This is a genomic window from Telluria sp. ZT3P26 (assembly GCF_059686035.1).
This window is the reverse complement of sequence record NZ_JCASII010000002.1, coordinates 396,215-626,900: the sequence shown is the minus strand read 5'-3', so window position 1 is coordinate 626,900 and position 230,686 is coordinate 396,215. Positions and strand designations below refer to the sequence as shown.

The 230,686-nt window shown below is 64.4% G+C and carries 192 protein-coding genes, 5 tRNA genes and 1 riboswitch (2 of these 198 cut by a window edge); of the genes, 93 read left to right on the top strand and 104 right to left on the bottom strand.

What is annotated here, in order from left to right:
* Window positions 1–661 carry the 5' portion of a M1 family metallopeptidase gene (locus tag AC56LN_RS10575; RefSeq protein ID WP_499571523.1) on the bottom strand. It extends 1,196 nt beyond the left edge of the window, so 661 of the gene's 1,857 nt are visible here — the first part of the coding sequence; the start codon lies at window positions 659–661; the stop codon falls past the left edge of the window.
* A 103-nt stretch (window positions 662–764) separates the two neighbouring features.
* Window positions 765–2,375, bottom strand: a complete 1,611-nt coding sequence (locus tag AC56LN_RS10570) for a CehA/McbA family metallohydrolase (protein WP_499571521.1) — start codon at window positions 2,373–2,375, stop codon at window positions 765–767.
* A gap of 272 nt (window positions 2,376–2,647) precedes the next feature.
* On the opposite strand from AC56LN_RS10570, the gene AC56LN_RS10565 reads away from it, so the two are divergent.
* The 4 genes from AC56LN_RS10565 (at window position 2,648) to AC56LN_RS10550 (ending at window position 7,502) form a co-directional block, all read left to right on the top strand.
* A complete protein-coding gene (locus tag AC56LN_RS10565; RefSeq protein WP_499571519.1) occupies window positions 2,648–3,541 on the top strand; it encodes a LysR family transcriptional regulator in 894 nt (297 codons plus the stop codon).
* Between the two features lie 94 nt (window positions 3,542–3,635).
* The gene (locus AC56LN_RS10560; RefSeq protein ID WP_499571517.1) at window positions 3,636–4,040 is read left to right on the top strand and encodes a RidA family protein; all 405 of its coding nucleotides are present in this window, start codon (window positions 3,636–3,638) and stop codon (window positions 4,038–4,040) included.
* Window positions 4,041–4,241: 201 nt separating this feature from the next.
* Window positions 4,242–6,587 (top strand): GH92 family glycosyl hydrolase, encoded by a 2,346-nt coding sequence (locus AC56LN_RS10555; protein ID WP_499571515.1) that lies wholly within the window; start codon window positions 4,242–4,244, stop codon window positions 6,585–6,587.
* 12 nt (window positions 6,588–6,599) lie between these two features.
* Window positions 6,600–7,502 carry a PfkB family carbohydrate kinase gene (locus tag AC56LN_RS10550; RefSeq protein WP_499571513.1) on the top strand — a complete coding sequence of 301 codons (903 nt, stop codon included), beginning with the start codon at window positions 6,600–6,602 and terminating at the stop codon, window positions 7,500–7,502.
* 18 nt (window positions 7,503–7,520) lie between these two features.
* On the opposite strand, the gene AC56LN_RS10545 is transcribed toward AC56LN_RS10550, so the two are convergent.
* From AC56LN_RS10545 to AC56LN_RS10535, 3 genes are all read right to left on the bottom strand, one after another.
* On the bottom strand, window positions 7,521–8,591 hold the full coding sequence (locus tag AC56LN_RS10545; protein WP_499571511.1) for a sensor histidine kinase: 1,071 nt from the start codon (window positions 8,589–8,591) through the stop codon (window positions 7,521–7,523).
* Between the two features lie 297 nt (window positions 8,592–8,888).
* Complete coding sequence (locus AC56LN_RS10540) at window positions 8,889–17,144, bottom strand: GH36-type glycosyl hydrolase domain-containing protein (RefSeq protein WP_499571509.1); 8,256 nt, start codon at window positions 17,142–17,144, stop codon at window positions 8,889–8,891.
* A 183-nt stretch (window positions 17,145–17,327) separates the two neighbouring features.
* Window positions 17,328–18,860, bottom strand: a complete 1,533-nt coding sequence (locus tag AC56LN_RS10535) for an aminotransferase class V-fold PLP-dependent enzyme (protein WP_499571507.1) — start codon at window positions 18,858–18,860, stop codon at window positions 17,328–17,330.
* A gap of 149 nt (window positions 18,861–19,009) precedes the next feature.
* Here AC56LN_RS10535 and AC56LN_RS10530 point away from each other — a divergent pair, with 149 nt between their 5' ends.
* The 3 genes from AC56LN_RS10530 (at window position 19,010) to AC56LN_RS10520 (ending at window position 22,558) form a co-directional block, all read left to right on the top strand.
* Entirely contained in the window at window positions 19,010–19,495 is a 486-nt protein-coding gene (locus tag AC56LN_RS10530; RefSeq protein WP_343028404.1) for an Lrp/AsnC family transcriptional regulator, read from the top strand.
* Window positions 19,496–19,579: 84 nt separating this feature from the next.
* On the top strand, window positions 19,580–20,716 hold the full coding sequence (locus tag AC56LN_RS10525; RefSeq protein WP_499571505.1) for a branched-chain amino acid ABC transporter substrate-binding protein: 1,137 nt from the start codon (window positions 19,580–19,582) through the stop codon (window positions 20,714–20,716).
* Window positions 20,717–20,740: 24 nt separating this feature from the next.
* Window positions 20,741–22,558 carry a DUF885 domain-containing protein gene (locus AC56LN_RS10520; protein ID WP_499571503.1) on the top strand — a complete coding sequence of 606 codons (1,818 nt, stop codon included), beginning with the start codon at window positions 20,741–20,743 and terminating at the stop codon, window positions 22,556–22,558.
* 167 nt (window positions 22,559–22,725) lie between these two features.
* On the opposite strand, the gene AC56LN_RS10515 is transcribed toward AC56LN_RS10520, so the two are convergent.
* From AC56LN_RS10515 to AC56LN_RS10500, 4 genes are read right to left on the bottom strand one after another with little or no spacing between them, the layout of a single operon-like run.
* Complete coding sequence (locus AC56LN_RS10515; protein ID WP_499571501.1) at window positions 22,726–24,417, bottom strand: M14 family zinc carboxypeptidase; 1,692 nt, start codon at window positions 24,415–24,417, stop codon at window positions 22,726–22,728.
* Between the two features lie 27 nt (window positions 24,418–24,444).
* The gene (locus tag AC56LN_RS10510; RefSeq protein ID WP_499571500.1) at window positions 24,445–26,001 is read right to left on the bottom strand and encodes a HAMP domain-containing sensor histidine kinase; all 1,557 of its coding nucleotides are present in this window, start codon (window positions 25,999–26,001) and stop codon (window positions 24,445–24,447) included.
* A complete protein-coding gene (locus AC56LN_RS10505) occupies window positions 25,998–26,957 on the bottom strand; it encodes a hypothetical protein (protein WP_482896957.1) in 960 nt (319 codons plus the stop codon). The genes AC56LN_RS10510 and AC56LN_RS10505 overlap by 4 nt, the downstream gene beginning before the upstream one ends.
* Window positions 26,958–26,960: 3 nt before the next feature.
* The gene (locus AC56LN_RS10500; RefSeq protein ID WP_183554407.1) at window positions 26,961–27,611 is read right to left on the bottom strand and encodes a response regulator; all 651 of its coding nucleotides are present in this window, start codon (window positions 27,609–27,611) and stop codon (window positions 26,961–26,963) included.
* A 344-nt stretch (window positions 27,612–27,955) separates the two neighbouring features.
* Here AC56LN_RS10500 and AC56LN_RS10495 point away from each other — a divergent pair, with 344 nt between their 5' ends.
* From AC56LN_RS10495 to AC56LN_RS10465, 7 genes are all read left to right on the top strand, one after another.
* Window positions 27,956–28,615 (top strand): energy transducer TonB, encoded by a 660-nt coding sequence (locus tag AC56LN_RS10495; protein ID WP_499571498.1) that lies wholly within the window; start codon window positions 27,956–27,958, stop codon window positions 28,613–28,615.
* An 82-nt stretch (window positions 28,616–28,697) separates the two neighbouring features.
* Complete coding sequence (locus tag AC56LN_RS10490) at window positions 28,698–30,950, top strand: M28 family peptidase (protein WP_499571496.1); 2,253 nt, start codon at window positions 28,698–28,700, stop codon at window positions 30,948–30,950.
* A gap of 109 nt (window positions 30,951–31,059) precedes the next feature.
* A complete protein-coding gene (locus tag AC56LN_RS10485) occupies window positions 31,060–32,691 on the top strand; it encodes a M28 family peptidase (protein WP_499571494.1) in 1,632 nt (543 codons plus the stop codon).
* Window positions 32,692–32,794: 103 nt separating this feature from the next.
* Window positions 32,795–33,646 (top strand): alpha/beta fold hydrolase, encoded by an 852-nt coding sequence (locus AC56LN_RS10480; protein WP_499571493.1) that lies wholly within the window; start codon window positions 32,795–32,797, stop codon window positions 33,644–33,646.
* Window positions 33,639–34,694, top strand: a complete 1,056-nt coding sequence (locus tag AC56LN_RS10475; RefSeq protein ID WP_499571491.1) for an AI-2E family transporter — start codon at window positions 33,639–33,641, stop codon at window positions 34,692–34,694. The genes AC56LN_RS10480 and AC56LN_RS10475 overlap by 8 nt, the downstream gene beginning before the upstream one ends.
* Window positions 34,695–34,901: 207 nt before the next feature.
* Entirely contained in the window at window positions 34,902–35,486 is a 585-nt protein-coding gene (locus AC56LN_RS10470; RefSeq protein WP_499571489.1) for a hypothetical protein, read from the top strand.
* A 91-nt stretch (window positions 35,487–35,577) separates the two neighbouring features.
* The gene (locus AC56LN_RS10465; protein ID WP_499571487.1) at window positions 35,578–39,123 is read left to right on the top strand and encodes a pectinesterase family protein; all 3,546 of its coding nucleotides are present in this window, start codon (window positions 35,578–35,580) and stop codon (window positions 39,121–39,123) included.
* A gap of 83 nt (window positions 39,124–39,206) precedes the next feature.
* Here the strand turns inward: AC56LN_RS10465 and sodC are convergent, their stop codons facing one another.
* A complete protein-coding gene (gene sodC, locus AC56LN_RS10460; protein ID WP_499571485.1) occupies window positions 39,207–39,728 on the bottom strand; it encodes a superoxide dismutase [Cu-Zn] SodC in 522 nt (173 codons plus the stop codon).
* A 229-nt stretch (window positions 39,729–39,957) separates the two neighbouring features.
* Between sodC and AC56LN_RS10455 the strand changes: the two genes are divergently transcribed.
* Window positions 39,958–41,580 carry a methyl-accepting chemotaxis protein gene (locus AC56LN_RS10455; protein WP_499571482.1) on the top strand — a complete coding sequence of 541 codons (1,623 nt, stop codon included), beginning with the start codon at window positions 39,958–39,960 and terminating at the stop codon, window positions 41,578–41,580.
* Window positions 41,581–41,595: 15 nt separating this feature from the next.
* Here the strand turns inward: AC56LN_RS10455 and AC56LN_RS10450 are convergent, their stop codons facing one another.
* Window positions 41,596–42,174 (bottom strand): cysteine hydrolase family protein, encoded by a 579-nt coding sequence (locus AC56LN_RS10450; protein ID WP_499571480.1) that lies wholly within the window; start codon window positions 42,172–42,174, stop codon window positions 41,596–41,598.
* 303 nt (window positions 42,175–42,477) lie between these two features.
* Between AC56LN_RS10450 and AC56LN_RS10445 the strand changes: the two genes are divergently transcribed.
* Complete coding sequence (locus tag AC56LN_RS10445; RefSeq protein ID WP_499571478.1) at window positions 42,478–42,846, top strand: hypothetical protein; 369 nt, start codon at window positions 42,478–42,480, stop codon at window positions 42,844–42,846.
* 71 nt (window positions 42,847–42,917) lie between these two features.
* Here AC56LN_RS10445 and rpoC read toward each other — a convergent pair whose 3' ends face one another.
* The 17 genes from rpoC to AC56LN_RS10360 form a co-directional block, all read right to left on the bottom strand.
* Complete coding sequence (gene rpoC / locus AC56LN_RS10440) at window positions 42,918–47,165, bottom strand: DNA-directed RNA polymerase subunit beta' (RefSeq protein WP_183554430.1); 4,248 nt, start codon at window positions 47,163–47,165, stop codon at window positions 42,918–42,920.
* Between the two features lie 222 nt (window positions 47,166–47,387).
* A complete protein-coding gene (gene rpoB, locus AC56LN_RS10435; protein WP_183554432.1) occupies window positions 47,388–51,497 on the bottom strand; it encodes a DNA-directed RNA polymerase subunit beta in 4,110 nt (1,369 codons plus the stop codon).
* Between the two features lie 295 nt (window positions 51,498–51,792).
* Window positions 51,793–52,167 carry a 50S ribosomal protein L7/L12 gene (gene rplL, locus AC56LN_RS10430; RefSeq protein ID WP_183554434.1) on the bottom strand — a complete coding sequence of 125 codons (375 nt, stop codon included), beginning with the start codon at window positions 52,165–52,167 and terminating at the stop codon, window positions 51,793–51,795.
* Between the two features lie 60 nt (window positions 52,168–52,227).
* Window positions 52,228–52,764 (bottom strand): 50S ribosomal protein L10, encoded by a 537-nt coding sequence (gene rplJ / locus AC56LN_RS10425; protein ID WP_183554436.1) that lies wholly within the window; start codon window positions 52,762–52,764, stop codon window positions 52,228–52,230.
* 308 nt (window positions 52,765–53,072) lie between these two features.
* Window positions 53,073–53,771 carry a 50S ribosomal protein L1 gene (rplA, locus tag AC56LN_RS10420; protein ID WP_482896945.1) on the bottom strand — a complete coding sequence of 233 codons (699 nt, stop codon included), beginning with the start codon at window positions 53,769–53,771 and terminating at the stop codon, window positions 53,073–53,075.
* Window positions 53,771–54,202, bottom strand: coding sequence for a 50S ribosomal protein L11 (gene rplK, locus AC56LN_RS10415; protein WP_258837103.1), 432 nt, complete (start codon window positions 54,200–54,202; stop codon window positions 53,771–53,773). The genes rplA and rplK overlap by 1 nt, the downstream gene beginning before the upstream one ends.
* 113 nt (window positions 54,203–54,315) lie before the next feature.
* A complete protein-coding gene (gene nusG, locus AC56LN_RS10410; protein WP_499571476.1) occupies window positions 54,316–54,987 on the bottom strand; it encodes a transcription termination/antitermination protein NusG in 672 nt (223 codons plus the stop codon).
* A gap of 2 nt (window positions 54,988–54,989) precedes the next feature.
* Complete coding sequence (secE, locus tag AC56LN_RS10405; protein ID WP_183554440.1) at window positions 54,990–55,376, bottom strand: preprotein translocase subunit SecE; 387 nt, start codon at window positions 55,374–55,376, stop codon at window positions 54,990–54,992.
* A gap of 36 nt (window positions 55,377–55,412) precedes the next feature.
* Window positions 55,413–55,488, bottom strand: a tRNA-Trp gene (locus AC56LN_RS10400).
* Window positions 55,489–55,590: 102 nt separating this feature from the next.
* Complete coding sequence (tuf, locus tag AC56LN_RS10395) at window positions 55,591–56,784, bottom strand: elongation factor Tu (protein WP_183554297.1); 1,194 nt, start codon at window positions 56,782–56,784, stop codon at window positions 55,591–55,593.
* 86 nt (window positions 56,785–56,870) lie between these two features.
* A tRNA-Thr gene (locus AC56LN_RS10390) sits at window positions 56,871–56,945 on the bottom strand.
* Window positions 56,946–56,984: 39 nt separating this feature from the next.
* Window positions 56,985–57,058: transfer RNA gene (locus AC56LN_RS10385), tRNA-Gly, on the bottom strand.
* Between the two features lie 36 nt (window positions 57,059–57,094).
* A tRNA-Tyr gene (locus AC56LN_RS10380) sits at window positions 57,095–57,179 on the bottom strand.
* Between the two features lie 168 nt (window positions 57,180–57,347).
* A complete protein-coding gene (locus tag AC56LN_RS10375; RefSeq protein WP_499571474.1) occupies window positions 57,348–58,883 on the bottom strand; it encodes an HDOD domain-containing protein in 1,536 nt (511 codons plus the stop codon).
* A gap of 2 nt (window positions 58,884–58,885) precedes the next feature.
* Window positions 58,886–60,538 carry a response regulator gene (locus AC56LN_RS10370; protein WP_499571472.1) on the bottom strand — a complete coding sequence of 551 codons (1,653 nt, stop codon included), beginning with the start codon at window positions 60,536–60,538 and terminating at the stop codon, window positions 58,886–58,888.
* A gap of 146 nt (window positions 60,539–60,684) precedes the next feature.
* Window positions 60,685–61,620 (bottom strand): J domain-containing protein, encoded by a 936-nt coding sequence (locus tag AC56LN_RS10365; protein WP_499571471.1) that lies wholly within the window; start codon window positions 61,618–61,620, stop codon window positions 60,685–60,687.
* 133 nt (window positions 61,621–61,753) lie between these two features.
* Window positions 61,754–62,902, bottom strand: a complete 1,149-nt coding sequence (locus tag AC56LN_RS10360) for a class I SAM-dependent methyltransferase (RefSeq protein ID WP_499571470.1) — start codon at window positions 62,900–62,902, stop codon at window positions 61,754–61,756.
* A 66-nt stretch (window positions 62,903–62,968) separates the two neighbouring features.
* On the opposite strand from AC56LN_RS10360, the gene AC56LN_RS10355 reads away from it, so the two are divergent.
* From AC56LN_RS10355 to ttcA, 3 genes are read left to right on the top strand one after another with little or no spacing between them, the layout of a single operon-like run.
* Complete coding sequence (locus AC56LN_RS10355) at window positions 62,969–63,805, top strand: SDR family oxidoreductase (RefSeq protein WP_499571469.1); 837 nt, start codon at window positions 62,969–62,971, stop codon at window positions 63,803–63,805.
* 2 nt (window positions 63,806–63,807) lie between these two features.
* Window positions 63,808–64,206 (top strand): dihydroneopterin aldolase, encoded by a 399-nt coding sequence (locus AC56LN_RS10350; protein ID WP_258837096.1) that lies wholly within the window; start codon window positions 63,808–63,810, stop codon window positions 64,204–64,206.
* Window positions 64,203–65,156 carry a tRNA 2-thiocytidine(32) synthetase TtcA gene (gene ttcA, locus AC56LN_RS10345; protein WP_258837095.1) on the top strand — a complete coding sequence of 318 codons (954 nt, stop codon included), beginning with the start codon at window positions 64,203–64,205 and terminating at the stop codon, window positions 65,154–65,156. The genes AC56LN_RS10350 and ttcA overlap by 4 nt, the downstream gene beginning before the upstream one ends.
* A gap of 83 nt (window positions 65,157–65,239) precedes the next feature.
* Here ttcA and AC56LN_RS10340 read toward each other — a convergent pair whose 3' ends face one another.
* The 3 genes from AC56LN_RS10340 to AC56LN_RS10330 all read right to left on the bottom strand — a co-directional run bounded on the left by AC56LN_RS10340 (window position 65,240) and on the right by AC56LN_RS10330 (window position 67,531).
* Entirely contained in the window at window positions 65,240–66,097 is an 858-nt protein-coding gene (locus AC56LN_RS10340; protein WP_499571468.1) for a transposase, read from the bottom strand.
* A 188-nt stretch (window positions 66,098–66,285) separates the two neighbouring features.
* The gene (locus AC56LN_RS10335; protein WP_499571467.1) at window positions 66,286–66,714 is read right to left on the bottom strand and encodes a DoxX family protein; all 429 of its coding nucleotides are present in this window, start codon (window positions 66,712–66,714) and stop codon (window positions 66,286–66,288) included.
* Between the two features lie 34 nt (window positions 66,715–66,748).
* Entirely contained in the window at window positions 66,749–67,531 is a 783-nt protein-coding gene (locus tag AC56LN_RS10330) for a DODA-type extradiol aromatic ring-opening family dioxygenase (RefSeq protein ID WP_499571466.1), read from the bottom strand.
* A 122-nt stretch (window positions 67,532–67,653) separates the two neighbouring features.
* Here AC56LN_RS10330 and AC56LN_RS10325 point away from each other — a divergent pair, with 122 nt between their 5' ends.
* Window positions 67,654–68,517 (top strand): LysR family transcriptional regulator, encoded by an 864-nt coding sequence (locus tag AC56LN_RS10325; protein ID WP_499571465.1) that lies wholly within the window; start codon window positions 67,654–67,656, stop codon window positions 68,515–68,517.
* Window positions 68,518–68,536: 19 nt separating this feature from the next.
* Here the strand turns inward: AC56LN_RS10325 and AC56LN_RS10320 are convergent, their stop codons facing one another.
* The gene (locus AC56LN_RS10320) at window positions 68,537–69,643 is read right to left on the bottom strand and encodes an S-(hydroxymethyl)glutathione dehydrogenase/class III alcohol dehydrogenase (RefSeq protein ID WP_499571464.1); all 1,107 of its coding nucleotides are present in this window, start codon (window positions 69,641–69,643) and stop codon (window positions 68,537–68,539) included.
* Window positions 69,644–69,747: 104 nt separating this feature from the next.
* Here AC56LN_RS10320 and AC56LN_RS10315 point away from each other — a divergent pair, with 104 nt between their 5' ends.
* The 7 genes from AC56LN_RS10315 (at window position 69,748) to pqqE (ending at window position 74,838) form a co-directional block, all read left to right on the top strand.
* Complete coding sequence (locus AC56LN_RS10315; protein ID WP_499571463.1) at window positions 69,748–70,812, top strand: GlxA family transcriptional regulator; 1,065 nt, start codon at window positions 69,748–69,750, stop codon at window positions 70,810–70,812.
* Between the two features lie 90 nt (window positions 70,813–70,902).
* Window positions 70,903–71,385, top strand: coding sequence for a SixA phosphatase family protein (locus AC56LN_RS10310; RefSeq protein WP_499571461.1), 483 nt, complete (start codon window positions 70,903–70,905; stop codon window positions 71,383–71,385).
* Window positions 71,386–71,528: 143 nt separating this feature from the next.
* Window positions 71,529–71,669 carry a pyrroloquinoline quinone precursor peptide PqqA gene (gene pqqA, locus AC56LN_RS10305; RefSeq protein WP_499571611.1) on the top strand — a complete coding sequence of 47 codons (141 nt, stop codon included), beginning with the start codon at window positions 71,529–71,531 and terminating at the stop codon, window positions 71,667–71,669.
* Window positions 71,670–71,760: 91 nt separating this feature from the next.
* Window positions 71,761–72,678: a pyrroloquinoline quinone biosynthesis protein PqqB gene (gene pqqB, locus AC56LN_RS10300; RefSeq protein ID WP_499571609.1), complete on the top strand. Its 918-nt coding sequence runs from the start codon at window positions 71,761–71,763 to the stop codon at window positions 72,676–72,678.
* Window positions 72,675–73,403: a pyrroloquinoline-quinone synthase PqqC gene (gene pqqC / locus AC56LN_RS10295; protein ID WP_183554469.1), complete on the top strand. Its 729-nt coding sequence runs from the start codon at window positions 72,675–72,677 to the stop codon at window positions 73,401–73,403. Before pqqB ends, pqqC begins: the two co-directional genes overlap by 4 nt.
* Window positions 73,400–73,669: a pyrroloquinoline quinone biosynthesis peptide chaperone PqqD gene (gene pqqD / locus AC56LN_RS10290; RefSeq protein ID WP_499571459.1), complete on the top strand. Its 270-nt coding sequence runs from the start codon at window positions 73,400–73,402 to the stop codon at window positions 73,667–73,669. The genes pqqC and pqqD overlap by 4 nt, the downstream gene beginning before the upstream one ends.
* Window positions 73,666–74,838 carry a pyrroloquinoline quinone biosynthesis protein PqqE gene (gene pqqE / locus AC56LN_RS10285; RefSeq protein ID WP_499571457.1) on the top strand — a complete coding sequence of 391 codons (1,173 nt, stop codon included), beginning with the start codon at window positions 73,666–73,668 and terminating at the stop codon, window positions 74,836–74,838. The genes pqqD and pqqE overlap by 4 nt, the downstream gene beginning before the upstream one ends.
* 25 nt (window positions 74,839–74,863) lie before the next feature.
* Here pqqE and AC56LN_RS10280 read toward each other — a convergent pair whose 3' ends face one another.
* The 3 genes from AC56LN_RS10280 to AC56LN_RS10270 form a co-directional block, all read right to left on the bottom strand.
* The gene (locus AC56LN_RS10280) at window positions 74,864–76,627 is read right to left on the bottom strand and encodes a M14 family metallopeptidase (protein WP_499571455.1); all 1,764 of its coding nucleotides are present in this window, start codon (window positions 76,625–76,627) and stop codon (window positions 74,864–74,866) included.
* Window positions 76,628–76,755: 128 nt separating this feature from the next.
* Complete coding sequence (locus AC56LN_RS10275) at window positions 76,756–78,375, bottom strand: S41 family peptidase (protein ID WP_499571453.1); 1,620 nt, start codon at window positions 78,373–78,375, stop codon at window positions 76,756–76,758.
* 144 nt (window positions 78,376–78,519) lie between these two features.
* Window positions 78,520–82,089: an indolepyruvate ferredoxin oxidoreductase family protein gene (locus AC56LN_RS10270; protein WP_499571451.1), complete on the bottom strand. Its 3,570-nt coding sequence runs from the start codon at window positions 82,087–82,089 to the stop codon at window positions 78,520–78,522.
* A gap of 189 nt (window positions 82,090–82,278) precedes the next feature.
* Here AC56LN_RS10270 and AC56LN_RS10265 point away from each other — a divergent pair, with 189 nt between their 5' ends.
* Window positions 82,279–82,788, top strand: a complete 510-nt coding sequence (locus AC56LN_RS10265; protein ID WP_183554481.1) for an Lrp/AsnC family transcriptional regulator — start codon at window positions 82,279–82,281, stop codon at window positions 82,786–82,788.
* A gap of 1 nt (window position 82,789) precedes the next feature.
* On the opposite strand, the gene AC56LN_RS10260 is transcribed toward AC56LN_RS10265, so the two are convergent.
* From AC56LN_RS10260 to AC56LN_RS10240, 5 genes are all read right to left on the bottom strand, one after another.
* Window positions 82,790–83,449, bottom strand: coding sequence for a GNAT family N-acetyltransferase (locus AC56LN_RS10260; protein ID WP_482896927.1), 660 nt, complete (start codon window positions 83,447–83,449; stop codon window positions 82,790–82,792).
* 48 nt (window positions 83,450–83,497) lie between these two features.
* Window positions 83,498–85,066: a diguanylate cyclase gene (locus AC56LN_RS10255; RefSeq protein ID WP_499571449.1), complete on the bottom strand. Its 1,569-nt coding sequence runs from the start codon at window positions 85,064–85,066 to the stop codon at window positions 83,498–83,500.
* Between the two features lie 190 nt (window positions 85,067–85,256).
* Window positions 85,257–86,354 (bottom strand): multifunctional CCA addition/repair protein, encoded by a 1,098-nt coding sequence (locus AC56LN_RS10250; protein WP_499571448.1) that lies wholly within the window; start codon window positions 86,352–86,354, stop codon window positions 85,257–85,259.
* A 4-nt stretch (window positions 86,355–86,358) separates the two neighbouring features.
* Window positions 86,359–87,075, bottom strand: a complete 717-nt coding sequence (locus tag AC56LN_RS10245; protein ID WP_499571446.1) for a glutathione S-transferase family protein — start codon at window positions 87,073–87,075, stop codon at window positions 86,359–86,361.
* 153 nt (window positions 87,076–87,228) lie between these two features.
* Entirely contained in the window at window positions 87,229–89,253 is a 2,025-nt protein-coding gene (locus AC56LN_RS10240) for a lytic transglycosylase domain-containing protein (RefSeq protein WP_499571444.1), read from the bottom strand.
* Window positions 89,254–89,285: 32 nt separating this feature from the next.
* Here AC56LN_RS10240 and AC56LN_RS10235 point away from each other — a divergent pair, with 32 nt between their 5' ends.
* Window positions 89,286–89,891, top strand: a complete 606-nt coding sequence (locus AC56LN_RS10235; protein WP_499571443.1) for a 5-formyltetrahydrofolate cyclo-ligase — start codon at window positions 89,286–89,288, stop codon at window positions 89,889–89,891.
* Between the two features lie 80 nt (window positions 89,892–89,971).
* Here AC56LN_RS10235 and metF read toward each other — a convergent pair whose 3' ends face one another.
* From metF to metK, 6 genes are all read right to left on the bottom strand, one after another.
* Entirely contained in the window at window positions 89,972–90,802 is an 831-nt protein-coding gene (gene metF / locus AC56LN_RS10230; protein ID WP_499571441.1) for a methylenetetrahydrofolate reductase [NAD(P)H], read from the bottom strand.
* Window positions 90,789–91,145 carry a phage holin family protein gene (locus AC56LN_RS10225; protein WP_482896920.1) on the bottom strand — a complete coding sequence of 119 codons (357 nt, stop codon included), beginning with the start codon at window positions 91,143–91,145 and terminating at the stop codon, window positions 90,789–90,791. Before AC56LN_RS10225 ends, metF begins: the two co-directional genes overlap by 14 nt.
* 91 nt (window positions 91,146–91,236) lie before the next feature.
* Window positions 91,237–92,649, bottom strand: a complete 1,413-nt coding sequence (gene ahcY / locus AC56LN_RS10220) for an adenosylhomocysteinase (protein WP_482896919.1) — start codon at window positions 92,647–92,649, stop codon at window positions 91,237–91,239.
* Window positions 92,650–92,678: 29 nt separating this feature from the next.
* Window positions 92,679–92,751, bottom strand: a riboswitch (S-adenosyl-L-homocysteine riboswitch).
* 96 nt (window positions 92,752–92,847) lie between these two features.
* The gene (locus AC56LN_RS10215; protein ID WP_499571438.1) at window positions 92,848–93,471 is read right to left on the bottom strand and encodes a glutathione S-transferase family protein; all 624 of its coding nucleotides are present in this window, start codon (window positions 93,469–93,471) and stop codon (window positions 92,848–92,850) included.
* Window positions 93,472–93,501: 30 nt separating this feature from the next.
* Window positions 93,502–94,299: a PhzF family phenazine biosynthesis protein gene (locus AC56LN_RS10210; protein WP_499571436.1), complete on the bottom strand. Its 798-nt coding sequence runs from the start codon at window positions 94,297–94,299 to the stop codon at window positions 93,502–93,504.
* Between the two features lie 96 nt (window positions 94,300–94,395).
* Complete coding sequence (gene metK / locus AC56LN_RS10205; RefSeq protein ID WP_499571434.1) at window positions 94,396–95,562, bottom strand: methionine adenosyltransferase; 1,167 nt, start codon at window positions 95,560–95,562, stop codon at window positions 94,396–94,398.
* 184 nt (window positions 95,563–95,746) lie between these two features.
* On the opposite strand from metK, the gene AC56LN_RS10200 reads away from it, so the two are divergent.
* Genes AC56LN_RS10200 through dapF form a run of 3 tightly spaced genes read left to right on the top strand, consistent with a single transcriptional unit; the run spans window position 95,747 to window position 98,314 of the window.
* Complete coding sequence (locus AC56LN_RS10200) at window positions 95,747–96,598, top strand: lysophospholipid acyltransferase family protein (protein WP_499571432.1); 852 nt, start codon at window positions 95,747–95,749, stop codon at window positions 96,596–96,598.
* Window positions 96,595–97,458 (top strand): LpxL/LpxP family acyltransferase, encoded by an 864-nt coding sequence (locus AC56LN_RS10195; RefSeq protein ID WP_343025586.1) that lies wholly within the window; start codon window positions 96,595–96,597, stop codon window positions 97,456–97,458. The genes AC56LN_RS10200 and AC56LN_RS10195 overlap by 4 nt, the downstream gene beginning before the upstream one ends.
* A gap of 4 nt (window positions 97,459–97,462) precedes the next feature.
* Window positions 97,463–98,314, top strand: a complete 852-nt coding sequence (dapF, locus tag AC56LN_RS10190; RefSeq protein ID WP_499571430.1) for a diaminopimelate epimerase — start codon at window positions 97,463–97,465, stop codon at window positions 98,312–98,314.
* A 143-nt stretch (window positions 98,315–98,457) separates the two neighbouring features.
* On the opposite strand, the gene AC56LN_RS10185 is transcribed toward dapF, so the two are convergent.
* Window positions 98,458–100,077, bottom strand: a complete 1,620-nt coding sequence (locus AC56LN_RS10185; protein WP_499571428.1) for an SEL1-like repeat protein — start codon at window positions 100,075–100,077, stop codon at window positions 98,458–98,460.
* Between the two features lie 181 nt (window positions 100,078–100,258).
* Between AC56LN_RS10185 and AC56LN_RS10180 the strand changes: the two genes are divergently transcribed.
* From AC56LN_RS10180 to AC56LN_RS10160, 5 genes are all read left to right on the top strand, one after another.
* Window positions 100,259–100,432: a hypothetical protein gene (locus AC56LN_RS10180; protein WP_499571426.1), complete on the top strand. Its 174-nt coding sequence runs from the start codon at window positions 100,259–100,261 to the stop codon at window positions 100,430–100,432.
* Between the two features lie 115 nt (window positions 100,433–100,547).
* Window positions 100,548–101,597 (top strand): porin, encoded by a 1,050-nt coding sequence (locus AC56LN_RS10175; RefSeq protein WP_499571424.1) that lies wholly within the window; start codon window positions 100,548–100,550, stop codon window positions 101,595–101,597.
* Between the two features lie 215 nt (window positions 101,598–101,812).
* On the top strand, window positions 101,813–103,093 hold the full coding sequence (locus tag AC56LN_RS10170) for a porin (RefSeq protein WP_499571422.1): 1,281 nt from the start codon (window positions 101,813–101,815) through the stop codon (window positions 103,091–103,093).
* 108 nt (window positions 103,094–103,201) lie between these two features.
* Window positions 103,202–103,867, top strand: a complete 666-nt coding sequence (locus tag AC56LN_RS10165; RefSeq protein ID WP_499571420.1) for a DUF484 family protein — start codon at window positions 103,202–103,204, stop codon at window positions 103,865–103,867.
* 5 nt (window positions 103,868–103,872) lie between these two features.
* The gene (locus AC56LN_RS10160) at window positions 103,873–104,823 is read left to right on the top strand and encodes a tyrosine recombinase XerC (RefSeq protein WP_499571419.1); all 951 of its coding nucleotides are present in this window, start codon (window positions 103,873–103,875) and stop codon (window positions 104,821–104,823) included.
* 35 nt (window positions 104,824–104,858) lie between these two features.
* Here the strand turns inward: AC56LN_RS10160 and AC56LN_RS10155 are convergent, their stop codons facing one another.
* Complete coding sequence (locus AC56LN_RS10155; RefSeq protein ID WP_499571417.1) at window positions 104,859–105,581, bottom strand: autoinducer binding domain-containing protein; 723 nt, start codon at window positions 105,579–105,581, stop codon at window positions 104,859–104,861.
* A 138-nt stretch (window positions 105,582–105,719) separates the two neighbouring features.
* Between AC56LN_RS10155 and AC56LN_RS10150 the strand changes: the two genes are divergently transcribed.
* The 8 genes from AC56LN_RS10150 (at window position 105,720) to AC56LN_RS10115 (ending at window position 113,388) form a co-directional block, all read left to right on the top strand.
* The gene (locus AC56LN_RS10150; RefSeq protein ID WP_499571415.1) at window positions 105,720–106,598 is read left to right on the top strand and encodes an alpha/beta fold hydrolase; all 879 of its coding nucleotides are present in this window, start codon (window positions 105,720–105,722) and stop codon (window positions 106,596–106,598) included.
* Window positions 106,599–106,743: 145 nt separating this feature from the next.
* Window positions 106,744–107,817: a CobW family GTP-binding protein gene (locus tag AC56LN_RS10145; RefSeq protein WP_482900159.1), complete on the top strand. Its 1,074-nt coding sequence runs from the start codon at window positions 106,744–106,746 to the stop codon at window positions 107,815–107,817.
* 255 nt (window positions 107,818–108,072) lie between these two features.
* Window positions 108,073–108,522 (top strand): RNA polymerase-binding protein DksA, encoded by a 450-nt coding sequence (dksA, locus tag AC56LN_RS10140; protein WP_482896902.1) that lies wholly within the window; start codon window positions 108,073–108,075, stop codon window positions 108,520–108,522.
* 266 nt (window positions 108,523–108,788) lie between these two features.
* Complete coding sequence (locus tag AC56LN_RS10135; RefSeq protein WP_499571413.1) at window positions 108,789–110,048, top strand: STAS domain-containing protein; 1,260 nt, start codon at window positions 108,789–108,791, stop codon at window positions 110,046–110,048.
* Between the two features lie 348 nt (window positions 110,049–110,396).
* Window positions 110,397–110,933 carry an ATP-dependent protease subunit HslV gene (gene hslV / locus AC56LN_RS10130; RefSeq protein ID WP_482896899.1) on the top strand — a complete coding sequence of 179 codons (537 nt, stop codon included), beginning with the start codon at window positions 110,397–110,399 and terminating at the stop codon, window positions 110,931–110,933.
* Window positions 110,934–110,946: 13 nt separating this feature from the next.
* Entirely contained in the window at window positions 110,947–112,284 is a 1,338-nt protein-coding gene (hslU, locus tag AC56LN_RS10125; RefSeq protein WP_499571411.1) for an ATP-dependent protease ATPase subunit HslU, read from the top strand.
* Between the two features lie 20 nt (window positions 112,285–112,304).
* The gene (locus tag AC56LN_RS10120) at window positions 112,305–112,508 is read left to right on the top strand and encodes a hypothetical protein (RefSeq protein ID WP_482896897.1); all 204 of its coding nucleotides are present in this window, start codon (window positions 112,305–112,307) and stop codon (window positions 112,506–112,508) included.
* 148 nt (window positions 112,509–112,656) lie between these two features.
* Window positions 112,657–113,388, top strand: a complete 732-nt coding sequence (locus AC56LN_RS10115) for a helix-turn-helix domain-containing protein (RefSeq protein WP_343025599.1) — start codon at window positions 112,657–112,659, stop codon at window positions 113,386–113,388.
* A gap of 53 nt (window positions 113,389–113,441) precedes the next feature.
* Here the strand turns inward: AC56LN_RS10115 and AC56LN_RS10110 are convergent, their stop codons facing one another.
* From AC56LN_RS10110 to gpmA, 16 genes are all read right to left on the bottom strand, one after another.
* Window positions 113,442–114,083: a hypothetical protein gene (locus AC56LN_RS10110; protein ID WP_499571409.1), complete on the bottom strand. Its 642-nt coding sequence runs from the start codon at window positions 114,081–114,083 to the stop codon at window positions 113,442–113,444.
* Window positions 114,084–114,127: 44 nt separating this feature from the next.
* Window positions 114,128–115,348 (bottom strand): type II secretion system inner membrane protein GspF, encoded by a 1,221-nt coding sequence (gspF, locus tag AC56LN_RS10105; protein ID WP_499571406.1) that lies wholly within the window; start codon window positions 115,346–115,348, stop codon window positions 114,128–114,130.
* 3 nt (window positions 115,349–115,351) lie between these two features.
* Entirely contained in the window at window positions 115,352–116,773 is a 1,422-nt protein-coding gene (gspE, locus tag AC56LN_RS10100) for a type II secretion system ATPase GspE (RefSeq protein WP_482896893.1), read from the bottom strand.
* A gap of 4 nt (window positions 116,774–116,777) precedes the next feature.
* Window positions 116,778–119,189, bottom strand: a complete 2,412-nt coding sequence (gspD, locus tag AC56LN_RS10095; RefSeq protein ID WP_499571404.1) for a type II secretion system secretin GspD — start codon at window positions 119,187–119,189, stop codon at window positions 116,778–116,780.
* Window positions 119,189–119,962, bottom strand: coding sequence for a type II secretion system protein N (gspN, locus tag AC56LN_RS10090; protein ID WP_499571402.1), 774 nt, complete (start codon window positions 119,960–119,962; stop codon window positions 119,189–119,191). Before gspN ends, gspD begins: the two co-directional genes overlap by 1 nt.
* Window positions 119,959–120,477, bottom strand: a complete 519-nt coding sequence (locus AC56LN_RS10085) for a type II secretion system protein M (RefSeq protein ID WP_499571400.1) — start codon at window positions 120,475–120,477, stop codon at window positions 119,959–119,961. Before AC56LN_RS10085 ends, gspN begins: the two co-directional genes overlap by 4 nt.
* Entirely contained in the window at window positions 120,474–121,691 is a 1,218-nt protein-coding gene (gene gspL / locus AC56LN_RS10080) for a type II secretion system protein GspL (protein WP_499571398.1), read from the bottom strand. Before gspL ends, AC56LN_RS10085 begins: the two co-directional genes overlap by 4 nt.
* Before the next feature lie 17 nt (window positions 121,692–121,708).
* Window positions 121,709–122,680 carry a type II secretion system minor pseudopilin GspK gene (gene gspK / locus AC56LN_RS10075; RefSeq protein ID WP_482896890.1) on the bottom strand — a complete coding sequence of 324 codons (972 nt, stop codon included), beginning with the start codon at window positions 122,678–122,680 and terminating at the stop codon, window positions 121,709–121,711.
* Complete coding sequence (locus tag AC56LN_RS10070) at window positions 122,680–123,345, bottom strand: PulJ/GspJ family protein (RefSeq protein ID WP_499571396.1); 666 nt, start codon at window positions 123,343–123,345, stop codon at window positions 122,680–122,682. Before AC56LN_RS10070 ends, gspK begins: the two co-directional genes overlap by 1 nt.
* Window positions 123,342–123,728 (bottom strand): type II secretion system minor pseudopilin GspI, encoded by a 387-nt coding sequence (gene gspI / locus AC56LN_RS10065; protein ID WP_183554564.1) that lies wholly within the window; start codon window positions 123,726–123,728, stop codon window positions 123,342–123,344. Before gspI ends, AC56LN_RS10070 begins: the two co-directional genes overlap by 4 nt.
* Before the next feature lie 14 nt (window positions 123,729–123,742).
* On the bottom strand, window positions 123,743–124,219 hold the full coding sequence (gene gspH, locus AC56LN_RS10060; protein WP_499571394.1) for a type II secretion system minor pseudopilin GspH: 477 nt from the start codon (window positions 124,217–124,219) through the stop codon (window positions 123,743–123,745).
* Between the two features lie 9 nt (window positions 124,220–124,228).
* Complete coding sequence (gene gspG / locus AC56LN_RS10055) at window positions 124,229–124,684, bottom strand: type II secretion system major pseudopilin GspG (RefSeq protein ID WP_183554567.1); 456 nt, start codon at window positions 124,682–124,684, stop codon at window positions 124,229–124,231.
* Between the two features lie 140 nt (window positions 124,685–124,824).
* Window positions 124,825–125,601 (bottom strand): HesA/MoeB/ThiF family protein, encoded by a 777-nt coding sequence (locus tag AC56LN_RS10050; protein WP_499571392.1) that lies wholly within the window; start codon window positions 125,599–125,601, stop codon window positions 124,825–124,827.
* Window positions 125,602–125,721: 120 nt separating this feature from the next.
* Window positions 125,722–127,200: a S41 family peptidase gene (locus AC56LN_RS10045; protein WP_499571390.1), complete on the bottom strand. Its 1,479-nt coding sequence runs from the start codon at window positions 127,198–127,200 to the stop codon at window positions 125,722–125,724.
* Between the two features lie 18 nt (window positions 127,201–127,218).
* Window positions 127,219–128,703, bottom strand: coding sequence for a murein hydrolase activator EnvC family protein (locus AC56LN_RS10040; RefSeq protein WP_499571607.1), 1,485 nt, complete (start codon window positions 128,701–128,703; stop codon window positions 127,219–127,221).
* A 19-nt stretch (window positions 128,704–128,722) separates the two neighbouring features.
* Window positions 128,723–129,469: a 2,3-diphosphoglycerate-dependent phosphoglycerate mutase gene (gene gpmA / locus AC56LN_RS10035; protein WP_482896885.1), complete on the bottom strand. Its 747-nt coding sequence runs from the start codon at window positions 129,467–129,469 to the stop codon at window positions 128,723–128,725.
* 89 nt (window positions 129,470–129,558) lie between these two features.
* On the opposite strand from gpmA, the gene AC56LN_RS10030 reads away from it, so the two are divergent.
* The 5 genes from AC56LN_RS10030 to AC56LN_RS10010 all read left to right on the top strand — a co-directional run bounded on the left by AC56LN_RS10030 (window position 129,559) and on the right by AC56LN_RS10010 (window position 132,490).
* Entirely contained in the window at window positions 129,559–129,960 is a 402-nt protein-coding gene (locus AC56LN_RS10030) for a rhodanese-like domain-containing protein (protein ID WP_183554575.1), read from the top strand.
* A gap of 41 nt (window positions 129,961–130,001) precedes the next feature.
* Window positions 130,002–130,265 carry a glutaredoxin 3 gene (gene grxC, locus AC56LN_RS10025; protein ID WP_183554577.1) on the top strand — a complete coding sequence of 88 codons (264 nt, stop codon included), beginning with the start codon at window positions 130,002–130,004 and terminating at the stop codon, window positions 130,263–130,265.
* 170 nt (window positions 130,266–130,435) lie between these two features.
* Window positions 130,436–130,894: a protein-export chaperone SecB gene (secB, locus tag AC56LN_RS10020; RefSeq protein WP_183554579.1), complete on the top strand. Its 459-nt coding sequence runs from the start codon at window positions 130,436–130,438 to the stop codon at window positions 130,892–130,894.
* A gap of 88 nt (window positions 130,895–130,982) precedes the next feature.
* A complete protein-coding gene (locus AC56LN_RS10015; RefSeq protein ID WP_499571388.1) occupies window positions 130,983–131,444 on the top strand; it encodes an SH3 domain-containing protein in 462 nt (153 codons plus the stop codon).
* Between the two features lie 17 nt (window positions 131,445–131,461).
* Window positions 131,462–132,490, top strand: coding sequence for an NAD(P)H-dependent glycerol-3-phosphate dehydrogenase (locus tag AC56LN_RS10010; protein ID WP_499571386.1), 1,029 nt, complete (start codon window positions 131,462–131,464; stop codon window positions 132,488–132,490).
* Window positions 132,491–132,644: 154 nt separating this feature from the next.
* Here AC56LN_RS10010 and AC56LN_RS10005 read toward each other — a convergent pair whose 3' ends face one another.
* From AC56LN_RS10005 to mscL, 4 genes are read right to left on the bottom strand one after another with little or no spacing between them, the layout of a single operon-like run.
* A complete protein-coding gene (locus AC56LN_RS10005) occupies window positions 132,645–132,983 on the bottom strand; it encodes a cupin domain-containing protein (RefSeq protein WP_499571385.1) in 339 nt (112 codons plus the stop codon).
* An 11-nt stretch (window positions 132,984–132,994) separates the two neighbouring features.
* The gene (locus AC56LN_RS10000) at window positions 132,995–133,681 is read right to left on the bottom strand and encodes a DUF2461 domain-containing protein (protein ID WP_332531913.1); all 687 of its coding nucleotides are present in this window, start codon (window positions 133,679–133,681) and stop codon (window positions 132,995–132,997) included.
* Window positions 133,682–133,709: 28 nt separating this feature from the next.
* On the bottom strand, window positions 133,710–134,921 hold the full coding sequence (locus AC56LN_RS09995; protein WP_499571383.1) for a trypsin-like peptidase domain-containing protein: 1,212 nt from the start codon (window positions 134,919–134,921) through the stop codon (window positions 133,710–133,712).
* A complete protein-coding gene (mscL, locus tag AC56LN_RS09990; RefSeq protein ID WP_183554587.1) occupies window positions 134,918–135,331 on the bottom strand; it encodes a large conductance mechanosensitive channel protein MscL in 414 nt (137 codons plus the stop codon). The genes AC56LN_RS09995 and mscL overlap by 4 nt, the downstream gene beginning before the upstream one ends.
* Window positions 135,332–135,555: 224 nt before the next feature.
* On the opposite strand from mscL, the gene petA reads away from it, so the two are divergent.
* The 6 genes from petA to AC56LN_RS09960 all read left to right on the top strand — a co-directional run bounded on the left by petA (window position 135,556) and on the right by AC56LN_RS09960 (window position 139,830).
* The gene (petA, locus tag AC56LN_RS09985) at window positions 135,556–136,170 is read left to right on the top strand and encodes a ubiquinol-cytochrome c reductase iron-sulfur subunit (RefSeq protein WP_482896878.1); all 615 of its coding nucleotides are present in this window, start codon (window positions 135,556–135,558) and stop codon (window positions 136,168–136,170) included.
* 1 nt (window position 136,171) lies between these two features.
* Complete coding sequence (locus AC56LN_RS09980) at window positions 136,172–137,584, top strand: cytochrome b (protein WP_482896877.1); 1,413 nt, start codon at window positions 136,172–136,174, stop codon at window positions 137,582–137,584.
* Window positions 137,585–137,614: 30 nt separating this feature from the next.
* On the top strand, window positions 137,615–138,379 hold the full coding sequence (locus tag AC56LN_RS09975) for a cytochrome c1 (RefSeq protein ID WP_499571380.1): 765 nt from the start codon (window positions 137,615–137,617) through the stop codon (window positions 138,377–138,379).
* A 98-nt stretch (window positions 138,380–138,477) separates the two neighbouring features.
* Entirely contained in the window at window positions 138,478–139,089 is a 612-nt protein-coding gene (locus tag AC56LN_RS09970) for a glutathione S-transferase N-terminal domain-containing protein (protein WP_183554595.1), read from the top strand.
* 132 nt (window positions 139,090–139,221) lie between these two features.
* Window positions 139,222–139,728, top strand: a complete 507-nt coding sequence (locus AC56LN_RS09965) for a ClpXP protease specificity-enhancing factor (protein ID WP_499571378.1) — start codon at window positions 139,222–139,224, stop codon at window positions 139,726–139,728.
* Window positions 139,729–139,754: 26 nt separating this feature from the next.
* Window positions 139,755–139,830, top strand: a tRNA-Thr gene (locus tag AC56LN_RS09960).
* 137 nt (window positions 139,831–139,967) lie between these two features.
* Here the strand turns inward: AC56LN_RS09960 and AC56LN_RS09955 are convergent.
* Entirely contained in the window at window positions 139,968–141,620 is a 1,653-nt protein-coding gene (locus AC56LN_RS09955) for a methyl-accepting chemotaxis protein (protein ID WP_499571376.1), read from the bottom strand.
* Between the two features lie 417 nt (window positions 141,621–142,037).
* Entirely contained in the window at window positions 142,038–143,045 is a 1,008-nt protein-coding gene (locus AC56LN_RS09950) for a response regulator (protein ID WP_499571375.1), read from the bottom strand.
* Between the two features lie 410 nt (window positions 143,046–143,455).
* Here AC56LN_RS09950 and AC56LN_RS09945 point away from each other — a divergent pair, with 410 nt between their 5' ends.
* From AC56LN_RS09945 to AC56LN_RS09905, 9 genes are all read left to right on the top strand, one after another.
* A complete protein-coding gene (locus AC56LN_RS09945) occupies window positions 143,456–144,718 on the top strand; it encodes an ABC transporter substrate-binding protein (RefSeq protein ID WP_499571373.1) in 1,263 nt (420 codons plus the stop codon).
* Window positions 144,719–144,722: 4 nt separating this feature from the next.
* On the top strand, window positions 144,723–145,616 hold the full coding sequence (locus tag AC56LN_RS09940; RefSeq protein ID WP_499571371.1) for a carbohydrate ABC transporter permease: 894 nt from the start codon (window positions 144,723–144,725) through the stop codon (window positions 145,614–145,616).
* Complete coding sequence (locus AC56LN_RS09935) at window positions 145,613–146,443, top strand: carbohydrate ABC transporter permease (protein WP_183554619.1); 831 nt, start codon at window positions 145,613–145,615, stop codon at window positions 146,441–146,443. Before AC56LN_RS09940 ends, AC56LN_RS09935 begins: the two co-directional genes overlap by 4 nt.
* 5 nt (window positions 146,444–146,448) lie before the next feature.
* Window positions 146,449–147,510 (top strand): ABC transporter ATP-binding protein, encoded by a 1,062-nt coding sequence (locus AC56LN_RS09930; protein ID WP_499571369.1) that lies wholly within the window; start codon window positions 146,449–146,451, stop codon window positions 147,508–147,510.
* Window positions 147,511–147,570: 60 nt separating this feature from the next.
* A complete protein-coding gene (locus tag AC56LN_RS09925) occupies window positions 147,571–148,629 on the top strand; it encodes a LacI family DNA-binding transcriptional regulator (protein WP_499571367.1) in 1,059 nt (352 codons plus the stop codon).
* 130 nt (window positions 148,630–148,759) lie between these two features.
* Window positions 148,760–150,124: a GH1 family beta-glucosidase gene (locus tag AC56LN_RS09920; protein ID WP_499571365.1), complete on the top strand. Its 1,365-nt coding sequence runs from the start codon at window positions 148,760–148,762 to the stop codon at window positions 150,122–150,124.
* A gap of 31 nt (window positions 150,125–150,155) precedes the next feature.
* Window positions 150,156–152,675, top strand: coding sequence for a glycoside hydrolase family 3 protein (locus AC56LN_RS09915; RefSeq protein WP_499571363.1), 2,520 nt, complete (start codon window positions 150,156–150,158; stop codon window positions 152,673–152,675).
* The gene (locus tag AC56LN_RS09910; RefSeq protein WP_499571361.1) at window positions 152,672–153,643 is read left to right on the top strand and encodes a glucokinase; all 972 of its coding nucleotides are present in this window, start codon (window positions 152,672–152,674) and stop codon (window positions 153,641–153,643) included. Before AC56LN_RS09915 ends, AC56LN_RS09910 begins: the two co-directional genes overlap by 4 nt.
* A 10-nt stretch (window positions 153,644–153,653) precedes the next feature.
* A complete protein-coding gene (locus tag AC56LN_RS09905; RefSeq protein ID WP_499571359.1) occupies window positions 153,654–154,961 on the top strand; it encodes a sugar MFS transporter in 1,308 nt (435 codons plus the stop codon).
* Between the two features lie 278 nt (window positions 154,962–155,239).
* On the opposite strand, the gene AC56LN_RS09900 is transcribed toward AC56LN_RS09905, so the two are convergent.
* The 3 genes from AC56LN_RS09900 to AC56LN_RS09890 all read right to left on the bottom strand — a co-directional run bounded on the left by AC56LN_RS09900 (window position 155,240) and on the right by AC56LN_RS09890 (window position 160,120).
* Window positions 155,240–156,253, bottom strand: a complete 1,014-nt coding sequence (locus tag AC56LN_RS09900) for a cupin-like domain-containing protein (protein WP_499571357.1) — start codon at window positions 156,251–156,253, stop codon at window positions 155,240–155,242.
* Window positions 156,237–156,947, bottom strand: coding sequence for a SapC family protein (locus AC56LN_RS09895; protein WP_499571355.1), 711 nt, complete (start codon window positions 156,945–156,947; stop codon window positions 156,237–156,239). The genes AC56LN_RS09900 and AC56LN_RS09895 overlap by 17 nt, the downstream gene beginning before the upstream one ends.
* A 140-nt stretch (window positions 156,948–157,087) precedes the next feature.
* On the bottom strand, window positions 157,088–160,120 hold the full coding sequence (locus AC56LN_RS09890; RefSeq protein WP_499571353.1) for a TonB-dependent receptor: 3,033 nt from the start codon (window positions 160,118–160,120) through the stop codon (window positions 157,088–157,090).
* 504 nt (window positions 160,121–160,624) lie between these two features.
* Between AC56LN_RS09890 and AC56LN_RS09885 the strand changes: the two genes are divergently transcribed.
* Window positions 160,625–162,217: a family 16 glycosylhydrolase gene (locus tag AC56LN_RS09885; RefSeq protein ID WP_499571352.1), complete on the top strand. Its 1,593-nt coding sequence runs from the start codon at window positions 160,625–160,627 to the stop codon at window positions 162,215–162,217.
* Here the strand turns inward: AC56LN_RS09885 and AC56LN_RS09880 are convergent.
* The 11 genes from AC56LN_RS09880 to AC56LN_RS09830 all read right to left on the bottom strand — a co-directional run bounded on the left by AC56LN_RS09880 (window position 162,200) and on the right by AC56LN_RS09830 (window position 172,575).
* Entirely contained in the window at window positions 162,200–163,063 is an 864-nt protein-coding gene (locus tag AC56LN_RS09880; protein WP_499571350.1) for a LytR C-terminal domain-containing protein, read from the bottom strand. The two genes, AC56LN_RS09885 and AC56LN_RS09880, sit on opposite strands and share 18 nt — an antisense overlap.
* A gap of 16 nt (window positions 163,064–163,079) precedes the next feature.
* The gene (locus AC56LN_RS09875) at window positions 163,080–164,024 is read right to left on the bottom strand and encodes a type II secretion system F family protein (protein ID WP_499571348.1); all 945 of its coding nucleotides are present in this window, start codon (window positions 164,022–164,024) and stop codon (window positions 163,080–163,082) included.
* A gap of 7 nt (window positions 164,025–164,031) precedes the next feature.
* Complete coding sequence (locus tag AC56LN_RS09870; protein WP_499571346.1) at window positions 164,032–165,012, bottom strand: type II secretion system F family protein; 981 nt, start codon at window positions 165,010–165,012, stop codon at window positions 164,032–164,034.
* Window positions 165,013–165,022: 10 nt separating this feature from the next.
* Entirely contained in the window at window positions 165,023–166,369 is a 1,347-nt protein-coding gene (locus AC56LN_RS09865) for a TadA family conjugal transfer-associated ATPase (RefSeq protein ID WP_499571345.1), read from the bottom strand.
* A gap of 38 nt (window positions 166,370–166,407) precedes the next feature.
* On the bottom strand, window positions 166,408–167,583 hold the full coding sequence (locus AC56LN_RS09860) for a CpaE/TadZ family protein (RefSeq protein ID WP_499571343.1): 1,176 nt from the start codon (window positions 167,581–167,583) through the stop codon (window positions 166,408–166,410).
* A 30-nt stretch (window positions 167,584–167,613) separates the two neighbouring features.
* Window positions 167,614–167,886: a hypothetical protein gene (locus AC56LN_RS09855; RefSeq protein ID WP_499571341.1), complete on the bottom strand. Its 273-nt coding sequence runs from the start codon at window positions 167,884–167,886 to the stop codon at window positions 167,614–167,616.
* Between the two features lie 14 nt (window positions 167,887–167,900).
* Window positions 167,901–169,439 carry a type II and III secretion system protein family protein gene (locus AC56LN_RS09850; RefSeq protein WP_499571339.1) on the bottom strand — a complete coding sequence of 513 codons (1,539 nt, stop codon included), beginning with the start codon at window positions 169,437–169,439 and terminating at the stop codon, window positions 167,901–167,903.
* Window positions 169,440–169,459: 20 nt separating this feature from the next.
* Window positions 169,460–170,311 carry a Flp pilus assembly protein CpaB gene (gene cpaB / locus AC56LN_RS09845; protein ID WP_499571337.1) on the bottom strand — a complete coding sequence of 284 codons (852 nt, stop codon included), beginning with the start codon at window positions 170,309–170,311 and terminating at the stop codon, window positions 169,460–169,462.
* Window positions 170,308–171,672 (bottom strand): DUF8689 domain-containing protein, encoded by a 1,365-nt coding sequence (locus tag AC56LN_RS09840; RefSeq protein WP_499571335.1) that lies wholly within the window; start codon window positions 171,670–171,672, stop codon window positions 170,308–170,310. Before AC56LN_RS09840 ends, cpaB begins: the two co-directional genes overlap by 4 nt.
* 100 nt (window positions 171,673–171,772) lie before the next feature.
* The gene (locus AC56LN_RS09835) at window positions 171,773–172,318 is read right to left on the bottom strand and encodes an A24 family peptidase (RefSeq protein ID WP_499571333.1); all 546 of its coding nucleotides are present in this window, start codon (window positions 172,316–172,318) and stop codon (window positions 171,773–171,775) included.
* Window positions 172,319–172,380: 62 nt separating this feature from the next.
* Window positions 172,381–172,575, bottom strand: a complete 195-nt coding sequence (locus AC56LN_RS09830; RefSeq protein WP_499571331.1) for a Flp family type IVb pilin — start codon at window positions 172,573–172,575, stop codon at window positions 172,381–172,383.
* Window positions 172,576–172,937: 362 nt separating this feature from the next.
* On the opposite strand from AC56LN_RS09830, the gene AC56LN_RS09825 reads away from it, so the two are divergent.
* Window positions 172,938–173,972: a GGDEF domain-containing protein gene (locus tag AC56LN_RS09825; RefSeq protein WP_499571329.1), complete on the top strand. Its 1,035-nt coding sequence runs from the start codon at window positions 172,938–172,940 to the stop codon at window positions 173,970–173,972.
* 15 nt (window positions 173,973–173,987) lie between these two features.
* On the opposite strand, the gene AC56LN_RS09820 is transcribed toward AC56LN_RS09825, so the two are convergent.
* Entirely contained in the window at window positions 173,988–175,205 is a 1,218-nt protein-coding gene (locus tag AC56LN_RS09820) for a cyclic di-GMP phosphodiesterase (protein ID WP_499571327.1), read from the bottom strand.
* 202 nt (window positions 175,206–175,407) lie between these two features.
* On the opposite strand from AC56LN_RS09820, the gene icmF reads away from it, so the two are divergent.
* The 6 genes from icmF (at window position 175,408) to AC56LN_RS09790 (ending at window position 185,030) form a co-directional block, all read left to right on the top strand.
* Entirely contained in the window at window positions 175,408–178,707 is a 3,300-nt protein-coding gene (gene icmF / locus AC56LN_RS09815; RefSeq protein ID WP_499571325.1) for a fused isobutyryl-CoA mutase/GTPase IcmF, read from the top strand.
* A 134-nt stretch (window positions 178,708–178,841) separates the two neighbouring features.
* Window positions 178,842–179,921 (top strand): type I restriction endonuclease, encoded by a 1,080-nt coding sequence (locus AC56LN_RS09810; protein ID WP_499571324.1) that lies wholly within the window; start codon window positions 178,842–178,844, stop codon window positions 179,919–179,921.
* A gap of 51 nt (window positions 179,922–179,972) precedes the next feature.
* The gene (locus AC56LN_RS09805) at window positions 179,973–180,293 is read left to right on the top strand and encodes a hypothetical protein (protein WP_499571322.1); all 321 of its coding nucleotides are present in this window, start codon (window positions 179,973–179,975) and stop codon (window positions 180,291–180,293) included.
* A 190-nt stretch (window positions 180,294–180,483) separates the two neighbouring features.
* A complete protein-coding gene (gene prsT, locus AC56LN_RS09800; protein ID WP_499571321.1) occupies window positions 180,484–183,258 on the top strand; it encodes an XrtA/PEP-CTERM system TPR-repeat protein PrsT in 2,775 nt (924 codons plus the stop codon).
* Between the two features lie 143 nt (window positions 183,259–183,401).
* A complete protein-coding gene (locus AC56LN_RS09795; RefSeq protein WP_499571319.1) occupies window positions 183,402–184,073 on the top strand; it encodes a GNAT family N-acetyltransferase in 672 nt (223 codons plus the stop codon).
* A gap of 78 nt (window positions 184,074–184,151) precedes the next feature.
* Window positions 184,152–185,030 carry a ThiF family adenylyltransferase gene (locus tag AC56LN_RS09790; RefSeq protein WP_499571318.1) on the top strand — a complete coding sequence of 293 codons (879 nt, stop codon included), beginning with the start codon at window positions 184,152–184,154 and terminating at the stop codon, window positions 185,028–185,030.
* Window positions 185,031–185,150: 120 nt separating this feature from the next.
* On the opposite strand, the gene pepA is transcribed toward AC56LN_RS09790, so the two are convergent.
* The 9 genes from pepA to AC56LN_RS09745 all read right to left on the bottom strand — a co-directional run bounded on the left by pepA (window position 185,151) and on the right by AC56LN_RS09745 (window position 192,499).
* Window positions 185,151–185,978, bottom strand: coding sequence for a flocculation-associated PEP-CTERM protein PepA (pepA, locus tag AC56LN_RS09785; RefSeq protein ID WP_499571316.1), 828 nt, complete (start codon window positions 185,976–185,978; stop codon window positions 185,151–185,153).
* Window positions 185,979–186,161: 183 nt separating this feature from the next.
* Complete coding sequence (locus AC56LN_RS09780) at window positions 186,162–186,827, bottom strand: class I SAM-dependent methyltransferase (protein ID WP_499571314.1); 666 nt, start codon at window positions 186,825–186,827, stop codon at window positions 186,162–186,164.
* A gap of 140 nt (window positions 186,828–186,967) precedes the next feature.
* Entirely contained in the window at window positions 186,968–187,699 is a 732-nt protein-coding gene (locus AC56LN_RS09775) for a GNAT family N-acetyltransferase (protein ID WP_499571312.1), read from the bottom strand.
* 152 nt (window positions 187,700–187,851) lie between these two features.
* Window positions 187,852–188,952 (bottom strand): nucleotidyltransferase domain-containing protein, encoded by a 1,101-nt coding sequence (locus tag AC56LN_RS09770; RefSeq protein WP_499571311.1) that lies wholly within the window; start codon window positions 188,950–188,952, stop codon window positions 187,852–187,854.
* Complete coding sequence (locus tag AC56LN_RS09765; RefSeq protein ID WP_499571309.1) at window positions 188,949–189,866, bottom strand: HprK-related kinase A; 918 nt, start codon at window positions 189,864–189,866, stop codon at window positions 188,949–188,951. Before AC56LN_RS09765 ends, AC56LN_RS09770 begins: the two co-directional genes overlap by 4 nt.
* Entirely contained in the window at window positions 189,854–190,159 is a 306-nt protein-coding gene (locus tag AC56LN_RS09760) for an HPr-rel-A system PqqD family peptide chaperone (protein WP_499571307.1), read from the bottom strand. Before AC56LN_RS09760 ends, AC56LN_RS09765 begins: the two co-directional genes overlap by 13 nt.
* Window positions 190,137–190,730, bottom strand: a complete 594-nt coding sequence (locus tag AC56LN_RS09755) for a hypothetical protein (protein WP_499571305.1) — start codon at window positions 190,728–190,730, stop codon at window positions 190,137–190,139. Before AC56LN_RS09755 ends, AC56LN_RS09760 begins: the two co-directional genes overlap by 23 nt.
* Before the next feature lie 173 nt (window positions 190,731–190,903).
* On the bottom strand, window positions 190,904–191,521 hold the full coding sequence (locus AC56LN_RS09750) for an XrtA/PEP-CTERM system exopolysaccharide export protein (RefSeq protein WP_482900157.1): 618 nt from the start codon (window positions 191,519–191,521) through the stop codon (window positions 190,904–190,906).
* Window positions 191,522–191,716: 195 nt separating this feature from the next.
* Window positions 191,717–192,499, bottom strand: a complete 783-nt coding sequence (locus tag AC56LN_RS09745; protein ID WP_499571303.1) for a S1 family peptidase — start codon at window positions 192,497–192,499, stop codon at window positions 191,717–191,719.
* 395 nt (window positions 192,500–192,894) lie between these two features.
* Between AC56LN_RS09745 and AC56LN_RS09740 the strand changes: the two genes are divergently transcribed.
* Genes AC56LN_RS09740 through AC56LN_RS09695 form a run of 10 tightly spaced genes read left to right on the top strand, consistent with a single transcriptional unit; the run spans window position 192,895 to window position 205,971 of the window.
* Entirely contained in the window at window positions 192,895–194,430 is a 1,536-nt protein-coding gene (locus AC56LN_RS09740) for an XrtA system polysaccharide chain length determinant (RefSeq protein ID WP_499571301.1), read from the top strand.
* A 26-nt stretch (window positions 194,431–194,456) separates the two neighbouring features.
* The gene (locus AC56LN_RS09735) at window positions 194,457–195,425 is read left to right on the top strand and encodes an XrtA-associated tyrosine autokinase (protein WP_499571299.1); all 969 of its coding nucleotides are present in this window, start codon (window positions 194,457–194,459) and stop codon (window positions 195,423–195,425) included.
* Window positions 195,406–197,031 carry a TIGR03016 family PEP-CTERM system-associated outer membrane protein gene (locus AC56LN_RS09730; RefSeq protein WP_499571297.1) on the top strand — a complete coding sequence of 542 codons (1,626 nt, stop codon included), beginning with the start codon at window positions 195,406–195,408 and terminating at the stop codon, window positions 197,029–197,031. The genes AC56LN_RS09735 and AC56LN_RS09730 overlap by 20 nt, the downstream gene beginning before the upstream one ends.
* A 16-nt stretch (window positions 197,032–197,047) precedes the next feature.
* Window positions 197,048–198,091: an XrtA/PEP-CTERM system-associated ATPase gene (locus AC56LN_RS09725; RefSeq protein ID WP_499571295.1), complete on the top strand. Its 1,044-nt coding sequence runs from the start codon at window positions 197,048–197,050 to the stop codon at window positions 198,089–198,091.
* 5 nt (window positions 198,092–198,096) lie between these two features.
* Window positions 198,097–198,981 (top strand): XrtA system polysaccharide deacetylase, encoded by an 885-nt coding sequence (locus AC56LN_RS09720; protein WP_183554692.1) that lies wholly within the window; start codon window positions 198,097–198,099, stop codon window positions 198,979–198,981.
* Window positions 198,978–200,078 (top strand): FemAB family XrtA/PEP-CTERM system-associated protein, encoded by a 1,101-nt coding sequence (locus AC56LN_RS09715; RefSeq protein ID WP_499571293.1) that lies wholly within the window; start codon window positions 198,978–198,980, stop codon window positions 200,076–200,078. The genes AC56LN_RS09720 and AC56LN_RS09715 overlap by 4 nt, the downstream gene beginning before the upstream one ends.
* A gap of 4 nt (window positions 200,079–200,082) precedes the next feature.
* On the top strand, window positions 200,083–201,285 hold the full coding sequence (locus AC56LN_RS09710) for a TIGR03087 family PEP-CTERM/XrtA system glycosyltransferase (RefSeq protein ID WP_499571291.1): 1,203 nt from the start codon (window positions 200,083–200,085) through the stop codon (window positions 201,283–201,285).
* The gene (xrtA, locus tag AC56LN_RS09705; protein WP_499571289.1) at window positions 201,276–202,850 is read left to right on the top strand and encodes an exosortase A; all 1,575 of its coding nucleotides are present in this window, start codon (window positions 201,276–201,278) and stop codon (window positions 202,848–202,850) included. Before AC56LN_RS09710 ends, xrtA begins: the two co-directional genes overlap by 10 nt.
* Window positions 202,851–202,867: 17 nt before the next feature.
* Window positions 202,868–204,052: a TIGR03088 family PEP-CTERM/XrtA system glycosyltransferase gene (locus AC56LN_RS09700; protein WP_499571287.1), complete on the top strand. Its 1,185-nt coding sequence runs from the start codon at window positions 202,868–202,870 to the stop codon at window positions 204,050–204,052.
* 20 nt (window positions 204,053–204,072) lie between these two features.
* The gene (locus tag AC56LN_RS09695; protein ID WP_499571286.1) at window positions 204,073–205,971 is read left to right on the top strand and encodes an XrtA/PEP-CTERM system amidotransferase; all 1,899 of its coding nucleotides are present in this window, start codon (window positions 204,073–204,075) and stop codon (window positions 205,969–205,971) included.
* Between the two features lie 69 nt (window positions 205,972–206,040).
* On the opposite strand, the gene AC56LN_RS09690 is transcribed toward AC56LN_RS09695, so the two are convergent.
* Together AC56LN_RS09690 and AC56LN_RS09685 are read right to left on the bottom strand one after the other, a co-directional pair.
* A complete protein-coding gene (locus tag AC56LN_RS09690) occupies window positions 206,041–207,030 on the bottom strand; it encodes an NAD-dependent epimerase/dehydratase family protein (protein WP_499571284.1) in 990 nt (329 codons plus the stop codon).
* Entirely contained in the window at window positions 207,030–208,394 is a 1,365-nt protein-coding gene (locus AC56LN_RS09685) for a UDP-glucose dehydrogenase family protein (protein ID WP_258836993.1), read from the bottom strand. Before AC56LN_RS09685 ends, AC56LN_RS09690 begins: the two co-directional genes overlap by 1 nt.
* A gap of 280 nt (window positions 208,395–208,674) precedes the next feature.
* On the opposite strand from AC56LN_RS09685, the gene AC56LN_RS09680 reads away from it, so the two are divergent.
* The 3 genes from AC56LN_RS09680 to AC56LN_RS09670 are packed head-to-tail and all read left to right on the top strand — an operon-like array spanning window position 208,675 to window position 212,349.
* Window positions 208,675–209,859, top strand: coding sequence for a glycosyltransferase family 4 protein (locus AC56LN_RS09680; RefSeq protein WP_499571282.1), 1,185 nt, complete (start codon window positions 208,675–208,677; stop codon window positions 209,857–209,859).
* Window positions 209,856–211,013, top strand: a complete 1,158-nt coding sequence (locus tag AC56LN_RS09675) for a glycosyltransferase family 4 protein (RefSeq protein WP_499571280.1) — start codon at window positions 209,856–209,858, stop codon at window positions 211,011–211,013. Before AC56LN_RS09680 ends, AC56LN_RS09675 begins: the two co-directional genes overlap by 4 nt.
* Complete coding sequence (locus tag AC56LN_RS09670; RefSeq protein ID WP_499571278.1) at window positions 211,006–212,349, top strand: putative O-glycosylation ligase, exosortase A system-associated; 1,344 nt, start codon at window positions 211,006–211,008, stop codon at window positions 212,347–212,349. The genes AC56LN_RS09675 and AC56LN_RS09670 overlap by 8 nt, the downstream gene beginning before the upstream one ends.
* A 27-nt stretch (window positions 212,350–212,376) precedes the next feature.
* On the opposite strand, the gene AC56LN_RS09665 is transcribed toward AC56LN_RS09670, so the two are convergent.
* Together AC56LN_RS09665 and AC56LN_RS09660 are read right to left on the bottom strand one after the other, a co-directional pair.
* Window positions 212,377–213,624 carry a pyridoxal-dependent decarboxylase, exosortase A system-associated gene (locus AC56LN_RS09665; RefSeq protein WP_499571276.1) on the bottom strand — a complete coding sequence of 416 codons (1,248 nt, stop codon included), beginning with the start codon at window positions 213,622–213,624 and terminating at the stop codon, window positions 212,377–212,379.
* 36 nt (window positions 213,625–213,660) lie between these two features.
* Window positions 213,661–215,220 carry an acyl-CoA ligase (AMP-forming), exosortase A system-associated gene (locus AC56LN_RS09660; RefSeq protein ID WP_499571274.1) on the bottom strand — a complete coding sequence of 520 codons (1,560 nt, stop codon included), beginning with the start codon at window positions 215,218–215,220 and terminating at the stop codon, window positions 213,661–213,663.
* Between the two features lie 113 nt (window positions 215,221–215,333).
* Between AC56LN_RS09660 and AC56LN_RS09655 the strand changes: the two genes are divergently transcribed.
* Window positions 215,334–216,560 (top strand): aminotransferase class I/II-fold pyridoxal phosphate-dependent enzyme, encoded by a 1,227-nt coding sequence (locus AC56LN_RS09655; RefSeq protein WP_499571272.1) that lies wholly within the window; start codon window positions 215,334–215,336, stop codon window positions 216,558–216,560.
* Window positions 216,557–217,579: a GNAT family N-acetyltransferase gene (locus AC56LN_RS09650; RefSeq protein WP_499571270.1), complete on the top strand. Its 1,023-nt coding sequence runs from the start codon at window positions 216,557–216,559 to the stop codon at window positions 217,577–217,579. Before AC56LN_RS09655 ends, AC56LN_RS09650 begins: the two co-directional genes overlap by 4 nt.
* On the opposite strand, the gene AC56LN_RS09645 is transcribed toward AC56LN_RS09650, so the two are convergent.
* From AC56LN_RS09645 to AC56LN_RS09630, 4 genes are all read right to left on the bottom strand, one after another.
* Entirely contained in the window at window positions 217,580–218,536 is a 957-nt protein-coding gene (locus AC56LN_RS09645; RefSeq protein WP_499571268.1) for a glycosyltransferase, read from the bottom strand. It lies immediately after the preceding gene.
* The gene (locus tag AC56LN_RS09640; RefSeq protein WP_499571267.1) at window positions 218,533–219,570 is read right to left on the bottom strand and encodes a polysaccharide deacetylase family protein; all 1,038 of its coding nucleotides are present in this window, start codon (window positions 219,568–219,570) and stop codon (window positions 218,533–218,535) included. Before AC56LN_RS09640 ends, AC56LN_RS09645 begins: the two co-directional genes overlap by 4 nt.
* On the bottom strand, window positions 219,564–221,210 hold the full coding sequence (locus AC56LN_RS09635) for an arsenate reductase/protein-tyrosine-phosphatase family protein (RefSeq protein WP_499571265.1): 1,647 nt from the start codon (window positions 221,208–221,210) through the stop codon (window positions 219,564–219,566). The genes AC56LN_RS09640 and AC56LN_RS09635 overlap by 7 nt, the downstream gene beginning before the upstream one ends.
* Window positions 221,211–221,302: 92 nt before the next feature.
* Window positions 221,303–222,304, bottom strand: a complete 1,002-nt coding sequence (locus AC56LN_RS09630; RefSeq protein WP_499571605.1) for a glycosyltransferase family A protein — start codon at window positions 222,302–222,304, stop codon at window positions 221,303–221,305.
* 1,057 nt (window positions 222,305–223,361) lie between these two features.
* Here AC56LN_RS09630 and AC56LN_RS09625 point away from each other — a divergent pair.
* From AC56LN_RS09625 to AC56LN_RS09605, 5 genes are all read left to right on the top strand, one after another.
* The gene (locus tag AC56LN_RS09625; RefSeq protein ID WP_499571264.1) at window positions 223,362–225,398 is read left to right on the top strand and encodes a hypothetical protein; all 2,037 of its coding nucleotides are present in this window, start codon (window positions 223,362–223,364) and stop codon (window positions 225,396–225,398) included.
* A gap of 381 nt (window positions 225,399–225,779) precedes the next feature.
* Window positions 225,780–227,240: an oligosaccharide flippase family protein gene (locus AC56LN_RS09620; RefSeq protein ID WP_499571262.1), complete on the top strand. Its 1,461-nt coding sequence runs from the start codon at window positions 225,780–225,782 to the stop codon at window positions 227,238–227,240.
* A 54-nt stretch (window positions 227,241–227,294) separates the two neighbouring features.
* Window positions 227,295–227,543, top strand: coding sequence for an acyl carrier protein (locus AC56LN_RS09615; RefSeq protein WP_499571260.1), 249 nt, complete (start codon window positions 227,295–227,297; stop codon window positions 227,541–227,543).
* On the top strand, window positions 227,540–228,403 hold the full coding sequence (locus tag AC56LN_RS09610) for a hydrolase 2, exosortase A system-associated (RefSeq protein WP_499571258.1): 864 nt from the start codon (window positions 227,540–227,542) through the stop codon (window positions 228,401–228,403). Before AC56LN_RS09615 ends, AC56LN_RS09610 begins: the two co-directional genes overlap by 4 nt.
* Window positions 228,393–229,232, top strand: a complete 840-nt coding sequence (locus AC56LN_RS09605) for a hydrolase 1, exosortase A system-associated (protein ID WP_499571256.1) — start codon at window positions 228,393–228,395, stop codon at window positions 229,230–229,232. The genes AC56LN_RS09610 and AC56LN_RS09605 overlap by 11 nt, the downstream gene beginning before the upstream one ends.
* A gap of 19 nt (window positions 229,233–229,251) precedes the next feature.
* On the opposite strand, the gene AC56LN_RS09600 is transcribed toward AC56LN_RS09605, so the two are convergent.
* Window positions 229,252–230,670 (bottom strand): right-handed parallel beta-helix repeat-containing protein, encoded by a 1,419-nt coding sequence (locus AC56LN_RS09600; RefSeq protein ID WP_499571254.1) that lies wholly within the window; start codon window positions 230,668–230,670, stop codon window positions 229,252–229,254.
* Window positions 230,667–230,686, bottom strand: the 3' portion of a protein-coding gene (gene prsR, locus AC56LN_RS09595; protein WP_499571253.1) for a PEP-CTERM-box response regulator transcription factor. The gene runs 1,345 nt beyond the window's last position; only the last 20 of its 1,365 coding nucleotides appear in the window; its start codon lies beyond the right edge, outside the window; the stop codon is at window positions 230,667–230,669. The genes AC56LN_RS09600 and prsR overlap by 4 nt, the downstream gene beginning before the upstream one ends.

The window sequence follows — 230,686 nt, the reverse complement described above, 5'->3', positions numbered from 1 at the left end:
TGCCGATCGCCAGCAGGTACGATGGAATCGGCTGCGGCATCGTGAACTTCCAGCCGCCCTTGCCGGTCGCCTTCATGTCGTTATCGGCGCTCATCACCACGCGCAGGCCTTCCGGCGCCTCGATGCGCGCGGTGTAGGTAAAGCGCACGGCCGGCGTATCCTGGATCGGTACCCACGAGCGGGCATTGATCGCCTGCGACTGGCTGAACATGAACGGGTACTTGCCCGACATGGTCTGCACCGGCTGCAGCCATTGCAGTGCAGTGGCCGTTGGCGCGGTGCGGTAATGGATGCGCACGCGGGTCTGGCGGGCCGGCAGCTTGATCTGCAGCGGCTGGCCCTTCTCTTCATCGAACTTGCCGAGCGTGTAGTCGGCCTTGCGCCAGGCGCCCTTCGCATCCTGCGCTTCGATCTTCGAGATCGTCAGCTCGCGCGTGTCCAGGTCGAGCGTCGTCGCTTTCTTGTCGATCCAGTTCAGCGTCAGCTCGGCGTAGCCGCCCAGGCTTTTCTTCGCAAAGTCGGCCTTCAGGTCCAGGTGCAGGGCCGTGGTCTTGACCTGGTCGTATTTGGCGTAGCTGAGGGGATCGAGCGCGAACGCGTAAGCGCTCCACGCGCCCAGGAAGGCTGCGGTGGTGGCGCGCAGCAGGGTGCTTTTATTCATGGTCTCTCGCGGGTAAGGGCAGCCCGGCCGGGCTGAGGGCGGGAGCAGAATAGCATGGGCGTCAGGCCGGCGAAAGCGCCTGCTGAAACGCGCCGCCCCGCCGTCAATACGCCAACGCGGCCTGCATGACCCACACTGGCGCGGACCACAGCAGATTGCCGTCGTCCTGCGTCACCTTCGCATAATAGAAGTGCGCGCCCGGCGCCGGCGTGATCGTGGTCTCGGCCTGCTGCGACAGGCGCGTGACCTCGCCATTGCGGCCCGGGACGCCCTCCATGAGCGCCACTGCCGCCACCTGCCGGCCAGCGAGGCTAGCGAAGTTCACTGTCAGGGTGAGCGGCCCGTGGTTGGTGAACTGCTCGCCCATCAGGTGGCCGTTGGCCGTCAACACCAGCTGGGATGCCTTGTCCATCGTCGCGAAGATGCGGCGCGCCTTGAGCGCGGCGAGCAGACTGGCGCGGTCCAGCTGTACGCCCGTTGGCAGCAGTACGCCGGTGCGGTTGCCGTACGACGCGCCCCAGTTGGCGCAGTGGTTGTCCTGGTTGGTGCTGAAGGCCAGCCGGTAGCCCGCTTCGAGCAAGCGGTTGCAGGCGCCTTCAAAACTGCTGCGGCGGGTTTCGGTCTCGGTCACGTTGTTCGAGAATGCACTGGTATTCATCACCTCGCACAGCACCATCACCGCAGCGCCATCGTCGGTGTAGGCGAGCGGCACGCCACCCACCTGGAACTGGCCCGATGGCGCCGGATGGTTGAACTGGCCCACCCAGCCGCGCTGGCGCATCAGCGTGTACAGCGCCGCGTAATCGCTGCGCGGCGTGATCGTGTCGGCGAACGGTGCACCGCTGGCATTGGTCTCCCAGCCCAGCAATTCGTCGCTGTTGAAGATATTGATATGGCCGCCCTTTTCGATGACGCCCCATTCGAGGCCATACAGCGCCAGAAAATCCGGATGCTGCAGCGAGAACGTGGCGGCGGCGGCCAGGCCTGCGCGATACAGGGCCCTTGCGATTGCCGGGTCGCCGTCGGGCGCACTGCCTGCCGCGCCATCGAACAGGTGGTTGTGTTCTGACGCGACCAGGATGTCCAGACCGCGTCCACGGGCATACGCAAAAGCGTCGGCCGGACCATACGGCGCCGACTGCGGCCGCTGGGCGCTGCGGCAGTTGGCGACATCGGCGCCGCCGTCGCTGTGGTTGGTCTGGCTGTGCAGATTGCCCAGGTAGACCGTGTAGGGCAGCGCGCCCGGTGCCGGCGCCGCCCCTGTCGTAAAAGCGCCGGGCAGCGGTGCGAAGGCGGGCGTCGCCAGTACGCGCGGCGTGCCGACGGCGATTTCCCATTCCTGATCGACCGCGTCCTCGTGTTGCACCAGCGCGTGCAGGCGCACACGGTAAATGCCGTCCGGCGCTGGTTGCTTGCCCAGGCGGCCCGACCAGGGCACCGTCACCGTGATCTCGTCACCGGTCAACGTCACCTGGCCGCGCCAGCGAAGGACGATGCGTCCGCCCGGCGCGCGCAGGTCGACGCGCCAGTGAACGTTGGCCGGCCGCGCCAGGCCGGGATACGCGAAGGTCAGCGTGAACGTGCGTGCAGCCAGCACACCAGCATGGAATGGCGCGTACAGCGTGGCGTCGAATTCCTGGTGTTCAGCTAGGCCAGCGCTGGCCGCGCTGCAGCACAACAACAGGGCAACAATGGGCAGATGAGCGGCTTTCATGATGCCAAGCTTGCAACTTCCCTATCCCGTCACCTTGCGCCATGCGTGCTGCGGTTGTCATCCTGATCATGTTCATTGATGAGTTTCAATCTCATGGCTGGGGTCGCACAGCCGGGGTCAGGTCTGACATTCGGACACGACCTCAGCGTTAGCCACACCCAATGGTGTCACGCCCGGGCCTGCAAGGCCCGGCGCCGCCAGTTCCGACTACTCGACTGTCGAGATCGTGTCCGAATGTCAGACCTGACCCCGGCTTTTCGTTATATTGCGGCATGGTCGACAAACTTGATATTTCCCATCTGCGCACGCTTGATGCGCTGGCGCGCTTTGCCACCATCTCGGCGGCGGCCGAGCATCTGGACGTGTCGCAGCAGGCGGTCAGCCTGCAACTGAAGAAGATCCGCAGCATTCTGGGCGACCCGCTGTTCGTGCGTACCGGCCAGGGCATGGCGGCCACGCCGTACGCCAGGCTGATTGCGCCGCATATTGCGCAGGTGCTGGCGGGCCTGCATGCGATCCCTATGCCGTCGAGCGTGCGGCCGGAAGATGTCGAGCGTACGCTGGTCATTTCCGGAACCGACTACACGCAGAAGGTGATCGTGGCCGACCTGGTGCGCGATCTGCGCCGCGCGGCGCCGAAGGTGAAGATCGCGGTGGTCGACCTCGAAGTGAGCGCCCTGACGCGCAAGCTGCACCAAGGCGAGATCGACGTGATCTTCACGGCCGAGGGCATCGCCGCCCCGGGCCTGGTGTCGATGCCGCTGTTCCTCGAGCAGTACCGCTGCGTGACGGGCGACCGCGCGCTGGCCGAGGCGGGAACGATGTCGCTGGCCGCACTGGTGACGCACGACTTCATCGTCACCAATCCCGGCGGTGCCAGTTTCACCGGATCGGCCGACGGCTGGTTCGCGCGCCAGGGGTTGCAGCGGCGCGTGGTGACGTCGGCGCCGTCGTTCTTCATGGCGCTCGAGTACCTGAAGGGATCGGCGATGGTGGCCTTCATGCCGGCGCGCCTGCTGCCATGCGATGGCATCCACGAGATCGCGCTGCCCAAGTATCCGCCCGGTTATGGCGTGGTCGCGGCCTTTCACCCGACGGCGGAAAACGATCCGTTCATGATGTGGATGCTGGAGCGGGTCAGGGCGCGGCTCGCGGCAGCGGCCTAGCACTGCTTGTATCGGCTACAAGCGGGGCCCGATTGCCGCGCAGGGCGGGCCGGCCTATGCTGGCCGATTACCGACATTCGCAAAGGCACACTCCATGACCATCGAACGCATCAACCCACCTGCCCTGTACGACGGCGCGCCGCATGGCCTGTCGCATGCCACGATCGACCATGACACCGGCCTGGTGTTCGTCTCCGGGCAGGTCGACTGGGACCGCGACTACCAGGTCAGGCACACCACGCTGGCCGCGCAGACCGAAGGCGCGGCGCGCAACCTGCTCACGGTGCTCGATGCTGCTGGCTCGTCGGTCGAACAGATCCTGCAACTGCGCGTCTACGTGCGCGGCGAAATCAGCGAACACCTCGACACCGTGGCGCTGATCCTCGTCCAGCACCTCGGCGTGCACCGCCCTGCCCTGACCGGCATCGGTGTCGCCTCGCTTGCGTCACCCGATACGCTGGTTGAAATCGAGGCCGTCGCAAAGATCGACCGGCGCTAACCCGCCAGATTGTTTAGTAAACCGGCTAAACAGGCCGGTAAATCCCGGTAATGATTGCCGGGAATCCTGACTCCACCTATAACTTTGCATACAGGTTCGAGCGCGCGTGTCCGTGACATCGGTTGCGCGCCCGATTGCCTCTGGCGCAGCGTATCAAGAACAGGCGTGGGCTTTGCCCTCCCGCCACGTGTGGAGACACCAATGACAGCTCGTTTCAAGCCCCAATCCCTTCCCCTTCCCCTGGCTGCGATCGCGGTCCTGTTGTTTAGTGCGGCGCCGTTGCAGGCCGCCGAACCGGGCTCCCCGGCCGCGGCGGTGAACGTCTTCATCGGCACCGGCGGCGACGGCCATACCTTCCCCGGTGCGAGCCGCCCGTTCGGCATGGTGCAGCTCAGTCCCGACACCCAGCACCGTCACTTCCGCCAGAGCTATCCGTGGGCCGCCGGCTACAACCACGGCGACGGCTCGATCCTCGGCTTCTCGCACACGCACTTCTCGGGCAGCGGCCACTCGGACCTGGGCGATGTACTCCTGATGCCCTACAGCGGCGAGACCAAACTCGAACCCGGCTACCCGGAACGGCCCTTCTCGGGCTACCGCTCGCGCTTCTCGCACGACCAGGAACAGGCCGAACCCGGCTACTATGCAGTGCGCCTGACGGACCACAACGTCGATGTCGAGCTGACCGCGAGCGAGCGTGTCGGCCTGCACCGCTACAGGTTCAAGGCGGGCGAGCCGGCCAAGGTGCTGCTCGACCTGCGCACCAGCATCTATAACTACGACGGCAAGAACCTGTGGTCGCGCCTGCGCATGCGCGACGCCAGCACCGTCACCGGCATGCGCGAAACGCGCGGCTGGGCGCCGGGCCGCCAGCTGTATTTCGCGATCCGGTTCTCGCGCCCCATCGATACGCGCCAGCTGCTCAATCGCGAAGAGGCGGTCGAGTACAAGGGCTTTGCCCAGCCGGGCAAGACGCCGGGCGACCGCGCGCTGGTCGAGGGCAAGGCGCTGATGGGCGACTTCAGTTTCGGCGTGCCGGACGACGGCACGCTGCTGGTGAAGGTCGCGCTCTCGCCCGTGAGCGAAGACAATGCGATTGCCAACCTGGCCGAGATGCCGGGCTGGGACTTCGACGCCGAACGCCGCCGCGCCGGCAAGGCCTGGGATGAAGCGCTGGGCGCCGTCAAGGTCGAGGCCCCGGCGCCGATGCGCACGCAGTTCTACACGGCGCTGTACCACACGATGCTGGCGCCGTCGCTGTTCATGGACCTCGACGGCAGCTACCGTGGCCCGGACAACGCGGTGCACAAGGCCAAGGACTTCCGCTTCCACTCGACGTTCTCGCTGTGGGACACCTACCGCGCGCTGCACCCGCTGCTCACGCTCGTCGCGCCCGAACGGCGCAACGCCGACTTCGTCAACTCGCTGATCGCCTCGCAGCAGCACAGCCCCTACGGCGTGCTGCCGGTGTGGCAGTTCCACGGCCTGGAGACCTGGACCATGATCGGCTACCACGCAGTGCCCGTGATCGCCGACGCCTACATGAAAGGCATTCGCGGCTTCGACGCCGACAAGGCCCTGGCCGCGATGACCGCCAGCGCCGAATACGGCCCGTACGGCGGGCTGGAACACTACATGAAGCTGGGCTACGTACCGATCGACCTGGAAAAGGAAGCCGCCTCCAAGACCGTCGAATATGCCTACGACGACTGGACCATCGCGCGCATGGCCGAGAAGATGGGCAAGAAGGACGTGGCCGCACGCTACTACCGGCGCGCCCAGAATTACCGCAACGTGTTCGACAAGGACACGGGCTTCATCCGCGCCCGCAAATCCACCGGCGAATTCCGCACGCCATTCGATCCGGCGCAGTCGAACTTCGGCAGCGACTACACCGAGGGCAGCGCGTGGCAGTATTCCTGGTACATGCCGCACGATAATGCGGGCCTGATCGGCTTCCTCGGCGGCGACGCACAGCTCGTGGCCAGGATGGACGAGGTCTTCGACGCCAAGGTCGACGAGAACCTGTACGCGCACATGGAAGACATCTCGGGCCTGATCGGCCACTACGCCCACGGCAACGAGCCGTCACACCACGTCGCCTACCTGTACAACTACGCCGGCGCGCCGTGGCGCACGCAGGAACGCCTGGCCAATATCATGGCCACGCAGTACAGCGACAAGCCCGATGGCCTGTCGGGCAACGATGACCTGGGCCAGATGTCGGCCTGGTTCGCGTTCACCGCGCTGGGCTTCTATCCGGTCGCTCCGGGAAGCAACGAGTACGTGATTGGCCGCCCGTTCCTCGACAAGGCGACGCTGAACCTGCCCAACGGGAAGCGCTTCACCGTGCGCGCCGAGAACCTGTCGGCCACCAATGGCTATGTCGGCCGCGTGACCCTGAACGGCAAGCCGCTCGCGCGCACCTTCCTGCGCCACCAGGACATCACGGCCGGCGGCGAACTGGTATTCACGATGCAGGCCACGCCGAACAAGGACTGGGGCACGGCGAAAGACGCGCGCCCGTACACGCAGACCGCGTACTGACCGACGCCGTCGATGCCGATTTGCGACATCGCGCGCGCGACCAGGCCTGCGGCCATTGTCTGCGCGGGCGAGGCGCTGGCCGACCGCTTGCGCCGTGACGGCGACGCAAGGCGCAGCCACGCCGGCGGTCCGACCTGGAACGTGGCGTGTGCCCTGGCGGCGCTGGGTGTGGCCAGCGGTTTTGCCGGCGCCATCAGCCGCTGCGTGGCTGGCGATGCGCTGTGGCGCGCCAGCGCAGCGGCGGGGCTGGACCTGCGTTACCTGCAGCGGGCCGGCATGCCGCCCGACGATGCTGCGGACCTGCTGTTCGCGCTGGCCAGCATGCCGCCTGGCTGGCGGCAAGAGGTGCAGTGGCTGCACCTCGGCAGCATCCGCCTGGCGCGCGGGCCCCTCGACCTCACGCTGATCACGCTGGCCGAACAGGCGAAAGCGCACGGGCTGCGCATCAGCTACGACCCGCACTGGCATGACCTGATGGGCCCCGCGTACGACGCGACGCTGCGGCGCATGAGCGAGCTGGCCGACGTGATCAAGGTGGCCGACGACGACCTGCGCGCGCTGTTTCGCAGCCACGACACGCTTGGCTCGCTGGGGCGCCTGCGCGCACGCAATCCGGCCGCGCTGGTGCTGCTCACGCGCGGCGCCGGCGGCGCGTCGCTGTATCACGGCGCGCAGACGTGGCATGCAAAGGCACCGGCGCTCGACGTGGCCAACGCCACGGGCGCGGTGAGCGCAGGTGAGGCGGGGATGGCCGGACTGATTTATTCGCTGCAGCAGTGGCCCGGGGCGGGCATGGACGCACACCTGGCTTTCGCGGTGGCGGCAGGGGGCGCCGCATGCGGGGCCGCAGGAACACCGGCGCCGGACCTTGGCGCCGTGCGGGCGCTGCTCGGCGCGGTGACTGTCACCCGCTGAGCGCGCCCTGTCGTGGCATCACGCCGACGCGGCGCACCGGGCGTCGTCACCGGCAAACGGGCGGCAGTCGACGGGGATGTCGATCAGGAACGTCGTGCCCAGCTCGGGAGAACTGTCGACCGACACGCTGCCCCCGTGGCTTTCGCCCACTGCCTTCACGAACGGCAGGCCGATGCCCCAGCCCGTGGCCGAAAACGGCCCCGTTTCGCGGCGCAGGTACTCGAAGATCCGGTTGTGCTGTTCTTCGGGAATCGCATTGCCTTCGTTGTGAACGCTCAGCATCAGGCGCCCGCGCGTCTGGTGCGCCATGATGCTGACGGTGCCGCCGTCGCCATACTTGATCGCGTTGTTGACCAGGTTTTCCAGCGCGCGCCAGAGCGAAGCGCGGCACCAGTGGCCGGTGACCGGCTCGCCGGCCACATCGACGACGACCTGCGTGCCATGCTGGCCCTGCGCATATTGCTCGCCCAGTTCGCGTGTCATCTCCAGGATATCGAAGTGCGTCAGGTGCAGCGGGATCTTCGCAGCGCCCTGGAACGTGAGGGCGTCGAGCAGTTCGGCCATCATCTCGTTGAGCCGGTCCGCGTTGGCGCCGACCCTGGCGGCGACGTTCTTTACCTGCGCCCAGTCGGACGTGATCGCCATGAGCTGCGCGCCATGGGCGACCACCGACAACGGCGTGCGCATGTCGTGCGACAGCGCGGCCGCCATCTTGTGCCGCAGGTCTTCGTGGATCTGCGTGAACGAGCGCACTGCCTCGCGCATGGCGGCGTTGATGGACGCGTCGATGATGCGCCAGTGGTCGTCGTCCAGGGTCACCCTGCCCTTGGCCACGACGGCAATCGACTCGCGCAGGATCTGGTATTCGTGGACCACCTGGTCGGGGCCGAACGGGGTCATGCGGGCGCGCTCGGTCCCGTGGACACTGGCCGAATTATTGCCGCTCACCGCCTGCGTGCGCGGATGGTCCGGGCTCAGGGCTTCGGCGATATTGTCGAAAAATGCCGGCAGCGTGTTGGTCAACACGGGCCGCAGCAGATTCTGCGCGCCTTCGACGCGCGCACGCACTTCCCGTTCCCAGCGATCCATGACGGCATCCCGGATGGAAATGAATTGCAACCCGGTAGGCGAAATACCGTGGCGGTCAACATTCTGGTCAGTGGCTAGTGTCATGCAGTCGTCAGTGTCAGGGCCGGGCGCGGCAGGCGCGATCGGTCATAAATAAGGGAAGATCAACGGCGATCAAGGGCCGTTCCGGAATTATATAGCGCCAGCCAATGCGTGCCGCGCAGCCGCCCAGCGCGCCCCGCGATTTCGGCGCTGGCTGTAGCTGGGCCGCCACGCCGGGCGCAGGGACGGCCATGCGTCCCCGGGACGCCAGCCGCCCTACGCGCCGGCCGGCGTCCCCGCGATCCACAATTCCACCCGGTGATCGCGCCGGTCATCCTGCAGCTCGAACGTCCAGTCGGGACATGGCTGGTCATCGAGCAGCAAGCCTTCCATGCCGTCGCCCGCATGCACCGTGATCTCGTAGAACGCACTGTGATAGCGGTAGCGCAGGCTGAAACCGGCCCAGCCAGGCGCCAGATGCGGCGTCAGGTGCAGGCGCGCGCCGTTGCGCTGCACGCCCAGCAGCGCCTCGATCGCCAGCAGCCAGGTGGCTCCTGCAGAAGCGGTGTGCACGCCGCCGATCGCGCGGCCTACATGCGGCGCAACCGTGCGCACGCCACCGGCCATGAAGTACGGCGGCGCGCTGCCATCGGCTGTGTGGCCCGGCGCCGGGGCCGGCGCGGGTGCGAGCGGATCGAGCATGCCGGCCAGCTGCCACGCGCGGCCGGCGTCGCCCAGCCGCGCAAACCCGGTCGCTGCCAGCGCGACCGCGCCGTGGTCCTGGCCTGGGCTGGCCACCACGCGCTCGCTCCAGTGTCCGTCGACCGCGGGATCGCACAGCAGCGTGACGCCGTGCGCTTCGTCGACCAGGCGCTGTGCGGCGGCCCGCAGCGCGGCTGCACCGTGTTCGGCGTCGGCCTGCACCGCCCAGCCCTGGGTCGACAACTCGACGCGGCAGGCGGCGTTGGCGATCGAGCCGAGCGCATTGCGGTTGTCCAGCCAGGTCCAGCGGTACCAGTCGCCGTCCCAGCCATGTTCTTCGCACTGCGCCCTGAGCGCCAGCGCAGCGCCGCGGCAGGTGGTGGCAAAACCGAAGTCGCCGCGCCGGTCGGCCACGTCGGCGAAACGCTGCAGCACGGTCGCCATGAAGAAGCCCGTGCGCACGCTTTCGACACGCCCCGTCGCATCATCGTCATGCAGGCGCGCCGCCGCCAGCGGCAGGCCGCGCTGGCCGAAACGCAGGCAGCCGCGCAAGCCGTGCACGCAATGCTGGTACAGGTCGTCCCCGGCGGCCAGCCGCGTTGCCTCGCCATGACCGGCGCCGAATGGCAGCACGCCCAGCAGCGCGTCGTCGGCAGTCACGGCCAGGTAGTGCGTCAGTGCGTAGGACAGCCACAGGAAATCGTCGACCGCAGGCGATGGCAGGATGGACTGCGCCGTGGCGAACTCGCGCGCCGCCTCCAGCAGTGCATCGCGCAGCAATCCGGGCCGGGCATGCACGCTGGCGAGCAGCGACTGCAGGCGGGTGGCCGGACAGCGCTCGCCCCACGCCGCACTGATTGCCTGGTACGGCAGCCAGGTGTTCACACGCAGGTCGAGCGAGGCGTCGGGCGAGCGCAATGTTACCGCGCCCAGTGTGCTGTCCCACCATGTGTGCAGGCGCTCCCACGCGGCGGCGGCGGCGCGCGCACCACCGTGCAGTTGCACCTCGCGGCTGGCGTCGAGCGTGCCGGGGCCGGCCACGCCCAGCACGAACACCAGTTCGCGCTCTTCGCCCGGCGCCAGCATGACTGGCACCTGCAAGGCCGCGCATGGCGTGCGCCCTGCCCCGCTGGCGCCGGACAGGCTGCTGCGGCCCAGCGCCGCCGGCTGCGCGATGCTTCCCTGGCGGCCGATGAATTCGTCGCGGTCGCAGGTTGCAGCGACGTCCTCGGCGTCGACATGGAAGAACCCCACCTGGTCGCGGAAGTCGTCGCTGAACGCATTGCGCGCGAACAGCGCACCGCTGGCCAGGTCGATGCCGGTGACAACCTGCAGGCCGGGCGTGGCGTCGACCCTGTCGAGCTGCCACGCGACGAAGCCCGTCACGCTCAGGCGACGCGGTGCATCGCTGTCGTTGCGCAGCCGGAGCACGCTGTATTTGATGGACACATCCGGCGCCACGAAGCAGCGCAGCGCCGAATGGATGCCCTGCGCGCCGTGTTCGAACACGGTGTAGCCGACGCCATGCCGGGTGACATACGGTTCTGCCGATGGCGCCGGCCACGGCGTGGGCGACCAGAAAGCGCCGCTGTCCTCGTCGCGCAGGTAGAACGCTTCCCCGTCCTGCGGCGCGACATCGTCATTGCCGGCAGTCAGGCGCGCAGCACGCGTCCCGTTCCAGGTGACCGCATGGCCCCGTTCCGACAGCACCGATCCGAAACCGGGATTGGCCAGCAGGTTGACCCAGGACGCCTGCGGCACCGGCACCGCTGCGCTGCTGCGTACCTCGTACTCGCGGCCATCCGGCGTGAAGCCACCAATGCCATTGTCGAACAGGCGCTCTGGCTGCACCGTGTGCAGTGCTTCTGTCATCCACGGCGTGGTGGCACCGGCCACGAGTGGCGACGGCAAGGCGACGCCGGGCCGCGCGGCGCGGCGCAGCTGGTCGGCCAGGTCGCCGCGGCCAGACAGCAGCAGCACGCGCGCGCTCGAGCGCAGCAGGATGCGGTCTTCCTGCGCCACGTCTTCGCGCAGGAACAGATGCACGCCGCCGGGCGCATCGAAGGTGTCGGGATCGACCAGTGCCATCGCCAGCGTCATCACCCCCTCGCGCACGGCGCGGCTGTCGCACAGCACCAGCAGGTCGACCGCGAAGCCGCGGTTGCGCCAGTAGGTATGCGCCTGCATCGCCTGGCGCGCCAGGCCCGTGTCCGGGCCGTCCGCCAGCTGGAGCAGCAGCACCGGCTGCACGCCGTCGATGCCGCAGGCCAGCAGGTCGGCGCGGCCGCGCACATTGCGCGCGATGACGGCCGGGTCGGCGCGCAGCGCCGGTACCGGCTGCAGCAGGCAGCCGGCCAGGCGGTTGCACAGCTGCGCATCGGCTTCGCTCACGTCCATGCGGCGCAGGAAGGCCTGGGCCTGGCTCCACGCAGCGTCGATCGCGCGGTCGACCGCATGGCCGGCGCTGTAGCGGGCCGCCAGTTCGCGCGCCATCGCCCGGCTGGCGGCAACACCCAGCACCAGGTCGACGGTGATTTCTTGCTGCGGCGCCAGCGTGACGGTGCGGCGCAAGGCCAGCAGCGGTTCGTCCGGTTCAGGCACGAGGCCAGGCAGCGCGCCGCCGGCTTCGATCGCCCGGGGTGCGCGCAGATCGTGGCCGCGCCCGATGAAGCGCGCGCGGTCCGTTTCCACCGTCACGACGGGCACGATGTCGCGCACTGCCATGCGGTGCATGACAACCGGCGCGTCCGCCGCCGTGACGCACAGCAGGCTGTCGTTGGCGGCATCGAATTCAGTCATCACATGGCTGCGGCCACCCGGCTTGAGCGCCGGTCCGGCCAGCGCCACGCTGCTGGTCAGTTCCAGCGTCAGCGCCTGCAGGCCGTGATTGACGATGCGGATGCGGCGCAGCTCGACGTCGTCGTCCGGCGCCACCACGATATCCGTGTGCATGGCCAGTCCGTTGTCCAGGCAGCGCACGCTGGCCCGGCCTTCGGAGAACACCGTCTCGCGCTCGCTCTCTGGCAACAGGCCTGGCCAGACCTGGCCGGATGCGACGTCGCGTACATGACAGGTCAAGCCGGTTTCGCCGGCGCCGCTGCGGGTGATCTGTTTGTCATCCCAGCGGCTGGCGCCGGTGCCATCGCTGGCAACGACCAGGTGATAGCGGCCATTCGACAGCAGCTGGACTTCGGGCAGCACCGGCTCGCTTCCGATCACGCGGGCGTACGGGCGCGCCGTTACACCCTGGCTGGCGGTCGCCGCACCGGTGTAGCGGCGTTCGGCGGCAGCGCCGGAGACCGGCACCGGCTCCTGCAGCAATGGCAGCGCGGCCCGGAATTCGGGATCGCGGCAAAAGCGGCGCTGCATCGGTTCGCCCAGCAGATGGCGGGCCAGCGCCAGCAGCGTCATCGCCTGGTGGCGCGCGGCATAGGCCCGCACGACAACCTGGCGCTCGCCTTGCGGCAGACGGCTTGGTGCGTAGTCGAGCGCCTCGTACAAGCCAAGCTCGCCCAGCATGCCTTGCGCGGCGAAGGCGCGCAGGTTGCTGCTCGCCAGGCCCGGCGTCACGCCCAGCGCCAGCGCGGCCGCATACGGCGCCGCCACCAGGTCGTCATCGCGCTGGCGCTGCAGCGCAGCGGCGGGCAGGCCGAACTGGCCGGAGCGGTAGCGCGCGGCCGCATCCACGGCATTGCAACGCGATGACGAAAAGCCCCACAGCACGTCCCTGGCTTTGGCATGCGCAACCTGGGCGCGCACCAGCGCGCGCGCTGCGCTGTCGAGCAGCGTGTCGCGCCAGCCCGGCATCCAGAGTTGCGGCGCCAGCAGGTCGGCCATGGCGCCACGGCGCGACAGCAGCAGCGTATTGGCGCCCGCCATGCGCAGCGGACGACCGAGCGCCCACCAGTGCTGCTGCGGCAGCTGGTCCTGGGCCACGGCGGCAAAACTGGCCATGCGCGATGCGGCGGCCAGCAGGTCGCAACTGTCGCTGTCCAGGCGCTTGTCGCGCACGTGGTAGCCGGCGGCCAGCTGGCCGGTGGCGGGATCGACCAGTGCGCCGAAGTCCATGCGCGCGGCGTCGCGCGCGGCGTCAGCCAGCACGGCCAGCCGGTCGATGCGCTCCTGCGCACAGGCGCGGCCCGCGTCCACCAGTGCAGCCAGGCCGGCGCCACCCGTTGCCGGCGCGTCGAGCTGCGCCAGTTCGCGCAGCGTCGGAATGCGGGTCAGGCTGGCGTCGAGCACGTATTCCTGGACGGCGCGCATCCATGGTGCCAGCGCGTACAGGTCGTCCAGCTGCGCGGCGCAACCGGCACGCAGACGTTCGACCCAGGCGGCCAGCGCCGGATCCACACTCTCCGGCAGACTGGCTGTCAGGCGTTCGGCATTGGCCAGCGCCAGGCGCAGGCAGTCGGCCAGGCCTGGCAGCGTATCGATGGCGCGGCAGCGCTCGGGCGCCATCGCGCCGTCCATCTCGTCCAGCACGTTCTGGAATGGGGCCGGCGCATCGAGCGCATGCTCGCGCACGACCAGCAAGGTGGCGCGAATGCCGTCCGGCGCCGCACCGGCGATCGGCTGGTCGGGCAATTCGTCCATGCCGACGGCGAAGGTGCGCAGCGCCAGCACCAGGCTCCCGCTGGCGGCGGTATCGACATGGTGCGGCTCGAGCGGGGCCAGCGTGGCGCCGTCGTACCAGTGCAGCAGATGGCCGTTCCACCGTTCGAGCAGTGCCAGCGAGGCGAAGGTGCGCTCGCTGCGTTCCAGCAGGCCGCCCAGTGGCAGGAAGCCGAAGTCGCGCGCACCCAGTGTGGCCAGCAGGCCAAGGCCGATGCCATCTGGCGAAACCCGCGTATCGATGGCCGGTTCGGGATGTTCGAGCACGGCGTGCGGCGCCAGCCCGTGGCCGTCAAGGCCATGGCGTTCGAAAAACCCCCAGGTGCGGCGCGCCAGCGCGCGCAGGAACCCGTCCTGCGCCGGGGCGAGGCGCACGCTGCGGCGGGTCACCTGGCTCGTCCACCAGGCCAGCACCGGCGACAGGAACCACACCAGCAGCAGCGGCGCGGTGGCGAACAGGGCATACGGGTTGGCAAAGCTGACCAGCATCGCGGTGGCCATCGCCAGCAGCGGCGGGAACCACATGGCGCGTCCGTTGATTTCCAGCGAACGACCGGGAACCACCACTGCCTGCGTATCGAGCAAACCGCGCTGCGTCACATGCCGGCGCCACAAGCCACGCACCACGGCATGGGTGTCCACCAGCGCCGTGTGCGGCAGGAAGGCCGCCCACAGGGCGCTGCGCGACAGCGTCACGCGGGCGCCGCGCGCCCAGCCGTCCAGGTGCTGGCGCCATGGTGCGTCGAGCGGCCGGTCGCCCAGCGCCACCAGCATGCCGACCAGCGCTGGCACGAACACGATTCCCAGCACCGCTGCGGTCCAGAACACGGGCGCGGCCAGCAGGCTCCAGCACAGGATCAGCAGCGCGAGCGAGGCCGGCGCGACCAGGCTGGCGCGCAGCGCGTCGAACAGCGTCCAGCGTGCATGCGCGTGTTTGAGGCCATCGGGGCCACGGCCGAGGCGATGCGCCGATTGCCAGGCCGCGCGCACGGCGCGGTGCCGGCGCAGCATGTATTCACCATACGTGGGCGCGCGCAGCGCATCCACGCGCACGTCCGTCACGCGCCCGGCACGCAGGCGGTCCCGCTCCACAGGGCCGGGCCAGGCGCGGCCGTCGTCGGACAGAACATCGCCGCAGGCACGGCGCCAGGCATCCACGTCGTGAATCGCCACCCAGCCATGGCTTGCGGCCTGCGCAGCACCGCCCATGCGGGCAAAGCGCGGCGCGCGATGGCCCGGTGGCGCGGGACCGCGTGCGGGCAGCAGCATGCCATGCCCTTCGAGCACGCGGCCACTGTCATCCTGCACCGGCTGGTGCAACGGATGCGCCATCGCAGCCACCAGGCTGCGGGCAGCGTCACGCGGCAGGCCGGCATTGGCGTCCAGTGCAATCACATAGCGCATCGCGGCGCCAGCGCCGGTGTTGCCAGCGGCGAGCAGGAAGCGTTCGCGCGCGCCGCACAGCCAGGCATTCAGGTCGGCGATCTGGCCACGCTGGCGTTCCTGGCCGATCCAGGCCTGCTGGTCGACGCTCCAGGTGCGTGCCCGCGCCAGCAACATGAATGGTCCGGCGCCGTCATGGTCATGCCGCGCATTCAATGCATCGATGGCCGCGCTGGCCTGCGCGAGCAAGGCGTCGTCCGCCGGCAGCGTTGCGCTGGCGGCATCGGGCAAATCGAGCAGCAGGCAAAAGCGCAGGTTCGGGTCGCGGTTGCCGAGGTAGCGCACTTCGAGTTCTGCGCGCAGCCGTTCGATCGCGGCAGCGTCGCCCGCCTGCGCGCAGACAGCGACGACGGTCCGGCATGCATCCGGAATGCCGGCGCTGAAATCCATGCGCGGCATGGTGGCAGGCAGGGTGCGCCAGCGTTCCATCATACGCACCAGGGACAGCGACAAGGCGCTCGCACCGGGCAGCGCCAGCAGGCCGATCAGCGCCAGCAACCACGCGCTGGCATCGCCCTGGCGCGCGTGGACGAGAATGGCGGCTGTCACCAGCAGCATCAGGACGGCAGTCGCGCCGATGCGGGCCGCAACCGGCGTCCTGTTTGCCAGGGCCGGCAGGTAGTGGCCCACGTGGCGCGTGCGCACGTCCAGGCCACCTTCGCCCGGCGCGCGGTGCGTGCCGGCCAGCGTCAGCGCGTCGCGTGCAACCTCGACCTCGTCGACCTTGACGGCCCGGGCGCGGCGCGCAATGGCATGCCGGTAGCTGTCGCGCGTGGCGCCGTCCATGGCTGCGTAACTGCCATCCGGGTCGGAGCGCAGCAGCGCGTCGACCGCGCCGTGCGTCTCGGCGAAGGCGCGCCAGTCGATCCCGCCCAGCAGGCGCAGGCTGGCCAGCGTATTGCCGGCCGAGATGGCATCCTCGGCCTGTTCGCTGTGTTCGCGCTGCGTGTGCTGCGCGATGCTGCTGCCGGCATCGGCCAGGCGAGCGTCGAGCCAGTCCAGGACTTGGGTCACGGCGCCACCGCGGCCATGCAGGCGCCGCGCCAGTTCGGCGATGAAGCTGTCGCTGGCATCGACGCTGCGCATCATGTCGGCCACCAGCAGGATCAGGTCACCGGGCCGCGTCTCGGCCGTGTCCAGCAGGCGCACGGCCCAGCCGGCGGCCTGTTCATGTGCGGCGCAGGCACGCGCCGCCCGCGCAGCAAGGCGCCGCAGGTTGTCGATCAGGGCCAGGCGCAGGAGCGCCGGCAGCGCGTCGAGTTCGGCGATGCGCAGCAGCGCGCTTTCCTGGTATGCACTGACGAACAGCGCCAGTTCCCCGCCGTCGATGCGGCCATCGCCATGCGCGACCACATCGAGCACCAGGCGCCAGGCGCGCACAGCGCCATCCGGTGCCAGTGTCGGCAGCGTCGCAGCGCCAGGCTGCAGGCCGGCGCGCGCCAGGCGCACCTGGCCGTCGAGCAGGTGGTGCTGGTCGAGCAGGCGCGCCCCGGCGGGCGGTAGCGCGAAGCCAGTACGCGCGGCCTGGTCGAGCGCGTCGCACGAGGCGGCGATAGCATCGGCGTTCGTCGCCAGCAATGCGCGCAAGGCCTGGGCGCCGCCCTTGCCAGCCGTGGCGGGTTGCAGTACGTGGCGCGCCGCCAACTGGCGTGCGTGCTCCGCGCGCTGGAGCGCGCCGGATGGTGCTGCGCGCCATGGCGCATCGTCGCCGGTCGCGCGCGTCGCATCATGCGGCGTGCGCTGCCCGGCGGGCAGGTTGTGGTTCTTGACGTTCAACGGGGCCTCGGGACTGAGCGTGCGCAGCAGACCGCTGGCGCACAGTGGCGTCCGGGACGGATCAGGGCAGGAAACGCTGGGCGCGCACGGCTGATCCCATGCTAGGCAAAGACCGGCGTCATTACTGTGCGCTGACGAACACACCCCTCCGATGCGCGGACATCAGTGCCATGCTACCCGAGATCAGATGGCGAGCGCGAATCCGCCCACCAGTGACCAGGCACCCGGGTGGCCCATGGCGCGCACGGCTTGCGCCGCGCGGGCGCTGCGTGCGCCGCTGCGGCAGACGAACAGCAACGGCGCCGTCGCGCCCAGCCACTGGGGTGCCTCGTCGGCAACGCATGCCAGCGGCACGTTGCGTACCGCGCGGCCATGCAGACTGACAGCGCCCGCGACGCTGTGTTCGCGCAGGTTGCGCACGTCGATCACGATCGCGTCCGGATGCGCAGCGAGCCAGTCACGGGCAGTATCGGCGGGCACCAGCATGGCGCTGTCGATGGCGCCATCCATCGCCGGCTCGGCGCCTGCCACAGGCATCGGCGCGGCCAGCGCGGCGCCGCAGCGCGCGATGCGCTCGCACGCCAGTTCGAGCGAGGCGTCATCAAACAGCGCGCCAAACGACAGGCGCACCGCCGCCGCGCTGCGCCAGGCCGGCACGCCCATCGCATCGAGCACGTAGCTGGACCCGGCCTTCCCCGCCGAACACGCCGAGCCGGCGCTGACACGCATGCCGGCGGCATCGAACAGGTCGAGCAGCGTGGCGCTGGGCACATCCGGCACTGAGAAGTTGATGGTCGTGGGAAGCGACTGCGCCAGGGGCGCATTGAACACGATGCCGGGCAAGGCTGCTTCGAGCGCCGCCACCAGGCGCGCGCGGCATGCCAGCAGCGCGGCGCCGTCGCGGAAGGTGTCGCCCCGCTCCAGCGCCGAGAACACGGCGCCCAGCGCCGCGATGCCGGCCATGTTTTCGGTGCCGGAGCGCTGGCCATCTTCCTGCCCGCCACCGCACATCAGCGGCGTGTACGGCGCGCCGCGGCGCACGTACAGCATGCCGATGCCTTTCGGTGCATACAGCTTGTGCCCCGAGAACGGCGCGTAGTCGATGCGGCTCGCGGCCAGGTCGAGCGGGAGCTTGCCCAGCGCCTGCACGCAGTCGACCAGCCACAGGGCATCGCTGCCAGTGTCACGCAACACGGCCTCGATACCGTGCAGGTCGGACACCACACCCGTTTCATTGTTCGCTGCCATCGTGCACACCAGCGCCACGCGCGGTGCCAGTGCGCGCAGCACGTCGAGCCGGTGGCGGCCGTCGCCATCGACCGGCAGCACGCGCAGCTCCAGGCCCGTGCCGAGCAGGCGGTTCCAGTGCGCCAGGCTTTCGGGGACCGCCTTGTGTTCGGTCGCGCCGATCAGGACGATGTCGCCGCAGGCGTCACCACGCGCGCGCCGCTCGCGCACCGCGCACAGGGCCGAGAGCACGGCTGTCTGGATGCCTTCGGTGGCGCCGCTGTTGAACATCAACCGGCCCTCCCCGGCGCCGACCACCCGGCCCGCACTGGCGCGCACGCTCTCGCGCAGTGCCCGGGCGCGCAGGCCCGTCGCATGGCTGCTGCTCGGATTGCCGAAGCCATCCTGCATGACGGCCATGGCGGCGGCCGCGGCGGCCGGCAATACCGGTGACGTCGCATTGGTATCGAGGTAGATTTCGGTCTGCATGAATAGGTGCCAAAAATATAAAAAAGGTGTCGCACAACATGTTATTGTCCAGTAATATGGTACGGGCTAAAGACGGTCAATACGTTCCAAACTTTCTGGTTTCCGATCAAACAGTAGGATAATTATTCTTATAATCAGCAATGCGGAATATGAATTCACTCGACAAGTTTGATTGCGCGATCCTCGCTGCCCTGCAGGCGGATGCCACCTTGTCCATTTCGGGCCTGAGCGAAAAGGTGGGGCTGTCCAGCACACCGTGCTGGAAACGCGTCAAGCGCCTGGAAGAAGAAGGCTTCATCGAAAGCCGCGTTTCCATCGTCAATCGCGAAAAGGTCGGCTTGCCGGTCACCGTGTTTGTCAGTGTCAAGACCCCCGAACACGATGAAAAATGGCTGGCGCGCTTTGCCGCCGCCGTGATCGCGCTGCCCGAAGTGCTGGAATTCCATCGCATGAGCGGCGACGTCGATTACCTGCTCAAGGTCGTCACCACCGATATCGCCGGCTACGACCGCTTCTACAAGAAGCTGATCAAGACCGCGCGCCTGACCGGCGTCTCGTCGGCGTTCTCGATGGAGCAGATCAAATCCACCACCGCCCTGCCCCTCGAACTGATCTCGCACGGCACGCCAACCTGAGTCTTTACAGGCGTTGTGCGCTTTCGCAGGGTGCGTAAATCGTGCGATGATGGCGCCCGTCCACATCAACGGGAGACTGAGTCAATGCCATCGAAAATCACCATGGCGCCGCTGGCGCTGGCGGCACTGTGCGCCACCATCGGCGTGCACGCGCACGCTGCCGAGCAGGTCGTCAAGATCGGCGTCAGCGGTCCGCTGTCGGGCGCCAATGCGTTTGCCGGCAAGGACAATGAAAACGGCGTGCGCCTGGCCATCGAAGAACTCAACGCACAGAAGATCCAGGTCGGCGCCAACGTGCTGCGCTTCGTGCTGCAATCCGAAGACGACGCGGGCGACCCGAAACAGGGCGTGACCGTGGCCCAGAAATTTGCCGACGCCGGCGTCAAGTTCGTGCTCGGTCCCTACAACTCGGGCGTGGCGATTCCGGCCTCGCGCGTCTACAACGACAGCGGCATCCTGATGTCGACGGTCGGCACCAATCCCAAGATCACCGCCAGCGGCTACCCCACCGTATTTCGCATCGTCGCGAGCGACACGCAGGTCGGCGCCTCGGTCGCCGGCTACGCCGCCAAGGAACTCAAGATCAAGAACATCGGCGTGATCGACGATCGCACGGCGTTCGGCCAGGGCATCGCAATGGAATTCAAACGCCAGGCGCAGCAGGCCGGCATCAGGATCGCCGGCCACGAATTCACCAACGACAAGGCCAGCGACTTCGCCGCGATCCTGACCGCGCTGCGCGCCAAGAAGGTCGATGCGATCTTCTACGGCGGCTACGCGCCGCAGGCCGCGCCGATGGTGCGCCAGATGAAGCAGCTCGGCCTGAACGTGCCGCTGCTGGGCGGCGACACGCTGTGCAGCCCCGAGATGGCAAGGCTCGGCGGCGCCGCGGTCGGCGAAAACGTGCGCTGCGCGCAGGCCGGCGCCATCGTCGCCAGGCAGCCGGGCGGCGCGGCCTTCCTGGCCGGCTACAAGAAGCGCTTCGGCCGCGAACCGGACGTGTATGCGCCATCGTTCTACGACCAGACCAAGTTCATCGCGCAGGCGATCCAGTCGGCCAAGACGGTCGATGCGAAGGCCGTTGGCGTTGCGATGCACACGATCAGCTACCAGGGCGTGGTCGGCATGTACGGCTATGACCCCAAGGGCAACCTGAAGAAAACGGCCGTCACGGTGTACACCTTCAAGAACGGCGCCCTCACGCCGCTGGCCAGCTACTGATTCTTTACCAGGACCTCGATCACGATGAAACCATCCTTCCAACTCGGCGCACTGGCCACCGCCGCCCTGCTCCTGTGCGCCAGTGCCGGCGCGGCGCCGGTGACCGCCCCTGCCCCTGCATCCGCATCCGCAGCGGCTGCCGATCCCCAGGCCGGCAAGGCCATCAACAAGCTGGTCGACGAGTACTACGACGCCTACGCGCGCTTCGAGCCGGTCTGGGCGACCGAGTCCGGCGATGGCCGCTTTGATGGCCAGCTTGGCCTGCCGATCGCGCCGAAGAACCGCGACGCCCAGTTTGCACTGTACCGCGGCTACCTGAAACGCCTGGGCACGATCCCGCGCGAGCGCCTGAATCCGCGTGACCAGGCCAGCTACGACATCGTCAAGTTCGAGCTCGAGACCGCGCTGCGCCTGGGCGCCTTCCCCGAGCACCTGCTGCCGGTGGACCAGATGTTCAACATGCCGGTCTTCATGGCCAACTACGCCGGTGGCCAGGGCGCACAGCCGCTGGCCACGCCGCAGGATTACCGCAATTACCTGAGCCGCCTGGACCAGATGGTCGCCTACATCGACCAGGCGATCGCCAATATGCGCGAAGGCGTCAAGCGCGGCGTCGTGCATCCGCGCGAGCCGATGATGTCGCTGCTGCCGCAACTGAAGGCACTGGTCGCGGCCACGCCCGAGGCCAGCATCTTCTACAGCCCGATCAAGGCGCTGCCGGCCGGCTTCTCGAGCGCCGACAAGACCAAGCTGACGGCGTCGTACCGCAAGACGATCGGCGACAAGCTCAATCCGGCACTGGCGCGCCTGGCCACGTATGTCGAGAAGGACTATATGCCGGCCACCCGCACCACCGCCGGCTGGGGCGCACTGCCGAACGGCGCCGAGTGGTACAAGGCGCGTGTGGCGGCGATGACCACCACGAGCCTGACGCCCGAACAGATCCACGAGATCGGCCAGAAGGAAGTGGCGCGCATCCAGGGCGAGTACGGCAAGATCGGCCCGAAGATGGGTTATACGGGCCCTGCGGCCGGCCTGCCGCGCTGGGTGTCGGAACAGCCGAAGTACAAGCCGTTCACATCGGACGCGCAGGTGATCGCCGTGTTCGAGAAGATCGACGCCGACGTGCGCACCAAGCTGCCGAAGCTGTTCTCGCTGATGCCGAAGGCGCCGCTCGAAGTGCGCCTGGAACCGGAGCTGACGCGCGAGACGGCGTCGGACCACTACTCGTCACCCGCAGCCGATGGTTCGCGGCCCGGCGTGTTCTGGTCAGTAGTGAACGATCCGACCAAGTACGGCAGCACCGGCATGGTCACGCTGTACCTGCATGAAGGCCAGCCGGGCCACCACTTCCACATCGCACTGACCCAGGAACTGGGCCTGCCGAACTTCCGCAAGTTCGGCGGCAATACGGCGTTCACCGAAGGCTGGGCGCTGTACGCCGAGACGCTGGGCAAGGAGATGGGCCTGTTCGACAAGCCGGAAGATTATTTCGGTCACCTGAACGACGAGATGCTGCGCGCGGCGCGGCTGGTGGTCGACACCGGGATGCACACCAAGGGCTGGAGCCGCGAGCAGTCGATCACGTACTTCCGTGAGACGCTGGGTTACTCGGAACTGGAAGCGCGCGCCCAGATCGAGCGCTATATGGTGATGCCGGGGCAGGCACTGGCGTACAAGATCGGCGCCCTGAAGATCATGGAACTGCGCCAGCGCGCGCAGGCGGCACTGGGCGACAAGTTCAATCTGCCGGCGTTCCACCGGGTGGTGCTGGATGAAGGCACGCTGCCGCTGGCAGTGCTGGAGGCAAAAGTCGATCGCTGGATTGCGGCGTCGAAATAAAGGCGCCTGAGCATTACCACGTCGTTCCCGCGGAGGCGGGAACCCAAGTTCTCATGCGCTGGCCAAAAGTGCGATAGTGGCCTGCTGCTAACTGGGGTTCCCGCCAAGGCGCCCGGCGAGGGCGGGAACGACGTTTCTACGTTACGGGCCAATCTCTGGCGGCGTGTTCAACGCTCGATCATGAACACCGGATACCGGCGCCATTCCGGCTCGCGGTATCGCGCGCAGTTGGCGAAGATGAAGTCCAGCACGGCTTCCTGGTTGGCCAGCAAACCAGGATTGGCACCCTTCCACTGTTCGAACTTCGCTGCCAATTCCGGCTCCTGCGCCAGCAGGCGCTCGGCCTCATCCTCGAACACATACTCCGAATACGCTTCCTTCTTTTCCAGCACGCTGTTGAAGAAGCCCCAGCGGAAGAAGCTGTCGTGCGCCAGCGGTTCGAGCGTCTCGACCGCGTAGCGTGCATTGTCCTGGTCCAGCGGCACCAGGAAATCCCCCGCGCGCAGCTGCACGCTGCCATGGCGCCGTTCGAGCACCACGTCATCGTGGAACATGTGGCCTTCGTACGCCGACGGGCGCGAGGTCACGCTGTCGATCTGGTAGTACGCGACCTGCTGCATGCGATCGGCATCAATGCGCTCCATGCGCACGCCATTCCATTCCAGGCGCTCGATCGCTTCGCGCCACTGCTGCGGCACCACGTACGCCTGCGGCGCCGGCACGCTCGCATCCACCGGGAAACGGTTGTAATAGGCGATGTCGCGCTCCCAGACGCTGCTGCGGTCGTAGTACAGGCGCGAATAGTCGCCCAGCACGCTCTTCTTGTACTTGGCTTCATACCCTTTGAAACGGAAGCTCGACGGATTGGCTTCGTCCATCTTCCAGCGCACCGGCCACTCGGCCTGCGTGCGGCCCGCATCCCTGGCCGCGCGGCGCAGCGCCTGGATGCGCGGGGCGTTCTGCACGGTGAAGGCCAGTGCGACGTCGACCAGCGCGCGCATCGATTCGTAGCGGTCCCGGAACGGCTTGAGCATGTGCGTTTCGGGCATGAAGCCGATCGTGTGGTGCAACGCCGCGTAGCCGGTCGAGAAGCGCGCGGTTTCCAGGAATTCGGCGATGCCGTGGTCCGGGCTGTCCTGCACCGGGTTGACGTACGGGCAGGTCGGCCAGCCGCGCGCATCCATCCCGGCATACATCGCGGGCAGCATCTCGGCGCGCAGGAACTCGCCCAGGCCGCCACCGAGCTTGTCGGCCTGCGTGTGAATCAGCGTCATCGTGTAGCTGTAGTCGGCGCCGTTGGACGTGTGGGTGTCGACCATCACGTCCGGGTCCCATGCCGTGAACAGTTCGTTGAACACGCGCGCCGTCAACGTGTCGCACTTGACGAAGTCGCGGTTCAGGTCGAGGTGGCGGCTGTTGCCGCGGAAGCCGAACTGCTCCGGCCCGTCCTGGTTCACGCGCGACGTGTCGGCGCGGTTGAAGGCGCCGTCGACGTTGTACAGCGGGACGAACAGGAACACGGTCGTGCCCAGCGCATGCAACCGTTCAGGCTCAAGGCAAAAGTCGCGCACCAGCGCCATGCAGCCGTCGACGCCTTCCGGCTCGCCCGGGTGGATGCCGTTGTTGTTGAAGAAGACCGCACGCCCGGCGGCCTTGATCGCGGTGCGGTCGAACACGCCGTCGCTGCTGACCACACCGGCGTGGATCGGCACGCCGGCATCGGACACGCCCACCTGTTCGAAGCGCAGCACTGCCGGATACTGGCGCGCGAGATCCTCGTACCAGGCGATGCAGTCGGCCCAGGTGGTGGTCTGGTTCAGGTTGCCTTGTTCGTAGGGCGTGAGGGGTGCAGTAGCCATGGTGTTCTTCGCTAATAAAGGGGATGCTTACAGGATGACGCCGGGGGGTGTGGCAGGCGCCGTCGCGGCTGGCGCAGTGGACGCGGTCGGTGCCGGCGGCGCCAGCGTCAATGGCAGGGCGATGGCGACGTCGGTGCCTTCGCCGGGGCTCGAGCGCACCTCGATCGTGCCATGCAGCGCGTAGGCACGCTCGCGCATGCCGATGATGCCGATGCCTTCGGACGCGCTGGCCGTGTCGAAACCAGCGCCGTCATCGACCACGCGGATGCGCAGCATGCCCTTGCCTTCGTCGAGCAGCAGGCTGACGTGCGCCGAGCGCGCCGCGGCGTGCTTCATGACGTTCGACAGCGCCTCCTGCACGATGCGGTAGGCCGAGATGGCCAGCTCGTTCGACAGGCGCGCGAAGTCGCCTTCGCTGTGCAGGTCGAAGCGGCAGCCGGACGTGGTGTCGTAGTGGCGCACCATCTCTTCGACGGCGCCGTGCAGGCCGAGCATATCGAGCACCTCCGGCCGCAGGCGGCGCACGAGGCGCCGGCCGTTGGCGTACAGGTCGAGCGCGAGCTTCGTGATGGCTTCGGACTTGCGCTTGATTTCCACCACCTCGGGGCCGGGGGGGGCTTTGGCCGCCAGCAGGCCGATCGCCTGTGCCTCGAGGCGCGCCGCGATCAGCGACGCATTGAGTTCGTCGTGGATCTCGACCGCGATGCTCTTGCGCTCGTCCTCGATGATCTCGTTGACCTTCTGGATCAGTTTGCGCTTGTCGGCATCGGCGCGCAGCGCTTCGTTGCGCGAGGCGAGCAGGTCGCGCGTGCGCTCGGCCACCTTGTTTTCGAGGTCGCGCTTTGATTCGCCCAGCGCCAGCGACATCTCGCCGATCGACGACTGCAGCTCGCCGATCTCGCCGCCGGTGGTGACCGGCGGATGGACGCGGAAGTTACCGCCCCGGATCTGGCGCAACGTGCCGATGGCCTCGCGCAGCGGCACGATCAGCGAGCGCGCCAGCACCCAGGCAAGGATGCCGCTGGCGGCCAGCGCCAGCGCCGCCATCGACAGCTCGATCTGGAAGCGGTCGGTCTGCTTGGCCATCATGTTCGCCGGCGACATCGTCACCCGCACCCAGCCCACCACTTCGGTGGTGAGCGTGGGCGGACGCGAATCGCTCGACGCCGACACGTGCGGCGTGCCGTTGTCCGAGAACAGGTTGATCCACACCACCTGCTTGCGGATCGGCGCTTCGTAGTAGTGGGACTGGGCGTCCAGCGCCGACTCGGACACCACGCGCACGGCCGCCCGCCCGCTGCCGTCAATGACGTCGACGCGGTAGATGCTGCGGTCGGACTGCACCAGGCCATTGATGGTCAGGCGCAGGTCGGACAGGTTGCCCGAGATGACGTTGTACTCGGACGTTTCGGACAGCGCGCGTGCCAGGATGCGGCCACGCTCGGCCAGTTCTTCGGCCACCTGGGCGCGGTGCGCGTACCACGAGTACCAGACGAAGGATGTAAACAGCAGGATCACCGGCAGCATCGTGATGACGGCCATGCGCCGTCCGACACCCCAGCCGCGCCAGAAACGCAGGTTCATCGCGCCGCCGGCGCCAGCGCCGGTGCCGGCCGGGCGAAGTTGCGCGCGGCGTCCGTCACGCGCAGGTCGAGCGAACTGGCCACGCCTTCGTTGATGATCGTGCGGAAGTAGCGCGGGAACTGCGGCGCCGGCATTTCGCCGGTGCGCACGAAGTCGGCCGTGATCTCGGCCACCTGGGCGTTGATTTCTTCGACTTCCGAATACGTGGTGGCCAGCGCGCCGACCTTGACCATGTCGGCCGAGAAGCCGATCACGCCCTGCTTGCGGCGGTAGGTCGAGAGCAGGATGTTGCGCACGTTTTCGGCGTTGTAGATGTCGCTGTCGGGCAGCGCCAGCAGCGTCTCGGCGCGCGTCATGCTGCCCAGCGTGTGATTCAGGTCGTCGCCCGGCGTGAACATCTGGATCTCGGTGGCGTCGTGCAGCACCGGGCGCAGGAAGGCGGTATCGGGGCCGAGCAGCACACCCACGCGCACCGGGCGCCCGTACAGGAGTTCGGCCAGGCGCATCTGGTCGTTCGGCGCCGGCTCGGCGTACACCGCCGTGATGGCCGCGCGGCGTGGCTTGGGCAGGCGCGCCGTCAGGCCGCGCCACACCTGGCTGGACGTATAGGCCGAGATGACGACGCAATCGCAGCGCCGCGACAGCGCGTCACGCAGCGCGGTGGGGCCGATTGCGATGTAGAGCATGCGGCGCTTCTGCGCGAGCTCGGTGCGAAACGCAGCAAAGGTGGGCACCAGGCGCTTGTACAGGTCATCGACGATGCGGTGCGTGACCGCGCTGTCGTCACCGGTAATGATCTGGAAGCGGTAGCCCTGCACCTCTTCGCGTTCGCGCTCGGTTTGCTGGGCCTGGACGGCATGGGCGCCGGTGGCGGCCAGGGCCAGCGTCATGGCGAGCAGCGGGGCCAGCGAACGCGCACGTGAAGCGTTCTGCATCCGGCGCAGGAGATTGCCCATCGCTTACGGCTCGATCAGGCCGTGCTTGACGGCCAGCAGCGTGATGCTGGCCTGGCGGTGCACGCCCAGCTTCTCTTTGATCGACTGGCTGATATTGCTGATGGTCTTGGTCGACAGGTCGAGACGCTCGGCGATTTCGGCGTTGGTCATGCCCTCGGCCATGAACTTGAAGATTTCCAGGCCACGCTCGTCGAGCTGCGACTGCGGCGTGACTTCGCCGCGCACGGCCATGCTGGCCAGGCGCGAGGCGATATGCGGCAGGAAGTACAGCTTGCCCTCGTGCGCGTGACGCACGGCGGTGGCCAGGTCGGCCGGGTCGCAATCCTTGGTGACGAAGGCGTGGGCGCCGAGGCGGTAGGTTTCCTTGATCAGGCTGTCCTGATCAAACTGGCTCAGGAAAACGATCTTGGCCGACGGGTCGGACTTGAGGATGGCCTGCGCCGCATCCATGCCGGTCAGCTCGGTGCCGAAGCGCATGTCGAGCACGGCGACGTCGGGCTGCTCGGCCGCATACAGCGCGGTGGCTTCGCTCGGCGTCTTGGCCTGGCCCACCACCTGCATGCCGGCCGCTTCGAGCGACATGGCGAAACCGGTCATGACGATGGGGTGATCGTCGGCCAGCATGACGCGGATGGGTTTGTTCTGATCTGCCAATTTGTTCTCCTGGCGCGGGGGCCTGTGGTGCACATGCGTTGCGCGTGCAGGTCTGGATGCGACATGCACGGCCGGGGCAATGGGCCCCGGGATAGAGGGGAATTATTTCACACAACGGGCGGGGAAGCGATGGGTAAAAAGGCCGCGCAAGGGATGCGATGCATGGCGCGCCAGGACGACCGCTTGATGCATCCGGCACAATCCGTCTTATCCTGCGCAGTCGGATGCGCATACAACAGGTATAAAAATTACTTCGTTATGGATTTGCAAATTGCTAGGCTCTAGCATATATTGATTCCATCAGCGGTAGATATGCACCCTTCAACACACCACAGGAGGTTGATATGCATGGTTCCTGGATCCACGATGGCGCCGGCGGCAAGGCCGGCAAGTTTGTTCTCGTCGCCGGCCTGCACGTGCTGGTTGCCGTGGGCGTCATGCACGTCATGAATGCGAAGACGATCTCGCTGCCCGCCATTTTTGACGAGCCCATGGTGTGGACGACCCCAGAGATACCGCCGCCGCCGCCGCCCGAACCACCCAAGCCGCAAGTCCGGTCGGCGCCACCCGACATCGTGGTGCCGAAGGTCGAGGTCGAGATTGCCGCGCCGCCACCCCAACCTGCCGTCCAGGCCAGCACCGAGCCAGCGCCAGAGCCGGCCCCGCCGCTGCAAACGCCATCCCCCACCGCGCCACCCGCCCAGCCATTGACCAGCAACGCCCTGGTGCGCAGCGCCGTGCTGGCCGACGCCAATGGCTGCGCCAAGCCTGACTATCCGGTGCGCGCCGCGCGCAATGGCGACACCGGCACCGTGACGCTGGCGCTGCTGGTCGGCGCCGATGGCCGCGTACAGGATGCGCGCATCGAGTCGTCGAGCGGCTCGCGCGATCTCGACCGCGCCGCCGTCAACGCGCTGAGCACGTGCACATTCCAGCCAGCGATGCATGGCGGCGTCGCCGAAGCCGGATGGGCGAAGCTCGCCTATGTCTGGACACTCGAGTAACCAGGACCGCCCCTCTTTCGCCCGCCCTCTTGATCCGGCGGGCTTTTTTTCGCCCTTATGACAGGTGCATGGAGAACAACCAATGGATGCCGTACGCGCCGTAACACCCGCCATCAACGTCAGCGGTTTCATGCACGCTCTCACCGGCGCCGTCGTACTGGCCGCCCTCGCCATGCTGGCCTGGCTGGCGCTGGCGCCACCCGTCGCCCCGGCCCCCGTCGCGTCGGTCGCGTCACCCGCATGGGCCGCGCGCACCAACGACCATCAGCGGGTGCTGGCTGCCAGCCCCCGCTCGATCGGGGGCAGCGACAATGCGCAGGCGCGCGCTTACCTGGTGCTGCAACTGCGCGCGATGGGACTGGCGCCAGCCGTGCAGCGCGCCACCGTGCGCACATCGGTCACGCGGCTCTTCGGCGGCATCCACCACACGATCGGCGTGGTGCACAACGTCGTCGCGACGATTCCCGGCAGCGCGCCCGATGCTGCGCGGCGCCCCGCCCTGCTGCTGGCAACCCACTACGACAGCGGCGCGGCGCCGCGTGACGCGCTGCCAGGTGCGGCCACCGCCAGCGCGCTGCTCGACACCGCGCGCGCCTTGCGCGGCGCCCCGCCGGCCAACGATATCGTGCTGCTGTTTGCCGACGGCGAGCGCGTTGGCATGCTCGGGTCGCGGGGATTTGTCGAACAGCACCCGCTGGCAAGCCGCATCGGCATGGCGCTCAAATTCGATGGCACCGTCGATGGCCCGCTACGCATGCTGGAGGCCAGCCATGCGGGCGCGCCGGCCCTGGCGGGCTGGATGCAGGCTGCGCCCGAACTGCGCGGCACGTCCGCGAACGCGACGCTGGCATGGCTGCTGGGGGACGCGCCCCATATCGGTCCACTGACCCGGCTCGATGCGCCGGTGCTGCTGTTCGGGGGCGGCGAGCCACGTTCGGCCGATACCGCGCCGCGTCAACTGGGCGACGCGATGCTGCGCCTGGCCCGCGCCTATGGCGCCGCGCCGCTGGCAGCCGGCGGCCAGGCAGCGCACGTCTATTTTTCACTGCCGGTCATCGGTCCCGTCCATCATGCGGCGTGGCTGGTGTGGGTGCCGGCGATCCTGTGCTGCCTGATGCTGGCGCGCGCATGGCGCGGACAGTTCGGTGAGGACGGTGTACTCGATGCAGCGCAGGGCGCGTTTGGCGTGTGCTTCCTGCTGCTCGTGGCGCGCGTGGGCACCTGGAGCTGGGATCGCGAGCTGGCCGCCGCCGGCCTGGCCGGTGAACACCGCCTGCCGTTGACCGTTGCCGTCGTCACGGCCGGTGTGTTCGTGGCCGGCTTGTACCTGCTGCGCCGCAGTGTCGGCACGGCCGCGACGGTGCTCGGCGCGCTGGCCTGGCCGACGCTGGCGCTGCTCTTTGCCGCCGTGTTCCTGCCAACGCTCGCCCCGCTGCTGGCCTGGCCACTGGTCGCGGCGCTCGGCGCCTTCACGCTGCTGCATACGCGCTGGGGCGAACGGCAAGGCGCCAGCGTACGCCTGCTGGTGCTGCTGGCCGGCCTGGCGCCGGCCGCGAGCCTGCTCCCGCCGGCGCTGCGCGATGCCTGGCGCCTGCTGGCCCCCGGCCACATGCATGTTCCGCCGATGCTGATGGCGCTACCCATGCTGTGCTTTGCCAGCCCCCTGCTGATGCTGCGTAGCAGGGCCGCCGTCAGCGGCGCGCTGGCTCTTGCGCTGGCCGCCTGCCTGGCACTGCCGGATGGCGCGCCGGCGCGCCATGGACAAGAAGTAGAACCCGCCAACCTTGAGCAGCTGGTCTATTACAAGGACATGAACGCGTGGCGCGCCTACTGGCTGCTGCCACAGCAGCCGCTCGACGACTGGCGCCGCGAGCTGTTCGCGGGCCGCGCCAGGCCGACCGTCTTCGTCGAAGTCTTTGGCCTGCGCAGCGCGCCCCAGTGGTACGCCGTCGCGCCGCGCGACGATGCGATCGCGTTCCCCGAGTGCTTCATCCTGCGCAACCACGTCGGGAAGGTGCGGCTGGCCAGATTCACGGTGCGCTCGGCCAACCGCGCCCCGCATATCGCGCTGGCCATGCACGGCGCCAGGGCGCTGCGCTCGCGCGTCGACGGGGTGATACTGAGCGCGACGGAGAGCGCGTGGTCGCTGTCGCTGTACGGGATGCAGGACCGGGTGCTGCAGCTGGAAATCGAAAGTGAGCCCAACGAGATCTTCGCCATCACGGTGCAGGAACACATCCCCGGCCTGCCACGGCATCTCTTGCCCGCGGACCGGCAAGGCGTGGCGCCGCAGGTGGGCACGACGATGTCGACCGATATCCTGCGGTTTTACTGACAAGTTGTCATAAAATGGCCCCGCGCGCCACGAGTGCGCCCTTCCCGATGAATGGCTTGATTAACTATGCAGCGTCAACTTCGCGGCATTTACTTCGCAGCAGGAATCCATGCACAAGATCGTCTCTTCCCTCATCCTCTCCGTCCTCGCCGGCAGCCTGGCGCTGGCCTTCCCGACCCATGCCCAGACCAGGGCCAAGGCCACCGTTCAGGAAGCGCCGCTGCGCGCGCACATGGCGTTCCTGTCGTCCGACGTGCTCGAAGGCCGCGGCACCGGCCAGCGCGGCGGCGAGCTGACCGTCACGTATCTTGAAACGCAAGCCGCCGCCGTGGGCCTGAAACCCGGCAACGGCAAGAGCTTCCGCCAGCCGGTCAAGATCGCCGGCGTGCGCTCGCTGCCCGAGAAGAGCAATGTCGGCATCGTCGCCAACGGCAAGGCCGTGCCGCTGCAGTTCGGCGCGGACTGGGTCTGGGGCCCGGGCGACGGCAAGGCCGATCACACGCTCGACGCCGAACTGGTCTTCGTCGGCTACGGCATCGTGGCGCCGGAAGAAAAGTGGGATGACTTCAAGGGCATGGACGTCAAGGGCAAAGTGATCGTGATGATGGTGAACGATCCGGCGCCGACCGCCACCGAAGCGACCCGCTTCAACGGCGCGGGCCTGACCTACTACGGTCGCTGGACCTACAAGCTCGAAGAAGCGGCGCGCCAGGGCGCAGCCGGCGTCCTGCTGATCCACACCGATGCATCGGCTTCGTATGGCTGGAGCGTGGTGCAGAACAGCTGGGCCAACGCCGAGCGCTTCCAGCTCACCGAAGGCAAGGTAGGCAGCGGCCTGCAGGGCTGGATGACCGACGATACGGCGCGCAAGGTGTTCGCAGCCGCCGGCCAGGATCTGGACAAGCTGCGCGCCGCCGCCGAAGACAAAAACTTCAAGCCGGTCGCACTGAATGCCCGCGTCAAGGGCGAGGCGCGCGCGCAGGTGCGCTCGCTGGAAGAGTTCAACGTTGCCGGCATCGTGCCGGGCACCGATCCGAAGCTGAAAGACGAAGTGGTGATCTACTCGGCGCACTGGGATCACATGGGCAAGCAAGGTACCGAGGGCGACACGATCTTCAACGGCGCCGTCGACAACGCATCGGGCACCGGCGCGCTGCTGGCGATGGCCGCCGAGGCGGTCAAGAACCCGGCCAAGCGCAGCCAGATGTTCCTGTGGGTCGGCGCCGAAGAGCAAGGCCTGCTGGGCAGCGCCGCCTATGTGGCCGCACCACTGTGGCCGATCGCCAAGACCGCCGCCAACCTGAACCTCGATAGCCTGAACTGGGTCGGCCTGGTCAAGGACGTCAGCGTGCCGGGCAGCGAGCGCACCGAACTGGGCGCGATGGCGGCCAGCGTCGCCAAATCGATGGGCATGGTCATTGCGCCGAGCAAACCGGACCTGAGCGGCGGCTACTTCCGCAGCGACCACTTCAGCTTCGCCAAGGCCGGCGTGCCCGCCTTCTCGGTCGGCTACGGCAGCAGCTGGGTCAAGGATGCCGACGCGAACAACGCCAAGGCCAAGACCTACCGCGCCAAATACCACCAGGTGGGCGACGAATACGATCCGAGCTGGGATCTGTCGGGCATGGTGCAGCAGGCGCAGTTCACGCTGAACCTGGGCCGCGCGGTGGCCGATGCACCGAAGATGCCGACCTGGAAAGCGGGCGACCCGTTTGGCAAGGCACGCGAAACGGCGAAATAATTCGCTTCCGTAGCAGGGCCTGAACGGGCTGGCGTGCATGACGAGTGCGCGCCAGCCCGTTTCTCGTTGTAGCATCACGCCATCGAGCGATGAAAGGCATGCAATGCAGGAGAACGAACTGACGCTGGGCGATGGCCGGGTGCTGCACTATTACGACTGGAAGCCGGAGTTCGAGGAACCCGAGCTGACCGTATTCTGGCACCACGGCACGCCGAACATCGGCAAGCCGCCCGCCCCGCTGTTTGCTGCGGCGCTCGAAATGGGCATCCGCTGGATCGGCTACGACCGGCCCGGCTACGGCGGCTCGAGCGCGCGAAGCGGCCGCGATGTCGCCTCGTGCGCCGAAGACGTCGCGCGCATCGCCGACCAGCTCGGGATCGAGCACTTCGCCGTGATGGGCCATTCGGGGGGCGGCCCGCACGCGCTGGCCTGCGCCGCGCTGCTGCCCAAACGGGTCATCGCGGCCGTCAGCATCGCGGGCCTGGCGCCGTTCGATGCGGGGGGCCTGGACTGGTTCCAGGGGATGACCGCGTCGGGCGCGGCAGCGCTGCGGGCCGCCGCGCAGGGGCATGCGGCCAAGGTGCAGCACGAAGGGCTCAATCAGGAATTCGATCGCGAGATGTTCACGCCCGAGGACTGGGCCGAGCTGTCCGGCACGTGGTCGTGGTTCGACAGCGTGGTCCGGCCGGCGCTCAGCGAAGGTCCGGGTGGCCTGATCGACGACGACCTGGCGTATGTCGCGCCATGGGGCTTCGATTGTGCGCGCATCGTGCAGCCGGTGCTGCTGGTGCATGGGGCGCAGGACCGCGTCGTGCCGTGTGCGCACAGCGAATGGCTGGCGCGAAGCTGCCGCTCGGCGCGGCTGTGGCAGCGGCCGGATGACGGGCATATTTCGGTGTTGAACAGCGCGGCGTCGGCGCTGGCTTGGTTGCGGGAGCAAGCCAGCGATGGTTGACCACGACGCTGACCAGAACGTCATGACCACTTACAAATTCAATCTCCCGCGCGACGCGGCGACCGCGATTTTTGTCGCCTGCCTGCTTCTTGCCCTGACGCTGCACGCGGTACCAGCGCTGCTCGCCGGCCTCCTGGCATTCGTGCTCACGCGCGGCCTGCTGAGCATCCTGCGCACGCGCGACCTGTACAAAAAGCTGCGCTCGCACGAATTCATCGCGAGCTTCGTGGTTGGCCTGGGGTCGATCGCGGTGCTCGCCATCATCAGCGTTCTGGTGGTCCGGCTGCTCGAAGGCGAATCGTTGCGTGCATTCTCGCTGAAGGTGGCCGAGACGATCACGCAGATCAAGCAGTTCCTGCCGCCAGCGCTGGCGGAGTACGTGCCGCAATCACTCTTCGAGATGCGCGAACTGGCGTCGGACACCCTGAAAGAGCATGTCAATGCGGTCGCGGGCATTGGCTCGGGCATCCTGCGCAGCCTGCTGTTGACCGTGATCGGCTGGATCACAGGGGTGCTGGCCGCAGTGAGCATTACGGTCACACCGACCGACGAAGCGAGGCATTCCGTCTTCTACCGGACCTGGCACCGCCATTGGAGCATGCTGGCCACCGCTTTCAAGAACGTGGCCTGGGCACAGACCAAGATTGCCGCCATCAATGCAACGCTGACGGGCGTGTACCTGCTGGTTGTCATGCCGGTTCTGGGCTGGGAGCTGCCCTACGTCAAAACCCTCATCCTGGCGACGTTCCTCTTTGGCTTGCTGCCTGTCGTGGGCAATATCGTGTCGAATACCCTGATCTGCACGATCGCGCTGAGCGTTGCGTTTCCGGCCGCCGTTGTTTCAGCGGTGTTCCTTCTTGTCATCCACAAGCTTGAATATTTCCTAAGCGCGCGGATTCAGGGCCACCGGATCGGCGCGAAGGTCTGGGAACTGCTGATCGTGCTGTTCGCCTTCGAAATCATGTTCGGCCCCGCTGGCATGGTTGCCGCGCCGGTGATCTACGCGTTCGTCAAAGCCGAGTTGAAACGGGTTCGCTGGTTGAACTGACGCCAGGCTATCTGGCGTCAAACATTAAAATTGTTGTAATAATCTCCCGTCTTGGTTTACCAACTTGCGAATTTGGTTGGGCCAATCTAGAATCGATGAACCGGTTAGGCGCGATGCATCATCCGGTGGCCTGACGCATCAACCAGATCGGCACGGGCTCTGACATCGAGCCTTCTTCGCAGTTAAAAAATACAAGCCGGAGACATCTTGAAAACCAACTACCTACTGCAAGCCCTTGCGCTCGTCGCACTGGGCCAGGGGGCCGTGCACGCCGCGCCCCTGAGGCTGCAAGACGCCAGCATCACCGCCACCTACAACGGCGCCGCCGACGGCATGCTCGGGCTGGATCAGGGCTTCGCGGCCGGACCGGGCGCCAATACCAGCAAGCTCGACCCTACCGATACCGGCGTGGAGTTCTTCACGTCGGACTTCCTGTTCGGGATCGACTTTTCTGCTGACGGCATGCTGACCGTGATCGCCAACTACGCCGTCGCGCCCGGCGCTTACAGCATGCGTTTCGATCTTGGTAACGCACTGCCGGTCACGGCGTTCACGCTGACCGGCATGGGCGGCGTCACCGGCATTCCTGGCCTGTCGATCATCGACAGTCACACGATCGCGCTCGACCTGAGCGGGGTCGACTGGAGCGAGTTCGGCGCATTCAGCGCGCGCCTCGAAACCGCTACGGCAGTGGAAGTGCCCGAACCCGGCGCACCTGCGATCCTGATGGGCGGCCTGGCGGCACTGGCGCTCGTGCAAAACGGGCGCAAGGGACGCAAACCACGCGCCTGACCTCGCGTCTCCAGCCATTCAAGGACAGTCCGGCAGCGCTTCGAGCGCGGCGGCGGGCTTGCGGCCTCATTTCCTCCACCAGGAGAACCACATGCACTATCCAGGTTTGCATGCAGCGCTGTGCGCTGCGCTACTTTTTGCCAGCAGCGGACACGCTGCGGCCGCCGTCGATCCGGCGCGCCAGAGCGCCCCCGCCGACGGCTGGGCCAGCCAAGCCGGCGGCACCGTCGGCGGCGCGAATGCCATCGAATCCCAGATCTACACGGTGAACAACCGCGCCCAGCTGCTTGCCGCGATCCAGAACGGCGGCGATAACAGGAAGATCATCAAGCTCATCGGCGTACTCGACATGAGCGAAGGCCAGCCCTATGCCAGCAACGCGGACCAGGCGGCACGCGGCGCGGTGCGCCTGAAAAGCAATACGACGCTGATCGGCGACGCCAATGCGGGCATCGTCAACGGCCACATCATCGTGTCGAACGTCTCGCAAATCATCATCCGCAACCTCAAGCTCGTCAATCCGTGCGACGTCGCGCCCGTCTGGGACCCGAACGACGGCTCGAGCGGCAACTGGAACAGCGCCTTCGACGCGATCTCCGTGACGGGCTCGACCCATGTCTGGATCGACCACAACAGTTTCACCGACGCCCCGCGCACGGACAATTTCCTGCCGGTCGAGAACGGCAAGGTGAAGCAGTGCCATGACGGCGCGGTCGATATCACGAATGCGTCCGACTACGTCACCGTGTCGTACAACGTCTTCGGCGAGCACAACAAGAACAACCTGGTCGGCAGCGGCGACGGCGCAACTGCTGACGAGGGCAAGCTGCGCGTCACGTTCAGCAACAACGTGTTCCGCGACGTCACCAGCCGCGCACCGCGCGTGCGCTATGGCCAGGTGCACCTATTCAACAATTACTATGCCGGGTCGACGTCGCACCCGGTCTACGCCACCAGCTATTACGTTGGCGTCGGCCATGCCGCCAAGATCCTGTCGAACAACAATGTGTTCGAGGTCGCGGGCGCCACCGCCTGCAGCGATGTCGTCGAGAATTTCGGCGGCACGATTCCCGGCGCCTTCAAGGACACCGGTTCGCTGCTCAACGCCAAACCCCTCGGCGCCTGCGGCGTGCCAACGACCGTCAGCTGGACCCCGCCGTATGCCTTCAGCGCGCGGCCGATCCCGCTGGTCAAGGCCAACGCGCTGGCGCAGGCCGGCGGCGGCAAACTGGTGACGACCATCAGCGGCAGCGGCAAGGTCGTCGTCGATACCGGCCCGACGCTGGCCTGCCCTGCGACGGGCTTCTACTTCTGCGACGACTTCCAGAATGGCGGCAGCGCCAAATGGGACCTGAAGCCCTTGCCGGGCCCGAACGGCACCTTCAGCGTGGTGACGGAAGCTGCCGGCAGCGCCAACAAGGTGCTGCAATACACGGCCGCCACCACCGGCGGCGTGCTGGCCCTGATCAAGGACAGCGAGATGGGCGCCGTGCCGTCGGGCGATTATTTCGTCGAAGCCCGCATCCGGCCGATGACCAATGGCACCACGGGCAACAAGTTCCTGTTCCTGGTCACCCGCTACGTCGATGCCAACAACTGGTACGGCGCCGGCCTGAACGTGCAGAATGCCACCACCAGCACCCAGGTCGAGATCGTCAAGCTGCTGGGTAGCGCGCTCAACCGGCAGCGCGCGGTGCGCAAACCGATCGCGATGGATGCCCAGTTCTACACGGTGCGGTTCGAGATGGTTGGCACCACGCTGACGGTGTATCTCGACGGTGAAAATCTCGGCTCGGTGACCGACAGCAGCTTTGCCGCGCGCGGACGGGTCGGCTTGTACACGGCCAACAAGAGCTTCCAGATCGACGACGTGCGCATCGGCGATCCGCGCATGAAACCGGTGCAGCTGACGCTTGCCCCCGGCACGCCTACCTGGGCCGCCGAAGCCGGCGATGCGCCGCTGCAGGTGCAGGTCACTGCGGTGGCGGCCGACGGCACGCCGGACAGCTTCACCGCCGAGTCGAGCAATCCTGCGGTGGCTACCGTCACGCTCGACGGCGCGATGGCCACGATTGCACCGGTGGGTGCGGGCACGGCCACTGTCCTGTTCCGGGCCGGTTCGGACGCGACCATGACACGGTCGATTGCGGTGACAATTGCGCCGCAGTTCATCCAGCCGACCCAGGTGTACCAGCTCGACGGTGTCGCCGTGCCGGCGGCGATGGAAAGTGCCGCCTACGTCGACAGCACGCTCAAACTGGTGTTCGACAAGCCGCCGGTTCTCGGCAACGGCGGCACGATCCGCGTCTTCCGCCAGGCGGACGATGCACTGGTGGATGTGATCAAGCTGACCGGTGAAACCGACATGCTCGGTTATCCGGGCCAGGACCAGATCCGCAAGGTCAACACGACGCCGATCCAGATTGCCGGCAACACGGTGACCATCAAGCTGCACAGCAACAAGCTGGACTACAACACGGGGTATTACGTGGCCATTGCTGACGGCGTCTTCACGGGCACCAGCCTTGGTGGTGTGCCGTTCCGGGGCATCGGCAAACCGGGTGGATGGACGTTTACCACCCGCGCGGCTGCGCCGAGTGGCGCGAGCGTGACGGTCGATGATGACGGCGCGGCCGATTTTCGCACCGTGCAGGGCGCGCTCAGTTACGCGATGCAGAATTTCGCCAAGGCCGAGCCGGTGACGATCCGGGTGATGAACGGCGTGTACGAGGAGCTGCTCTTTTTGCGTGGCAAGGACAATGTCAGCATCGTGGGCCAGAGCCGTGACGGCGTCGTGATCCGCTATACCAACCACAACACGCTCAATCCCTTTACCGGTGCGAGCCAGGTGGCAAACGCTGCCGCAGCGGCGACCGGCGGGCGCGCCGTGATGCTGGTCGAGACGTCGGACATGCTCGTGCTCGACACCCTCAGCATCGACAACACGACGCTGCGCGGCCCCACCACCGGCCAGGCCGAAACGCTGTACTTCAACAATGATGGCGGCCGCCTGATCGCGAAAAACAGCGCGTTCTACAGCGAGCAGGACACGCTCAACCTGAAGGGATTCAACTGGTTCTACCGCAGCCTGGTATCGGGCAACGTCGACTTCATCTGGGGCGGCAGCCGCGCCGCGCTATTCGAGGAAAGCGAGATCCGCACGATCGGCGACACCTCCAGCCCGACCAGCGGCGGTTACGTGCTGCAGGCGCGCGTGATCAATCCGGTCGACAAGGGCTTTGTGTTCCTCAACAGCGCGCTGACGCGTGGCCCGGGCCGCGGCCCGCTCAAGAGCGAAGTGCCCGATGGCGCCACCTGGCTGGCGCGTAGCCCGGGCGGCACCGCGAGCTACGACAACATCGCGTTCATCAACACCCGGATGGACCGGCATGTGGCGCCCGCAGGCTGGGCCGGGCTGGGCGTGAACAGCCAGCCCGCACCCAATCCGGTGGTGCCCAATGCGGTGAGTGGCTGGCGCGAATACGGCAGCACTGACCTTGCCGGCGTGCCGCTGGACCTGTCGCGCCGGGTTGGCGGCTACCGGCTGAGCGCTGACGAAGTGGAAGCCGGTTTCTCGAACCGCGCCCAGGTGTTCGCGGCGTTCAGCGCCGGCGAAGGCTGGAATCCGCAGCCGTAACGAAGGGTTGAAATGACGCAGGGCCCATCGCTTGGTGTACAAGCGATGGGCCCTGCGCGTTTGCTGCTTGTTCGGTTACCGGATTACTGGATCACGCCGCAAGCCATGCGGGCGCCGCCACCACCCAGTGGCGCAGGATGATCAGCGTGGTTGTCGCCACCGACGTGCACCATCAGGGCCTTGCCCTTGAGGTCCGCCATTTTCATGCGCGGGGCCAGCACCGGGTTGGTGGCCATGCCTTTTGCGTCAACGGAAAGACCTGGCAGATCGCCCAGGTGACCATCGCCCCATGGGGTGCTGTGCTTCTTGGTGTTGGCCGGGTCGAGGTGACCACCAGCGGCGCCTGCAGGGACCGTCTTGCCGTCGGCCTGGTTTGGCGCGCAGCTGCCGTTGGCGTGCACGTGGAAGCCGTGCAGGCCCGGGGTCAGGTCCTTGAGTTCAGGAGTGAACACGACGCCGTATTGGCTTTCGCTGATCTTCACGGTACCGATGCTGGCGCCTTCGCCTTTATCGGTGGCCATTTTCAGCGTGACCGACATGTCAGCCGCGCTGGCGGAGGCGCACACGGCGCCGAACAGGACAGCACTCATCCATTGTTTGTTCATGGTTCACTCCTTGGCAAAATTTCGGGATATTGAAAAGACAAGTGAGTGTAGACCATTCCATCCGGAGGGGGTGTTCGGCAGACCTCGTATGGCCGCATTGCCTAAAAATCTACATTGAATTCACGTATGCAACACCTTTCTAAAAATCTCGGCCACCTTCTAGTCACAGTAATGAAAATAATGATTTAATTGAATAACCCGATTTTTCGTGACTCGTAGTGAGGAAAAAATGACTATTCAACAACGCTTGTACGCGTTTATTGTGATTGTGGTGGCGGGCCTGATGAGCATCGCAGGCGTGGGCATCTCCCAGATGGCAAAAGTCTATGACAGTACAAATTATACGAACGTCAACACTGTCCCCAGTCTGCTTGTATTGGCGGAAGCGGCGGGGTCCGCTGCCCAGTTACGTACGCAACTCTGGCAATACATGGCGTTGAGTGATCCTGAAAAGCGCGCGGTGCTTTCCAAGGCGATGGATGCGGTCCATGCAAAGGTCATTGGCGCATTTGACAAGTATGAAAAAGAGAACTTGTCCAATGATGAAGACAAGGCACTGCTGAATGCCGATCGCGCGGCGCTGAACGATTACGACGTGTTGCTTCGAAAAATAAAAACGCTTGTCGATAGCGGAAAGTCCGACGAAGCGCGCGATCTGTTGTTTGCAAATCAGGCAGTCGGTCTCAAAGTCCCCAGTACGATCGAAGCGCATCGTCAGTTCAATGCAAATCTTGGCAAGGAACATGCGGACGAGGCCTCAGCCACGGCGGCGCGCTCGAATTGGTTATCCATCAGCATTGCCGCCGTGATTACCGCAGTGGTTGCCACGATGGGGATCATGCTGACGAAAAACCTGATCAATGCGCTCAAACAAGCGGTGAAGGTTGCGGAAACGGTTGCTGGTGGTGATCTGACTTGCCAGATCGTCGCCAGCTCCAATGATGAAACCGGACGACTGCTCGGCGCTTTGAAGGCAATGAGTGAAAAACTGTCCACGATTGTTGGTCAGGTTCGCAGCGGCACAGACGAGATCGTGACTGCATCCAGCCAGATCGCGAATGGCAATCTGGATCTGTCATCACGAACCGAGGAACAAGCCAGTTCGCTGGAGGAAACGGCGTCCTCCATGGAAGAACTGGCCAGCACCGTTCAGCAGAACGATGCCAATGCACAAAGCGCGATTGCGCTGGCCGCGTCGGCGTCGGATGCCGCATCGAAGGGCGGCGCCGTCGTGTCACAAGTGATCAGCACGATGAGTTCGATTGATGCTTCGGCTAGAAAGATCGTGGAAATCATCAGCGTCATCGATGGCATTGCGTTCCAGACCAATATCCTGGCACTCAATGCGGCGGTGGAAGCGGCTCGTGCGGGTGAACAAGGCCGGGGGTTCGCCGTGGTCGCCGGCGAAGTGCGCAATCTTGCGCACCGCTCTGCTGCCGCTGCAAAAGAAATCAAGGCACTGATCACCGATTCGGTCGACCAGGTGGATGTCGGGAATAAATTGGTCTCTGAAGCTGGTTCGGCGATGGACAACGTTGTGGACAGTGTCAAACGCGTGAGTACGATTATTGGTGAAATCACGATGGCCGGCCGCGAACAAAGTTCCGGGATTGAGCAAATCAATCAGGCAATCTCGCAGATGGACGCTGTCACCCAACAGAATGCCGCGCTGGTCGAAGAAGCCGCAGCGGCAGCGGCATCCCTCCAGAATCAGGCAACGACATTATCCGGTCTGGTAGGTACATTCAAGATTGATTCCACAAGCACCATCAAGTCAGCGGCGACGAGCCCCCGGATGGCCGTGCAGACTGAAAAGCCTGCGTTGCGACTGGGCGCGTTCAGCCCGGCTTGAATCGTACGCCGCGTGTCAGGCTCCCATTGTTGCGTCGCTCAATCCAAAGCGGCGCAGCACGTCGTTGCATGACATGACCTCGGCGTACTCGCCGTGCAGGTTCGCCAACGCCATCAGATGAACGGCCTCGGCGCTGCGGTGCGTGCCGGCAAAGTCTGGCTTGTCGAAGGTGAAGGTCGCATCCGACACCACGATGGTGGAAAACCCCAGATTGCCTGCCGTGCGTGCGGTGGCTTCGACCGAGTTATTGGTACTGACGCCGACGATCACCAGGTGCGTGATGCCACGCGCATGCAGCCAGCGCTCGAGTCCGGTGTGAACGAAGGCATCGGGGACGTTCTTTTCGACCACGTGTTCATGGGCCAGCGGGTGGAAGCGGGGTTGGAATTCCACGCCGGATTGTCCGGGCGCGAAGACGGAGTCCGGCGAACGGCTGATGTGACGGACGCTGGCGACCGGGTGCCCTGCGGCCCGCCAAGCCGTATGCAGGCGCGCGATCATGTCCTCGGCGGTCGGGTTGTTGCGGGGTGGCAGGGTTGCGGATTGCATGCCCTGTTGCATGTCGATGATGAGCAGGGCTGGTGGCTGGGGCATGCGGATTCTCCATAGTGAGATAGCCAAATTACCACAACAGAATGCTCTGCAACTAGGGCCTATCTGATAGGTCGCGGGTTCCGGCAGGTCTGCATCTGGTGAACGTGGCGGCGTTCTGTCGCTTGTCTTTTCTGCGCCGGAACTGCAGCCGTTGCCAAGACAGCGCATCGACCTGCTGTGTCGCTGACTTCCCGGCTTGAACGGGCATAAGTCAAAACGACACGGAGTGGATGACTATCCTCTGGTGGTCGATCTCACCGAGCCACTTGGTCAACGAGGACATCAATCAGGAGGGCGTCCGGAATGCCACATCCCACTCACCGTGCAATATTGAAACTTGTCACGCTGACGATACTGGTCTACCCAGCGGCAGTGTTTGCCGAGGTCAGTGACAAGGAGCCCTCTGCAGATATCTTCTGGAAAATCGGTCTGGCTGTAGCGATCATCTGCCTCGTTGGCGCCCGCATGAAACCGTGGCTAGGCGTCACCTGCTTCGTACCTGTCGCATTGTGGTTCACAAGCCTGTTCCTGGAACTTCACTCATTTGATGTTGGCCCTCACCTGCGCATCGAACAAGGCACTGCGTATTTTCTACAGGCATATGCGGCTTTTGGCCTGCCTTTGTGTGGGCTGGTCGCGGGCTATGTCTGGCACCGCAAAAGCGTCACCTGATCCATTCCAAAAAACGCAGGCGAAAAAAAACGGCACCCCTCAGGGTGCCGTTTCGCTTTCAACTCAGACGATTACTCGCCGTCGTCGTGCTGCTCAGCCGAAGCCGAAGCAACTTGCTGGTCTTCCATCGCTTGCAGCTCGGCGGCCATATTGGCCTTCTCTTGCTGCAGCAGTGCCTGGCGCTCTTCCGCTTCCCACACTTCCTTCTCTTTGCGAGCGCGGTGGAATGCCAGACCCGTACCGCCCGGGATCAGGCGACCGACGATGACGTTCTCTTTCAGGCCGCGCAGACCGTCGCGCTTGCCCATGATCGCCGCTTCGGTCAGCACGCGGGTGGTTTCCTGGAACGATGCGGCCGAGATGAACGAATCGGTCGACAGCGATGCCTTGGTAATACCCAGCAGCACGTTTTCGTACGTTGCCGGCAGCTTGCCCACCGCATTCATGCGGTCGTTCTGGTCCAGCAGCTCCGAACGCTCGACCTGCTCGCCGATGATGTAGTCGGTGTCGCCTGCTTCGACGATCTGAACACGACGCAGCATCTGGCGAACGATCACCTCGATGTGCTTGTCGTTGATCTTCACGCCTTGCAGACGGTACACGTCCTGCACTTCGTCGACGATGTAGCGGGCCAGCGATTCGATACCCAACAGGCGCAGGATGTCTTGCGGATCGGCTGGGCCGTCGACAATCATCTCGCCCTTGTTTACGACTTGACCATCGTGGACCAGCACTTGCTTGTCCTTGGTGATCAGGAACTCGTGCTTGTTGCCGTCCATGTCGGTGATCTCAAGGCGTTGCTTGCCCTTGGTCTCTTTACCGAACGCGACAGTACCCGTGACTTCCGCCAGCATGCCGGCGTCTTTTGGCGAACGTGCTTCGAACAGCTCGGCAACGCGTGGCAGACCACCGGTAATGTCTCGCGTTTTCTGCGATTCAGTCGGGATACGTGCCAGCACTTCACCGACGGACACTTGCTGACCGTCCTTGACCATGATCAGCGAGCCGACCTGGAAACCAATGGCCACGGCGTGTTCGGTGCCCGCGATCTTGACTTCCTGGTTCTCTTCGTTCAGCAGCTTGACCTGCGGACGCAGCACCTTGCCAGCCGAACCACGACGCTTCGGATCGATCGCGACGAGGGTCGACAGACCGGTCACATCGTCGACCTGGCGAGCGACGGTGACGCCCTCTTCCACGTTTTCGAAGCGGATGGTACCAGCGTACTCGGTGATGATCGGACGGGTCAGCGGATCCCACGTTGCCAGGGCGATACCAGCTTTGACAGCCTGGCCATCCTTGACGATCAGGGTCGCACCGTACGGCACCTTGTGACGCTCGCGCTCACGGCCATGATCGTCCGTGATCAGCACTTCGCCCGAACGGGTAATGACGATTTGCGCGCCCTTGCCGTTGGTGACGTAACGCATGGTTGCCGTGAAGCGAACCGTACCGTTCGACTTGGCTTCGACCGACGAGGCCACTGCTGCACGCGATGCCGCACCACCGATGTGGAACGTACGCATGGTCAGCTGGGTACCCGGCTCACCAATCGACTGTGCTGCCACGACGCCGACTGCTTCACCGCTGTTGACCAGCATGCCGCGGCCCAGGTCGCGGCCATAGCACTTGGCGCACAGGCCGAAGCGCGTGTCGCAGTTCAGTGGCGTGCGGACCTTCACTTCGTCGATGCCGACGCGTTCGATCTCTTCGACCATGTCTTCGTCCAGCAGCGTGCCGGCTTCGAACAGGGTTTCCTGGGTTTCAGGATTGACGACATCGGTACCGGTGACACGGCCGAGGATACGGTCGCGCAGGGCTTCGATGACTTCACCACCTTCGACCAGCGCCTTCATGTGCGTGCCGTTGTTGGTGCCGCAATCGTCCTCGATCACCACCAGATCCTGCGTCACGTCGACCAGACGACGGGTCAGGTAACCCGAGTTTGCGGTCTTCAGCGCGGTATCGGCCAGACCTTTACGAGCGCCGTGGGTCGAAATGAAGTACTGAAGCACGTTCAGGCCTTCGCGGAAGTTCGCGGTAATCGGCGTTTCGATAATCGAACCATCCGGTTTCGCCATCAGACCACGCATACCGGCCAGCTGACGAATCTGGGCTGCCGAACCACGGGCGCCCGAGTCGGCCATCATGTAAATCGCGTTGAACGATTCCTGGGTGCCTTCGGTGCCATCACGCTTGGTGACCGGCTCGATCTTCAGCTGGTCCATCATCGCCTTGCCGACTTCATCGGAGGTCTTGCCCCAGATGTCGACGACCTTGTTGTAGCGCTCGCCGGCGGTGACCAGACCCGAGCTGTACTGCTGCTCGATCTGTTTCACTTCGGCTTCAGCGGCAGCGATCATGCCCTTCTTGACGTCCGGGATCATCATGTCGTCGACGGCGATCGAGATACCGGCGCGCGTTGCCAGGCGGAAGCCCGACTGCATCAGCTTGTCGGCAAACACGACGGTCGCACGCAGACCGCACTTGCGGAACGACGTGTTGATCAGCTTCGAGATTTCTTTCTTCTTCAGCGAACGATTCAGCACCGAGAATGGCAAGCCTTTTGGCAGGATCTCGGACAGGATCGCACGGCCGACCGTGGTCTCGTAGCGGGTCAGGGTCTGGTCGAAGCCACCTTCGGCGTTGCGTGGGAATTCCACGATACGCACGGTGATGCGGGTCGCCAGTTCGACTTCCTTGTTGTCGTACGCGCGGATGACTTCCGACACGTCCGGGAACATCATGCCCTCGCCCTTGGCGTTGATCGCCTCGCGCGATGCGTAGTACAGACCCAGCACGATATCCTGGGACGGCACGATCGACGGTTCGCCGTTCGATGGGAACAGGATGTTGTTCGACGCCAGCATCAGCGTACGTGCTTCCATCTGTGCTTCGATCGACAGCGGGACGTGGACAGCCATCTGGTCACCGTCGAAGTCGGCGTTGAACGCCGCGCAGACGAGTGGGTGCAGCTGGATGGCCTTGCCTTCGATCAGGACCGGCTCGAACGCCTGGATACCCAGACGGTGCAGCGTCGGTGCACGGTTCAGCATGATCGGGTGTTCCTTGATGACTTCTTCAAGGATGTCCCAGACCACTGGCTCTTGCACTTCGACGAGCTTCTTCGCAGCCTTGATGGTCGTAGCCAGACCCATCAGCTCGAGCTTGTTGAAAATAAATGGCTTGAACAGCTCCAGAGCCATCAGCTTCGGCAGGCCGCACTGGTGCAGTTTCAGCTGTGGACCCACCACGATGACCGAACGGCCCGAGTAGTCGACGCGCTTGCCCAGCAAGTTCTGACGGAAACGACCGCCCTTACCCTTGATCATCTCGGCCAGCGACTTCAGCGGACGCTTGTTGGCGCCGGTCATCGCTTTACCGCGACGGCCGTTGTCCAGCAGCGAATCGACTGCTTCCTGCAGCATGCGCTTTTCGTTACGCGTAATGATCTCTGGTGCGCGCAGTTCCATCAGGCGCTTCAGGCGGTTATTACGGTTGATGACGCGGCGATACAGGTCGTTCAGGTCGGACGTGGCGAAACGGCCACCGTCCAGCGGGACGAGCGGACGCAGTTCTGGCGGCAGGACCGGCAGAACTTCCATGATCATCCATTCAGGCTTGATGCCCGAACGCTGGAACGCTTCGAGCACTTTCAGGCGCTTGGCGTATTTCTTGATCTTGGCTTCGGACTTCGACTCTTTGAGTTCCACGCGCAGCGCGTCGGCATCACGGTGGATGTCGATCGAGCGCAGCAGTTCACGGATACCTTCGGCGCCCATGAATGCGGTGAAGTCGTCGCCGTACTCTTCGTACTTGGCAGCGTAGTCGTCCTCCGACATGATCTGGCTCTTCTTGAGCGGGGTCATGCCTGGATCGGTGACGACGTATGCTTCGAAGTACAGCACGCGTTCGATGTCCCGCAGCGTCATGTCCAGGACCATGCCCAGACGCGATGGCAGCGACTTCAGGAACCAGATGTGCGCGACTGGCGAAGCCAGCTCGATGTGGCCCATGCGCTCACGGCGCACCTTGGCCAGCGTGACTTCAACGCCGCACTTCTCGCAGATCACGCCGCGGTGCTTCAGGCGCTTGTACTTGCCGCACAGGCATTCGTAGTCCTTGATAGGACCAAAGATCTTGGCGCAGAACAGGCCATCGCGTTCAGGCTTGAACGTGCGGTAGTTGATGGTTTCCGGCTTCTTGACTTCGCCGAACGACCACGAACGGATTTTTTCAGGCGACGCCAGGCCAATCTTGATGGCGTCGAAACTTTCGTTTTGCTGAACTTGCTTGAATAGATCGAGCAGTGCTTTCATGTATCACTCCAGGTGATTGAATTCTTTACTGACTTGCTTGCCGCCAGCTCCTCACTGATTTTCGCCAGTGCTTGCCAAGCCCACTACCCTTAAAACTGTCATTCCCGCGCAGGCGGGAATCCAAGTTTGCCGGTGACTTACCGGGCTTAGGTTCCCGCCTGCGCGGGAACGACGTTTTGAAGGCGCAGGCCGTGCCCGAAGGCTGGCGGCCTTGCTGCCTGCTTAGTTGCGCTCGAGATCGATATCGATACCCAGCGAACGGATTTCCTTCACCAGCACGTTGAACGACTCTGGCATGCCGGCTTCGATCACGTGGTCGCCTTTGACCAGGTTCTCGTAGACCTTCGTACGGCCGTTCACGTCATCCGACTTCACAGTCAGCATCTCTTGCAGCACGTACGATGCGCCGTACGCTTCCAGTGCCCACACCTCCATCTCACCGAAGCGCTGGCCGCCGAACTGGGCTTTACCGCCCAGTGGCTGCTGCGTCACGAGCGAGTACGGACCAGTCGAACGCGCGTGCATCTTGTCGTCAACCAGGTGATGCAGCTTCAGCATGTGCATGAAGCCAACGGTGACCTTGCGCTCGAATGCTTCGCCGGTGCGACCGTCGAACATCGTGACCTGGTTCTTCGACGGGGTCATGCCGAGGTTCGCAGCGATGTCGTCCGGGAACGCCAGGTCCAGCATACGACGAATGTCTTCTTCGTGGGCGCCATCGAAGACCGGGGTCGCGAACGGCACGCCGTTCTTGAGGTTGCCCGCCAGGGTCAGGATCTCTTCATCGCTGAAGCTGTCCAGGTCTTCCTTGCGGCCGGTTTCGTTGTAGATCTTGTCCAGGAACACGCGCAGGTCTTGTGCCTTCGCTTGCGCCTGCAGCATTTCGCCGATGCGCCAGCCCAGGCCCTTGGCCGCCCAACCGAGGTGGGTTTCCAGGATCTGACCGACGTTCATGCGCGATGGCACGCCCAGCGGGTTCAGCACGACGTCGGCAGGACGACCGTCCGCCATGAACGGCATGTCTTCCACTGGCACGATACGCGAGACCACACCCTTGTTACCGTGACGACCTGCCATCTTGTCGCCCGACTGCAGGCGGCGCTTGACGGCCAGGTAGACCTTGACCATCTTCTGCACGCCTGGCTGCAGCTCATCGCCTTGCGTCAGCTTCTTGCGCTTCTCTTCGAAGGCCAGATCGAACTGGTGACGCTTCTCGTTGATCGATTCCTTGATCGCCTCGAGGGCGTTCGCGGTGTCGTCTTCTGCCGGACGGATGTCGAACCAGTGGAACTTGTCCAGGTCCGCCAGGTACTCGGCAGTGATCGCCGCGCCCTTGGCCATCTTCTTCGGACCGCCATTGACGATCTTGCCGATCAGCATGCGCTCCAGACGCTCGAAGGCATCGCCCTCGACAATACGCATCTGGTCGTTCAGGTCCAGGCGATAGCGCTTGAGTTCATCATCGATGATCTGCTGGGCGCGCTTGTCACGCTGGATGCCTTCGCGGGTGAACACCTGGACGTCGATCACGGTGCCGACCATGCCCGAAGGCACGCGCAGCGAGGTGTCTTTCACGTCCGACGCTTTTTCGCCGAAGATCGCGCGCAACAGCTTTTCTTCTGGCGTCAGCTGGGTCTCGCCTTTTGGCGTGACCTTACCGACCAGCACGTCGCCAGCCTGCACTTCGGCGCCGATGTAGACGATGCCCGATTCATCCAGGCGCGCCAGCTGGTTTTCTGCCAGGTTCGAGATGTCGCGGGTGATTTCTTCCGCGCCCAGCTTGGTATCACGTGCGACGACCGACAGCTCTTCGATGTGAATCGAGGTGTAGCGGTCATCCTTGACGACGTTTTCCGAGATCAGGATCGAATCTTCGAAGTTCAGACCGTTCCACGGCATGAACGCCACCAGCATGTTCTGACCCAGGGCCAGTTCGCCCAGGTCGGTCGATGCGCCGTCGGCGATCACGTCGCCACGGGCGACGCGGTCACCAACCTGCACGATCGGACGCTGGTTGATGTTGGTGTTCTGGTTCGAACGGGTGTACTTGATCAGGTTGTAGATGTCGACGCCGACTTCACCAGCCTGTGCTTCATCATCGTTCACACGAATGACGACGCGACCCGCATCGATGTAGTCGACCATACCGCCACGCAGTGCCTGCACGGTGGTACCCGAGTCGACTGCCACGGTGCGTTCGATACCGGTACCGACGACGGCCTTCTCAGGACGCAGGCAAGGCACGGCCTGACGCTGCATGTTGGCGCCCATCAGTGCACGGTTCGCATCATCGTGTTCCAGGAACGGAATCAGCGAGGCAGCGACCGAGACGATCTGGCCTGGTGCAACGTCCATGTACTGGACGCGCTCTGGCGAGACCAGGATCGTTTCGCCGGCTTCACGCGACGAGACCAGCTCGTCGATCAGTTGGCCGTTTTCATTGATCGCGGCGTTTGCCTGGGCAATGATGTAGCGGCCTTCTTCGATGGCCGACAGGTAATCGATCTGGTCGGTGACCTTGGAACCGTCGACCTTGCGGTACGGGGTTTCCAGGAAGCCGTATTCATTCAGGCGGGCATACAGTGCCAGCGAGTTGATCAGACCGATGTTCGGGCCTTCAGGCGTTTCGATCGGGCACACGCGGCCGTAGTGGGTCGGGTGCACGTCGCGCACCTCGAAGCCTGCACGTTCGCGGGTCAGACCGCCAGGGCCCAGGGCCGAAACGCGACGCTTGTGCGTCACTTCCGACAGCGGGTTGGTCTGGTCCATGAACTGGGACAGCTGCGACGAACCGAAGAACTCACGGATCGCGGCCGAAATCGGCTTGCTGTTGATCAGGTCATGCGGCATCAGGTTGTCCGCTTCGGCCTGGCCGAGACGTTCCTTGACTGCACGTTCCACGCGGACCAGGCCAGCACGGAACTGGTTCTCGGCCAGCTCGCCGACGCAACGGACGCGACGGTTACCCAGGTGATCGATATCATCGACTTCGCCGCGGCCATTGCGCAGCTCGACGAGGATCTTGATCACGGCCAGGATGTCTTCGTTCGACATGGTCATGTCGCCGGTCAGTTCATCACGGCCGATACGGCGGTTGAACTTCATGCGGCCGACAGCCGACAGGTCGTAGCGTTCCGGCATGTAGAACAGGCCGTTGAACAGGGCTTCGACCGATTCTTCGGTTGGCGGTTCGCCAGGACGCATCATGCGGTAGATCGCCACGCGCGCCGCGGTGCGGTCAGCGGTGTCGTCGGTACGCAGGGTTTGCGAGATGTAGCCGCCCTGGTCCAGATCGTTGGTGTACAGCGTCTGGATTTCGGTCACGTCTGCGTCGCGCAGCTTGCCCAGCAGTTCTTCGGTCAGCTCGTCGTTGGCGACAGCGATGACTTCACCGGTGTCCTGGTCGACGATGTTCTTGGCCAGCACGCGGCCCAGCAGGTAGTCTTCAGGGACCGAGATGGTCTTGATGCCGGCAGCTTCGATGTCACGGACGTGCTTCGCGTTGATCCGCTTGTCCTTGGTGACGATGGTCTTGCCCGACTTCGGATCGACGATGTCGAAACGCGCGACTTCGCCGCGCAGACGCTCGGGGACGAACTCGAGTTCGCCGCCGTCGTTGCGCACGACGAAGTTGTCGAAGACGAAGAAGTTAGCCAGGATCTGTTCCGGCGTCATGCCGATGGCCTTGAGCAGGATCGTCACTGGCATCTTGCGGCGACGGTCGACGCGGAAGAACAGGATATCCTTCGGATCGAACTCGAAGTCGAGCCACGAACCGCGGTAAGGGATGATGCGTGCCGAGAACAGGAGCTTGCCCGACGAGTGCGTCTTGCCGCGGTCGTGCTCGAAGAACACGCCCGGCGAACGGTGCAGCTGGGACACGATCACGCGCTCGGTGCCGTTGATCACGAACGAACCGTTCGTGGTCATCAGTGGCAGCTCGCCCATGTAGACTTCTTGTTCCTTCATTTCCTTGACGACCGGCTTGGTCGGCGATTCCTTGTCCAGGATCACCAGACGCACCTTGGCGCGCAGCGGCGACGCGAAGGTCAGGCCACGCTGCTGGCACTCTTTCACGTCAAACGCAGGATCGCCCAGCACATAGGACAGGAACTCGAGGCGCGCAAAACCATTGTGCGACACGATAGGGAAGATCGAAGAAAAAGCCGACTGCAGACCCTCGGCCTTGCGTCCCGATGGGACAGCATCAGCCTGGAGGAAGTTCTCGTAGGATTCCAGCTGGGTAGCCAGCAGGTAGGGAACGTTGTGAACGTTGGCGCGCTTCGCGAACGACTTGCGAATACGCTTCTTCTCAGTAAATGAGTAGTGCATGGACACTCCGTGAGTGACAGAAAGGATGAAGAATTCAGGATTTGCCAGTGGCACGCGCCACCACCACACACAATTCCTGAAGTCTCTTACTCTTTCGCGCCAGATGAAAAGGACAAGCAAACTGCTGTGTTACGATGTTTCGGAGCCGTTCTTTCCGACTCTATTCTGTCATTCCTTGGCGACGTCTGTCGCAGGGACGACAAAAGAGCCAAAGCCGCAATTCCCGCCTTCCGGCAAGTTTTGCAAGCTTTGACTCCCGCATCAGGTGCTGCGAACAGCACCCTTTGCCTATGTATTACTTCAGTTCAGCCTTGGCGCCTGCATCTTCCAGCTTCTTCTTGGCGGCTTCAGCTTCTGCTTTTGGCAGGGCTTCTTTGACCGTCTTAGGAGCGCCGTCGACGACGTCTTTGGCTTCTTTCAGGCCCAGACCGGTGATTTCACGGACTGCCTTGATGACGCCGACTTTGTTCGCGCCGATTTCGGTCAGAACAACGTTGAACTCGGTCTGCTCTTCAGCAGCAGCGGCGCCAGCGCCACCACCGGCTGCAGGAGCTGCCATTGCAGCTGCCGACACGCCGAACTTCTCTTCGAATGCCTTGACCAGTTCGTTCAGGTCCATGACGGACATTTCGCTCACTGCGTTCAGGATATCGTCTTTGCTAATTGCCATTTGAAACTCCAGTTTTGATTTGTATGTAGTTCAGGTTGGTACTTGAAAAAAAAGGGAAGCTTACGCTTCTGCAGGTGCTTCTTCTGCGGCCGGAGCTGCTTCGGAAGAACCTTCGCCTTTTTTCGCTGCCAGGGCAGCCAGACCACGTGCAAAGCCCGACACCGGAGCCAACATGACGCCCAACAGCTGCGAGATGAGAACTTCACGGGATGGGATGCTTGCCAACGAGGTAACGCCAGCTACGTCGAGCTGCTTACCTGCGTAGTTACCGGCTTTGATGACCAGCTTGTCGTTGGTTTTAGCGAAGTCATTGATGACTTTAGCTGCAGCAACGGCATCGTCCGAGATCGAATAGATCAGCGGACCGGTCATGGAATCAGCCAGCGAGGCAAACTGCGTGCCCTCGACAGAGCGACGAGCCAGCGTGTTCTTCAGAACACGCAGGTACACGCCCTGGGCACGTGCGGATGCACGGAGCTTGGTCAAGTGACTAACCTGGATGCCACGGTACTCGGCGACGACGATGGTTTGCGCAGATGCTACTTTTGCGGAAACTTCTTCGACGACGGCCTTTTTGTCATTCAGATTAAGACCCACGGTCAATCTCCTTAAATGATGAGAACGAGATGTTCACATCGGTTCGAACACACGGCGTCCGAAGTTAAGAAGCCTTAAACTGAGCGGATGAATTCACGCAGCTGGACTACAAAACTTGTTCGGGTACACCATCTGCGTTGGGTGGTCTTTTAACCTCGTGCCCAACCTCTGCACTTGGCCCAACGGTCTTTGATTGTCTGCCGCAGCGATCAGTTACTGCGACAGCCCAAAGATATGCCCTACGATAAACTGTAGGGGCTTGAATTAGGTCCCCGCCAAGGCGCCCGGCGAGGGCGGGGATGACGTTCTTAAGCAGCAGCGATCGAAGCGTGATCGATGCGCACGCCAGCACCCATCGTCGACGACAGGGCGACCTTGCGCAGGTACACACCTTTCGACGTGGTTGGCTTGGCTTTGTTCAGGGCGTCGATCAGGGCAACCAGGTTGCTCTTCAGATCTGCGTCGGTGAACGATGCACGGCCGATCGTTGCGTGAACGATACCTGCCTTGTCGGTACGGTACTGGACCTGACCGGCTTTGGCGTTCTTGACGGCGGTAGCGACGTCTGGGGTCACGGTGCCGACTTTCGGGTTAGGCATCAGGCCACGTGGGCCCAGGATCTGACCCAGGGTACCGACGATACGCATGGTGTCTGGCGACGCGATGACGATATCGAAAGGCATGTCGCCGGCTTTGACGCGCTCGGCCAGGTCTTCCATACCGACGATGTCGGCGCCGGCTGCACGTGCAGCTTCAGCCTTCTCGCCCGTTGCGAACACAGCAACGCGCACGGTCTTGCCGGTGCCTGCTGGCAGCACGACCGAACCGCGAACCACCTGGTCCGACTTCTTCGGGTCCACGCCCAGTTGCACCGAGACGTCGATCGACTCGTTGAACTTGGCAGTGGCGAATTCCTTGACCAGCGACAGACCGTTGTCGAAGGCGTAGACTTTATTGCGGTCTACTTTAGCTTTGATAGCTTTGACGCGTTTGGACAGCTTAGCCATTACAGACCCTCCACCGTGATGCCCATCGAACGTGCCGAGCCAGCGATGATACGCACTGCTGCGTCCATGTCGGCGGCGGTCAGGTCCGGCTGCTTGATTTTTGCGATTTCTTCAGCTTGAGCGCGGGTCAGCGATGCAACCTTGTCGGTATGCGGCTTGGCCGAACCCTTGGTGATGCCAGCGGCTTTCTTGATCAGGTACGTTGCTGGTGCAGTCTTCATCACGAAGGTGAACGACTTGTCAGCGAACGCGGTGATCACGACCGGGATTGGCATGCCTGGCTCGACACCCTGGGTCTGGGCGTTGAACGCCTTGCAGAATTCCATGATGTTCAGACCGCGCTGACCCAGTGCTGGACCGATCGGTGGGGATGGGTTTGCTTTACCAGCTGGAACTTGCAGCTTGATAAAGCCAATGATTTTCTTTGCCATGAAAGGCTCCTATCTTTGACTTGAGTAGTAGCGCCCCACCGCGACTACTCGTCTCCGGCGGGGCTCCTCTTACCGGATTCCGCCTGACTACTGCGACGCTCCGAATATAGCGTTTAGACTTTCTCGACTTGCCCGAATTCCAGTTCCACTGGAGTCGCGCGGCCGAAGATGGTAACAGAAACTCGCACCTTCGACTTTTCGTAATTGACTTCTTCGACGTTGCCGTTGAAATCGGTGAACGGGCCTTCCTTGATCCGGACCTGTTCGCCCACTTCGTACAGCGTCTTTGGCCGGGGCTTCTCGACACCTTCCTGAACCTGCTGCATGATCTTGTCGATCTCGCGCGCTGGAATCGGGGTTGGCTTGTTCGACTTGCCGCCGATGAAACCGGTGACCTTGCTGGTGTTTTTCACCAAGTGCCAGGTTTCGTCGGTCATTTCCATCTCAACCAGCACGTAACCCGGGAAGAAGCGGCGCTCGGTAACGGCCTTGGTGCCGTTGCGCATCTCGACAACTTCCTCGGTTGGCACCAGGATCTGGCCAAACTGTTCTTGCATGCCGCCACGTTCGATCCGCTCGGTCAGGGCGCGCATCACGCTCTTTTCCATACCCGAGTAGACGTGAACGACGTACCAGCGCTTGTTGCTGACCGGGACACTCACGGGTGCAGCTGCTTCCGGTGCTGCTTCCCGCTCTGGAGCATCGGCTGCCGGGACGCCGGCCGCCGGAGCGCCAGCCGCCGGAATTTCTTCCGGCGCGGTATCTTCTTGTACGTTTTCGCTCATGTTTATTTCCAACCCAGGACAAAGTCGTACAACAGGAGCTCGAGAATCTTGTCGGTGCCCCACAGGAAAATCGCCATCACAACCACGAAGGCAAACACGATGCCGGTGATTTGCAAGGCTTCGCGGCGGGTCGGCCAAACGACCTTCTTGGTCTCGCGCACCGATTCCTTGGCAAAGCTCAGGAAATCACGGCCGGTGGTGGAAGTCCACAAAAGCAGGACAGCAAAAACTAAACCAGCCAAAAGGGCGCCTGCGGCGACCAAGGCTGGTTTGTTCTGGCCTGTCAGGTAAAAGAACCCGACGACGCCTGCAATCGCTGCAACCACCGCCAGCGCGACCTTGAACTTGTCATTCGAGGTGCTGACAGTTTGCACGGATTGATTAGACATTCTTCTTTACTTTCGGTGCCTGGCACCAGAATTCGGTGGCAGGGGCGGAGGGAATCGAACCCGCGACCTTCGGTTTTGGAGACCGACGCTCTGCCAATTGAGCTACACCCCTACGAAAACTTCCAGCTGAATCCAGCATTATACAGCAAGCGCGCGCTCACTGACAATGCTGTTCGAGGGAAACGGAAATGACTTCCGTTTCCCTCTGCTCTGCTTAGTTAGGCAGAATCTTTGCGACCACGCCGGCGCCGACAGTACGGCCGCCTTCACGGATTGCGAAACGCAGACCTTCTTCCATCGCGATCGGGTTGATCAGCTTGACGGTGATCGACACGTTGTCGCCTGGCATGACCATTTCTTTGTCTGCTGGCAGCTCGATCGAACCGGTCACGTCAGTCGTACGGAAGTAGAACTGTGGACGATAGTTGTTGAAGAACGGGGTGTGACGGCCGCCTTCATCTTTCGACAGAACGTAGATCTCGCCGGTGAAGTGGTTGTGCGGCTTGATCGAACCTGGCTTTGCCAGGACCTGACCACGCTGGACATCTTCACGCTTGGTACCGCGCAGCAGCAGGCCGACGTTGTCGCCAGCTTGACCCTGGTCCAGCAGCTTGCGGAACATTTCCACGCCAGTGCAGGTGGTCTTGACGGTGTCGATGATGCCGACGATTTCGATTTCTTCGCCGACTTTGACGACGCCGCGCTCGACACGACCGGTCACAACGGTACCGCGACCCGAGATCGAGAACACGTCTTCCACTGGCATCAAGAACGCACCGTCAACAGCGCGCTCTGGCGTTGGGATGTAGGTGTCGAGGGCTTCGGCCAGACGGGTGATGCATTCTTCACCCATTTCGCCCGGCTTGCCTTCGAGGGCCATACGTGCCGAACCCTTGATGATTGGGACGTCGTCGCCTGGGAACTCGTACTTCGACAGAAGCTCACGCACTTCCATTTCGACCAGTTCCAGCAGTTCTGCGTCGTCGACCAGGTCGCACTTGTTCAGGAACACGATGATGTATGGAACGCCAACCTGACGGGCCAGCAGGATGTGCTCGCGGGTCTGTGGCATTGGGCCGTCAGCGGCCGAGCACACCAGGATCGCGCCGTCCATCTGCGCAGCACCGGTAATCATGTTCTTGATGTAGTCGGCGTGGCCTGGGCAGTCAACGTGAGCGTAGTGACGGTTTTCGGTCTCGTACTCGACGTGCGCGGTGTTGATGGTGATGCCGCGTGCTTTTTCTTCTGGTGCCGCGTCGATCTGGTCGTAGGCCTTGGCTTCGCCGCCGAATTTCTTCGACAGGACGGTCGCGATTGCAGCCGTCAGCGTGGTTTTGCCGTGGTCAACGTGACCGATGGTGCCGACGTTTACGTGCGGCTTGGTCCGTTCGAATTTACCTTTTGCCATTTCAGACTCCTAAGATCTAACGATATTTTTGAGAATTACCAGGCACACCTGACGGACGAGTGCAACGCGACTGCCGTACAAAATTCTGGTGCCCTTGACGTGGATTGAACACGTGGCCTCTCCCTTACCAAGGGAGTGCTCTACCACTGAGCTACAAGGGCTGATTTGGTGCGATGTTCAACTTGCACACCGCAAAACACTGGAGCGGGTGAAGGGAATCGAACCCTCGTCGTAAGCTTGGAAGGCTTCTGCTCTACCATTGAGCTACACCCGCGAGGTACAACTTCAATTCGACTTCACGATCTTCTTTTGGTGGTGGGGGCTGGATTCGAACCAGCGTACTCAGAGAGGGCAGATTTACAGTCTGCTGCCTTTAACCACTCGGCCACCCCACCGCGAAGAACCGCAGAGTATGAAGCAAGCTCAACGTACTGTCAATCAGGTTTGGGCAGAAGGTTTTTCCACTTCGCCTGACAGCGTTGCTTCGGGGCGTGATTGTAACGGTCGGAATCTAAAGCCGCAAGGGTCATTTTGCGCGGCGCGAAAAAAACTTGGCCTGTTCGTCAAGCCGGCGCCAGCGCCGCCAGCACTTGCGCCTTGAGCGCCTTGATCAGCGCCGTCTCGTCCGGCGGCACGCCTTCCGGCGCCGTGACGATGCGGTCCGCGTAGAACAACCCCAGCTGGGCCTTGCCGACCACCAGCGGCAGCACGATGAAACTCTCGGCGTCCGGCAGCAGCGTCTTGTACCAGGCCGGCAGCAGGTCGCGGATCTTGGGGCTGAAGGCATCCGGGATCATCATGTCGGCATTGTTTTCCAGCGCCAGATGGAACAGGTCACGCGTGAATGCGCACGGGAAGGTGAAGCCGTCCTGCAGCTCGGCCTTGCCCTCCCCCAGCGACGCGCGCGCCCGGAACTTGCCGGTTCTGCCATCGCGCAGGCAGATGGTGGCGAAGCGAAAGCCCAGCGCACCGTACAGCGTTTCAAGGACTGCCATGATCACGTCGTTGGCATTCGCGGCGGATGCGCCCAGTACCGAGACATTCTGCACGCCGGCCAGCAGCAGGTCGCGTGCGTTCTTGGGCTTGCCACTGGGGTAGAACTCGCCTTCATCGGCTTCGCCCGCATCGAGCATCGCCAGCGCCAGCACGTTCGGCAGGCTGCTGCCGGCTTTCGGGTCGGTCTTGGGCGCGCGCTCCATGTTCATGCTCTGCAGCATGCCGCTCATGCCCTCCTGGACCGTGTCGAACAGCGCTGCCAGCCCGGGCATGTCGAACCCGAGCGCCACGCCATAGCGCGCCAGCAGCGCTTCGGCGTCGGGCGAATTGGCCGGATCATGGTGACGGCCCATCAGGCGCGCCACATCCTGGCTGAACGCCGCCACCTGGCGCATCCACCCGGCGCGGTCCTGGGCGATGTCTAGCACGCCTGGCGGGGGCGACGCCTGGGCCTCGATGATCAGCTCGGGCAGCTGCCATTCGCGCAGCACGGCGTCGGACAGGGTCTCGAAGGTGCAGCCAAGGATCAGGCGCGACGCTTGCGCGGGCGTGTGCTTGCCGGTGGCGACCAGGGCGGAAATTTCGCGGTAGCGTTCCGGCTCGTGACTGGCCAGCAGCATTGGCCCCAGATTCTTGAAGAGTGCGCAGATCCCCACTTCTTCTGCGCCCGGATGGGGACAGTGGTGGGCCATTTCGCGCCCGACCAGGCTGGCGCACAGCGCCGCTTCGAGTTCGACCCGCACACCGTGTTCGGCGACATCGAGCGCGTCGACCAGCAGCATCGCCAGCGCGGCGGCGCGCACATTGTCGAAGCCGAGCAGGGAAATGGCGCGCGAAATCGTCGTCACCGGCGCGCCCATCTGCGTGCGGTACGCCACCGTGTTGGACAGGCGCAGGATGCGCTGGGTCAGCGCCACGTCGGCCATCACGTAATGCGCGAGGTCGGCCGAGCCCTCGTCGACGTTGTACCCCATGCCGATCACGCGCGTCATGGTGCCGCCAAGACTGAACATGCGCTCGGTGCCGCTCAGCTTGCGCATCAAGGCGTCGCGCACCCGCCCCGAGATGGCGTGGCCGTGGGCGCCGTGGGGAACGTCGGCCATCGTCAGCCCGCCTTGGGCGGCGCCGCGCGCAACCCCTGGCGCGCGCCCTGATCGTGCTGCTTGAGCACTTGCTGGTACAGCGCCGCCAGTGCCGGCAGCTTGGGATTGAGCGAGTCGAGCTTGCGCACATTGCCGATCAGGGTCGGGACCTGGCCACCGAGCCGCTCGTCCCAGCCGCCGGCCTCCAGGCAGCGCAGCACGGCCAGCGCAGCGTTGAACGCCACCGACGGGTTGTTCGGCAGCTTGTGCGCCGCCTCCAGCATCAGCGTGACCGCACCCCGGTAATCCCCGCTCTTGGCGCGCGCGGCGCCGCTGGCGACCAGGTCGACCACGTGCTGGCGGCTTTCCTTGGCCATCGAGCGGGCCAGCTCACCCTTGCCCGCGCTCTCCATCACGCCCACTGCGCGCGCCATGACGGCCTCGTCGCCGGCATTGCGCATCACATCGCGCATGACCGAGCAGGCGCCCTCTTCCATGTCATGGTCGAGGCAAGAGCGGGCCAGTTCGAGCTTGATGTCGACCGACACGCCCGGCGCATCCTGGCAAGCCGCCACCGCCGTGGTCAATGCGTCGCCCAGGCGCACCTCGTTGCCGGTGTACTCGTGCACCAGGGCCGAGGCCACCGCGCTGCACAGCACCGTCGTCGCGCGCCCGCCCATCGTGCGGTCGAGATCACGCACCACGGCTGCGGCGCCCACCGGATCGCCCTTGCTCACCAGCGTGCGCACCAGCTTGACGTGGTCTTCGGGATCGCGAAACTCGGAATACTTGGCCTTGCCCACCACCTGGCGCAGCGATTTTTCGGCGGTGTCGATATCGCCCGCATCGAAGGCGATGTCGGCCAGCGTGCGCAGGCGCCGCACCGCGTGGGGTGAGACGGCCACCGCGTCGGCCAGCACGGCCTGCGCCTTGTCGAGCTCGCCGGCCGCAGCGTGGGTGCGCGCCAGCCAGTCGAAGGCATCGACGAAATTGCGGTTGGTATCGACCAGTTCTTCGAGGATTTCCTTGGCCTCGGCCAGGCGCTTGCGCACGAACAGCGTCTTGGCCAGCCCCAGCCGGGCCCAGGCAATCGCCTTGATCTCGATCAGGTGCCGATAGATCGGCTCGGCCAGCTCGGCCTGCCCCAGGAACATGTGCAGCTCGGCGCGCAGGCGCAGGAAGTCGATGGCGTAGCGCGTGTGCAGCCGCTGGCCCTCGATGCAGGCGGTGACGGCCTCGGCCTGGTCGCCGGCTTCCATCAGCGTGTACACGGGCAGGAAGGCATTGCGTTTGTCGAGCGCGCGCCCGATGCGCTCGAGCAGGCGGTCGGCGGTGAACGGCTTGAGGACATAGTCGGTCGGGGCGAGCTCGGCCGCGCTGACCACCTTGCTGTGGTTGCCTTCTGCGGTGACCATGAAGAACATCGTGGCCAGGCGCATCAGCTTGTGGTGGCGCAGGTCTTCGAGCAACTGCTGGCCATCCTGGCCGCCTTCGAGGTCGTATTCGCACAGGATCAGGTCGAACTGGCGCAGGCCCAGGTGCTTGATCGCCTGGTTGGACGTGCTGGCGTGCTCGATCCGGGTCAGGCCGCACAGTGTGAGCATGCTGTGGATGCTGGCGCGCATTCCTGCATGGGGCTCGATGATCAGGGCCGTCAGGCCTTCCAGTTCGTTCATTGTGATCCGTATTGGCCTGCGTTGGGCTTGGGGCGGCTGCATGGGCGCGCAGTGTCGACCCAGTATATTACGGCGCAGAACGAATTAAATGAAATCAGCATGGTGCGCCGCTGCACAAGCGGGCACGGCGCATAAAAAACGACAAGTTACTGCGCGGGTGGCCGGCTGTCGCACTCGGCCGTCGTGGCGCCGCTGCCGACATTCTGGTACAGCACCTCGTACTTGCCTGCCGTCAGCCTGTCGATCGTGAACGTCGCGCGCGGCAGCACGAAGGCGTGGCGCACATTCGCGCGGCGCTCCAGGTCGTACAGCTTGACGAACACCGGCGACGCGTTCGCGCTATTGTCGATCGTCACCTGCATCCCCGCACCTTCGTTGCCGACCGGGTAGCCCGGCAGATACGCGGAATCGGCCGGCCACGGCTCGCCGCCCGGTGCCGTCAGGGTTTGCAGGTCGGTGCCGCAATCGGGGACGCGGTTAGGCACCAGCAGTTGGGCGATGCCGAGCGTGCGGATGACAGGGGCACCGCGACCGGCCCAAATATCGGGCGCGGGCGCAGGCTCGGCGGTTGCGGCCGCCGTTGGCACGGGTGCCGGCGGCGTGCTGGCCAACACGCTCACGGGCTTCTGCACGCCGCTCCAGGCCAGCGCGCCGGGCATCATGCCCGGTTGCTGGAGGAGCAGGACGGCAGCGGCGGCGCCCGCCACGAAACAGGTGGTCAGGCCCAGCCACCAGCGCGGATCGCGCATCAGACGTGCGCGGCGCGGCCTGTGCGCCGGCGTGGCGTCACCCGCATCGCCGCCCTTGCGCAGCTGGCCGTCCTTGGCGTTCGAGCTTTCCAGCCACTCGACTTCCCATTCTTCGGACGCGATCCACTCGTCGTGTTCCTTGCGGCGCACCGGATCGGCCAGGACGTTGTAGGCAGAATTGACGACGGCCATGATGCGGGCGGCCTTTTCGTCGCCCGGGTTCTTGTCAGGATGGTATTTCTGGCTCAGCGCCTTGTACGAAGCACGAATGACTTCCTGGGGCGCGTGACGCGACACCTTCAGGTTGTCATAGTGTGTGTGAATCTTGGCCATGGTGTGTCGAATCTGCCCGCTGATGCCTGCCATTGATGCTGTGTCCTCGGCCAAGGCGGATGGCCGGACCCTGGCGCTGGAATGTCGTACAGCTTAGACGCAATTGTGTCCGTTGTGCAAGATATCACAATTGTCACAGGCGGTGACTGCGGTCGGCCTGGACGATTGCATCGGGCAATGTTACAGCCTGCCCCACCACCAGCACCTTGAATAATTCGCCCATTTCCGCTGGAGAGACCAGCTTTTGCACGGCGCGCGACTGCGGCAGGAAACGCAGCGCATCCTCGGGGTTGTTTTCAAGCAACAATTCACCGATCCCGGCGCCAATCAGGAACGCGGCCTGGCTCATGTAGGCCAGCACCGGCAGGCCGGCATCCTGGGCGGCCAGCGCCATCGCCGTGAAATCGACGTGGGCGGTGATGTCCTGCAGGCCCGGCAAATAAAACGGATCGGGGTGCGCGTGGTGGCGATAGTGGCACATCAGCGTGCCGCCGATGCGCTGGTCGAGATAATACTCGTGCGCCGGGAAGCCGTAGTCGAACAGGATCGCTGCGCCACGGCCACCCGCGAACATCGCCGCCAGCGAACCCATGAAGCCGGCACCGACCGGGTGCAGCTCGGTGACATAGCCTTCGATCATCTGTTCATGGTCGGGCACCTGGCGCACCAGTTGCTCGTGCAGGGCGGCATCGAGCGGCGCCTGGACAAAGGCGAATGCGCCGGCCTCGATCGTGACCATCTGGCGGCGCCAGCCATTCCGGGTGCGGATCACCAGCTCGACCGGCATCGCATCGAGCACTTCATTGGCCAACACCACGCCGCTGAAGTGCGCGGGCATGGCGTCCTGCCAGCGTACTTGCGGCAGGTCGGCCAGGTTGGCCTGCTGGCGCGCGCGCAGCTCGCCCGACAATTCGATGATCGTGTACGAGTTGACGGTGACACCCTGGCGCGCCAGCGCAGCCAGCACGTCGCGCGCCAGGCGGCCGGTGCCGGCGCCGAACTCGATGATGTCGGGCGCGCTTTGGGCGATAATAGCGGCTGCCACGCGCGCCACGGTTGCCCCGAACAGCGGCGTCATCTCGGGCGCGGTGATGAAATCGCCCTCGGCGCCGAGCTTGGCGGCGCCGCCGCTGTAATACCCGAGGCGCGGCGCGTACAGCGCCAGTTCCATGAACCGCGAAAACGCGATCTGCCCACCGGATTGTTCGATCTCGTCAGCGATGAGTTGTTGCAGGGCGTGGGACGCAGCCAGGGCGTCGTGGTCGGGGGTGGGCAGGGACATGCCGGCATTGTAGCCAGATTCGCTTTTATCAACAATTTACTGCCTGATGTTCAGGCCTGATCACCCATGATGACCGACACAGTTCCAACCGCCCTGCCCCGGGTTGCGCTGGTGACCGGCGCCGGGCGCCGCCTCGGACGCGCCATTGCGCTGGGCCTGGCCAGGGCCGGCTGGGATCTCGCGCTGCATTACCGCCATTCCGAACAGGATGCGATCGCCACGCGTGACGCCATCCTGGCGCTGGGCCGGCGCGCCGTGCTGTTGCAGTGCGACCTGGCCGACGATGCTGCCGTGCGCCTGCTGGCGGGCCGCGCCATCGACGCGCTCGGCACATTGACGTGCATCGTGAACAACGCGTCGTTGTTCGAATACGACAGCGCCACCGACTTTTCGCCGGCGCTGTTGAACGCGCATATGGCCGCGAATGTCACAGCGCCAGTGCTGCTGGCGCAGGCGCTGCATGCGGCCACGCCGCAAGGCGAGCAAGCCGTCGTCATCAACCTGCTCGACCAGAAACTGTACAATCTCAACCCGGATTTTCTGTCGTACACCTTGTCCAAGGCGGCGCTGCACGCAGCCACGACGATGCTGGCGCAAGCGCTGGCGCCGACCGTGCGCGTGGTGGGCGTGGCGCCCGGCATCACGCTGGTCTCGGGCGAGCAGAGCGAAGAAGGTTTCACGGAGGCGCACCGCGCCACGCCGCTGGGGCGCTCCTCGACGCCACAGGACATTGCCGACGCGGTCGTCTACGCAGCGGGCGCCCGCGCGTTGACCGGCACGACCCTGCTGGTCGATGGCGGCCAGCACCTGACGCCATCGACGCGCGACGTCATGTTCCTGACCGAACCACGCAGCGACGACCCCAACAACCGCAGCACCGAATCATCTATCCAAAAGGCTTAACCATGTTGTCCGCCCTGTCCCACCCGAGCTTGCGCAATTGCCGCCGGCTGTTCCTGCGCAATTACGAAGTGATGATCAATATCGGCGTGCACGATTTCGAAAAGAAGGGCGAGCAACGTGTGCTGATCAATGTTGAGCTGTACATTCCGCTCGAGATGTCGACGCCAAAGGCCGACCAGTTGGCTGAAGTCGTCGACTACGATTTCATGCGCGAAACGGTCGCCCAGCGCATTTCCAAGGGCCATATCCACCTGCAAGAAACACTGTGCGACGACATGGTCGAGGCCATGCTGGCCCATCCGCGCGTGCGCGCGGCGGGCGTGTCGACGATGAAACCTGACGTGTATGCCGATTGCGAAGGCGTCGGTGTCGAAGTATTCCGTATCAAGGACGAAGCATGAACGAAACCGTTATCGAGCGCCTGACCGAGGCAGACTTCCCGCTGGGCGAGGCCGCCCCCGTGATCGACGCCAAGAAGCAGGAAAAGATCGCCCACGAAAACCACAAGCTGCACAAGCGCCTGTGCCGCCAGGTCGGCCAGGCCATTGGCGACTTCAACATGATCGAAGACGGCGACAAGGTGATGGTGTGCCTGTCGGGCGGCAAGGATAGCTACGCACTGCTGGACATCCTGCTGACGCTGCGCGAACGCGCGCCGATCCACTTCGACATCGTCGCAGTCAACCTCGACCAGAAGCAGCCGAACTTCCCGGCCGACATCCTGCCGGCCTACCTGGACAAGCTCGGCGTGGACTACCACATCGAAAACCAGGACACCTACAGCATCGTCAAGCGCCTGATCCCGGAAGGCAAGACCACCTGCTCGCTGTGCTCGCGCCTCCGCCGCGGCATCCTGTACCGCGTCGCCGATGAGCTGGGCTGCAACAAGATCGCGCTGGGCCACCACCGCGACGACATCCTGGAAACCTTCTTCCTGAACATGTTCTTCGGCGGGAAGCTGAAAGGCATGCCGGCCAAGCTGGTGTCGGACGATGGCAAGCACATGGTGATCCGCCCGATGGCGTACGTGAAAGAGGCTGATACCGAGCGCTATGCTGAGGTCAAAGGCTTCCCTATCATCCCGTGCGACCTGTGCGGCTCGCAAGAGAACTTGCAGCGCAAGCAGATCAAGAACATGTTGCGCGAGTGGGAGAAAAAACATCCAGGCCGCGTGGAGAGCATTTTCTCGTCGCTGTCGACCGTGGTGCCGTCGCATCTGATGGACCGCAACCTGTTCGGCTTCGCGGATCTGAAAACGGATGGCGTGGCCAATCCGCTGGGAGATATTGCATTCGATGAAGAGCCGTGCTCGACGCCGGTGGCCGGCACGATTTCATTGACGCAGCTGTGATCGTCAAAGCCGGGGTCAGGTCTGACATTTGGACACGACCTCAGCATCAAAGCCGGGGTCAGGTCTGACATTCGGACACGACCTCAGCATTCAGCGTTCGGTTTCGCTTTTTCGAAAGCAGCAACGGCCCGGCTGACCGTTTTGGTCGAGACGCCGAAGGCGATCGCAATCTGCGGCATGGTATAGGCTGTCGATCGGTAGGCGCGCGCCATCGCCTCATCCCTGGCGGGATAGGTATTCTGATAGTCAAGCAAGGGAAGCGCCACTGCGCGCCGCGTCGCCCGCCTGGTTTCCATGAGCGCTTCAGATCGCTGCATCTGCTGGTGCGCCGATACGAAAACGTCATCCCCCAGCAGGATTTGATGACGGGTAGCGTCCAGCGGATTTGCCTGCCCGACACCTGCCAGTACAAATGCCTGATATGCCTCAATGGCGCTGGCGCGTGTGTCACCGAACCGCTCCAGGAGCCGATCGCGCGCCAACCATTCAGGTGGCGTTTCATCCCCGACAAAATAACGATGACTGCTCCACCACCATTGATCCAGCGCTTCGACGACATGGGCACGTAGTGGATTCAACACGATGTACCGGGACACTTCCAGAAGATAACTTTCCTTCTGCACCAGGATCGCCTTGTAGCGCCCTTGAAACAGGTGGCCAACGAGATGATGCCGTCGATTGACATGCTGCGAATACGACCCGTTGAGTTGGCGTATGCATTGCGGAAGATTTGCTTCGGCCGTTTCGATCAGCAGATGGTAGTGATTGGTCATCTGGCAAAAGCTATAGATAACGCAGTGGTGGCGTTCACACACCTTCGCAAGAACCTCCAACCAAATCCGGCGATCGGCTTCATCGCGATAGATCGTGTTGCGCCGGTTCCCGCGCGACGTCACATGGTAGAGCGCGCCGGGAAAATCGAGTCTGAGTGGTCGTGTCATCCGGCCACGCTACCGGATGCGGAATTGCTGGCGCTGAGATTGCTCAGCATTCAACGAGGCCAGGCAGGCCATTCGACGAATGGCCGAGGTCGTGTCCAAATGTCAGACCTGACCCCGGCTTTGGTCCGACTAAAGCCGAGCCCGTGTCCGAATGTCAGACCTGACCCCGGCTTTGGAGCCAGCTTGCTTCAATTCCAGCGGCCGTTGGCGCCACCGATGCTGTAACGCCCCGCCCCCAGCAGCGCGACTGCTACTGCAGCAAAGAAGAACATCCCCTGCAATTCCAGCGCCCAGCCGCCGGTTTCGTTGAGCGTGAAGAACTGGCTCGTGTGTGCCAGCAGCACGGCGACGATCATGTTGATGGCGACGACCAGCGCGGCAGGACGCGTGAACAGGCCGAACAGGATGAGCAGCGGCGCGATGACTTCGCCGATGTATACGCCGTAGCCAAACACGGCGGGCAAGCCGGCTTTAGCCAGCATGTCGGCAACAAAACCAATGCCGCCGCTCAGTTTGGCAACGCCGTGGAACAGCAGCATAGCGGCCAGGGCGACGCGCAGCACCAGCTTGCCAGCGTCGTTGGTGTTGGTATTCAGTTGTGTGGTCGTGGTGTGCATGATTGTTCTTTCGTGGGTGAGGACAATGTGATTGTTAATTGAAAGCGTAGGCATCCATCGCCAATACGCCATGTTCGATACTCGTGTGCAGCACTGACGCCCTGGCATCGGGCCCGGCCGCGCCCATCGCCACGAACAGGGGCAGCAGGTGTTCTTCGGTCGGATGGTTTTTCGCGGCCATCGGCGCCAGCTGGCGGTAGTCCAGCAGGGCAGCGCGGTCATTCGCCATCAGCCGTTCTCGCATCCAGGTACCGAAGTCGCTGACCCACCGCGGCGGCGGCGCATCGGCGCTGTGGCCGCGGATTTCATACAGGTTGTGCGTCAGCGAACCCGAGCCGATGACCAGCACGCCCTCCTGGCGCAAGGCCTGCAGCGCCAGGCCCAGTTGCTGGTGCAGCGCGGGGCTGGCACCATGGACGATCGAGATCTGCATCACCGGCACATCGGCGGCCGGATACATCAGGCTGAGCGGCACCCACGCGCCATGGTCCAGGCCCCGTGTCGCGCTGCGCCCGACCGGGATGCCGGCGGCGTCGAACAGCGCCGCCGCGCGTTCGGCCGCGGCAGGCGCGCCCGGTGCCGGATAGCGTATGTCGAACAGCGCTTGCGGGAAGCCGCCAAAGTCGTGGATCGTTTCCGGCTGGGTGGCCAGCGAAACGGCCGGGCCGCCAGCGGTTTCCCAGTGCGCCGACACGACGGCAATCGCGCTCGGCCGTGGCAATGTCTGCCCCAGCTCTTGCAGGAAGCGGCGTGCCGGGCTGTCATGCAGTGCGAGCATCGGCGAGCCGTGTGAAACAAAGATCGTGGGCAAGTTCATGGTGCACCTCGTTAAGTAATGCGTGCATGGTACCTACGTCCATGATGTTGATAAAGCAGGTGAAGATGGTTAGACTATTTCCATTTGATTGACAATCTCGCCCAATGGACTTGCTCGGCTCGATGAGAACCTATGTTGCCGTGGTCGACAGCGGCAGCTTCGCCGCTGCGGCGACCAGGCTGGATGTGTCACGCGCCATGGTATCCAAGCAAGTGCAAAAGCTCGAAGAGCATCTGGGCACGCGGCTATTGAACCGCACCACCCGGCGCCTGAGCCTGACGGAAACGGGTCGCGCCTTCCACGAGCGCAGCGTGCAGATTCTGGGGGATGTGAACGAGGCCGAACAGATTGCCGGCCAGATGACGACGCTGCCGCGCGGCGTGCTGCGCGTGACGATTCCCCTGTCGTATGCCCAGCACCGCCTGGGCAGCATCATCGGCGCGTACACCCAGGCCTACCCGCAGGTGCAGCTCGATATTGCGCTGTCCGACCGCAAGGTCGACCTGGTCGAGGAAGGCTTCGATGTGGCGATCCGGATCGGCGCCCTGCCCCAGTCGGACCTGATCGCGCGCAAGCTGGGCGTTGCGCGCAGCATCGTGTGCGCGTCGCCCGCCTACCTGGCCGCGCACGGCACGCCGCAGACGCCGCATGACCTGAGCCAGCATACGTGCCTGAGCTATTCATTGAGCGGGGCCGGCGCCGACTGGCGCCTCGAGTCTGCCGGCGAGCACCTCACCGTGCCGGTGACTGGCCCCATCAGGGCCGACAACGGCGACATGATCCGCCTGGCGGCGCTCGCCGGGGCTGGCATCGTGTTCCAGCCGCATTTCATCGTGGGCGAGGATCTGGCTGCCGGGCGGCTGGTGCAGGTGCTGCCCGGCTGGCAGTCCGCCGAGCTGGGCATCCATGCGCTCTATCCGAGCCGCAAGCACCTGTCGGCCAAGGTGCGCACCTTCGTCGACTTCATCGTGGCCGCGCTGGCCTGAACCGCCGCGGCCAGCGCCATCAGTACAGCACCACCGAGCGGATCGATTCGCCGCTCTTCATCAGGTCGAACCCTTCATTGATGCGCTCGAGCGGCAGGCGGTGCGTGATCAGGTCGTCGATATTGAGTTTGCCTTCCATATACCAGTCGACGATCTTCGGCACATCGGTGCGCCCGCGCGCGCCGCCGAAGGCCGAACCGCGCCACTCGCGGCCCGTCACCAGCTGGAATGGGCGGGTGGCGATTTCTTCGCCCGCAGCCGCCACGCCGATGATGAACGATTTGCCCCAGCCCTTGTGCGTGCATTCGAGCGCCTGGCGCATCGTGTTCACATTGCCGACACACTCGAAACTGTAGTCGGCGCCGCCGTCGGTGATCTGCACGATCGCGTCGACGACATTCTCGACGTCGTTCGGATTGACGAAATGGGTCATGCCGAACTTGCGCGCCATGTCCTGGCGCGCCGGGTTGATGTCGACGCCGATGATCTTGTCGGCGCCCACCATCCTCGCGGCCTGGATCACGTTCAGACCGATACCGCCCAGACCAAACACGACCACGTTGGCGCCCGCTTCGACCTTGGCCGAAAACAGCACCGCGCCCACGCCGGTGGTCACGCCGCAACCGATGTAGCAGACCTTGTCGAACGGGGCATCTTCACGGATTTTTGCCAGCGCGATTTCCGGCACCACGATGTAGTTCGAGAACGTCGACGTGCCCATGTAGTGAAACAGCGGCTTGCCATCGAGCGAAAAGCGGCTGGTCGCATCCGGCATCAGGCCGCGTCCTTGCGTGCTGCGGATCGCCTGGCACAGGTTGGTCTTTTGCGACAGGCAGAATTTGCACTGGCGGCATTCCGGCGTATACAGCGGGATGACGTGGTCGTCCTTTTTCAACGTCGTCACGCCAGGCCCCACATCGACCACGATGCCCGCGCCTTCATGGCCCAGGATCGCCGGGAACAGGCCTTCCGGATCGGCGCCCGACAGCGTGTAGTAATCGGTATGGCAAATGCCGGTCGCTTTCAGTTCAATCAATACTTCGCCCTCGCGCGGGCCTTCCAGGTCGACTTCTTCGATGGTCAAGGGCGCGCCGGCGCGCCAGGCAATGGCTGCTTTGGTTTTCATGGTGATGGTCTCTGGCTCAGTAAAAAATGGAATGCAGCCATTCTGCAGGCGCGGGCATGGCCACTGGCGCCGCCCGGGCGGAAATGGCAGGATTTGGTGCAATAATGACCGGATCTTTGCCACTGACCGCCCTGCCGATGCCTTCTGCGCCACCCCTGGACACCATTACCGTCGACATCGTCGTCTACCCCGGCTTCAAGGCGATGGAAGCGATCGGCCCCATGTCGGTGTTCGAATACGCCAATCTGCACCTGGCGCGGCAAGGCAAGGCGGCCGGCTACGATGTGCGCGTGGCGTCCTTCAAGACCGGGCTGATCCGCTCGGATACCCTGATGTCGCTCGAGGCTACCAAGGTGGTCAACACGCTGGCCCTGCCTCACACCGCGATGGTGGTCGGTGCGCGCCATATCCAGGCTGCGCTGGTTGAAAGCGCCGCCCTGATCGACTGGATCCGCGCCGCCGCCCCGCGCCTCGAACGCCTGAGCGCCCTGTGCTCGGGCGCCTTCTTCCTGGCCGCCGCCGGCGTGCTCGACGGCAAACGCGCCACCACGCACTGGGGCGTTGCCGATCGCCTGCACGCCGATTTCCCGGCCATCGACATCGATGCCGACGCCATCTTCATCCGCGCCGGCAATGTCTGGACCTCGGCCGGCGTCACGGCCGGCATGGACCTGGCCCTCGCGCTGGTCGAACAGGACTTCGGCCGCGCACTGGCGCTGGACGTGGCCACCGAGATGGTCGTCTACCTGAAGCGTCCGGGCGGCCAGTCGCAGTTCAGTGCGCACCTGCTCAGCGAGCGCACGGCCAAGCCGAATATCCGCGAGCTGCAGAGCTGGATCCTGGAGAACCTGCACGAGCGCCTGTCGGTGGCGCAGCTGGCGCAGAAGGCGATGATGAGCGAGCGTCATTTCGCCCGCGTGTTCCAGCAAGAGGTGGGCATGAGCACCCAGGAATTCATCGAAACCTGCCGCTTCGAGCGCGCCACGCAGTTGCTGGCCGACGTGGCGCTGCCGCTGAAGACGGTCGCGGCGCGTGCCTGCTTCAGCGACGAGGCGCACATGCGCCGGGTGTTCCTGAAAAAGCTGGGTATTGCGCCGAAAGTGTATCGCGAACGCTTCGCCACGACGGGTGTTGCGGCCGAACGCAGCGCCAACACACCCGGCGACTGACCGCCCCGTGCTACGCTGCTTTTCACCACAACACGCTGAAAGACTGCGATGCACTTTTCCCTGACACGCCCCGCGCACCTGTTCGGCCGAATGGCACTGGCCATCGCCCTGCTTGCGCCCTGCGCCGCCATGGCCGAACCCGACATGATCTACCTCGTGCGCCACGGCGAAAAAGCCAGCGACGGTAACGATCCGTCGCTCACGCCGCAAGGCCGGCAACGCGCGCAGAACATTGCCGCGATCCTGCGCCGCGCCGGCATCAAGGCCATCTTCAGCAGCGCTACGGTCCGCACGCGGGACACCGCGCAGCCACTCTCGACGTCGCTCAGCCTGCCTGTGCAGCAATACGATGCGGGCAAGCCGGAGGCGCTGGTCGCCAGGGTGAAGACGCTGCAAGGTGCGGTATTGGTGGTGGGCCACTCCAATACGCTGCCGGAACTGGTGCGGCTGTTCGGCGGTGCGCCGGGGGCAGAAATTGGCGACAACGAATATGACCGGCTGTATCAGCTGGTCAATGGTACCGACGGCAAAGTGACGACAGTATTGTTGACATCGTTGCCGGCCACGCAGTAACGCCAACGCACGTCATCGCCCCCACGCCGGTCGACTTACTTGCCGCCCGGACAGGCCTCGCGCGATCGCCGGGCCCGTCGTACATACCCCCGCACGGCAGCGCCCGCCGTCGTGCAGAATCGACAAGATTGCGTCACAATCAGATGTCGTCGCGTAGCCGACGACCATCACTCGCAACATACCATCATGCATTCACTAGGAGGCTTACCATGCGCTGGGAAACACCTGAAGCAATTGATTTCCGTTGGGGTTTTGAAATCACCATGTACGTGCTGAACCGTTGATGTTTAATTCAGGCAGGTACCGATGAACGATCCTGTCATCGGTACCTGCCACTCCGGTTATCAGCGATAACCATGTGAAAGGTTGGATACGCTGTTGAAAATCCGCATTCTTGGTTCGGCAGCGGGAGGTGGTTTTCCGCAGTGGAATTGTAATTGTCTGAACTGTGATGGCATCCGCAATGGCACCATCCAGGCTGTAAGCCGCACCCAATCCTCGATCGCCGTGAGCGACGATGGCATCGACTGGGTACTGGTCAATGCATCCCCCGACATCCTGGTGCAAATCCGCGCCACACCCGCCCTGCAACCTGCCCGCGCCGTGCGCGACACCGGTATTGCGGCTGTGCTGCTGATGGATGCCCAGATCGACCACGTGACCGGCTTGCTGATGCTGCGCGAGCGCGGCACGCCCCTGCCCCTGTATGCGACCGCTGACGTGCTGGCCGACCTGTCGCAAGCGCTGCCGCTCACGCGCGTGCTTGGCCATTATTGCGGCGTCGATCCGCACACGCTGGCCATTGACAGCCAGCCGTTCTCGATTGCGCCGCTGCGCAACACGACCTTCCTGCCCGTTCCGCTGTCGAGCAAGGCCCCGCCTTATTCCTCGCACCGCAACGACCCGCACCCGGGCGACAATATCGGCCTGATGCTGCATGACAGCGCCAGCGGCGCGCGCGTGTTCTACGCCCCCGGGCTGGGCCAGATGACCGATGCGGTGGAAGCGGCGATGCGCCAGGCAGATGTGCTGCTGGTCGATGGCACCTGCTGGAGCGACGACGAAATGATCACGCTCGGCCTGTCGAAAAAGACGGCCCACATGATGGGCCATCTGCCGCAGTCCGGCCCGGGCGGCATGATCGAGGTGCTGGCGCGCATGCCGGCGCGCCGCAAGATCCTCATCCACATCAACAACAGCAATCCGATCCTGCGCGAAGATTCGCCCGAGCGTGCCGAACTGGCCACGCACGGTATCGAGGTCGCGTTCGACGGCATGGACATTACCGTATGACGCCTTCTCCCGATAGCAGCGACCAGTTGGCGCCCTGGTCGCGCGCCGAATTCGAACAGCAGTTGCGGGCGATGGGCAAGAGCTACCATATCCATCATCCGTTCAACCTGCGCATGAATGCCGGGCAATGCTCGCCCGAACAGCTGCGCGGCTGGATCGCCAACCGCTTCTATTACCAGTTCATCATTCCGAAAAAGGATGCCGCGATCCTGTCCAATTGCGACGATCGCGCGACCCGCCGCCTGTGGATCGCCCGCATCCTGGACCATGACGGCTACGACGATTACCAGGGCGACGCCCAGGGCGGCATGGAAGCCTGGACCCAGCTGGGTGAGGCGGCCGGCATTCCCCGCGCCGAACTGTGGTCGCTGCAGCATGTGGTGCCAGCGGTGCGCTTTGCCTGCGACGCGTATGTCGATTTTGCACGCCGCTCGCCGTGGCAAGAGGCAGTGTGCTCGTCGCTGACCGAGATGTTCGCGCCGCAGATCCACAAGGACCGGCTGGCCGGCTGGCCAACCCAGTATCCATGGGTGGAACCGGCCGGCCTGCATTATTTCCGCAGCCGCATTCCGCTGGCCCAGCGCGACGTCGACCATGGCCTGGCCGTGACGCTCGACTATTTCACGACCAGGGCACAACAGCAGCGCGCACTCGAGATCCTCAAGTTCAAGCTGGACATCCTGTGGGCCATGCTGGACGCTATCGAAAAAGCCTATCCGACATGAGCGATCCCCTCATCCCCGCCATGCCGGCCCTGAACCGGCGCTTTCGCCTGCAATGGGAAGACGCCCAGCAGGCCTACGTGCTGCTGTACCCGGAAGGCATGGTCAAACTGAATGGCAGCGCCGGCGAAATCCTGAAGTGCTGCGATGGCAAGACCACGGTCGACCAGATCGTGCACGACCTGGAAACCAAATTCCAGGTCACCGGCTTGCGCACCGATATCGAGGGCTTGCTGGCCCACGCCCACCAGCACAAGTGGATCGAATGATGCTGCCCACCGATTTTGCCAAGAGTGGCGCGCCGACCGTGTCGCCGCCCTTCTGGCTGTTGGCCGAACTGACCTACCAATGCCCGCTGCACTGCGCGTTTTGCTATAACCCGCTCAATTACGATGCGGTGCGCAATGAATTGACGACGGGCGAATGGGTGCGGGTCATGCGCGAAGCGCGCGCACTGGGCGCTGTGCAGCTGGGGTTTTCCGGGGGCGAGCCGCTGATGCGCGACGACCTCGAAGAGCTGGTCGCCGAAGCGCGCCGCCTGGGCTTTTACAGCAACCTGATCACGTCGGGTGTCGGTCTGAATGAAACCCGCATCGCGGCGCTCAAGAATGCCGGGCTGGATCATATCCAGTTGTCGTTCCAGGATTCGACCCGTGAGCTCAATGATTTCCTGAGCAGCACCAAAACGTTCGACCTCAAGCTCAAAGTGGCGAAGCTGATCAAGCAATACGATTACCCGATGGTGATGAATTGCGTGCTGCATCGCTATAACCTGCCGCATGTCGGCAAGATCATCGAGATGGCACTGGCGCTGGGCGCCGAATACCTGGAGCTGGCCAATACCCAGTACTACGGCTGGGCCATGAAGAACCGCAACCAGCTGATGCCCACGCTTGAGCAGGTGCGCGACGCCGAACGCGTGGTAGCAGAATACCGCGAGCAAATTGGCGACGCCTGCAAGCTGCTGTTCGTGGTGCCCGATTACTTCGAGGACCGTCCGAAAGCCTGCATGAATGGCTGGGGTGCGGTATTTCTCGGCGTGGCGCCGGACGGCGTGGCGCTGCCCTGCCACAATGCGCGCGACCTGCCCGGCCTGAATTTGCCGAACGTGCGCGATGTGGGCCTGGCCGACATCTGGCGCACCAGCACCGCGTTCAATGCGTACCGTGGCAATGACTGGATGCAGGAGCCATGCCGCAGCTGCGACGAAAAGGGACGCGACCTGGGTGGCTGCCGCTGCCAGGCGTTCATGCTGGCCGGTGACGCGGCAGCGACCGACCCCGTGTGCAGCAAGTCGCCCAAGCGCGGCGAAGTCGACAAGGTGATCCGCTTTGCCAGCCAGCGCCCGGCAGCGCTCGACAACGCTCACGTGATCGAGCAGCCGATCGTGTTTCGCACGAATGCGAATTCACGCAATCTCCTGCAGACCGACACGTAAGACAGGTCGGTCCTCAGGGACCAGGTTACAGCACCGTATCCGTGCGCAGCACCGGATACAGGTTCAAGCGCTCGTCATACGACGAATGCCGCTTGGCGAAAAACGCCAGGCGCGCCTGCGGATCCTTGGCAAACGCCGGATCCGACGCCAGGCGCTGCGCAAATTCGGCCGCCACTTTCGGGTCCGCTGCCATCTGCTCGCGCGCCACGTCCTCGGCCACGTAGTCTTCCATGTATTCCTTGCGCTCGAAGGCCGTGTTGAACGTGCCCCAGGCCAGCAGCGAATCGGGCGCCTGCGGTTCGAACATCGCCACCACCAGCCGCGCCTTCGGCTGCGCGATCGGCACGAACAGCGAACCGGCCGTCACCGCGCGCGGCTCCGCCGTCCACTTGCCCGTGACCGTCAGGCGCTGATGCCCTTCGACCGAGGCGGCATCCAGCGTCGCCTTGTCGGCGCGGAAGGTCTCGACGTTGGCGCGCGCCACGCCCTGGTCCAGCTTGCGAAACACGACGCCGTGCTGGCGCAGCTTCTCGCCGACGATGGCCGCCTGCGCCGCCGGCACGATGTAGCCTGCGCCTGGCGCCGTCACTTCCACGTCAGCGACGACCTCGTCACGCAGCGGCACGCGCCACACCTGCGGCCTGGTTTCGTCGTAGCGCGTCATCAGGCCGCCCGAGATTTCGGATGGCTTGCGCGTGTATTCGTAGCCGTTGAAATTGACCATCTCCGACTTGTCGGTCGTACGGTAGTTCAGCGCCACCTTCTTGTTGCCCAGCTTTGCGGCGCGCGCGTCGGCCGCGTAGGCCGCTTTTTGCCAGTCCGCGCCGTTCTTTGCGACCTGGTTCAGCACCGAGACCACGGTGTTGCGCGTGATGCGCACGCGCACCGGGTATTCTTTCCACGAGTGGGTTTCCACCAGCATCGCCATACGGTTACGCAGCTGGAAGTAGCCGGTCGAGAAACGCGGATCCGACACGCCGTCCTCGAAGCCCGACATCGGGTCGTCCTGCTTCACGAATGACATGTAGTACGACTGCGGCGTCGAGCCCTCTTTTGCGATGTCCTTGATGACATTGCTGCGCAGGGCCAGGCCAGCCTTGCGGAATTCCGGGTCGCCCGAATACACCGGCTCGACCTGGATCGAAATATCGTGCTGGAACTTGGCGCCGTTGGTCGCGTGCAGGTCGACATACGTCAGCGGATCCCACGCATTCACCAGACCCAGCATCGCCTGCATTTCCGGCGCGTCGGCCTTCAGGTAGTCGCGGTTCAGGTTCAGGTTCTGGGCGGTGGTGCGCCAGCCCATTTCCACCGGGCCGCGCTGGTTCGGGCGGTTCCATTTGCCAAAGCGCTCGTGCCCGTCGACGTTAAACACCGGCACGAACAGCAGCACCTGCTTGTCGAGCGCGCCCTTGCCCGCGCGGCCTTCGAGGATCTCGCGCAGCGCCAGGAAACCGGCGTCCTTGCCGTCGATCTCGCCGGCGTGAATGCCGCCCTGGATCAGCGTGACGGGCAAGCCCGCCTTCCTGGCGGCGGCGGGCGTGAACACGCCGTTGTTGTTGGCCACCAGCGCCTTCATCGGACGCCCTTCCGGCGTGATGCCGAAGTCGATGCACTGGACCTGCTTCGGATACGCCTGCGCGAAGGCGGCGCACAGCGCGATCGTTTCGTCGTAGCGGCCCGTGGCCTGGAAGCCGGAGCGTTCCGAGATCGTCGTCAGGTCGGGGGTAGCGGCGTGCGCCAGAGGGAATGCAGACAGCAGGGCCAGCAGTAACGCAGAACGAATCATCGAGAAGCTCCGGCAGGTGACAGGGAAGCCGACGATTATAGACGCGTTCTTGCCAAAAAGTTCAGTCCTGGAAACACAAAGGGCGGCGCGCCAAGTGGCCACGCCGCCCGTCAATACGGCCGTTCTGCTTAGCGCGGCGGGGCGCCGGGCGTCGGCCGGATCGCGATTTCCTTGACCTGTGGCCGCACGATTTCCATCGGCACGACACGGGCGCGGCTGGTCGTCGAGACCGGGCATGCCTGGGTGGCACGGTAGGTCAGCGCGGCGGCCAGCAAGCCTTCGTTCTGGTCGCCCACCGGCCGCGTCAGGTCGTCGCTGACCTGGCAGGTCGGCGCGAAGCCATCGTTAAAGTCACCGAAGCCCTTGTTGTTGACGCCCTTGAACTCGATCGAGAAATAGGTCGTGCCGCAGTTCGGCACAGGCGTGAAGCCGTACGGCTTGCCGCAGGTGGTGCCGCCGATCTGGATGACCTCGACGTCGGCGCCGCGCAAGCCATTGATCACCGATTCGCTGGCCGAGCAGGTACCGGCCGTGCTCAGCACCGTCACGCGTTTCAGGCCCAGCGTCGGCAGCGGCGTGCCGGTGCGTACCGGGTTGCTCGAGGCGAAGCCCCATGCGGTCGAGCGGAACAGCAGCGGCGCTTCGCGCGGCAGCTTGTCGTTGTACTGCGATTGCTCGAACACCTTGCCACTGGTCGACTCCGGCCCGGAGACCATATAGGCCAGCTGGCTGGCCAGGTACAGCAGGCCGCCGCCGTTGTAGCGGATGTCGAGCACCAGGTCGTTCACGCCGGCCTGGCGGAACGTGGTGAAGGCGTCGATCAGCTGCTTTTCGGAGACCGCGTTGAACGTGTCGAAGGTCAGGTAGCCGACCTTGCCGGTCGCGGTCTCGATGATCTTGACGTTCTTGACCGGTGCGATGCGCACGTCGGCGCCCGTCATCGCGACGTCGATCGGCACGCCACCGCGCTGCAGCGTGAAGCGGTGCGCAGTGCCGGCCGTTTCAGGGAACAGGGCCTGGTTGATGCGCGCGATCGATGCCGCATCGGTCGTGTTGATGAAGTCGATGCCATCGACTTTCGTCAGCAGGTCGCCGCGCAGCAGCCCGGCGGCCGCGGCCGGCGAACCCGGTTCCACGGCCGTGATCAGCCAGGTGCGCGGCGCCGTGCCGCCCGCATTGCGCGACCACGTGATGCCGTAGCCCAGGTCGATGCCCTGGGTCTGCATCGCCTCCCATTCGGCGGTCGGATAGGTGAAGTGGTAACGGTCCTTGGCTTGCCCGGTGGCGGTCACGGCAGGCGTCTTGAGCACGTCGAAGTAGTCGGTGGCGCTCTTGAAATCGGCCATCTTGTACGTGTTCGGGACTTCGTTGTACCAGAGGTAGTACTGGTTGGTCCAGGCGCGCAGGAATTTCAGCTCGTCCAGCAGCGTGCCCTGCACATCGGGGAAGGCCCTGCCGCTGGCATCGAAGCCCGTGCGCGGCGCGGCGCACTTGTTCCAGTAATTGCCATAGGCGTCGCCGAGCAGGTTGGGATTGAGGTCTTCCGGCGTGGCGCTCGTGCCGGTCGGGGTGGGGGTCGGCGTCGGTGTGACCGGCGCGGTTGGCGTGTCGGCCACCGGCGGCCGCGCGCCCACACCGGGCGACCCGCCACCGCCGCCGCACCCGGCAAGCACGAACAGCGCGGCAAGGGTGCCGGAAATCAGACGGACGGGAACGGCCTTGCGCGGGAGGGAGAATGTCGGGCTCATGCAGATGATTATAGACGGCGGTTTTCGTGCACAACACCACCAAATGTCACAGTTGAGGCCAGGCGACAACGAAGCATGCCAAGGCGACAAGCAGGTAAAAAGAACCGCCGGCGCGCAACACGCGCCGACGTGATCAAAACACCATCAGGCCGCGCGCGGTGCGGCGCCCACTGGCGCATGGAATGCCGCCAGCAGCGCTGCTTCTTTTTCCTTCGCCGCTTTCAGGTGCCGTTCCTTCACGTGCCCGTAGCCACGGATGTCTTCGGGAATGCTGGCCACCGCCACGGCCTGCGCCAGATTGGCGTCCGTGAGCTTGGGCAGCAATGCCGCCACCGTCGCGCGGTACTCGCCGATCAGGGCGCGCTCGACGCGGCGCTCGGCGGTATAGCCGAACACGTCGAACGCCGTACCGCGCAGACCCTTGAACTTCGCCAGCACGCCGAACGCGCGCATCATCCACGGGCCGAACTCCTGCTTGATGGCGCGGCCTTCCTTGTCATGCCTGGCCAGCAGCGGCGGCGCCAGGTGGAACTTGAGCGTGATATCGCCCTCGAACATATTGGCGATCTTTTCACGGAACGCCGGGTCGGTGTGCAGGCGCGCGACTTCGTACTCGTCCTTGTACGCCATCAGCTTGTACAGGTACTTGGCCACGGCTTCCGACAGGCGCGTGCCCTTGCCCAAACGCGCTTCCTGCGCCCTGACCTGCTCGACGAAGGCCGTGTACTGGCTGGCATACGCCGCGTCCTGATACGCCGTGAGCAGCTCGACCCGGCGCTTGACGACATCGTCGAGCGTCTGCATGCGCTTGAACTCGATCACCTTGGCCGGCATCGCCGACTTGCTGACAGCCGCCAGATCGTGCCCGGCGCTGCGGCCCCAGTTGAAGGCCGCCTTGTTGAATGCGACCGACACGCCATTGAGCTCGATGGCTTTCATCAGCGAGGCTTCGTGCAGCGGCACGCGGCCCTTCTGGAACGCATAGCCGAGCATGAACATATTGGTGGCGATCGCGTCACCCAGCAGCGCCGTGGCGATACTGCCCGCGTCGAGGAATTCGACGTTGGCCTTGCCGCAGGCTTGCTCGATCGCGCCGCGCGAACCTTCGGCCGGGAATTGCCAGTCCGGGTTCTTCACGAACGCGGCGGTGGTGGCGGTGCTCGAATTGACGGCGGCCCAGGTGCGGCCTTCGCCCATGCGCGACAGGGCGTCGCGGCTGGCCGTGACGATCTGGTCGCAACCGATCACGAGGTCGGCGCTGCCGGTGCCCACGCGGGTCGAGTGCAGATCGGCCTGGTGTTCGGCCAGGCGCACGTGCGACATGACCGGGCCGCCCTTCTGGGCCAGGCCGCTCTGGTCAAGCACGATCGCGCCCTTGCCTTCGACGTGCGCCGCCACCGCCAGGATCTGGCCGACCGTGACGACACCGGTGCCGCCCACGCCGGCCACGAGAATGCCGAATGGCGTGGCGACCGATGGAATGACGGGTTCCGGCAACACGGGTGGCGCCGCGTCGGACGCAGCAGCCTTCTTCGGCTTTTTCAGGCCGCCGCCTTCGACGGTGACAAAGCTCGGGCAGAAGCCCGACACGCACGAATAATCCTTGTTGCAGGACGACTGGTTGATCTGGCGCTTGCGGCCCAGTTCGGTTTCGAGTGGCTCGACCGACAGGCAGTTGGATTGCACCGAGCAGTCGCCGCAGCCTTCGCAGACGGCTTCGTTGATCACGGCGCGCTTGGCCGGGTCAGGGAATTCGCCTTTCTTCCGGCGCCGGCGTTTTTCGGATGCGCAGGTCTGGTCATAGATCACTGCCGACACGCCGGGCATCTCGCGCAGTTCGCGCTGCACGTCCATCAGCTCGGAGCGGTGGCGCACCGTGGTACCGGGCGCCCAGGCGTAGTCGCTCGGGTATTTGTCCGGTTCGTCGGTGACGACGATGATGGGCGTGACGCCTTCGGCCGCAATCTGGCGGCTGATCATGCCCGGGTCGAGCGGACCGTCGACGTTCTGGCCGCCCGTCATCGCGACCGCATCGTTGTAGAGAATCTTGTAGGTGATGTTGACCTTGGCCGCCACGGCGGCGCGGATCGCCAGGATGCCCGAGTGGAAGTAGGTGCCGTCGCCCAGATTGACGAACACGTGCTTTTCGTCGGTGAACGGCGACTGGCCGATCCAGGTCGTGCCTTCGGCACCCATGTGCGTGAAGGTCGACGTTTCACGGTCCATCCACAGCACCATGTAGTGGCAGCCGATGCCGGCCATCGCGCGCGAGCCTTCCGGCACCTTGGTCGAGCTGTTGTGCGGGCAGCCCGAGCAGAAATACGGGATGCGGTCGGTTTCCGGGTTCGGCTTGGCAGGGATGTTGCGCAGCACCAGTTCCTTGGCTTCGAGGAAGGCGATGCGCTGAGCGACGCGTTCGGCAACCGGGTGGCCAGCGCAGTAGTGCCCGATGCGCGAAGCAATGGCGCGCGCGATCTGCGCCGGGTTCAGCTCGTACGTGGCCGGCAGCAGCCAGTCGCCGTGGCCCATGCGGTTCTTGTTGCTCCACTCGCCGGTGTCGTCGAACTTGCCGACCACGCGCGGCCGCTCGCCGTCAGGCAGGTTGTACAGCTCTTCCTTGAGCGCGTATTCCATGACCTGGCGTTTTTCTTCGACCACCAGGATTTCATCGAGGCCCCGTGCGAACTCGTGCACGCCTTCGGCTTCGAGCGGCCAGGTCATGCCGACCTTGTACAGGCGCAGGCCAATGTCCTGCGCGGCCTGCTCGTCGATGCCGAGGTCGGCCAGCGCCTGGCGCGTGTCCAGGTAGCTCTTGCCCGCGGTGATGATGCCGATCTTCGGCTGCGGGCTGTCCCAGATGATGCGGTTGAGCTTATTGGCGCGCGCATAGGCCAGCGCGGCATACCATTTGTGGTTGCTCATCCGCACTTCCTGATCCAGCACGGCGTCCGGCCAGCGGATGTTCAGGCCGCCCTCGGGCAGCTGGAAATCGGTCGGGATCACGGTCTGCACGCGGTCCGGATCGAGGTCGACGACGGCGCCCGACTCGATGATGTCGGTCACGCATTTCATCGATACCCACAGGCCCGTGTAGCGGCTCATGGCCCAGGCGTGCAGGCCGAAGTCGATGTATTCCTGCACCGACGACGGGTACAGCACCGGGATGCCGCAGTGGGTCAGGATGTGGTCAGACTGGTGCGCGGTGGACGACGATTTGGCCGCGTGGTCGTCGCCGGCCAGCACCAGCACGCCGCCGTATTGCGACGAGCCGGCGTTATTGCCGTGCTTGAACACGTCGCCGCAGCGGTCGACGCCCGGGCCCTTGCCGTACCACATCGAGAACACGCCGTCGTACTTCGCGTCCTTGTACAGATTGGTCTGCTGGGTGCCCCAGACAGCGGTCGCTGCCAGGTCTTCGTTCATGCCGGGATGGAACTTGACGTGGTGCGCGTCGAGGTGCGCCTTGGCCTTCATCGCGGTCTGGTCGACCGAGGTGACAGGCGAGCCGCGGTAGCCGGTGATGTAACCGGCCGTGTTCAGGCCGGCCTTGACGTCGCGCTCGCGCTGCAGCATCGGCAGGCGGATCAGCGCCTGCGTGCCGGTCATGAAGGCGCGACCGCGCTCGAGCGTCCATTTGTCGTCGAGCGTGATGTCTTGTGCGGGTGCGGATGCGGGCGGCGACGCCAGGTGGGCGCGGTCCAGGGGTGCGTTCATTGTGTCTCCAAGAAACTGGTGGCGGTTGCCGGAAGCGGTGCATTTCCTGCATCTCGCTTCTTGGCGGGAGTGGTCTCCCGTCTTGCGCCAGTATAGACCTGCCCCCCCAGCATTAAATTCCAAACAATTCCCCCTCCTTCTTGAATTGCGCAATAAAATTGCCATACAAAAGACCGACGTGGGGAAGGTATGTCAAAGATTGAGCTGGATAAAACAGATCGTAAAATCCTGGAGATTTTGCAGAACGACGGCCGCCTGTCGAACCAGGATGTGGCCGAGCGCGTGAACCTGTCGCCGTCGCCCTGCCTGCGCCGCATCAAGCGACTGGAAGAAGCGGGCGTGATCCGCCAGTACGTGGCGCTGCTCGACTCCGACAAGATCGGCCTCGGCTTGCTGGCGTATGTGAACGTGCGGCTGGAAAAGCACAGCGAAGTGGCCAGCACCACGCGTCAGCCGGGCTTGCCGGCAACGTCGCCGCGCAACGATTTCGCGGTGTCGGTGGGCAGCTGGCCGGAAGTCGTCGCGTGCTACGCGATGACGGGCGACATGGACTTTTTATTGCGCGTGCACGTGGGCGACATGGACCACTTTTCGCGCTTCATGATGGGCACGCTGCTCAAGCATCCGGCCGTGCTGGATGTGAAGTCGAGCTTTGCGCTGCAGCGGATCAAGGAAACGACGGCGATGCCGCTGGTGTGAATTACTGCCGCGGCTTGCGTGGCGTGAAGAACTTCACTGCCGCCCGCGTGTTGGCCTTGACCGTGTAATCAATGGCCGCGAACTGCTCCTCCAACGCCTCGGCCATCACGCTGCCCGGGCTGGGCGGCGGCAATTCGAGGTGGGCGTCGGCCTCGCCGTATTCGCGCGTGACGACCATCCCGGCCTTTTTTGCAATATGCATCATCGTCTTGTTGGACGTCAGGCACTGCATGTAGAGCGTGTCGACATCTGAGTTGCGGCAGTGGATCGCCGCGCGCTGGAACAGGCGCGTGCCCACGCCCTGCCCGCGGGCCGAGGCCGACACCGACACGCCGAACTCGGCCACCTGCGCCTTGGCGGTGCTGGTGCGCCCTTCGGTCGGCGCGAACGCCAGGTGCCCCATACCCACCAGCTGGAACACATTGCTCACGACGCCAAAGACGATGTCGCGCTCGAAATCGAGCTTGCCGACATACGCCGTGATGCCGTCGTCGGACATCATGCTGCCAAAGCGCAGCAGGCGGTCATCCTTGTCGAGGGCGAGCAGATGACGCAGCACACGGCGGCGGTCGCGCTCGTGCAATTCCTTGACCAGGACCGGCGGCTGCCCTTTCTTGCCGCGCAAGCCCTGTAACCAGCGGCGTAATGGATTGTCCAGCATGTTCACACCTTCCCGTGCGCGACAACCTGTCGATGTCGCCTGTGAATCTTAGCCGATCCGGTCGGCGTTTGCTGCGTTCCTGGTCGTCGCCGTGCTGCCGGCGGCGCCCTCTTTGGCACGCTCGCGCCGCGCCTGCTCCGGCGCCGGTCCCGCCGGTGCCGCCGGATCGTCTTCGTCGCGCCACTGCGCGTGCTCGCTGACCACGAAGCGGCCCTTGCCGGCCTGCTTGGCTGCGTACATGGCCTGGTCGGCCTCGGCCAGCAGGGTTTCCTGCCCGCGCGCTGCACCCATCTGGCCGCGCGCGCTGGCGATGCCGATGCTGGCCGAGATCCTGATGGCATGACCATCGGCCTCGGTGATCGATTCGATTTCGGCCAGTACCAGGCGCGCCACGCGCAGCGCACCATCGCGCGACGTCACGTCTTCGAGCAGGATAACGAATTCATCGCCGCCCAGGCGCGCCAGCGCATCTTCGGCGCGCAGCCTGGCCTGCACACGGCGCGCGACAGTCTTGAGCACCAGGTCGCCGGTCGCATGGCCCCAGGTATCGTTGACCGCCTTGAAACCGTCCAGGTCGATGAACATCAGCACCACGACGCTGTCGCGGCGGTCGGCGCGGGCCAGCGCCCGTTCGAGCAGGCGGGTCAGTTGCCGATAATTGATCAGACCGGTCAGGCTGTCGTGCTGGGCGAGGCGCTCGAGCTGGACCGACTGCGCCTGCAGCTCGGCAGTACGCTCGGCCACACGCTGCTCGAGGGTTTCGTTGGCCGCCTGCAGGCGATGGTTGACGACGCCGATGATCCGGTAGCTGCGGCGCAGGCGCACGCCGGCATAGACCAGCAGCACCAGCAACAGGCCGGAATACGCCGCCAGGTAGCCGCGAAAACGCTGGCGCTCGAGCAGCACGGTGGTGAACGAGCGCTCGAATTCCTGCTCCAGGCGATCGAGCACGACATCACTGCCGACGGCAGCGATCTGCGCTTCGAGCAGGTTTTCCAGCGGCCGCTTTTCGAGGATCACGCGGCTGCTCAGGATCACGGCGTCCATCTTGTCGACGACGGCGGGCGAAAAGGCGATCTCCTGGGCGGCGACATTGCCGAGGATTTCTTCGATGCGGGTTGCCAGCAACGGCGACGGCGCGATGTTGTAGCGCAGGATGTCAGTGAGCAGCGCATTGAGCGTCGTGTCGAGCCGCACGACGAACTGGGCCGGCGCCAGCGCGCCTTCGATGCCCGAAATTTCGGTTTTCAGGTCGGCCACGGCCGGTGGCATGTGCAGCAGCGCTGCGCGCAGGCGCGGATTGTGGCGCGCGAACTCGGCCACCAGCATTTCCTTGTTGCGCAGCGCCACCCGTAGCTGGGCGCAGGCCTCGGTGGCGGCGTGGCTGCCGGTGAGCGGCGCGGCTTCTTCCAGCCGCGCCATCAGGATGCGCATGCGCGGCAGTTGCGAGCTCAGGTCGGGCCGGAGTGCGGCGCGGCCGGTGTGGGCGCGCAGCAGGTTGGCATCCCATTCGGCATCGAGCTTCTCGAATTCGCGCAGGTTGAGCAGGACGTTGCTGCGCACTTCCGGGTCGATCACCTCGGTGCGGGTGTACAGAAACACCAGCAGCGCGCTCATCAATACGACAGCCAGGGTCGCCAATAACAGGCGGCGGCGCCGTACCCAACTCACTACCCGCCGTCCCGGCATCCTGAACATCGTTTTTCTCCAACGCAACAATTAACATATTGAAGAATAGCAAAACGTTGGGCCACACTGTACGCGGGGTGTAACTACATGTAACTGTGACGCTCTACAGCGCGGTTTTTCACACTTTATTACAAATGGCGGCCACGGCATCCACGCGCGCCAGATGTACGGCCTGCGCAATCCGGTCGCGCTGGTCGCAGCGCGCGGCCACGGCGCCGGCATCCACGCCCCGCGCCGTGCCAAGGGCTTGCAGCAGCCAGTCGCCTGCCGGGTCGTGCTCCGGATCGGCCGCGTGGCAACGCGTGGCCAGCAACATCTGGGCAAACCGGTCACTCTTGCGGAAAGCATCACTGCGCTCGAACAGCGTGACGAGCGCCTCGGCATCGAGTGCGCGCGCCTGCGCCAGCACGCCATGCTCGCGCGCCGTCATCAAGGCCAGGTCGCGGCATTCGTTGGGCACTTTCAGGCGTTTCGACACTGCCTCGACGGCGGCCGTGCCAACGTCGCGCATCAGCGCGGCGAAGCGGATCTCGAGCGGGTGGTCCTGCTGCGCGGCGGTGTCGATGACGCGCAGCGTGTGCGCCTGTGTATCGAGCTCGGGCAACAGGCGCGCCAGCGCACCGCACTCGTCCAGCACGAGCAGCATGCGCGACGGCTGGCGTTCCATCAGGCCGCGTGCCAGCTCCTGCCAGACGCGCTCGGGCACGAGGGCATCGACCTCCCCTGCCTCGACCATCTGGCGCATCAGGACATTGGTGTCGTCCGCCACCCGGAATTCGGGCAGGCGCGCGGCAAAGCGCGCGACGCGCAGGATGCGTACCGGGTCTTCGGCAAAGGCATCGGACACATGCCGGAACAGGCGCGCTTCCAGGTCAGCGCGGCCGCCCAGCGGATCGACGATCACGCCATCCTCGCCCTGCGCCATCGCATTGATGGTCAGGTCGCGCCGCACCAGGTCCTGCTCGAGCGTGACGTCGGGCGCCGCATGGAACACGAAGCCGTGGTAGCCGGGCGCGGTCTTGCGCTCGGTGCGCGCCAGCGCGTATTCCTCCTGCGTCTTCGGGTGCAGAAAGACCGGGAAATCCTTGCCCACGGCGCGAAAGCCGGCCTCGATCATCTGTTCGGGGGTGGCGCCCACGACCACGTGGTCGTGGTCCTTGACCGGCAGACCGAGCAGCGCATCGCGCACGGCGCCGCCGACAACATAACTGCGCATCGCTTTACTCCGGCAAATCGGCGTCGTGCAACGGCGTCGGGTGGTTTTCCAGCATCGCCTCGTTCACCCAGCGCGCCACGGCCGGATGGGCCAGCACGCGCTCGCAATACGCCTGCAGCGCCGGGGCCAGCATCACGCCATAGGTCTGGAAACGCAGCACGATCGGCGCATAGAAGGCGTCGGCAACCGAGAACGCGCCGAACAGGAACTGGTGGTGGCCAAAGCGCGACAGGCAGTCTTCCCAGATTTCGCAGACGCGGCCGATGTCGGCCTGGGCCCCGTGCGTGCGGCCGCGGCCCGGCAGGCGGGCCTGGATATTCATCGGCATCGCGCTGCGCAGTTCGCCAAAGCCGGCGTGCATCTCTGCCACGATCGAGCGCGCCAGCGCGCGCGCCGCCACGTCCTGCGGCCACATATGCTTGTCGGGAAACTGCTCGGCCAGGTATTCGGTGATCGCCAGGCTGTCCCACACCGTCATTTCGCCGGCCAGCAGCACCGGCACGCGGCCCGCATGCGAGTAGCGCGCGATCTCGTTGGACGTGTCGGGCTGGTCGAGCAAGACCTTGATTTCAGTGAACGGAATCCCGAATGCCATGGCGGCGACCCAGGGGCGCATCGACCACGATGACAGGTTCTTGTTGCCGATGATGAGCGTCAAGCCGGGGCTGCGGCTCTGGTCCAGGGTCTGGGTGAGGATCGGGTCGCGTTCGATGGTCTGCATGGGGTCTCGTCAGGGGTACGTGGCGAAGGCCATCCCGGGCGGCGGTTGGAAGCCCGGGACGGCTGCGGTAATCCACGTCAGCTTGCGGCCCAATGCTGCGCCTGTCAAGGCGGTCACCCGGCAGCAGGGCGAACCGCAGTCTGGCCTTGCCTGTCAGTCCAGCACGGACGTGGACGGCCGCGGCGTGATCGTGCCCAGGCGCGCCTTGAGCGACTGCGGCTTGCCCTCGAAGATCGACGCGTAATTGGTGGCGTTGGCCATCACGTTACGCACGTAGCCGCGCGTTTCGGTGAACGGGATGGTTTCGACGAAGATCGCCCCTTCCATCGGTGCGTCGAGCCGGCTGCGCCAGGTGCGCGAACGGCTCGGGCCGGCGTTGTAGGCGGCCGTGGCCAGCACTTGCGAGCCCTCAAAATTGTTCAGCACCATCGTCATGTAGTTGGCCCCGAGCGTGATGTTCACGTGCAGGTCGTTGAGCATGCTGGTGACGAAGTTGTTCAGGCCAATCTTGGCTGCCACCCACTTGCCGGTAGCAGGCATCACCTGCATCAGGCCCGATGCACCCACGCCCGAGCGCGCATCGCGGATGAAGCGCGACTCTTGGCGGATCAGGCCATACACCCAGGCTTTGTCCAAACTCAGACCCTGGGCCGTGGGCCGCAGCACGTCGAGGTGCGGCGCCGGGAAGCGCTGGTCGTAGCTCATTTCAGTGCGCGTGCGCAGCGACGTCTCGACCATGCGGTCGAGCAGCTCATTGCGGCGCGCCAGCTCGGCGGCAGCCAGCAACTGGCGTTCGGACAGGTTGCGCAAGCCCCAGCTCCATTCGCGGTTGCCTTCGGCGCGCAGGCGCAGATCGTAGAATTTGATGGCCCGCTGCAGACTTTGATTTGCCGTGGCCTGGGCCAGTTCGGCAGCCGTGATTGGCGCGATCGGGGGCGGCGCGACCACCTGGTTGCCCAGTTCTTCCTGCGCCAGCTGGGTATAGAAGGTCGTCTGCCCTGCGATGCTCTGCCACTGCGCGCGCGCCTCGGCCGGGCGGCCTTCGCCCTGGTGCGCGCGCCCGAGCCAGTAGACCCAGGTCGAATCCGCGCGCAACGTCGGCGGCATGCTTTCAATGGTGGTGCGCACGGTTTTCCAGTCGCCGCGGCGCAGCGCCATGCGCGTCTTCCACTGCATCTGGAAGTCGCTCAAGGGTGCGCCGTTCGCACGTTCCCAGTACGCGTGCGCTTCGGGTGCCAGCACGATCGAGGCGGCCAGCGCCACATTGGCCCAGCCGATCGCGCGTTCTTCGGCCGTCAGTTGGGCGCTGTTCTTTTCCAGGCCGGCCACCGCCAGGCGCAGCGTGGTGCGTGCCATGCGGCCCACGGCGACCAGATACAGCTCGCGCTCGGCGCGGCTGTTGCCGATCCCGCGCGCCATGGCCACGGCGGGCAGGTCGACCGCCTGGGTGGCGCGGGTTTCGGGCAAGCCGAGCAGGACAGCAGCGCGGCGCGCCGGGCCGCTGGCATTGTCCAGGCCCGCCAGGCGCAGCTGCGTGAGCAGATCGGCTTCGTTGAACTGGCCATTGGCGACCAGTTGCGCGATCAGGGCGCCGCAGGCGTCGCCGTAGCCGGCCGGGGTTTTCAGGATCGCGCGCGCTTCATCGCCAACGCGCTCACCGCGCTCGGCCCTGGCCAGCAGCGCGTAGCAGCGGATCGGCAGGCTGCCGGACTGGGCAAGTGTGCCCGCTTCGCGTTCGAACGTGTTCCATTCGCGGCGCTTGCCCAGCTCCATCAGCCATTCTGCGCGCAGCTGTTCGGCCACGGCCGTGCCTTCGTGGCGCCGCAGCACTTGCAAGACCTCGTCCTGGATGGCATCGCGCAGGCGTGGTTTCAGACGATAATAGTCAACGTAGGATGCCAGCAGGTAATTGGTCACCGGCAGGCGCGACGCAATGGCGTTGGCACGCGCTTCGTCGCTCTGGCGCGCCGCTTCGTGCAGCAACATGAAGTTGTCGTCGTCAGCGCGGCTGGCGGCGCCCGCCACGGAAGGCGCACCCGCCGGAACGGGGGACAGTGCTACCTCGGGCGCGGGTGCTTCCGGGTCTTCCTGGGCCGCTGCGCCGGGCGCGAACGCCAGACTCAGAACAAGGGCAATAGCAGCCGGCAACACGCCGACAGGCAATTTCGATTGAAACATCCACCACTCTCACAATACGCTGCATTGAAACCATGACCGGCGAACCAAGAATACCACGCACCTCCGTGCAGCACCCAGACACAAGTGCTCTACAGCAACCACATCAAGACAAGGCGTTGTTGCGCGACACACTCAAGGCACGGCGGCGTGCGCTCGATCCGGCAGACAAGGCCGCGTGGGACGCGCGCATCGGCGCGCGGGTACTGGCGTGGTGGCACGCCCATCCCCATGCATCGCTGGCCGTCTACTGGCCGCTCGCGGGCGAGCCGGATCTGGGTCCAGCGTACGCGGAATTGGCGGCGGCAGGCGTACGGCTGGCGCTGCCCGTGGTCGTGGCGCGCCATGCGGCGCTGGAATTTGCCGAGTGGTTGCCGGGCGAGCCGACCGTAAAGGACCGAATGGGTGTGGCGGTGCCGGCCGAGTTGCGCATGGTGGCGCGGCCGCCGGCATTGCTGGTGCCGTGCCTGGGGTTCAATGCGCAGGGGTATCGCGTGGGGTATGGCGGGGGATTTTATGACCGGACGCTGGCGCCCGAGCCGCGTCCGAGCACGGTGGGCATTGCGTATGCGTGCCAGTTGGTCGAATTTGTCGGCGACGCGCACGATGTGCCGCTTGATCGGGTGATTACCGAAGCGTGATGTAACCGGGCATATCGAACGTGATTTGAACGCGTGGACGGCAAGCCGCCCACGCGTTCAAATCACATTAACGCAGCCGCTCAAGGCCTGAGCCGCTGCCAGATCGCCGTCGTCGGCACTGCCTGGTTCATGCTGTAGAAATGCAGCCCCGGCGCACCGCCGGCCAGCAACTTTTCGCACAACCCGGTGACAACATCCAGGCCGAACGCCTTGATCGACGCGCTGTCGTCGCCGAAGCTGGCCAGCTTCAGACGCACCCAGCGCGGAATCTCGGCGCCGCACATGTCCGAAAACCGCAGCAACTGCGTGTAGTTCGTGATCGGCATGATGCCGGCCACGATCGGCACCGTCACGCCCAGCTTGCGCACATTGTCGACAAACGCAAAATACGCGTCGGCATTGTAGAAGTACTGGGTAATGGCGGCATCGGCCCCGGCGCCTACCTTGCGCGCGAACGCCTGCAGGTCGTCCTGCGGCGAGCGTGCCTGCGGGTGCATTTCGGGATAGGCCGCCACTTCGATGCGGAACCAGTCGCCGGTTTCCTGGCGAATGAATTCGACCAGGTCGCTGGCATAGCGCAATTCACCGGCGCCGCCGTAACCGCTCGGCAAGTCGCCGCGCAGCGCCACGACGCGCCGGATGCCGCTGTCCTGGTACTGCTTCAGAACGGCACGGATCGACGCCCGCGTGGCGCCCACGCACGACAGGTGCGGCGCGGCGTCATGGCCGGCGGCCTGGATTTCCTGCACCGTCTGCAGCGTACCCTCCTGGGTACTGCCGCCGGCGCCGAACGTCACCGAGAAATACTTGGGCTGCAACTCGGCCAGCTTGGCCCGCGTGACGCGCAGTTTCTCGGCGCCTTCCGGCGTCTTGGGCGGGAAGAACTCGATACTGAAATCAGGAGTTTCCATCTTTGTCGGAGAGAAGCAAGGAAGAAAGCGCCCACGAAATGATGCTGTACAGGATGGCTGCCAGGAAAGCCGACCAGAAACCGGCCACTTCGAAGCCGCCCACCACGTTCGCCACCAGCCAGAACAGCACGGCATTGATGACCAGGATGAACAGACCCATCGAGAGCAGCGTCACCGGCAGCGTCAACAGCACGAGCACAGGCCGGATCAGGGTATTGACCAGGCCCAGCACCAGCGCCGCGATCAGGGCGGTGCCGAGGCTCGAGACTTCGACGGAGTGCATCAGGTAAGGCAGGGCCATCAGGGCCGCGGCATTGATCAGCCAGGTGATTAACAGGCGCATCGTTACAGACTTTCGTGGATTTGGATAAACGAAACGCCCCGAAAGGCGTTTCACATGACAACGGAAAGACTACTGCACAGTCAGGGACTGATCAATAGCGGTAGTGTTCCGGCTTGTACGGACCGTCCTGGCTCACCGTGATGTACTTGGCTTGCTCGTCGGTCAGCGTGGTCAGCTGGGCGTTCAGCTTGCGCAGTTGCAGGCGCGCGACTTTTTCGTCCAGTTTCTTCGGCAGCGTGTACACGCCCACCGGATACTGCTCGGTGTTCATGAACAGTTCGATCTGGGCGATCGTCTGGTTCGCAAACGACGAGCTCATCACGTACGACGGGTGACCCGTACCGCAACCGAGGTTCACCAGGCGGCCTTCGGCCAGCAGGATGATGCGCTTGCCATCAGGGAAGATGACGTGGTCGACCTGCGGCTTGATGTTGTCCCACTCATATTTCTTGAGCGCGGCAACTTCGATTTCGTTGTCGAAGTGACCGATGTTGCAGACGATGGCCTGGTCTTTCATCTTGAGCATGTGCTGCTCGGTGATGACGTGGTAGTTGCCGGTGCAGGTGACAAAGATGTCGCCGTGTTCGCAGGCGTAATCCATCGTCACGACGCGGTAGCCTTCCATCGCCGCCTGCAGTGCGCAGATCGGATCGATTTCGGTGACCCACACCTGCGCCGACAGTGCACGCATGGCCTGGGCCGAGCCCTTGCCGACGTCACCGTAACCGGCGATGACGGCCACTTTGCCGGCGATCATGACGTCGGTGGCGCGCTTGATGCCGTCGACCAGCGATTCGCGGCAACCGTACAGGTTGTCGAACTTCGACTTGGTGACCGAGTCATTGACGTTGATGGCCGGGAAGGCCAGCTTGCCGTCCTGGTGCATCTGGTACAGGCGGTGCACGCCGGTCGTGGTTTCTTCGGTCACGCCCTTGATTTCTGGCAGGCGCTTCGAGTACCACTTCGGATCACGTGCCAGACGGCCCTTGATCGCGTTGAACAGGCAGATTTCTTCTTCCGAACCCGGCTTGTCGAGCACCGAGATGTCGGTTTCAGCACGCACGCCCAGGTGCAGCAGCAGGGTTGCATCGCCGCCATCGTCCAGGATCATGTTGGCGTGGTTGTCGCCTGGCCATTCGAAGATGCGGTGGGTGTATTCCCAGTATTCGTCCAGCGTTTCGCCCTTGACGGCGAACACCGGCGTGCCGACCGAGGCAATGGCCGCGGCAGCGTGGTCTTGCGTCGAGTAGATGTTGCACGATGCCCAGCGCACGGTGGCGCCCAGGGCTTCCAGCGTGCGGATCAGCACGGCGGTCTGGATGGTCATGTGCAGCGAGCCGGCAATGCGCGCGCCCTTGAGCGGTTGCGTGGCAGCGTATTCTTCCTGGATGGCCATGAGACCCGGCATCTCGGTTTCAGCGATGCGGATTTCTTTTTCGCCCCAGGCGGCCAGGGAAATGTCGGCGACCAGATAGTCGGCGGTGTCTTTGAGTACGGCGTTCATCACGCCCTCCTTTCAATGATTAGAAAAAAGTAACGTGAGCGCAGTTGCTGATATCCGAGCCTGGCTGAAAGGAGTCTTTCAGTCGCAACGCTCCTCGGAACGAAGTAGTTTAGCACGCCTGATCCGCAATGGATACGCTTGCCTGGCCCGGCATCGGTACACGGCGTGACCCGGTGCCGGCGGCCAGCGGTTCGGGCTTCACGGCTCGCCGTTAGCGCCAAACGTGCGGAATCCCGAGCGTTCATTCAGGCGTTCCATGTAAGCGAGGATGGCCGGATAGTGCGGCCGCTCCATCGGCGTGAGCAGCCAGCGGTTGACGCACAAGCCCAGCACGACGTCCGCCAGAGAGAATTGCGCGCCCGTCACGTAGGCGCCGGTGGTGGCCAGCTGGCGCTCGAGGATGCCGATATGCCGGTGCCAGCTCGCGATACTCGCCGCGATCTGGTCGGGATCGCGGTGCGCCGGGCTGCCCCGCACCAGCCCCATGAACGCGTAACGCCAGGCATTGTTCAGTTCGGTGGATTGCCAGTCCATCCATTGCTCGACCAGCGCGCGGGCGCGCGGCGTGGCCGGCAGCAGGTGCTGTTCGGCGCTGTTGGCGCACAGGTAGCGGCAGATCGCGTTCGATTCCCATAGCACGAAGTCGCCATCGACAATGACGGGTACGGTCGCGTTCGGATTGAGCGCAAGGAAGGCTTCCTGCTGGGGCGACTGGAAGCCTGCGCCCCAGTCTTCGCGCTTGAACGGGATATCCAGTTCGCTGCAGGTCCACAAGACCTTGCGCACATTGAGCGAGGCAGCTTTTCCGAGAATTTTCAGCATGGGGGCTCCTGTGAAGTGAAAGCAGATGGTTCAGACGGTGATGCGGCCTTCGAGATAGAACACGCACCCGCCTTCCAGCTCGACCCGGCCGTCGACCAGCCGGCACGCCAGTTCGCCGCCGCGGCGCGATGCCTGGAAGGCGCGCAGTGTCGTCTTGCCCAGCCGCGCGCCCCAGTATGGCGCAAGCGCGCAATGGGCGCTGCCCGTGACGGGATCTTCCGGCACGCCCTTGGCCGGGGCAAAGTAGCGGGTGACGCAATCGTAGTCGCCGTCGCCCAGCGCGGTCACGGCAAGGCCAGTGCGGGCCAGGCGCGCGATGGCATCGAAGTCCGGTGCGAGCGCGCGCACGATCCGTGCGTCGGCCAGCACGGCCGTGTACACGAACCCATCATCGAGGACGTCGAGCAGTTCGTGCGGCTTGCAGCCCAGGGCCGTTGCCAGACCGGGCGGCGGCGCCACGGGCACTGGCTTGCGCGCAGGAAAATCCAGCACGTAGCCGGTTGCAGAACGCCGCACCGGCAACGGACCACTTGCCGTGTCGAACACGACCTCGGTGCGACCGGGCTCGAGCCGTTCCATGACGACCGCCGCGCTTGCCAGCGTCGCATGGCCACACAGCGGCATCTCGACCAGCGGCGTGAACCAGCGCAGCCGGTACTGCCCGTCATGCGGTACCAAAAACGCCGTCTCGGACAGGTTGTTTTCAGCAGCGATCGCATGCAGCAGCGCCGTGTCGGGGAACGCGTCCAGCACGACGACGGCAGCCGGATTGCCGCCAAACAGCCGGTCTGTGAAGGCATCGACTTGATAGATGGGTAGTACCTGCATGACGTCCTTATATGACAATGGGCAAGAAAAAACCCCAAAAACTGCGGGGGCAATTTTTGGGGTTCGCAGTGCTGTCGCGGCGTGCGCGCCAGGAACTCAGGCGAGGCCGGCCGCTGCGCGCAGTTCGGCTGCCTTGTCGGTGCGTTCCCACGTGAATTCCGGCTCTTCGCGACCGAAGTGGCCGTAGGCGGCGGTCTTGGTGTAGATCGGACGCAGCAGGTCAAGCATCTGGACGATGCCTTTCGGGCGCAGGTCGAAGTGGGCGTTGACGAGCGCTGCGATCTTGTCGTCCGGGATGACGCCGGTGCCTTCGGTGTACACGGTGATATTGATCGGACGCGCGACGCCAATGGCGTAGCTGACCTGCACCTGGCACTGGCGCGCCAGGCCGGCGGCGACGATGTTCTTCGCCACGTAGCGGGCGGCATATGCAGCCGAACGGTCGACCTTGGTAGGATCCTTGCCCGAGAACGCGCCGCCGCCGTGCGGGGCTGCGCCGCCGTAGGTGTCGACGATGATCTTGCGACCGGTCAGGCCGCAATCGCCCTGCGGGCCGCCGATGACAAAACGACCGGTCGGATTGACCAGGAAACGCGTTTCCTTGAGCCATTCGCGCGGCAGCGTGGTCTTGATGATTTCTTCGATGACGGCTTCTTCGATCTGCGCGTGCGTGACGTCAGGATGATGCTGGGTCGAGAGCACGACGGTATCGACGGCAACCGGGCGGCCATCGACGTAGCGCAGCGTGACTTGCGACTTGGCATCCGGACGCAGCCATGGCAGGCGGCCATCCTTGCGCAGCTGCGACTGGCGCTCGACCAGGCGGTGTGCGTAGTAAATGGCAGCTGGCATCAGCTCCGGCGTTTCATCGCAGGCATAGCCAAACATCAGGCCCTGGTCACCGGCGCCCTGGTCGAGGTCGATGCCCTTGCCTTCGTCGACGCCCTGGGCGATGTCCGGCGACTGCTTGTCATAGCAGACCATGACAGCGCAACCTTTGTAGTCGATACCGAAATCGGTATTGTCGTAGCCGATGCGCTTGATGGTGTCGCGGGCGACCTTGATATAGTCGACGTTGGCGTGGGTGGTGATTTCACCGGCGAGAACGACGAGGCCGGTATTGCACAGCGTTTCTGCAGCGACGCGGGCGGTTGGATCCTCGGTCAGGATCGCATCGAGGATGGCGTCGGAAATCTGGTCAGCCACCTTGTCTGGGTGGCCTTCGGAAACGGATTCAGAGGTAAAGAGGTAGTCGTTCGACATGAAGGCTCCTGTTACGGGTCATAATTCTGCCGCAGCAAACTGAGCCTGCGACGCTTTAGCGACATTTATATTCCGCTTCGCAAGTTGTCTGTTAACTCGGCGGATCCTGCATAAAGTGGTATTTTACGCTTCCTTGGAATTTTGGTGTGGAAACGCGCGTGGCGTCCGCAACCCAACAATCGACATGCTAGTTGTACTTTTCCGAACACTCTCGGTGTTTCCGTTGCCACTCCTGCACGCCTTGGGCACCGCGATGGGTTGGCTGGTCTATGGCCTGTCGCCATCGTATCGCAAGCGCCTGCGCGCCAACCTGATCCAGGCCGGCTATGACGCCCACTGGCACGCGGCCGTGGCCGAGGCCGGCAAGGCCGCCATCGAGCTCGCGTTCGTCTGGTGCGCCAACCCGCAGCGGGTTGCCAGGCATGCCACAGTGGAAAATTGGGACCTGGTCCAGGCGCGGCTCGATGCTGGTCGCGGGATTGTCTTTCTTACGCCACACCTGGGCTGCTTCGAGATGACGGCCCAGCAAATTGCGCTGCGCACGGCGTTGACGGTCATGTATCGCCCGCCGCGCAAGAGTGCGCTGAAGCCGCTGGTCGAGGGCGCCCGTGCGCGCCACAACCTGCACCTGGCACCGGCTAATCTGTCGGGCGTACGCATCCTGGCCAAGACCCTCAAGAGCGGCCAGCCGATCGGCTTGCTGCCAGACCAGGTGCCGCAAGAAGGCGAAGGCGTCTGGGCGCCGTTTTTCGGCCGCAACGCCTACACGATGACGCTGCCGGCCAAGCTGGCCCAGCTCGGCAAGGCCGACATCCTGCTGGTGTATGCCGAGCGCCGGCCGCATGGCGCCGGCTACATCGTGCGCTTCGTCGAATTCGATGGCGACCTGTCGGGCACGGGTGCCGAGCAGGCGGCCGCCATCAACCGCGCGATGGAGCAACTGATCGCCCGTGCGCCGGCCCAGTATTTCTGGAGCTATAACCGCTACAAGCAGCCGGACGGCGTGGCGGGCCCTGACACCGAGGTCGCACCATGAAGATCTTGCTGGGATTCATGTGGTTGCTGCATTTCTTGCCGTTGCCCATTCTGGGCCGCTTCGGCGAAGCGGTCGGCAGCCTGATGTTCGTGATCCTGGGCAAGCGCCGCAAGATCGCGCTGACCAATCTGCGCCTGTGCCTGCCCGAGCTCGATGAACGGGCACGCCGTACGATCGCCAAGCAGCATTTCCGCGCCTACGCCCGCAGCATCTTCGAGCGCTCGATCCTGTGGTGGGCGCCGGAAGAACGCGTGCGCAGCCTGATCCAGATCGAACCGTCGGTGCCACTGGCCGCCATGCAGGACGGCCCGACGATCCTGCTGTGTCCGCACTTCGTGTGCCTGGACGTGGCCGGCATCGGCGCCCGTGTGATTCCGGTGTGCAGCATGTACGTGCCGCAAAAGAACGCCGATTTCGACCGCCTGCTGCGCCATGGCCGCGAACGCTACGGCCCGGTGCGCCTGGTCACGCGCAAGGAAGGCATCAAGCCGATCCTGCGCGCACTGCGTGACGGCCTGCCCTACTTCATGCTCCCGGACATGGACTTCGGCGAAAAGGATGCCGAATTCGTGCCGTTCTTCGGCGTGCCGGCCGCGACGCTCACCGCGCTGGGCCGGATTGCCGGCACCACCGGCGCCAAGGTCATTCCCGTGATTGCCACCTACCTGCCGAATTACCAGGGCTGGCGCGTGCGCTTTTACCCGGCCTGGGAAAACTATCCGGGTGACGATATGGTCGAAGCGACCCGCCGCATGAACGCTTTTATTGAAGAGCGCGTGCGCGAGGCGCCGGAACAATATTTCTGGACCCACAAACGCTTTAAAACCCGGCCGCCGGGTGAACCTTCGCTGTACGATTGAAGCCATGAAACTGAAATTCACCAAGATGCACGGCGCCGGCAACGACTTCATCGTTGTCGACGCGATCAACCAGCAGGTCGACCTGAGCGTCGATCAATGGCGCCGCCTGGCCGACCGCCGCTTCGGCATCGGCGCCGACCAGATCCTGGTCGTGGAACGCCCGCTGGATGCCGACGTGGACTTTCGCTATCGCATCTTCAACAACGATGGCGGCGAGGTCGAGCAGTGCGGCAACGGCTCGCGCGCCTTCGTGCGCTTTGTCGTCGACAAGGGACTGACGCAGGCGCGCAGCATCCGCGTGCAGACCATGTCGGGCATCATCACGCCGCGCCTGGAAGACGACGGCAGCGTCACGGTCGACATGGGCGCACCGCGTCTCGTGCCGGCGGACGTGCCGTTCGATGAGACCGGCCTGGCAGGCATGGTCCAGGGCGACGACACCCTGTGGCCGCTGCCGGTTGGCGATGACACCGTCTTCGTGTCGGTGGTGTCGATGGGCAATCCGCATGCGGTGCAGGTGGTCGACGATGTCGATGCAGCGCCGGTGGAAGAAACTGGCCCCCTCATCGAGCGCCATGTGCGCTTTCCAAAACGCGTCAATGCGGGCTACCTGCAAGTGATCGACCGGCACCACATCCGTCTGCGCGTGTTCGAGCGCGGCGCGGGCGAAACGCTGGCCTGTGGCACCGGCGCCTGCGCTGCGGTCGTGGCGGGCATCCGGCGCGGCCTGCTGGATTCGCCGGTGCGTGTCTCGGCCCGTGGCGGCGAACTCAGCATCGCCTGGGCCGGGCCCGACCAGCCGGTGTACCTGAGCGGCCCGGCCGTGTCTGTGTTCGAAGGCGAAGTCGAGATCTGATCCTGAGGCCGCCCGGCCGTCAGGTGGATGCGGTCGGCGAGGCAGGTTTCACGTCCGCGCGTTCAACGATCGATGGTGTGCCACATAATTGGTTCATGTTGAACGCGTGAGCGGGAGACCCGCTCACCCTACCGGTATGCCCATCAAGCCACCAGTCCCTCATCGCCGCGATCAGGCGCCACATGATTGAGCAGCGTGCGCAGCCGGTACAGGCGCTGGCGGTAGTTGCCTTCCGGCCCGGCCGGGCTACAATCGACTGCGTCGAACAGGCGCACGATGCGATCGAGCGCCTGGCGCTCGGGCGCCGACGCCACCATCACCAATCGCCGCTTGCTGCGCCCGTAACTGGCGCGGATATCGATCACCAGGCAGTGGCCCTGGTCGGCGGCAACCACATCGAGCAGCAAGGCTTCGGCGCGCGACAGGTTGAACAGCTGCGCCAGTTCGAGGCGCGCGGCCAGCAGCGGATGCGCGGCCAGTGTCCCGGCATGCAGCGCCAGCAAGGCGCCCGTCTCGGTGTACGGCGTGGTGTCCACACGTGGCGCGATCTTGTGCAGCAGGCCGGCCGCTTCGGGCGCACCTTGCGCAGCCGCCTTCTGCAGCCAGTACACCGCCTGCACATCGTTGTTTTCGTTTTCGCGACGCGCGCGCCAGGCGTTATGCCCGCATTCGATCTGGGCGGCGCGATACCCCATCCCGGCCGCGCGCTCGAGATAGCGCTGGGCATCGGCCACATTACGTTGTGAAAATTCTGGCTTGATATAAATGCGCGACAGTGCGTACCAGGCCTCGGCCAGCCCCTGCTCGCCCGCCAGCGTCAACCACCGGATCGCCCGCTTGAAATTGGCAACCTGAGCAGCATGCGCATCGCCACTGTCAAGCCGCCGGCCATCCACCCGCATGCGCGCACAACGCAGGCCCAGCACCAGTTGCGCGTAAGGGTCGTGTTCGGCGGCGGCCAGTTCCCAGAAGACGGCCAGCTCGCCCGGATCGCAAGGCGCGGACACAGCGTCATCCAGCGCCGCACCACCGACACCATCGACGTCGGCGAGCGCCGGATCGAGCAGGCGCGCGCAACGCGACAGCAGCGCGACTTCGTCCGGCGCGAGCCGGCGCAGTTCGCCGGGCTCGCCGCGTTCGCCATGCTCGTCCACCAGCGCCCGTGCCTGCGGCAACGCCAGGCGCAGATAGTCGGCCCAGCGCCGCGCGAACCACAAGGCATCGAGGCCGGCCTGCTGCGCCATGGCCGCGCGCTGCACCGGTGCGGATCGTTCGCCATGCAACGCGCCACGTGCGGCAGGCGCACGGACCGCAATGGCCGGCGTGGCTGACGACCGGCGGGCGGCCTGCTCGTGTTGGCGGGTCAGCAGCACCTGGGCATGGGAAAACCCGGCCCGCGCTGCGTCTTCGAGTGCGCGCACGGCTTTCTGTGACTGCTGCGCGACCGGCGCCAGCGGATCGAGCACCAGTTGCGCAAACACGAGGCCGGCATGCACGCTGCCGTCGTCATAGGCGCGTTCGTACCACTGCGATACGCCTGCTGCGTCGCGCTGCGCCAGTTCAAGCGGGATGTGGTTGCCGATCAATTGCCAGGCCGGCGGACAATCTTGCCGCGCGGCGCGCTCGAGCCAGTGCAGCGCGGTGGGAAGACTTTGCGGCAGGCCGCTGCTGCCAAACAGGTACAGCTTGCCCAGCGCGAGCTGGGCCGCCACCTGGCCGGCACGGGCATTGCGGATGATCGCCAGTTCTTCGCGGTTTGCCATCGTTGGAATACGTGAAAGACGTGGATAGTGTGCCTGCGACACACAGCGGCAACGTGGAAGTTGCAAATATACAAGCGATCCGCGCGACGCGGCGCTGCTGTGCGAACGAGGCCAAAGTCTACGCCGTCGCAGGTGGCGATTCGATCGGATTCCGGAGCGGATTGAGAGGTCGCAAAACAGCATGAAACCGATGAAACTATTGCGGATCATCGCAAGGCAAACCGACTTACCGCCTTCGGTGACGCCGGATTTCCCGGTCGCCATGCGCCGTGTTGCTTGGTTTTATGCCGCTCGTTTCAAAAATACAACAGCACGGTTCGATTTATTGGCAAGGAGCGCGGCAGCCACCCGATAATTGACGGATTAGCTAGTCTTGACGTTTGAAAGATTTGAGGTGCACGTATCACGCGTTCAGCCAGGGTCTCAACGCTCCAGATGTACGTGTTTACTTTATTGACAGGATTACCCCGATGAAGACCTCTCTCCTGGCCGTCGCACTGCTTGGCGCCTGCGCCGGTGCGGCCCATGCGCAGACGTCAGTACAGGTCTACGGCAACCTCGATGCCGGCATCGTCAAGCGCAGCAGCCAGAACGTCAGCATCGGCAAGCGTTCGGCCAATACCCTCGGCTTCAAGGGCACCGAAGACCTGGGCAATGGCCTCAAGGCCCTGTTCCAGCTTGAAACGCGCTATGAGCCGGATACCGGCAGCACCGAAATCGGGCCTGACGGCAATGGGCGCCGGCTGTTCCAGGGCCAGAGCCGCGTCGGCCTGCAGGGCGACTTCGGCATGCTGCGCATCGGCCGCGGCCTGACCCCGTTCCACGAAACCATCGGCGCCTTCGAGCCGTTCCACGCGATCGAAACCGCGGGCGGCTTTTATACCGACCTGAGCGTGGCCGGCTACAGCTCGCAGCCCCTCGACCCGGTCGGTTCGTCCAATAATCGCTGGTCGAATGCAGTCTGGTACAACTCGCCTGTCGTGAGCGGCTTCCAGCTCAATACGGCCATCGCCACCAAAGAAAACAATGGCGCCGTGGCCATCATCGGCCGTGGCAGCGCAGCGGCGCCGCAGTACGCGGCCGGCGCCGAAGCCTCGACCAATCCGTTCTCCATCTCGGGCACCTACACCAACGGGCCGGCCGCGCTGATGGCGGCCTACGAGCGCAACGCCGTCGAATCGAAGGTCTGGTCGATCGGCGCTTCGGTCAATCCGACGCCCGAACTCAAGCTGATGGGTACGTTCACACGGCTCGACGACGACAATACGCGCCTGTTCAATACCGACACCAGTTCGTGGGTCGTGGGCGCCAATTACACGGTCGGTCCTGGTAAATTCCTCGCTGGCTATGGTCAGAAGGACACTGACGGCCTGGAAAAGGTCAAGCAACTGTCGCTGGGCTATGAATACAGCCTGTCCAAGCGCACCTACCTGTATTTCGACGTGTCGCGCAAGAAGGGCCGCTTGAGCGCCCCGGGCACCGTCAATCAGTACGACATCGGCATTCACCACACGTTCTGACACAACAGCGACGGCGGCGCACGCCGCGACCTCCTGCAGGGCGGGCATCGGCAACGGTGTCCGCCCTTGTCATATGCGACTCTCTGTAGCCTTTTCACAACGACAACGCGCCACCAGGCCGTATCCGCACGAGCGTTCTGTACAGTGCAGCAAGGCAATGGCATATTTGCGTAGCGGGCTTATGCCACGCGACAAGAAAATAATATGGAGACATGATGAACAAACGCCTTATCGTCGCCCTGCTCGGCGCGACCTTCGCAAGCACCGCCCTGGCCCAGACCAGTGTCCAGATCTACGGCATTGCCGACGCCGGCGTGATGTGGCAAAAAGGTGGCCCGACCAAGATCTACAGCGGCGGCGCCGACGGCTCGCGCCTCGGCCTGCGCGGCTCCGAAGACCTGGGCAATGGCTACAAGGCGATTTTCAATCTCGAAGCCCGCGTCGAGCTCGATACCGGTTCGCAGCAGCCAACGCTGATGAACGACAATCCGGGCCGCTACCTGCTGCGCGGCATGGAACGTATCCCGGTCGCGATCCGCGACCGTCTGCAAGCGGCCATCCAGACGCCGGGCGCGCCCGCCGTCAACCAGGAAAAAGCCCTGTTCGACCGCACCTCGATGGTCGGCCTGATCACCCCGATCGGCGCCGTGCTGCTGGGCCGCATGTACACCCCGGGCTACGAAGTGTTCAATATGGCCGATGCGTTTGAATCGGGCACGGCTGGTACCTGGGGCCACGTCACCGGCGGCACCGCCGGCTTTACCGCACTGGGCGCGGACATCCGCTCGCAGGAAGCCATCCAGTACCGCATCGCGCTGCCGAACGGCCTGGGCGGCTCGGTGATGTACGGCGCGCGCAATTCCGGCTACCTCGGCCGCTATAACAAGTTCCGCGCCGGCGCGCTGACGTACAAAGCCAACGGTTTCGACGTCGGCGTCGGCTACAACCATGGCTACGACCAGGAAAACCGTCCGAGCCTGCGCACGCTGACCGTCGGCGGCTCCTACGCGCTGGGCGAGAGCTGGAAATTCTTTGCCGGCTTCCACAGCCAGCGCAACGAGAACTCGGCGCTGATTCCCGACTACCTGCGCGGCTGGGACACCGCCGTGGCGCCAGCGCTGACCGCGCAAGGCATTCCACTGCCGAACCAGCTGGCCCTGCGCGGCATCTTCGCCAGCGCGATTTCGGCCAACACCAAGCAGGACGCCAACAGCTATCAGGTCGGCGTCCACTACAAGCTCGGCAATGGCCGCGTCGTCGCATCGTACGCGCACCAGAACGACCGCACCGCGTCCAACAGCGATGCCAATCTGTACGCGCTGGGCTACAACTATTACCTGTCCAAGCGTACCGACCTGTACACGGCGCTGGCGTTCATCAAGAACGACAACGAAGCCCAGTATTCGCCAGGCACCTCGGGCAACCCGGGCGGCTTCACCGAAGCCCCGGGCGCCGATGGCCGCGCCTTGCAGCTGGGTGTTCGTCACCGCTTCTGACCGCGCCCGCGCTCACGCAAAGACGCCTGCGGGCGTCTTTTTTGTTCTCCGGTGCAACGCCCAGCGTCGGTTAAAATGACCCGATCCATTCCAACACCCTATTTCCCCATGAGCACTGCACCACTGGACGCCAGCACCGTCGCGCAATACCTGACCGATCACCCGCAGTTTTTCCAGGAGCAAGCCGGCCTGCTGGGTGAGGTGAAACTGTCGAGTCCGCTGACCGGCCGCACCGTGTCGCTTCAGGAACGCCAGATGGAAGTGATGCGCGACAAGTACCGCGCGCTCGAACTGCGCCTGGCCGACCTGTCGCGCCGCGCCGAAGAAAACGCCGGCATTGCCAACCGCTTCCATGCCTGGACCCAGTCCCTGCTGGTGTCGCAAGGCGGCGCCGCGATGGCGCGCGACCTGACCGAAGGCTTGCGCGCCCACTTCACCGTGCCGCAAGTGACATTGCGCCTGTGGCATGTGGCGCCGGAACATGCCGACGCCTGGTTTGCCAGCAATGTGTCGGACGATGCACGCATCTTCGCCAACAGCCTGCGCGCTCCGTACTGCGGCCCGAACAATGATTTCGAAGCGGTGCGCTGGCTGGACGACGCCGAATCGATCCGCTCGACGGTCATGCTGCCGCTCGGTCCGCCGGGCCAGAGCTTTGGCCTCTTGGTGCTCGGCTCGCCCGATCCGGCACGCTTCACTACCGCGATGGCGACCGATTTCCTGGTCCACATCGCTGCCACCGCCACCACCGCCCTGGCGCCGCTGCGCGCCTGACCGGCATGGACACGCGCGAGCCGCCATCCGACTGGGCCGCGCGCTATCTCGGCGAACTGGCCACCCAGCGCCAGTTGTCGCCGCACACGATCGCGGCCTACCGGCGCGACCTGGCCGAACTCGCGGCGCTGGCCGGCCACAGCGACTGGGCCAAGCTGGTGCACGCCGACATCCGCCGCTTTGCCGGCAAGCTGCATGCCGGTGGCCAGTCCGCGCGCACCATTGCGCGCAAGCTGTCCGGCTGGCGCGGCTTCTATGAATGGCTGTCGCACCAGACGACCCTTGCCGCCAATCCAGTGGACGGCGTGCGCGCCCCGAAGCGCGCGCAGAGCCTGCCGAAGGCGCTGGCGGTCGACGACGCCGTGCAATTGATGGAAGCAAACCAGCGCGGCCATCTCGAGCCGTTCGAATTGTGCAATCACGCGATGTTCGAGCTGCTCTATTCGAGCGGACTGCGCGTGTCGGAACTGGCGGGCCTGGACGTGGCCTGGCAGGATGCGCGCGGCGGTCAGCCAGGCTCGCTGGGCTGGCTCGACCTGCAGGCGGGCGAAGTGGTGGTGACCGGCAAGGGCAACAAGATGCGCCGGGTGCCAGTGGGCGGGCCGGCGTGCGAGGCGCTGGCGCGCTGGCTCGCGGTGCGCCCTGCCGCCCGCGACGGGGGCGCCGCGTTGTTTTTGTCCGCGCGCGACACCCGCATCACGCCGCGCGTCGTGCAAACCCGCCTGAAACAGCACGCGCTGCGCGCCGGCACGCCGGTGCACGTGCACCCGCACGTGCTGCGCCATTCGTTCGCGTCGCACCTGCTGCAATCGTCGGGCGACCTGCGCGCGGTGCAGGAACTGCTGGGCCACGCCAGCATCACGTCCACGCAAATCTATACGGCACTGGACTTTCAGCACTTATCCAAAGTGTATGACGCGGCGCACCCGCGGGCGAAAGCCAAGCCGGAGTCCTGAGCCGGCGTCTTGAACCAGCGTCTCGACCCAGCGTCTTAAAGCAGGCCGAACAACGCGGCCTTGACCACGGCGGCGGTCTTGTTGGCCGCGCCCAGCTTGAGCAGGGCATTGGCAACGTGAAAGTTGACGGTCCGCTCGGACAGGCTGAGGATGGTGCCGGCCTCGCTCGAGGTCTTGCCGTCGGCCATCCAGCGCAACACTTCGGCCTCCCGCGCACTGAGCGCCAGCGCCGGCGTACCGGACGCTGGCCGCTGCAGGCGGGCCAATCTCTGGTGCGCCGCATGCGCCAGCCACGACATATTGGCTTCGCTCTGGTCCAGCTCGGTCTCGGACAGCGCATCGTGCGAGCGCGCCAGCGTCAGCATGCCGACACAACCGTCCGGCGTACGCGACGCCTGCGCCCAGCCCACCTGCAAACCATGGCCACGCGCGTCTTCCCACAGCGGGCGCGCCTGTGCGAATACCGGCTCGCTCCACAACAGCGGCAACAGCGATGCCGCGCCATGCCGGACCGTGGGATCCTGCCCCAGATAACCCTGATTGGCGTAGCGCGCCTGCCACGCATCCGGGTAATTGTTCAGCATCACGGTCGACGGTTTCGACAGCGGCATTGGCTTGCGCATGCCGTAGGCGCAATAGTCGAAACCCAGTTCGCGCGCGGCGCCGGCGACGACCGCAAACAGGCCATCCGCATCCACGGCCCGGCCCATTGCGTCCAGATGACGGGTACGCCATTGCGCCATCGATTCGTTTGTCACCGCTTCTCCCATCCCCAGCCCGCTGCCCGACTGACATATTTGACAGTACCGGTGTCTTGCCGCATTTCTTAGACTATTGCTTCACATCCAATTGTCGCCGCATGCAGACAGGATGACAACGCATTTGATGGAGTCACTATGGTCTACCTGTCCCGCACCCTTGGTGCCGTCCTGCTGACACTGAGCACGTTTGCCGGCGCGCAAACGCCTGCTGCCATGCCGAAGGACGCACCCGAACTGCTGAACGTCGGCCCGTATCGGGTGCAGCTGGTCAGCCTGGGCACCGGGCCCTATACCGTCATTTTCGAGTCCGGCTTCGGGCGCGACCTGAACGTGTGGCGCGATGTGGCGCCGCAGGTGGCCAGGTCGAACAAGGTGATCACGTACTCGCGCGCCGGCCATGGCCGCTCGGAGGCGCGGCCCGGGACGCCCACCGTGGCCAGCCGTACCGATGAACTGGAACAAGTGATCGCCGCTGCAGGCGTGCGCCCGCCCTTCGTGCTGGTCGGCCATTCCTACGGTGGCTTCCTGATTCGCAGCTACGCCGCACGCCATCCGGCCGAGATCGCCGGCATGGTGTTCGTCGACCCCAGCGACGAGCACCAGAACACCGAACTGCGCAAGCTCGATGCTGCCGCGGTCGACAACGACGCCCGCCTGCTGGTGCAATACATGCCGCCCAAGTTCCAGCCCGAACTGGCCCAGGTACAGGCGATCCTCGACAGCGGCACGCTGCCCCTGGCCGGGCCCTTGCCGGATGTGCCGGTCGTGGTACTCACGTCCGTCCAGCGCCGCGAGCAGCCGCAACTCTTTCTGGAAACCCCGGCAGCCGTCGACGTCTGGCGCGACCTGCATGCGCGCTTCTTTCGCGGCTTCAGGCGCGGCAGCCACGTGGTAACGCCCGATAGCGGCCACAACATCCATCAGGAACAACCGCAGCTCGTGGTTGCCGCGATTGCCCAGGTCATTGCCGCGGCCGACACCGCACGCGCGGACGAGGCGGCCGGCAAGAAGTAGACACCCTGCCAATCCGGCCAGAAATTTACTCCATGGTTTGAACGCGATCAGCACGCGACACGCCAGATGGTGAGGTTGCAAGAATTGCGGCATAATCCCCCGGTTCTTTCGTCCAACCCTGATGTCAACCATGAGTAGCAAACCAATGGACCTGATCCCCAGCACCATCCTCACCGGCTTTCTCGGCGCGGGCAAGACCACCCTGCTCAACCGCATCCTGCAGGAAGACCACGGCATGCGCATTGCCGTCATCGAGAATGAATTCGGTGAAGAAAACATCGACAACGAAATTTTGGTGCAGGACTCTGGCGAGCAGATCATCGAGATGAACAACGGCTGCATCTGCTGCACCGTGCGTGGCGACCTGATCGAAGCACTCAACAGCCTGGCACGGAAACGCGCTGCCGGCGAGATCAGTTTTGACCGCGTCGTCATCGAAACGACGGGCCTGGCCAATCCGGGCCCGGTGGCGCAGACCTTCTTTGTCGATGAAGAAGTTGGCGCCCACTACCTGCTCGACGCCGTCGTCACCGTGGTCGATGCCCGCCACGCGATGGAACAATTGACCGCGCACGAGGAAGCCCAGCGCCAGGTGGGCTTTGCCGACAAGATCCTGCTGTCCAAGACCGACCTGGTCGATGCCGCCGCCGTCGATGCGCTCAAGGCGCGCCTGCAGCGCATCAACCCGCGCGCACCGATTGCCACGAGCGACTTCGGCCGCGCGCCGATCGCCGACGTGCTTGACCTGCGCGGCTTCAACCTGAACGACAAGCTGGATATCGATCCCGATTTCCTGCGCGTGGACGGCGAAGACGGGCACGATCACGACCATGATCATCAGCACGAGCATGGCGCCGATTGCGGCCACGACCACGTGCACGATGCGTCGTGCAGCCACGACCATCACCACAGCCACCACAGCGACGACATCGCCGCGTTCGTGTTCAAGAGCGAGCGCGCCTTCGACCCCGAGCGCCTGGAACAATTCCTTGGCAGCCTGGTCCAGGTCTTCGGCCCGCAAATGCTGCGCTACAAGGGTGTGTTGCGGATGGACGGCGTCGATCGCAAGGTCGTGTTCCAGGGCGTGCACCAGATCATGGGTAGCGACGTGGGACCGAAATGGGGGGAGAATGAAACGCCCGCCACCAAGATGGTCTTTATTGGTAAAAATTTACCAAAAGACGTATTTATCCGCGGATTGGAACAGTGTTTGGTATAAACTGCATCAGTTTGACTGGCCTAGCAGGCGTGTCCGTCGCCATGCGTCGACAGTGTGCCAGGCCGGGCCGCACGGACCGCCACGACGCGCCTCAAACAGCCAGTGGTGAACCGCCCTTGCCGCCCATGCGGCGAGGACGGCGATAGGATGGCGTACCGGCGTCATCAAGGCAGCCTGCCCGGCAAGCACCCTTTCGTGCGGTGTTACTAATGGGCAAGCTGATAAAATGCAAACCTCTGTCGTATCGAAGGCATCATGACTAAAACAACGAAACCGAATACCGCCCAGTCCGAAGAACGCCTCCTGACGGAAGACGAGATTCGTGCAATGAGCGAAGGCGACTACATGAATGCGGCCCAGCTGGCATTCTTCAAGAACCGCCTGCAGGAACTCGAGCGCGAGCTGCTCAAGAACGCCGGCGAAACCACGGAACACCTGCGCGAAACCGTGCTGGTTCCCGATCCGGCCGACCGTGCAACCATCGAAGAAGAACATGCGCTTGAACTGCGCACCCGCGACCGCGAGCGCAAGCTGCTCAAGAAAGTCCAGCAATCGATCCAGTCGATCGACGGCGGCGAATACGGCTGGTGCGAAGAAACCGGCGAGCCGATCGGCATCCCGCGCCTGATCGCCCGTCCGACCGCCACGCTGTCGCTGGAAGCCCAGCAGCGTCGCGAACTCAAGCAGAAGCTGTACGGCGACTGATTGACGACGGTGCTGAACGACGATTCGGCATCAGCAAAAAAGCATGCGCGCTGTCGCATGCTTTTTTTATGTGCAGACACCATTTCTTGATGTTTGTAACGACGCATGACAGCTGCCGTCCCGATCATGCGCGCACGCTACAATTGCTCGGTACCATACCAAAATTGCCCTTCGGCTACACTGATGGCCTTCCACTTATGCACAGCATATGTGGCCGGGGTCCGTGCTAAGGTCATGGTGGACACGTTATCGAGACAACGGTGAGCATGGGGCTTTTTTCCTTTCTGAAGAAAAAGAACGATGCGGTGGCCGCGCCCGGCTGGCCGCCACCCGAGTCGCGCCTGCGCGGCGAACCGTCACGCCTGGCGTCTGATGCCGAGCGCGAGCGCCAGCGTGAAATCGCCCGCGCCACCGCCGCCAAGATCGACGAAATCGAACTCGAATTCGCGTCCGACATGTTCGACGACGAGCCCGCCTGGGACAGTGGCCGCCGCCCTGCCAACGGCGTCACGGTGGCCGCCGCGCCCGATCCCGACGACATCCCCGACCAGGCCGCCGCGCCCGCCAGCGCCCCGGCGGTCGACGAAAGTGCCATCCTGTACGCCAACGGCCAGAGCGCCGCTGCCGAACAATTGCTGCGCGAATCGCTCGCGACGCTGGGCCGCCACGAACGCCTGCCATGGTGGATGCTGTTCGACCTGTACCAGGCCGACGGCCGCGAAGAAGCGTTCGAGAGCATCGCCATCGATTACGCCAGCCACTTCGAAACCTCGCCGCCCACCTGGAAGCCGCTCGCGCCCGCCTCGGTCGCCAGCCAGCCGGCGCAGGGCGTAGCCGCCGTCGAAACCTTCGACACGCTGCTCGATGCCTCGGTCGCGCCCCGCCTGCGCCGCGTGCTCGAGGCGCAGGCGCCGAATGTGCGGCTCGATTTCGGCAAGGTGCGCAGCATCGACGCCGATGGCGCTGACTGCCTGCTGGCCGCCCTGCAGACGCTGCGCGCGAGCGACCGCGGCCTGGTGCTGGCCGGCGCCGACACCCTGATCACGACGCTGCGCCCGATGCTCGTCATCGGCAAGCGCGGGGCCAGCCCGGCGCCGTGGCTGCTGCTGCTCGAGCTGCTGCTGCTGACCAATCGCGAAAAAGATTTCGAAGAAGCGGCGATGGATTACTGCGTCACCTACGAGGTCTCGCCGCCTTCGTTCGAAGCACCCCGGCACGTCTCGACCGCCGCACCGGCCCCGAGCCACGGCGACCGCTTCATGTTGCCAGCCGTGATCACCAGCCTGGACCCGGCGCTGCTGGCGGCCATCGAAGCCTACGCCGCAGAGCGCGACACCCTCGTGCTCGACTGCTCACGGCTGTCGCGCATCGACTACACCGGCGCCGGCAGCCTGCTGGCGCGGCTCGATGCACAGGCCGCCTCAGGCCGCACAGTCGAGCTGCGCGAACTGAACCACCTCGCAGCCGCCCTCCTGCGCCTGCTCGGCGCCGGCGAAGGCATACGTCTATATCCGCACCGCTACTGACGCTCCCCCCCAAAAGCCGGGGTCAGGTCTGACATTCGGACACGACCTCAACTGAAAAGCGGGGGTCAGGTCTGACATTCGGACACGATCTCGACAGTTGGGCTGCAGGAACGAGCTGACACCGGAGCATGCGACTAGTGGCCAAGGCACTGCTGGAAGTGGCTGTGGCTGAGGTCGTGTCCGAATGTCAGACCTGACCCCGGCTGTGGCACGGCTGTGGCTGAGGTCGTGTCCAAATGTCAGACCTGACCCCGGCTTTGGTGGCGCATCCGGATTTCCCGTTCGGATAATCTTGCAATCCTGCGCACGGTCCCCACCTGCTGGTAGCCAGACAATCACGAGGTAAAAATGGAACAATTTCACGGTACAACCATCGTCAGCGTACGCCGCGGCAATCAGGTCGCGCTTGGCGGCGATGGGCAGGTCACGCTTGGTAACGTCGTCATGAAGGGCTCGGCGCGCAAGGTGCGCAAGCTGTATCAGGGCAAGGTCCTGTGCGGTTTCGCCGGCGGCACCGCTGACGCCTTCACGCTGCTCGATCGCTTCGAGGGCAAACTTGAAAAGCACCAGGGCAACCTGCTGCGCGCCTCGGTCGAGCTGGCCAAGGACTGGCGCACCGACCGCGTGCTGCGCCGTCTGGAAGCCATGCTGCTCGTGGCCGACCGCGAATCCACCCTGATCATCACGGGCAATGGCGACGTGCTCGAGCCGGAAGATGGCATCGGCGCGATCGGCTCCGGCGGCATCTATGCGCAGTCGGCCGCCAAGGCCCTGTACGAGAACACCGACATGCCGCCTGCCGAAGTGGTCAAGAAGGCGCTGACCATCGCGGGCGAGCTGTGCATCTACACGAACATGTCCCACATCATCGAGACCCTGGATTGATATGAACAGCTTCATGAACATGACCCCACCCGAAATCGTCTCCGAGCTGGACAAGCACGTCGTCGGCCAGGGCAAGGCCAAGAAGGCCGTCGCGATCGCGCTGCGTAACCGCTGGCGCCGCCAGCAGGTCGACGAGTCGCTGCGCTATGAAATCACGCCGAAGAACATCCTGATGATCGGCCCGACGGGCGTCGGCAAGACCGAGATCGCGCGCCGCCTCGCCAAGCTGGCCGATGCGCCGTTCATCAAGATCGAGGCGACCAAGTTCACCGAGGTCGGCTATGTCGGGCGCGACGTCGACACCATCATCCGCGACCTGATCGACATCGGCATCAAGCAGACCCGCGCCAGCGAAGCGAAGAAAGTGCGCCAGCGCGCCGAAGACGCGGCCGAAGACCGCATCATCGACATCCTGGTGCCGCCGGCGCGCGACTTCGGCTTCAACACGGCCAATACGCCGGACAGCAAGGAAGGCGACGCCACGCGCCAGACCTTCCGCAAGCGCCTGCGTGAAGGGGCGCTCGACGACCGCGAAATCGAAATCGAGGTATCCGATGCCGCGCCGCAGATGGACATCATGGCGCCGCCGGGCATGGAAGAAATGACCGAGCAGATCAAGTCGATGTTCGCCGGCGCCAACAGTGCCCGCAAGAAGCCGCGCAAGCTCAAGATTCAGGAAGCCATGAAGATCCTGATCGACGAAGAAGCCGGCAAGCTCCTCAACGAAGACGAGCTCAAGCAAAAGGCCATCACCAACGTCGAGCAGAACGGCATCGTGTTCCTGGACGAGATCGACAAGATAGCCACCCGCTCCGAACACGGCGGCGCCGACGTTTCGCGCGCCGGCGTACAGCGCGATTTGCTGCCGCTGGTCGAGGGCACGACGGTCAACACCAAGTACGGCATGATCAAGACCGACCACATCCTGTTCATCGCGTCGGGCGCATTCCACCTGGCCAAGCCGTCGGACCTGATTCCCGAGCTGCAGGGCCGCTTCCCGATCCGCGTCGAACTCGAATCGCTGTCCATCGAGGATTTCAAGAGCATCCTGACCTCCACCCACGCGAGCCTGACCAAGCAATACCAGGCGCTGCTGGCCACCGAGGGCGTGCAGGTCGAGTTCCTGGACGAAGGCATCCATCGCCTGGCGGAGATCGCGTTCTCGGTCAACGAGCGCACCGAGAACATCGGCGCGCGCCGCCTGTACACGGTGATGGAAAAGCTGCTCGAGGAAATCTCGTTCACGGCAGGGTCGGAAAAAGACCAGGTGGTGCGCATCGACGCGGCTTTTGTCAACGATCGGCTCGACGCGCTGGCGGTCAACGAAGACCTGTCGCGCTACGTGCTGTAATTTTCTTGCAGGAGGCCGGCATGGCAAACAAGGCATTGGCGACGCGGCAAAAAATGCGATTGCGGATCGAACCGTCGCAGCAGGCGGGCAAGCCGCGTAATCCCATCGCCGCGCTGGCCAAGGCGCGCGCGGCCGGCCCGCATGCCAAGCCGCTCTCGAGCGAGCGCACTGCCGCCAAGCAGGCGCTCAAAAAGATCAGGCTGGTGGCCGGTGACGACGACTGAACCGGCCCCGGGCACGCTGTGCTGACACTCTTTGCGGACACCTCGGTGTCCGTTTTTTTGGGCCAGCGGCACCATTCCGGCGTACGCGCCTTGTCCACACCGTGATTCGACGTTACAGTCAGCCGTTGTCATCTTCACTGGATTGTCCATGAGTTCTCCCGATCTGATCCTCGACGCGCTGCGCATGCGCTTGCGCGCCGCCGGCATCACGTATAAAACGCTGTCCGAGCGCATTGGCGTGAGCGAATCGAGCGTCAAGCGCATGTTCGGGCAAAAGGATATGGCGCTGTCGCGCCTGGCGGAAATTTGCCAGGCCACCGGCATCGGCCTGGAAGACCTGCTGCGCGGGGCGATCGAGGCGCGGCCCCAGCTCGATGCGCTGAGCCTGACGCAGGAGCGCTCGATCGTTGCCAACCCGCGCCTGCTGTTGATGGCGATCTGTTGCCTGGGTCACTGGAGCATCGAGCAGATCATCGAAACGTACGATCTGACCGAGGCCGAGTGCATCACGCTGCTCGCCGAACTCGACCGGCTGGGCCTGATCGAACTGAAACCGCTGAACCGTTATCTGCTGCGGGTGTCGAATGCATTCCGCTGGCTGCCGGATGGCCCGGTGCAGCATTTCTTCCGCGAGAACGTCGTGAGCGATTACTTCTCGGGCCGCTTCGATGGTGCCGGCGAGGCGCTGCTGTGCCTGCCGGCGCGGCTGTCGCCGGCCAGTGCGCTGGAACTGTCGCTGAAGATCGACCAATTGGCGGCGGAACTGGCACGGCTGCACCGCAACGACCGGCGCCTGCCGGCCGACGAGCGCAAGGGGCATACGCTGCTGCTGGGCTTCAGGTCGTGGGAACTGGCGGCGTTTACGGCGTTGCGGCGCTAAGCGGCGTCTGCTGCGGCGGCTGACTCCCGGCCACGCTGCCGACCCGCCAACGCTTACATCACCGGCCGCTCGCCATTCATCGGCTGCGCGTTCTGTGGCATCTGCGGCTGGCCTTGCTGGCCCGGATTGTCCTGCTCCGGCGGCGGATCGCGCGGCTGGCCCTGCATCCCTTGCGGATTGCCATCCGGTGGTGCGCTCTGCATCATCGGCGGCGCGCTGACCACGCCTGGCGCCATTTGCGGTTCCATCACCGGCTGTGGCGGCATCGGGCGCGGCACCGGCTGGCTGATCGCACTCGTCTGACCGGCATCGGGCGCCAGTTCGACGCGCTTCATGACGCCATTATCCGACAACATCACATAACGCCGATGCACTTCGGCCACCACCACGCCGGGCGCGATCTCGCGGCCAATGCGCACCGCTTTCGGCGTTGACCCGTCGGCCACCAGGATCACCGCGCTGTTGACGCCGGCCGAGACCACACCGGTCAGCTGGAAGCTGGAAATTGCCACCGTGGGCTGTCCGCCGAACAGCGTGGCCGCGGCGTCCGGGCTCGGTGCCGGCTGGGTCGCGATTGGCGCTGCGGCCAGCGGACGCTGCTCGGGCTTGTACAGCTGCAGGATCCAATAGGCGCCCGATGCGGCCAGTACGAGCAGGGCCAGCAGGGTCAAAAGAAGGGGCAAACGCTTGTTCATGGTGTCTTTCGCATCCGGGTCATTGGCATCGCTGCGCGATTGTCTTATTGCACCAGCTGGTTGATTTCGATGATCGGCATCAGGACGGCCAGCACGATCAGCAGCACGACCAGGCCCATCGCCAGAATCAGCACCGGTTCAAGCAGGCCGGCGATGGTGAGCGTGCGGCGCTCCAGATCGGCCTGCTGCGAATTGGCAGCGCGCTCCAGCATGGCCGGCAATTCGCCGGTGATTTCGCCGGCGCGGATCATGTGCACGAGCATCGGTGGAAACAGCTTTTGCGCCGACAGCGCGCGTGCCAGGCTCACGCCTTCGCGCACGCTGGCCGTGGCCTGCTCGACCAGTTCGGCCATCGCCACGTTCGACAGCGTCTCGCGGCTGGTGTCGAGCGCGCGCAGGATCGGCACGCCCGAGCCGGTGGTGATCGCCAGCGTGCTGGCAAAGCGCGCGGTGTTCAGGCTGCGTTCGAACTTGCCGTAGATGGGCGCGGTCAGCAGCCACGTATGCCAGCGGCGCTTGAGCACCGGATTGCGCAGCGCGCGCCGCCACAGCCAGAACGCGCCGGCAATCAGGATGCCGACATAGATGCCATACGCGCGCACGAAGTCGGACACGGCCAGCATGACGACGGTGAGAAATGGCAGCTTCTGCTTGGTGTTAGCGAACACCGAGACGATCTGCGGCACCACATAGGTAAGCAGGAAAATCACGATCGCGAATGCGACGACGGTGACGATCGCCGGATACGTGAACGCCAGGCGCACCTTCTGCACGAGCGCGTTGCGGCGCTCGATGTAGTCGGCCAGGCGCGAGAGCACGCGCGACAGTTGACCGATCTGCTCGCCCGAGCCGACCAGCGCGCGGTAAATCTCGGCGAAGTCGCGCGGATGGTGCGTCAGGGCGGTGGAGAAGGCCGAACCGCCGATGACTTCGGCGCGGATCGACGCGACCAGGTCGCGCACGTACGGGCGCTCGGCCTGTTCGAGCAGCGCGGTAAAGGCTTGTTCGAGCGGCAGGCCGGCTTCCAGCAGGCTGGCCAGCTGGCGCGTAAACAGCGCCAGTTCGTTTTGCGACAGGCGCTCGCCGATGCCGCGCGAGCGTGCCACGCCGGCGGCGTCGAGCTGGGCCGCGATGGCTTCGACGCTCAGCGGCGTCAGGCCCTGCATGCGCAGGTCGGCACGCGCGGCGCGCGGACTGTCGGCGTTGACCACGCCCTTGCGCGTGGCGCCCGCGTTGTCGACCGCCTCGTAACGAAATGCCGGCATCGGTTAGTCCTTGGTCACGCGCACGATTTCGGCCCGTGTGGTGGTGCCGTCGAGCAGCCAGCGTTCGCCGTCTTCGCGCATGGTCTTCATGCCCACGCCCAGCGCCGCGACGCGGATGTCGGCTTCGGACGCGCGGTTGTGGATCTGGGCGCGGATCTGGTCGGTGGTCTCGAGCAGCTCGTAGACGCCGACGCGGCCGTGGTAGCCAGTATGGCCGCAGCGCTCGCAACCGACCGCTTGCCAGGTGGTGCCATCGAAGGTCTTGCACTGCGAGCAGAGTTTGCGCACGAGGCGCTGGGCCATCACGCCCAGCAGCGACGACGACAGCAGGAACGGTTCGATACCCATGTCGAGCAGGCGTGTTACAGCCGAGGCCGCATCGTTGGTGTGCAGCGTGGCCAGCACCAGGTGACCCGTCAGCGATGCCTGGACGGCAATCTGCGCCGTTTCCAGGTCGCGGATCTCGCCGATCATGATGATGTCAGGATCTTGCCGCAGGATGGCGCGCAGCGCTTTTGCGAACGTCATGTCGATGCGCGCATTGACCTGGGTCTGGCCGACGCCGTTCAGGTCGTACTCGATCGGGTCTTCGACCGTCATGATGTTGGCGGTGGCCGCATTCAGGCGCGACAGCGCCGCGTACAGCGTCGTCGTCTTGCCCGAGCCGGTCGGGCCCGTGACCAGCACGATGCCGTGCGGCTGGTTGATCAGGCGATCGAACTGCGGCAGCAGGTCGCTGGCCATGCCCAGGTGCGACAGGTCGAGGCGCCCTGCCTCTTTGTCGAGCAGACGCAGCACGGCACGTTCGCCGTGACCGGTCGGCAGCGTCGAGACGCGCACGTCGACCGGTTTGCCACCCACGCGCAGCGTGATGCGGCCATCCTGCGGCAGGCGTTTTTCGGCGATGTCGAGCTGCGACATGATCTTGATACGCGAGATCAGCGACGCGTGGATGGCCTTTTTGGGCCGCACGATATCGCGCAGCGCGCCGTCGATGCGAAAGCGCACGACCGACGTCTGCTCGAACGGCTCGATGTGGATATCGGATGCGCCTTCGCGCAGCGATTGCGTCAGCAGCGCATTGATCATGCGGATCACGGGCGCGTCGTCGGACGATTCGAGCAGGTCTTCGATCGCCGGGACATCCTGCAGCAGCTTGGTCAGGTCGAGGTCGGCATCGAACTCGTCGACGACCTGCGATGCGTCGTTGCCACCGCCCGCATACGCGCCGGCGATGACGGTGTCGAGCTCGTCCTTGTCCATGCGGCGCAGCTGGATGCGGCCGAAGCGGCGCGACACCTCGGCGATGGCAGCCGGCGCGGTTGCACTGGAGACCAGCACTTCGACGCTCTGGCCCGGCTCGCCAGTGCCGCGCGCCAGGACGACGTGGTCACGGGCGAACGCGTAGGGCAAGAGATTGGTCATCTGATTACTCCCGGTTCGGTGGCGTCACCGGGCGAAATTGCGAGGCTGGCACGGCGGCGCCAGATACTGTGCCAGATGCTGCGCCCGGTACTGCGCCTGCCGCATTGGTCGCCGGATTCGCCGGGCTCGAACGCGAGGCGCCCGGGCGATTGGCCGCGCCATCGTTCGAGGCGCCCGGCGCGGCGTTGGCCGGTGGCGGCGCCTGGACCGGCACGGTGGCCATGCTGCCACCTGCCGGCGGCTGACCACTGACCAGCGGCGGCAGCAGCGGCGCGCCCAGGTCGCGCAGCAGCGGCGAAGCCTCTGGGCGGCCGGCGGCACCGGCGGCGCGCATGAATTCGTAGCGGTCCATCGCGATCGAGTTCGACGCATCCTTGCTGCGCACCACGACCGGACGCAGGAACACCATCAGGTTGGTCTTGTTGCGCGTGCGGGTGCGGTACTTGAACAGGTTGCCCAGCACCGGGATGTCGCCCAGGCCGCGCACTTTTTCTTCGCCGTCGCCCTCGGTATCTTCGATCAGGCCGCCCAGCACGATGATCTGGCCATCGTCGGCCAGCACATTGCTTTCGATGGCGCGCACATTGGTCGTCAGACCCGACGCCAGGTTGCGGGTGGACGCATCGACGCTCGAATTCTCGTGGTAGATGGCCATCTTGATGGTGCCGCCTTCCGAGATTTGCGGACGCACCTTGAGCAGCAGGCCGACGTCCTGCCGTTCGACGGTCTGGAACGGGTTGCCGCTGTTATTGCCCGACGTGGTGTACGAACCGGTGATGATCGGCACGTTCTGGCCCACCTTGATGGTGGCCAGTTCGTTGTCGAGCGTGATCAGGTTTGGCGTCGACAGGATGTTGGCGTTGCCATCGTTTTCCAGTGCGCGGGCCACGGCGCCCAGGCCCAGCTCGCCACCGATCTGGCGGAACAGGCCGAAGGTCAGGCCGGACGGCACGCTTGGCGTGGTCGTGGCGCTGGTGCCCTGGCTGGCGGCCAGCGCCAGGTTGACGATGCTGCTGCTCGAGCCGCCGCCCGTGTAGTTCTGCAAGCCGCCGAAGCGGTACTTGCTGTCGGAGTCGCCCGTCGCGCCGACCCACTGCACGCCGAATTCGGACGCCTTGTTGGACGTGACTTCGACCACCAGCGCTTCGATATAGACCTGGGCGCGGCGCACGTCGAGCTGGTCGATGACCGAGCGCAGGTTGCGGTAGACGGCGTCCGGCGCGGTGATGATCAGGCTGTTAGTGGAGGCATCGGCCTGGATGAAGCCGGAACCCTGGCCACCGCCGGCGCCGCCCGCATTGGCAGTCAGCTGGCTTTGCTGGCCGAACGTGTTGCCGGTGCCGCCCATGCCTGTGCTGCTCTGCTGGCCTTGCTGGCCGCCCAGGCCGCCGGCGCCGCTGCCGCCCTGCCCGCTGCCGGTGCCGGACGTGATCGAGCTGCCCGACGTGCCCTGCTGCTGCACCGGCACGGCCGACGCATCTTGCGAGACGACGGCGCGCAGCGTTTGCGCGACGCGGCTGGCGTCGGCGTTTTTCAGGTAGACGACGTGGATATTGCCGCGGCTGGAGCTTTCTTGATCCAGACGCGCGATCAGGCTCTTGGCCAGGTTGGCGCGGGCCTGCGACGGCGCGCGCACGATGACCGCGTTGGTGCGCGGATCGGCCAGCACCGTGACACGGCCCGAATCGCCGCCGGCGGCCGGTTCCATCAGGCGCGTGACGAGTTGCGCGATATCGCTGGCGATGGCGTTGCGGATCGGGATCACGTCGAGATCGGCTGCCACCGGCGCGTCGAGCGCGGCGATGATGCGTGCCAGGCGGCGCAGGTTGTCGGCGTAATCGGTCACGACCAGGGTGTTGTTGCCCGGGTTGGCCATGATCGAGTTGTTCGGCGAAATCAGCGGCCGCAGCACGGCCGTGAGGTTGGCGGCCGATTCGTACGACAGGTAGAACACCTGCGTGGCGATCTGGTCGCCAGTGGCCTTGCTCGAGCGCACGCCGCCCACTTGCGTGGGCGAGGATTGCAGCTTGGCTTCGGCCTCGGGCACCACCTTGGCGTAACCGTCGCCGCTGGTGACCACCGCGAAGCCCTGCAGGCGCAGGGTCGACGTCAGCAGGCCGAAAGCTTCGCTCTTGCTGAGCGACTTTTCGGACACCAGCGTCAGCGTGCCTTTCACGCGCGGGTCGATGATGAAGGTCATGCCGGTGTAGTGGCCGATCGCCTTGATCACCGATTCGATGTCGGCGTTCACGAAGCTGAGCGCTGCGGCGTTCGCAGTCTCTTGCGCGGAGGCCGACAATGGCAGCGCCAGGGTCGTGACGGCGGAGGCGGCGCAGCACAGCATGGCGCCGGCGGCAAGACGGCGCAGGGCCGGAAGTTCGAGGTGCGCGAAGGTGGTGTGGTCTGTTTTCTTCATTATCTGAACTCGAGTGCGATTACGTTTTTGCCGTTCACCATCCGGCGCTGTCCCAGCAGATTCAACATGGTTCCCAGAGTGTCTTCATAGCCATCGGCGGCCGCTGCCTGGCCTGCAAAGCGCAGGCGGCCGTTCTGCAATGTCCCTGCGCCGGTCAGCAGCAGGGCGCCGCGCACGGTACGCAGCGTCAGATCGGCCTGCGGTCCGCGCCAGTCCATGATCATTTCGTAGCTGCCCAGCGGCTTGATGGGCGACATGCGCGAACCCATGTCGCTCATCGACAGCGTGGTGCGACCCTGCAGCGTCACGATATTTTGCTGGCGCAGCAGGTCAAGCGTATTCCAGGAAAGCCGGATGCGGCCGGTGGGCGCCAGCGTATTGAGCGGCGCGCCCAGGCCGGCCAGCCCCTCGGCTGGCAGCAGGAGTTCGCCGGCATTGACCTGCCACTGCGACCAGCTGCCCTGCACGCGCACCGGATTGGCCAGCGCCTGCGGATTCTCGAGCGTCATGTTCACGTTGCCCAGCACCACCAGCGGCGACAGGGTCCAGGCAAAACGGCCTGGCAGCAATGGCGTGACTGCACCGCCCTGCCCTGGCGCGCCGCCGATAAAGGCCGAGCCGCGCCAAAGCGTACCCTGCGCATCCCCCAGCGTCAATCGACCGCCGGTCTGGCGTTCGACCATGGGGCCAAGCCAGGCCGCCGGCAGGAAGGCCAGCACCGTTGCCACCACGGCCAGCGCCACCAGCAGGCCCCACGTCAGCGCCCGCCTCATGCAGCCGGCTCGATGCTATGACGCAGCGTGAGCGTGGCATCGACCTGGCCAAGGGCATCCTTGGCGGTAAATTGCGCATCCTGCACCAGCAGGCGGCTGTCGCGACGTTGCGCGTCGAGCCAGGCCATCAGGTTGGCGAACGAGACGCCATTGAGTTGCACCTTGGTGTATTCGCCACTGACCGACAGCGAGGCGGGATTCAGGCCGCTGGCCGTCATGCTGGCCGCCAGCGCCTCGCGCGTGACAGGTGCGACGGCCGGCGCCGGCTGGGCTGCGACAGCGCGCGCTTCGGCCGCCAGCGCATCGAGCTGCGCGGCTTGCTGGCGCAGCTCGGGCAGCGCGCGGCGCAATTGTTCGCGGCCGGTGAGCGCTGGCTCGAGCAGCACCAGGTACAGCAGCGCCAGTGCCACCACGCCGCCGCCGACGAGCAGGAACTTGCGTTCTTGCGCAGTGCGCGCGATCCAGTAGCCGCCCACGCGTTCGCGCAGGCCGCTCAGTTTGCCGATGGCGCTCATGGCTTGGCTCCTGTACTGCGGATCAGCCAGGTGGTCGCGTCGGGCGACTCCAGGCTGAGGTTACGTGACGCCAGGGACGACCGGAGCTGGTCGGCCATGCCGGGGTTGGTGGACTCTGGTTTGACGCGCACGGTGAGGGTCCGTTCGCGGTAATCGATTGATGCAATCGCAGGCGGCACGCCCAGTGTGCGTGTCGCTTCGCCGAAGGCGGCGGCCATCCAGTTGAATTCGTTGCCTGCGACCTGGCCGCTGCCGGCCTTGGCGCGGTCGATGTTCTGGCGCATTTGCGCGACCGGATCGATGGCCGGCTGGTTCGGGTACACCGAGCGGAACGTTTGACTCATCTGCAGGCGCACGGCATCGGCTTCGCGCTTCAGGCCCAGCCACTCGACATTCAGGCCGATCAGGTTGATCGCCACGGCGGCCAGCGCCAGGCGGATCGGCCAGCGCCAGCGGCGCCAGTCGCGCTGGGCGACGCCGGCCGTGCCCAGGCCCGGCACCAGGTCGAGCACGGGGCCGGTGCTGCCCTTCGCGCCGGCGATCCAGTGCGCCCAGTCATCGCTTTCCAGCGTGATACCGGGACCGGCTTCGGCCACCAGCGCATTGTATTCACCCAGCTGATCACGCTCGACGTACAGCACCAGCGGCGCATCGCCCGACAGCGCGCGCGCCGTCTGCAGCGCCATCACGGGGCTGCCGTCAAGCGCCAGGCCCATGCCGTCGTACTGGCTCTGGCGCAGGATCAGCTCGCCATTGCCGACGGCGGCGCTGACGCTGCCCGGGTGCAGCGGCAGGCATAATTGCTCAGGGACAGCGGCGATCTGGCGCGCCCCGAGTGCGAGCAGTGCCCGCACGAGCGGCTCGATCCAGGCCTGCTGCACCACGGCCACCGGCCGGCGGCCATCCGGCTGCACCGGGCCGGCTACCAGCACGCAATCGAGCGGATCGCCCAGGATATGTTCTTCGACGAGCGCCGGCAGCGCCGCGCGCAGGCGGGCGCCGGCCAGCGGCGGGGCCTGCACGGACAGCAGCGTGACGTCGCTGGCGGCCAGCACCAGCACCACGCGCCGGCTGGCGGCAACGACGTCGCCCAGATTGCGCAGCACGCCCTCGCCCTGCTGGCCGATGGCGCCGTTGTCGCCGACCAGCGCAAAGCGGCACAGGGCGCCTTCGCCCTGGCTGCGTGCCGGATGCCGGATATAAAGAGTACTCAAACTGTCTCGCTTTCTTCTCAGTTCTGGCGGGTCCAGATCACGTTCACACTACCGGAATTGACCAGATTGCCGCCGACTCGCACCAGCGATTCGGCATCCAATGCGGCGCGGTCGAGCCGGATCCGGCTCTGGACCAGGAAATACGTGCTTTTGACGGTGATCTTCGGCTGGCTTTCGGCCGGCATATTCGGCAACGACGCCTTGAAGATACCCACGTCAGCCCACGGCACCCGCTGGCGTTGCGCGACGATCGAATTCGCTTCGGCCATCGAACTTCCCGGCAGCACAGCAGCCAGTACCTCAGGCGCGGCAGTATTCACATTGACATCCGTATTCGACGCCGGCAGCACGATGACAAACGGACGCAGCCGCTCGACCGCTTCGGGCTTGAGACCTGGCACCATCAATAAATCGTCGACCCGCTCCAGCCGCATCGGCGCCCCGGTGCGCGGTTTCTGGGGCACCGGGGGCACGCCTTCTAGCGGCGGCTCGGCGACCAGAGGCTGACCGGCAGCAACGAACTCGGCAATCGGCTGCGCCAGCCGCGCTTCGAGGCGCAGATTGGTCAGCAGCCTGCGCATGACTTCGATCTCTGCCTTGTCGGGCGTGCCGCCCTTGGCCAGATTGTTCAGATTGTAACGCGCCGTGGCGTCCAGAACCTGCCCCGACAGCGACGCATCGAAGTTTTCGCCCTGGATCCGCTCACGCTCGATGTACTGGTCGAGCCGGGTTTCGGCCAGCGGCGTGGCCCAGACCTGATCAAGCGATGTGTAGTTGCTATTGTTATTGACGCGCAAAATCACGCTGGCCCAGTCGAGCGCGCCGCGCTGGATCCACTTGGTCTGCGACTGCAGACGCTGGTTTTCCATCGAGCGCACCTGCACCTGCTGCTGCCAGAACAGGCTGGCAACAATCGAAATGGCCAGCGTGGTCAGCAGCATGGCGGTGACGACGGCAACGCCGCGCTGGCGTGTGAGGTGGCGATGCATCAGGTGCCTCCCAGCAGGAATGCCTTGACCATCGGCTGGGCCAGGCCCTGCACGGTCAGCGCCACCTGCACGCCGGTCGGATCCTGCGCATTTTTGGCGGAAGAGTCTGTAATCGTAGGATCCACTGTCCCGCCACCCACGGCCGTGGGTTCGTTGCGCCAGGCATTGTTCTGCCAGCCCTGCACCTGCATGCCGACCACGCCCACCTGCAGCACGACGGACGGCGAGTTGTCGGCCGCCGCATCGGATGCGATGGCCTGCCACAATTGCTCGATCTGGATCAGGTCACGCGTGCCGGGCGACTCGCGCCGCACCAGCTGGCCCGCGACGACGCGGTAGCTGACCACCTGCAGGCGCGACGGCTCGTTCTCGACAAACACCTTGCGCACGAGGATCAGGCGGTCGGCATCCCACAGCAGCGCGGGACGCCCGGCCATGATGTCGTTGCCGGCCGCGTGCTCGCAATCGTTTTCCATCTGGGCAAAGGCGAGCTGCATGCCGCGCGTGGTTTCCATGTCGGCAGTGAGCGCCACGCGCGCGCGGACGATGCCGTCCAGGCCGCGCCAGCCGAGCACGGCCACCATGGCGAGGATGGCGATGGCCACCAGCAGCTCGACCAGGGTAAAGCCTGCAGGGCGCCGCCTGCTGCTCGGGATCCGCGTCATACCGGGGAAGGCCTCAGAACCAGTTGGATCAGTTTGACAATGCGGCGACCGGGTTTATCGACGTCGAACACCGAGACTTCGATCCTGCGCAATAGCGGGTTCGGACTGGTCAGGACTTCTTCTTCGCACATCAGGTTCAGGCCGCCTTGCGGGCACGGGAAGCTGCGCTTGCCCACTTCGGGGAACTCGCGCCCCAGGCGGATCTGCACCAGCCGGTTCTCGGCCGACCAGGTCGCCATCATCGACGCGCGCAAACCCTGGCTGTTGGAGGTCAGGCTGCCCACTGCGCGCAGGCCGGCGGCCAGCGCGGTGCCGACGATGACGAGCGCCACCAGCACTTCGAGCAGCGTGAAACCGGCGGCAGGGCGGGAAACTGGGCGCATGGTGGCGGGGGATGTCATTCGACAGTGAAGTGGCCGACGCCATCGGCGCGGATCGCGACCGTGTTGGCACCCTTGGCCATCGTCAGCACGAACGGGCGGTCGACCGGCTCGCGGCCGAACGTGATGCGCAGCATGTCGGGGTTGCCGGTGCCGACGGGTTCCAGGATCAGTTGCAGGGGTGAATTCTTGAATTCACGCTCGCGCAGCAGGTCGTCGCGCGTGACCGGCTCCCAGCCGGCATCGCCGCGCACCATGAAGCGGTAGCGCTCGCCATTGGCCTCGAACGCGACCAGGCGGTTGCGCACGATCGCTTCATCGCGTGCCAGTTGCAGCAGCAGCGCCAGGCGCTGCGCTTCTTTATCGAGGTCCTGGCGCGGACTCGGGATGGCGTTGAGCGTGGCCATGCCCAGCGTGAGGCCGATGATGACCATCACGACCAGCAGCTCCACCAGGGTGAAGCCGCGTGTGCGCGCTGCGCGCATGGCCGGCATGGCGATGACTTAGTCCCAGGAACCGACGTCGGTGTCTTCGCCAGTGCCGCCCGGCTGCCCGTCGGCGCCGTACGAGAACACATCGACCTCGCCCTTGACGCCCGGCGACAGGTATTGGTAAGCGTTGCCCCATGGGTCTTTTGGCAGCTTCTCGATGTAGCCACCTTCTTTCCAGCCATTGGCCGACGGGCCCGAGGTCGGCTTGGTGGTCAGTGCGACCAGGCCCTGCTCGGTGGTCGGATAGCGCTGGTTGTCGAGCTTGTAGAGCTTGAGCGCCTGCATCATCGTGGCGATGTCGACCTTGGCAGCCGTGACGCGCGATTCACCTGTACGGCCCAGCAGCTTGGGCACGACCAGCGCGCCAAGAATGCCGATGATGACCACGACAACCATGATCTCGACCAGGGTAAAACCGCGTGCACGACCTGTGCTGCGCGTGTTGCGCTGAGTACGTTGAAAATTCATAAGCTCTGTGTGATGACAAGGGAATCGATGGAACCGGCACAGTATAAGCCCGAAATATGACAAGCGTACCGGTGAAAAGTACGCAATTGTATGTCACGTTCATCCACACACCACGTTTCGCGCCGGCCGTTAAGACACTGCTAATCAACAGTGTTGCCGCTCTCACCATGGCGCGCCGCGCACACGGGACACGCCGGGTTGCGCGCCACGCCGATGGCGGTCCATTCCATATACTTGCCATCGAGCATCAAGAGGCGACCGACCAGCGCTTCGCCGATGCCCATGATGAGTTTCATGGCTTCGGCAGCCTGGACTGCGCCGACCACGCCGACCAGCGGCGCGAACACGCCCATGGTGCTGCACGCCACGTCCTCGAAGCCACTGTCTTCGGGGAACAGGCAGGCGTAGCACGGCGCGGCCGGGCGGCGCGCGTCGAATACGGCCAGCTGGCCGTCGAAGCGGATCACGGCGCCGGACACGAGCGGCGTGCCGGCCGCCACGCAGGCGCGGTTGACGGCGTGGCGGGTGGCGAAGTTGTCGCTGCAATCAAGTACGACCGTGGCGGCGCGCGCGAGTTCCAGCAGGCGCTCGGGGCCGGCGCGTTCGCGCAGGGCGGTGACCTCGATCTCGGGGTTGATGGCCAGCAGGGCGGCGCGGCCGGACTCGACTTTCGGCTCGCCGACACGGCCGGTCGTGTGCATGACCTGGCGCTGCAGGTTGGTCAGGTCGACGGTGTCGTCGTCGATCAGCGTGATGTGACCAACGCCGCCGGAGGCCAGGTACAGCGCCGCGGGCGAACCCAGGCCACCGGCGCCGATGATGACGACGTGCGCGTCCAGCAGGCGCTGCTGGCCTTCGATGCCGATGTCGTCGAGCAGGATGTGGCGCGAGTAGCGCAGGAGTTGGTTGTCGTTCATGGGGAAACCGCGGGGATGCTGCGAGCTTGGGTTCCCGCCTGCGCGGGAACGACGGTGGTTAATCGGGGTAACTCTGCGCACGTCGTTCCCGCGCAGGCGGGAACCCAAGTACCACCACAATCACTTTTTGGCTGGCGCATGCAGCTCGGGCGGCTTGTTCTCTGCGCCCGGCAATGGCGCCGGTGCCGGCTTGTCTTCGACCGGCTCGCCTTTGGCCAGCACCACCTTCAGGCCCTTGAAGTGGTTGATGGCCTGGGCCAGCTGGAAATCGTCCTTGCTGCCGAATTCGAGCGGCTTGCGGTCTTTCAGCAGCGCCAGCGCGCGCTGTTGCTGGGCCAGGCTTGCTGTTTGGTCCTTGCCGGCACCAGCAGGCTGCTCGCCTTCCGCCACCAGATGACGCTGCAGGTCCGACTCGCGCACGCGCAGCGCGTTGAGCAGGTCGCCGTCAGCCGTTTCGTCCACGCGCAGGTCGGGCTGCACGCCGGTGGCCTGGATCGGCCGCCCTTTCGGCGTGTAATAGCGCGCCGTGGTCAGCTTGATCGCCGTGTCGGGCGACAGCTGGCGCAGCGTCTGCACCGAGCCCTTGCCGAACGTGCGGCTGCCCATCACGATCGCGCGCTGGTAATCCTGCAGCGCGCCGGCGACGATTTCCGAAGCCGATGCCGAGCCGCCATTGACCAGCACCACCATCGGCACGGTCTTGAGCCCGGCCGGCAACCCGGCCAGCGGATCGCCACGCTGGGCATAGAATTCGCGCCGGCCGTAGAACGACTGGTTCGAGTCCGGCAATTGGCCCTTGGTACTGACGATCACCTGGTCAGCCTGGGGCAGGAACGCCGCCGTGACGCCGATGGCGCCCGGCAGCAGGCCGCCCGGATCGTTGCGCAGGTCCAGCACCAGGCCCTTGATGTCCGGTTGTTCGGCGTACAGTTCCCTGGTCTTTTTGGCCAGCTCGTCGAGGGTGTTTTCCTGGAACTGGCTGATGCGCAGCCAGGCGTAGCCGGGCTCGATCACCTTGGCCTTGACGCTGACGACCTTGATTTCGCGGCGGTCCAGTGGCACGACCCATGGCTTGTCATCGCCGGGCCGGGCGATAGTGAGCGTGACCTTGCTGCCGACCTTGCCGCGCATGCGCTTGATGGCGTCGTCGGACGACATATTGCGCACCGGAACATTGTCGATCCGGGTGATCAGGTCGCCCGACTTGATGCCGGCCCTGAACGCGGGCGTGTCTTCGATCGGCGAGACAACCTTGATGTAGCCGTCTTCGTTCGAAATTTCGACACCCACGCCGACGAACTTGCCCTGCACCGCTTCGCGCATGTCGCGAAACGCTTTCTGGTCGAGGTACACGGAGTGCGGGTCGAGCGACGCCACCATGCCGCCGATGGCTTCGGTCAGCAGTTTCCGGTCTTCGACCGGCTCGACGTAATCGGTCTTGATCAGGCCATACACATCGGCCAGCTGGCGCAGTTCGTCCAGCGGCAGCGACGTGGCCGTGCCGGTTTTTTGTGCATGGGCGGACAACTGGAACGATGCCGCCACGCCCAATACCATCCCTACGCCAACCAGCCCGAACCCCTTTGCTTTCATGCCCATGTGTACCCTGTGGTGACCTTAGAACCGGACCCAGCCTGCCGGGTCGAACGCCTTGCCGTTACGCCTGAGTTCAAAGTATAGCCCCGATTCTTCGTTGCCACCGGTGTTGCCGGCACTGGCCACCGCTTCGCCTGCGCGCACGGTATCGCCGGGGCGTTTGAGCAGCGCCTGGTTGTAGCCATAGATCGACAGGTACTCGCCGCCATGATCGATGATGATCAGGTTGCCGAAGCCACGCATCCAGTCGGCATGCACGACGCGGCCCGGGGCCACGGCGCGCACTTCCGTGCCTTCGGGCGCCTTGAAGAAGGTGCCTTTCCAGTTCGGGCCATCGCCGCGGCGGGTGCCGAAACGGGCCACGACGCTGCCATTGATCGGGCTGTTCATGCGGCCCTTGAGCGCCGTGAACGAGCCGGACGGTGCCGCAGGGCCCAGCGCAACCTCGGGCGCCGGTTCGGGCCGGGTTGGCGCTGGCCGCGGCTGTTCAGCCACGACCGGCGCTTCCTTGACCGGCTCGGGAAGCGGCGCCGGCAGCGGCTCCGGCTTGACGCCCGGCTTGGCGTTCGCATTCTGGCGCGCGATGCGTTCGCGTTCCCGCTCGCGCTCGGCGCGCCGTTCGGCCGCTGCCTTGGCACGCGCCTGCGCCAGCACGCGGGCTTTTTCATCGGCCTCGGCCTTGGCTTTGGCCTTCGCGGCGGCCGCAGCCGCAGCTGCCACCTGGCGCTTGCGCTCGGCTTCGGCCTGTTCGCGGATCAGGCGCGCCAGCCGGTCGACGAGGCCGGACATGCGCTCTTCGTCGCCCTTCAGGCGGTCGGCCTGTTTGCGCTGGTCGGCCAGCTTGCTCGACAGCGTGCCCAGCAGCGCCGCGCGGCGCGCCTTTTCTTTCTCGAGCATGGCTTTCTGATCAAGCTGCTCCTGGGCGATTTCTTCCAGCTCCTGCTGGGCGTTTTCAACCTTGTCGCGGTTGACTTCGACCTGCGCCAGGTTGCTGCGCACCGAATCGAGCAGGCGCGCCTGGGCCTGCGACACGTAGGCCATCAGTTGCAGGTCGCGGCTGATGCGGTTCGGGTTGTCCCCCGACAGCAGCAGCTTGATGCGGTCTTCGTTGCCAGCCACATAGTGCTCGCGCAGCAGCCTGGCCAGCTGCTGTTGCTGGGCGCCGATGGTCTGCGCCAGCTGCGCTTGCTGGGTGGCCAGCGCTTGCAGGCGGGTTGCCGTCGTATCCTGTTCTTCGGCCAGGTCGCGCAGCGCGCGGTTGGCGTCGGAAATGGCGGCCTCGGACTCGGCCAGCGTGTCGGCCGCGTCTTCCTTGGCGCTTTCGGTCTGGTTGATGTCGCGCTTGATGGCCGCCAGTTTTTGCTGGATGCCGGCGCGCTGCTTCTCGGCCACCGCTTTCTGGCGGCTGCGCTCGGTCTGGCGCTGCGCCCACGCGTCCGACGCGAACGCGCCGGACAGCGCGACCGCCAGCAGTGTGCACAACAGCTTGCTGCCGGCGTCCTTCATGGTTGGCAAACGCAAAAGATTACTTCGCCTTCCCTTGGTTTGCGACCGCGGCCATGGCGGCGGCAATTGCCGCCTGGTCACCCAGGTAGTAGTGCCTGATCGGCTTGAGGTCGGCGTCGAGTTCGTACACGAGCGGCTGGCCGTTCGGGATGTTCAGGCCCACGATATCGGCGTCGCTGATGTTGTCGAGCATCTTGATGATGGCGCGCAGGCTGTTGCCGTGTGCCGAAATCAGGATGTTCTTGCCGGCGCGGATTGCCGGGGCGATCTCGTCGTTCCAGGCTGGCATCACGCGCGCCACGGTGTCTTTCAGGCATTCGGTCAGCGGAATCTGCGATTGGTCCAGGCTGGCGTAGCGCGGGTCATTGAACGACGTGCGCGGATCGTCCTGTTCGAGCGCCGGCGGCGGCGTGTCGTAGCTGCGGCGCCAGACCAGCACCTGCTCGTCGCCGAACTTGGCGGCCGTCTCACCCTTGTCGAGACCCTGCAGCGCGCCGTAGTGACGCTCGTTCAGGCGCCAGTCGTTCTTGACCGGCAGGTACATCGCATCCATCTCGTCCAGTGCCAGCCACAGCGTGCGGATCGCGCGCTTGAGTACCGACGTGTAGGTCAGGTCGAAGGTGAAACCGGCTTCCTTGAGCGCGCGGCCAGCGGCCTTTGCCTCGGCCACACCCTTGGCAGTCAGGTCGACGTCGACCCAGCCGGTGAAGCGGTTTTCCAGGTTCCAGGTGGATTCGCCATGGCGCATGAATACGATTTTGTACATGAAAGCTCTTTTCGCAAAATTTCTGGTTGATGTCCGGTCCAGCATCTATTTTATAATGCCCCGATTCAGTTCAACCAATCGGAACCCTTGTGAAATTCATTATCGATAACATTTTCCTCGTGGCGATCGCCGTTCTCGCTGGCGGCGCGCTGTTGTGGCCAGCCCTGGCGCCGCGCGGAAAACGCGCATCGCCGCTGCAGCTGACGCAGATGATCAACCGCGGCAAGACGACGATTGTCGACGTGCGCAGCAGCGAGGAATTCGCCGCTGGTCACCTGCGCGACGCGAAACACATCCCGCTGGCAGACTTGGGGGCTCGCATTGGCGAACTGGACAAGTCGAAAAACCGGACTGTCGTCATGGTCTGCCAGACCGGCGCACGCAGCGACAAGGCGGCGCGCCAGTTGCAGGCGGCCGGTTTCGAGGACGTCCACAGCCTGGAAGGCGGCCTGGCGGCCTGGAAGGCTGCAGGCTTGCCGCTCACCAAATAAACCGCCCCATCGACTCGATCGGGCACACGAAAGGATTCATCATGGCAGCTCACGTCGTTTTGTACCACACCGCATCTTGCCCTTACTGCGTGCGCGCCGAGCGCCTGCTCGAAGCCAAGGGTGTCACCGAGATCGAAGGCATCCGGGTCGACCTGGATCCCGAGCAACGCCAGGTCATGATGCAGCGCACCGGTCGCCGCACCGTTCCGCAGATCTATATTGGCGATACCCACGTCGGCGGTTTCGACGAATTGTATGCGCTCGACCAGGCAGGCCGCCTGGACCCGCTGCTCAAGGGCGAGTAAGCTGTAGGCGCACTGCGTAGCGCGGCCGTCGGCGGCAAGACTGCTATTGCAAGCAAGTTGATTTTGCTACAATTGCCGTCGTGTTCGATCCGACGGCCCGTTCACGACGTCGCGCTCGACCAGGCAACCGGAGTGGCCCGCCACTTCCCACTATTATTAGAAAGCGTTCCATGTCCGACGAAACTCTGCAACCAGTATTCCAAATCCAACGCGTCTACCTGAAAGACATGTCGCTGGAGCAACCGAACTCGCCATCGATCTTCCTGGAGCAAGAAGCACCAGCGATCGAAGTGTCGCTCGACGTGGGTGCTGAAAGCATCGCCGAAGGCATCTACGAGTCGACCGTGACGATCACCGTCACCGCCAAGGTCAAGGACAAGGTTGCGTTCCTGGTCGAAGGCAAGCAGGCTGGCATCTTCGAAGCCCGTAACATCCCGGCTGACCAGATGGATCCACTGCTGGGCATCGGCTGCCCGAACATCATCTATCCATACCTGCGCGCGAACATCGCCGACGTGATCAGCCGTGCCGGCTTCCCGCCAGTGCACCTGGCCGAGATCAACTTCGAAGCCTTCTACCAGCAGCGCGCCCAGGCCATGGCCGAAGCCGCAGCAGCGCCGTCGAACTAAGCAGCAGTCGTACCCGACGAACGCGGCATCGCGCCGCGTTCGTGCCAGATGCCCGGCGTCCCGGTTTCACCCACCATCCAGGCCCGCCATGTTTTCCGCACGCCGTCTTGCCGGCTTCCCATTGATTGCCTCATGCGCCGCATTGCTGGTTGCCCCGAGCGCATTCGCCTTCGATTTCAAGACGGTCGGCACTACCCCCGCGATTTTGTACGCGACGCCATCGGCCAAGGGCAACAAACTGTATATCGCGCCGCCCGGCATGCCGCTGCAGATCCTGCTCACCTATGGCGAGTGGGTCAAGGTGCGCGACATGAACGGCGACACCGCCTGGACCCAGGCCAAGGGCCTGAATGCGCCGCGCACTGTGCTGGTCAGCACACCTGGCGCACGCGTGCATGCCAGTCCCGATGAACGCTCGGCTGTCCTGATGACGGCGGACAAAGGTGTCGTGCTGGTACTGCGCGATCCGGCTGCCGTCGTCTGGGCGCGCGTGGTCCACCGCGACGGCATCGACGGCTACATCAAGGTCTCGGATGTCTGGGGCCTGTAATCCTCTGCAGGAGTTTCATGCAACAGAATAAGCTCACCAAAATCACAGTCCTCGGCGCCGGCGCCTGGGGCACTGCCGTGGCCATCGCCCTGGCGGCGCGCCACGACGTGCTGCTGTGGGGCCGCAATCCCCAACAGATGCAGGACATCGCCGCCGCGCGCGACAACCGTGCCTACCTGCCGGGTCATCCACTGCCGGGCGCCCTGCGCGTGAGCGCCGACTTCGACGCCGCACTGGCCCACGTCGCGACGAGCGCGCCGGACGAGACGCCCCTGTTGATCCTAGCGTGCCCGGTGGCCGGCCTGCGGCCCCTGCTCGAACAATTGCGCGGCCGCTCGATTCCGAATGTGGTCTGGCTGTGCAAGGGCTTCGAGGCCGGCACCGCCCTGCTGCCGCACCAGGTGGTTGCACAGGTGCTGGGCGACGCGGTGCCGGGCGCGGCGCTGTCCGGGCCGTCGTTCGCCCAGGAAGTGGCGCGCGGCCTGCCGTGCGCGCTGACTGTCGCGTCGAGCTCGCGCGCCTTGCGCGAACGCGTCGTCGCACTGGCGCATGGCGACAACCTGCGCGTCTATTCGTGCGACGACCTGGTCGGCGTGGAAGTCGGTGGCGCGGTCAAGAACGTGATGGCCATTGCCACTGGCACGTCGGACGGCCTGGGCCTGGGGTTGAATGCCCGCGCCGCGCTGATCACGCGCGGGCTGGCCGAAATCACCCGCCTGGGCCTGGCGCTGGGCGCGCAACCGGGCACGTTCATGGGCCTCAGTGGCATGGGCGACCTGATCCTGACGTGTACGGGCGACTTGTCGCGCAACCGGCGCGTGGGCCTGGCGCTGGCCGAAGGCAAGGCGCTGACGACCATCGTGGCCGAGCTGGGCCATGTGGCCGAAGGCGTGCCATGTGCAAAGGCCGTGCGCGAGCTGGCGCACAAGCTGGGCGTGGACATGCCGATCACCGAGGCGGTGGCGGGCGTGCTGTTTGATGGGGTGGATGCCGCGCAGACGGCGGCGGGTTTGCTGGCGCGCGATCCGAGGATTGAAGTCGCGTAGCGGCTGAATGACGAACTTGGGTTCCCGCCTCCGCGGGAACGACGTACTACCGGACGTGATCGAAGTCGTTGCGCGTCGTATTCGGCCACCTTCTTCAACGTCGTTCCCGCGAAGGCGGGAACCCAATTCAGATCACATACCGCGACCGTGAAATTTATTCGGCTGGTCTACCGATCAGGATCGTCATGAGCGCCACCGCGTCCTTCACGGCGCGGATCGTGTGCGGCACACCGCCACTCAGGTACACCATCTCGTTCGGCTGCAGCGATGTCGTCGCACCGTGCGCATCGACGGCGATCTCGCCTTCGAGGCACAGCACCGTCACTTCGCCATCGACACGGTGCTCGGGGATGGGGCGTTCCACCGGCAGTACCAGCCGGATCAGTTCCATATGCTCGGTCTTGACCAGGGCCACCGAGGTGAAATGGGCGATATCGTTATCGCCGCGTTGCAATGCGATTTTCTCGCCGGATGTAGCGTGATGCAAGGCCATGTCGCCCTCCTCTATTCGTCGTGTTGTTCTGGAACGCTGCGCAGCCAGGTGACCAGCGCAAACGCATCCTTGAATCCCTGCGCCAGTTGCGGCACCAGTTTTTCCGGCGCATTGAGCGCCAGATCGACTTCGGTCCACACGAAGAAGCTTTTCAGCTTCAGGTATTCGACATGCGGATGATCCGCATCGAAACCCTTTGGTGGACGCTGCAACTTGTCCTCGTCCAGGAGGTCACCATAGGTGGCGCGGAGATGCTTATTCTTCAACATTTTGCCAAAACCCGTCGCATCGTTGACCACGTGCTCGCGAATGGCCTTCAGGCGCGGCGGCGGCGGCAGGTATTCGCCGACGCCAAAACCGAGTTTGCCGCTGGCATCGATCTGGAAATAATAGGTCGAGCCACCGCCGGCACTGGGCCGGCGCTTGTCGTTCGGCGTAATGCCGGCCGAGAAGCGGGTCTTGTACGGCGTCTTGTTCTTTGAAAAGCGGATGTCGCGGTTGATGCGGAACATCGCCTTCTTCGGGTTGCAGGCCGCGACCTGCTTGTCGAAGGCCGTGATGGCCCGGATCAGCTCAGTGACGACCTCCTGGAATTCTTCGCGCAGGATATCGTAGCGCGGCTTGTTCATGATGAACCACGGGCGGTTATTGCTTTCGGTAAGTTCGTTCAGGTATTGCGTCAGGTCGCGCAGGTGCATGTGGGTCCGAAAATAAAATTCAAGAAGTTCAGGGCGTCTGACGTGGGCGGCGGCCGATCTTGACGGCGATCGTCGTTTCGCGCCCCTGGCGCACGATCGTCATCGGTACGGATGCGCCCGGCTCGAGCTGGGCCACCAGCTTGAGCATCTCGCTCGTATCAGCCACTTTTTTACCAGCAACTGCCACCAGGATGTCGCCCGGCTGAATCCCGGCGCTCCCGGCCGGTCCGCCGCGCACCACGCCGGCAATCATGGCGCCGCTGCGTTTCGACAAACCGAAGCTGTCTGCCATCTCGGGCGTGATGTCCTGCGACTCGATGCCGATCCAGCCGCGCACCACCTCACCGTTCTTGACGATGGCGTCCAGCACGCTCTTGGCGGTGGAGACGGGAATGGCAAACCCGATGCCGACCGAACCGCCGCTCTGCGAATAGATCGCCGAATTGATCCCCAGCAGGTGGCCATTGGTATCAACCAGCGCCCCGCCCGAGTTGCCGAAGTTGATCGCGGCATCGGTCTGGATGAAATTCTCGACGTGGTTGAGGTGCAGGTTGTTGCGCCCCAGCGCCGAAATGATGCCCATCGTGACCGTCTGGCCAACGCCGAACGGGTTGCCGATGGCCAGCACGACGTCACCCACACGCGCCTGCGCCGGATCGCCCAGCACCATCACCGGCAGATTGGGCTCCTTGATGCGAATCACGGCCAGGTCGGTTTCCGGATCGGTGCCGACCAGCGTCGCCGCCGCCTTGCGGCCATCGGCCAGGCCGACCTCGATGGCATCGGCGCCATCGATCACATGGAAATTGGTGACGATATAACCGTCGCTGCTGACGATGACGCCCGAGCCGAGGCTGGCCAGCTGCTCGGCCTGCGGCGCGCGGTCGCCGCCGAAGAAGCGGCGAAACAGCGGGTCTTTCAGCAGCGGATGCGCTTCGCGCGACGATTTGCTCGTGTAGATATTGACCACCGACGACATCGCCCTGGCGGCCGCGTCGCGGTAGCTGCCGGTGGCGGGCCGGGGTGGCGCCTGCAGCATGGGCACCGGTTTGCCCGGAGTGCCCACCTGCACTTGCTTCGGCGCCGGCGTCGATTCGAGCCAGTCCGGCCGCAACGCGGCCACGACAAACCAGATGGCCAGCGCAACCGTGACGGTTTGCGCAAACAGCAGCCAGGAACGTATCCAGAAACGCCGCAACGGATGGGGCGGCCTTATGTCGCGGACGATGTCATCTTTCACTTTTTGAGGGCGTCCCGGATCTCGCGCAGCAGCAGCACGTCTTCCGGCGTGGCGGCCGGTGTCGGCGCTTCGACGGGACCGCGCAGGCGGTTCATCAGGCGTACCATCTGGAAGATGACAAATGCAAGCAGGATAAAGTTCAGCATGATCGTCAAGAAATTACCGTACGCCAGCACGGCACCAGCCTTTTGCGCCTCGGCAAGTGGTAGGTTATAGCCTTGGCCATTGAGGGGGATGTAATAATTGGCGAAATCAAGACCACCGAACATCGCGCCGATCGGCGGCATGATGACGTCCTTGACCAGCGAATCGACGATGCGGCCGAAGGCCCCACCGATGATCACGCCGACGGCCAGGTCCATCACATTGCCCCGCATCGCAAACTTCTTGAATTCGTCCATCATTGCCATGATTAACCCCTCTCATTGTTGTTGAAATAAGTAGTCGCATGATAACCGATGCCTTTCGGCGGCGGCGTCAACCGAGGCGCTGGTGTGGTGGAAAAGACCATTTTTGCAAGGCGTGTAGGCAAGACAATATTTTTTCTATAGGTGTTGCCGTTCACATATAATTTTGCAAGCTGGAAGCTCGGACTTAATTCTTATAATTCGTATATTCACGGAGTGGGGTTGGTATGAGTACTCAAAAGCAGGTCGATCCTGGTCGACGGGGCTTGCTGGTCGCGACATGCGCGGCGGGCGGCGTTGTTGGCGTGGCCACGGCGGGAGCCCTGGTCAGCACCTTCCAGCCATCCGAGCGCGCCAAGGCAGCAGGCGCGCCGGTTGAAGTCGAGATCGGCGACGTCGCCCCCGGCGAAATGAAAGTCGTCGAATGGCGCGGCAAACCGGTCTGGATCCTGCGCCGTACCCCCGCCATGATGGCCACGCTCGAAAAAGACCAGGGCGAACTGGCCGACCCCGCCTCCGAAAAAATATTCCAGCTCGACATGCCGGAATACTGCAAGAACCCCCACCGCTCGCGCGTCGAACACAAGGAAGTCCTGGTCACGGTCGGCATCTGCTCGCACCTGGGCTGCTCGCCCTCGTCGCGCCTGGCGGCCGGCCCGCAGCCGAACCTGCCCGACAACTGGCCCGGCGGCTTCCTGTGCCCCTGCCACGGCTCGACCTTCGATTTGTCCGCACGCGTGTTCAAGAACAAGCCGGCACCGACGAATATGGACGTTCCGCCGTACATGTACCTCTCCGATAACAAGATCGTGATCGGCAAAGACGAGAAAGGCGAGGCATAACATGGGCGCGTTCAAGGAGACAAAGCTGCCCGCCGATGCACCGGCGGCGCAGAAGGCACTGGCCTGGGTCGACGACCGGTTTCCGGCCACCAAGCTGTGGAACGATCAGTGGGGCAAGTACCACGCGCCCAAGAATTTCAACGTCTGGTATCTGTTCGGCTCGCTCTCGGCCCTCGTGCTGGTGCTGCAGATCGTCACCGGCATTTTCCTCACGATGCACTACAAGCCCGACGCGGCGCTGGCCTTCGGCTCGGTCGAGTACATCATGCGCGAAGTGCCGTGGGGCTGGCTGGTGCGCTACATGCACTCGACCGGCGCCTCGGCCTTCTTCATCGTCGTCTACCTGCACATGGCGCGCGGCCTCATGTATGGCTCGTACCGCAAGCCGCGCGAGCTGGTCTGGCTGTTCGGCTTCGGCATCTTTTTGTGCCTGATGGCCGAGGCGTTCTTCGGCTACCTGCTGCCGTGGGGCCAGATGTCGTACTGGGGCGCGCAGGTGATCGTCAACCTGTTCGGCGCGATTCCCGTCATCGGCAGCGACCTGTCGCTGTGGATCCGCGGCGATTACGTGGTGTCGGACGCCACGCTGAACCGCTTCTTCGCCTTCCACGTGATCGCCCTGCCCCTGGTCATCATCGGCCTGGTGGTGGCCCACCTGACGGCGCTGCACGAAGTGGGCTCGAACAATCCGGACGGCATCGAAGTCAAGGACCACATCGGCCCGGACGGCTACCCGCTCGACACGATCCCGTCGCACCCGTACTACACCACCAAGGATCTGTTCGGCGTGAGCGTGTTCCTGCTGCTGTTCTCGGCAGTGGTGTTCTTCGCACCCGAGATGGGCGGCTACTTCCTCGAGTACAACAACTTCCTGCCGGCCGACTCGATGAAGACCCCGTCGCACATCGCGCCGACCTGGTACTTCACGCCGTTCTACTCGGTGCTGCGCGCCACCACGGCCGACTTCATGTACGTGCTGATGGCAGCGGTTGCGGCCTACGTCGTGTTCATCTGGTTCAAGTCGCGCCTGGCTTTCACGACCAAGGCAATCATTGCCGTGATCGGGCTGCTGGTGATCATCGGCATGCTGCCGCAAGTGCTCGACGCCAAATTCTGGGGCGTGGTGCTGTTCGGCTCGTCGGTGATGATCATTGCCGGCATGCCATGGCTGGACCACTCGCCGGCCCGCTCGCTGCGCTACCGCCCGGACTGGCACAAATGGGTGTATGCGGTGTTTGCCGTGGTGTTCGTGACGCTGGGCTACCTGGGCACGCAATTGCCAACGGCCGCGTTCACGCTGATCTCGCAAGTGTGCACGCTGGCGTACTTCGGGTTCTTCCTCCTGATGCCGTGGTGGAGCACGATGGGCACCTTCAAGCCGGTGCCGACCCGTGTCACATTCACCCCGCACTGACGCCTTCGGACCCGCGCACAAGGACACCCCATGACATTGCTTGTGAAAAAACTGCTCGCCATCCTGGCCCTCGCGCCTGGCCTGGCATTCGCCGCCGAAGGCAGCTTCCCGCTCGACCGCGCCCCGGACCGCGCCGACCTGGCGTCGCTGCAGAACGGCGCCAAACTGTTCGTCAACCACTGCCTGAATTGCCACTCGGCCGCGTCAATGCGCTACAACCGCCTGCGCGACCTGGGCCTGACAGACGACCAGATCCGGCAAAATCTGTTGTTTTCTGCCGACAAGGTCGGCGACATGATGACCACGGCCATGCGCCCGAACGATGCCAAGGCCTGGTTCGGCGCGGTGCCGCCTGATCTGTCAGTGATTGCGCGCGCCAAGGCGTCGCCGGGCGGCTCGGGCGCCGACTACCTGTACACCTATCTGCGCACGTTCTACCAGGACGAGACGCGCCCGACCGGCTGGAACAATATGGTGGTGCCGAATGTCGCGATGCCGCACGCCATGTGGCTGCAGCAGGGGATCCGCACGGCAAAGTTCACGGAGCAGCCCGATCCGCATGACGCCGGCAAGATGGTCCACACCTTCGCCGGCTTCAAGCAAGTGAGTCCCGGCACCATGAGCCAGCAGGAGTTCAACACGGCCACCGCCGACCTGGTCGCCTACATGGTCTGGATGGCCGAACCGGCGCAGGCAACACGCAAGCGACTGGGGGCATTCGTGCTCCTGTTCCTGACGATTTTCGCCTTTTTGGCCTGGCGATTGAATGAATCGTACTGGAAAGAAGTGAAGTAATTCGCTTTCGTTGTCCGGTTGGCTATAATACGGGCAATCATTTCTCTGGGGTGAGTGCTCGGCGCTGCACCCCTTTGTTTCTTAAGGAACTATAAACCATGATGGTTCTCTACTCCGGCACCACGTGCCCGTTCTCCCAACGCTGCCGCCTCGTCCTGTTCGAAAAGGGCATGGACTTCGAAGTGCGCGACGTCGACCTGTTCAACAAGCCGGAAGATATTTCGACGATGAACCCGTACGGCCAGGTGCCTATCCTGGTCGAGCGCGAACTGATCCTGTACGAATCGAACATCATCAACGAGTACATCGACGAGCGCTTCCCGCATCCGCAACTGATGCCAGCCGACCCGCTGATGCGCGCCCGTGCCCGCCTGATGCTGTTCAACTTCGAAAAAGAGCTGTTCGTCCACGTGCACACGCTGGAAAGCGAGCGCAACAAGTCGAACGACAAGATCCACGACAAGGCCCGCACCGAAATCCGCGATCGCCTGACCACGCTGGCACCGCTGTTCCTGAAGAACAAGTACATGCTGGGTGATGAGTTCTCGATGCTCGACGTGGCCATCGCGCCGCTGCTCTGGCGCCTGGACCACTACGGCATCGAACTGTCGAAGACGGCCGCACCACTGATGAAGTACGCCGAGCGCATCTTCTCGCGCCCTGCCTACATCGAGGCGCTGACCCCGTCCGAGAAAGTGATGCGTCGTTGATGGACCTGGGGCGGGCTTGTTGCCGCCCCTGTCCTCAGCCGCACCGTACGCGCCGGAATCGGACGTTCTTCGGGCGAATCCGATAGACTGGCGCGAACGCCCGTTTTGCCTGTATTGCTAGCCCATACCACCATGTCAGAGATCTCCACCAAACCCTACCTGCTGCGCGCCATCTACGAATGGTGCACCGACAGTGGCTTCACGCCTTACCTCGCAGTCAAGGTCGATGGATCGACGACGGTGCCGATGGAATACGTCCGCAAGGGCGAGATCATCCTGAACATCAGCTTCGGCGCCACCTCGGCACTGAAGATGGATAACGACGCAGTCCACTTCCGTGCACGCTTCAATGGCGTGTCGCGCGAAATCTACATCCCTGTGCACAATGTGCTGGCGATTTATGCCAACGAGAATGGCCAGGGGATGGCGTTCGAAGTGGGGGCATTGCCTGCTGCGTCGTCGGATGGGTCGTCGCCTGAAGTGGGGTCTGCACCTGCAGGACCAGCGCTGTCGGCGGTGCCGTCCAAGGGCGTGGATTCGCCGGTGGTGCCGGATACGGAAGTGTCTGCGCCTGCGTCGGGTGGCGATGACGAGCCACCGAAGAAGGGTGGACGACCGACCCTCACGCGGATCAAATAGCGTATAATTCTTGCTCTAAAGATCACGCCGGCTTAGCTCATTTGGTAGAGCAGTTGATTTGTAATCATCAGGTGGCCAGTTCGAAACCGGCAGCCGGCACCAGTTAGTCAAGCAAAAAGCCCAATCCTCAGGATTGGGCTTTTTGCTTTTTGGGCGCTATGTAACCTGTGTCAACGTGAGATCAGGATTGGTTCAGGGGACCCGCAGGCAGTCCATCTTTTCAGGGTCGCACACGTCGTTCATGCTGCCTCGCGCAGTTGCAGTGACGACTGTGGCCGGCGCCTGGACATCGACTTGCCTGCGTCACTGGTCATCTGGTTGTCCCCGCCAACCTTAAATACAGACACTGCCGACACCAGACTGTGTGCCTGCTGATTCAGGGCATCTGCCGCATTGGCCATCTGTTCGACGAGCGATGCGTTTTGCTGGGTGCCGCGATCCAGTGCCATGACTGTCTCGCCAACGCTGCTGATGCTCGTGGTCTGCTCACGCGTTGCCGTGCTGATTTCGCTGATCAGCTCGGCGACACTTTTTACTTCGCTGACGATCGCGGTCATTGCCTCACCAGCGTTTGACACCATGCCCGCGCCCGAGCCGATCATGCCGACGCTGTCAACAATCAGTACCTTGATTTCCTTGGCCGCCTGCGCACTGCGCTGCGCCAGTGCGCGAACCTCACTCGCCACGACGGCAAACCCCCTGCCCTGCTCACCCGCACGGGCTGCCTCGACTGCTGCATTCAACGCCAGGATGTTGGTCTGGAAAGCGATGCCGTCAATCACCGAAATGATGTCTTCGATCTTTTTCGAGCTTGCCGTGATTTTTTGCATCGTGATGACGACTTCATCGACCATGGAGCCGCCGTTTTCAGCAGCCGCGCGCGCACTCAACGCCAGATCACTGGCACGGGCGGCGGTGTCGGCATTGACCCGGATGGTACCGGTGATTTTCTCCATCGCGTTGGCGCTTTCCTGCAATTGCCTGGCCTGCTCCAGAGTGCGTGCCGATAAATCCTTGTTTCTGTCCGCAATCTCCGTGGAACCAGATTCGATCGTATCGGAGGAACGACGCACACTATTGACGATCGTTGCCAGTGATTGCTGCATGTCGCCGAGTGACGCCATCACACTGTTTTCCGGCGCGGTCGCTGCTTCCGGTAACGTACCCAGGTCGCCGGACCGGACCTGATTCGCTGCTTTTCTCAAATCGTGCGGATCGGCACCCAACGAGCGATGAAGACTGCGTTTTATCAAGCGTGAAAGGGCAATCGCCGTGACGACGGCAACCAGCGACACGCAGATCAGCAACAAGCGCTTGGCACGGAATTTCTCGGCTGATTTCTGGATTTCGCTTTCTGCGGAACTGGCGATCAATTTCGCATATTCGCCCACCGTGGCAATCAGTTTCTTCAACAAAGGCTGGCACTCGGCATTCATTTTTTCAGTCGCTTCAGACTTCTTGCCATTCAGTGCCATCTCGACGATAGACAGCGCAATAGGGCCATACCGCTGCTCGATACTGACCAATTCGTCATAGAGCTGATGCTCCCTCGGCGTCGCTTTCTTGTCCAGATCAAGCAATTTCTTGAGCAACGCCATGCGGTCTTTCACGCGCTCGTGGGCGGCCATGACGGCAGCCTTTTCGGCAGCAATGTCGGCAGGCGCATTCAACAGAATAAGGTTACGCGCTGCAATTGCCCTTGCACTCACGGCTGACCTGACATCACGTGCAACGCTGCCGCGATTGAACTCGTCGCCCACAAACCCGTCAAAGTTGGATTGCGCTTCACTCAAGCTGAATACGGCCAGCGCAGAAATGGCGACAATAATTGAAACGAGCGTAGCGAAAGCAATTGTCAGTTGTCGGCTAAGACGCTGCTTGAAAAAATACATGATGACCTCGCATTAAAATGCATCACGCTGCCGGATGTTTTTCCCCGCAATGAAATAACACCTGTCGACAAGCCGGTTTATGTTCGTGAAACCAGAACGTTCTTCAGGAACTTGTAAAAATTAGAAGCAACATGAGAAATCAAACACAAAACAAATGTTTGGTATTTCCAATGAATACATGACGTGGGGGCGGGTGTTGATATACGTTGCCATTGCAGCAGGTATGAAAAGCGACTTGTGGCATAGGTGTCCCAACGCGTGAATGTAAGCGATGACTATGGCCCAAGCTTATATCAATTTCCCACCGGAAAGTTTCACCTCGTTATCATCAACATGTCACGGTGTGGCGAAAGCCCGACAAATGCGGTTCAGTGTTTCAAGTTATCCACGGTGACGACCACCCCATGCGTCTTGTCATCATTTTGACGACGAGCCCAGCTCACCATCCCGCGTATCCCATGTCTGCTGTATGTCGAGCAACTCCGGCAGTGTCCGGTGAAACACGTCCACCAGCGCCGGATCGAAATCCGTTCCTGATCGCTCATCCACATAAGCGAGGATTTTGTCGAGAGGCCATGCTTCCTTGTACGGGCGCTGCATGCTCAGGGCGTCGAACACGTCGGCAAGCGCCACCAGGCGCGCCGATTGGGGAATGGCGTCGCCGGAGAGGCCGGCCGGATAGCCGCTGCCGTCCCATTTCTCATGGTGATGCAATGCCACCTCGGCGGCGAGCTGGAACACCTGCGCTGCGCTTTTACTGAGAATGTCGTACCCGATCTGTGGATGGGTTTTCATGATGGCCCACTCGGCATCATCCAGTGGCCCGGGTTTGCGCAGAATGGATTGGGGAATACCGATCTTGCCGGTGTCATGCATCGGCGCTGCCAGTTCGAGCTGCTCGCTGTCTTCGGCGCTCCACCCTGCTCCTTTGGCAAGCGCCTTTGCATAGGCGGCCATGCGCCAGATATGCGCACCGGTATCGGTATCGTTGAAATGCCCCGCCTGGCCCAGCATCGAGATCGCCTCACGGTAACTTCTGGCCAGCAGTTCAGCCCGCACCTGGGACAGATGGCTGGCCACGCGCGCGCGCACGATCGGCGGCGACACTGGTTTCGTGATGTAGTCGACGCCGCCAGCGAAAAAACCGGCGGCTTCGTTCACAGGGTCGGCGTACGCCGTCACGAAGATCACCTGGATCGTCCCGGTCGTATCGCTCTGCTTGATTTTAAGGCAGAGGTCGTAGCCGTTGATGTCTGGCAGGCCGATGTCCAGCAACACCATCGCTGGCCGGTGCTTGTGGAGCGCGGCCATCGTTTCGGCGCCGTTGCGGGCAAACACCAGGGTGTAGTCATCGCTGAGCACCTGGCGCATCATGGCCAGGTTGGCGGGCTCATCGTCGACAAGTAAAATGACCGGGCGACTCATGGGCGGCTGCCATGCGCAATGGCCGGCGCGATTGATCTCGCGCCGGCGTAGCAGGCAAACAGGCCTGCCTGATCAACATAGGTCCCGAGGTATCGTACACGTGGAAATATTTTCGAATTTCTCAACATGCCTCCGAAGCGTCGCGCCATCTGCAAGCGTGGCAACCAGATTTTCACCTGCCTGCAAGATTAACTATTACTCTACACGATGACGAAAACCATGTGCGTTTTTTCCGCTTCGCGCGCTGCCTGAATGTGGTCTTGCGTACCATGCGCATGGCCCAACGCCCGTTCAACAATTACAATCCGCAAGTTTAGTTTGACCGTCAATTGACCCGATGCTATAGTCGGGCAAAGCCAATGGTAACGTTTCCAACGTGCCAAAAAAACATGGCACTGAACGGAGACAAGATGGTCAAATCCCGCAACCTGGCAGCAGCCTGCGCATGGTTGTGCGCCGCTGCAGGTGCGCTGAGTATCGTACTCGGTAGCGCGCCAGCCAGTGCGGCCGCACCGAAAGCAGAAGTCATCCACTGGTGGACCTCCGGCGGCGAATCGAACGCCGTCAAGCAGGTCGCCCAGGCGTTTCGCAATGCCGGCGGCGTGTGGGTCGACAGCGCCATCGCGGGCGGCGACCAGTCGCGCGCCGTCACCATCAACCGCATCATCGGCGGCAATCCGCCCACCGCTGCGCAGTTCAACACGTCCAGGCAGTTCACCGACGTCATCGAGCAGAATATGCTCAACAACGTCGATGCCGTCGCCAAGGCCCAGGACTGGGACCGCATCCTGCCCGAGCCGCTGATCGACGTCATCAAGCACGATGGCCACTACTACGCGGTACCGCTCAATATCCACATGCAGACGTGGATCTGGTACTCGAAAGCCGCATTCAAGAAAGCCGGCATCACGCGCGAACCGGCGAGCATGCCGGAACTCTTTGCCGCGCTCGACAAACTGAAGGCCGCAGGTCTCATCCCGCTGGCCCATGGCGGCCAGTCGTGGCAGGAGACCGTGCTGTTCTCGGCGCTGCTGGCCAATATCGGCGGGCGCAATCTGTACCTGAAAGTGATCCGTGACCGTGACCAGGCCACGATCCTCTCGCCCGCGTTTCGCGACGTGCTGCTGGCCTTCAAGCGCATGAAGTCGTACGTCGATCCGGGTGCACCGGGGCGCAACTGGAACGACGCGACCGCGCTGGTCATCAGTGGCCGTGCGGGCTTCCAGGTGATGGGCGACTGGGCCAAGGGCGAATTCACCAACGCCGGCCAGCTGCCCGGAAAGCACTATGGCTGCATCGCCGGCCTCAAGCCCGACACGCCGTACCTGATGCAGGGCGATGTCTTCGTTTTCCCGCGCACCGACAAGCCGGACGCCATCAAGGCCCAGCAACTGCTGGCGCAAGTCGTCTCGCAGCCCGCATTGCAGATCGCCTTCAGCAAGCTGAAAGGCTCGATCCCCGTTCGTCTGGACGCCCAGTCCAATGAGCTCGACCTGTGCGCGCAAAAGGGCGTGGCCATCATCAAGGACCGCTCGCGCCAGGTCGGCGTGACCGAGGTCTATCTGACGCCCGACCAGAACGGGGCAATGCAGGACATCCTGACCGCGTACTGGAATATGGACACGCGCGTCGAGAAGGTCCAGCGCAGCATTGCCCGCGCCCTGAAGTACTGACGCCATGCACGCATCCCGACTCTCTCGACACCTCAGTCCCCATATCGCCCTGCTGCCGATGGCGCTGACGGTGCTGCTGGCCTACGTCGGCGGCGCGCTGTGGACCCTGCGCACGTCATTCACCGCCTCGCGCACCTTCCCGTCCGATAAATTCATCGGCGTGGCGCAGTACGTGCGCCTGTTCGACAACGAGCGCTGGCTGCTCTCGCTGCATAACCTGGCCGTCTACGGCGCGGTGTTCATCGTCGCCTGCATGGTCATCGGCTTCCTGCTGGCCGTGTTCATCGACCAGAACGTCAAGGGCGAAGGCCTGCTGCGCACCGTGTTCCTGTATCCGTATGCGATGTCGTTCATCGCCACGGGCCTGGTGTGGCAATGGCTGCTGGCGCCTGGCAGCGGCATCGAAGGCGCCGTGCGCCAGCTGGGGTTTCCCGGTTTTTCGTTCGACTGGATCGTGCACCAGGACCTGGTGATCTACACCGTCGTCATCGCCACCGTGTGGCAGGCTTCAGGCCTGGTCATGGCGCTGATGCTGGCCGGCCTGCGCGGCATTGATCCCGAGATCTACAAGGCCGCGCGCCTGGATGGCATTCCGGCCTGGCGCGTGTACCTGCAGATCGTGCTGCCGATGCTGGGGCCCACCGTGGCGACCGTGTTCCTGCTGCTCTCGACCGCCGTCGTCAAGCTGTTCGACGCCGTCGTCGCGATGACGCAGGGTGGGCCCGGCATCGCCAGCGAAGTGCCGGCCAAGTTCATCATGGACCACCTGTTCCTGCGCTCGAACATCGGCCTGGCGTCGGCCGGCGCCGTGACGCTGCTGGTGCCGGTGCTGGCCCTGCTCGCGCCGTATGCATATGCGCGCAGCCGCCGCGCGCGCCTGAGCGGAGGCCACGCATGACAGCGCGCCTCTCGCCTGCCCGCATCGGCATCTACGCTTTTTTGCTGAGCGCCGCCCTGTTCTTTTTGCTGCCGCTGTACGTCATGGTCATCACGTCGTTCAAGCCGATGGCAGAGATCAGGATGGGCAATGTGTTCGCCCTGCCCGGCGTGGCCACGCTGGACCCGTGGCGCGCAGCCTGGGGCGCGGTCAGCCAGGGCTTCTGGAACTCGGTGGCGATCGCGGTGCCCAGCACCGTGATCCCGATCCTGCTTGGCGCGATCAATGGCTATGCGCTGTCGTTCTGGCGCCCGCGTGGCGCGAACCTGCTGTTTGGCGTGCTGCTGGCCGGCGCCTTCATCCCGGTGCAGGTGATGATTTATCCGTTGGTGTGGATGATGGCGCATGCCGGCGTCTTCGGCTCGCTGCCGGCGATCGTCGTCGTGCACGTCATCTTCGGCATGCCGCTCATGACGCTGCTGTTCCGGAATTACTATGCGTCGGTGCCGCACGAGTTGTTCCAGGCTGCGCGCATCGATGGCGGCGGTTTCTGGCGCATCTTTTTGCAGGTGATGCTGCCGATGTCGCTGCCGATCATCGTCGTGGCCGCGATCATGCAGGTCACGGGCGTCTGGAACGATTACATCCTGGGCCTGGTGTTCGCTGGCCGCGAGAACCTGCCGATGACGGTGCAGCTCAATAACGTGATCAACACCACCACCGGCACCCGCATGTACAACGTGAACATGGCCGCCACCATCCTGACGGCCGCCGTGCCGCTGGTGATCTACTTCATCTCCGGACGCTGGTTCGTGCGCGGTATCGCCGCCGGCGCCGTGAAAGGCTGACCCTCATGTCGAATGTCCATCTGCGCAAACTGTGCATCACCCGCGGCAACAACGAGATCATCCGCGACCTCGATCTGGAGATCGCACCGGGAGAATTCCTGGTGCTGCTCGGTCCATCGGGCTGCGGCAAATCCACGCTGTTGCACAGCATCGCGGGCCTGATCGATGTCTCGGGCGGCGCCATCGAAATCGGCGGGCGTGACATGAGCCATGCCGATCCGAGCGAGCGCGGGATCGGCATGGTGTTCCAGTCATACGCGCTGTACCCGACGATGACGGTCGAGAAGAACATGTCGTTCGGCCTGCGCATCGCCGGCACGCCGAAAGCCGAAGTGACGCGCCGCGTGCGCCACACGGCCGAGATGCTGCAGCTGGGCGCCCTGCTCGATCGCAAGCCGGCGCAGCTCTCGGGCGGCCAGCGCCAGCGCGTCGCGATCGGGCGCGCACTGGTGCGCGAAGCGGGCGTGTACCTGTTCGACGAGCCGCTGTCGAACCTGGACGCCAAGCTGCGCGCCGAACTGCGGCGCGAACTCAAGCTGCTGCACCAGCGCCTTGGTTCGACGATGATCTACGTGACGCACGACCAGGCCGAGGCGATGACGCTGGCCACGCGCATCGTCGTGATGCAGGGTGGCCGCATCCAGCAGATCGGTACGCCGGCCGAGGTCTACGAGACGCCGGCAAACCGCTTCGTGGCGGGCTTTCTCGGTTCGCCGTCGATGAATTTCATCGAGGGCAGCCTCGATGCGGCCGGGGGCTTCCGCGCCGGGGGCGTCACGCTGCAGCTCGCGCGCCCTGTCGCGGCGGGCGCTGTGACGCTGGCTGCGCGTCCCGAACATCTCCGGATCGACGACCAGGGCCCGCTGCAGGCCAGCGTCACGCTGGTCGAGCCGATGGGTAATCACCAGGTCGTATGGCTCGACTGCGCTGGCCAGGCATTGTCCGCCATCGTGCACGATGCGCGGCCGCTGGCAGCCGGCCAGTCGGTGCGTTTTGCGATCGACGCGCAGCGGGTGTCGTTGTTCGACGGCGCAACCGGCGATCGCCTGCAATCAGGGATGCCATAGTCAGATGAATACAGTATGCTTGGCGGCTCTTTTGATCCACTCATCGAACAGGAATCGCACGTGGCGACAATCAAGGACGTAGCGCGGCTGGCCGGCGTCGGTCTCGGCACCGCCTCGCGCGTGGTCAGCGGCAAAGGCTCGGTCTCGCCTGCCACGCTCGAGCGCGTGCGCAAGGCGATCGACGAACTGGGTTTCCGCCCGTCGCACGCGGCGCGCGCCCTGCTGTCCGGCACCAGCCGGATGGTCGGCGTGTATATCCCGGTATTGTCGGGCACCTTCTACACGCCGATCCTGCAGATCATCGATACCGAATTGCGCGCCGCCGGCCTGCACATGGTGGTGGCCTTTGGCGTGGGCCTGGGCGACGCGCGCAACCAGGCCATCGAAGGCATCGAATTTCTCATCGAGCGCGGCTGCGATGGCCTGATCATGATGACCAGCGCGCTGACCGATGACGACATCGCCGCGCTGGGCGCCAAGCGCCGCACGATCGTCTCGCTCAACCACGATTTCGCCGACCTGCCCGGTCAGTGCTTCACGGTCGACCACGCGCTCGGCGGGCGCCTCGCGGCGCGCACACTGCTCGATCATGGCCACCGCGACATCGCCGTCATCGCCGGCCCGAATGCGCTGATCGACAACGTGGCGCGTGTCGATGGCTTCATGCACGAACTGCTGGCCGAAGGCCTCGATACCGACAAGGTCTGGATCGCCGAAAGCGACTTCTCGCCGCAGGGCGGCTGGCTGGCGGCCAAGGCGCTGGTCGAATCGAAGACGCCGTGCACGGCGCTGTTCTGCGCCAACGACGAGATGGCCGTGGGCGCGCTGTCGTACTTCCAGGAAGCCGGGATCAGCGTGCCGCGCGACCTGTCGGTGATCGGCTACGACGACACGCCCAGCGCCGAATTCGCAGCGCCGCGCCTAACGTCGGTGCACATGCCGTGGCGCGAGATGACGCTGGCCGGCATCAACGCCCTGCTCAATCGCTGCTATGACCTGGGACGCCCGGTGACGCGCACGTTCCCCGTGGGCGTGACGATGCGCGCATCGCTGGCCAGGGCCGCAGGTAGCAAGGCCAAATCCAAAGCCAAAGCCAAACGCGAGGGCAAGAAAACATGACGTCGCTGGCGCAGCCAGCACGGGCCGCGCGCGGCCATTTTTTGGACACGAACTGGAAAGCTTTCCAAACGACTTGGATGTTTTCCCGAACATTTTATTCAGACCTTATTGACCAGATAGAGCGAGACCCATGACCACTGCCAACCGCCCCGAGCCACAAGCGCCGCAGCGCAGCGATTTTGCCCGCGACTTTTTGTGGGGCTGCGCCACATCGTCCTACCAGATCGAAGGCGCCGGCCGCGACGACGGCCGCGTGGAATCGATCTGGGACCGCTTCGCCGTCACGCCCGGGACCATCCGCGACGGCTCCAACGGCCTGGTCGCGTGCGACCATTACCACCGCTGGCCGGAAGACTTCGACATCGCGCGCGGCATGGGCCTGAACGCCTACCGCTTCTCGATCGCCTGGCCGCGCATCTATAGCGAAGGCGGCGGCGCACCGAACCAGAAGGGCCTGGATTTCTATTCGCGCCTGGTCGACGGCATGCTCGAACGGGGCCTGCAACCATGGGCCACGCTGTACCACTGGGATTTGCCGCAAACGCTGCAGGATGCGGGCGGCTGGGAACACCGGGCGACGATCGATGCCTTCCTTGACTACACCGACGCCATGACGCGCACGCTGGGCGACCGGGTCAAGCACTGGATCACCCACAACGAGCCATGGTGCACGGCGATCATCGGCAACTTCGAAGGCTGGCATGCGCCCGGCAAGACCGACCTGAAGGCCGCGCTGCAGGTCGCGCACAATGTGCTCGTCTCACACGGCAAGGCGGTGCCGCTGATCCGCGCGAATGTGCCGGACGCGCAGGTCGGCATGGCCGTCAGCCTGCATCCGCTGCGCGCGGCAAGCGACAGCGCCGAGGACATCGCGGCCAAGGAGCGTCACGACGGCCTGCGCTACCGCTGGTTCCTCGATCCGCTGTTCGGCCGTGGCTATCCTGAAGCGACGCTCGCGCAGATCGGCGCCGCCGCGCCAGACGTCGCGCCGGGCGACATGGACGCCATCGCGGTCAAGACCGATTTCATGGGCGTGAATTACTACTTCCCTGAAACCGTCGCGCATGCCGCCGGCCACGCGCCGCTGGACGCGAAGGTGCTGCCGACCACCGAAGGCGAAATCACCGCGATGGGCTGGCCCGTGGTGCCCGAAGGCCTGGCCGAACTCCTGCTGCGCATCGAGAACGACTACCACCCGGGCCCGATGTACGTGACCGAAAACGGTTCGGCCTTTGACGACGTGGTGGGTGCCGACGGCGAGATCGACGATGTGCAGCGCCGCCACTACCTGATGCGCCACCTGGCCTCGCTCAAGGCCGCGATCGACGGCGGCGCGCCAGTCAAGGGCTACTTCGCCTGGAGTCTGCTCGACAACTTCGAGTGGGCCGAGGGTTATCTGAAGCGCTTTGGCCTCGTGCACATCGATTACGCTACGCAGCAACGCCGCCTCAAGAGCAGCGGCCAATGGTACGGCGCCTTCCTGCGCCAGGCATAAATCCTAATAACGACAACGAACGAGACAAACCATGACAGCCACGCTTCGCCCTTCCCTGCTCGCCCTTGCGATCGCCTTTGCCCTGCCCGCCTTCGCGCATGCCGCCCCGATCGACACCAACCTGGCCGACTGGCCGCGCGTGACCAGCGCGATCAGGCAAGACGCCGCGCTCGAAAAGCGTGTCCAGGAGATCGTCAGCAAGATGACGCTGGCCCAGAAGGTCGGCCAGATGACGCAGCCCGAGATCAAGACCGCCACGCCGGCCGACGTGACCAAATACTATCTGGGCTCGGTACTCAATGGCGGCGGCAGCTGGCCGAACGGGAACAAGGCGGCCAGCGCGAAGGAATGGCTCGCACTGGCGCAGGCGTACCACGACGCATCGATGAAGACCGACATGGCGATCAAGGTGCCAGTCGTGTGGGGGACCGACGCGGTCCATGGTCACAACAACGTGCCGGGCGCCACGCTGTTCCCGCACAATATCGGGCTGGGCGCGGCGCGTAACCCGAAGCTGATGCGCGAGATCGGTGCCGCCACCGCAAAGGCCGTGCGCGCGACCGGCATCGCCTGGGTGTTCGGCCCGACGCTGGCCGTCGTGCGCGATGATCGCTGGGGCCGCACCTATGAAAGCTACGCCGAGCATCCGGAAGTGGTGCGCAGCTACGCCGGCGAATACGTCAAAGGCATGCAGGGCGCGTTCAGGGACGACGCCAACACGATCGCCACCGCCAAGCACTTCATCGGCGACGGCGGCACGAAGAACGGCAAGGACCGTGGCGTGACCGAAGCCAGCGCCGTTGACCTGATCAACATCCATGGCGCCGGCTATGCACCGGCCCTGAGCGCTGGCGCGCAGACGGTCATGACCTCGTTCAACAGCTGGACCGACACCGCGACGGGCGTCGAGCATGGCAAGCTGCATGGCAGCAAAGTGGCGATCACCGACATCCTCAAGAACAAGATGGGCTTCGACGGCTTTGTCGTCACCGACTGGAATGGCATCGGCGAAGTGAAAGGCTGCCGCAACGACAGCTGCGCCCAGGCGGTCAACGCCGGCAACGACATGTTCATGGTGCCGGACGACTGGAAGGCCTTCATCGCCAACACGATCAGGCAGGTCGAGTCGGGCGAGATCCCGATGGCGCGCATCGACGACGCCGTGACCCGCATCATCCGCGTCAAGCTGCGCGCCGGCCTGTTCGACAAGAGCCCGGCCCAGAATGCGTATGCGGGCAAGGACGATGCGATGCAGGCGCGCGCGCTGGCGCGCCAGGCCGTGCGCGAGTCGCTCGTGCTGCTCAAGAACGAAGGCCCGGCCCTGCCCCTGAAGCGCGGCCAGAAAATCCTCGTCGTGGGCAAGAGCGCCGACGAGCTGTCGAACCAGAGCGGCGGCTGGTCGATCACGTGGCAGGGCACCGCCACGACGAATGCCGATTTCAAGAACGCCGACACGATCCTGACCGGCATTCGCGACGCGGCCGGCAGCGACAACGTGCGCTTCAGCGTCGACGCGAAAGACGTCGACGTGACGCAATTCGACGCGGTGATTGCCGTGATCGGCGAGCGTCCGTATGCGGAAGGCGATGGCGACATCCACCCATCCGGCACGCTGCGCCACAGCAGCCGCTATCCGGAAGATCTGGCCGTGCTGCAGGCGGTGGCCGGCAAGGGCAAGCCCGTCATCACGGTGATGGTCACGGGCCGGCCGGTGTACGGCAACGACCTGCTGAATCTGTCGGACACCTTCATCTCGGCCTGGTTGCCGGGCTCCGAGGGCAAGGGCGTGTCGGACCTGTTGATCGCAGGCGGCAAGCGCTACGACTTCCGCGGCACGCTGCCGTTCTCGTGGCCGAAGTCGGCCTGCCAGGTCAAGCTCAACGTCGGCGACAAGGAGTACGCACCGCTGTTCGCCTACGGTTACGGCCTGAAGGCAGGCACGCGCTCCAAACTCGGCAAGCTCGATGAAACGATTCCGCAAGGTGGCTGCAGCGCCGGCAATACCTTCCCCGTGTTCAGCCAGGCCGACCGCACCAGCTTCCCGCTGGCGATCCGCAGCGGCGGGCAAACCACGGTGCTGGGCGCCGACCTGAATGCGAGCTTCACGCTGCCGGGCATCGTCGTGACGACCGCCCAGGTCAACACCCAGCAGGATGCCAAGATGGGGGTCTGGACCGGGCCGGCCACGCTGGAAGCCCGCGGTGCGCGCGCCATGGTCGTGCCGGCAGCGGCGGCGAAGGACGGCGCACTGCGCTTTGACACCATGGTCGCCAAGGCGCCCACCGGCAAGGTGATGCTCGCGATGCGCCAGGGTGCGAGCGACACGGCGCTGGACGCCACGAGCCTGTTCAAGCGCCTGGCCGACGGCGGCAAGCACACGGTCTCGATTCCACTCGCCTGCTTCCAGGCCAAGGGCGTTGATCTGGCCAAGGTCGACACGCCGTTCAGCGTGACCAGCGACGGCCCGTTCACTGCAGCCTTCGCGAACATCGAGATCGCCGGCGGCGCCGCGAAAGAGGCCGACGCCGTGCGCTGCGAGGACCTGAAATGACGAAAGATCTGCGGCTGCTGGCCGACATCGGCGGCACCAACGCGCGCTTCGCGCTGCAGTCGGATCCGGCTGGCGGCTTCGACGACGTCGAGGTGCTCGCTGGCGCCAGTTACCCGACGCTGGGCGACGCGATCCGCGCCTACCTCGACGGCGCGCGTGCGCGCGGGATGGCGGTCGACAGCGTGCGCCATGCGGCGCTGGCGATTGCCAATCCGGTCGAAGGTGACGAGATCCGGATGACCAATCACCACTGGGCCTTTTCGATCGAGGCGCTGCGACAGGAACTGGGCCTGACCACGCTGTTGATGGTCAACGACTTCGCGGCGCTGGCGATGGCGCTGCCGCACCTGCCGCCCGCCGGGCGCCAGCGCATCGGTGGCGGTATTGAACTGCCCAACCGGACCATCGGCCTGATTGGCCCTGGTACGGGCCTGGGTGTCTCGGGCGTGGTCCCGGCCGGCGGACGCTGGATTGCGCTGTCGGGCGAAGGCGGCCACGTGAGCTTCGCCCCGGTCAACCGCGACGAGGTGGCAATCCTCGAGGCGCTGTGGAGCGAGTATGGCCACGTCTCGGCCGAGCGCCTGCTGTCGGGCATGGGGCTGGAGCTGATCCACTGGGCGCGCACCAGCCGGCGCATGAAGGCGGCCGACATCACGACGGCGGCCCTGGATGGGTCATGTCTTGAGTGCCAGGGCTCGGTGCGGGTGTTCTGCGCGATTCTTGGCAGCGTGGCCGGCAATGTCGCGCTGACGCTCGGGGCGACCGGCGGCATGTATATCGGCGGCGGCATCGTGCCGCGCCTGGGCGTGCTGTTCGAGCAATCGGCGTTTCGCGCGCGCTTTGAAGACAAGGGGCGCCTGGGCGACTATCTGGCGCGCATACCGACCTACTTGATTACTGAACAATATCCCGCCTTGCGCGGCGTTTCAGCTATGCTGTCGGATCAAATTTTTAGTCTGCACCAATAACGGAGAGACCATGCAGAATCCCATCCAGACCCCGACCGTGGCCAGTGCATCGACGGACGGCGAACGCAATACGCATACCGGGGCGCTGTTCATCGTCACCATCCTGTTCTTCATGTGGGGCCTGATCACGTCACTCAACGACGTCCTGATCCCGCACCTGAAATCGATCTACACCCTCACCTACATGCAGGCGATGCTGGTGCAGCTGTGCTTCTTCGGCGCCTATGTCGTCGTGTCGCTGCCGGCCGGCGCGCTGATTCGCCGCCTCGGTTACCAGAACGGCGCCGTCGCCGGCCTGCTGGTCGCGGCCACCGGTTGCGCGCTGTTCTATCCGGCGTCGAACGGCGGCTACGGCCTGTTCCTGTTCGCGCTGTTCGTGCTGGCCAGCGGGATCACGATCCTGCAGGTCGCCGCCAACCCGTACGTCACCGTCCTTGGCCCTGCGCGCACCGCCGCCAGCCGCCTGACGCTGACGCAAGCCTTCAACTCGCTCGGCACCACGGTGGCGCCGACGCTGGGCGGCCTCCTGATCCTGTCGACGGTGGCGCTGTCGGCCGAGCAGCTGGCGCTGCTGCCGGAAGCAGAGCGGATGGCGCACCGCGCCGCCGAAGCAGCTGCCGTGCAGGGCCCGTACCTGGGCCTGGCCGCAGCGCTCGCGCTGCTGGCCGTGCTGTTCGCACTGGCGCGCCTGCCGAAGATCGCGTTCCAGGACACCGCCACCGCTGCCGTCGACGGCAAGGGCGGCGCGATGGCGTACCGCCACCTGGTGCTCGGCGCGCTGGGCATCTTCCTGTACGTGGGTGCTGAAGTCAGTATCGGCAGCTTCCTGATCAACTTCATCGGCGAGCCGCACATTGCCGGGCTGTCGCATGCCGACGCGGCCCGCTACGTCAGCCTGTACTGGGGCGGCGCGCTGGTGGGCCGCTTCATCGGCTTTGCGGTGATGCGCTACGTCAGCCCGGGCAAGTCGCTGGCCGTCACCGCACTCGGTTCGATGGCGCTGGTGCTCACCGCGATCTTCACGGATGGCAGCCTGGCGATGTGGGCGATCATCGCCGTCGGCCTGTGCAACTCGATCATGTTCCCGACCATCTTCAGCATGGCGCTGCACGGCCTGGGCAAGTTTACGGGCCAGGGTTCGGGCATCCTGTGCATGGCCATCGTCGGCGGCGCGATCGTGCCGTTCATCCAGGGCATCCTGGCCGACACCATCGGCCTGCAGATCTCGTTCCTGGTGCCGGCGGCCTGCTACCTGTTCATCCTGTACTACGGCGTGAAGTACGCCGACCTGCACAAGCAGAAGGTGGTGACGGAATAAACGTCGCCGTCATCAACGAAAATGCCCGCACGTGATGCGGGCATTTTTTTTGGGCAAAGCCGGGGTCAGGTCTGACATTCGGACACGACCTCAGCCTTAGCCACTTCCAATGGCGTGTTGCCGAGTATCCGCATGGCCATGTTCAGCTAGTCCGACAGGTCGATTGTCCAGGTCGTGTCCAAATGTCAGACCTGACCCCGGCTTTTGACGCGCTTACTGTCGAGATCGTGTCCGAATGTCAGACCTGACCCCGGCTTTTGCCGGCTTTTTGGTGGGGGTTAGCGGTTCAGGCGCTTGAGCAGTTGTGCACGGACCATGCGCGATGTGTTGTCGGTCATTGGGTCGAGCAGGCCGCGTGCGCCTGGCGGGATATGCGCTGCTGTCTCGTCATTGGCTTCGAACACGTAGTGCCGGAAGAGTTCGGCCCACGCTGCGCGCTGCGCCGGTGGCAGGTCGCGCACCGTCATCAGGGCGTGCATCAGCGCGTTGTTGGGCGTGTCCATCCAGGCTGGCGACTGGCGCCACCAGTAGTTGACCAGCACATTGACGTCGTCCAGGGCCTCGACGTGGTGCCACCACATGCTGGGGATGAACAGCGCGTCGCCAGGGCCAAGTTCGGCGCTTTGCGCCTGCGCGAGCGCGTCGGCAAAGCGCGGGAAACGTTCGGGATCGGGCTGCGCGAAGTCGACCAGGCTGATGGGCTGGCCGGCGGGTGTCAGGTCGATCGGGCCGATGTACAGGTTGTGCTGCTGGCCCGGCGGGAACAGCGTGAAGCGGCGTCGCCCGGCTGCGATGCAGGCCAGGTTGTCCGGCAGGTCGTAGTGGGCGGCGATGCGGGTGCGGTTGCCGATCCAGATCGACGCCAGCGGGTCGCGCGGACCGAGGTCGACATCGTTCTCGCCTCTGAAGCCCGGCAGTGCGCCGTCGATCGTGGTCGAGCCGACGTAGATCGCGGGCGGCGCCGGCGTGGTCAGGTGCTTTGCCAGTTCATCGAGTACGGCGTCGAGCCGCACCCGCAGTGACTGGAAATTGAAGCCGTCGAGCGCGGCGTTGTAGAAGTAGCGGCCCTTGATGTCGGGCGGCCCGAGCATCGCATTGACGGTGGCGTCGCCGCACCAGCGGCGCAGGTAGTCGAGCGCTGCTTGCGGCGACTGGCGCCCTGCAGCCACCACCGGCCAGTGGGCCACCAGGCCGCGCAGCAGCAGCGGCTCGGTCGAGGCCAGGATCGTTGCATCGAGATCGGCCGGCGTCACACCGGACAGCTCGCGGATGGCGTTAGCGGCTGGCAGCATCGCGGTGATTCTTGCGGTCGATCAGGCTGCGGAAGTTCGACAGCGAGGCAAGTGCGAAGTAGATCGGTGCCAGGTAGCCCGCCGCGTGCAGTTCGGCGATGACGGCGCCATCGAGCGCGCCGAGGCGTTCTTCGTGGATCGTGAAGAAGCCGCCCAGGCGGTTCTGCGCGCCGTTGTCGAATTCGATGTCGAGCACGAATGCATCGAGCAGATCATGGCGCTTGAGCGCTTCGAGGAAGCCGACATTGGCCTGCACGCCGTTGTGGATGTTCGACAGCATGGTGCTGACCTTTTCCAGATACTCGGTGTTGCCGCCATGCGGCATGAACACCGGCTCGCCGTCGGTCGTGCTCACGCGCGGGTGGTCGAGGTCGACCTGGATCATCAGCTCGTCGCCATTGCGGCCGATGTAGAACGGCTGGCGCTCGTGCATCCATGGCACCAGCGGCGCATCCCAGCGGCCGTCCTGCAGGAACAGGTTTTCGTCTTCGGTAAAGCCCAGCAGCGCGATCGCTTCGAAGTTGGCGCCGTCTTCGAGCTGGCGGAAGATGATCGGGTAGATCCCCTGCAGCGAGCGGAATTCGTCGGCGAAGGTCGGCACCCACGCGACCTCGCTGCCCAGGCCGGGGCGGTGGCCGGCGATGATGCGCAGGTCCTTGTGTTCGATGTTGTTCAGCAGGGCGATATTGGGCATGGCTGTCTCGTTGGCGTTGTTGGAATCACTCGGTGAAACGACAACGGCGGGTCGGCTGATGCCGACCCGCCGCTGCGGTTGCAGGGCCGGTGTGCGGGAAGTCTACTCCCGAATACCGGCGCCGGCCAGATGCTGCGCGATCAGAATTTGTAGCGCGCTGCGAGCATGTAACGCGGACCCGATTGCGTCACGAACAGCACCTGCTGCTTGGTGCGGCCGTGCGTGCGCTGGATCTCGTCGGTCAGGTTGATGCCCTCGAACGACACCGACAGGTTCTTGTTGACGTTGTAGCCGATGCTCAGGTCGAGCTGGCCGTACGCTTCGACATAGTTCGGGTTCGGGCCCGAGCCGTCGAAGGTCGACGACAGGAACTCGTCGCGCCAGTTGTAGGCCGCGCGCACGTTCCACTTGTCGTTCTCGAAGATACCCACCAGGTTGGCCGAGTCGCCCAGGCCGACCAGTGCGAACTGCTCGCCCACGCTGCCGTTGTCGTACTTCAGGCCCGAATTGACGTAGGTGTAGTTGGCCTGCACGCCGAAGCCGCTGTTGCCGAACATGTGCTGGAGGTTGAATTCCAGGCCGCGGATGTTCGCCTTCTTCTGGTTCGAGTACGACGTGATGCGGAAGTTCGCAACCGGATCGGTGCCGATGGCCGTGATGGTACCGGTGGCATCGCCCGACGCGTTGTTCGGTCCCGCGACCACGCCCGGCTGGCCGTTGAAGTTACGGAAGATGTAGTTGCGGATGCAGGTGGTGTCTGCCGTCGTGCAGCTGCCCAGCGCCGCATTCCAGTAGGCGCCGCCCACCGGCGTGCGCACGCCGAACGGCTGGGCGATGATCTGCGACTGGCCGGCGTAGTTCTCGAGCTGCTTGCGGAAGTGGTTGACCGAGATGAAGCTCTGGCGGCCGTAGTACCACTCGAGCGCCAGGTCGAAGTTCTTCGACTTGACCGGCTCCAGCGCCGGATTGCCCTGCGAGCCGGTACCGCCTTCGACGCGCGCCAGCGTGTCGAGCACCTGGCCGCCGGCGATCTGGTCGTAGCGTGGACGGCCAATGGTGTGACCGTAGCTGAAGCGGCCCTTGATGTCGTCGCGCAGCGCGATGTCGGCATCAAAGCTTGGCAGCACGTGGCTGTAGTTGCCTTTCAGCGTCGTGAAGCCGGACTGGCCGAACACCACCGGCAGCTCATTCTGCGAGACCCAGCTGATCGCGATCGGGGTCGGCACCAGTGCGGTAGAGCTGACGTCCGTCTTCTCGTAGCGCACGCCGAGCGAGGTATTGATCGGGAAGCGCGTGTCCCATTCGGTGTTGAACTGCAGGTACAGGCTCTTCGATTTCTCTTCGGTGCGGCGGTCGGTGTCGTAGGTGGTCTTCGGCACGTACAGCTGCGGCAGGCCGGAGGCCTGGGCCACGATGTCGCGGATCTGGCCGAAGTTGAAAGTGTGGAAGCGGTCGAACAGGGCCGGGTTGTCGCTGCCGTTGACCTGATCGAAGTACTTGCCCAGGCTGTCGACGGTAAACAGGCTGGCCGGATAATCGGAAGCCTGCGTCGCGCCGCCCCAGGTGTCGCGCTGCTGCACCGAGAACGCCGAGCGGTAATCGACCTTGGTCGCGCCCAGGCCGAACTTGACTTCGGAGGCTTCCAGCACTTTCCAGCTGCCGTGCGTCTGGATCTGGTCGACTTCGGTCTTCATGTAGCCGTTCTCGAACACCGAGCCGGTGACCTGCTGCGGCGCGCGCGCGTAGTCGGCGCCCTGGATGCTCAGCACCGGGAAGTCCTGCGAGAAGTCGGCGGTGGTGTTGCCGCGGCTGAAGCTCGCAGTGCCGATCACGTTGCTCGAACCCCACGGGCTGTTCGGCGTCGATTCGGCCGACGAGCTGTGCGCATCGAGTTCGAAGCGCAGCTCGGGCGTGACGCGCCAGACGGTGTTGAAGCCCAGCGATTTGTTTTCGCTGCGGGTCGCAAAGTCCGACACGCCCATGGCGATGTCGGCGTTACCGGCCGGGATGAATTCGGTGTAGGTCAGCGGACCGGCGATCGGGCCATCGGTCCAGCTGCTCGACGACGGGCCGAAGTTGAACCACGCCGACATGTCGTTGCGGCGGGTGTGGATCTTGTTTTCCGAATAGGTGTAGTCGAGGGTGCTGGTGATCGACTTGTTCGGAGCGAACTGGAACACGACCTGGCCGTTGGTGCGCTCGCGCTGCACGCCGCTCAGGTTGTAGTTCAGGTTCTGCGGGGTCTGGTACAGGTCGGTCGGACCGGGACGGTTCGTGATCAGCTCCGAGCCTGGCTGGCCTGGCAGCGGAATCGCGCCGTAGGTTGCCTGGTCGCCGCGGAACGGGCCCTTCCAGCCATTGGCCACCGACGCGCGGTTGTAGCCCAGGTTACGTTCCTGGTAGCTGGCCGACAGGCCGATGCCGAAGCGGCCGTCGGCCGACGTGTTCGAGTAGATGCCCGAGATTTCAGGGGTGACCTTGTTGCCGTGCTGGAGACCGTCCGGCAGGTTGGTGGCCGACGTGTCGTGCACGCCCTTAATGCCGATGCTGGCCTGCATGCCAGGGCGCGACAGCGGGCGCGCGGTGATCACGTTGATGGTCGCACCGACGCCGCCGGTCGGGGTCTCGGCGCGGCTCGACTTGTACACCTGCAGCTGCGAGATCGCTTCGGACGCGATGTTGGCGAAGTCGAATGCGCGGCCATTGCGGTCGCCCAGGTTCGACACCGGCATCTGGCGGCCGTTGAGCAGCACCAGGTTGAAGTCGGGGCCCACGCCGCGCACGGTGATCTTCGAGCCTTCGCCGATTTCGCGGTCGATCGACACGCCCGAAATGCGCTGCAGCGATTCGGCCAGGTTCGTGTCGGGGAATTTGCCGATGTCTTCGGCGACGATGCCGTCGACGAAGCCCTGCGCATTGCGCTTGAGGTTCATCGACGATTCGAGACTGGCGCGCAGGCCGGTCACGACAACGGTCTGCGTGCCGTTTTGCGCCGGACCGGTGATCGATGCGGTCGGGTTGCTGGCCGCGTCGACCGCCTGGTCAGGGGCGCTGGTGGCGGTTTCGGCTGGCGGCATGCTGGCCGCTTCCTGGGCGAACGCCGGCATGAACGCCGCGCATGCGCTGGCAACTGCCAGACTGATCAAGGTCTGTTTAGCCTTTGGGTAGTACATGTCTTCTCCTGTTTTTATAAATATGACCGTGCTCAGACACGGTGTCTCCGCCATCCGGATGCGTCGCCGCTGCCCCCGGGTACTGCCTTTCAGACCCGGGCGCCTCGTTGCCCGGCTACACGCCACCATGTGGTGCAGCGAGACCGATCGGCTGGTGCCGATGGCCTCGCTACGTGAATCGCCGGGTGCGCGCTGCACTGTGTCATGTGTCCTCGGCTCCTTGGCGCACCGCGCCAATCGGGGATCGAAGGGAATCTGTCTGTCACATGGAAACGTTTCCATGCAGTGATCTGAATCTTAGAGTTATGAAAATAAATTGTCAACGGAATATTCTGTTACCGCGTCAATAGGGGTGACGCAGTTTTGCAACACTTTGGTGCGCCACGCACGGCAACCCGCCCGCACCAGCGATGGATGGCGGGCGCGCCGCCTGCATTGACGGGAGGTCTTCGGCACGCTATAGTCGGCTTGACGTTTTGGTAACGTTTCCAAACTGGAGCATGCATGCACCATTTTCTGGCCTTCTGCGCACGGCGCGCCTCCCGCAGCACCCTGCTTGCCGCTGTCTGTGTCATCTGTGCCGCCAGCGCGCATGCTGCAGCACCAGCACCAGTAACAGAACCCGCGTTTTCCTGGCCCGGCGGCGCGCGCGCCGCAGTCAGCCTTGCCTACGACGACGCGCTCGACTCGCAGCTCGACAACGCGCTGCCGACGCTGGACCGCTACGGCATCAAGGGCACCTTCTACCTGCAGTTATCGAGCCCAGCGGTGGCAGCACGTTTGCCGGCATGGCGTGCAGCGGCCGCCCGTGGGCATGAACTGGGCAACCACAGCCTGTTCCACCAGTGTTCCAGCAAGGGCACAGACCGCGGCTGGGTCGCCGCGCATCGCGACCTCGCCACCACCACCCGCGCACAGATGGTCGACCAGGTCCTGCTGGCCAACACGATGCTGGAAGCGATCGACGGCCGGCGCGATCGCACCTACACGGCGCCCTGCGGCGACGTGCAGGCGCTGGGCGGCGACTACCTGCCGGCACTGCGCCCGGCATTCGTTGCGATCAAGGCGGGCAACGGGCCCGGCGTGCCGGCATCGATGGCGGCGGTCGATCCATATCAGGTTGCGTCGGTCGGCCCGGTGGGCGCCAGTGGTGCAGAACTGATCGCACTGGTGGAGCAGGCGGTCGCGCGCGGCACCATGGTCGCCTTCACCTTCCACGGCATCGGCGGCGACCATCTGAGCGTGTCGGCGCAGGCGCATGAAGAACTGGTGCGCTACCTGGCCGCGCACCGTGACGTGGTCTGGACCGACACGTTCGTGGGCATCATGCAGCACGTCAAACAGGCGCAGGCGCGCCCGCCCGGCTGGACGCTGGCCTGGAGCGATGAATTCAACGGCGCAGCACTCGATCGCACGCTCTGGACGCCCGAGACGGGCGGCCATGGCTGGGGCAACAACGAGATGCAGTTCTACACGGCGCGGCCCGAGAACGTGCGCGTCGAGGATGGCCACCTGGTCATCGAGGCACGCAAGGAGCGCTACCAGGGCAAGGACTACACGTCGGCGCGGCTCAAGACGGCCGGCCTGAAAGAGACGCAGTACGGGCGCTTCGAAGCGCGCATCAAGGTGCCGAAGGGCCAGGGCATCTGGCCGGCGTTCTGGATGCTGGGCGCGGACATCGGCAAGGTCGGCTGGCCGCAGAGCGGCGAGATCGACATCATGGAAATCATCGGCAAGGAGCCGCGCAATGTCTACGGCACGCTGCACGGACCGGGCTACTCGGGCGAGCACGCGTTCAGCAAGCCGGTCGCGCTGGAGGGCGCCGACTATGGCGACGATTTCCACGTGTTCGCCGTCGAATGGGAACCGCAGGCCATCCGCTGGTACCGCGACGGCGTGCACTACCACACCGCCACGCCGGCCCTGGTGAAAGGCGACTGGGTCTTCGAGCACCCGTTCTTCGTGTTGCTGAACCTGGCCGTCGGCGGCTACTGGCCCGGTTACCCGGACAGCACGACCGTGTTCCCGCGCCGGATGCTGGTCGATTATGTGCGGGTATATCGCAGGGACGCGACCAATTCAGCGCAGCGCCACTAACGCCGTTCCACCGGCGCTCAGCGGCAGCGCGGTGCCGTAATGCGCCAGGTCGCGGCCCAGCACCAGGCGCAGGTTGGCCGGTGCGCTGCGCCCGACTTCCTGCAGGTGCACGCTGCCCACGCGCTGCGCCAGGCGCCGGGCCGCATCAACGTGCGCTGCGTCGTATTCGATGCGCGTGTGGCGCACCGCAAACCCGGGCTGGTTCGACAGGCGCGTGACGCGCAGGCCAGGCGCATCGATCTGGCGCGCCAGCGCGCGCGCCATGCCGGTCACGCCATTGCCATTGCGGATCTCGAGGCGGGCCACGGCTAGCCGCAGTGAACGCGGCTGCACAACAGGTACGCTTGCCGGTATGCGGCGCAATTCCATCATGCCGTCCACGCCGACATGGATCTGCGCCTGCGCCCAGCCGGGTCGTGGCGCGTCCAGTGCCTGGTCGAGCGTGGCGACGCTGGTCTGGCTGCCGGTCGCAGCAAAGTCGGCGCGCAAATCGTGCTGGCGCAGCGACGCCGCCTGGCGCAGCATCTGCTGCGCGCGTGCACCCTGTCCCAGCGCGGCCAGCGCCTCGCCCAGCGACTGCCATGAATCTGCCACCAGCGGATCGAGCAGGCAGGCACGTTCCAGTGACACGCGGGCCGCATCGACATCGCCACTGCGCAGAGACGCGTTGCCCAGGTCGGCAAACCGCTGGGCGGCCTCCGGTCCGGCATCGGCTGGCAGCGCTGCGGTCAGGTCGTGCCAGGTGGCGTGCGACCCTGGCGCCTGCAGCGGCGCGCACGCCACGAGGCCGGCGCACAGCCAGGCCAGCCGGATCAATCGGGCGCTATCGTGAATGGTCGGGCGCATGGCGGGCTCCTTCGGTTCAGCGCGCGCTGGCCAGCGCGCTCATGGCACGGGAAATCTGGATCGCCGCCGGTCCCAGCAGGACCATCATCAGCGTCGGGAAGATGCAGAAGATCAGCGGGAACAGCAGCTTGAGGCCGATGCGCGCGGCGGTTTCTTCGGCGATCATGCGCCGCTTGTGGCGCAGGTTGTCCGCATACACGCGCAGCGCGTCGCCCACGCTGGTGCCAAAGCGCTCGGACTGGATCAGCATCGCGACCAGCGTGTCGACATCGTCCACGCCGGAGCGCAGCGCGAAGTTGCGCAGCGCCTTTTCCTTGCTGAAGCCGGCGCGCATTTCCATCAGGACGATCTGCATCTCCTGGGCCAGCAGCATGCTCTTGATATGGATTTCGGCGGCCACCTTGACCAGCGCGCGCTCCAGGCTCAGGCCCGCCTCGACGCATACCGTCAACAGGTCGAGGGCATCGGGAATGGTCTCGAAGATCTCACGCCGGCGCCGCTTGACGCGGCGCGCCAGCACGACATTGGGCAGGTAGTAGCCAACTGCGGCGCCGCCCAGCAGGATCATCAGCATCATGCGGCCCGAGGTCCCGCCGCGCCACAGCAGCACGGGCGTCAGGACGGCGGGCGCAAGCAGCACCAGCACGGTCTTGGCCGCGAAGTACAGCGTCGGCGCCGCCGGGTTGCGCCAGCCGGCGTTCATGAACCGGGTGCGCAGCGTCGATTTTTCCCAGCCCTCTTCGGGAATTGACAGGCGGGTGAGCGGCCGGGCGACGCTGGCAATACGCTCGATCCAGCGCAGGCGCGGCACGTCGCCGACGCCCGATGCGGCGCGCTGGCCGAGAAACTGGCGCAGGCGTTCGCGCAAGGCGACCGGCGCGAACAGGGCCAGCGCCACCCAGCACAGCGCGCAGACCACGACGAACACGACCAGCAGGAACGACAGTTGGGTGATCTTCATTGCGGCCTCACACGCGGATGCGGATGGTCAGGCGCAGCCACAGCACGCCGACGATGATCATGCCCAGCCCGTACCACAGCAGCCGCTCGCCGCTCGGATCGGTCCACAGCATGCTGACGTAATGCGGGCTGCTGACCGTCATCACGCCCATCACGCCAAATGGCAGCAGGCCCAGGATCCAGGCCGACATGCGGCCTTCGGCGGACAGCACCCGTACCTGGGCCACGAGTTTGAGCCGGGCGCGGATGATGCCGCTGATATTGCCGAGGATTTCGGCCAGGTTGCCGCCCGAGTCGCGCTGGATCAGCACCGCGATCACGAGGTAGCGCAGGTCGGTCAGCGGAATGCGCGCGGCCAGACCGTGCAGCGCTTCGTTCATCGGGACGCCGTAATTGATCTCTTCGCGCGCGATGCGAAATTCGCCGGCCAGCGGCTCGGGCAGTTCATTGCCGACGATCTGCAGCACATTGATGAACGAGTGCCCGGCGCGCAGCGCGCGCGCAATGAAGTCCGCCGCCTCCGGCAACTGGTGCTCGATGCGGATCAGGCGCCGCCTGCGCATCCGGTGCAGCAGCCACCAGGGCAGGCCCGGGCTGGCCACGCACAGCACCAGGCGCGCCGGCAGTGGCAGCGACCAGACGGCGCACGCCACCAGGACCGTGATCACGCAGCCGAAGGTCGCGGCAATGAAGTGGCTGACGGTCCAGGTGGCCCCGGCCTGCACCAGCAACGCATCGATGCGCTGGGCCAGGACGGCGCGGTGCAGCAAGCGGTCCAGCGCAGGCTGGCGGCTGTACGGGCGCTGCTTGAGGATCGAGATGCGCTCGCCCGAGCGGCTCTGCGCACCGCCGGACATGACTTGCAGGCGGCGTGCAATGCGGCGCGCCGCCGCGCCGCGGGTACTCATCCACCACAGGTAAAAACCTTCGACGGCCAGGATGACGGCGGCGAACAGCACCACGACGAACGCATAGAACAGGGTGTCCATGAGCGATCCTTCAGTCAAACACGCGGTCGGGATCGAACGCGTCGTCCGGTACCGGCACCCCGAACAGCCTGAGGCGATCGGCAAAGCGCGGCCGGACACCGGTGGCGCTGAAGTGGCCAAGCACCCTGCCCTGCGGGTCGACGCCGCGCTGTTCGAAGCGAAAGATCTCCTGCATCGAGATGATTTCGCCTTCCATGCCGGTGATCTCCTGCATGCTCACCAGCTTGCGCGTGCCGTCGGTCAGGCGCGAGACCTGCAGTACCACCGTCACCGCCGAAACGATCTGCTGGCGGATCGCGCGCGGCGTCAGGTTCACGGCGGCCATGCTGACCATGTTTTCCAGGCGCGAGAGCGCATCGCGCGGCGTGTTCGAGTGGATCGTGGCAAGCGAGCCTTCATGCCCCGTGTTCATCGCCTGCAGCATGTCGAGCGCCTCGGCGCCGCGCACTTCGCCCAGGATGATGCGGTCGGGTCGCATGCGCAGCGCGTTGCGCACCAGCGCGCGCTGCGTGACTTCGCCCTTGTCCTCGATGTTCGGCGGGCGCGTTTCCAGGCGCACCACGTGCGGCTGGCGCAGTTGCAGCTCGGCCGCATCCTCGATCGTCACGACGCGCTCGCTGGCCGGGATGAAGCCCGAGATCAGATTGAGCAAGGTGGTCTTGCCGCTGCCGGTGCCGCCCGAGATCAGGATGTTGACCTTGGCCGTGCCCAGGCCATCGATCACCTGGATTATCGGCGGGGATACGCTTTTGTAGTCGAGCAGGTTCTGCACCGTCAGCGGACTGCCGCCGAAGCGGCGGATCGACAGGATCGGCCCGTCCACGGCCAGCGGCGGGATGATGGCATTCACGCGCGAGCCGTCCGGCAGGCGCGCGTCGACCATCGGGCTCGATTCGTCGACCCGGCGCCCCACGCGCGAGACGATCTTTTCGATGATCTTCATCAGGTGGGCGTTGTCGTGGAAGGTAACATCGGTCAGTTCGAGCTTGCCGTAGCGTTCGACCCAGACCTTGCTCGCGGTGTTGACCAGGATGTCCGAGATCGTCGGATCGGCCAGCAGCGGCTCGAGCGGGCCGAAGCCGAGCATCTCGTGCTGGATGTCGAGCACCAGGTGGTGGCGCTCGTGCTGGTTCAGCACGATGCGTTCGTCTTCGATGATGCGCTGGACCAGCAGCGCCAGCTCGTGCTTGAACTGTTCGGGGGTCAGGCGTTTCAGGCGCTCCAGATCGATCCGGTCGAGGATCATCTGGTGCATCAGCTTCTTGAGCTCCTGGTAGGCCTGGTTGGGCGCGTCGTGCGATTCGGCACCGGTCGGGCGCTCGGGATCGGGCAGCGCAAGGCGTTCGCGAAGGGACATCGATGTCTCCGGTGCGTGGTTCAAGCGTGAGGAACGGGTCAGTCGTCGTGGTCCTGGCGCCCGAACAGGCGCCCCAGCAGGCCGCGGCTTTCGTGGACCCGCTGCGCGGTCACCAGTTCGACCAGGTCGGCCAGGCTGCGCGCGGCAGCGCTCGAGCGCGACAGCTGCAGCACCGGCACGCCCTGGTTCACCGAATCGGTGACCGCGATGTAGTCGTTGGGGAAGGTGTGGACCACTTCGCAGCCCAGCGCCGCATGCAGGTCCTGCAGGCGCAGCTTGCCGCCCTTTTCGTAGCGGTTGACGATCAGGCGGATGTTGTCCAGCACATAGCCGAGCGAGCGGAAGATGTCGAGCAGGCGGCGCGCATCGCGGATGTCGGGCAGCGCCAGTTGCAGCAAGGGATAGATGGTGTCGGTCACGTCCAGCGCGCGCAGCGACACCGCATCGATCTGGCGCCCGACGTCGAGCAGCACGTAATCGTAGTGCTGGCGCGCCACGCGCAGGATGGTGTCGATGTGTTCGGGCTTGGCCTGCCGCTCGTGGACCGGATCGTCGGCCGCCGCCAGCACGCCGAAGCCGGGCGTGACGTGCACCAGGCACGATTCGAGAAACGGCCCGTCGATACGCGTGATCTGGGCGCACACGTCCGACATCGTCATGGCCGGCTTCTGGTCCGACACATACAGCGCGGCGTCGCCAAACTGGCCGTGCAGGTCGATCAGCAAGACCTTCTTGCCCGCCAGCGTGGCCAGCGCGTAGCCGAAATTGGTCGAGATGAAGGTAGCCCCGCTGCCGCCCTTGCAGGCGATGAAGGCCAGCACCTTCCCGTCGCACATGGTCGACATGCCGGCGGCGCTCGCGATCCGGTCCATCGCCTCATGGAAGGCGCGGTGCACCAGCGGCAGTTGCAGCAGCTCGCGCACGCCGGCGCGCATCGCGGTGATCAACAGGTCGGGCTGGTGCTGGGTGGTCAGCAGCATCAGTTGCGCCGTCGGATACTGGCGGCCCAGGCGTTCGAGCAGGTTGGCTTCGGATGGCTCGAGGTTGCTGGCATCGACGATCACGAGTTGCGGCGCATCCGGGTCGGGCCGGTCGAGCGCTTCGCGCAGGCCGGCGCGGGTTGCGGCCACCTGCATGGGCGGCACGCGCGCGGCGCCCTGGGAAGCCAGTTCCGCATACAGGTGGCTGTCGCAGCTGATCAGGAGCGCTCTCATGAAATCCTCGATAAGGGTGTAGCCGCGCGCTCAGTGCGAACGAATCATCGGCACCGGCTGGCCGGTGTCCGGTTGTGCGAACGAGCGCTCGTAGTTGTCGATGGCGGCGCGCGCTGCCGGTCCGCTGAGCCCTGCCGCGGGGTGGCGGATGCTGCCTGCCGCCGGGTCGATCGTCTGCGCGGCCAGGTTGGCGCGGGTGGCCGTACCGAACTGGCTGTCCCAGTGCGGCGTGCCCGAGACGCAGCCTTGCGCGCCGCAGGCAAAGAGCGTCAGCGCCACGCAGCGTGTGAAGATGGATGCCATGCTGCTCTCCTGGTTCAGTTCTCGGGGCCGCCGGCGCCCGGCGCCGGTGCGGATGCAATGGGTGTAGTGCCAACGGCAGGCGCGCCTTCCAGCCGCCCGCCGAGCAGCACACCGGCGCGCGACGGCACGTCGAAGCGGTCGGTCGGCAGGCTCAGGCTGCCGGCCGGCAGCGGCCTGACCAGGCGCGCCGTGATCACGAACACGAGTTCGGTGCGCTCCTGCTGGAAGTCCGTGCTGCGAAACAGCGCGCCCAGCACCGGCACGTCGCCCAGTCCCGGCAAGCCTTTCATGTTGGCGACCAGGTTGTTGCGTACCAGGCCACCGATGGCGAAGCTCTGGCCGTCGTGCAGCTGCACCGTGGTGCTGGCGCGGCGCGTCGTCAAGAGCGGCATGATCGCGGTGCCGGCAACACCGGCGGCGCTGATGCCGATCCCTTCGCGCGACAGCTCCGAGACTTCGGGCGCGACCTTCAGGTTGATGAGTCCCCCGCCCAGCACGGTCGGCGTAAATCGCAGGCCGACCCCGAATTCCCGTTCTTCCAGCGTCACCTTGTTGTTGTCCTGCGCCACCGGGATGAAGAATTTGCCGCCGGCGAGGAACGCGCCTTCCTGGCCGCTGAGGGCCAGCAGGTTCGGCTCGGCCAGGATGCGCACCAGGCCATCGAGCTTGTCGGCATCGATGCCGAAGCGGTTGCCATTGGTTTTCAGGCCGGCCAGGCCACCGCGCGCCAGGCCGCTGAGAAAATCGCTGGCCAGCGTGGTGGTCCAGCTGCCGGATCCAAAACTGAAGCGGATCCCGGTCTCGAGCCGTTCGAGCAGCGTGCGCGCGACTTCGGCCACCTTGACCTCGAGCTGCACCTGCTGGGGCGCGCTGACCACCAACAGGTTGACCACGCGGGCGCTGGGGCCACCGGCGCCGGCCGCCGCACCGCCGCCGGTGCCCTTGTCGACCAGGATCACGCCGTCAGTCGCATTGTCCTTGTCGGGCGCCGGCAATGGGCGCAGCGGGCGGCGCACATAGGCGCCCGCCAGTTCCACGGCGCGGTTGACCGCGCTGGCGTCGCTGACGGTGCCGGTCAGCACCAGCGTGTCATTGGCGGCCAGCACCCGGATCTGCTTTTCGTCCGGCATGGCCGCGCCCAGCATCGCTTGCAGGCCGCCCGGGTCCATCGCGACCGTGATGTCGATCACGCTGCACAAGCCGCTGCGGCCCTGCACGATCATGTTGGTGGTGCCGACATCGACGCCGGCGATATACAGCGTGTCCGGCGCGACCAGCATCGCCTGCACCACGGCCGGGTTGCCGACGCTGCGCCGGCGCACCGCTTCGGGCAGGCGCAGCATGGTCGACTTGCCCATCTGGAGCGCCATGACGGCGGGCCGCGCCGCCTCGCCCTGGCAACCGGCGTCCAGGCGCAGCTCTGGCCGCACTGCCGTGCCGGGCACTGCGGTTTTCCGGACGGCCGGGTCTGGGGCCGCCAGCGCCAGCGCGCTCACACCTGTCAGCATGGCCGCGAGGCAGGCGCGCAGTGCGATCGGGGGATGTCGTTGCATGATCGGTCCAATCGAAGACATCAGAAGCACTCCTGCGATGCGTGCAGGCCGTTGATGACGCTGATGCAGTCCCGGCGCGGTGCCGGCAGCGGTGCCCGCACCTGCTGCAAGCGTGGCCGTGGTGGCAGCGCTGCGCGCAGCACGACCGGTGCTGCGGGCGGCGCCGGCAGCAGGTTCTCTTTGGTGGCGCCGGTGGTGGCAGTGGCGGCCGGATCGATCTGGTTGCGCAGCGCCAGCGACAGCGCACCGACGCTGCGCGCCAGATCGAGCTTTTCGGCCTGTTCGGGTGTCACTTCGAGCGTGACGGCATTGACGACCTTGGGCTTGGTCTCGTCGCGCCCCACTTCCTGGGCCACCGCCAGCACCAGGATGCGCTCGAGGACAATCTTCGAGATGCTGTGTGCACGGGCCTGCGGGGCGTTCGGATCGGGCACCGTCTCGGTACTGACGATGATGTCGACATAGTTGCCTGGCAGGGCGAAGCCGGCCACGCCGATCACGTCATTGACGCGCACCGTGATCGCGCGCTTGCCTTCGGCGATCAGGGCCGACAGGCCACCGAGCGTGCCGGCCGGTGCCAGCTTGGCTTCGCTCACCGGCTCGCCGGCGAGCAGGCTGCTGCGCAACACCCGCCCGTTCAGCGCTTTGGGATCGGTGAACGCCCCCTTGGGCACGCTGGCGGTGGGCCAGTCCACCACGGCAAACAGCACCGGATTGAGACGCTGGCCGATGTCGATGTCGCTGCTCGCGACGACGATCCTGCCGGCCGTGGTGACCGGCGCATTGAGCAGCCAGCGCGCGGCCAGCGCCACGGCCAGCAGGCCAAGCAGCACGGCCAGCGCCATCATGATCATCGCTCGTTGATTTTTCATGCTGCGTCCCCTTCGCCGAACAGGCTGCACCAGGCGCGGGTCAGGCCGTCGATGTCGCAGCGCGGCGCCTGACCGGTATAGCCGGCGAAGTCGGCGATCCGGCCCAGCAGCTCGTGCGGACAGGCGACCAGCAGCGGGCGCCCGGTGCGGCGGTGCAGGTGCTCGATCAGGAAGGTGATCGCGCTGTCGTCGAGATCGATCCGGCGCAGCCGCGCCTGGCGCCGCAGCAGTGCACGATAGCTGTGCTCCGACAGCGGGCCGACCGGGATCCGGTAGCCGATGCGGCGCAGGCAGGCGTCGTCGAGCACCGACTCGGGCGCCAGGCTGGTGGCCAGCACCAGGCTGACATCGAACGGCAAGGCATGCGTGGCGCCGCCCGGTACCGTGACGTGGTCCTGACCCGCTTCCAGTGCGCCGAGCCAGCGGTGCAGCAGTTCGCCCGGCGGTACGCGCTGGCACCCCAGATCGTCCACCACCAGCAAGCCGTTGTTGGCCAGGATGTGGGGCGGCGCGCGCAGCACGCCGCTCCCCAGGTCGCTGCGCAGCTCGAGCATGTCGCGCGCCAGCTCGGGGCCCACATGCACCAGCGGACGCTGGCTCAGCGCCCAGCGTGCGTCGCCGCTGCGGCGCTCTTCCAGCGCGCGCGCGTGCAGCGGAACGGGATGCAGCGCCGGGTCGTGCAGCCCGATGATTTCGTGGTTCACCAGCACCGCATACGGCACCGCGATCGGGTCCTGGCGCAGGCGTGCCAGCTTGCGCGCCAGCGTCGTCTTGCCGCTGCCGGACGGACCGTACAGCAGCAGCGGGCGGCCCGAGTACAGGGCTGCGCCGATCTGCTCGCGAATGGCCGGCGCCAGGGGATCACCGTCGAGCACGGCGTCGAGCTCGGTGCGCGTGACGCGCGCTGCATCCGGCTGGCGCTGCGACTGGCGCGTGACCACGGCGCGCCATGCTGCCAGCGTCACCGGCGCGGGGCCGACATAGCGCGATTCGGCCAGGTGTTCGGCCGCCGCGCGCTGGCCCGGAGCCGTCAGCTGATAATGCACATCAAGGTCGCTGTCGCCCGAATACGCCACCTCGGCCTGCTGCGCGCCCACCAGGGCCTGCAGCACCTCGCGCAGCACGCTGACCGACAGGCGCAAGCGCCCGGTCAGCCTGGACAAGGGCGTCTTGCCGTCGGCATGCAGGGTCTTGATCACGAGCGCCGTCACCAGGCGCGCGTCGAGTCCCGTATCGCGCACCGTGCGCGGCTGGCGCGGCAGCACCGCGGCCGGATTGCCATCCGCGTCCAGCACTGGCGCAGACAGGGACAGCGACGCATCCGTTCCTGCCTGTCCGGCGGCCGATAACACTCCGATCATGACGCCTCCTGCTGCTGATGTTGGTTCTAGGAAAACCTCAATTGATTCTAACGAGCATCTATTTACGGCACTTGATGCCTGACAAGAGCGCACCCGGCGCTCACGCCAGGTGCGGCGAACCGTAACGGCCGACCAGATGCACGATCGTCCCGGCTGCGATGGCCAGGCCATACGGAATCGATCCGGCGCTGGGCCGGCCACCCTGGTCCGCAGATGGCAAACACTGCAGGCGCAGCAGGATGGGCAGCAACATGCCCCACAGATTGGCCAGGGCCAGGCGCAGGCGCCCTTTGACGATCAGAAACACAAGCACCATCACGCCGCCTGCGCACCAGGCCAGGACCGCGATGCGCAACGCGTCACCAGCGCCGGTGAAGACGCCGACGGCGGCCATCATCTTGACGTCGCCGGCGGCCATGCCGCGCAGAAGATAGAACGGGAGCAGCACGGCCAGCCCGGTCGCGCAGCCACCCAGTGCACCCAGCAGCGCCGTCACCGGCCGGGGCGACAGCAGATGCAGCAACAGCCCGCCCAGCACACCAGCGAGCAACAGTAAATTGGGAATGCGCCGACTTTCCAGGTCCTTGATCGCGGCTGCCGTAACGAGCAGCAGCAGCAGCGTGTCGAGGTAGGGTGTGATATCCATGACGGGCTCCGGAAAAAAAAATGCCCCCCAGGGGCAGACTGCACACCGGGGGGGCACGGGGATTACGGCGCAGTCGGGGCAGCGTCCTGCAGCTTGTCCCGGATGTACTCGAACGTTTCCTTGATACCAGTGCCGACCTCGCCAGCCACGGTGGCCATTGCGACGCCGATGAGTGCAGCGATCAGGCCATACTCGATGGCAGTCACACCGTTTTCATCTGCGATGAAGGCTTTGATGGCGGAGGTAATCGTGCTCATGACAAAACTCCTTGTAGTGGTTGATAAAGTACTGGCTGCGACCGGGCCCGGTCGCCGCTGCTGTCGAACTTTGTGCCAGTGAATTGACTATAAGTATTAGTGCCATGCGGCAATTTGACGGCGCACAGTTTTCCGTGTGGAAATGTTTTTGCTTGAGGAAACGTAAGGTCGATCTGCCAGTGCGCGATGACCCGATAAAGCAGGGTAAAAATCACCGAGAATAGTTGCCGCTAGTACAAAAAAGCATTATGCTGCTTTGCTTGGCCGCTGGAAAAAGCGGCATCTCCGGCCCGGTTGCGCGTCATGCCACGCCACATGCAGGGTCTTCTTTTTTCGCGCTTGCCTGGCCTGATAACGACGACATGGATTCCCTGCTGCGACACATGGTGGACATGACTGGCCACCGCGATCACACCATGCTGGACATCTCCGTGGTGTCGGCGGTCCAGGAATTGTCGGGCGCGAGCCAGACCCGCGTGCTGGGTATTGCCAGCGTCGGCGGCCAGCAGTTCGTGCGCTCGCGCGCCTGCATCCAGGCCGGCGGCGTCGCCTGTCCGGAAGAGCCACAAGACAGCGGCCCGGGCGAGCCGATTGCCACCTATCCCGAACTCGACGCCTGCCTGCGCCAGCATGCCACGCGCGCCGAGGGCATCGGCGCCGACGGCTTGCGCCGCCTGTGGCTGCCGATCTGGTTCGGCGATCGTGCCGATACCTGCCTCGAGATCGCTCACGACAATCCGTTCACGCCGGAAGCGCTGTACATGGTCAGCGGCATCGTCAGCGTGTACCGCAATTTCCAGAATCTGCTTGACTACAGCGAACGCGATTCGCTCACCGGCCTGCTCAACCGCAAGACCTTCGACGACCAGCTGGCGCGCATGCTGCATGCCACGGACGTCGAACCGGCCGTGCCGGGCCTGGCCGAGCGGCGCGCGCACCACGGGGCGGAACAGCAGTGGCTGGCCGTGGTCGACGTCGACCACTTCAAGACCGTCAATGATCGCTTTGGCCACCTGTACGGCGACGAGGTCCTGATCCTGATCGCCAACCTGCTGCAGTCGTCATTCCGAACGCAGGACCGGGTGTTCCGCTTTGGCGGCGAAGAGTTCGTGGTGCTGCTGCGTTCCACCACGCTCGACAACGCGCGCCGCATCATCGAGCGCTTTCGTCTCGATGTCGAAAGCCACCACTTCCCGCAAGTGGGGCAAGTCACTGTCAGCGTCGGCTTTACCAGCGTCAGCGCGGCCGATTCGCCGGTGGTCACGCTGGGCCACGCCGACCAGGCGCTGTATTTCGCCAAGGCCCACGGCCGCAACCGCGTCTGCCACTACGAAGCGCTGGTCGAGGGCGGCCTGCTGCAGACCGTCACGACCAACGACACCGCCGAGTTCTTCTGAGCGCGGCGTGCGCGTTCAGGCCACCTGCATGAACCGCAGCGGTTCGACCTGCCACTTCTCGGCCGACTCGTGACGCACGATGCGGTCGCCGCCACCAAAGCCCACCGGCCGTGACAGATCGACGGTCTCGGGCTTGATGTAACGCTGCTGCCTGGTGTGGAAGAACACGTTGACCTTTGGCGTCAGCAGGCTCGTTTCGTGCGGCTCGACCACCACGCCCAGCCGGCCTGATTCGAGCAGCACCAGCGTGCCGACCGGGTAGATGCCGACGCAGCGCATGAATTCCTGGACCAGGGCCGGATCGAAGTGGAACTTGCTCCACTCGTACAGCTTGCGCAGCGCTTCGGCCGCCGGCATGCCCTTGTGATAGCAACGCTCGGACGTGATCGCGTCGTACACGTCGACGATTGCCGCCATCTGCGCCAGTTCGCTGATCGCGCCGCCGGCCTGGGCGTCCGGATAGCCGCTGCCGTCGCGCCGCTCATGATGGTGCAGCGTGATGTCCAGCGGGATGGCGCCGATGCCAGGCGTGCGCAGCAGGATGTCGTGGCCATCGCGCGGATGGCGCTTGATGATGGCAAATTCGTCGTCGGTCAGGCGCCCCACTTTGTTCAGGATTGCATCCGGTACCAGCGCCTTGCCGGTGTCGTGCAGCAGGCCGCCGATGCCGGCCTGGTAGATGTGCTCATCGTCCAGGTTGCGCGAGCGGCAGAACGCCACCAGCAGCGTGCACACGCTCACCGAATGCAGGAACGTGTAATCGTCCTTGTTCTTGATCTGCAGCAGGCCGAGCAAGGCGCCCGCGTTGCGCAGGATCGATTCGGTGATGTTCTGCACGACCGCGCCAACCGCGTCGAGTTCGACGGCCTTGCCCAGGCGCGCGTCCTGCATCACCGTGCGCACCAGGCCCACCGCCTCGCGCCGCACCGTGGCGGCGCGCTGCAGTTCTTCTCCCACCGAGACCCGCACCCGGCTGGTCGCCGTGGTGGCCAGCGCCGTCACTTCGGCTTCGGTGGCCGCCTGCGCCTGGGCCAGGGTCGGCGCATCCACGTCCATGCCGCGGCTGCAGTCGATCACGACGCCATGGATGCGCGCATCACGGATTTTCTGGATTTCACTCTCGCAAGACAGCAGGAACTGACTGCGCACGAACGGGTGTTCCATCCAGCCACAATCGAGATCGTGGATGAACATGCCGACCCGGAGTTGTGAAGCATCGACTTTTTTCAACATCTGCTGCCTCTTTCGATTACAAGATGCCGGCGCTGCGCGCCGTTATGCCAGCAGTATAACCAAGAGATTTCTTTTAATCACCTATTGTTGCTTTGTAGGCACGGGACACACAGCGGGACACGGCGTCTTGCGCTTGACGTTAACGTTAACGTCAGATACCGTACCAGCACCCCTCGTCCTCACGCCTTCAAGGACTGCAACCATGAACGATACGACCGCTGCCGCCACACTGGCTGCCCCCGCCAACCTGCAACTGGCCAACAAGGTGCGCTTCGTCACCGCCGCTTCGCTGTTCGATGGCCACGACGCCTCGATCAACATCATGCGCCGCATCCTGCAATCGAACGGGGCCGAGGTGATCCACCTTGGCCACAACCGCTCGGTCGACGATGTCGTCACGGCGGCACTGGCCGAGGACGCGCAGGGCATCGCCATCTCGAGCTACCAGGGTGGCCACGTCGAGTATTTCAAGTACATGATCGACCTGCTGCGCGAGCGCGGCGGCGCGCACATCAAGGTGTTCGGCGGCGGCGGCGGCGTGATCGTTGCGCACGAGATCGACGAACTGCACGCGTACGGCGTCACCCGCATCTTCAGCCCGGAAGACGGCCAGCGCATGGGCCTGGTGGGCATGATCCACGCGATGCTGCAAGCCTGCGACGTCGACCTCTCGCCGTATGCCCCCACCACGCTGGCAGCGCTGCAGCAGGGCGAGCTGGCCGCGCGCCACCGCCCGCTGGCGCAGCTGATCACGGCCCTGGAAAACGACAAGGTCGACGCCACGCTGCGCGCACAGATCCTCGAACACGCCGCAACGCTGCGCGTGCCGACGCTGGGCATCACCGGCACCGGCGGCGCCGGCAAGTCGTCGCTGACCGATGAACTGATCCGCCGCATCCGCCTCGACCAGGGCGACCACCTGAACATCGCCGTGATCTCGATCGACCCGTCACGCCGCAAGTCCGGCGGCGCGCTGCTGGGCGACCGCATCCGCATGAACGCGATCAGTCCGTGGAACGGGCAGACGCGCGTGTTCATGCGCTCGCTGGCCACGCGTGACGCCGGTTCGGAAATCTCGCAGGCGCTGCCCGACGTGATCGCCGCCTGCAAGGTGACCGGGTTCGACCTCGTGATCGTCGAGACGTCCGGCATCGGCCAGGGCGACGCCGCCATCGTGCCGCACGTCGACACGTCGATGTACGTGATGACGCCGGAATTCGGCGCCGCCTCGCAGCTCGAAAAAATCGACATGCTCGATTTCGCCGACTTCATCGCCATCAACAAGTTCGACCGCAAGGGCGCGCTCGACGCGCTGCGCGACGTGGCCAAGCAGTACCAGCGCAACCGCGAACTGTGGAGCCAGAGCCCGGACCAGATGCCGGTGTTCGGCACCCAGGCCTCGCGCTTCAACGACGATGGCGTGACGGCGCTGTACCACGGCCTGCTGCCAAGGCTGGCGGCGCTCGGCCTGCCGATCGATGCAGGCAGCCTGCCCGCGCCGGCGCTGCGCTACTCAAGCGGCAAGAACGTGATCGTGCCACCGGCACGCAGCCGCTACCTGGCTGAAATCGCCGACACCGTGCGCGGCTATCACCGCCACGTGGCGCGCCAGGTCAAGCTCGCGCGCGAGCGCCAGCAACTGGGCGAATCCAAGCGCATGCTGCTGGCCGCCGGCCAGGGCGCTGCCACGGCTGACGCGCTCAACGGCCTGATGGCCGAACGCGACAACGCGATGGATGGCGAAGCGAAGAACCTCGTCGCGGCCTGGCCCGCGCTGCAGGCCGCGTACGCAGGTGACGATTACGTCACGCACGTGCGCGACAAGGAAATCCGCACACGCCTCGTGACCAAAACCCTGTCGGGCAACCCGATCCGCAAGGTCGCGCTGCCGCGCTTTGAAGACCACGGCGAAATCCTGCGCTTTTTGATGCTCGAGAATGTGCCGGGCGCGTTCCCCTACACGGCCGGCGTGTTCCCGTTCAAGCGCGAAGGCGAAGACCCGACCCGCATGTTCGCCGGCGAAGGCGACGCCTTCCGCACCAACAAACGCTTCAAGCTCGTCTCGACCGGGATGGACGCCAAGCGCCTGTCGACCGCGTTCGATTCGGTCACGCTGTACGGCGCCGATCCGGCGCTGCGGCCCGATATCTACGGCAAAGTGGGCAACTCGGGCGTGTCGATCGCCACGCTGGACGACATGAAGGTGCTGTACGACGGCTTCGACCTGTGCAGCCCGTCGACGTCGGTATCGATGACGATCAACGGCCCCGCGCCGACCATCCTGGCGATGTTCATGAATACGGCGATCGACCAGCAGATCGACAAGTTCGCACACGACAACGGCCGCCAGCCCACGCCGGACGAACGCGAAAAAATCCGCGCCTGGGTCCTCACCAGCGTGCGCGGCACGGTGCAGGCCGACATCCTGAAGGAAGACCAGGGCCAGAACACCTGCATCTTCTCGACCGAGTTTTCGCTGAAGGTCATGGGCGACATCCAGGAATACTTCGTGCGCCACGGCGTGCGCAATTTCTACTCGGTGTCGATCTCCGGTTATCACATCGCCGAAGCAGGCGCCAATCCGATCTCGCAACTGGCGTTCACGCTGTCGAACGGCTTCACGTTCGTCGAAGCCTACCTGGCGCGCGGCATGCACATCGACGACTTCGCGCCCAACCTGTCGTTCTTCTTTTCGAACGGCATGGACCCGGAATACACGGTGCTCGGACGCGTCGCACGCCGCCTGTGGGCCGTGGCCATGCGCGAGCGCTACGGCGCCAACGACCGCTCGCAAAAGCTCAAGTACCACATCCAGACGTCGGGCCGTTCGCTGCACGCGCAAGAGATCGACTTCAACGACATCCGCACCACGCTGCAGGCGCTGATCGCGATCTACGACAACTGCAACTCGCTGCACACCAATGCCTACGACGAAGCGATCACCACGCCGACCGACGAATCGGTACGCCGTGCGCTGGCCATCCAGCTGATCATCAACCGCGAGTGGGGCCTGGCCAAGAACGAGAACCCGAACCAGGGCGCGTTCATCATGGACGAACTGACCGACCTGGTCGAAGAGCAGGTGCTGCAGGAATTCGAGCGCATTGCCGAACGCGGCGGTGTGCTGGGCGCGATGGAAACCGGCTACCAGCGCGGCAAGATCCAGGAAGAGTCGATGCTGTACGAGCACCAGAAGCACGACGGCACGCTGCCGATCATCGGCGTCAATACCTTCCGCAACCCGAAAGGCTCGGGCGCGCCCGCGACCATCGAACTGGCCCGCTCGACCGACGACGAAAAGCAGTCGCAGCTGCAGCGCCTGGAGGCCTTCCACACGCGCCACGCCGATGCTGCGCCGGCCGCGCTGGCCGCGCTGCGCCAGGCCGCCATCGACAACCAGAACGTGTTTACGCACCTGATGGACGCCGTGCGCGTGTGCTCGCTGGGGCAGATCACGACGGCGCTGTTCGAAGTGGGTGGGCAGTACCGGCGCAATATGTAGAGGCTGGGATTATCTCGACCAAAAATATCCTTCAATCAAAGGTTGATACATTTTAGAAAAATGTGCAATATGGAATTTTCAGTTTTCATTCATTGCTGCATTAATTGTTAGCCCCAGATTGAAGGAGTACTCCTGTGGACCTGATCGACCAGCTCAATGCACTTGCTTCGCGAATTCGTACCACCAAAGATCTCATACAGACTGAAGAAGCCACCAAGAATGCTATGGTCATGCCATTCATTCAAATTCTGGGCTACAACGTATTTGACCCCACCGAAGTAACGCCGGAATTGATTGCAGACATTGGAACCAAGAAAGGAGAAAAGGTCGATTATGCGATTCTTCGCGATGGCAAACCGATCATGCTGTTCGAATGCAAGAAATCCGGTGGCGATCTCCATATCAACCACGCTGGCCAGCTATTCCGCTATTTTCACGTCACGGCATCCAGATTCGGGGTGTTAACGAATGGCTTGAAATACAGGTTCTTTACGGACCTTGAGCAGCCTAACAAGATGGATAACACGCCGTTCTTCGAGTTCGATATCCTCGACTTCAAAGAACGCGATGTCGAAGAGCTCAAGAAGTTCGCGAAGGCAAGCTTTGACGTCGACACCATTCTCAACACTGCCAGCGATCTGAAATACACGCGTGCAATCCAGGAACGCTTGAACGAATGGGTCATCAACCCGCCCGATGAATTCGTCCGTCTGCTATCAGTAGACCTTCTCGCTGGAAGGCGTTTTACGCCAACGCTCAAGGATCAGTTCACGCAAATTACAAAGCGCGCATTCGAGCAATTATTGAGTGAAAGAATCAACGTACGGTTGAAAGGTGCCATGGCTGCCGAGTCGCCTCTCGTAGCCGAGAATACCGCGCCAATTATTCCACTGGCAGTAAATGAGCCGGAAGTTGACACTAGCCCGGAAGAGATCGAGGGCCTGCATATTGTTCGCTCGATCCTGCGCGACGTCGTCAGTCCACGCCGCATCGTCATGCGTGATAATCTGAGCTACTGCGCTATTTTACTGGATGATAATAACCGCAAGCCTGTCTGTCGCCTGCGCTTTAACAATGCCCAGAAGCTTGCTGTAGGCATTTTTGATCAGGATAAAGCCGAGGAACGCTTCTCGCTCGATGTTATCGATGATCTGTATAAGTTTGCGGATCGCCTGCGCGCTACTGTGACGATGCATCTGCCGGCCGAGGAGTAATCGGCGACAAGTCTATCATGGCGACCAATATCTCCGCATAGGGAGTTCTGCATGCCGATCCGCCCCGCACAACTGGCCGCCCTGATGCGCGAAGTCGAACAGGAAGACCCGATCGACTTCGCCGACCTCCCCTTCCCCGAAGACGAACTGCGCGACCTCGTCGCCAGTCACCTGTGCGAGATGGCGGCGGCGATGGAGAACTTCAGCCAGGAAGATCGCCTGATGACACTGCTTGCCGTCTCGGCCAAGCTGGTGCTGGAAAACCTCGTGCTGCACGTGCAGTTACTGCGGCGGCATGGCTTGCCGGTAGGCGAGCATGTCGATGCCTTGCTGCAACGTCTGCGCAAGGATCCAGGCACTGATCCGGGCTGAACTGCGCTGCGCCGGCGACCTGCCATCTTTGTAACAATTGCTCTCACTTTTTTGCTGTTACCGGCGGCTGGAATTTGCAACAATCGCATCCGTTTGTACGTTGGCGCCGCTATTCCTTCAGGTATTATTTGTTGTTGAGGAATTTCGCTATCTGGCGAAACAACGAACTCCATTGCCTGAGGAATCCCACATGTCGCGCCACGCTACCAAGCTTACCCTTACCGCCCTGCTGTCTGGCGCCATCCTGGCCGCTGGCCTGTCCGGTTGCAACCGCACCCAGTCCACCGAGACCCTGCTGGCCGAAGCCACCGAGTATCAGCAAAAAGGCGATATCAAGGCGGCGCTGATCCAGCTGAAGAATGCCGTGGCCAACAGCCCGGAAAACGGCGAAGCACGCATGGCGCTGGGTACCCTGCAATTGTCGACCGGCGACGCCGTGTCGGCTGAAAAAGAATTCGGTCGCGCCCGTTCGCTGGGCATCCCGGCAGCGCGCGTGCTGCCGCTGCTTGGCCAGGCGATGACGCAGCAAGGCAAGTTCAAGGAAGTGCTGACCGAGATCACGCCCGAAGCGGCGGCCGGCTCGGCACCACTGCTGAGCCTGCGCGCTGACGCGCTGCTAGGCACTGGCAAGCCGGATGAAGCGCAGCAGGCCTACGCGGCCGCACTGGCGGCCGATGCCAATTCGGGCGAGGCGCTGATGGGCATGGCCCGCATGGCCGCGGCCAAAGGCGACCGCGAAGCCGCAACGCGCTATGTCGAAGATGCTGTGGCCAAGGATCCGAAGAATCCCGAAACGTACATGATGCGCGGCTCGATGCTGCGCATGATGAACAAGCCGGACGAGGCCCTGGCGGCGTATGACCAGGCGCTCAAGCTCAAGCCCGATCACCGCGGCGCGCATATCGAAAAAGCGTATGTCGAGATCGCCCGCGGCAAGTTTGACGCGGCCAAGATCGAAGTCGAAGCGGCCGAAAAGAACTCGCCGGGCAGCCTGCTGGTGGTGTACACCCGCGGCCTGTACGAGTTCTCGCAAGGTAAATACTCGGCGGCGAAAGACGCGCTGGCCAAGATCCTCAAGGTCGCACCCGATCACCAGCCGAGCATCCTGCTGGCCGGTGCATCCGAGCTGAACCTGGGCGGCACCCAGCAAGCCGAACAGCATCTGCGCAAGTACCTGCAAAGTAATCCGAACAATGTCTATGCACGCAAGCTGCTGGCCCAGGCACAACTGCGCAATTCGCAGCCGGCCGATGCGGCCGAGACGCTGGCACCGGCCCTGAAGAACGCCCCGCAGGATGCACAACTGCTGGCGCTGGCAGGCGAGTCGTACATGCAGGTGCGTGACTTCGACAAGGCCAGCAGTTACCTGCAGCAGGCTGCCACGCTGGCGCCGCAAGCCGCTGCCGTGCGCACCTCGCTGGGCCTGTCGCGCCTGGCGCAGGGCGACCAGGCCCGTGGCCTGAGCGAACTCGAAATGGCGGCCACGCTCGATCCGAAGTCACTGCAGGCCACGATGGCCCTGGTGCAGACCGAAATGGGCATGAAGCGCTATGACCGGGCTGAGGCCGCCGTCGCGTCGCTCGAAAAGCAGCAGCCAGACAGCGCGCAAGTGCAGCAGCTCAAGGGCGCCGTGTACATGGTTCAGGGCAAGAATGCACCAGCGCGCGCCGCGTTTGAAAAAGCCGTGCAGCTGCAGCCGACGTTCCTGCCGGCCGTGACCAACCTCGCGCGCCTGGACATGCAGGAGAAAAAGCCGGACGCTGCCAAGGCACGCTTCACCGCCTTCCTCGAGAAGGACAAGAACAATGCCGACGCGATGGCGGCATTGGGTGAGCTGGCGCTGCTGCAGAAGAACACGGCCGAAGCCACCACCTGGTTCGAGAAAGCCAGCACCGCCAATCCGCAGGCAACTGCCCCGGCACTGAAGCTGGGCGCGCACTACCTGCGCACCGACCAGGCGCCGAAAGCGCTGGCGCTGGCCCGCAAGTTCCAGACCACGAACCCGACCGATGCCGGCGTCCTCGAACTGCTGGGCCAGTCGCAGGTCGCCACCAAGGATCTGAACGGCGCGCTCGACACCTACAGCAAGCTGGCCAACGTGCTGCCGAAATCGGCGCCGGCGCAGATTCGCCTGGCCGAAGTCCAGCGCATGCTCAAGAACGACAGTGCAGCCGCCGGCCATATCAAGCGTGCGGTCGATCTGCAGCCTGACTTCATGCCTGCGCGCCTGATGCAGGTGGACGCAGCAATGCGTGCCAAGCGCCCGGACGATGCACTGGCCGCGGCGCGCCAGGCGCAAGAGGCCGCGCCGAAAGCGCCGCTGGGCTTCGTGCTCGAGGGCGACATCCTGATGAGCCAGCAAAAGAGTGCACCAGCACTGCAGGCGTACGAGAAGGCCCTGGCGCTGGCGCCATCGTCGGAACTGACCGCCAAGGTCGTCCAGGCAATGCAAGCGGGCGGCAAGAGCAAGGAAGCACTGGCGCGTGGCGAAAAGTGGCTGGCCCAGAACCCGGCCGATGCACGCATGGCGCTGATGGTTTCCGAGATCAATATGGCGGGCAAGGATTACAAGGCAGCCATCGCGCGTCTGGAAGCCGTGCAAAAGACGGCGCCGGAAAACCCGCTGGTGCTGAACAACCTGGCCTGGGCTTACCAGCAGGTAAAGGACCCACGCGCGCTGGCAACCGCCGAGCAGGCATTCAAGGTCGCCGGCGACAATCCGGGCGTGATGGACACGCTGGGCTGGATGCTGGTGGAACAGGGCAATGTCGCACGCGGCCTGCCACTGCTGCAAAAAGCCAGTACCCAGGCGCCAAATGCCATGGAGATCCGCTATCACCTGGCACAGGCGCTGAACAAGAGTGGCGACAAGGCCGGCGCCAAGCGCGAGCTTGACAAGCTGCTGGCAGCAAACACGCCGTTCGCGCAAGCCGATGAGGCACGCGCGCTGCTCAAGACGCTGTAATGTGGCACGCCGCCGCAAGCGAACACTGCGCTTGCGGCGGCCTGATTGACCTTTGCATGCAGCATCCTGGCGGTGATTTTTATTCATCCTATCGAACGCTCGATTTATTGATGCCGAGATAAGATGTCATTACACAGATAAGGATGTTTATCGTGAACGACGATTCATACGGAATCCGGCTTACCGATACGTCGGACGGTCGAAACTCGGCCAGCATGCTGATCAACAGGATGTACGCCTGGCGCGGCTACTCCGGCGATCACCACCCGAGCAACGATCCCAACCGCATTACGCTGACCGCCACCGACAAGGGCGATGTGGTCGGCACCCTCAGCATCGGCATCGATTCCGAGGTCGGGCTGATGGCCGATGAAGTCTTCGGCGCCGAACTCGATGCCCACCGCGCCAACGGCGCGCGCCTGTGCGAGTTCACCAAATTTGCCTTCGACCCGTCGGTACGCTCGAAAACCGCGCTGGCCAACGTGTTTCACCTGGCCGTCATCTACGCCCGCGACATGCATGGCTGCACCGACATCATCATCGAGGTCAACCCGCGCCACCGCCGCTTCTACGAGCGGATGCTGGGCTTTCGCAAAGAGGGTGAGCTCAAGATCAACACACGCGTGGATGCGCCAGCCTACCTGCTGCGCGTGAACCTCAAATACGTTACCGAGCAGATCAGCATTTTTGGTGGTACCTTTGCCGCCGATGGTGAAACCGAAGAGCGCTCGTTTTACCCGTACTTCTTCTCGCCCCGCGAGGAACGCGGTATCATCAACCGCCTGCTGCGCATGGATGAGTCACATCCGGCATAAGCACCCGCATCGCCGGTACGCGCCCTGCACTTCCTGCGGCGCCGACCATCTCGTCCCTACTTTTTCGCAATGTCCCCGATGAGCAATCCGTTTCAGTACGAGCAGGCGTTTTCACGCAATATTGGCTGGGTCACGCCCGCCGAACAGCAGCAGTTGCGTGGCAAGCGCATCGCTATCGCGGGTGGCGGCGGCGTCGGCGGCGTGCACCTGCTGACGCTGGCCCGTCTGGGCGTCACGCGGTTTCACATTGCCGACTTCGACACGTTCGACATTCCCAACTTTAACCGCCAGGTCGGCGCGATGATGTCCACGGTCGGCCAGCCCAAGGCCGACGTGCTGGCGCGCATGGCGCGCGACATCAATCCCGACATCGAGATCAGGATTTTTCCCGAGGGCGTCCACAGCGACAATCTCGACGCATTCCTGGCCGGCGTCGACCTGTACGTCGACGCGCTGGACTTCTTCGCCTTCGATGCACGCCAGCAGACCTTTGCCGCCTGCGCACGCCTGGGTATCCCGGCCACCACTGCCGCGCCACTGGGCATGGGCGCTGCCCTGCTCAACTTCATGCCGGGCAAGATGACGTTCGAGGAATATTTTGGCTGGGGCGATCTGCCGGAGGAAGAGAAGGCGCTGCGCTTTGTCGTCGGCCTGGCCCCGGGCGGCCTGCACCGTCCCTATCTGATGGTGCCTGGCTCGGTCAGCTTCGCCGAACGGCGTGGCCCGTCGACCATCATGGCCTGCCAGCTGTGCGCCGGCATCATCGCCACCGAGTCGCTCAAGATCCTGCTGGGACGTGGCGACGTGCTGGCGGCGCCCTGGGGCATGCAGTTCGATGCCTACCGCAACAAGCTCAAGCGCACATGGCGGCCAGGCGGGAACCGCCATCCGATCCAGCGCCTGGCGATGGCGATCGGCCGGCGTCAGTTTGCGCGCATGGCGGCGGCCGGCCGCTGAACGACGAACGCGTCGGCAACCGGCGCCGACGCGTCGAAGGACGAAAAAAAACCACTGTCGTTACCGGCAGTGGTTTTTTTCTTGCTTGAGAACAGGACCTGCGTGGCAGGCCCGTGGTTCTTAGGCAGCTTTCTTGTTGCGGCGACGTGCTGCGTACAGACCCAGCATGCCCAGGCCCAGCAGGCCAACCGATGCTGGCTCTGGCACTTCAGCTGCGTTCGAGAACACGACATCCAGCGAACCGTTGATGGTCTGGGTACCGGTTGGGTTGAAGTTGTTCAGCTGACCCGACTGGAACGAGAAGCTGTAGAACGGGTTCGGTGCAATGAAGAAACCAGCGCCCGCAGCGGTCAGGTTGAACGTGGTGTTCGAACCAAAGCTGCCGCAGTTGATACCGTCGGCGCCGCAAGTGCTCAGGCCTGGATTGAGGGTACCCACGCCAGTCAGTGGCTCGCCCGTTGCCAGCAAGACGTCATCATCGCTGCCAGCGATAACAAAGTCACCACGGCCGTTGACTGGAGCGATGACATCCGTCGAAGAATTATTCAATGGAGCATCCAACACGAACTTCAGGTCGCCAGCTTCGCTAGGCGCGAAATTGAAAGTGGTGATGTTGCCATTGACCGACACGGTGCCGGACGCTTTATACAGAGCATAGATGCCGTAGTTGAAACCCAGACCAGTCTCAAGAGGGGTCAGTGCAGTGTTGCCGCCGTTGGTGACGAACTGGCCAGCGCGCCAGTACAGGGAAACGTTGAACGTGCCGTCATCGTTGAACGTGGCGATCTCAGTGTAGTTACCGGTGATCTTGTCGGCGCGGAAATTAGCAGTTGAACCGACTGGATCGATGGTGAATGGGTTAAACGGTGCCGCTTGAGCGGTTGCGCCAGCGAACATTGAGGCTGCTGCGATCGACGTTGCGACGATGGTTTTTTTAAAAGCGTTCATTTCGTAAATCTCCTGGGTTGTCTGGGGTACTACTCACGAAGCTATATAAGCAATCACCGTGCCAGCTCAGGATATTTGTTTTAAATCAAGTGGTTATCTATTTTCATTGATTCAAATCAAATGCTACTGTAAAAAATACCGACAGCATATTTACCGCTTAAATACCATGCTGTCAGAGTATTCCTACAGAGGTTTGCGTACCACCACATTCCATGTGTTTCCGGAAGTAAATTCCGAGTGAATTACATATCCTGCTGCCAACATCTTGGCGCGTAATTCTTCCACGTGGAACGGGCTATATAGAATGCCTTTACGGATGCCCCAGTCGTTAATCTTCTGCGCCGCCCAGCGTAGCGGCGCAATTCCTGCTGGATACAGCAGAACATTTGCTGCCATCGTCCCGCCCGGCTTGAGCACACGCAAAATGTCGCGCAGCGCCCCGTCGATGGTCGGGAAACAGTGGATCGAGTTGGCAATGTTCGCTGTGTCGAAGCGGTTGTCGGCAAACGGCAGCTGGGCTGCATCAGCATGCTGGACCTGGACTTGCGGATTGTTGGCAAAGCGGCGCTTGGCGCCAGCAAGCATTGATGGTGCATAGTCGATGCCAGTAACCTTGACTTGCGGCAATTTGCGGCGACGACGCCAGTTCAGCACCATTTCCAGCAGGGTTCCGGTGCCGCAAGCCACTTCCAGGTGGTCGGGACCGAAGTTCGGTCCAAAGAAGCGCATCTGGGTCCCGATTGTGCTGTTATAAGCGAAGGTCAGAATAAAAAAACCACGCAGGTCGTACCACCACGGCTCAGAGGAATAGGCTTCAGCGATTTCATCCCTGGTCTTACCTGTCGTCATGGAGCATCCTCATTTTCAAACACACGAAACGCTGAATATAGGATGTTCCGGTCAGGCAGGCAAGGCACAAATGCAATCGAGAAATAATTGGCGCACCAGTGCGGGCTCGCTGAAGCGGCAGGACAGCGCGTGAAGAGTCCTTAACCGAGCTGCCGCAGCCGGTTGACGATGCCGGCTTCCTCGCGCGGCGAAAAGAACCATGGGAACAGTGAACGTTCGCCTACCGCCTTGTCCTGCATGCCGCCGAGCTTATTGACCTGCTCGGTGCCATAAGCGGTTGATACCCGCAATAGAACTGCTGGCGCTTGCACGCGTGGATTGTCGCGCGATTCGCAAACGAGCTCGAATCCGAGCATGACTTCGTAGAAACGGCGATGACGCGGATTGACTTCAATGAGAATGTCACTGCAGCCATTCAGATCACGCGCATAGATCAATGACACATGAAACAGCGATGCAAGCACAGCCTTCGATTTGATTGCCGGATCGACTGCGAGCTTGATGATCTCGCATACCCGTCCGCGCCGGCGAAATGGATCGATATGGTCCTTGAAGACCTGATCAGCGAGCAATCCGATATCCGAATCCATGCCCAGACTTAAGGTCCCGAACACATCGCCAGCATCCGATGCAGTCAGCGTGATCCGATTCGGGTCAGTGCCGATCTGGTGATTGCCGCTGTAACCACGCCAGGCGTACATCTTACTGATGAGCATGCTCGCGGAATTGCGCTGGGTATCAATGTCGGCAGCGCGAATCCCGAATACGCGCTGGTTGATCGTGACATCAATGATGCTCGGATTACCATCCGCGGCTGAGTCATCGCCACCAAGCCCGGTGTAAGGGATGGCTGGCGCTAATGTCTCGATCATGTACGTTCTCCTGACAGTATCGGCGCGTCGTGCAGGGACGACAATTCGGTCATCTTTGCATCGACAATTGCTACAAAACCAATTTTATTAACAAATTGAATGTGAAATAGTGGAATTGCTACGCAAATTCCCTCACAGCAAAGAGTATCAGGTCAAGCGGCCTCTGCGGCACGTGGCGACACGAAAGCCTTGTGAAACAAGTGGCGCGTGAGCAACACCAACGGCATCCGCAGCCAGTTGCCACGCACATACAAGGCGAAATGGGCAGCGCCGTCGAAGCGTGCCGCGCAGTCGGGATGCGGCGGCACCAGCGCCCGCGTGAACAGTGCATCCATCAGCGCCAGCACGGGCCGGGGCGGTGCAAACGCCTCGGCGGCGGCCATGACCGAGGCTGGTACTGGCGTGCCGAACGTGCGGTTGGCGTGGCGCAGCGCATAGAACATCGGACGGGTGAGTTCCAGCGCAACAGCGCGCGCGACCAGGCCATCCCAGAAGCCCGGCTCGGCGCCGAAATGCGTCGCCAGGCGATGCATGTCGAACAGGTCGCGCAATCCCTGGTCGAATTCGCCACCAAAGAACAGGTGCACGGCGCTGTGCAGAAACATGTCGTGCGGTGACAACGAACACACGCCCAGCGCGCCGAGATCGCCGGGAATCGGCCGTGCGGCCGCGCGCAGCAATGCCGGGTCGGGCCGCACCGGGGCGGTTTCGGGCAGGATCGCGTGATGGACGTCGATCGCATTGCCGCGCCGCAGGTGCACCATCGGCGGCAGCTCATGCATCCAGGTGCGGTAATAGCGCTGGTCGTAGGCGTCGTGGTGGGTGCTGGCCCAGCCATGGACCATCAGCGCGTTTTCCACGTCGTCCAGCCTGTCCTTGGGTACGAGGATGTCGATGTCCGAGAACAGGCGACCACGGCCGGATGGCAAGCCGGCCATCGCGTAGGCGGCGCCTTTGAGCAGAATCAGGGGCAGACCCAGCTGGGCCAGGTCGCTGCGGATGCGCTCGACCTCGTAGCCAGTCAGGCGCCGATGGCGCAGTGCGACGATGCGCGCCGCTTCCAGGTGCTCGCGCGGCTGTGGCGGCACGTCGTCGAGCAGGCCATGCTCCTCGAGCAGGAACACCAGGATCGCGCCGACATTGGCGCTGTTGGCCTGGCGCAGCAGGCGGTCCCAGCCCGGCAGGTCCAGCAGCCGGACCCGGCCTGGCGCAGACAGCACCTCGACCAGCAGCGATGGCGCGCGCGCGGTCATGCCGTCACTCCCGCCAGGCCGTCGAACAGCGCGATCGCTTCGTCCAGCTGGCTGTAGCAGAATTCGTGACCGTCGGCACCGTCGACCAGATCGCCCAGGCAATCGAAGCCGGCAGGGCCGAGCACGAAATAGTTAAAGGCGTTCTCTGCCACCCGAATGAACAATTGCCCCTTGGACAGCGGGGTGAGCGTGGTCGCGGCACCTGCCTCGTAGCGGGGAAACACGATGTGGCGTGCGCGCCCAACCTTGCCAACCTGCGCCACGCTCGCGGCCGGCGCTTTCATGTGCGCGATCGTGCCCTTGTTGGTGCCGGGTACCGACGGGCCGAGCAAGGCGTCTGGCGCAAACGCACGGATCACGTCGATCGAGGCATTCTTGAGGCTGACCGGCCGGGCCAGCGGTGCGATCATGCCGTCACTGCGCCGGATCAGCGTCAATTCATCCGACAGCAGCCGCCAGCCGCGACAGACCAGGGCGGCGCACAGCGTGCTCTTGCCTGAGCCGGGCGGGGCCGGCAGGATGATCGCGCAGCCATTGCGCTCGATGACGGCGGCGTGCACGATCAGGTAACGGTGAGCGCGGTTCGAGACGCACCAGTTCATGACCCATTCGAACATCGGCCAGGCTTGCGCCACCGGCAGCGGAGCGAACGGCTCGCGGCCATCATGGTCGAAGCGGACCTGCGGATGCCACCAGCGGCGCAGGCCGGTACTTTGACGCAGGCGCACCTGGAAATCGGCAAAGCCGCCCGGCTCCTCGATCAGGTTGTCGCGATACATCAACCCGATGCCATCGGCGACCAGGGGAATATTCGATTGGATTCGGCTGACAAACGGTCCGGTGCGCAGCAACAGACCGGGGCCGCCCAGGCGCCGCACCAGTTCGGCACGGCCCAGATCGGCTACAAGAGACATGGTTCGATCAGATTCAGGGAGGACAGTTGTTCGAGCAGCTCGGCCACATCATGGGCCAGCGTGGCCTCGTCGACTTCGAAACGTTCGCGCAGGATTGCCGCAAGCGCCGATTCAGATGTGGGCCCGGTGCCCATGTGTTGCAGCACGACCAGCGCCTCGGGAGTCAGCAGGTGGGTTGCACCTGACACTTCGTTGAACAGGACGACATCGTCCTGCCACTGGCGGTAATGCAGAACTGCAGGGCCCGGACGACGCCAGGCCCCTGCTTGCTCACTCGCCGTGGACAGCGACAAGGTATTGCCTGACCTGATGGATATTCCAGGAAACACTAGCATTGACCTTGTACATGCCGGTGTTCTTGAGTTCGTTCCACATACGTTGCAGCGTCAGCACGTCGAGGAAGTCGATGCGGCGCGAAATGACGTTCAGGTAAGCCGTGCAGAGATGCTTGCCGATGTACGCGTACTGGGCATCGAACGTCGACGTCATCACCTCGGCCATTGAGCAGGCAAAATAGGTTTTCTCGAAGCGTTTTTCATTGCATTTGAAGACTTCGGCGAAACGCTTGGTTTTGTTGCATGGCCAGCTGCGCTGGACATGGCACCAGTTCGATGGCGACAGCGGATTGCAGCGCTGCTCGGTGGCCACGTTGCTGTTCAGGCCAGCCGAGTGGAAGGCCGATGCCGACTCGCAGACGAAACCGGTTTTCTGCAGCGTTGCGTGGCTTTCCAGCGTCATCAGCACACCCGCCGCGCCCAGGCCGGCTTTGGCCAGGCGGCGGCGCGTGGCGCCATGCTGAGGCATCGCCGGTGGGATGGATGGGTGTTGCGGCTCGTTACCGCTTTGTTGCTGATCGTTAGCCACGGCTAGTCCTCGAATTCAATTACGACACAGGTAATAGAGCAAGTTTCGTGCCCTTGGAAATTCCTGTAGGAATATTCTTACTTAAAACAACTACTTAGACGCTTGTCAAGCACGATTTTACACTGCATTGCGAAGGCTGAATCGCGGCAGTGTAAGAATAATCGACAGGCTTTTTAGAAGAAACTTTCCGGGATCACCAGGATGTCGCCCGGGCGCATCATGATGTTGGCAGAGATATCGCCATCCTTGATCAGGTCATCGAGACGCACTGGCAGTTTCTCTTGCTTGCCGTCGACCGTGCGGATGATGCTGGCCTTGTTACCCGATGCAAATTCGGTTACGCCACCAACGGCAATGACGACATCCATCACCGACATTTCGCGGCGATACGGCAGTGCCTGCGGACGCGCGGCCTGGCCGATGACGCGGATCTGGTCGCTGAAGTTACCGATGAAATTGGTCACGATCACGGTCACGACCGGCTGCTGGATGAACTTGGCCAGTGCACCTTCGATATCACGCGCCAGTTGAGTCGACGTCTTGCCGGCGGCCGGCAGGTCTTCGACCAGCGGGGTCGTGATCTTGCCGTCAGGACGCACCGGCACCGTCATCGAGACCTCAGGGTTGCGCCAGACGATGATGTTGACGCTGTCGCCAGGGCCAATCAGGTAATCAGGATTGATCGGTGCCATCGCGGCGGTGCTTGGCGGCGGCGGCGTGGCGCAACCGGCCAGAATCAGCATGCAGGCAGCGGCGCCAGCGGCGACCAGGTGTTTCGTCAGTTTCGTCATCATCGCGTTCATCCCTTGCACGCGCCATACCCCACCTGCCTGCATGGTTTACCGCGCGAATCAATAATTGTTATTTCGCCATCATGGCCTGCGCTATTGTAACGCAGGCCGCAGCGGGAACAAGCCATGCACAATTGAAATACTTTCTTGTTGTATGATCAACACGTCAGCATCAGCCAGCGCATGGCGGTCAGTCTAGCGCTCCAATAATTCCTGCACATGACGCACAGGAATGGCATACGTAATACCGCTTGGCGCCGTGATCGCAGTTTCTTTCAGCCCCTTCACGAACACCATATTGATCACGCCGAGCACCTGCCCGGTCTCGGGATCAAACAGCGGGCTGCCGCTGTTGCCCGGATAAGCGGTACCGTCGAGCTGATAGATGCTGAACGGCGAGCGCTGCAACTGCACCACGGCGCGCGCATCGAGCTTGCGCGCATTGAGCGACGGCTGCATGACCGGCGTGATGGCTGCCAGCAGCGCGCGGTGCGTGGCCGGATACAGGCCCAGCACCATGCCGAGCGGGAACCCGGTGAACGCCAGTGCCTGCCCCTCGGCCGCCATGCTGGCGTTGCCAAGACGCAACGCTGGCAGCGGTGTGCCCTCGATGCGCAGGTGGGCCAGATCATGCTGACGGTCGAGTCCGACCAGTTGCGCCGCCCGGAAACGCACGCCGGCGCCGTCCGGTACCACGATGCCCAGCTTTTCCAGCCTGGCGCCGTCGAGTTCATTGGGCACCACGTGAGCATTCGTGATCACGCTCAGGCCGTCGCCGACGACGAAACCGGTGCCGCTGAACACGATGGCCGGGCTACGCGTCTGCATCTGGGTGCCGATGCCGACAATCGACGGCTTGACCGCCGCCACCGTCTGCGGCAGCGTGGCCGCCCTTGCCGGCGCCATGACGATGGCGGGCCATATCAGGACGGCCAGGGTGGCGGCCGCGAGTTTTCTTCCAAACAGTCTACGCATCATCAAACGATCTCATTGGTTGCAGTTGCACGATGGAAGCAATCGTACGGCCCCTTTCGCTTTTTAGCCATTACAATAAGGACCTTTGAATTTCAGCAACATTTTTTGCGTCCCCTGTCACGCCCTCCGCCGTGACGCAATCATGCCAAAAAATACAACAAGCGGTTTCGCTAAATGTTTGCGATAATGCAACAATTAAGCATCCTGTAATGAAATTCACTTAAGATTTTTCTCTGGCTGTTTGCTCAGGTGTTGCAAACAGACGGTATCGTTTACCCAGAATCGCTGGATTTTCTAACCTGCAATTGCAATTGCTCAGGGTACAAGCGATCATGCACTTTGTTTATTTGTGAGCCTGGTTTTTTGCAGACCGGGACCTGACCGGCGAGACTGATACGATGGCTGAAATTACTTCCCAGATTCTTAACCTCCTCAAAGCCATCGGCAAGTATCGCTGGCATGCGGTCATCATCGCCTGGGTGGTGGCGCTGGCCGGCTGGCTGGTCGTCTACAAGTTGCCGAACCAATATGAAGCGTCGGCGCGCGTGTATGTCGATACCCAGAGCATCCTGAAGCCACTGCTGTCGGGCATGACCATGCTGCCGAACCTGGAGCAGCAGGTCCTGTTCATGCGCCGCACCCTGATCAGCCGTCCGAACGTCGAGCGCGTGGTGCGCGAGGTCGACCTCGACGTCAAGGCAACCGACGCCAAGCAGATGAACAAACTGGTCGACGACATGATGGCCAACATCAAGATTGCCGGCACCGAGCGTGATGACATCTACACCATCAGCTACACCGGCACCAGCGCCCGCGAAGGCAAGGACGTGGTCCAGGCCTTCCTGACCATCTTCGTCGAAGGCAGCTTCGGCAACAAGAAGCAGGATTCCGAAAAAGCGGTGCAGTTCATCGACGACCAGATCCGCAGCTACGAAGAGCGCCTGGCCGCTGCCGAGAACAGCCTGAAGGAATTCAAGATCCGCCATATCGGCATGCTGCCAAGCGAAGGCGCCGACTACGGCACGCGCATGGTCGCCACCAGCGAAGGCCTGAGTCAGGCCCGCCTGGAGCTGGCCGAGGCCGAGCAGGCGCGCAATGCGATCCGGCGCCAGATTTCCGGCGGCAACAGTGGCGGCAGTGGTTCGCGTCCGACGCCGATCTTCGTCGATCCCGAGCTGGATGAGCGCATCGCCAACGTCAACAAGACGCTCGACACGCTGCGCACCCAGTACACCGAGCAGCACCCCGACATCGTCGCCAACCGCCGCCTGCTCGAGCAGCTGCGCGAGCGCCGCGCCGAAGCCGCCAAGAACAACAAGCCGAGCATGGACCCGGGCGCCAGCTACAGCCCGATGCTGCAGCAGCTGACCGTGCAACTGTCCGATGCCGAAGCGCGCGTCGCGTCGCTGCAGGCGCGTGTCGCCGAATACAGCGGCCGCGTCGGTCGCCTGCGTGGCCAGGGCGAGCAAGTGCCCGAGATCGAAGCCCAGCTGGCACGCCTGAACCGCGACTACGAAGTCAATCGTGAAAATTACCAGAAGCTGGTGGCCAGCCGCGAGTCGGCCAAGCTGTCGGGCGACCTGTCGTCGGCCACCGACATGCTGACGTTCCGCGTCATCGATCCACCGACCGCGCCGGCGACGCCGAGCGGCCCGAACCGCATGCAGCTGTTCTCGCTGGTCTTCGTCGCGGCCCTCGCCGCCGGCCTGGCCGGTGCGTTCCTGCTGAGCCAACTGCGTCCGACCTTCCTCAGCCAGGCTGCCCTGCGTGAAGTCACGGGGCTGCCGATCCTGGGCTCGGTCAGCATGAACTGGACCGCCGAACAGACGGTGCTGCGCAAGCGCCGCCTGCTCGCGCTGGCCGCTTCGGTGCTGCTGCTGTTCGGCCTGTACGGCGCCGGCGTCGCAGCCATCATGATCCGCCCGTCGATGTAAGGCCGGTTGGCCACCAAGGAGCAAATGTGAGCATTATCGAAAAAGCGGCCAGCCGCATCGACCAGCAGCGCCAGAACGCTGCTGCCACCCCCGCCGCCGTGATCGTGGCGGATCCGCAAGAGCCCATCACCCCCGATGCCGGCTACGTCCCGGCGCGCCCACCGGAGCAGGTCGCTGCCCCCACGGCGCCGGCGGTTGCCCCGGAAGTGGCCGACGCCACCGCTGCGGCCGGTACCGCAGCCAATACCGCGACCAGTGGCCGCTACAGCACGCGCCGCATCGAACTGGACCTGGCACGCATGCGCGAGCTGGGCATGGTCACCGCGGCCGGTGGCCGCACGAACCTGCTGGAAGAATTCCGGATCATCAAGCGTCCGCTGCTCAAGCGCGCCTTCACCGAGCGCGGCCCGAAAGACAATCCGGGCAACCTGATCATGGTCACGAGCTCGCTGCCGGGCGAAGGCAAGACCTACAGCGCGATCAACCTGGCGATGAGTATCGCGATGGAACTCGATCACACGGTGCTGCTGGTCGACGCCGACGTGGCGCGCCCTTCGGTGCTGCGCACGCTCGGCCTGCCGGCCCAGCGCGGCCTGATGGACATCCTGCTCGACGACAAGCTCGACCTGGCGGACGTCATGCTGCGCACCAACGTCGACACGCTGTCGATCCTGCCGGCGGGTACCAGCACGCCCCGTGCCACCGAGCTGCTGGCCAGCTCGACCATGACGGCGATGGTGCACGAACTCGCACACCGCTATCCCGACCGTGTCATCATCTTCGATTCGCCGCCACTGATGCTCACCAGTGAATCGCGGGTGCTGGCCAGCCACATGGGCCAGATCATCGTCGTGGTGGAAGCCCAGACCACGACCCAGCACGCGGTCAAGGAAGCGTTGCAGCAGCTCGAAGGCATGGCCAACGTCAATCTGCTCTATAACAAGACCAGGGATATTCCGGGCATTGAAGAAACGTATGATTACCACTATGGCTAAGCAGCGCGCTGGCCTCGCCCTACCGCGCCTCGCGCCACTGGCAACGGCCGCCATGTTGGTGGCCGCATGTCCGGCGCAGGCCGAATGGAAGGTCACGCCGACACTGTTGGTAAGCGAGATCTGGACCGACAACGTCAACCTGACCGAAGACGCGCTGGCGCACAGCGATCTGATCACGCAGGTATCGCCCGGCATCACGGTGCTCAATCGCAGCCGGCGTCTGACGGTCGAGGCCACGGCACAGGTGCACGCTTTTGCGTACCTGCGCGATAGCGACAAGCGCAACCTGTCCGACCCCGCCATCGTCGGCCAGAGTCTCGATCCCCAGGATACCGAGCGTACCTACCGCGGCAACCTCAGAGGCGAGCTGGCGCGCGACCTGTTCTACGTCGATGCGAGCGCATCGCGTGGTCAGCAGAGTATCTCTCCCTTCGGCCCGCGCCCGAGCGGCGACCTGTATTCGAACCGCAACCGCACGGAAATCGACTCTTGGAGCATCAGCCCCTACCTGACGCGCAGCTTCGGCAGTGTCGCGTCTGGCATGCTGCGCTTCACGCGCGACTCGGTAAGCGGCGGCGACGCCCTCGGCTACCGCGGCACCGGGGGCAACACCCTGCTTGCCACGCTCGACAGCGGTCCGGCGTTCCGGACGGTTGGCTGGGGTGTCAGCTATGTCAAGCAGAAACTCGACGGCGCCGAGTATGGCGATTCGTCGAACGAGAACCTGTCGACCAAGCTGCGCTATGTCATCAGCAATCGCCTGTCGCTGCTCGCCAATGCCGGCTACGACCGTTACGATTATGAAGGCCTGGGCGGTAGCGACCAAGGCGCCAACTGGTCGCTCGGCTTTGCTTGGTCCCCGTCGCTGCGTACCAGCGTGGAGGCAACGCTCGGACGCCACTTCTACGGCACCACCGGCACGCTGTCGGCGCTGCATCGCTCGCGTCACACGACCTGGAACATCAGCTACGACGATATCGTGACCACGTCGCGCCAGCAGTTCCTGCTGCCATCGACGTTCGACACGGCGGGCCTGCTCGACAGCATGTTTGCCACGGCCTACCCTGACCCGATCGAACGCCAGCGCGTTGTCGCGGCCTATATCCAGTCCAACGGCCTGCCACCGTCGCTGACCGACAGCGTCAATTACCTAAGCAACCGCTTCCTGCGCCAGAAATCGCTGCGCGCGTCGATGGGATTCCGCAAAGCCCACACCAATGCCGTGTTCGCGCTATATGCCACCCGCCGCAACGCCCTGTCCACCCAGCAGAGCGACAGTGCTCTGCTGGGAAGCCAGCAAGGCAGCCTGAACGACAATGTGCGCCAGATCGGCGCCAACGCGAGCTATACCTACCAGCTCAGTTCCCGCGCCAACCTGACGGCCGGCTACGACTTCAACAAAAGCAAGTCCCTGACGGGCGGATTCGATGACGAGCAGCGCACACTGCGTGTGGGGGTATCGCGCCGCTTTGGCGACACGCTCGCCGCGATCGACTTGCGTCGCCGCACCGGCAGCCTTGGCCGCTGGAACAGCGACGGCAATATCGACAACGGCAATACCTACACCGAGCGCGCCCTCGTGGCGAGCCTGAACATGCAGTTCTGAGCGTAACGGATCCACGATGTACGAAACCTATTACGGCCTGTCGGCCAAGCCCTTCCAGCTCCGCCCTGACCCGCATTTCTTTTATGGGTCCAAGGGGCACAAGCGCGCCATGGCCTACCTCGAGTACGGCCTGTCGCAAGGCGAAGGCTTCATCGTCATCACAGGTGAAGTCGGCGCCGGCAAGACCACGCTCGTGCGCAATATGCTGAGCAAGCTGCCGCTGGATCAGATCGTGGCCGCGCATATCGTCAACACCAGCCTAGATCCCGAAGACACGCTGCGCATGGTGGTGTCGAGCTTCGGCCTGCCGTACGAAGGCCAGAGCAAGGCCGAGCTGCTCAACCGCCTCGAGCAGTTCCTGCGCACGGTCGACCGCCAGGGCAAGCGCGCCCTGCTCGTCATCGACGAAGCCCAGAACCTCAACGCCCGCACGGTCGAAGAACTGCGCATGCTGTCGAACTTCCAGACCGACGAACGTTCGCTGCTGCAGACGTTCCTGCTTGGCCAGCCCGAGTTTCGCGCCACGCTGCACAGCCCCGGCATGCAGCAGCTGCGCCAGCGCGTGATCGCCAGCTACCACCTGGGTCCGATGGATGCGGCCGAAACGCGCGCGTATGTCGAGCACCGCCTGGCCACCGTCGGCTGGCAGGGCACGCCGTCGTTCGACGACGGCGCGCACGCCGCGATCTACGCCTACAGCGGCGGCATCCCGCGCAAGACCAACACGCTGATGGACCGCGTGCTGCTGATGGGCTACCTGGAAGAACTGCAGGCATTCACCGAAGCGCACATCAACGACGTGGTGCGCGACATCTCGGAAGAATTCGACGCGCCCGACCTGGATGACCTGGCCGGGACACACGCCGAGCAGAAAATCGGCAGCAGCCACGGCAACGAGCCGCAGCCGGCCGAGCGCCGCGCCAGCGTCGAACAGCTCGACGAACGCATGATGCGCCTCGAGAAATCGATCGTGTCGGTGCTGTCGATCCTGAAAAAGATCGCGGCCACGCCACCGACTGCCTCCGGCGCTGCGCCCCACCACCCGGACCACCAGGAATAAACGCCATGAAAATGACCGCTCCCGCAGCCCGGCCGCGTCCAGCGCCGGGTGAAAAAATCCGCAATGCGATGACCTGCGACGTGGAAGACTACTTCCAGGTGTCGGCGTTTGCCCCGTACATCGACCGCGACAGCTGGCCAACGCGCGAATGCCGCGTCGAAGCCAATATGGAACGCATCCTCGCGCTGTACGAGCGCGAAGGCGTGCGCGCGACCTTCTTCACGCTGGGCTGGATCGCCGAGCGCTATCCCGCGATGGTGCGCCGCATCGTCGAGGCAGGCCACGAGCTGGCCAGCCACGGCTACGGCCACCTGCGCGCCTCGGACCAGAGCCGCGCCGAATTCGACAACGATATCCGCTCGGCCAAGGCGCTGCTGGAAGACATCGGCGGCCAGGCCGTCGTCGGCTACCGCGCGCCGAGTTTTTCAATCGGCCACGGCAATCTGTGGGCGCTCGACGCGCTGCACGAAGCGGGCTACAAGTACAGCTCGAGCATCTATCCGATCGCGCACGACCACTACGGCATGCCCGACGCGCCGCGTTTCGCGTTCTACCCGAACGGCCCGGACGGCATCCTCGAAGTACCGATCACCACGGTGAAGATGGCTGGCCGCCACCTGCCGGCCGGCGGCGGTGGTTACTTCCGCCTGCTGCCATACGCGCTGTCGCGCTGGATGATGGAAAAGGTCAACCGCGAAGACGGCGAGTCGGCCCTGTTCTACTTCCACCCGTGGGAAATCGACACCGACCAGCCACGTCCCGACGGCCTGGGTGCCAAGGCGAAGTTCCGTCACTACGTCAATATCGACCGCATGGAGCGCCGTCTCGAACAGCTGGCGCGTGACTTCAAGTGGGACCGCATGGACCGCATCTTCCTGGACAAGCCATGAATTCGATCATCGAAGCGGCGCAAGCCAGGCGCGCGGCGCCCGTCGCCGCTGCCGCCGGTCCGCAGACGCTGCATTTGATGACGCCGCAGACCGCGGCGCGCTGGGATGCGTTCGTCCGGGCCTGCCCGGAAGCGACGTTCTTCCATCTGTCCGGCTGGCAGTCCGTGATCGAGCAATCGTTCGGCATCAAGACCTGGTTCTACTTCGTCGAGCAGGACGGCCAGATCCAGGGCGTGCTGCCGCTGGCAGAGATCAAGAGCCGCCTGTTCGGCCATTCGCTGGGCGCAATGCCGTTTTGCGTGTACGGCGGCGTGGCGGCCATCGACGACGGCGCACGCGTGCTGCTCGATGGCGCGGCCGATGCGCTGGCGCGCCAGCTCGGCGTGGGCCACCTCGAATACCGCGCCATGGAGCGCGCGCACCCGCATGACCCGAGCTGGCTGACCAAGGAGCTGTACGTCACGTTCCGCAAAGAGATCAGCGCCGTCGATGACGAGAACCTCAACGCCATCCCGCGCAAGCAGCGCGCGATGGTGCGCAAGGGGATCAAGCTGGGCCTGAAGGGCGTGGTCGAGGACAACGTCGACCATATGTTCACGGCCTATGCCCACAGCGTGCTGCGCCTGGGCACCCCGGTGTTCCCGAAGAAGTACTTCGCGCTGCTGCAGAAGACCTTCGGCGCCGAATGCGAAGTGCGCTCGATCTACACCAGCGACGACCGCCTGGTCGGCTCGGTGCTGTCGTTCTACTGGCGCGACGAAGTCGTGCCGTACTACGGCGGCGGCATGGACCTGGCGCGCGAAGTGGCGGGCAATGACTTCATGTACTGGAACCTGATGCAGGCGGCCGCGGCGCGCGGTTGCCGCCTGTTCGACTTTGGCCGCAGCAAGCTGGGCACCGGTGCCTACGACTTCAAGAAGAACTGGGGTTTCGTTGCCACGCCGCTGCCGTACGAGTACAAGCTGTACGCCACCGATGCGCTGCCGGACAACAATCCGCTGAACCCGAAGTACCAGTTGTTCATCAAGGTGTGGAAAAAGCTGCCGCTGCCGGTGGCGAACTTCCTGGGCCCTTACATCGTGCGCAACCTGGGCTGACAACGTGCAAGACCTGCTGCTGCTGATTCACCGCATCCCGTACCCGCCCAACAAGGGCGACAAGATCCGCTCCTACCACCTGCTCAAGCACTTGGCGCGCGACTACCGCGTGCACCTGGCCACGTTCGTCGACGATGCCGACGACTGGCAGCACGTGCCGACGGTGGAGGCGCTGTGCGCCAGCAGCCATTTTGCCCCTCTCAATCCGCTGCGCGCCCGCGTGCGCAGCCTGGGCGCGCTCGTCAAGAACCGCTCGCTGTCGCTCGACTACTACCAGGATGCCGGCATGGCGCGCTGGGTCGACCAGACGGTCGCCACGCACAAGATCGATCGGGTGATGGTGTTCTCGTCGCCGATGGCGCAATACGCCGACAAGCTGGGCGATGCGCGGCGCGTGATCGACTTCTGCGACGTCGATTCGGACAAGTGGCGCCAGTATGCCGAGAAGAAGTCGCCGCCCATGAGCTGGCTGTACCGCCACGAAGCGCGCCAGTTGCTGCGCTACGAACGCCAGGTCGCCAGCCAGTACGATGCGTCGCTGTTCGTCTCCGCGCCCGAAGCGGACCTGTTCCGCAAGCTGGCGCCTGAGAGCACGGCGCGCATCGGCCACTTCAGCAACGGCGTGGATACCGAGTACTTCTCGCCAGAGCATGCGTCTGCCAGCCCGTATGCGGCAGGCGAACGCGCGCTTGTCTTCACTGGCGCGATGGATTACTGGCCGAACGTCGACGCGGTGCAGTGGTTCTGCGACGAAGTCTTCCCTGCCCTGCGCGCGCAGGATCCGGCGCTGGCCTTCTACATCGTCGGCTCGCGCCCGAATGCCCAGGTCCAGGCGCTCGGCGCCTTGCCGGGCGTGACCGTGACGGGCACCGTGCCCGACGTGCGCCCGTATATCCGCCACGGCTGTGTGGCGGTGGCGCCGCTGCGCATCGCGCGCGGCATCCAGAACAAGGTGCTGGAAGCGATGGCCATGGCCACGCCGACGGTGGTCTCGCCGCAGGCGCTCGAAGGCATCGATGCGGCGCCAGGCAGCGAACTGGCGGTGGCCGACGGCGCGCCGGCCTGGATCCAGACGTTGGGCGCGCTGCTGGCGCGCCAGCACGAACAGAACGCAAGCATGGGCCGCGCCGCACGCGCGCGGGTCGAACAGCACTATAGTTGGCCAAGCAACCTGGCCTGCATCGAGGAGCGACTGGAATGCACGTGACACCCCCATCCGGCATTGCCGGCGCCAATCTGGACGCCGCTCCGACCCCGCTGGCACGTTCGAGCGCCATGCTGATCGCGCTGGCACTGCTCGCGCCCTTCTTCCTGTACCTGGGCACCGCCGAATCGCTGGTCGCGATCTGGAACAGCTCCGAGACCTTCGCCCACGGCTACGCCATCCTGCCGATCAGCCTGTGGCTGATCTGGCGCCGGCGCGACGTGTTCGATGCGATTCCCGCGCGCCCGTGGGCGCCCGCACTGCTCCTCCTGGCGCTGCTGGGGGCCGGCTGGCTGCTGGCGCGCATGGGCGAAGTCCAGGTCGTGATGCAGTACGCGTTTGTCGCGATGTTCCCGATCGTCGCGCTGGCCATGCTTGGCCCGCGCCTGGCCGGAGCGCTCGCGTTTCCGCTGCTGTTTCTGCTGCTGGCGGTGCCGTTTGGCGAAGTGTTCGTCGCGCCGCTGATCAACCTGACCGCCGACTTCACCGTGTGGGCCGTGCAGGCCACCGGCATCCCGGTGCTGCGCAACGGCACCCGCTTCGACCTGCCGACCGGCTCGTGGTCGGTGGTGGAAGCCTGCAGCGGCGTGCGCTACCTGATTTCATCGGTCACGCTGGGCTGCCTGTACGCCTACCTGACCTACCAGTCGACCAAGAAGCGTTTACTCTTTGTAGTCGTGTCGATCATCGTGCCAATCATCGCCAACGGCCTGCGCGCCTACATGATCGTGATGATCGGCCACCTGTCGGGCATGGAACTGGCCACCGGCGTCGACCACCTGATCTATGGCTGGGTCTTCTTCGGCCTCGTGATGCTGCTGATGTTCTGGATCGGCAGCTTCTGGCGTGACGACGATCCGCTGCCGGCGGCCGAATTGCCGGTGGCAGCGCGCACCCGCCGCGATGGCGTACCGCCAGTCAGCACGGCACGCATGGCGGCGATGTGCGCCGCCGTCGTGGCGCTGGCCGCGCTGTGGCCGGGCTTTGCCCGCTACAACGATGCGGCCAATCTCAATCCGCAGCAGGTAGAGCTGACGAGCGTGGCGATCGGCTGGCCGCAGGCGGCGCCATTTACCGGCTGGACGCCGCGCTGGATTGCGCCCGATGCGACCTACCGCGCCACGTTCCGCAACCCCGACGCCACGGCGCCGGTCTCGCTCGACATCATGTACTACCGCAACCAGCGCAACGGCAAGGCTTTGATCAGCTCCATCAATATGCTGGCTGCCTCCGACGACGCCTGGCATGCGCTGGGCGGCACGGCGCGCAACGAAACGATCGACGGCAAGCCGGTCACGCTGCGCGAAACACGGATGACGGGTCCGGGCGGCCAGTTCCTGGTGTGGCAATGGATGTCGATCGACGGCCACCTGACCTCGAACAACTACGTCGGCAAGCTGCTGCAGGCCCAGGCCAAGCTGCGCTTCCGCGGCGACGATGGCGCCGTCGTGCTGCTGTCGGCGCCGGTGGGCGACGACCCCGACGCCGCACGCGCTGCACTGCGCGCCTTCATGACGGTGCAGGGCCCGGCGATCGAGCGTGCGCTCGAGCACGCGCGCACGCATTGAACGGAATCGAACACGCCATGCACAGTGACCTGTCCGTCCTGAACGCCCAAAGGCCGCTGGTCGTGCACCTGGTGTATTCACTGGATGTCGGCGGCCTAGAAACGCTGCTGGTCGACTGCATCAACCGCATGCCGGCCGAAAAATACCGGCATGCGGTGGTCTGCCTGACGCGCTACAGCGCGTTCGCGGACAAGATCACGCAACCGGGCGTCGCGCTGTATGCGCTGAACAAGCCGCCCGGGAACGGGCTACGCGTGCACGCCGATTTCTGGAAGCTGATGCGGCGCCTGCGGCCCACGATCCTGCACACCTACAATCTGTCGGCGATGGAGTACTGCTTCACCGCGGCCGCCGCCGGCGTGCCGGTGCGTATCCATGCCGAGCATGGCCGCGACGCGTCCGATCCGCATGGCCTGAACCCGAAGCACACTTTCCTGCGCCGCCACCTCGCCCCGTTCATCGACCGCTATGTGCCGGTGTCCGACGACCTGCAGCGCTGGTTCAGCGAGGTTGTCCGCATTCCGGCAGCCAAAAACCACCTGATCAAGAACGGCGTCGATACCGACCGCTACGCCCCGCGCGCGCAAGCGCTGACGGCCGCGCCGTGGCGCGCGGACGACATCGTCATCGGGGCGGTGGCGCGGGTGCAGGACGTCAAGAACCACGCCAGCCTGGTGGCGGCGTTTGCGCTGCTGCGCGAGCGCCTGCCGGCCCTGCGCGACCGGCTGCGCCTGTCGATCGTCGGCGACGGCCCGTTGTTCGGCAAGATCCAGGCGCAGGTCGCCGAAGCCGGCCTGCAGGACGTCGTGTGGCTGCCCGGCGCGCGCGCCGACGTGGCCGACCTGCTGCATGGCTTCACCATCTTCGCCCTGCCCTCGCTGGCCGAAGGCACGCCCGTGTCGCTGCTCGAAGCGATGGCGTGCGGCTTGCCGTCGGTGTGCTCGCGCGTGGGCGGCATCCCCGAAGTCGTCGAGGATGACGTGCATGGTATCTTGGTCCCGGTGGAGGTCGAGGCGCTGGCCGACGCGCTCGCGCGCTACGTCCAGGACCCGGCCCTGCGGGCACGCCACGGCGCGGCCGCGCGCGCGCGCATCGAAGACAGGTACAGCATGGCCGCCATGCTCGGCGCGTACACCGCGCTGTACGACGCCCTGTGCGCGCGCAAGGCGCCGGCGCGGCTGCGTCCCATCGTCAACTTTTAACTTCAGCGGAACCAGACAGCATGTGCGGAATAGTCGGCATTTTTGATACCCTCGGCAACCGGGAGATCGACCGCGCGGCGCTGGGCCGCATGAACGAAAGCCAGCACCACCGCGGCCCCGACGAGGGCGAGCTGTATCTGGAACCGAGCATGGGCATGGGCCACCGCCGCCTGTCGGTGATCGACCTGGCCAGTGGCCAGCAGCCGATCGTCAATGCCGAGCGCGACGTGGTGATGGTGTTCAACGGCGAGATCTACAACTACCGCGAGCTGCGCGTCGAACTGGAAGCGCTGGGTTTTGTCTTTCGCACGAAGTCGGATTCGGAATCGCTGCTGCATGCCTACCAGGCCTGGGGTCCGGACTGCGTGCACCGCCTGCGCGGCATGTTCGCGTTCGCGATCTGGGACCGCAAGAAGCAGACGATGTTCCTGGCGCGCGACCATGTCGGCGTCAAGCCGATGTTCTACTCGCTGCTGCCCAATGGCCTGTTCGTGTTCGGCTCCGAGCTGAAATCGATCATGACCCACCCCGAGCTGTCGCGCAAACTCAATCCACGCGCGGTCGAGGATTACTTTGCGTTCGGCTACGTGCCCGAGCCGCACACCATTTTCCATAACGCGTACAAGCTCGCGCCCGGCCACCGCATCGTGATCAAAGCCGGTGCGCGCGAGGTCACGCCCGAGCAGTACTGGGACGTGCCGTTCAAGCGCGCCCCGCAGCGACCGATGCAGGAGATCGAGCAGGAGCTGATCGAGCGCGTGCGCGAGTGCGTGCAGAGCCAGACCGTGGCCGACGTGCCGCTGGGCGCGTTCCTGTCGGGTGGCGTCGATTCGAGCGCGGTCGTGGCGATGATGGCGCAGAATAATCCTGATCCGGTGACCACGCTGTCGATCGGCTTCGACGATCCGGAGTACGACGAATCGAAGTTCGCCAACGAGGTGGCCACGCGCTACGGCACGATCCACCACGCGCAGATCGTCGACAAGGACGACTACGGCCTGATCGACACGCTGGGCCACCTGTACGACGAGCCGTTCGCCGACAGCTCGGCGATCCCGACTTACCGCGTGTGCCAGCTGGCGCGCAAGCACGTGACGGTGTCGCTGTCGGGCGACGGCGGCGACGAAAGCTTCGCCGGCTACCGCCGCTACCGCTATGCGATGGCCGAGCAGCGCGTGCGCGACAAGGTGCCAGCCAGCCTGCGCAAACCGGTGTTCGGCACGCTGGGCAAGCTGTATCCGAAGGCCGACTGGGCGCCGCGCATGTTCCGCGCCAAGACCACGTTCGAGGCGCTGGCGCGCGACACGGTCGAGGGGTACTTCCACGGCGTGTCGATCATGCCTGACCGCGTGCGGGCGCAGTTGTTCTCGGATTCGTTCAAGCGCGAGCTGCAGGGCTACAGCGCGATCGAGGTATTCCTCGGCCACGCCGCCAGGTCGCCAACGGACGATCCGCTGTCGCTGATCCAGTACCTCGACTTCAAGACCTGGCTGCCGGGCGACATCCTCACCAAGGTCGACCGCGCCGCGATGGCGCACTCGCTCGAGGTGCGCGTGCCGCTGCTGGACCATACGTTCGTGGAATGGGCATCAAGCCTGCCGCCGGACATCAAGCTCGGTGGCGGCGAAGGCAAGTACATCTTCAAGAAGGCCCTCGAACCCTACCTGTCGCACGACGTGCTGTACCGCGCCAAGAAGGGCTTTTCGATTCCGCTGGCGGCGTGGCTGCGTGGCCCGCTGCGCGAGAAGCTGCGCGCTGCTGCGCTGTCGCCGCTGCTGCTCGACACCGGCATGTTCAACGAAAAATTCTTGCGCCAGATGGTCGACCAGCATATCGCCGGCAGCAAGGATTACAGCGCACCGCTGTGGTCGGTCCTCATGTTCGAGACCTTCCTGCGGGTGAGCGCCAACCGCCCATAAGTGCAGAGCTCGGCCCTGTCTAACGTGGACTGCACCAAAAAAAAGGCCGGTCTCAACCGGCCTTTTCATTCACGCGCGCGTCGGCGCCCAGTCGCGGTACCAGGTCCAGAAGTTGGCCAGGCCCGTCGCTAGCGGCGTGGTCGGCGCAAAATCGACCCAGGCCTTGAGCTTGGCGATCGACGCATGCGTGGCCGGCACGTCGCCCGGCTGCATCGGCAAAAATTCCTTGCGCGCCTCGACGCCCATTACGGATTCAAGCGTGCGGATGAATTCGAGCACCTGCACCGGATTGTGGTTGCCGATGTTGAACACGGTATGCGGCGCGCTCGTGGCCGTGGCCGGCGTCGGCTTGAACAGCAGGCGCACCACACCTTCGACAATGTCATCGATATAGGTAAAGTCGCGCGTGAGCAGGCCTTCGGCGAACACGGGAATCGTGGCGCCGCGCATCATTTTCTCGGCAAAGCTGAAATACGCCATGTCGGGCCGGCCCCACGGACCGTACACCGTGAAGAAGCGCAGGCCGGTAGCCGGCAACTTGAACAGGTGACTGTACGAGTGCGCCATCAATTCGTTGGACTTCTTGGTGGCAGCGTACAGCGACACCGGCGCATCGACCTGGTCATCTTCGCTGAACGGGACCTTGGCGTTGTTGCCGTACACGCTGCTGCTGCTGGCGTACAACAAGTGCTCGATGGTTCCCTGGCGACAGGCTTCGAGGATATTCCCGAAGCCCACCAGGTTCGACTGGATATACACGGACGGATTGTCGATCGAGTAGCGCACCCCGGCTTGCGCCGCCAGGTGCACCACCAGCTGCGGCCGTTCGCGCTCGAACAGTGCGGCGACCTGCGCTGCATCGCTCAGTTCGACCGTATGGCAGACGACGCCGGCGGGTGCGAGCAGCGCGCGCACCCGGTCATGCTTGAGGCGCGGATCGTAATAATCGTTGAAGTTGTCGCAGCCGACGACCTGATGGCCCATGGCCGCCAGGCGCGCGGCCACGAAGCTGCCGACGAAGCCGGCAGCGCCCGTCACGAGGATCCGCTGGGCTGACATCAGGCGGCCGTCCGGCTGACGCGGCCAATCCCTTCGTAGGCCAGGCCGGCGGCAGCAACGACGGCCGGATCGTAGATGTTACGGCCATCGAAGATCGCCTTGTCACGCAGGATGGTGGCCAGGCCAGCGAAGTCCGGTGCACGGAATTCTTTCCATTCGGTGACCAGTACCAGCGCATCGGCGCCTTCGGTCGCCGCAGCGGCCGAGCTGACGATCGTCAGCATGGACTCGACGCGCGCGGCGCCATGTTCGCGTTCCAGGACGCGCAGCGCTTCGCTGCTGGCGACCGGATCGTAGGCGCGCACGTGGCAGCCGGCGTCGAACAGTTCCTTGAGCAGCACCAGGCTTGGGGCTTCGCGCATGTCATCGGTATTCGGCTTGAACGACAGGCCCCAGACGGCGACCGTCTTGCCCTTGAGGCCTTCGACGCCGCCGTAGAAGCGCGTGAGCTTCTTGAACAGCACGTTTTTCTGGTTGTCGTTGACCAGCTCGGTCGCTTCCAGGATATGCAGCACCTGGCCATGATCGCCACCGGTCTTGACCAGTGCCTTGACGTCTTTCGGGAAGCACGAACCGCCGTAGCCCATGCCGGCGTACAGGAACTGCGAACCGATGCGCGGGTCGAGTCCCATGCCGTGGCGCACGGCTTCGATGTCGGCGCCCAGCACTTCGGCCAGGTTGGCCAGCTCGTTCATGAAGCTGATGCGGGTGGCCAGCATGGCGTTGGCGGCGTACTTGGTCAGCTCGGCGCTGCGCACGTCCATCTCGACCAGCTTTTCGTGGTTGCGGCTGAATGGCGCGTACAGCTGGCGCATCAGCTTGGTTGCGACGGTGTCGTCGCTGCCGACGACGATGCGGTCAGGCCGCATGAAGTCGTCGATGGCCGCGCCTTCTTTCAGGAATTCGGGATTGCTCACCACCGAGAACGACAGCGTGCTGCCGCGCTTGTCGAGCTCGCCCTGGATGGCGGCGCGCACCTTGTCGGCGGTGCCAACCGGGACGGTGGACTTGTCGACCACGACCACCGGCTTGTCGATGCGCTGACCGATCGAACGGGCGGCGGCCAGAATGTGGGTCAGGTCGGCGCTGCCATCTTCGTCAGGCGGCGTACCCACTGCCAGGAACACGCAATCCGCGTGCGCGACAGCTTCGTCGTAGCTGGTCGAAAACAGCAGGCGACCTGCCTTGGCATTGCGCTCGACCATGTTGTCGAGGCCTGGCTCGTGAATCGGAATGACGCCGTTCTTGAGCATCGCGATTTTTTCTTCGTTGACGTCGAGACACAGTACAGTGTTGCCGACATCGGCGAAGCAAGCGCCTGAAACGAGCCCGACGTAGCCGGTGCCAATGATGGTGATCTTCATGATTTATATCGGGGAACGAGGTAACTGAAAAATAGAACCGCGCAGAGCAGTGCGGCGAACCAGGCTATTTTTCCACAGATTGGAAAATAATTGCCACACGTAACAAATGCGTGCAAAACTTGAATTATAGTATCATGGTTGTCAAAAATTTATGCGTTTGCTCGTCAATTGTGCTGCCCTCAGGCAAAATTTTTCGCATAATCACGACATTGCAGTTCAACACTCCCCACTCCCGGAAGACACCTCCGGCGGTGCACCGATCAGCACCCGGCACGACACGATGAAGTTACTCACCTTTAGCACCCTGTATCCCAATTCACAGCAACCGAACCACGGCATCTTCGTGGAAACCCGATTGCGCTACCTGATTGCCAGCGGGCAGGTCGAGTCACGTGTCGTCGCACCAGTGCCATGGTTTCCCCTAAAGGGGGAGCGCTTTGGCCATTATGGCATCCTGGCCAAAGTACCGCGGCGCGAAACGCGCAACGGCATCGACGTCACGCACCCGCGCTACCTGGTGCTGCCACGGGTGGGCATGAACGTCACGCCCTACACACTGGCGCATGCGGCCAAAAAGGAGATCGGCCGCATCCTCGACAGCGGTTACGACTTCGATGCCATCGACGCGCACTATTTCTATCCGGATGGCGTCGCGGCCGTAATGCTCGGCAAGTACTTCAACAAGCCGGTGGTGATCACGGCGCGCGGTACCGACATCAACCTGATTCCGCAGTTCGCGCGGCCGCGCCAGCTGATCCTGGATGCGGCGCGCGACGCCGACGGCATCATCACCGTGTGCAAGGCGCTCAAGGACGAGATGGTCGGCCTGGGCGTGGCGCCCGACAACATCACCCCGCTGCGCAACGGCGTCGATCTGGAGCGCTTTGCGCCCATCGACCGCGCCGCCGCGCGCGCTGCCGTCGGGCTGGTTCCGGGTCGCTTCACGCTGCTGTCGGTGGGCCTGCTCGATCCGCGCAAGGCGCACGACCTGATCATCCGCGCCCTGCCTCAGTTGCCGGACGTCGACCTCCTGATCGCCGGCATCGGCCCGGAAAAAAACAATCTGGAGCGCCTCGCGCGGGAATTGAACGTGCAGGACCGCGTCAAACTGCTGGGCAGCGTGCCGCAGACCGAACTGAAAACGTATTACAACGCCGCCGATACGCTGGTACTGGCGTCGAGCCGCGAAGGCTGGGCCAATGTGCTGCTGGAAAGCATGGCGTGCGGCACCCCGGTGGTGGCCAGCAATGTCTGGGGCACACCGGAAGTCGTGGCGGCGCCGGCCGCCGGCGTCCTGATGCCGCAGCGCACTCCCGAAGGCCTGGTCGCGGCGCTCGGCCAGTTGCGCGCCAACTACCCGGCGCACAGCGCCACCCGCCGCTACGCCGAAGACTTCGGCTGGCAACCGACCACCCAGGGCCAGATCGACCTGTTCAACTCCATCTTGGCGAGAAAAGCCGCGTGAAAATCCTTTATCACCACCGTACCCGTTCGAAGGACGGCCAGTACGTCCACATCGAAGAAATGATCCGCGCGCTGCGCGCCGAAGGCCATGAGGTCGTGATCGTGGCGCCACCGAGCGCCGAAACCGAATCGTTCGGCGCAGATGCTGGCCCGGTCGCCTGGCTCAAGCGCCATCTGCCGAAGACGTTCTACGAATTGATGGAGCTGTCGTATTCGCTGGTCGCCTACCGGCGCCTCGCCAAGGCGGTCAAGCAACACCGCCCGGACGTGCTGTATGAACGCTACAACCTGTTCCTGCCAGCGGGCATCTGGCTGGCGCGCAAGTACAAGCTGCCGATGCTGCTTGAAGTGAACGCCCCGATCCTGGAAGAGCGCACCCGCTACGACGGCCTGGCGCTGACGAAGCTGGGCCGCTGGTCGCAGGCGTATGCCTGGCGCAACGCCGACATGGTGCTGCCGGTCACGCACGTGCTGGGCGAGATCGTGCAAGCCTACGGCGTGCCCCCAGAGCGCATCGACGTGATCCCGAACGGCATCGACCCCGAACGCTTCGCTGGCGCGCCGGACGTGGAACAGGCCAAGCGCGCGCTGGGCCTGCAGGATGTGCTGGTGCTGGGCTTTACGGGCTTCGTGCGCGACTGGCATGGCCTGGACAAGGTGATCGACCTGATCGCGCAAGACCCGCCGGAAGCGCGCCGCCACCTCTTGATCGTGGGCGACGGCCCCGTGCGCGCCACGCTCGAGCAGCAGGCGCGTGACCTGGGCATCGAACACCGCGTGCAGTTCACCGGCATCATCGGGCGCGACGATGTGGCGCGTTACGTGGCCGCCTTCGACATTGCCCTGCAACCGGCCGTGGTGAAGTATGCTTCACCATTGAAGCTGTTCGAATACCTGGCACTGGGCAAGGCGATTGTCGGTCCGGACCAGCCGAATATCCGCGAGATCCTGCGCGCCGACCACAACGCCGTGCTGTTCGACCCGGATACCCCGGGTGGCCTGGCTGGCGCCGTCAAGCGCCTGTGCGACGACCCGCTGCTGCGTGCCCGCGTGGCGCAAGGTGCGCGCGACGCCATCGACGAGCAGCAACTGACGTGGCGCGCCAATGCGCGCCGCGTCGTCGCCCTGTTCGAAAGGTTGCAGAAGCGTGCGTGACATCCTGGTGTTCCTCGCCTTCGTGGCGATCATCCCGTTCATCTTCAAGCGACCTGTGGTTGGCGCCATTGCGTACGCCATGGTCAGCCTGATGAACCCGCACCGGCTGACGTACGGCTTCGCCCAGAATTTTCCGTTTGCGCTGTACCTGGGCATGGCGACGTTGCTGGCGATCCTGATCTCGCGCGAGCAGAAAAAGATCCCCATGTCGCCCCCGGTGCTGATGATGGTGCTGTTTTTCACGTGGTACACCATCGCCTCGGTCTTTGCGCAGGTTCCGTCCGAAGCGTGGAGTGACTGGGACCGGTACGCCAAGACCATGCTGATGGTGTTCGTTGCCATCATGACCGTACGCACTGCCAAGGACGTCAAGGTGCTGGCGCTTGTGGTGGCGCTGTCACTCGGTTTCTGGGGCATCAAGAGCGGTGTGTTCGTGATCCACAGTGGGGGCGGCGAAGGCTTGCGCGGCCCGATGAACAGCTTCATCAGTGACAACAACACGCTGGCGCTGGCCATGGTGACCATCACGCCGCTGCTGTTCTATGTTTCGACCCGCGCCAGGTCGAAGTGGGTCAAACGCGCCGCCCTGGGCATGGCGGGGCTGACCATGCTGGCCGCGATCGGCTCGTACTCGCGCGGTGCGCTGCTCGGCACCTTCGCCATGGGCTTCTTCCTGTGGCTCAAGTCAACGAGCAAGGTCAAGACGGGCCTGGCCTTCGCGCTGGTCGTGCCGATTGTCCTGACCCTGATGCCGCCAGAATGGACCGGCCGCATGCACACCATCCAGACCTATGACGAAGATGCGTCGGCGACCGGCCGCATCAATTCCTGGCATTTCGCGGCCAACATCGCCAACGAGTTCGTCATGGGCGGCGGCCCGGGCGTCTTCACGCCGCACATGTTCATGCTGTACGCACCGAATCCGGAGCGCTATTACGATGCCCACAGCATTTATTTCCAGGTGCTGGGCGAACAGGGATATGTCGGACTGGCGATTTTTGTGCTGATGTTCGTGGTGGCCTGGCGCACCGGCGGACGCTTGATCCGCCATTGCCGCGACAAGGAAGAACTCGTCTGGGCGCTGATGCTGGCCCGGATGTGCCAGGTCAGCATGATCGGCTACCTTGCCGCCGGTGCTTTCCTGACGCTGGCCTATTACGATCTGATTTATTACGTGATTGCGATCCTGGTCTGCCTCGACAAGGTCCTGATCAGGGCACCGCAGAAAGACGACACGCCACCAATGCAGCTGCCATTCCTCGAACGCTACCTGGCGCGCCGGAATGCGAAAAAAGCTGCCCGGGCGCAGCTGGCGCTCTCCCGCCGCCGCACCTGACGGCGGCAAGCGTCTAGTCTGGCACGGTCACACCAGCACTTCCAGCGCCGCCGGATGGCCGAGAAAACCGGCCGGGCTGGCGCTGGCGCCGTACGCACCCGACTGGAACACCACCACCAGATCGCCGACGCGGGCGTGGGCCAGTTCCATGCGCTCGGCCAGGATGTCGAGTGGTGTGCACAGCGGGCCGGTGGCCGATGCCGGACCGCTGTCCGGCGCATCGTTCTGCGCATTCATGCGGTTGCCGATCGCGACCGGATAATTCTTGCGGATCACCTGGCCCAGGTTGCCTGATGCCGCCAGGTGATGGTGCATGCCGCCGTCCAGCACCAGGAACACCTGCCCGCGCGAGACCTTGCGGTCGATCACGCGCGCCACGTACACGCCCGCTTCGCCGACCAGATAGCGGCCCATCTCCAGCGCCAGGCGCGCCTGCGGCAACGCCTCGGCCAGGCGCGGCAACCAGGCTGCCAGGTGCGCGCCCATCGGCGCCGGATCGAGACGCTGTTCGCCCGGGAAGTACGGAATGCCCAAACCGCCGCCGATATTCAGCTGGCGCACCGCCAGCGGGCTCTCGCCGGCCAGCTGGATGGCCAGTTCGATACTGCGCGACTGGGCTTCGATGATGGCGTCCAGGCGCAGGCTTTGCGAACCGCAGTAGATGTGGAAACCTTCAAAATCGACCCCCAGCGCCGCGGCCTGGCGCAATACGTCGGGCGCCTGCTCGGCGTCGATGCCGAACGGCTTGGCACCCCCGCCCATGCGCATGCCGGACGACTTGAGTTCGAATTCCGGATTGATGCGCAGCGCCACGCGCGGCGCGATGCCCAGCAGATCGCCGATGCGCGCTGCGTTGTCGAGCTCATGCTGCGACTCGATGTTCAGGCAGGCGCCGGCGGCAATCGCCTGCGTCAGCTCGCCCTCGAGCTTGGCCGGGCCGGCAAAGCTGATGCGGGCCGGATCGATCCCGGTGTCGAGCGCAATGGCCAGTTCGCTGCCCGAGGCCACATCCAGCCCGTCGACCAGGCCCGCCATATGCTGCACCAGCGCCGGCATCGGATTGGCCTTGATCGAATAATGCAGCGCGACCTGCGGCGGCAGGATCGCGCGCAGGCTGGCCACGCGCGCGCTGCACAGGGCGCGGTCGATCGCATAGAACGGCGTGCGGCCGACGCGCTGCGCCAGGCGCGGCAGCGGAATGCCGCCGACGTGCAGGACATCGTCGACGACCGGAAAATAGATCTGGGGAGCGTGCTGGGGCTTGGTGCCGGTCATGGGCTTGCGGTCAATACAAATGGATTGGCGCCGGCGCTAGCCGGCCTGGAGGGTATGGCGGAGCAGGTTGCGGTCGATCTTGCCGTTCGGGTTGCGCGGCAGTGCCTCGGTGCGCAGCACGATCTGCGCCGGCACCATGTACGCCGGCAGCCGGCGCTTGCATTCTGCCAGCAAGGCGGCGCGGTCGACCAGGCCGGGATCGGCCACGGCCACCGCCACGATGGCCTGGCCCAGCGTGGCGTCGTCGACGCCGAACACGGCGACTTCGCTGACCAGGCCACTGGCGTGCAGCACGCTCTCGACCTCGGTCGGACTGATACGGTAACCGGACACCTTGATCATCTCGTCGCTGCGGCCGACGAAGTACAAAAAGCCGTCGGCGTCGCGGCGCACGGTGTCGCCCGACCAGACCGCCATTTCGGGCAGCGGCAATGCGGGATCCTGGCCGGGCGCCGGGCGAAAGCGCAGCGCCGTGCGCGCCGCATCGTTCCAGTAACCGAGCGCCACCAGCGCGCCACGGTGCACCAGCTCGCCCGGTTCATCGGCGTCGCACAGCGTGCCGTCGGGCCGCACGACGAGCACCTCGGCATTCGGGATCGCGCGCCCGATCGAGCCGGGCCGGCGCGCCACTTCGGCCGGTGGCAGATAGGTCGAGCGAAACGCCTCGGTCAGGCCGTACATCAGGAAGATCGCGGTGTGCGGCAGCGCCTGCTGCAGGGCCTCGACCGTCACGACCGGCATCGCGCCGCCCGAATTGGTGATGAAGCGCAGCGAGGTGTCGGCCGGCCAGGCCAGGCGCGCCAAAGCGATCCACAGCGGCGGCACGGCGGCCAGGCCGGTGATGCGGTGCTCGCGCACGGCAGCGACGATATCCTTGGGGAACAGGTAGTTCATGAGCACCACCGACGCGCCGCGCAGGAAGGCGGTGGTGAGCTGACTCAGGCCATAGTCGAAACTGAGCGGCAGCACCGCCAGCAGGCGGTCCGACGCCGTCATGCCAAGGTAGTCGGCAACACTGGCGGCGCCGGCAACCATGTTCCGGTGCGACAGCACCACGCCCTTGGGCGCGCCGGTGCTGCCCGAGGTGTACAGGATCGCGGCCATGTCGGTGTCGATGCGGCGATGCGGCAGATGCCCGGCTGACGGCGCCTGCAAGGCAGCCCAATCCAGGACCGGCAAGTCCGGTGTGCTGGTCAAAGCGCCTTCGGTGACCAGCACCGTCTGCAAGGCGGGGCATGCCGCCAGCACCGGCGCCAGCTGCGCCAAGCGCTCGGGTGTCGTCACCAGCAGGCGCACGCTGCAATCGGCCAGGATGTACGCCACCTGGTCGGGCTTGAGCAGTGGATTGACCGGCACGAACACGCAGCCGGCAGCGGACGCGCCGAACATCGCGGCCACGTTCTCGATGCGTTTTTCCATGTACACCGCAACCCGCTCACCTGGTCGCAGCCCCTGCACCAGCAACAAGTCGGCCACGGCCGTAACCGCGCTGGCCAGCTCGCGATAGGTGCAACACGCCGTGCCATACACCAAGGCCTCGGCGTCGGGCGTGCGTAGTGCGCTGTCGAAGATGCTGCCGTGGATGAGGTGATTCATCGCGAATCGGGCTACGAACCCGGAGGAATTAAAAGAAGTGCGACACGAGCGACGCATCCGCCATCTTACCAGTTCGGCACGGGTTGCAATGGGCTGCGTGCTATATTCCCGGCATGCCGGATACCCAATACAGTCGCACTGTTCCCCGCACCATACCTTCCGTTCCGGTGCTGGCGCTGGCCGATTTCGGACAGCACAACGGACAGGCCCTGCCGGCCCTGGACGCGGCGCCGGCCGTGCAACTGGTCTCGAGCGGACGCATAGCGATCGGCATGGCGCTGCGCGCGCTCGACATCGCACCTGGCGATACCGTGCTGGTGCCGGCCTACCACAGCCCGTCGATGATCCCGCCAGTGCACTGGCGCGGCGCAAACGTCGTGTTCTATCGCATCCACCCAGATACCACCGCCGACCTGGACGACATCGCACGCAAGCTCGGCCCGGACGTCAAGGCCATCATGGTCACCCACTTCTTCGGCTTTCCCCAACCCCTGTCTGCCTTGCGCAGCCTGTGCGACACCCACGGAATCGGTCTGATCGAGGATTGCGCGCACTGCTTCTTCGGCAGCAGCAAAGGCGTGGCGGTCGGCAGCAGCGGCGACTATGCGATCGGCAGCAGCATGAAGTTCTTCCCGATCTTCGAAGGCGGCTGCCTGATCTCGCACCGGCATGCCCTGACCAACCGGCTCACGGGCGCGGGGGCTGGCTTTGAAGCCAAGGCGGCGCTGGCCGCACTCGAGGCCAGCTTTTCCAGTGGCCGCCTGCCTGCTCTGCGCGTCGCGCTGGCTCTGCCCCTGCGGCTCAAAACGGCGCTTTGGAACCGGGTCAAGGCGCGCGCGCTGCGCGGTCAAGCCGGCGCCGTGGCGGTGGCTGCGCCGGCACTGGCGCCGACGTCGTCCGAGAGCAGCTATGCGTTCGATCCCAACTGGCTCGACAAGCGCTCGTCATGGTTCTCGCGCACCGTCCTGCACCTGGTTTCGCGGCGGCGCATCGTGCAGCAGCGGCGTCGCAATTATCTGGCGCTGGCGAGCGCCCTGGCCGGCGCACCCGGCTGGCAGCCCCTGTTCGCTGCGCTGCCAGCGGGCGCCTGTCCCTGGGTTTTCCCGCTCCTGGCCGATCAGCCCGATGCGTTGTTCGCGCGTCTGGACGCGGCCGGCGTGCCGATGGTGCGCTTCGGCGCTACCCTGTGGCCGGGCGTCGACGACACTGTGTGCGCCAACAGCGTGGCACTGGGCCGGCGCCTGTTTGGCCTGCCGTGCCATCAGAGCTTGACCGATGCCGAATGCCAGCAACTCGCGGCCACCGTGCGTCGTGCGCTGGAACAGGGAGCGGCTGCATGAGCTGGAACGTGCTCCCGGCGCGCGCGCTCGCCGACCCCGCGCATGCAGCCCGCTGGCGCAGCCTGCACCGCGACAGCGGCGGCTCCCCATTGCTGGCGCCGCAATTCGTGGACGCTGCACTGGCCGTGTTCGGCACCGGCAGGGAGTACCTGGCCTGGCACGAACAGAATGGGCAGGTCGACATCATGACCATCGTGACGCCCGCGCGCAACGGCATCTGGCACACCTTCCAGCCCGCGCAGGCTCCAGTCGGACTGTGGCTGCAGCGCGATGCGGGAGCCCGCAGCGCCGAACTGCCCGGCCTGCTACGCCGCCTCCCCGGCCTTGCCCTGATGTTGGGCGTCACGCAGTGCGATCCGTACCTGATGGCGCGGCCGCCGGGGGAGACTGCCCTGCGCGTTCTTGACTACATCGACACCGCCCGCATCACGCTGGCAGGGAGCTTTGACATGTATTGGCAGATGCGCGGCAAGAACCTGCGCACCAATTTGCGCAAGCAGCGCAAGCGCCTGCTGGACGAGGGCGTGCCGACCCGCCTGCAGGTCAGCCGGGCGGCGCACGAGATGGCCGCTGCGGTCGACGATTATGGGCGCCTGGAAAGCGCTGGCTGGAAGGCCGGAGATGGCACTGCGGTGGCGGGCACCAATGATCAGGGGCGGTTCTACCGCGCGCTGCTCCAGGGCTTCGCCGACGCCGGCATGGCCTGCGTCTACCGCTACTGGATCGGCGAACGGCTGGCGGCCATGGACCTGTGCATCGAAGGTAATGGCTGCGTGGTGGTACTCAAGACGGCCTACGATGAAACGATCGGCAATGGCCTGTCACCCGCCCTGCTGATGCGCGAAGAAGCCACGCGCGACATCTTCGACAGCGGACGCTTCGAGCGCATCGAATTCTACGGCCGGGTGATGGAATGGCACCTGCGCTGGACCGATGAAGTGCGCGGCATGTACCACATGAATGCGTACCGCTGGCCTCTGCTGGCCCGGCTGCACGGGGCCAGGCAGGCCGGCGGCTGATCAGAACCCGCGCGCCACCGACAGGATGTCGCGCACGGTGCGCAGGCGCGGGTATTCAAACAGCGAACCGAAGACGGCGCGCACCGCGTCGATCCGGCGGCCAGCGCGCAGATAGGTGTAGGCAACCTGCATGCGCACCGCATGGCGCTTGGCGCGGTAACCGGCGCGCACGGGTTCAGACGCACTGCGCAGAAGCGGTTCGAGCGACTCGATCGAAGCGATGAAGCTCTCGGCCGCGCCAACCGGGTCCTTGCGCAGGGCGCTGGTCGGATAGATGTGGTAGGTCGCGACGATGCGTGGCACCACGCCGGCCTTCTTGCTGTCGGCGACCAGACGGATGAACAGGTGCAGGTCTTCGCCTACCTTGTGGCCGAGCGGGAAGCCACCAAGGCGGACGAATTTCTCTCTCGGGAAGCTGATGGTTCGAATCTCCATGAAACCATCGCCGATCAGGTCTTCGAAATCGGCTTCCTGCAAGGGTATGCGCGCGGCCTGCGGATGACGGGCCAGCAAGCGCTTGCCGGCGCCGCTGGCGGCAACGAACGTGCCCAGCCGTTTGCCCTGCGGATCGCGCATCTCCTGATCGGCCAGCAGGAAGTCGAGGTCGGGCTCATCGCGGATCCAGTCGGCGTGCAGCGCCAGTCGATCGGGCGCGAATTCATCATCGGCGTCGACAAACGCCAGCCAGTCGCCGGTGGCCAGTTCCATGCCCCGGTTGCGCGCCGCCGACACGCCGGCGTTGGCCTGGTACACATACACGATCCGGCCTTCGTAGCGGCCCGCCACATCGGCCGTATCGTCGGTGGAACCATCGTCGATGACGATGATCTCGTGCGCCGCATGGGTCTGAGCCAGGACCGACTCAATGGCACGCCCCAGGGTGGCACCATTGTTGTAGTTCGGGATGATGACCGAAAATGTGGGCAGATTCGCCGGCAGGTGCGTGGAGAGCGTCATGGCGATGTCGCGGTTGCGGTCCGGTTGCGGGCGCCAGCCAGTGCACCGGACAATTGAGTCATGCTCATGAACTGCCCCCCGAGCGTGTCGCGGAACCACGCACAGTAGTCGTGCACGGTGGTGATAAAGCGTTCCAGTTCGGCTGCGTCGCGTACGTAGGGCGTGTGCCCAGGCACCATCGACGGGCTGTGATACGTCAGCGAAAACACCTGGCAGCCATCCTGGTGCAGGCTGGTACTCAGGCGCCGCATTTCGTCGCCGCTGGCAACTTCAGGGCTGAGGCGAATGCGCTCGAGCGCGCCGCTGCGCGCGAGCACGCCCCCGAGGCGCGCACGACGCGCCCAAGGCTGTTGGGCCAGCTCGTACAGCGCCGTGCCCTGCCCGCGCAGCCAGCCGGCATAGCCGGTGGTCACAGGTAGTTCGAGCAGGGTGCCGGCATCCGTGTCGAACCAGTAAGGATTTTCATCGAAGGCGCGAAAATCCGGGCCGCCATCGTCAAGGAAGGCGCTGTACGGCACCACGCTGGCATCAATCCGGTAGCCCAGCGCTGCGATCGAGTCGGCAGTGTGCGGCCCCAGGCCATAGCGGCCGGCTTTGAACGCCGTCGGCGCGCGCCCGAACGACGCAGTAATCGCCTCAGTGAGCATGCGCAGCTTGTCATACTCGAGCTGGCGCGGCAGGTTGCCTGCATACGAATGAAAGCGCGACACCTCCTCGTCATGCGGCGGCGATACCCATGGATGCAGGTGAGTACCGATCTCGCAGCGTCCCGCCTCCATCAGGCTGCGCAGGACCGAGACCGATGCCGGCGTGGTTGCCACTGGGTAGTCGATAACATAAGTCGGGACGATTCCCATGCGATCGAACACGCGCTCGTGCATCAGCGGCTGGCCGGCGATCGAACCGGTCCCGACACTGGCGCGGTTGAACGGCTGGTCCCAGGCGAATTCTTCTTCGGTGTCGATGATGACCAGCAGTACCGGCCGCTCCCCGGTGCCCAGGCGGGCCGGGAGATGGTTGCTTGTGCCTAGCATTGGGTGGATTTTTGCAGAAGTTCGTGGTCCGGCGGCGCGTGGCGCGCCAGCGCAGCAAGGCAGGCATCGATGCGCCGGTAAGTGGATAGGAAGGTGGTATCGTCCTTGCCCTCGGGATCAAGGATCTGTTGCGCGCCTGCATCGCCGGCACCGGTATCGGCTTCGCCCAGCAGATGGATGCGGTCCTTCAGGTGAGGGTAACGCGCTGCGATGCTGTCCAGATTGATGCGGTCAAATGCGATCACCAGGTCAGCTGCTTCCAGCATGGCCGCACTGGCGTGGCGCGAGCGATGTGCCTGCATGGTCACGCCGTGGCTGGCCGCTGCGGCGATCGCCACGGCCGGTGACGGGCGCTGGTTACGCGGCAGCATGCCGGCCGACGCAAAGTGCAGTCGGTCGGCGCTGAACAGCTGGCGCGCTTTGAGTTCGGCATAACTGCTGCGGTTGATATTGCCCTGGCAAACGAACAGGACCTCCAGCGGACGGGTGCCCGCCGTGGCCAGCAGCCTGGCCAAGTGTGGGCCAAGCAGGTCAGCGGCGGGGCGCGCCGGGCGTGGTGCCAGGCGGCCGGCAATGAGGTCGCGCAGCTCGCGCAGACCCGGTTTCGGATCGTCCAGCACCAGTGTGTCCTGGTGTTCCCGCCCGATCAAAAGGCGGTGAAAGCCCCAGGCCCAGCTCGCGCAATGCGCTGCAAGCTTGCGCGGCTGGCGCTTCAATTCGACGGCGGCCATTCTGGCCTGCCACATGTCGAGCACCAGGTTGCGACAATACCGGCCTGCCGGGTAGTCGACCGGCGCAGTGCGTTCGCCACGGGCCAGCAGGCGATACAGGCGATATGGGAAATCCACCCCGATCGACACCGGCAAGGGTAGCGAGCCCCAGGGACGGGCATTCACTTCAATGAGGATCCAGTTGCCGCTGTCACCGTCGATCTTGAACTCGAACATGGCCAGGCCGGTGTAATGGCTGGCACGGACCATGCGCTCAACCGCCGCAAGGCGGCCCGGATCGAGCGGTGCGCTCTTGCGATAATAGCCACTCCCGTTGAGCTCGTGGGCGCGGTAGTGTTCGAATGCCTGCAATACCTCACCCTCGTGGCACAGCACCGAGACGCCGGCACCAAAGCCGGGGAACATCTGTTCAAGCAAGATCGGGCCTGCGTGATCATGTCGGGCCAGCCAGGCCGCCAGCGCCTCGCGTCCATCGACTATGCGCGTGCTGGTGCGCACGTACAGCTCAGGCAAGGCATACGACATCGGCTCCTTCAGTACCACCGGAAGGCCAATGTCTGCCACGATCTGCTCAACCGTGTCGTCCGGTGCCAGCATTCGCCCATGCGCCACCGGCACATTGCAGGCCTGCGCCAGCGCGCGCGTTTTCACCTTGTCGAAGAACGTGTCAAGTGCGTCCGCGGAGGGTATCGCCAGCGCGCATTGCGCCGATAGCACATCGCTGTGCAGGCACAGCGGCAGCAGGCCGCGCTCATCACACGGGATCACCAGAGTGAAACGGTGCTCGCGCATCAGCGCGCCGATTGCGGCAAGCCATTCGGCACCACCGTCGAGATAATAGGGCAGGAAATGGACGGCTTTGATATAGCGCGATGCCAGTGCAGGCGAGCGAAAATCGAACGGCGCCACGTGCACGTCAAGCCCTTGGCGCCCAAGTGATCGCACCGTAGCCAGGAAACTGCGGGTGTCATCACCAATGACAAGTACTTTCTCCCGCATATTCATGCACGGCTCCGTAACAATTGGCGCGTGGCAAGTGCCATCGTGTACATGGCCCATTTGAACGACACCCGCGCCGCCAGCGCACGGCGCGCGTACTGCACCCCCAGCGCGTGTCGGCCTTCATTGGACCAGTGACGCGACAGGCGGCGCAGGATATCGCCTTCGTACTCATGGCACAGGGTACGGACGGCGTCGTGTCGCACTGTCATTGCAATATGTTGCGACACCAGGGCGGATAGCAGCCAACGCTCGGGCTGTGAAAAACTGCGCGACAAGTTGTTTTGCCGAAGCGGGTCGGGCACATTGTGTTGCGCGATGACGTCCGGGTTGAAAAACACGGCGCGCGCCGCATCGGCTACGCGCCAGAAGAAATCGCGATCTTCTTCATACGAGGTGCGCGTCCAGAAGCCGCCGATGGCCTCGGCTGTGGTCTTCCTGACCGCGACGGTATTCAGCTGGGCAAAACCACCAGCGCGCACCAGTTCGTCCAGCGCAACCCGATGACCGCGGGCATGATCACGAGCACGAGCACCAACCAGTGCATCCAGGGCAGGCAGCCAGCTTGTGCGCTCGACTTTGCCTGTCGCCGACACGGCAGTCTGATTGGCGATATAAAGGTCGACATCGGGTTGACCGTCGAATACCTCGGCCATGGCGCTCAAGTGGGTGTTGCTGGTCCAGAAATCATCATCATCGCAAAACGTCAATACGGGGCCGACAGCGTTGTCCATGCCCAGATTACGCGTTACCGATGGACCAACGCCCACACCACCGGCAGCGCCCAGCTCGATCAGACGAAAGCGCTCGTCCAGGCCCGCCCAGATCGAGGAATAGGCAGCACGGGTAGTGGCATCCGAGCCGTCATCCACCACAATCACTTCGAAATTAGTAAGTGTCTGACTCTGGATGCTGGCAAGCATGCGCTGCAGCAACCCGTGTCGGTTCCGGGTAGGAACGACAACCGAGATACGGCATATGGACACCGGCGCGCGGCGTGCCATGAGCTCGCTTTCAGAAGAAGGGGCTGTTTCGCGGAATGACAATTTTCTGCCTTCAGTGCATTAAATCGCGGCATGAAAAACCGCTCGAAGAATCTTGCCATGCTAACACATTCGACTCCGCGCACGTGGTCGAACACTGAGGCCGCGCCACGGCCCGACATACGTGTATCACAGGTGCCGGCGGCAACTTTGCCCCACACGACAGGCTACTGACGGATCGGAAAGTGCATTGGCCTGCACCCTGTTGAATATCTGTCGACCCACACCCTCATCTCACGTCGAATAAATACAATCAAATTAATGCTGGTGCAAGATTAACTTTATATATATTGAACAGCACGGCTTTTAACTATCCAGTCACGTCACGCGCGTAGATTACTTAAAAAGAACGCTGATAGAAGAGGACTAGCCCATCAATTGAAGCACGGTCGTAACAGCAAGTATTCGTATGAGAAAGAACTGCTATTTCTCCTCATCAAGACGACAACTCCCTTAAAAGAACGTCTATGCCAGCCAAATAAATTATAAATATCTAAACAGGTGTGGCGATATTTTTAATTAAAAAAGAAGCAGGACGATGAATGTTTCACTAAATCAACTAAATGCTTGACATACAAACAGGAAAGCACATCTTCATATGCATTTTCCGTTGTTTTCGTGCGGCAATAAATAGAATTTGGCGATTATCAGACCACAGGGATTATGAACCAGAGTAAAGTTCAGTTCTCAAAAGAAATTCTTTCTTAAACGAACCATTACTTTCTTAATGATCATGAATCCCTCCACCACATTGCACTTCGCTGTAAGCGCCGACGATGTCGATGCGCATCAATCCGCGCGTTCATTCGCGCTTGCTGCAAGCCAGCGTTTCGCTGCTGTCCTGAGTGCGACTCTGCTGGTTGCCTGTGGCGGTGGCGGCGCTGACACAAGCGCAACCAGCGAGAGCCTGTCGCTTGCAAAAACGACTACGGCGTTCAAACCTGCGGTAGCGCCCGTCGCACCGCCAGCCACGTCAGGGGACGCTGCCGTGACGCCGATTCCGGTTAAGATTGGCGCCATGATCACCGACGTCACTATTCAGAATACCGGCGCGGCGCAGGCCGATGTGCCGTTCACGTTCGGCCAGATCGTTGCTCCTGGCCAGATGAGCGTCAAAGAAGGCCTGGTTGCCAAATTGGGTGATGGCACGGTGCTCCGCCTGCAAAGCGATATCAAGGCAACGCATGCCGACGGTTCGGTGCGCCACATGATCGTGTCCGGCGTCCTGCCAGCACTGGCGAGTGGCGCGACGCAAAAGCTGACCCTGGCCAAGTCCAGTGTCTCGGAGCGCAGCACGGAAAGCTTGCAAAGCCTGACCAGCTCTGGCGTGAACGGCAAGGTGACCATCGCCATTGACGGCGACCAGTACACCGCATCGCTGGCCGATGCCTTGGCTGACACGACGCCGGAAACATGGCTATCAGGCCGTGTTGCCAACGAATGGCTGCTCGACGCGCCTTTAAAAAACGCTGCTGGCATTGCCCACCCGCTGCTGACGACCCGTTTCTACGTTCGCTGGTATTCCGGACTCTCGAAGCAGGCCCGGGTTGATGTGGTGGTCGAAAACATCAAGACCTTCACGGCCGGCGCACGCAATCTGACCTATGATGTCAAGATCGACATCGCAGGCCGTCAGGTGTACGCCAAGAATGCACTGACCCATTACCATCACACGCGCTGGCATAAGGCGGCCTGGTGGGACGCATCGCGCGAGCCGGCCACTAATGTCCAGCTCAATACTGCCTACCTGATCGCATCAAAGGCCGTGTCGAACTACGACAGCACCATCGTGCCGGCAGAAAATGCCCTTGCCGACCTTGGCAAGGTGCTTAGCCCGGCGAATACCGGTCCGATGTCGATTGGTCCAGCGTTCCCGTATATGCCGAATACCGGCGGCCGCGGTGACATCGGGCCGCTGCCATCCTGGTCGGTGATGTACCTGCTGTCGATGGACAAGCGCGCCCGCGATGCCATGCTTGCCGCTGCCGATGGCTCGGGCAGCTGGTCGATGCACTACCGTGACGAAAAAACCGGTTACCCGGTGCGTACCGACAATGAAGCAAACAAGCTCATTTCCACCCACGGCAATATGGCCGGCCAGGGCCCGCTGCCGGTGCCACGTTGCGCCAATGCCGACCAAAAGTTGTGCGATACCCCATTTACCGACGATACCGCGCACCAGCCGTCGCTGGCCTACCTGCCTTACCTCGTCACGGGTGACTATTACTACCTTGAAGAGCTGCAATTCTGGGCGGCCTCCAACCCGCTGGGTACGGCGCCGGGCTACCATGGCAACGGGCAGGGTCTGGTGCGCTGGCAGCAGTTGCGTGGCCAGGCATGGTCGTTGCGTACGCTTGGCCACACCGCGTACATCACGCCGGACGGTCACCCGCTCAAAGGCTATTTCAATACCCAGCTCGACACCAATCTGGACTTCTATCACGCAGCCTATGTAGTCGGCAATCCGAACAACTTGGGCGTGTATGACGGCTCCGGCAAGGATGCTTTCTGGGTGGAAAACCCTTCGCCATGGCAGGATGATTTCCTGACCTGGAGCTTCGGCTACCTCTCGGAACTCGGCTATGCCAAGGCAACGCCAATCCTGGCCTGGAAGTCGAAGTTTCCAGTCGGTCGCATGGGCCCCGACTACTGCTGGGCGCAAGCGGCAACGTATGTACTCCAAATGCGCGGCAGCGACGGCAAAATCCTGAACAGCTTCGACGCTCTGTACAAGACGAACTTCAGCGGCATCCTGTACAACGACAACGGTCAACCGTACAACCATCCGCAAGGCGTGCGCTTCATCGACCAGCCATGCGGTAGTCAGGCGCAGGCCGACTACTTCAGCCTGGCGTACGGATTCAAATGGCAACTGGGTCGCATGGCTGGCTACGCCGATTCGGTGATGGGTTATCCGGCAAACATGCAACCAGCGCTGGCGGTCGCCGTCGCATCGGGCATCCCGAACGCGAACCGGGCATGGACCACGTTTGCAGGCCGCTCCGTCAAGCCGGACTATAGCCAGGCGCCGCAGTGGGCGATCGTGCCGCGCTAAACACGCATCCCGAGTCGGCTGGCCGGGGTTCCGCATCACGGGACCACCGGCCAGCCTTATTGGCAGTATCGATGACCGCGGCCATGTCCATGTGCCGGCAGCGCCTTCAAACCATTTTCATAACCTTGTTTCAGTAGAACGAACTTCTGCTCACATTGCACCTTATAATGTCGTGCGTGAAAACAAGTCGCTTCCTGGATGCCGCCCCACAAAGGTGAATTCGCTCCCTGGGCGCGGCATGCAGCGCCCCATAGAGCGGTAAGCCGCCTTGCCAACATGAACATCAATGACATCGTTCATTGACGCCCGGTGGTTTGAGGTCTGTGCCTATCAAAGGCCATTACCGCGCCGCCAACCCACCGTCACTCTGTAGCAGGCTTTATGGCAGATCTGCGTCGCTCGCTGGTCATCAATTTTTTCTCTTCTTCAGGTGCTGCGCTGCTTCAGTTCGTCGTCAGCGTCATGCTGGCTCGAATGCTCAGCCCCAGCGAAATCGGGGTGTTTTCGATGACGGTCGTCTTCGTCAATCTGGCGCACGTGTTTCGTGATTTCGGTGTTTCGACCTACCTGCAACGCGAACCGAATCTGACGCCCGACAAGATTCGCTCGGCCACTGGGGTCGTGTTTTCCACGTCCTGGCTGATCGCCTTCGGCATGTTCCTGTCCAGCGCCTGGATCGGGCGCATGTTCAACGAACCGGAAATCGTGCCTGTCATGCGCGTGCTGGCAATCGGCTTCTTGCTGATCCCCTTCGGTACGGTCACCAATGCCTTGCTCACGCGCGAGTTCGCAGCCGACAAACAGGCGATCGTGACCGCCGTTGGCACGATCAGTTTCTGCATCAGCTGCCTGGTGCTGGCAAAGCTGGGGTTCGGCAGCATGAGCCTGGCCTACGCCAACCTGGTCAATATCATCACCTGCGCCATTGCTTATATCCCGCTGCGGCCCAAAAACACCCCGTGGACGCCCTCTTTTCGCCATTGGCGCGGCGTGGCCCACTTCGGTCTTGGTTCGTTGCTGTCGAGTTCGGCAGTGGCGATCAATAACGCCATTCCCGACATCTTGCTCGGCAAGCTGGGGTCGGCACGCCTCGTCGGCCTGCTCAGCCGTGCCAATTCGACTGTCACGATCTTCACCTATGTAGCCGGATCGACGGTCAGCTACGGTGCGGTGTCCTACCTGGCACAGGCTCACTACAATGGCACGTCCTTGGTGCCGACACTGTCGCGCGCCACGGTTTTACTCACCGGGATCGGATGGCCTGCACTCGCGCTAACCTGCCTGCTGGGCCACGACATCGTGCTTGGACTGTACGGCGCGCAATGGGTGGAATGCGTGCCGGCCATCTTGCCGCTGACCGTTGCGGCGGCGGTGACGATGCTGTTCCACTACATTCCGGCGGCGGTGACCGCGATTGGACGTCCTTACCTGAGCGCGGTACCGGTCCTTGTCACTCTTTTGACCAGGATCGCGTTCGGCGTGGCGCTGTTCGATGGCGGCCTGGTCGGGTTTGCATGGGCATTATGCTGGGCAACGATCGCTTCCGCTCCCGTGATCGCCATGCAGCAGCACCGTTATTTCAACTTCACGATTGTCGCCCTGTTGCGCGCGACGATGCCGAGCATGGTGGTAACGATCGGCACCGGCGCGGCCGGTGTACTGCTGAATTTCCTGATTCCGGACAGCCTGCCTTCGCTGGTGCGCCTGCTCGCGATGCTCCCCGTCCTGGCCCTGGTCTGGTACATGATGCTGCGCGCAACCCGGCATGAACTGCTGGAGGAAGTGCACCGATTGGCCGCCACTGCCAGGCTGCGATTGGGAAGACTGCTACCGAATGTATAATTCCTACTAGTGCGGCGACCGCTGCGCCGCGCGCTTTTAACGAGATTGACGATTATGTACTTCGATGAAGTAAGGACCATCCTGATTGACGTGCTGGCCCTGGGTGAGTCCGGTCAGCACCTGAGCGAAGATTCGCCCCTGCTGGGCAGTCTGCCGGAGCTCGATTCGATGGCCGTGGTCAGCCTGATCGGCGCCCTCGAAGAACGTTTCGGCATCGCCATCGACGACGACGACATCAGCGCCAGCACCTTCGCCACCCTCGGCACGCTCGCTGCGTTTGTCGCGCAGAAGCAGGCCGAATGACAGCCAGCCAGGTTACGCCCTCCGCCGAGCCGTTCTTTTTAAAGACCGGTGCAGGCCAGCGCTTTTGCCTGTTTCATCCGCCGCACGGCCCTTGCCGTGGTGCGGTGCTGTACGTGCCGCCGTTTGCCGAAGAAATGAACCGTTCGCGCCGCATCGCGGCGCTGCAGGCGCGCGAGATGGCGGCCCTCGGCTACGGCGTGCTGCAACTCGACCTGTACGGCTGTGGCGATAGCAGCGGCGACTTTGGCGACGCCCGCTGGGCCATCTGGAAAGATGACCTGGCCGCCGGCGCGCGCTGGCTCGATGCGCGCCTCGGCCAGCCGCTGCTGCTGTGGGGCCTGCGCCTGGGCGCCCTGCTGGCGCTGGACTATGCGCGCACCGCGCAGCACCCGGTCAAGGCACTGATCCTGTGGCAGCCGGTGCTGAGCGGCGCGGCCTACCTGACCCAGTTTCTGCGCCTGCGCACCGTTGGCGCGCTGCTGGCCGAGGGCGCGTCCGGGCACACCGGCACCGCGGCCCTGCGCGCCTCGCTGCAGGCGGGCGAGACGCTCGAGATCAGCGGCTACGACTTGGCGCCCGAACTGGCCGCCGCCATCGATGCGCTGCCAGCGCTCGAAGACTTCACGCCGGAATGCCCGGTGCACTGGTTCGAAGCGCTGGGCATGACCGGCCAGGGCGCTTCGCCCGGCGTCTCTCCCGGCACGGCGCGCGCCAGCGCTGCCTGGCTGGCGCGCCAGATCGACCTGACACTGCACCAGGTGCAGTGCCCGCCGTTCTGGACCACTCCCGAAATCACGATCTCGCCAGCCTGGCTGGCAGCCACCTCGACGGCGTTGCAGGAACACGGTCATGGCCATTGAAGAACGGGTCGTGACCTTCGACTGCCACGGCGACAGCCTGTATGGCGTCATGCACCTGCCCGAGAACCCTGGCACGCGCGCCGTGCTGGTGGTGGTGGGCGGGCCGCAATACCGCGCCGGCAGCCACCGCCAGTTCACGCTGCTCGCGCGCAGCCTGGCCATGAACGGCATCGCCGCCATGCGCTTCGATTACCGCGGCATGGGCGACAGCGAAGGCGCCGAGCGCGCGTTCGGGGACGTGGAAGACGATATCAAGGCAGCGATCGATGCCTTGATGGCGACCGTGCCCGGCGTGCGCGAGGTCGTGTTGTGGGGGCTGTGCGACGGCGCCTCGGCCGCCATGATGTACGCGCCGCTGGACGCGCGCGTGAGCGGCGTGGTGCTGCTCAATCCATGGATCCGCACGCCCGACAGCATCGCGCGCACGACGCTGCGCCACTACTATCGCGACCGTCTGGTCGACCGCACCTTCTGGGCGCGGGTGCTGCGTGGCAGCTTCAATTACCAGCGCTCGCTGGCCTCGATGTTCCAGCTGGTGCGCACCGCGTTCGGCCCGGGCACGGCGCCGCGCACCACGCTGGCCCTGCCCGACCGGATGCACGCCGGCCTGCACGCCTTCACTGGCCGGGTGCTGGTGATCATCAGCGGCGCCGACCTGACCGGCCGCGAATTCTGCGACCTGGCCGAGGCCACGCCGAAATGGCGCCAGCTGCTGCAATCCTCGCGCGTTACCCAGTACCGGATCGACCGCGCCGACCACACGTTCTCACGCCGCGTCTGGCGCGATCAGGTCGCGCACTGGACCGGCACCTGGCTGGGCAGCTGGTAACACAGCTGGTAAGCGCCGCTCAGCGGGCCTGGCGCGCCAGGCAGCCGCTGAAATCATCGAACGCGCCATAGGTGGCGCTCCGCCCACGCTTCGCACCGCACAGATCGATGCCGCCGACCGCGCTTGCGTCGCGCCCGGGTACCCCGCCACGCCACGCCAGATCGCCGCTGCCCGGTGCCTCGAACAGGTTGCGCACCGGATGGTAGCCGGCAAACATCTGCCACAGCGCCGTGCTGCGGTTGTCCTCCAGATGCAGCAAACCGCTGTCGCGGCTGCGGATCGGCCCATCGACCAGATTGCCGTCCAGGCGCGCGCTGCTGGTTGCAAAGCGCACGTCGATCCCGGCCGTATCGAGCAAGGTGTTGTCCACGACGCTGGTACGCGCCGCGCTGTTGAGATAAATACCGACGTCCGAACAGCCCATCACCAGATTGGCACGCAGCGTGCCTTGTTCCTGTTCGGTGATGCAGCGCCCGTCGCGGCACACGGCCGCACCGGTGCCGCCGCCACCCAGTGACAGGCCCACCCGCTGGCCTGGCCCGCGTAGTGTGCGCTCGCACCACACCAGGTTGCGTTCGAAGACGTTGCCGCTGCCCCCGCCCTTGGCGAACGCGCCATAGCTGACCATGTCGCCCTCGCCCTTGAGAAAATCGCTGATCAGGTTGGCGCGGATCGTCCAGCCATTGGCGGCGACCAGATCGATCGGCGTGACCGGGTTGGACGTCTGGCGCACGCGCGTCGCGGTCAGCGTGTTCTGTTCGATCAGGCCGTCGTCCGGGAAGCGCCCCTGTTCGCCATTGATCTTGATGTGGGCATTGAAGTCGGTGAGCGTGTTGTTGCGCGCGACGAAATGGCTGGCCGCGCCCACCACGTGGAATGCGTGCTCGCAGTAGCGATCCTCGCCGCACACGCCGCGGATGGCCAGGTTCTCGAACCGCCAGTGCGGCGCCTTGACGCGAAAGCCTTCGACCAGATCGAACTCGAGCTGCGCGCTGCCCGGCTGGGCCGCCCGCACGACGATCGGGAGCCCGGCGCGCCCCGGACGATTGACGTCGAGCGGCGCGCCGCCAAACCGGTACACGCCCGGCAGCAGCGTGATCGTGTCGCCCGGGTTGGCCTGCGCCAGCGCCGCGCGCAGTGCCTCCGGTGTCGCGACCATGATCGCGCCGGCAGCATCGACGCCGACCGCGCCCGGTTGCGCGCCGAGGGTCACGGCAAGAGCGGCTGGCAGCGCCGGTTCGCCCCGATCGAGCCGCAGCAGCAGCGCGGCGCTGACCTGCCCCGCCTTGACGATGACCGGGTTATGGCCGCTGGTGCGTTTTTCGATATACGGCGCCAGCGCGCGCGGCGTGACGCCCACCTGTTCGATCACGTACGCCGCACCGATGGCGCCCAGCGCCAGCAGCGCGAGCGCGCCGGCCACCGCCTTGCGCATCATGTGCTGCTCTTGATGC

Coding starts and splice junctions, on each gene's coding strand:
- gspG (WP_183554567.1), bottom strand. CDS start 124,684: ATGAATTTTCAACGTACTCAGCGCAACACGCGCAGCACAGGTCGTGCA.
- gpmA (WP_482896885.1), bottom strand. CDS start 129,469: ATGTACAAAATCGTATTCATGCGCCATGGCGAATCCACCTGGAACCTG.
- AC56LN_RS09880 (WP_499571350.1), bottom strand. CDS start 163,063: ATGCGCCCGACCATTCACGATAGCGCCCGATTGATCCGGCTGGCCTGG.
- AC56LN_RS09850 (WP_499571339.1), bottom strand. CDS start 169,439: ATGCAACGACATCCCCCGATCGCACTGCGCGCCTGCCTCGCGGCCATG.
- AC56LN_RS10340 (WP_499571468.1), bottom strand. CDS start 66,097: ATGACACGACCACTCAGACTCGATTTTCCCGGCGCGCTCTACCATGTG.
- AC56LN_RS09930 (WP_499571369.1), top strand. CDS start 146,449: ATGTCGAATGTCCATCTGCGCAAACTGTGCATCACCCGCGGCAACAAC.
- hslV (WP_482896899.1), top strand. CDS start 110,397: ATGGAACAATTTCACGGTACAACCATCGTCAGCGTACGCCGCGGCAAT.
- AC56LN_RS10200 (WP_499571432.1), top strand. CDS start 95,747: ATGCTAGTTGTACTTTTCCGAACACTCTCGGTGTTTCCGTTGCCACTC.
- AC56LN_RS10475 (WP_499571491.1), top strand. CDS start 33,639: ATGGTTGACCACGACGCTGACCAGAACGTCATGACCACTTACAAATTC.
- pqqA (WP_499571611.1), top strand. CDS start 71,529: ATGTCGTCGCGTAGCCGACGACCATCACTCGCAACATACCATCATGCA.
- AC56LN_RS10520 (WP_499571503.1), top strand. CDS start 20,741: ATGAAACCATCCTTCCAACTCGGCGCACTGGCCACCGCCGCCCTGCTC.
- rplA (WP_482896945.1), bottom strand. CDS start 53,771: ATGGCTAAGCTGTCCAAACGCGTCAAAGCTATCAAAGCTAAAGTAGAC.
- AC56LN_RS10490 (WP_499571496.1), top strand. CDS start 28,698: ATGGATGCCGTACGCGCCGTAACACCCGCCATCAACGTCAGCGGTTTC.
- AC56LN_RS10360 (WP_499571470.1), bottom strand. CDS start 62,902: ATGTCCCTGCCCACCCCCGACCACGACGCCCTGGCTGCGTCCCACGCC.
- gspN (WP_499571402.1), bottom strand. CDS start 119,962: ATGAGGCGGGCGCTGACGTGGGGCCTGCTGGTGGCGCTGGCCGTGGTG.
- grxC (WP_183554577.1), top strand. CDS start 130,002: ATGGCAGCTCACGTCGTTTTGTACCACACCGCATCTTGCCCTTACTGC.
- AC56LN_RS10250 (WP_499571448.1), bottom strand. CDS start 86,354: ATGCGCAGTTATGTTGTCGGCGGCGCCGTGCGCGATGCGCTGCTCGGT.
- AC56LN_RS10515 (WP_499571501.1), bottom strand. CDS start 24,417: ATGGCTACTGCACCCCTCACGCCCTACGAACAAGGCAACCTGAACCAG.
- AC56LN_RS10565 (WP_499571519.1), top strand. CDS start 2,648: ATGGTCGACAAACTTGATATTTCCCATCTGCGCACGCTTGATGCGCTG.
- AC56LN_RS10110 (WP_499571409.1), bottom strand. CDS start 114,083: ATGAACAAGCGTTTGCCCCTTCTTTTGACCCTGCTGGCCCTGCTCGTA.
- AC56LN_RS09825 (WP_499571329.1), top strand. CDS start 172,938: ATGGATTCCCTGCTGCGACACATGGTGGACATGACTGGCCACCGCGAT.
- AC56LN_RS10375 (WP_499571474.1), bottom strand. CDS start 58,883: ATGGCCGACGTTCCCCACGGCGCCCACGGCCACGCCATCTCGGGGCGG.
- AC56LN_RS10045 (WP_499571390.1), bottom strand. CDS start 127,200: ATGGGCATGAAAGCAAAGGGGTTCGGGCTGGTTGGCGTAGGGATGGTA.
- AC56LN_RS10315 (WP_499571463.1), top strand. CDS start 69,748: ATGACCGGATCTTTGCCACTGACCGCCCTGCCGATGCCTTCTGCGCCA.
- AC56LN_RS09630 (WP_499571605.1), bottom strand. CDS start 222,304: ATGGCACGCCGCGCGCCGGTGTCCATATGCCGTATCTCGGTTGTCGTT.
- AC56LN_RS10335 (WP_499571467.1), bottom strand. CDS start 66,714: ATGCACACCACGACCACACAACTGAATACCAACACCAACGACGCTGGC.
- AC56LN_RS10370 (WP_499571472.1), bottom strand. CDS start 60,538: ATGAACGAACTGGAAGGCCTGACGGCCCTGATCATCGAGCCCCATGCA.
- AC56LN_RS09725 (WP_499571295.1), top strand. CDS start 197,048: ATGTACGAAACCTATTACGGCCTGTCGGCCAAGCCCTTCCAGCTCCGC.
- rplK (WP_258837103.1), bottom strand. CDS start 54,202: ATGGCAAAGAAAATCATTGGCTTTATCAAGCTGCAAGTTCCAGCTGGT.
- AC56LN_RS10495 (WP_499571498.1), top strand. CDS start 27,956: ATGCATGGTTCCTGGATCCACGATGGCGCCGGCGGCAAGGCCGGCAAG.
- ahcY (WP_482896919.1), bottom strand. CDS start 92,649: ATGAACGCCGTACTCAAAGACACCGCCGACTATCTGGTCGCCGACATT.
- AC56LN_RS09820 (WP_499571327.1), bottom strand. CDS start 175,205: ATGTTGAAAAAAGTCGATGCTTCACAACTCCGGGTCGGCATGTTCATC.
- prsT (WP_499571321.1), top strand. CDS start 180,484: ATGTCGCGCCACGCTACCAAGCTTACCCTTACCGCCCTGCTGTCTGGC.
- ttcA (WP_258837095.1), top strand. CDS start 64,203: ATGAACGAAACCGTTATCGAGCGCCTGACCGAGGCAGACTTCCCGCTG.
- AC56LN_RS10450 (WP_499571480.1), bottom strand. CDS start 42,174: ATGCCCCAGCCACCAGCCCTGCTCATCATCGACATGCAACAGGGCATG.
- AC56LN_RS09745 (WP_499571303.1), bottom strand. CDS start 192,499: ATGATGCGTAGACTGTTTGGAAGAAAACTCGCGGCCGCCACCCTGGCC.
- pqqD (WP_499571459.1), top strand. CDS start 73,400: ATGAGCGATCCCCTCATCCCCGCCATGCCGGCCCTGAACCGGCGCTTT.
- gspI (WP_183554564.1), bottom strand. CDS start 123,728: ATGCGCCCAGTTTCCCGCCCTGCCGCCGGTTTCACGCTGCTCGAAGTG.
- AC56LN_RS09625 (WP_499571264.1), top strand. CDS start 223,362: ATGATCACCGACGTCACTATTCAGAATACCGGCGCGGCGCAGGCCGAT.
- AC56LN_RS10010 (WP_499571386.1), top strand. CDS start 131,462: ATGCAACAGAATAAGCTCACCAAAATCACAGTCCTCGGCGCCGGCGCC.
- AC56LN_RS09895 (WP_499571355.1), bottom strand. CDS start 156,947: ATGCCCAATATCGCCCTGCTGAACAACATCGAACACAAGGACCTGCGC.
- gspF (WP_499571406.1), bottom strand. CDS start 115,348: ATGCCGGCATTTCGTTACGAGGCGGTCGACAACGCGGGCGCCACGCGC.
- AC56LN_RS10000 (WP_332531913.1), bottom strand. CDS start 133,681: ATGCACCTGCGCGACCTGACGCAATACCTGAACGAACTTACCGAAAGC.
- sodC (WP_499571485.1), bottom strand. CDS start 39,728: ATGAACAAACAATGGATGAGTGCTGTCCTGTTCGGCGCCGTGTGCGCC.
- AC56LN_RS09915 (WP_499571363.1), top strand. CDS start 150,156: ATGACAGCCACGCTTCGCCCTTCCCTGCTCGCCCTTGCGATCGCCTTT.
- cpaB (WP_499571337.1), bottom strand. CDS start 170,311: ATGAAAAATCAACGAGCGATGATCATGATGGCGCTGGCCGTGCTGCTT.
- AC56LN_RS09665 (WP_499571276.1), bottom strand. CDS start 213,624: ATGACCGGCACCAAGCCCCAGCACGCTCCCCAGATCTATTTTCCGGTC.
- secB (WP_183554579.1), top strand. CDS start 130,436: ATGTCCGACGAAACTCTGCAACCAGTATTCCAAATCCAACGCGTCTAC.
- AC56LN_RS09830 (WP_499571331.1), bottom strand. CDS start 172,575: ATGAGCACGATTACCTCCGCCATCAAAGCCTTCATCGCAGATGAAAAC.
- AC56LN_RS10175 (WP_499571424.1), top strand. CDS start 100,548: ATGAAGACCTCTCTCCTGGCCGTCGCACTGCTTGGCGCCTGCGCCGGT.
- AC56LN_RS09690 (WP_499571284.1), bottom strand. CDS start 207,030: ATGTCAGCCCAGCGGATCCTCGTGACGGGCGCTGCCGGCTTCGTCGGC.
- AC56LN_RS10085 (WP_499571400.1), bottom strand. CDS start 120,477: ATGAGCGCCATCGGCAAACTGAGCGGCCTGCGCGAACGCGTGGGCGGC.
- AC56LN_RS10185 (WP_499571428.1), bottom strand. CDS start 100,077: ATGGCAAACCGCGAAGAACTGGCGATCATCCGCAATGCCCGTGCCGGC.
- AC56LN_RS10310 (WP_499571461.1), top strand. CDS start 70,903: ATGGCACTGGCCATCGCCCTGCTTGCGCCCTGCGCCGCCATGGCCGAA.
- AC56LN_RS10070 (WP_499571396.1), bottom strand. CDS start 123,345: ATGACGCGGATCCCGAGCAGCAGGCGGCGCCCTGCAGGCTTTACCCTG.
- AC56LN_RS10275 (WP_499571453.1), bottom strand. CDS start 78,375: ATGAGCCCGACATTCTCCCTCCCGCGCAAGGCCGTTCCCGTCCGTCTG.
- AC56LN_RS10510 (WP_499571500.1), bottom strand. CDS start 26,001: ATGAACCTGCGTTTCTGGCGCGGCTGGGGTGTCGGACGGCGCATGGCC.
- metK (WP_499571434.1), bottom strand. CDS start 95,562: ATGTCGAACGACTACCTCTTTACCTCTGAATCCGTTTCCGAAGGCCAC.
- AC56LN_RS09885 (WP_499571352.1), top strand. CDS start 160,625: ATGCACCATTTTCTGGCCTTCTGCGCACGGCGCGCCTCCCGCAGCACC.
- AC56LN_RS09680 (WP_499571282.1), top strand. CDS start 208,675: ATGAAGTTACTCACCTTTAGCACCCTGTATCCCAATTCACAGCAACCG.
- AC56LN_RS10530 (WP_343028404.1), top strand. CDS start 19,010: ATGAATTCACTCGACAAGTTTGATTGCGCGATCCTCGCTGCCCTGCAG.
- AC56LN_RS09805 (WP_499571322.1), top strand. CDS start 179,973: ATGCCGATCCGCCCCGCACAACTGGCCGCCCTGATGCGCGAAGTCGAA.
- AC56LN_RS09835 (WP_499571333.1), bottom strand. CDS start 172,318: ATGGATATCACACCCTACCTCGACACGCTGCTGCTGCTGCTCGTTACG.
- AC56LN_RS10145 (WP_482900159.1), top strand. CDS start 106,744: ATGGACCTGATCCCCAGCACCATCCTCACCGGCTTTCTCGGCGCGGGC.
- AC56LN_RS09955 (WP_499571376.1), bottom strand. CDS start 141,620: ATGTATTTTTTCAAGCAGCGTCTTAGCCGACAACTGACAATTGCTTTC.
- gspK (WP_482896890.1), bottom strand. CDS start 122,680: ATGCATCGCCACCTCACACGCCAGCGCGGCGTTGCCGTCGTCACCGCC.
- AC56LN_RS10015 (WP_499571388.1), top strand. CDS start 130,983: ATGTTTTCCGCACGCCGTCTTGCCGGCTTCCCATTGATTGCCTCATGC.
- AC56LN_RS09685 (WP_258836993.1), bottom strand. CDS start 208,394: ATGAAGATCACCATCATTGGCACCGGCTACGTCGGGCTCGTTTCAGGC.
- AC56LN_RS10150 (WP_499571415.1), top strand. CDS start 105,720: ATGGTCTACCTGTCCCGCACCCTTGGTGCCGTCCTGCTGACACTGAGC.
- rpoB (WP_183554432.1), bottom strand. CDS start 51,497: ATGCACTACTCATTTACTGAGAAGAAGCGTATTCGCAAGTCGTTCGCG.
- AC56LN_RS09620 (WP_499571262.1), top strand. CDS start 225,780: ATGGCAGATCTGCGTCGCTCGCTGGTCATCAATTTTTTCTCTTCTTCA.
- AC56LN_RS09965 (WP_499571378.1), top strand. CDS start 139,222: ATGTCAGAGATCTCCACCAAACCCTACCTGCTGCGCGCCATCTACGAA.
- AC56LN_RS09865 (WP_499571345.1), bottom strand. CDS start 166,369: ATGTCCCTTCGCGAACGCCTTGCGCTGCCCGATCCCGAGCGCCCGACC.
- AC56LN_RS09780 (WP_499571314.1), bottom strand. CDS start 186,827: ATGACGACAGGTAAGACCAGGGATGAAATCGCTGAAGCCTATTCCTCT.
- AC56LN_RS09950 (WP_499571375.1), bottom strand. CDS start 143,045: ATGAGTCGCCCGGTCATTTTACTTGTCGACGATGAGCCCGCCAACCTG.
- AC56LN_RS09765 (WP_499571309.1), bottom strand. CDS start 189,866: ATGTCTCTTGTAGCCGATCTGGGCCGTGCCGAACTGGTGCGGCGCCTG.
- AC56LN_RS10180 (WP_499571426.1), top strand. CDS start 100,259: ATGAAACCGATGAAACTATTGCGGATCATCGCAAGGCAAACCGACTTA.
- AC56LN_RS09875 (WP_499571348.1), bottom strand. CDS start 164,024: ATGAAGATCACCCAACTGTCGTTCCTGCTGGTCGTGTTCGTCGTGGTC.
- AC56LN_RS10170 (WP_499571422.1), top strand. CDS start 101,813: ATGAACAAACGCCTTATCGTCGCCCTGCTCGGCGCGACCTTCGCAAGC.
- AC56LN_RS10280 (WP_499571455.1), bottom strand. CDS start 76,627: ATGATTCGTTCTGCGTTACTGCTGGCCCTGCTGTCTGCATTCCCTCTG.
- petA (WP_482896878.1), top strand. CDS start 135,556: ATGAGTACTCAAAAGCAGGTCGATCCTGGTCGACGGGGCTTGCTGGTC.
- rplL (WP_183554434.1), bottom strand. CDS start 52,167: ATGGCAATTAGCAAAGACGATATCCTGAACGCAGTGAGCGAAATGTCC.
- AC56LN_RS10320 (WP_499571464.1), bottom strand. CDS start 69,643: ATGAAAACCAAAGCAGCCATTGCCTGGCGCGCCGGCGCGCCCTTGACC.
- AC56LN_RS09610 (WP_499571258.1), top strand. CDS start 227,540: ATGACAGCCAGCCAGGTTACGCCCTCCGCCGAGCCGTTCTTTTTAAAG.
- AC56LN_RS10225 (WP_482896920.1), bottom strand. CDS start 91,145: ATGCGCCTGTTAATCACCTGGCTGATCAATGCCGCGGCCCTGATGGCC.
- AC56LN_RS09695 (WP_499571286.1), top strand. CDS start 204,073: ATGTGCGGAATAGTCGGCATTTTTGATACCCTCGGCAACCGGGAGATC.
- tuf (WP_183554297.1), bottom strand. CDS start 56,784: ATGGCAAAAGGTAAATTCGAACGGACCAAGCCGCACGTAAACGTCGGC.
- AC56LN_RS09700 (WP_499571287.1), top strand. CDS start 202,868: ATGCACAGTGACCTGTCCGTCCTGAACGCCCAAAGGCCGCTGGTCGTG.
- AC56LN_RS10525 (WP_499571505.1), top strand. CDS start 19,580: ATGCCATCGAAAATCACCATGGCGCCGCTGGCGCTGGCGGCACTGTGC.
- AC56LN_RS09860 (WP_499571343.1), bottom strand. CDS start 167,583: ATGAGAGCGCTCCTGATCAGCTGCGACAGCCACCTGTATGCGGAACTG.
- mscL (WP_183554587.1), bottom strand. CDS start 135,331: ATGGCAATGATGGACGAATTCAAGAAGTTTGCGATGCGGGGCAATGTG.
- AC56LN_RS10005 (WP_499571385.1), bottom strand. CDS start 132,983: ATGGCCTTGCATCACGCTACATCCGGCGAGAAAATCGCATTGCAACGC.
- AC56LN_RS10265 (WP_183554481.1), top strand. CDS start 82,279: ATGTCAAAGATTGAGCTGGATAAAACAGATCGTAAAATCCTGGAGATT.
- AC56LN_RS10215 (WP_499571438.1), bottom strand. CDS start 93,471: ATGCTGAAAATTCTCGGAAAAGCTGCCTCGCTCAATGTGCGCAAGGTC.
- xrtA (WP_499571289.1), top strand. CDS start 201,276: ATGCACGTGACACCCCCATCCGGCATTGCCGGCGCCAATCTGGACGCC.
- AC56LN_RS09905 (WP_499571359.1), top strand. CDS start 153,654: ATGCAGAATCCCATCCAGACCCCGACCGTGGCCAGTGCATCGACGGAC.
- AC56LN_RS09660 (WP_499571274.1), bottom strand. CDS start 215,220: ATGAATCACCTCATCCACGGCAGCATCTTCGACAGCGCACTACGCACG.
- pqqC (WP_183554469.1), top strand. CDS start 72,675: ATGACGCCTTCTCCCGATAGCAGCGACCAGTTGGCGCCCTGGTCGCGC.
- AC56LN_RS10355 (WP_499571469.1), top strand. CDS start 62,969: ATGATGACCGACACAGTTCCAACCGCCCTGCCCCGGGTTGCGCTGGTG.
- icmF (WP_499571325.1), top strand. CDS start 175,408: ATGAACGATACGACCGCTGCCGCCACACTGGCTGCCCCCGCCAACCTG.
- AC56LN_RS09855 (WP_499571341.1), bottom strand. CDS start 167,886: ATGGCATCCATCTTCACACGCTGCGTGGCGCTGACGCTCTTTGCCTGC.
- AC56LN_RS10235 (WP_499571443.1), top strand. CDS start 89,286: ATGACCGGCGAACCAAGAATACCACGCACCTCCGTGCAGCACCCAGAC.
- AC56LN_RS09975 (WP_499571380.1), top strand. CDS start 137,615: ATGACATTGCTTGTGAAAAAACTGCTCGCCATCCTGGCCCTCGCGCCT.
- AC56LN_RS10555 (WP_499571515.1), top strand. CDS start 4,242: ATGACAGCTCGTTTCAAGCCCCAATCCCTTCCCCTTCCCCTGGCTGCG.
- dksA (WP_482896902.1), top strand. CDS start 108,073: ATGACTAAAACAACGAAACCGAATACCGCCCAGTCCGAAGAACGCCTC.
- AC56LN_RS10120 (WP_482896897.1), top strand. CDS start 112,305: ATGGCAAACAAGGCATTGGCGACGCGGCAAAAAATGCGATTGCGGATC.
- AC56LN_RS10165 (WP_499571420.1), top strand. CDS start 103,202: ATGAGCACTGCACCACTGGACGCCAGCACCGTCGCGCAATACCTGACC.
- dapF (WP_499571430.1), top strand. CDS start 97,463: ATGAAACTGAAATTCACCAAGATGCACGGCGCCGGCAACGACTTCATC.
- metF (WP_499571441.1), bottom strand. CDS start 90,802: ATGGAAACTCCTGATTTCAGTATCGAGTTCTTCCCGCCCAAGACGCCG.
- AC56LN_RS10040 (WP_499571607.1), bottom strand. CDS start 128,703: ATGAAGGACGCCGGCAGCAAGCTGTTGTGCACACTGCTGGCGGTCGCG.
- AC56LN_RS09770 (WP_499571311.1), bottom strand. CDS start 188,952: ATGACCGCGCGCGCGCCATCGCTGCTGGTCGAGGTGCTGTCTGCGCCA.
- AC56LN_RS10210 (WP_499571436.1), bottom strand. CDS start 94,299: ATGCAGGTACTACCCATCTATCAAGTCGATGCCTTCACAGACCGGCTG.
- AC56LN_RS10570 (WP_499571521.1), bottom strand. CDS start 2,375: ATGAAAGCCGCTCATCTGCCCATTGTTGCCCTGTTGTTGTGCTGCAGC.
- AC56LN_RS09730 (WP_499571297.1), top strand. CDS start 195,406: ATGATTACCACTATGGCTAAGCAGCGCGCTGGCCTCGCCCTACCGCGC.
- AC56LN_RS10330 (WP_499571466.1), bottom strand. CDS start 67,531: ATGAACTTGCCCACGATCTTTGTTTCACACGGCTCGCCGATGCTCGCA.
- gspE (WP_482896893.1), bottom strand. CDS start 116,773: ATGACCAATCTCTTGCCCTACGCGTTCGCCCGTGACCACGTCGTCCTG.
- AC56LN_RS10550 (WP_499571513.1), top strand. CDS start 6,600: ATGCCGATTTGCGACATCGCGCGCGCGACCAGGCCTGCGGCCATTGTC.
- AC56LN_RS10260 (WP_482896927.1), bottom strand. CDS start 83,449: ATGCTGGACAATCCATTACGCCGCTGGTTACAGGGCTTGCGCGGCAAG.
- AC56LN_RS09945 (WP_499571373.1), top strand. CDS start 143,456: ATGGTCAAATCCCGCAACCTGGCAGCAGCCTGCGCATGGTTGTGCGCC.
- hslU (WP_499571411.1), top strand. CDS start 110,947: ATGAACATGACCCCACCCGAAATCGTCTCCGAGCTGGACAAGCACGTC.
- gspH (WP_499571394.1), bottom strand. CDS start 124,219: ATGCCGGCCATGCGCGCAGCGCGCACACGCGGCTTCACCCTGGTGGAG.
- AC56LN_RS10325 (WP_499571465.1), top strand. CDS start 67,654: ATGAGAACCTATGTTGCCGTGGTCGACAGCGGCAGCTTCGCCGCTGCG.
- AC56LN_RS10465 (WP_499571487.1), top strand. CDS start 35,578: ATGCACTATCCAGGTTTGCATGCAGCGCTGTGCGCTGCGCTACTTTTT.
- AC56LN_RS10050 (WP_499571392.1), bottom strand. CDS start 125,601: ATGAACGACAACCAACTCCTGCGCTACTCGCGCCACATCCTGCTCGAC.
- AC56LN_RS09940 (WP_499571371.1), top strand. CDS start 144,723: ATGCACGCATCCCGACTCTCTCGACACCTCAGTCCCCATATCGCCCTG.
- AC56LN_RS09640 (WP_499571267.1), bottom strand. CDS start 219,570: ATGCTAGGCACAAGCAACCATCTCCCGGCCCGCCTGGGCACCGGGGAG.
- AC56LN_RS09720 (WP_183554692.1), top strand. CDS start 198,097: ATGAAAATGACCGCTCCCGCAGCCCGGCCGCGTCCAGCGCCGGGTGAA.
- AC56LN_RS09605 (WP_499571256.1), top strand. CDS start 228,393: ATGGCCATTGAAGAACGGGTCGTGACCTTCGACTGCCACGGCGACAGC.
- rpoC (WP_183554430.1), bottom strand. CDS start 47,165: ATGAAAGCACTGCTCGATCTATTCAAGCAAGTTCAGCAAAACGAAAGT.
- AC56LN_RS10545 (WP_499571511.1), bottom strand. CDS start 8,591: ATGGATCGCTGGGAACGGGAAGTGCGTGCGCGCGTCGAAGGCGCGCAG.
- AC56LN_RS09870 (WP_499571346.1), bottom strand. CDS start 165,012: ATGGACACCCTGTTCTATGCGTTCGTCGTGGTGCTGTTCGCCGCCGTC.
- AC56LN_RS10480 (WP_499571493.1), top strand. CDS start 32,795: ATGCAGGAGAACGAACTGACGCTGGGCGATGGCCGGGTGCTGCACTAT.
- AC56LN_RS09600 (WP_499571254.1), bottom strand. CDS start 230,670: ATGATGCGCAAGGCGGTGGCCGGCGCGCTCGCGCTGCTGGCGCTGGGC.
- AC56LN_RS10365 (WP_499571471.1), bottom strand. CDS start 61,620: ATGGCCAAGATTCACACACACTATGACAACCTGAAGGTGTCGCGTCAC.
- AC56LN_RS09740 (WP_499571301.1), top strand. CDS start 192,895: ATGGCTGAAATTACTTCCCAGATTCTTAACCTCCTCAAAGCCATCGGC.
- AC56LN_RS10255 (WP_499571449.1), bottom strand. CDS start 85,066: ATGAGCGCGCTGCTGGTGTTTCTGTACACCCGCACCGAGGTGATCGAC.
- AC56LN_RS10135 (WP_499571413.1), top strand. CDS start 108,789: ATGGGGCTTTTTTCCTTTCTGAAGAAAAAGAACGATGCGGTGGCCGCG.
- AC56LN_RS10560 (WP_499571517.1), top strand. CDS start 3,636: ATGACCATCGAACGCATCAACCCACCTGCCCTGTACGACGGCGCGCCG.
- pepA (WP_499571316.1), bottom strand. CDS start 185,978: ATGAACGCTTTTAAAAAAACCATCGTCGCAACGTCGATCGCAGCAGCC.
- AC56LN_RS09645 (WP_499571268.1), bottom strand. CDS start 218,536: ATGACGCTCTCCACGCACCTGCCGGCGAATCTGCCCACATTTTCGGTC.
- pqqE (WP_499571457.1), top strand. CDS start 73,666: ATGATGCTGCCCACCGATTTTGCCAAGAGTGGCGCGCCGACCGTGTCG.
- AC56LN_RS09790 (WP_499571318.1), top strand. CDS start 184,152: ATGAGCAATCCGTTTCAGTACGAGCAGGCGTTTTCACGCAATATTGGC.
- AC56LN_RS09795 (WP_499571319.1), top strand. CDS start 183,402: ATGTTTATCGTGAACGACGATTCATACGGAATCCGGCTTACCGATACG.
- AC56LN_RS09980 (WP_482896877.1), top strand. CDS start 136,172: ATGGGCGCGTTCAAGGAGACAAAGCTGCCCGCCGATGCACCGGCGGCG.
- AC56LN_RS09920 (WP_499571365.1), top strand. CDS start 148,760: ATGACCACTGCCAACCGCCCCGAGCCACAAGCGCCGCAGCGCAGCGAT.
- AC56LN_RS09970 (WP_183554595.1), top strand. CDS start 138,478: ATGATGGTTCTCTACTCCGGCACCACGTGCCCGTTCTCCCAACGCTGC.
- AC56LN_RS09615 (WP_499571260.1), top strand. CDS start 227,295: ATGTACTTCGATGAAGTAAGGACCATCCTGATTGACGTGCTGGCCCTG.
- AC56LN_RS10115 (WP_343025599.1), top strand. CDS start 112,657: ATGAGTTCTCCCGATCTGATCCTCGACGCGCTGCGCATGCGCTTGCGC.
- AC56LN_RS10445 (WP_499571478.1), top strand. CDS start 42,478: ATGCCACATCCCACTCACCGTGCAATATTGAAACTTGTCACGCTGACG.
- AC56LN_RS09650 (WP_499571270.1), top strand. CDS start 216,557: ATGAGCTGGAACGTGCTCCCGGCGCGCGCGCTCGCCGACCCCGCGCAT.
- secE (WP_183554440.1), bottom strand. CDS start 55,376: ATGTCTAATCAATCCGTGCAAACTGTCAGCACCTCGAATGACAAGTTC.
- AC56LN_RS09890 (WP_499571353.1), bottom strand. CDS start 160,120: ATGTACTACCCAAAGGCTAAACAGACCTTGATCAGTCTGGCAGTTGCC.
- AC56LN_RS10240 (WP_499571444.1), bottom strand. CDS start 89,253: ATGTTTCAATCGAAATTGCCTGTCGGCGTGTTGCCGGCTGCTATTGCC.
- AC56LN_RS09775 (WP_499571312.1), bottom strand. CDS start 187,699: ATGATCGAGACATTAGCGCCAGCCATCCCTTACACCGGGCTTGGTGGC.
- nusG (WP_499571476.1), bottom strand. CDS start 54,987: ATGAGCGAAAACGTACAAGAAGATACCGCGCCGGAAGAAATTCCGGCG.
- gspD (WP_499571404.1), bottom strand. CDS start 119,189: ATGAAGAAAACAGACCACACCACCTTCGCGCACCTCGAACTTCCGGCC.
- AC56LN_RS10195 (WP_343025586.1), top strand. CDS start 96,595: ATGAAGATCTTGCTGGGATTCATGTGGTTGCTGCATTTCTTGCCGTTG.
- AC56LN_RS10270 (WP_499571451.1), bottom strand. CDS start 82,089: ATGAACGCACCCCTGGACCGCGCCCACCTGGCGTCGCCGCCCGCATCC.
- AC56LN_RS09715 (WP_499571293.1), top strand. CDS start 198,978: ATGAATTCGATCATCGAAGCGGCGCAAGCCAGGCGCGCGGCGCCCGTC.
- AC56LN_RS10160 (WP_499571419.1), top strand. CDS start 103,873: ATGGACACGCGCGAGCCGCCATCCGACTGGGCCGCGCGCTATCTCGGC.
- AC56LN_RS09655 (WP_499571272.1), top strand. CDS start 215,334: ATGCCGGATACCCAATACAGTCGCACTGTTCCCCGCACCATACCTTCC.
- AC56LN_RS10485 (WP_499571494.1), top strand. CDS start 31,060: ATGCACAAGATCGTCTCTTCCCTCATCCTCTCCGTCCTCGCCGGCAGC.
- AC56LN_RS09750 (WP_482900157.1), bottom strand. CDS start 191,521: ATGACGAAACTGACGAAACACCTGGTCGCCGCTGGCGCCGCTGCCTGC.
- AC56LN_RS10455 (WP_499571482.1), top strand. CDS start 39,958: ATGACTATTCAACAACGCTTGTACGCGTTTATTGTGATTGTGGTGGCG.
- AC56LN_RS09910 (WP_499571361.1), top strand. CDS start 152,672: ATGACGAAAGATCTGCGGCTGCTGGCCGACATCGGCGGCACCAACGCG.
- AC56LN_RS10245 (WP_499571446.1), bottom strand. CDS start 87,075: ATGCAGACCATCGAACGCGACCCGATCCTCACCCAGACCCTGGACCAG.
- AC56LN_RS09900 (WP_499571357.1), bottom strand. CDS start 156,253: ATGCTGCCAGCCGCTAACGCCATCCGCGAGCTGTCCGGTGTGACGCCG.
- AC56LN_RS10535 (WP_499571507.1), bottom strand. CDS start 18,860: ATGCAGACCGAAATCTACCTCGATACCAATGCGACGTCACCGGTATTG.
- AC56LN_RS10350 (WP_258837096.1), top strand. CDS start 63,808: ATGTTGTCCGCCCTGTCCCACCCGAGCTTGCGCAATTGCCGCCGGCTG.
- AC56LN_RS09935 (WP_183554619.1), top strand. CDS start 145,613: ATGACAGCGCGCCTCTCGCCTGCCCGCATCGGCATCTACGCTTTTTTG.
- AC56LN_RS10505 (WP_482896957.1), bottom strand. CDS start 26,957: ATGGGCAATCTCCTGCGCCGGATGCAGAACGCTTCACGTGCGCGTTCG.
- AC56LN_RS09840 (WP_499571335.1), bottom strand. CDS start 171,672: ATGATCGGAGTGTTATCGGCCGCCGGACAGGCAGGAACGGATGCGTCG.